The sequence below is a fragment of the Kluyvera sp. 1366 genome (assembly GCF_054823405.1).
The window spans coordinates 571,694-774,386 of record NZ_JBTRDW010000001.1; the positions used below are offsets into that span (position 1 = coordinate 571,694).

Below are 202,693 nucleotides of genomic sequence, written 5' to 3' on the forward strand. Positions count from 1 at the left end.
CATGCTGAAAGCGGCGCACATTCCGGTGGTGAAGATCGATCTGCGCGTGCATCTGCTGAAAAACACCCGCCGCAGCGTGGAGATATTTGGCGAAGTGCTGAATCAGCAGGCGCGGGCAGAAGCGTTTAATCGTTTCTACCAGCAGCATATGCAGGTGATTCATGATCGCTTAGCCAGCTATCAGGGCGCGAAACCGTCGGTGCTGCTGCAACTGCATCTTGGACGCCGTAACGAATGTTGCGTGACAGCGATCAACGGCAGCCTCGGCGAATTACTCAACGCGGCGGGCGGCGACAATATCGCCAACAAAACGCAGCACGGCGTGTTTGGTCGCCTGAGTGAAGAGAGCGTGATTGCCGCTCAGCCGCAGTACTATTTTGCTACCGGCTTTGGCGATAACGCCTCGCAGGGCTTACTGAAATTAGGGCCAGACGTGGCACCCGAAACCGTGCTGACTAGTTTCAAACAGCTCACCGCGCAGCAAAACGGTTTACGCGAATTATCGGCATTGAAAAATGGTCACTCGGCGGTGATCTGGATGAATTTCTACCTCAGTCCGTGGCACATTGCGGCGACAGAATTTATGGCTAAAACACTCTATCCACAGCTGTTTGCGGACCTGGAACCCGAAAAGACCCTGCAGCAGATTTTTCGTGATTTCTTACCCATTCCCTATAGCGGCACTTATTTTATTAACATCCCGCCAGCGAGCAATAAATAATCACTTCCGCTCCGCTTGTGATTAATCCGAACCTCGCTAATCTTAAATTGCAGCACGGGCATGGCGTTGAAGCCCTTATTTCCGCCATGCAACAACAACTCACGAGAGGATGTTTTATGGCTGAGCATAGAGGCGGTTCCGGTAATTTTGCTGACGATAAAAAGAAAGCATCAGAAGCCGGTAAAAAAGGCGGAGAAAAAAGCGGTGGTAGTTTCAAAGATGACCCCGCTAAAGCATCAGAAGCAGGTAAGAAAGGCGGCAAGAAGTAGCCAACCATGTTTTAAATAGCACATAGCACCTTGGAAATCCGCCAGGGCACGGACGCCCTAAGCATTATCCCCTTCTGCAGTCGCACCTCGATAAATATTGTTAATTACCTCACGTTACTGCTGCACTCTTTAACCCCCTTTCGTTTACCGTTTCGTCTTAATAAATCTGATTGTTCACTTTCTAACGTGACAAACATCACATTTATGCCAGGCTTAGTTTATTCACCTCATGCGACAAGGAGATATATATGACATCGCAAACCACAAATAAAACCCTTATTACTGAAACGTATCCGGTTCCGCCATTTAAAAAGCAGACGCAACCGATGCCGGGTTTGGCGAGCAAAATGGATCCCCGTCCCGATCATGGTGAAACCAGCTATCGTGGTACCGGTAAATTGACCGGTCGTAAAGCGCTCATCACCGGTGGTGATTCCGGTATTGGCCGCGCCGTGGCAATTGCTTATGCCCGCGAAGGCGCTGATGTCGCCATCAACTTCCTGCCGGAAGAAGAGGCTGATGCGGCAGAAGTGGTAAAACTGATTGAAGCCGAAGGCCGCAAAGCGGTGGCGATTCCGGGTGATATTCGTTCGGAGGAGTTCTGTCAGAAGCTGGTGGATCAGGCTGCTGAGCAGCTAGGCGGATTGGATATTCTGGTGAATAACGCCGGACGTCAGCAGTTTAATGAATCCATCCTGACACTCTCTACTGAAGACTTTGACGCCACCTTTAAGACCAACGTCTATGCGATGTTCTGGATCACCAAAGCGGCGCTGAAATATCTGCCAGCTGGATCGTCCATCATCAATACCTCGTCGGTGCAGGCGTATCAGCCAAGCGCGATCCTGCTGGATTATGCGCAGACCAAAGCGTCGATTGTCGCGTTTACCAAAGCGCTTGCGAAACAGCTGGGTGAAAAGCAGATTCGCGTCAACGCGGTTGCGCCTGGCCCATACTGGACCGCACTGCAGGTGAGCGGCGGACAACCGCAGGAGAAAGTGGAGAAGTTCGGTGAATCCGCACCGCTGGGTCGTCCAGGACAACCGGCTGAAATCGCCCCGCTGTACGTCACGTTTGCCGATGTGAAAAACAGCTTCACCTCCGGCCAGGTGTGGTGCTCTGATGGCGGCACCGGCACGCTGTAATCATCTTTGGGGTCGCCATTCGTGGCGACCCCGCTCTACCCGTTCAATCGCCCAGGAAATACGTCCCTCAGCCATCCGATAAATACCCGCAATCGCTGCGTAAGATGACGATTCTGCGGATAAACCACATGAAACGGATAATTCCCCGGACGCCACGCCGCCAGAATCTCAACCAATTTCCCTGCCTGTAAATCTGCCGCCGCTGCATAGCGGAAGGTCTGAATAATCCCTAAACCCGCAACCGCTGCCGCCAAATGCGCGTTACTTTCATTGACGCCAATCCGATGCTCACTCTTAATCTCAAGCAGCTCTTCGCCCTGGGTAAAACGAAACGGAAACGCCCTGCCGCTCTGCGGTGACAAATAGCTCACCATGCGATGACCATTTTTCAGCTCCTGCGGATAAGCCGGTACGCCATAGGTTTTCAGATAGCCCGGCGCGGCGCAGGTAATCATCTCCGCATCCCCCAAATGACGCGCCACCAGCGACGAATCGCTAAGCGGACCGCCGCGAATCACGCAATCGACGTTACCGCTGATCAAATCCACCGCGCGATCCGCAACGCCAAGATCGATACGAATGTCCGGATAGCGGGCAATGAAATCGGGCAGCGCCGGAATCAACACATCGCGCGCGGTTGAGCCGCCAATATCAATACGCAGATAGCCGCCAGGTTTGGCGCTTTCCGCATTAAACGAGTGATCGATATCTTCCAAATCGCGCACGATGCGCAGCGCTTTTTCATAGTAATCGCGCCCTTCTGGCGTCACCGTGACGCGCCGCGTGGTGCGTTGCAGCAAGCGAACGTCGAGATGCGCTTCCAGTTCCTGCACCAGTTTGCTCAGCGTGGCATTCGGAATATCAAGAGAATCCGCCGCACGCGTAAAGTTGCCCGCTTCGACGACGCGCGCAAAGGCCTTTATCGCCAATAACTGATCCATGCTGTTTTCCGCCGCCTTTAATTATCCACACACAGAAATAGTTATTTCGATTTTACACCATTTATCAGCAAACGCCGTGAAGATAGATTGCTTCTCATGCACTGCAACGCAGTCATCAAAACCTCATCACCCATTGGAGAAGCAAACATGAACGCACTCAACGGCAAAATCGCATTGGTAACCGGCGGCACAACTGGCATTGGTCTGGCATCCGCGCAGGAGTTGGCGACACAAGGCGCACGCGTGTTTATCACCGGTCGTCGTCAGGCGGAGCTTGATTCGGCAGTCGCCAGCATCGGTGCCAGCGCCAGCGGTATTCGCGCTGATGCTGCGGTGCTAAGCGACCTCGACAACGTTTACGCAGAAATCGCCAAACAAGCGGGCCGCCTCGATATCCTGTTCGCCAACGCCGGTGGCGGCGACATGCTGCCGCTTGGCGCCATCACCGAAGAGCATTTTGACCGTATCTTTGGCACCAACGTGCGCGGCGTGCTGTTTACCGTGCAGAAGGCGTTGCCACTACTGAGTGACAATGCCTCGGTGATCCTCACCTCGTCCACCACATCGGTTCAGGGTACTGCCGGATTCAGCGTATACAGCGCCAGTAAAGCCGCGGTGCGCAACTTTGCCCGCTCATGGGCGCTGGATGTGAAAGATCGCGGTATTCGCGTTAACGTTGTGAGTCCCGGCCCGGTGCGCACGCCAGGTTTGGGTGGTTTGGTGCCGGAAGATCAGCAGCAAGGATTGTTTGATGCGCTGGCGGCGCAGGTGCCGTTAGGTCGTCTTGGCGAACCTGACGAAATTGGCAAAGTGGTGGCGTTTTTAGCGTCCGATGCGTCCAGCTTTATTAACGCCGCTGAGCTGTTCGTCGATGGCGGTATGGCGCAGGTCTGAAAGCTATTGTGTAGGTCGCCATTTATGGCGACCACGCTCTCAAGCCGCACTGGGTTCCGCCTCCACATATAAATAACCAATCCCCAGCACCTGCCGCGCCCGATCCAGCTGACCAAAATGCACATTGGTGCCTTTGCTTTTCAACGCATCACGCGGATCGAACGGATTGAAATCGATTTGCCGCACAATGGTCTGCAACCAACTGTCACCAAAGGTACAGCTGCGACCATATAACCAAATCTGATTAATATTCAGCGTGTTGAGAAAATTATATAAGCTCATACCAATCGCTTCGGCGGCGCGCTGTGCCCACGCTACAATCCAGGGTTCGCCCGCTTGCCACGCTTGCAATAACTGCGTGCTGCTGGGCTGCGGCGCTTCGGGATCGCGCTGATGAGCCGCCTGTTTTAAGGTGCTGAGTGAGGCCACCGTTTCCAGACACCCCTGACGCCCGCAACTGCAGCGCTGACCGTTCGGCTCAATGATGGTGTGGCCGATTTGGCCGCTGCCGTACAAATTGCCGCGAAAAATCTCACCGTTGATCACAAATGATGAGCCGATGCCGTAATCCACATTGATGACGCAGAATTCGCTGAGCGCATTGCGGTTTAACCACTTCTCAGCCAGCGCCAGCATCACGCAGTCGTTATCTACACGCACTTCCACGCCGAGCTTCTCCTCCAGCAGAAATTTCAACTGCAACGGCGTTTTCCACGCGGCCTGCGGCATATGCTGTGACACACCGGTGACCGGATCGACCTGACCATGCACTGCCAGCGCCAGATTAATGCGTCGCTTCGGCCACTGTTTGCAGGTTTTCCGCCACACCGCCTCAATCTCACTGAGCAATGCTTCCGGCGTTTCCGCTTTGATGGCGACTTGCTCAAATTCTCCCTGCGCTACCAGCTGCGCATCGGCCAGTTGCCGTTCAATGCTGCTCGGCTTGACGCATAAACACAGCGTCCAGGCACCGTTGGATGGCAGTGCAAAACTGCCATTGCTGTTACCGCGAGCGCTCATCAGCGCCTCTGAGTGTTGCAGTTTTCCTTCATCCAGCAGTGCCTGCAAAATTTTGCTGGTAGCCGGAATGGTTAAGCCGCTGAGGTGTGCCAATTGAGATTTACTGAGTTGCTTATGCCGCCACATCAGCGACATAAACAGCGCCTTATTATGTTTTCGCACCTGCAAATTGTTCAAACCCACCGGCTTCATTTTGTCTCCATCACACCCCATCCGCCCCGTTTACTAAACAGAGTTTACTGTCTTTTGTGATGGTTTCGCCATCCTCTTTACTACCGTTGCCTTAAAGTTCGTGCTCATCCCAATAACAAAAAAATATCCTCACCTCCCAAGAGACATTGAACATGACAACATCACCTGCAAACCATCCGTGGCTGATCCGCCTCGGCATTCCACCCGCGCTGGCCTGGGGCTACGTCGCTGTATTGCTGTTTATGATTGGCGATGGCGTAGAGTCGAACTATCTCGCGCCTTACCTGCATGAAAATGGTTTCTCACTCAATATCGCGGCGGCAGTGATCGCTTTCTACGGCGTCACCGTTACGCTCGGTTCGTGGCTGGCCGGTTCACTCTCCACACTCATTGGCCCGCGCAAAGTGATGCTGGCAGGCGGTGTGATCTGGATTGTGTTTGAAGTGCTGTTCCTCGCCATCGCCTTGCCTTCCCACAGTGTGGCCTTGCTGGCGTTAACCTACGGTTTGCGCGGCGTTGCCTACCCCATGTTTGCCTATGCCTTTCTGGTGTGGATTCAGGCCGCCGCACCCGCCGATATGCGCGGTTCAGCAACCGGTTGGTTCTGGCTGGCGTTTACCGGCGGCTTGCCCACGCTGGGATCGCTGGTGGCGATCTTCTCAATACAGTTGATTGGTGAATATGCCACGTTCTGGCTTTCGCTTGGGCTGGTTGTGTTGGGGTTGCTGGTCATGGTGATCGCGCTGAAAGAACGCAGCGGCTATCAGTCGTTGCTCGATGAGCAACACCGTCAGCAGAGCGTTGCGCGTACGCTAATGGGCGGCATCGATATTTTGTGGCGTGAACCGCGCATCGCCGCGGCTGCCGTGGTTCGCATCATCAACACCACGCCTTACTTCGGCTTCTTTATTTTCCTGCCAGGCTTTTTCACCGAGCAGATCGGATTTACGCAAACCGAATACCTCAGCCTGATCACCATCATGGGTTTAGTCGGCATGAGTTTTAATCCCATTGTCGGAAAGCTCAGCGATCGCATCGGCTGGCGCAAAGTGCTGACGGTATTTGGTGGACTCGGCTCCGGCATCTCAATGTTGCTGATGTATTTTGTGCCGCAATGGAGCCACGGCAGCTTTGTCCTCAGCGTCATCTGCGCGTGTTTATATGGCATCACCTTGTGCGGCTATGTTCCCGCTGCCGCGCTGTTCTCTTCCCTGTGTCAGCCAAAAGATAAAGGTAACGCGATGGCGATTTACTGCTTTGCTGCCGGGCTTTCCACTTTCTTTGGCCCCGCGCTCTATGGCGCCTTCAACGCACTGTTTGGCACCTCGGGCGTGGTGTGGGGTTACGCCGCGTTGTACTTGATCAGCGCTCTGGTTTCCTGGTGCTTCCTGCTCAGCCCGCTTGATCCCGGCGAGCAGCATAATCCCGAGGCGCAGCGCCTGCGTCGTTTAGATTCTGTCGCTTCAGAGTAAAGAGAGAACCATGAAAGAGTTTGATTACATTGTGGTGGGCGGCGGCAGCGCCGGTTGTATCGTCGCCGCCAGGTTAGTCACGGAAGGCAACGCGCGCGTGCTGCTGCTGGAAGCCGGGCGCGATGAGTATCACCCGGTGCTAAAGATGCCCGCAGGTTACATGAAGTTTCTCGCCAGCGACAAATTCCTCACCATGCACCAGACCGAGCCGCAGCCACAGCTCAACGGACGCGGCGTGATTGTGCCGCAGGCGAAAGTATTAGGCGGCGGTTCGACGGTCAATGCGATGGTGTATATGCGCGGCCATCGCCAGGATTACGCCGACTGGAACAGCGCGCTCGGCAATCAGGGCATCGACTGGTCGTGGGATGCGCTGCTACCGCACTTTACCGCCATCGAGGATAACGATCATCTCGGTGCGCCCCATCACGGCGTCGGCGGGCCAATGAAAGTGTCGCATCTCGGCCACTTCAGCCCTCTGAGCCGCGCTTATGTGAAAACTCTGCAGGGATTGGGCATTCCTTACACGCCGGATTTCAATACAGGCAATCCGTTTGGCGTAGGCTTTATGCAGCACACCATTAACGGTCAGACGCGCCAGCGCTGCAGCGTGGTGGATGCCTTTATTACGCCGCTGCGCCATGACGCGCGCTTGACCATTGTCACCGGCGCGCAGGTAGAGGAGATTCTTTTCGAGGGCGCAAATGCCAGCGGCGTACGCTACACACAGGATGGCCATCCGCAACGTGCCAGCGCGCGTAAAGAGGTGATTCTGGCTGCCGGTGCCTATCAAACGCCGAAGCTGCTGATGCTCTCCGGCATCGGTCCAAAAGCCCAGCTAAAACAGCATGGCATCACGCTGCGTCGACATTTGCCGGGTGTCGGCAAGAATTTGCAGGATCACTATGAAGTGCCAGTGGTGGCCAGCACCAACGGTGCCTTTGGCTATTACGGCCAGGATCGTGGCTGGCCGATGGTCAAAGCCGGCTTGCAATATATGTTGTTCAAAACCGGTCCGGTCACCACCACCGGCGTGGAAACCTGCGCCTTCTTTGATCCGCTCGATTTCAGGGCCACGCCAACGATTCAGATGTTTTGCGTGCCCACGGTGTATCTCGACCGCGACGTGATGGGCGCCGATCCCGGCCATGGCGTTACCGTCAATTCGCTGCTGCTGCGCCCCAAAGCGACCGGCGAGGTCACGCTGCGCGATAGCAGCGCCAGCAGCTTGCCGATTATCGATACGCAAATCTTTGGTCATCCCGACGATTTGGCGCGCACCATCGCCGGTTTCCGTTTTGCGCGTAAGGTCATCACCGCGACGCCCATCGGCGCGATGGTGCAGCAAGAGATCTTCCCCGGTGCAGAGATTACTTCAGATGAAACTATCGTCGAACACTGCAAACGCATGGTGAAAACCGGCTATCACCCGGTCGGCACTTGCCGCATGGGCCACGATAACGATCCGCTGGCGGTGTTACACGACGACCTGCGCGTGCGCGGCGTTAACCGCCTGCGCGTGGTCGATGCCTCAATGATGCCCAACATTATCAGCGGCAACACCAATGCCATTGTGATGGCAGTGGCCCATCGCGCCGCTGAACTGATGTTGCAGAGGCAGCAGAGCGAGAAAAAGGAGCACGCTTATGAGTGAAAAATTATCCCGCCTGCAGCGCGTACTTGCCTCCTGGCAACTCGATGGTGTGCTGCTTACCCGGCGCGATAACATCGCCTGGCTGACCGAAGGTGCCAGTTTTTACGTGGTGGAACGCGCCGAAGTCGGCGTGGCCAGCTTGCTCATCACGCAGGACAAGGTTCTACTGCTCGCCCCTGAAAATGAGATGCCGCGTATCCTCGCCGAAGAATCGCTGCCGTTTGCCTGTGAAACGCTGAGCTATCCGTGGTTTCAATCGTTAAATACCCTGTTGCCTGAGGGCAAATTCGGCAGCGATACGCCGCAAAACGGCATGTCTGATATTCAACAAGCGATGGTCGCACTGCGACAGGGCCTGAACAGCAGCGAACAGCAGCGATTTAGAGCGTTGGGGCGCGAAGCCGCGCAGATTGTTGAAGGTGTGGCGCGCCAGCTACAAGCGGGCGTGACGGAATGGCAAGTGGAGGCCGAGATTGTGGCAGCCTGTCTGGCACGCGGTATTCGTCCGATGTGCACCTTAGTGGCGGCCGATGAGCGTATTAGCGCGTTCAAACATCCGGTGCCCACGCAGAAAAGGCTGCAACAACACATGCTGATCACGCTCGGCGCCGAGCGCCACGGGCTGCACGTGAGCCTGACGCGGTTAGTGCATATCGGCCAACCTGGACCCGCATTACGCCAGCGCCTCAACACGTTGTGCCAGATCCACGCCGATATTCTCTGTGCAACGCAGCCGGGCCAAAGCTGGTCAACGCTATTTCAGGCAATTAAAGATGCCTATCAGCGGCACGGACATGGCGATGCGTGGCGCGATCATCATCAGGGCGGCCCGGCGGGTTATGGTTGCCGCGACGTGATCCTAACGCCAGATACGCGCGGCGATATTCATTCTGATATTGCCGTGGCGTGGAATCCCACGCTCAGCGGCGTAAAAAGCGAAGATACCTTTTTGCTTACCGCTGAGGGCTGCGAAGCCTTAACGCGCAGTGGCGAATGGCCAATGATTACCGTGCAGCGCGGCGAGCGCACGTTGTACTTCCCAGACTGGCTGGCATTACCGGCATCTTCATAAGGAGGCGATTATGTCATCACGATTAGCTAATAAAACCGCGATTATCACCGGTGCTGGCAGCGGCATAGGCAGCGCAACCGCAACACTGTTTGCGCAACAAGGTGCTCGCGTGGTGCTGTTCGATCTTGACTGTGAAACCACCGAAGCGCTGGCGGCAGAGTTGCAGCAGCAAAGTGGCCAACACTGTATTGCCTATAGCGCAGATGTCACGCAACCCGAGGAGGTGCAGCGGGCGGTGAGCGAAGCGCAGCAAGCGCTGGGCCCGATTGATATTCTGATCAACTGCGCGGGCGTGAATGTGTTTCGCGATCCGCTGGCACTGGAAGATGACGACTGGCAGCGCTGTATGGAGGTCAATCTGAAAGGACCCTACAACCTGATCCGCAGCGTGCTGCCCGGCATGCTGGCGCGCCAGTACGGCAATATCGTTAACGTCGCGTCGGTACACGGGCACAAAATCATTCCCGGCGCGTTTCCCTATCCGGTCGCCAAGCACGGTTTGATTGGCCTGACGCGTTCGCTGGGCGTGGAGTACGCCAGCCAGGGCATTCGCATTAACAGCATTTCTCCGGGTTTGATTATGACGCCCGCAGCTGAAGCCTGGCTGGCAAGCTGTCCCGATCCGCAAGCCGAGCGTGAACGGCAGGCCGCTTTGCTACCGTGCAAACGTATTGGTGAACCGCAGGAAGTGGCATATACCGCGCTGTTTCTCGCCTCGGACGAAGCGCGCTTCATCAATGCCACCGATATCCTGGTTGATGGCGGACGCAGCCAGATCTATCACGAGTAATAAATGATATTTTTATCGGGTCGCCATTCATGGCGACCACGCTTAATCTAACTCTCAATCACCGGAATCTCATCCAGTTGGGTAAAGATCGCCATCCCCCGCTCCTTGCCAATCCGCACATCGTTATCAGCCCCCTGCGACGCGCCCGGAATGCGTAAAATAGCATCGCAACAGTAAATCAAACGATGCGCCACCGGATAGAGAAAAGATTCACTGATTTCATCGCCAATTGTCTGCGAACCGGCGGCGCTCGCCAGCGGCAACGCCAGCCACTCACCGATCACCGGCGTATGTCCGCGCTGGTAGACCTGCAGGGCAATCTGGTCTAATTTCTTAATGTTTTCATGAATTAACACTTGATTGCCGTTGGTGCCGCTGCGTACGGGCCCTGCTATAAGAATCAACATTGCGTTTCTCCAAAAATTCGATGGTGTGGGCAAGCGTTTTTTTGCACGATTTGCCCGGCGATAGGTGACAAAATCTACGCTAACATGCATAATCGTGCAGATACAAGCAAAAACATGAATGAGAAAATAATGCTCTCCAGCCAACGTAAACAGCAAATCCTCGCCATTCTGAGCGAAGAGAAACAGGTGATGTCGAGCGAGCTTAGCCAGCGCTTTGCGGTGTCGGAAGACTCAATTCGCCGCGATCTACGTGAGCTAGCCGCCGAAGGATTACTGCAACGTGTACACGGCGGTGCGCTGCCGGTTTCTGCCGCTATCGCACCGTTTGAAACACGCAAAAGCGTGCAGATTAGCTCTAAACGCCTTATCGCGCAGAAAGCGGTCCAGCTAATCCAGCCAGGCCAGGTAGTGATTATCGATGGCGGCACTACCACCGCCGAGATGGTGAAATTGCTGCCGCCGGATCTGGCATTTACCGTGGTGACGCACAGCCCAAGTATCGCCGTGGCGCTGGTGGATTATCCGCAGGTTGACGTGATCATGATTGGCGGCCTGCTCTATCGCCATTCGGTGGTGGCGGTGGGTGCGGCGGTGCTGGAAGGCATTGCGCGGATTAATGCCGATCTGTTCTTCATGGGCGTGACCGGCGTGCACAAAACGGCGGGATTAACCACTGGCAACTACGAAGAGGCCGGGGTGAAACGTGCGCTTTCCGCACGCGCGGCGGAAACGGTGGTAATGGTGTCGAATGAGAAGCTGAATTCCGCTTCGGCGTTTGCCATCGGCGAATTATCACTGGCCAGCACCTTGATCGTTGATGCTCAACCCGATGACGAAATGTGCCAACTGCTGCGGAAAAAGCACATAACTGTGCTGTAAACGACTATTCTTCGCTGCTGAAGAAACGTTCTGCCACTAGATAATCAGGAGCTTAATAAGATGTCTGAGAATCCCACCATCGCCCTTATTGGACCGGGCGCGATTGGCACCACCATCGCAGCGGCGCTGCATGAAGCTGGACGCACGCCCACGATTTGCGGGCGTACCGCACATCCGCAGCTGGAGTTGCGTCACGACAGCGGCAAAATTATTGTTCCCGGCCCGGTGCTCACCAATCCCGCCGAGATCGCGCAGCCGTTCGATCTGGTGTTTGTGGCGGTGAAAACCATCCAGGTTGAGGATACCGCGCCATGGCTGGCGGCGCTGTGCAATGAAAATACCGTGGTGTGCGCGCTGCAGAATGGCGTGGAGCAGAAAAGCCAACTCGCGCCCTATGTCAATGGCGCGACCGTGCTGCCATCGGTGGTGTGGTTCCCGGCCCAGCGCGAACCGGACGCCTCGGTGTGGCTGCGGGAAAAGCCGCGCCTGACACTGCCGGAAACGCCGCACGCTGAGTTGGTGGTTGCGGCACTGCGCGACACGCGCTGCGCGGTCGATCTCTCCGCCGATTTCCTGACCATTGCCTGGCGCAAACTGCTGCAAAACGCGGTTGCCGGTTTGATGGTGCTGTCGAATCGTCGTGCGGGTATGTTCCAGCGCGACGACATCAGCGCGCTGGCGCTGGCCTATTTGCAGGAGTGCCTGACGGTAGCGCGCGCCGAAGGTGCCGCGTTAAAAGATGAGGTGCCGCAGGAGATTGTAGAACGCTTCCACCGCGCACCGGCTGATTTAGGCACCTCGATCCTTGCCGACCGCCAGGCCGACCGTCCGCTGGAGTGGGATATCCGCAACGGCGTCGTGCAGCGTTATGGTCGGGCGCGCGGTATTCCCACACCAATCAGCGATGTGATTGTGCCGCTGCTGGCGGCCGGTAGTGAGGGGCCGGGCTGATCATCTACATTCACGGTCGCCATCCATGGCGACCTCCCTCAAACGTCATAACTACCCGTGTTTTATCCTGCCAACTTGCGGGATGTTAAAATCTTTACTAGGGTTTGCGCTTCTTCTGCCTCTTATAGCTTTCTTTTCCATTTATGAAATTACGGCTGCGAAAGCTATAAGATCGCGCCATTTTCTCAACTGGGGAATTTATGAGCACAGGAACGGATACAACACACTCAGCCACAGCCAGTGGCTTAACCGTTGATGACATCACCGTTATCGACAACAAATTGCTGAAACGCGCGGTCGGTGCCGCCGCATTGGGTAATGCGATGGAGTGGTTTGACTTCGGCGTTTACAGCTATCTCGCCGTGATCATTGGCCAGGTCTTCTTCGCCGATGCCAGCGCTGCCGCGCAGCTGATCGCTTCGTTCGGTACCTTCGCCGCGGCGTTTTTAGTGCGTCCGATTGGCGGCATGGTGTTTGGCCCACTCGGCGACCGCATTGGACGTCAGAAGGTATTGGCGTTAACCATGATCATGATGTCGATCGGTACTTTCTGTATCGGTCTGATTCCGAGCTATGCCAGCATTGGTATCGCTGCGCCGATTCTTCTGCTGCTGGCGCGCTTGCTGCAAGGGTTCTCCACCGGTGGTGAATATGGCGGTGCCGCGACCTTTATCGCGGAATACTCCACCGACAAACGTCGCGGCTTTATGGGTAGCTTCCTTGAGTTCGGTACGCTGGGTGGCTATCTGCTGGGCGCCAGCCTGGTGACAGCAATGATCGCTTTCTTACCGCATCAAACCATGATGGATTGGGGCTGGCGTGTGCCGTTCTTCCTCGCCGCGCCGTTGGGTCTGTTCGGTTTGTATATCCGCTTAAAGCTGGAAGAGACGCCCGCGTTTAAAGATCACATGGATAAGCGCGAAGAGATGGAGCACAACAAGCCGCGCCTGAGCGTGTGGCAGATGCTGCGCGATCAGCGTAAACCGCTGCTGAAATGTATTGGTCTGGTACTGTTGTTCAACGTCTCCAATTATATGCTGACCGCCTATATGCCGAGCTATTTAACCGGCGTGCTGGGAATGAGTGAATTATCCGGCCTGATGTTGGTGATGGTGATTATGTTTATCATGATGCCGCTGACGTTAATGTGGGGATATCTCACCGACCGCATTGGTCGCCGTCCGGTGATTGGTTTAGGCGCGTTGGGCTTAATCGTGCTGGCAATTCCGAGCTACATGTTGATTGGTTCCGGCAATATGCTGCTGGTGTTTGCCGGACTGGCGATTCTGGGCTTATTGCATACTTGTTTCAGCGGCACCATGCCGGCAACGTTACCGGCGCTGTTTGTCACCGATATTCGTTATAGCGCGCTGGCAATTGGTTTTAACTTATCGGTTTCGCTATTTGGTGGCACCACGCCGCTGATTACCGCATGGCTGGTGGATACCACGCACAATAATCTGATGCCGGCGTATTACATGATCGGTGCCGGTATTATTGGTTTACTGACGGTTTTAACCTTGAGTGAAACGGCCCGCAAACCGCTGAAAGGTTCATCGCCTGCGGTGGCAACAGAAGCGGAAGCGCATCGTTTGATCGATAAATTGCGTAAACGTAAGGTTAAGCATAAAACGGCTTAGGTTCGAGTCGGCATTAACAAAGGTCGCAGTCCTGCGGGATTTAAAGCGATTTTGAGTTAAGAATACGCACGACTGCGGCAGCGCGGATGTTGAGGCGACATCCCAATCCGCTGAACGAATGAGGGATTCCAGGGCGAGCCGCAGGGATGCGGCGAGAGGTGGCGCTGAGCAGGAGCGAATCGCCGCCGGTCCGTCAGGAATCGTGAATGAGTGAAGGCACCGCGAAGCGGCGGGTTGGGCTGGCGCAAGGCCCGGGAGTGCAGAGGGCGCGGCCAGGCGTCCTCTGCTCGGTCGCCGCACGAAGACACTGCAACTGCCTCAGCATAGGGCGAACGAAAGTCGCTCGGCGCTTAACTGAGCAGCATTACGCCATTCATGGCGACTTCATCTAACCGAAGCGTAAAAATCCCCCGCTTATTCGATAATTTCTTAAACCCGCCTGAAATCCTCTCGCGCGCGCCAGAAAACGCCAAAATATCGACTATGATTTGTTGTCCGACCTAACTTTCATCCCAAATTATTTATCGTTTTCAGCCAGTAGCGAATCGCTTGATGTCGTCCATTGCCCCTGCGTGGGCTAAACGAGGCAATTGAATGGAATTCAGATCATTTGAAAAATCCTGGGGCGCTGAGATTCTTGCTGATGACAGCGTCCGTTTTCGTGTTTGGGCACCAGGGCAGCAGCACATCACCTTAAGACTTGCCGATAACGACACCGCCATGCTCGACGCAGGCGACGGTTGGTTTGAGCTGCAAGTCAGCGGCGTGGCGCCCGGTGCAGAGTATAACTTTGTGCTGGACGATGGCACGGTGGTGCCGGATCCCGCCGCGCGTGCGCAAAAGGCTGATGTTAACGGCCCTTCACTGGTGGTCGATCCGCAAAGCTATCGCTGGCAGCACACCGAATGGCAAGGTCGTCCGTGGCATGAAACGGTGGTGTATGAAATGCACATCGGTACCTTCACGCCCGAAGGCACTTTCCAGGCGGCGATAGCTAAATTGCCGTGGCTGGCCGAATTAGGCATCACGCAGCTGGAAGTGCTGCCGGTGTCGCAGTTTGGTGGCAATCGCGGTTGGGGCTACGACGGCGTGCTGCTCTACGCTCCGCATGCGGCTTACGGATCGCCAGATGATTTCAAAGCCTTTATCGATGCCGCGCACGCGCACGGTTTGTCGGTAGTGCTGGATATCGTGCTCAACCACTTTGGCCCGGAAGGCAATTACCTGCCGCTGCTGGCGCCGGCGTTTTTCCACCAGGAACGCATGACGCCGTGGGGCGCAGGCATTGCATATGATGTCGATGCTGTGCGGCGCTACATTGTCGAAGCACCGCTCTACTGGCTGCAGGAATTTAATCTTGATGGCCTGCGTTTTGATGCCATTGACCAGATTGAAGACAGCTCCAGTAAGCATGCGCTGATTGAGATTGCCGAACGCATCCGTCAGGAAATTCCCGAGCGCCCTATTCATCTCACCACCGAAGATTGCCGCAACGTTATCTTCCTGCATCCGCGTGACAAACAGGGCAACGCACCGCTGTTTACCGGCGAGTGGAACGATGATTTCCACAACGCGGTGCACGTGTTTGCAACCGGTGAAACTCACGCCTATTACGAAGATTTCGCCGACGTGCCGGAGAAGCTGGTGGCGCGCGTGCTGACTGAAGGCTTTGCTTATCAGGGCGAACTTTCACCGCAGAGTGGGCAGCGGCGCGGCGTGCCGAGCGCCAGCCAGCCGCCGGTGGCGTTTGTTGATTTCATCCAGAACCATGATCAGGTGGGTAACCGCGCGCAGGGCGATCGTTTGATCAGCCTGGCGGGCAGCGATCGCACCAAAGTGTTGCTGGCGACGCTGTTGCTGTCGCCGCATATTCCGCTGCTATTTATGGGCGAAGAGTATGGCGAAACGAATCCCTTTCTGTTCTTCACCGATTTCCACGGCGATCTGGCCAAAGCGGTGCGTGAAGGACGCGCGAAGGAGTTCACCGGGCACGCCGGGCATGACGAAGAGGTGCCGGATCCTAACGCCGAGCAGACCTTTACCCGCTCAAAACTTGACTGGGATAAGTTACAAACGCCTGAAGGCCAGAGCTGGCTGGCGCTCACGCGCGAGCTGCTGGCGCTGCGTCAGCAATATATCGTGCCGCTGCTGGCCGATGCGGGCGGCAACAGCGGCAAAGTGCTCGCCACCGCTGAAGGCTTTGTGGCCGTCAGCTGGCATTTCCCACAGGGCGAACTGTCGCTGGCGCTGAATATCGGCAAGCAGACGCAACCTTTACCCGCCACGCCAGGTCGCACGATTTTCGCCTGGCCGCAAGAAACTGAAGCATTATCACAACACGCCATCGTGGTGCGTTTGGATCAGGGAGCAACAAAATGAGTATTCCAACCGCGACGTATCGCATTCAGTTTCGCAACGGCATGACGTTTGATCGCGCCGCGGCGCTGGTGCCCTATCTGCAACGCCTTGGCATCAGCCATCTTTACGCGTCGCCGATATTTAGCGCCACCGCCGAATCCACCCACGGTTACGACGTCATCGATGCCAATGAGATCGAACCGGCGATTGGCGGCCGCGACGGCTTTAATCGTCTGGTTGAGGCGTTGCAGGACGCGGAGATTGGCTTGATTCTCGACATCGTGCCGAACCATATGGCGGCCTCGCTGGAGAATGCCTGGTGGCGTGATGTGATCGAGTATGGCGAGAGCAGCCGCTATGCCAATCATTTTGATATCGACTGGACGCGCCGCCTGACGCTGCCGTTTCTCGGCGACAGCTTCGAGAACGTGCTGGAAAACGGTGAGCTGAGCATTAAAGCGCATCCGCAAACTGGCCATCCCGCGCTGGCGTACTACGACAGCTTTTACCCGCTGACGCCCGCCAGCTGGCAGGATCGCGCCGATGAGGTGCTGGCGATGACTGAAGCCAAAGCGATTGCTGAACTGCATGAGCAGCAGCCGTGGCGTTTGATGAGCTGGCGCGATGCACGCAGCGAGCTCTCTTATCGACGCTTCTTTGAGATCACCGGTCTGGTCGGCTTGCGCGTTGAAGATGAAGCGGTGTTTGCCGATTCCCACCGGCTGATTCTTGAACTGGTGCGCTCCGGTGCGGTCAGCGGCCTGCGCGTCGATCACGTTGATGGCCTTGCCGATCCACAAGGCTATTTGCACCAGCTGCGCCAGGCCACCGGCCCGGATTGCTATATCACGGTAGAAAAGATCCTCGCCGAAGGGGAAAAGATCCCTGACGATTGGCCGATTTCCGGCACCACCGGCTACGAATTTATTGCCGCGCTGTCGCACGCGCTGGTGGATGATTCGCAGATCGACACGCTGCATCTCGCCTATGAAGCCACCACCGGACAACGCAACGACGTTGAAGGCGGACTGCGCGTGGCGCGTGAATTGATGGTTGACCGCAATTTCGCCGGTGAGTTTGCGCGTCTGCTTAAGCTGGCGACGCAGATTGCCGGTTCCGAACATCGCAACCTTGGCGAAGCGGAACTGCACGTCGCACTGCGCGAAATCCTCATCGCCTTCCCGGTGTATCGCACCTACGGCCAGCAGGACGGCATGCGGCTCGAAGGCGAAGAGCTGCTGCAACAGGTGCTGGAAACGGTGAAAAACAGCGCGTCACCGACGGTGTTGAGTTTGCTGCAGGCGATGCTGCTGGGCGCGGTTTCCGAAGAGAGCGAAAAAGACGCGCACGAATTCCGCATGCGCTTCCAGCAGCTGACCGGACCGCTGATGGCGAAATCGGTGGAAGACACGCTGTTCTTCCGCAATCACGTCGCGTTAGCCATCAATGAAGTGGGAGCAGAACCGCTGCCGCACGCCTTCTCGCTGGCGCATTTCCACAGCGAGATGCAAACGCGGCTGCAACAGCAGCCCGATGGCATCTCTTCCACCTCAACCCACGACACCAAGCGTGGTGAAGATGCGCGTGCGCGGCTGTATACGCTAAGCGAAGCCCCCGCGCTGTGGGCGGAACACGTAGCGCGCTGGCGGCAGATTAATCAGGCGCAGGTGGTGGAACTGGACGATGGCGCCGCGCCGGAACCGGCAGTGGAATGGATGCTGTATCAGGCGTTAGCCGGCGTGTGGCCGACCACCTTGCAGCCGCAGGATGCCAGCCAACTCGAAGAGCGCTTTATTCCTTTTGTCGAAAAAGCGTTACGCGAAGCCAAACTGCGTACCGACTGGGCAGAGAGCAACGAAGCCTACGAAAAAGCGGTGCTGGATTACGCGCGTCATCTGCTTTCACCGGCCAATCAGTTGTTCCTCAGCGATTTCAGCCACGCGTTGCAACCGTTTATTCAGGCCGGATTAATCAACAGCCTGACGCAAACGGTAATTAAACTCACCGCGCCGGGCGTACCGGATATCTATCAGGGTAGCGAAGCGCTGGATTTCAGCCTGGTCGATCCCGACAACCGCCGCACGCCGGACTTCGCGCTGCTGGAGCAGCAACTGGAAGAGTCTTCTTCGCCCGACTTCAACGACGCGCAAAACTGGCTGAGCGGCAAACTGAAACAACAGGTGATTGCACGCCTTCTGCATCTGCGTCGCGATTATCCGCAGCTGTTCCGTGTGGGCGATTATCAGCCGCTGGACGTCAGCGGTGAACATCAGGAGAAAGTCATCGCCTTTGCGCGTCAGGACAGTAACCACGCGCTGCTGGTCATTCTGCCGCGCCTGAGTTTTGACAACGCGCAGTGGACGCAAACCGAAGTGGTACTGCCCGAGTCACTCGCCCATCGTCACTATCGCAACTTATGGAGTGGCGAAACCGTGACGATTGGCGATTACATCGCGCTGGATGAGGCGGCCTCAAGTGCGCCGTTAGTGCTGCTGAGCAGCTGATGCATTACCCGATTAATCTGTGTGGAGAATAATGGATGACAAGTAAGCCTCTAGAAATTACAGCAGGTTCGGGACAAGTGCTTGGCGCTAACTATGATGGCCAGGGCGTGAACTTTGCGCTGTTTTCGGCCTGCGCTGAGCGAGTTGAGCTGTGTTTGTACGATGAGAGCGGCGAAAACGAAATCGCCCGCTTCGATTTACCGGAATACACCCATGAAGTGTGGCACGGCTACATTCCCGGCTTGCAGCCCGGCGCGCTCTATGGCTATCGCGTACACGGCCCGTACGAGCCGGAAAATGGCCATCGCTTTAACCCTAACAAACTGTTGCTCGACCCTTACGCACGCGAACTGGCGGGCGAATTGCAGTGGGACGAGTCGCATTTCGCGTATGATCTGCTGCATGAAGATAAGGATTTGAGTTTCGATACCCGCGACAGCGCACCGTTTACGCCCAAATGTGTGGTCATCGATCCCAATGAATTTGACTGGCAGGATGCTAATCGACCGAATATTCCGTGGTCGAAAACGGTCATTTATGAAGCCCACGTTAAAGGTTTTAGCCAGCTTAATCCGGCGGTGCCCGAAGAGATGCGCGGCACTTACGACGGTCTAAGCAATCAGGCTTCGATCGATTACATCAAAAGCCTGGGCGTAACCACCGTGGAGCTGCTGCCGGTGCACGGTTTCCCGGACGATCAGCATCTGCTGGATCGCGGTCTGAAAAACTTCTGGGGTTACAACACGCTGGCGTTCTTCGCCCCGGCCACGCGCTATTTTGGTCCGCGCGGGATTCAGGGCTTCCGCGATATGGTGCGCGCCTTCCACGATGCTGGCCTCGAAGTGATCCTCGACGTGGTTTACAACCACACCGCCGAAGGCAATGAACTCGGCCCCACGTTGTCGTTTAAAGGCATTGATAACTACTCTTATTACCGCACGCTGCCGGATCAGCATCGCTACTACATCAATGACACCGGCACCGGTAACACCGTGAATACGTCGCATCCGCGCGTGCTGCAGATGATTCTCGATTCGCTGCGTTATTGGGCCGAATCCATGCATGTTGATGGCTTCCGTTTCGATCTCGGCACCGTGCTGGGCCGTGAACCAGAAGGCTTTGACCAGCGTAGTGGCTTCTTCGATGCCATCATGCAGGACCCAGTGTTGTCCAAACTGAAACTGATCGGTGAGCCGTGGGATATCGGGCCGGGCGGTTATCAGGTTGGCGGCTTCCCGCCGGGCTGGGCGGAGTGGAACGATAAGTATCGCGATACGGTGCGTGAGTATTGGAAAGGTGACATGGTCACTAATGACTTCGCCGCGCGCCTGCTCGGTTCTGGCGATCTCTACGATCAGCGCGGTCGCCGTCCCTGGTCCAGCATTAACTTCCTTACCGCGCATGATGGCTTCACGCTCAACGATTTGGTTTCGTACAACGAGAAACACAACGAAGCCAACGGTGAAGATAATAATGACGGCCATAACGAGAACCGTTCGTACAATTACGGTGCGGAAGGCCCGACGGACGATGAAGGCATCAACGCGGTACGTGAGCGGCAGAAACGCAACTTCCTCGCCACGCTGCTGTTCTCGCACGGCACGCCGATGTTGCTGGCGGGTGATGAGTTTGGTCGCAGTCAACTCGGCAACAATAACGGCTACTGCCAGGACAGCGAAATTTCCTGGCTGCATTGGGAAAACCTGCCGCCTTCTGCTGATGCGCTGCGCGACTTTACCCGACATATTCTGGCGTTACGCGCTCAACAACCGCTGCTGCGGCGTGAAAGCTGGCGCGATGGTATGGAAATCAAATGGTTTAACGCCGGTGGCGGCTTCCAGCAGGATGATCAATGGGACGATGGCACCACGCTCGGGGTGTATCTCGGTCGCCCGGATTTAGAGCCGGAGGAAGGCATCTGGCATGACGTGTTGATGCTGTTTAATCCGTATGAAGGCAATGTGCCGTTCAGTATTCCACAGTTTGGTGAAGGCGGCTGGGTGCTGGAGCTTTCGACGTCTGACAGCGTTGAGAAAGGGTTAGTGATTACCAAGGAGAAGGATTTCGAGCTGGAAGGCCGCAGTATGGCGCTGTTCCGCAGGCCGTAATTATATAAATTTGCGCAATAAACTGCGCCGCTACAGAAGCATGCATGCATTCGTAGCGGCGCGATTTGTGTTATCAGAAATTAACTTTCACGCCCACCATCGCGCTGGTATCGCTGTAACCCTTATCCCCCATCTGCTGACCCATATTGCCCCAAAGATTAACGGTTTTATTCAGCTTCGCATCGACACCCACTTTCACTTCACCGAGGTTACGCGCTCCGGCTTGCTGCACGCTGATGCCATTCATGCTGCTGCCAAAGGTTTCGGTGTTGTGCACCCAGTTGGCTTCGATAAACGGCTCGAAGGTGCGGTTTTTACCATCATCAATGGCATTGTGGCCTTTGATGTAAGCGCGAACACCCAGACGCGTTTGCAGGTTGTTGTCGCCTTCACCCACCACGCGCGTGCCGTTTTGCTCTTGATGATCCTTCGCTTTCACGCCCATCCAGGTCGTCTGCGCCTTCGGCTGCAGATAGACGCTGGAACGCTCGCTCATCTCCGCGACTTTGAAGCTGTAACCGGCTTCCACTGACGCGGTGATGCCTCTCGATTTGTAGCTCTCTTCCGCGATGCCATCACCTTTCACGCTGTTATCAAACCAGTTGTAGAGCATCCAGCTGTCTACATAAGCTCCGGTCTTGTCAGCGTTGTCCTGCAACCAGGTCGCGTAAACGCCCGTGCTGTAACCGTGCACCTGACCTTTTGCGGTGTAACCCGTCACGTTGGAGTGTGTGTTACTTTGCGCATTAGCGTAGCCGCCCATGACACCCAGATGGAAGCGGTCCGCACCATTACTGCTCCACTGGGCGATATCGCCGCCTAACTGCATCACATAACGGTTACCGGTGGATTTCAGCTGGCCGGAACTATCGCTGAAGCGCGTGTGTCCACCTGCGTTACGCAACCACAAGCTGGTGGCGTGTTTCTTACCGTCTGCGCCAATGTAGTGGGTCTCACCCAGACGATCATCCAGCGAGGTGGTAAATAAGGTATTCGCCGCAGCAAGGTTAGCCGCATAACTGCCCGCTTCCGGACGCGTAATCGGGAAGCCTTTAACCGGCTTGCCCACATCGCCCGCATTACCTGAGCCACTGCCTGGCGTGCCGGTATCATCGCCTGGCGTGCCGGAGCCGTTGTCAGGATCGCCAGGATTAACCGGATTGCTGCCTGGATTGCCCGGTGCCACGTTGTTGCTGTTGCTCTCCAGTACCCATTTATTGGCATCCTGCACCAGATGATAATCGTAAGCACCGGCCACAATACGGCCCTGCTGGGTGAACGTACCGTTTACGTTGCCATCGACGCGAATCAGCTCGATACCATCGATGGTTTGCGCGCCGGTGCCGCCGGCGTTCTGCACCACCACGTTGCTGTTACCGTTGTAATCACCGGTGATGTGCAGATGATCGGTCTCTGAGTGGTCATCCATCAGATGGGTTTTGAAGTCGATGGTACCGTTGGTGCTGTTCAGGCTGCTCAAGGTCACCTGGCTAAAGCCGGTGCCGGGCGCGGTCATATTCAGCGTGGCGTTATTCAGCGTCAGATTATCCACCGCAGAGCTCGACGTAACATTCCACTGGCTGCCATTCGCCAGGTTCAGATTTTCCAGTGAGCTGGTCGCACCACTCCAGACGGAGTTGTTATCGAGGTTGATGATGTTAGTCGCGGTGTTGGCGCGATCGATGATGACATCACCGTTAAATACTGAGCCGTTATCACCGGTCAATGTCACATTGCTCACCGTGCCGCTATTGCCAATGCCTGCGGATAACAGCGTCGCGCCGGTTAATGCGGTGCCGGAAGTGGTGACTTTGGTATCGGCAGTGCCGGAAACCACCATTGCACTACCTTCACTCGCAGTAACCGCGCTGTTGCTCAGCGACACGGTGTTGTTGCTGACCGCATCAGACTGGAACAGCATACCCGCACTGTTCGCGCCGGTGAGCGTGATCTGTGAATTGGTTAAATCGACGCGGTTGTCACCATCACGCATCCCCATCCAGATACCCGAAGACAAAGCTGCGCCATCCTGACCCGCGATATTCACGCTGACACGGTCGCCCCTCAGCGTTCCACCCTTAAGAACAGCCAACCCATCAGCATTACTAACGTGGTTGAATTCAACATTATCCAATTCAACCAGGGCGCCTTCGCTAACGCGAACGCCGAGTAAATTTCCACGTGTACTGTTGACCTGGACATTCTTCAAGCTGGCTAATCCACCAGTATAACGGGCTGCCACTGCGGCTCCTAAGCTCGTCAAATCGTTGGTCACCATCGTATCAGGCGCCTCAAGGCCATTATTATTAATAACGGTATTAAACGCTGTTACTGTGCCTGATGTTGCTGCAAGACCCAGAGCTGAGGTATTTATCGTCGCGTTACGAATGTTTACTTCACTGCCCGCATTTAGTGCCTGAACGGAAGTGGTGGGTCCGGAGGTAGTAATTGTGCCGTTATCATAATTCACTACCGCTCCGCTGCCGCTAGCACGTAATCCATAAGAGTTAATTCGGTCGGTAAAAATGGTTGTGTTGGTTAAATTGACCGTGCCACCGTTCTGCGCCATTACCGCTTCTGAAGAAGACCCAGTCGTGCTTATTTTGCTGTTAGTAATATCTATTTGACTTCCAGCTCCTGTCGCATAGGCACCTAATGCCAGATGTCCGGAAGTTGCGAGTGTGCTGCCATCGATGGTGATTTTTCCGCCTCTTGATGCGTAGGCAGAATGACCGCGTTCACCTGAAGTGCTGGCAATGGTGTCGCTAAGATTAATATTGCCATTAGAACCTTGCGAAACCAGACCATAGGCCGATGATGTAATTGAACTATTGCTGAGCGTGGCTGAGCCATCAACAACATGTACACCGTAGCTCGATGAGCCGCTGGTGTTGATATGGACGCCATCCGCATTAATGTTGCTGTTGTTTTGCGACATCATGCCCTGCGCAGAGGACCCCGAGGTCTTAATTTCAGTGTTCTTCAGCGTGATGGTTGCGCCCGTATTTGCCATCGCACCCACACCGGCGGTGCCGCTGGTGGTCAGCGAACCGTTGGTAAAGGTGATCGAACCCTTATTCGATGCGCTCAAGCCGCGCCCGCTTTCACTGTTGTTTGCGGTCGAGACGATATCCTGTCCGTCGTAGTTTAAGATTGCACCGTTGGCGATAATCGCCGCGGCGAATACGTTGCTGACAGGTAATGTGACAGCGACAGCCATCGCCAGGCCAGAGAGCACCGCTGTTTTCCGCGCTGCACTGCCCATCGCATTACCCGAAGATTGGGATTTAACTTTGCCTTTGGCCAGCTCAGAGGCCACCACATAACGCTGCGTTGCAGCATGCCAAATCACGCGGAATATTTTATTCATGGGACTTTACTCTCTCTAAGTTCAGAAACTTTCACGATTTCCGAAATGATAGAGAGCGGGTCTGTAAGGCAATATCGGAGGGAGCGCGGAGTTTTGTAGTCCTTTACTTATTCAATGCAATACAGCGCTGGTATCCGGCAAAAATGTTAAAAATTAGCGTGATAACCAGTTGAAGACTTAAACCCTGAATAAAAAAATTAACTAATTTCCTCAATCTGCCGATGGTTATTAATCTGCCCTCTTCCCTACGCGGCTTTTGCCGGGACGCTTTAAGATTAAGGATAATAAAATGAACATCTCTCAACGTCTGTTTGCCACCTTTTCCATACTGTTTGGCGCCATCATCCTGCAAGCGATACTCGCCATTTCCTTACTCTCTGGTTTTCAGGATCGCTTTGAATATGTACAGGCCAATGCGATTCCCTCGATCAAAGATCTGGGGAAACTGATTGATGGCAGTAACCAGTTGGCGTTAACGCTCTACAAACACAAAAGCCAGACCGACGACAGCAAAATGCCGGCTATTGAGGACGAGATCCAGAAACAGCTGGCGGATTTGAAGGCGCAGACCGATTACTACATGGCGCACGATATCTCCAGCGATGAAGATAAGCGCTTAACCGAAGTCGCTTATGCCAATATTCAGCACGTCACCGCCGCACTGGCGCCATTTATCACCGCCTCGCGTGCGCATCAAAATGATATCAGCCTCAATCTGATTGATGGACAAACCGGTATCGGAGCCGCCATTCGCCAGCTGATTAGCGATTATCAAAAACAGCTGCAGCTGAATATCGCCATTGGCGATGAACTGCGCGCCACCAACCGCAGCACGTTCCACTCGGTGTTATGGACGACCATCACCGGCGTTATCGCCACCGTGCTGATTTTTGGCGTGCTGTCGCTGTTCACCGTATTGCGTATCCGTCGCAGCTTGTCTGCTGCGGGCAAAGTGATGATGACTGCCAGCGAAAACCTCGATTTGACGCTGAAAGCAGATGAGAGCCGTCGTGATGAAGTGGGCAACATGGCGCACTCGTTTAACGTCCTGATGGATCGCGTATCAGGCGCGCTCTCCTCGGTGCGTCAGGCGTCACAATCAGTGAGCAGCGCATCGGTACAGATTTCCGCGGGCAATGAAGATCTCTCATCACGCACCGAGCAACAGGCGGCATCGCTGGAGCAAACCGCGGCCAGCATGACCGAGCTGAGTGAAACCGTGCGTCAAACCGCTGATAACACGCGCCAGGCCAGTCAGCTTGCCGCTAACGCCAGCGGATTGTCGGAGAAGAGCAGCACATCACTGACCACCATGCTTTCAACCATGGATAACATTCGTGGTAGCTCGCGCAAAGTTACGGAAATCGTCTCGATCATTGAAGGCATCGCCTTCCAAACCAACATTCTGGCGCTGAACGCCGCCGTTGAAGCCGCACGTGCCGGTGAACACGGCAAAGGCTTCGCCGTAGTCGCCGGTGAAGTGCGCAACTTGTCGCAACGTTCAACCACCGCCGCGCGCGAAATCAAAACGCTGATCGAAGAGTCACATCGTCTGACCGAAGCCGGTGCTGCGCAGGCCAGCGACGTAGGCCGTAATATGAGCGTGATGAACGATGCCATTCATCAGGTAAGCCAACTGGTGGAAGAGATTGCCGCTGCCGCTGTCGAGCAGAGTCAGGGCATCGTGCAGGTGCAGCAAGCGGTGAATCAGATGGACGACGTTACGCAGCAGAACGCCGCGCTGGTGCAAGAAGCCTCTGCCGCTTCGCAATCGCTGCAGGAACAGGCCGGGAATTTGAATCAGCTGGTGGGTAAATTCCATGTCGCGGCGGCTGGCGAAGTTCAGCAAAAGCAGGCTGTGGTGCGTACGGCTTCATTCGTTAAACCCTCGCGCGTTGCGGTGGTGAATGATGCGGATTGGCAGAGTTTTTAAGCTGATTTAGCCGGTGCGCATAAATGTGCACCCTACGAAAACGCTGGGTCGCCAATCATGGCGACCACGCTGCCTTTGCCAGGCAAACGCTGCCATAGTCTCCCTAAACTCTCCAATAGTTAACCCGCTATTAGTGGTTCCACTCCTCTCTTTTGAACAAAAAATAGCGTTCATCATGTTGTAATCTGGCCGCCTGTAATTCAGGGAGGATGATTATGGATACGGTTGAGCAGCTTAATGGGACGTACTTTTACAAAGGAGTCAGCAATGTTTCAGCTGGTGAATTATTTTTTTGGATACTTTTGGACAATATTGATGAGCATGTAGGTGGCATCAATAACATTGTTGCGGTGAGCAGCATCATTCTTGGTCTTCCTGTTCTGGGTACAAGAGGTAAGCCCGGCAATGCTACACCTGGTACTTCGATCGCCTCTAAATATTCGCGTCAAATTCTGAATGTGAAATTGCCCAGACCTTTGCCAACGTTCACTAACACCAGCATTAAGTTACTCAAGCCGATGTGGACAAACAATCTTGGGGCTTTTGTTGGTCGAACTGTGCCGGTTGTAGGATGGGTCTTGCTAGCAAATGATCTTTCTCAAATAGTCTATAAGACTGTTTCAACCTACAACATGATCGTGAGAGAAGAAGATCGAGTATGGTAGACGAACATCAAATATTAGATTTTTTTCGTGGCGAGTTATCTCTCATGACCACATGGAGTTTAAAACCCATTCCAATCGAATTTGATACTCCATTACAAGGCTACGCCGGATGGGATGAGTTGCCCTATGCCATTCAGGATTTTGGTAAAAAATATCATGTCGATACAACAGTTATAAATTTTGATGCTTATTATCCGTGGAAAACAGAAACAGTTTTCCGAAAATACTTTTCTAAGGATCCAATTCAACAAGACGTTAAACCACTAACTGTACGTATGTTTGTGGAGTCGGCTAAAGCTGGACGCTGGTTGTATGACTAACTAAGGAGATTCACATGGCTATACCCGTTCATATGTTTATTAAAGATGATGGCGGCGCAGTAATCAGAGGCGGTTCAGACGTGATGCACCGTGAGGGCAGCATTGAATTACGGGGTGTACAGCATCTTCTCTCTATTCCCACCGACAACAATACCGGCAAGCTAACAGGCACACGGCAACATGCTCCATTTATGTTTGAGAAAGAAATTGATTCTGCGTCACCTTATTTATACAAGGCTGTGGCAACAGGTCAGACGTTAAAAGAAGCTGAAATCAAATGGTACCGCATCAGTGATGCTGGTCAGGAAGAAGAGTACTTCAACATATTAATGGAAGACGTAAAGGTCATCTCGATATCGCCGATCATGCATGACACGCGTAATTGTCCAGGAACCGGACATATGGAAAGCGTTGCGCTGCGTTATGCGAAGATCACGTGGAAATATGTTGATGGAAATATTCAATTCACCGACGCATGGAACGAAAGGCCAACGGCATAATCAATGCGGAAATCCTGCGTGAGGATTTCCGCTGAGAATTAATCACAATATCTTCACACCTTAAGCATTTTCACCGTGGCATCAATATCAATTTCATCCGCCGTGAAAATCAAAGTCGTTCCCTGAAAGGTGGTCACCGCCAGTTTTTTCAGTGAGCGCGTTTCATCCGGCTTAACGTCTGTTTTCGGCTTGATGCTATTCATCAGAATACCTACCGACAGCACGGTATTCTCTTTATCGATGCGCGTTTCAACCGGCACGTCTTCGCTGTAAACCACATAAGATTTGATCGAGGTGAGCTTCAGGCGCTCGCCGGCAATATAGATGTATTTGCTCTCAGGTGAGACCTTCACCGCATACGCGGACAAACCTTTGTTATTGGTGGTGGGTTCAAAGGTCACCGCCGCGTCTTTCTTGATCAGCTCAGGGTTAGCGACCTTAATCACATGGAAATAGCGGTTATCGCCATTTTCATCTTTGATAAATCCAAAACCTTTATCCTGAAACCAGGTTGTGATCGTTCCGTTCATCGCCATTGCCGCCTACCTAATCGTTATCTACTCAGTTTTTTCAGCGCGCAGTGTAAAGCACATTGCCTGCGCAGACCACGTCTTTGCTTTAAGTCTGGACGATAAATTTCGCCTGAGCGAATAGACACATGCCCGGATTCGCCAGTTGCCGCAAAATTCGCTATTATCCGCATCCCTTCGCCAGCCGGGCAGCCTGATGTCTACGATTATCGATACCTTTATTGCCCCGCAATGTCTTGAAGAGATTGAGATTCTCTACCAGGACGATCATCTGCTGCTGATCAATAAACCAGCTGGTCTGCTCAGCCTGTCGGGGAAGAATCCGCGCAATCTCGATTCTGTGCATCATCGGTTAGTGAAGCTTTTCCCCGGCTGCACGCTGGTGCATCGTCTGGATTTCGGCACATCAGGGTTAATGGTGATTGCCCGCAATAAGGCGATCAATGCCGCAATTTGCCAGCAGTTTAGCCAGCGCAGCGTGACCAAGATTTATCGTGCACTGTTGTGCGGGCATCTGCATGACGACGAAGGTGTGATTGACGCGCCGATTGCCAAAGATCCGACGCTATTTCCATTGATGTCAATTTGCCCAATCAATGGTAAGCCAGCTCGCTCACGCTATCAGGTGATTGAGCGCACTCATCACCTATTGGAAGATAAGACGTTCATGCCATTAACGCGGGTGGAACTTACGCCAGAGACTGGACGCACCCATCAGCTGCGTATCCATTGCCAGCTGTTGGGCCATCCGATTTTGGGTTGCGACCTGTATGGCGGTCTTATGCTGGCGGGGACCGAACACGCCCCGCGTCTGATGTTACACGCCAGCGAGTTGAAGTTTGTTCATCCGGTCAGCGGCGAGTGCCTAAACGCCCGGTGTGCCTGCCCGTTCTGACAGCGCAACCGGCATTGTGCTTACCACATTAAATCATCAGGCACTTTGAAATCAGCGTACGGATCGTCTTCATCCTGCGCTTCCTGACTCAATGCACTATTCAACACGATGCTGTTCGCATCACGCTGCGCAATTTTATCGGCGACGCTGGCAGGAATAATCGCGTATTGGCTCTCGCCTTTGCTATCGACGGCCAGGCGCGCAATCGCCAATCGGCCATTAATCAGTTGTGTCTGCGTTTGCTTATCGACGTCGATTTTTTTGATCAAATTATTGTCGGTGAAATTAAAACCAATATTGCCTTTAGAGATATCGATTTTGTTCATTTCGATCAGCTGCTTAACCTGCGCTTTGTACTCTTTCGATAACGCCGCTTGCTTTTGCTGTTCGCTCAACTGCTTATCACGCTCAAGCTGAGCCTTTTTGTTCTCTTCCACCGCTTCTCTGGCCTCACGAGCCTGAACGCGTGATTTCTTAGCGGTTCTCTGGACCTTGTCCATTTTTTTGCTGCTGACTAAGCCTGCTTTCAGCAGCTGCTCTTGTAAGGTGAGTTTTGCCATTGTCGTGTCTTAACCGGTTAAAAATTTGTGGAAGAGTATACCTTTAATTGTAGAGCCTCTGCCAGGTTGAACAGGCTGGCTACAGTGAGCGCCGTTCATCCTCCTCTCCTCATCATGAAATTCCTTCATGTTCGATGAAATTAAATCACTTTTTTTCAACCAGTGACTCAGGCATAAAAGTACCATTGTTAATAACTTAAAATAATATCAAGCCTGCTGAATGAAAGTACCCTGCAAAAGCATTGGGAAATCCTGAAATCCAGCGACAGCAAGGCTTTTTATTGGTAACCGGGATAGCAGACTAAAATGAACAACGCCTTTACTTTTACTGTTAAGAGCCTTCGTTTCGACGAAAATTACAATCCTTCTGGCAATACACGCATCACCACCAATTTTGCCAATTTGGCGCGTGGTGAAAAGCGTCAGGAGAACCTGCGCAACGCCTTAGTGATGATTGATAACCGTTTCAATTCACTGGCGCATTGGGACAACCCTAAAAGCGATCGTTACGCGGTTGAGCTAGAGATTATTTCTGCTGAGCTGAATCTGGGTGCTGAGGGCAACAACAGCACCTTCCCGGTGATCGAAATATTGAAAACCAATATCGTTGATAAAAAAACCAACGAACGCATTGAAGGGATTGTTGGAAATAACTTCTCTTCTTACGTGCGTGATTATGATTTCAGCGTTTTATTGTCTGAGCACAACAAGAACCATACTGAATTCCGCACGCCAGATAATTTTGGCGATCTGCATGGCAACATCTTCAAGCATTTCGTTAACTCAGAAGCTTACAAAGCGAATTTCAATAAAGCGCCGGTTATTTGCCTGAGCGTATCCAGTAAAAATACCTATTACCGCACCGGTAATGAACATCCGGTATTGGGCATTGAATATCAGCAGGATGAACTTTCTCTGACTGACGAATACTTCGGCAAAATGGGCCTGCGGGCACGCTATTTTATGCCGGCAAACAGTGCTGCGCCTCTGGCCTTCTATTTCCATGGCGATTTACTCAGTGATTACACCAATCTTGAGCTGATTAGCACCATCAGCACCATGGAGACGTTCCAGAAGATCTACCGCCCTGAGATTTACAATGCGAATTCTGCAGCTGGTAGACACTATCAGCCAAGCCTGAGCCATCAGGATTATTCTTTAACGCGAATTGTTTATGATCGAGAAGAACGTAGCCATCTGGCTATTGAACAAGGAAAGTTCACGGAAGAGCGCTTCATCAAGCCATATCAAACTCTTCTTGAGCAATGGTTTACTCCCGTTCTTTGATTACCGATAAAAATATAAGGTCACCTGCTATGAAAAAATTATTACCGACTTCCACTGCTGGTAGTTTACCGAAACCATCGTGGCTGGCTCAGCCGGAAACGTTGTGGTCACCGTGGAAATTGCAAGATCAGGAATTAACCGACGGCAAACAAGATGCGCTGCGTTTGTGCCTGGACGATCAACAGCAGGCAGGAATTGATATCGTCAGTGACGGCGAGCAAACCCGCCAGCACTTCGTCACCACCTTTATTGAACATCTCAACGGCGTAGATTTTGAGAAGCGCGAGATCGTTAAAATCCGCGATCGTTATGATGCCAGTGTGCCGACCGTTGTGGGTCCGGTGAGTCGTCAAAAATCAGTATTTGTTGAAGATGCAAAGTTTTTACGTCAGCAAACTGATCGTCCCATTAAATGGGCGCTGCCGGGTCCAATGACCATGATCGACACGCTTTATGACAACCACTATAAAAGCCGCGAAAAACTGGCATGGGAATTCGCTAAAATTCTCAATGAAGAAGCGAAAGAGTTAGAAGCGGTGGGCGTCGATATTATTCAGTTTGATGAGCCGGCATTTAACGTCTTTTTCGACGAAGTGAATGATTGGGGTATCGCAACCTTAGAAAGAGCCATTGAAGGGCTGAAATGCGAAACCGCAGTGCATATTTGCTACGGCTATGGCATCAAAGCGAATACCGACTGGAAAAAGACGCTGGGCACAGAATGGCGTCAATATGAAGAGATATTCCCTAAACTGCAAAAGTCGAATATCGATATCATCTCACTGGAGTGTCAAAACTCGCATGTGCCGATGGAGTTGATGGAACTGATTCGCGGCAAAAAAGTGATGGTTGGTGCCATTGACGTGGCAAGCAATACCATTGAAACGCCAGAAGAAGTTGCAGCAACGCTGCGTAAAGCCCTGCAGTTTGTTGATGCTGATAAACTCTACCCTTGTACCAACTGCGGCATGATTCCTCTGCCACGCGGTGTGGCAAGAGGCAAGCTAGATGCATTGAGTGCAGGTGCAGAAATTGTTCGCAAAGAACTGTTGAATAAATAACACCAGATAAAAGCTCAGTCCGGGATTATTACCCACCCGCAACCGGACTGAGCCGTTGAATTAAAGTTTATTAATCTGCCCACCCGATTTTCTAAAATCAATCACCATCGTTTGCCCATCCTGAAAGGCGTCATAATCGGGTCCCTGCGCCAGAACCTGACGCGGTTTAATTACTCTCATTTCATCCGTTGCTTTCACCGCTTTCAATCTCAAACCTACATGTTTGATCAGCGCCAGCCATATCCACGGTTCAGACTCACCCAACATTTTCATGCGGATATGATCGATGATGGGGAAGTTACGAATATTGGTTTGTACTTCTGGAGCATCATTCAACTGCCCAATAAAGGCGAGTGAATCAATCGATTGGGCAGCGGGAGCAGAGAGCGTGATTTTGATCTGATTCATCACCTCCATTTGATATCGTTGATCGTTAACTACAGTGTTAAAAGTGACCAGCATCACCACCAGATGATAAAACAGCAATATCGCACTCAATCCCGCCAGCCAGCTTCTTATTGCAGGTAATGAATAAACGGCTACATAGAAACAGAACAGGAAAGTAATGCTGGATGCGCCCAGCATACGCGGTGCAAATAACGGCGTGGCTAAGGCCAATGAAAGTCCGGGGATGGCGATGATGACGATCAATCCCGCACTGAACAGCAATAAGACCGCACTTAGCGTCAACTTCTGCTGCTGTTTTAAGTTTCGAACCATCAAAATAAGGCCTGAAAACATTATCAGCATAGGCAGCCCTATAAATACCATCATGCCGCGCGGATAGGCGCTGAGAAAAAGGTCACTGAACGCCTTAATAGTGTTGATAAGTACTTGCAGAGAATCGGAATTCAGTGATAACAGCTTGCTGTGTTTCATGCTGTACCAGTCGATCTTCACTGGCAATAAATAATTCATCGCGAGTTTATAAGCCAGGATGGCAATGCCCAGCGCCACTATTTTCCCGCACAGCCACTTCCAGCTGGATTGATCATTTACCAGTCGAGAGACGACCAGCAAGGCTACGCAGGCAATATAGACATTGAGCCCTGGCTGATAGAGTGTCTGAATCAGCAATAATATCAGCGCCGTGTAAACGCTCTCCTGAAAAGGCTTTGCGCGATTAACCATGCTTGCCAGCATGGCGCCTGCAAATGACAGAAGTATGGTGAGACTGTCATAGGTATAGAGCATTCCCTGCGTCAGAAAGGGATTAAGAATGACAAATAGCGGCGGGAGAAATGACCAGAAACCCGCAAGCGGAATTCTCAATCTTTCCGTGAAAAATACCGCAGCAATACTTAGCGCCAGCAATCCGAGCAGTAAATTAAGCGGAGAAATATCGCTGACCGTATCACCAAAAGAGATCAGGGATTGTAATAACCAGGTGCCCGGCCTCCCGTTACTTAGCCATGTTGATCTATCCCCATCTAATATCCGGTAAAGATCATCCCGATAATAAATTTTGTTGGTCCATAGAGGGATGGTGGCCAGCAATGCCACCATCATCGACAAAGCGATACGCTGCATCCGGCTTACCGACGGAGAATCATTAACGGGCATCATTTTATGAGTGAATTTCCATCGAACGGGGTCGGGCGGCCTTTTATTTCCGCGTAGTTACAAACTAGTGTAGGCGGTTTTTGTATAACGGATGCTCAGGAATGATAAACATCATTGGCAGCTGCGGGATGTGCAGATAACATGTCGCTTTATCTCTTTCAAACAGGCAACGTCGGCAATGGCTCTGATCCCTAAAAATTACTCGCGGCTGGAAAGCGGCTATCGTGAGAAAGCATTGAAAATCTATCCGTGGGTATGCGGCCGCTGCTCGCGTGAATTTGTTTATTCCAACCTGCGCGAATTAACCGTTCACCATATCGATCACGACCATACCAATAACCCAGAAGATGGCAGTAACTGGGAGTTGTTGTGCCTCTATTGTCACGATCACGAGCACTCGAAATACACCGAAGCGGATCAGTACGGCACACGTGTTGTGGCAGGTGAAGATGCGCAGAAGGATGTTGGTGAAGCCACCTATAATCCTTTTGCCGATTTGAAGGCCATGCTGAATAAGAAAAAGTAAGGCTAGTTTCAGAAATAGCGATCGCCATTTATGGCGATCGCGTTACGCTTACTTATTGGTCTTTGTACTATTGCTGAACTGCTCGGTGAGATAGTTGCTGGTGTTATTCAGCACGCTGACCATCTTATCCAGATTGGTGAACTGCTTTTTATACCGCGCAATCGTGTCATCAATACGTTTGCTGGCGGTATTGTACTGATCGGTTAGCGTATTCAGTTTTTTACTGATGGAATCCGTCGCGCCCTGCAACACACCTTTACTGCTAAGAAATGCGGTGAATGTGGTGTTCAGCACCGTCGAAACACCGGTTTTTTTGCCATCACCGACAAACATGTCCCGAATCGCTTCTGGTTTCACTTGCAAGCTGGTGGTCAGTTTGGTGGCATCCAGCTTAAGTTGGCCGTTAGTGGGATCGGTAGTAATGCCCGCCTGAGATAGCGTTTTATAAACACCTGAACCCGAGCTGTTGGCCAGAATACTTTTCAGTTGCACCTGAATATTACGCAGCGTGCCATCACCGAGTAGCGCTCCATTCTTCCCGTCCGGATCTTTACCCGCATCCACTGGCGTGTATTTAGTCAAACTCGCCATCGTATCCTGCAGCGAGTTATAGGCATTCACCCAATCGGTAATGGCGGTTTTCGCCTTGTTGGTATCGCTGCTCACCGTCAGCGTTTGGTTGCCGCTGGTTTCATCGTTAAGCTTCAGCGTGATGCCTTCCACCGCGTCGGTGATAACGTTGCTGCTGCTCTCAATCGCCACATTGTTTACGGTCAGCTTGGCATTCTGCGCCTCGACGCTTTGCGCCATGCCGCTGCTGGCCGCATCTGATGCATCAAAGCCGATAAAATCCTGCAAGGTATCATCGCCGGTCACGCTCAGCGATTTCACCGCATTGGCGGTGCCGGATGCCGATGATGTCAGCGACAAACGGTATTCCGTGGCGGAGACCTTAATCAGGCTTGCAGTAACGCCAACGTCAGATTTGTTGATGGTGTCACGAATCGCCGAAAGCGAAGTCTGATCTTTGGTTAGCGTAATGCTTTTCTCTTTACCTTCCGCGTTAACAAATTTCAGGGTTCTGGACGCGGCATCGCTACCTATCGCCGCTTTGATATCGGTTTTCGTCTCGCTGGTTAGCGTCTGGGATTGCGCCAGCTTCTGCACGCTGATGGTGTATTTTCCCGCCAGCGCATTGCCGTTGGAATCGGCGCTAAACGCACTGGAACTGGATGCTGTGGTCGTCGAAGTATAAAGCGCGGCATCGTTTAATTTATTGTTTGCCGTCTGGAAGGTCTGAATCGCGGTTTTAAGGGTGCCGTAGGCGGACAACTTCGCGGTCGCAGCGGATTGTTGTTTTGAAATCGGTGCCAGCGATTGTTTTTCTGCCGCGGTCAGTTTGTCGAGAATGGTGCTTAAACCCAGTCCTGAACCGACGCCTAATGTTGAAATCCCAGTCATGTACGCAACTCCTGTTAATTTAACGTTACGGTACTATCGGCAGCCTTAACGCAAACTTTATAGAAATCTGATCATTTCCTTACGCTATCCTTACATTCATTAAATTGCGCCATCAACGCATCTGATTCATTGCGCTGGAAATATGATGCGTTTCACATTTAACTGTCGCTCTGCTTGTCGGGAAAGCAGAGCCGATTATGATCTGGCGAGATTGTTACTGCGTTCAGCGCAGGCAAAACCTGACACGCCGTCCTTCCGGTGGGTCAGGTTTTTTATTTTCAGGGCAGATAAAAATGAAAATCGCGAAAATCCTCAACAATAATGTCGCGGTGGTGCTGGGCGACAACGGCAAAGAACAGGTGGTGATGGGACGCGGTTTGGCGTTTCAGAAGCGCGTGGGTGACGAACTGGATGCACAGCAGATCGAAAAAGTGTTTGCGCTACAAAGCGACACCTTAACGGGCCGGCTCAGCGAACTGCTGTCGGATATCCCGCTCGAGGTGATCACCACCAGCGAACTGATTATTGCCAATGCGCGTCAGCAACTGGGCCAGCCGCTGCATGAAAGCCTCTCCATCGCACTGTGCGATCACTGCCATTTTGCAATTGAGCGCCACCAGCAAGGTATCCCGATTCGCAACGTGTTGAAGTGGGAGATTAAAACGCTCTATCCGAAAGAGTTTTCATTGGGTATCGAAGCGTTGGAACTGATTAACCAGCGGCTGGGCGTAGCGTTGCCGGAAGATGAGGCCGGATTTATCGCGCTGCATCTGGTGAATGCGCAGCTTGGTAGTGATTTCGCCGATGTTTCGCACATCACGCAATTTATGCAGGAAATCCTGCATATCGTGAAGTATCGCCTGCAGCTGGATTACCGCACAGAGAGCTTGAGCTACAACCGTTTCGTCAACCATCTGAAGTTCTTTGCACAGCGCATGTTAGGCAAACGCGGCGTGTGGAGCGAGGATGAATCGCTGCATGATGTGGTGCGCGACAAATATCCGCTCGCCTATCAATGTGCAGTGAAGATTGACCAGCATATTCAGCAGAAATACCTGTATCAGCTCTCCAGCGAGGAACGCATGTTCCTCACTATTCATATTGAGCGGGTACGCAAAGAGACGCTGGCGTTGCAGGATGATGCGGACGAGGCGTAAACCAGGTGCGCATGATTGCGCACCCTTCATTCAACTCACTTATTTCAACGCTGCACCATGGCTACGAATCACGTCCTGATACCAGAAGAAGCTCTTCTTACGTGAACGCGCCAGTGTGCCGTTACCCACGTCATCGCGATCAACGTAGATAAAGCCATAACGCTTGGAGAACTCGGCTTTTGACGCGCTGACCAAATCAATCGGTCCCCAGCAGGTATACCCCAACACCTCGACGCCATCTTCAATCGCTTCACGCACCTCCACCAGATGATCGTTGAGATACTGGATACGGTAATCGTCGTTAATTTGCCCGTCCGCTTCCACCACATCTTTGGCACCAAGCCCGTTTTCCACGATGAACAGTGGCTTTTGATAGCGGTCATACAGGATGTTAAGCAGAATGCGCAGCCCTTCAGGATCGATCTGCCAACCCCAATCGGAACTCGGCAGGTGCGGGTTCGGCACCATCGAGAGAATGTTGCCGCGCGCTTTCTGATTCTCCTCTTCGTTAGTGGTAACGCAGCCGGTCATGTAGTAGCTGAAGGAGATGTAATCGACGGTGTTTTGCAGGTCGCGCTTATCGGCATCGGTGATCTCGATGCTGATGTTACGATCGGCGAAGAAGCGCTTCATATAGGCCGGATACGCGCCGCGCACCTGTACATCGCCAAAGAACAGCCATTCGCGGTTCTGTTGCAGAGTCTCCAGCACGTCCGCCGGACGGCAGCTCAGCGGATAGAGCAGCGCGCCCAGCAGCATGTTGCCGATTTTGCCGTCCTTAACGATTTCGTGGCAGGCTTTCACCGCGCGTCCGCTCGCCACCAGCTGATGGTGAATCGCCTGATAGATTGCCTGCTGATCGCTCTCTTCCGCCAGACCAACGCCGGTGAACGGCGCGTGCAGCGACATGTTGATCTCATTAAAGGTCAGCCACAGCTTCACCTTGTGCTGGAAGCGGGTGAACACCGCGCGCGCATAGCGTTCGAAGCAATCAATGGTGATGCGATTGCCCCAGCCGCCGTACTTTTTGATCAAGCCGTACGGCATTTCGTAATGTGACAGCGTCACCAGCGGCGTGATGTTGTATTTCGCCATCTCATCGAACAGGCGATCGTAATAGGCTAATCCCGCTTCATTAGGTTCCACTTCATCGCCCTGCGGGAAGATGCGCGTCCAGGCAATCGAGGTACGCAGTACGGTAAAGCCCATCTCGGCGAACAGTTTGATGTCCTCCGGGAAGCGGTTATAGAAATCGATGGCGGTATCCTTGATGCCAAAATCGTTATCGCTGCGTTCGACGCGTGCACCAAATATGCCCTTGGGTTGCAGGTCGGAGGTCGATAAACCTTTGCCGCCTTCCTGATACGCGCCTTCAACCTGGTTTGCGGCAACGGCGCCGCCCCATAAAAATCCGTCCGGGAAACGTTTAGTCATCTGTTTGCTCCTCTATTATTTCAGCACGGCCAACAACGGAGCGCCTTCGCTCACGGCCGTGCGGCTCAGGGTTAACACATCCACAAAGTCATCGCTATTACTCACCAGCACCGGCGTAGTAAGGTCAAAGCCTGCGGCTTTAATCGCATCGAGATCGAACTCCAGCAGCAAATCACCCACCTTGACCGGCTGATCGTTCGCTACTTTGGGTGAGAAATAGTGTCCATCGAGCTTCACGGTATCGAGGCCAACGTGGATCAACACTTCTGCGCCCTGCGCCGATGTCAGGCCAATCGCATGGCCGGTTCGGAACATTGACGACACCACGCCATCGATCGGCGATACCACGCGGCCCCGCTGCGGGATAATCGCCGCGCCTTTACCGAGCAATCCGCTGGCAAAAGTTTCATCTTTAACCTGATCGAGCGGAATGACATCGCCCGCCATCGGACTGACCACGCTTTCGCGGCGCGTCAGGCTGGTGGGCGGAGCAACCGCTGCCGGCGGCGCAACCGCTTCGGTTGCGAGCTCGGTCAGACCGAACAGATAAGTGCTGACGCAAGCGAAGATCAGCGCCACCGCCGCACCGGCAAATGCCGCCAGCACGCTGGCATCAATGCCGCTGTTTGGCACCACCTGAATAAAGGTGAAGACACTCGGGAAACCAAAGGAGTAAATGGTGGTGTGCCAGAAGCCAAGGATCGCCGCGCCCAAGGCGCCACCGATGCAGCCGAAGATAAACGGACGACGGTGCGGTAGCGTCACGCCATACACCGCCGGCTCGGTGATGCCGAAGATGCTGGCGGTAAAAGCCGACCCCGCCATCGCTTTCAGTTTCGCTTCGCGGGTGCGCAGGAAAATACCAAGCGTGGCGCCCGCCTGGCCCAGCACCGCAGGCATCAGCAAGGGCAGCAGCGTGTCGTGACCAAAGTTGGCGAGGTTGTTCAGCATGATCGGCACTAAGCCCCAGTGCAGACCGAAAATCACGCACACTTGCCAAATCGCGCCCATCACCGCACCCGCGATCATGGGGCTCAGGCTGTAAATCCACAGATAACCTTCGGCCAACATGCGGCTCAGCCAGGTCGCCGCCGGACCAATCGCCAGAAACGTCAGCGGCACGGTGATCAGCAGGCAGCACAACGGCGTAGTGAAGTTACGCACCGCGCTGGGCGAACGCGGATGCACCCAGCGTTCAATCAGGCTGGAAACCCAGGCCGCGAAAATAATCGGAATCACCGACGAGCTGTAGTTCAACACTTTGAGTGGGATACCGATGAAGGTCAGCGCATTGCCCTGCTGCTGCTGTTGCAGCACTTCGAGAATCATTGGATGCACCAGCGCAGCGGCAATCGCCATGCTGACAAACGGATTACCGCCAAATTTTTTACCGGCGCTGTAGCCGAGCAAAATCGGCAGGAAGTAGAACAAACCGTCGCTGGCAACAAACAGCACTTTGTAGCTGCCGCTGTCGGCACCCATCACGCCGAGCACCAACGCCAACGCCAGCAACCCTTTGATGATGCCGGTGGCGATCATCACGCCGATAAAGGGGGTGAAGATGCCGGAAACCAGATCGATAAAGCGTGCAAATAAGCCTTGCGGTGCAGCGTTATCTGCTGCCTCGCTCTGATTATCCAGCCCGTGACGTGACGTGAGTTCGCGATACACTTCCGCCACCTGATTGCCAATCACCACCTGATATTGGCCACCGCTCTCCACCACCATAATCACGCCAGGATTGTCTTTTAACGCCGCAGTTTGCGCTTTTTGACTGTTTTTTAGTTTGAAGCGTAAGCGCGTGGCGCAGTGCATCACGCTGATGATGTTCTCTTTGCCGCCAACACCGGCAAAGATGTCATCCGCCAGTTCCTGATATTGCATCACTCTTTCTCCTGAACAATGCCCTAAACTCATGCCCTGAATTTCGCGCAAAAAAAAACCTGAGACGCGCCCTCTTCAACTGAAAAAGGGCGCGTCTCAGGTTTTGCCTGCCGAACAGTAACAATCCTTAACGGGCGCTATCATGCTAACAGCGCGGAAAAAGTGGCAAGCAGTTTTAGCGAACGATGCGGAAAACTGTGAAGCTGCTCACCGATCAGATCCGTTTCAGTGCCGCTAAAGCCAGCACGCTGAGCAGCGCACCGATCACCATCAGCAGCAGATAACTCATCCACTGCAGCAGCCAAATCCCCAACACACCGCCGCCCAAAAACGCCAGCACGGTGTAAAAATGCAGCTTAAGCCGCTCAATGTAGAGCGGCGCATCTTTGGGGGATTCTTTGCGGCGCAGCACATCAAACAGCATCGCCAGCTCAATGCCGATATCGGTCGCGGTGCCAGAAACGTGCGTGGTGCGCACGCGGGCGTTGGAGATGCGCGTCACAACGGCGTTTTGCAATCCCATCAAAAAACTCAGGCTCAGCACCAGCAACACGCCAGAGCCGCTAAAGCGAAACCAGCTTTCAATCACGCCGAGCAGCAGCAAAGCGATGCCTTCAATCAGGATGTTGATGGCGTAGATGCCGCGAATCTGGCGCCGTCTGCCGGAGTTGATTATCAGCGTTGAGACAGAAGATCCGGCGATAAACAGCAGCACGATGAGAAGAAAAAACAGGCCGACGTGCAGATTAGCTTTGGCCAGATGGTCGGAAAGTGAGGAGACATTGCCGGTCATGTTCGCCGAGAAGAAGCCGACCGTTTCAAACGCTGCGGTGTTAAGTGCGCCCGCAACCGCGGCCAGCGTGCAGGCCAGGCGAATGTCGGTATTGAAGGTGCGCGTGTTCTCGGCGGTGATTAGCATGGGAAATCCTGGCCCGGTGAAAGATGCGTATCTTCCTCCCGTGACCAGGAATTCTCAAGCGCCGCTACGCGGTTTGCTGATCCTGCTCCTGCTCGCTGAACCGCTCGCGCATCTCATTTTCGATCTGCTCGAGCGATTTGCCTTTGGTCTCCGGCAGCATAGTGATTACGAAGATCAGCGAGCCGACGTTGATGGCTGCAAAGATAAAGAACGCGCCATTGCCGGTGGCGGAGAGCAGCGGCGGGAAGGCAAACGCCACCGCCGCGTTACAGATCCACTGGAACGAAACCGCAGCGCCGGTCAGCACGCCGCGCACTTTCATCGGGAACAGCTCCGACATCAGCAGCCAGTAAACCGGCGAAATGCACATCTGCATAAAGAACAGGAACACCAGGATCGCCGCCAGCGCGAAGATGCTTTGCGTCATGTCCTGTGGCATCAACAGCAGCACGCAGCCCAGTACCAGCTGCATGGCGATCACTACCGACAAACCGGTCATCAGCATAGTACGACGTCCAAAACGTCCCACTGCTTTGATGCCCACCATGGTCGCCAGCACCGAAACAATGCCGTTACCGATGGTCGCCGCAATCGAGGCGTTGGTGCCCATACCGGTGGTTTTCAGAATCACGGGCGTGTAGTACATAAAGGCATTCACGCCGGTGAACTGGATAACAATGCCGAGCCCCGCGCCCACCAGTAACAAGCGAAGAATCCATTTCTCTTGCAGCAGTTCACGCGCTGAGGGCCCCTGACGCGCCGCTTTAGCGTGCTGGCGCATCTCCGTCATCTCCTTTTTCACTTCGCGCGGCGTTTCACGCAGTTTGTGCAGGATACGGCTCGCTTCTTTGATGCGCCCTTCTGCCACCATCCAGTGTGGCGACGCTGGCACAAAGAAGGTGCCGATAAACAGCAACGCGCCAGGAATCATCGCCATCGCCAGCATATAACGCCACAGATGCGGATCGTTAAGCGTGAAACTCATCACCGCGCTGACCACATAAGCCAGCAGCTGACCGGAAACAATCATCAGCTCGTTGCGGCTCACCAGCGGCGCACGCCGTTTTGGCCCGGCAATTTCGGCAATAAACACCGGTACGGTTGAGGAACCTCCACCCACCGCAATACCCAGCAGAAAACGCATCGCCACCATTACGTGCAGGTTTGGTGCTAAGGCGGTACCAATCGCGCCCAGCACAAAAATTAGCGCCAGAGAACGCAGCGTAATGCGTCGGCCAAAGCGATCGGAGAAATAACCACTGAGGAAAGCACCCAGCGCGGCACCGAAGATCAGGGATGAAGTGACTAAACCTTCGGTGAACGGTGTGAGGTCAAGACCGCCCTGATTAGGCGGCAAGGTCATAAACGGCAAGGCACCCGAGATAATCCCGGTGTCATAACCAAAAGCCAGAGCACCCATTGTCGCTACGAGTACCACAAAGAAGATGCGCTGTTTAACGGTGAGATTACTTAGCGCTGAATCGTCGTCACTGTTTTGCTGCGATGTGTCCATTCCTGTTCCCTGCATATTGAACGCGCCTTGTAGCGCAAAGGTTGAAACCCAAAAGGCAGAAGTATAGTCAGGAATTGTAAATTGTGACGAAGGTCACTATTAATTCGACAAATTTACTCGCGCTTAATGATCATTTTCAATGATCGGCGTTTACGGCCTGGCTTTAACGCAACGGCGAACTAAAATTGCAGCGTGACTAGCTAGTCCTCAAATCTAACGGAACATTGATAAGAGGTCTTCCTATGAACAAACAGAGCTACAGAGGCGGCGCAGGGAATTTTGCCAACGATCCAGAACGTGCGAAAGAAGCTGGCAGAGCGGGAGGCAAAGCCAGTGGAGGCAACTTCAGAAACGATCCTGAACGCGCCGTTGAAGCGGGAAGGAAAGGAGGCAAAATAAGTCGTCGTCCTCCAACGAAGTCTGAGTAAGGCGCCTTAGGATTTTGTCCGCCATGGATTGGCTTCACCCCCTTTTTGCATATCCCAGCCTAAAACGGTAACCTATATACATATCACATACGATTCATATATAGGTTGCACCATGGGCATCGTAAAAATCTCTGACTTAATGCATGAGAATCTGCGCATCGCCAGCACGGCGATGAGCCGTTCCATCAACGCGCAGGCGGAACACTGGATGAAGATCGGCATGCTGGCCGAAATTTATCCGTCACTCAATCATCAGGAATTGACGCGCTTGCTGATGCGCGTTGAACGCGACAGCGGCGCGGATTTAGCGCAACTGCTCGACCATCCTTTATTCACCTCGCAGGGAATCGCGTAATGAGCATCAAACTGCACACCGCTGAAGAGATCGAACTGGCGCGTGCCGCTGGACACGCCGCCGCTAAAGTGCTGGAGATCATCACTCCGTACGTTAAACCGGGCGTCACCACCGATGAACTGGACGCGATTTGTCATGATTACGTGGTAAACGAGCTAAAAGTGGTGCCAGCAAATATTGGCTATCACGGTTACAGCAAAACGACCTGTACGTCAGTGAATCACGTAGTGTGCCACGGCATTCCGGGCGAGAAAAAGCTCAAGGATGGCGACATCGTCAACATAGACGTCGGCATCATTAAAGATGGCTGGTACGGCGACACCAGCCGCATGTATTACGTTGGCCAGCCGTCGGTGCGCGCCAAACGTTTGGTGGATATCACCTACGAATCGATGGTGGCAGGTATCAAAGTGGTAAAACCGGGCGCGGCCTTAGGCGATATCGGGGCGGCCATTCAGCAGGTAGCGGAAAAAGCCGGTTTCTCGGTGGTGCGCGAATATTGCGGTCACGGCGTTGGCGAGGTGTATCACGGCGATCCGCAGATTCTGCATTACGGCACGCCAGGCACGGGATTGGCGTTACAGGCGGGCATGATTTTCACTATCGAACCGATGATCAACGCGGGTAAAGCCGGCACCAGCGTACTGTCCGATGGCTGGACGGTGGTCACCAAAGACCGCTCGCTGTCAGCGCAGTGGGAACACACCATCGCCGTGACCGAAACCGGCTTTGATTTGTTGACGCCGTGGCCAGAAGGTACCGGCGAATATCCGGCAATTTAAAAAAAGATCCAGAACGCATATGCCGTTCTGGATCACACTCGCATTAAGCGGTTTGACGCAGCGTAAACACGCTCACGCTATTCACCATATTCGCCGCCTGCTCGCTCAGCATCGCCGACGCTGCCAGCGATTGTTCCACCAGCGACGCATTCTGCTGCGTGGTGATATCAATCTGGCTAATCGCGATGTTGATTTGGCTGATGCCGTCGGCCTGCTCGCTGCTGGCCTGATTGATCTGCACCAGCAACTCTTTCATCTCAGCCACGTTCGACATCATGCCGTTCATCAATTTATTGGCATCCGTCACCATATCGCGCCCATCGGCAATACGCGTGGACGACTCCTCAATCAAATTACGGATCTCATGCGATGAGGTGGCGGTTTTCTGCGCCAGCGCGCGGACTTCCTGCGCCACCACGGCAAAACCGCGACCATGTTCACCCGCGCGTGCGGCTTCTACCGCAGCATTGAGCGCCAGAATATTGGTCTGGAAAGCAATGGAATCGATCAGGTTGATGATCTCCGCCATGCGGCTGGCAGAATCATTGATTTCGGCCATTTTGCTGGCGACGTTGTCCATCATGCTGGCATTACGTCCTACCGTGGTTTCCGCCTTAGCGGAGAGATCGGCGGCAACGTGGGTATTATTACGCGTGTTGCTAATGGTGGCACTGAACTCCTCCACCGAGGCCGCCGTTTGCTCTACCGAGCTGGCCTGCTCTTCCGTACGCGCCGCGAGATCGTTGGTGCCCGACATGATTTCGCTGGCGCCGCCGGAAATCTGTTCTGCGCTAATGCGAATATGGCTGACAATATCCGACATCTTTTCCTGCATCTGCTGGATGGCGTTAATTAACTGCCCCATTTCATCCTTTCGCTGTTCATGAAAATCAGAACTGAGATCGCCATCCGCCACTCGACCAAGAAAGGTGATCACTTTTTTCAATGGCACTGTAATCGAGCGAATAATAATCCAGCCAATAAATGCTGAAAGTAAAATAGCCACTACAAAAATAATCAGCATGGAAATTTTAGTTTTGCCGTATGACGCCATAAAATTATTATAGGAGCCATCCATTTGCTGCTCTTGCAGGGTAATGAACCCCTCAACTTCATCGATATAATTTCTTTGCGCTAAGGCAAGCGTAGAAAAATAGAAATTCACTGCTTTTGTCACATCACTATTCACTAAATCGAAGAATACATTTCGCTCTTTAAGGAACTCTGCTCGCCTCACTTCCACGCGCTTGAGAAATGCGATTGATTCATCATCGGTAGCCAGCTTATTTAACTGCTTATAGGTTTCGGTAATTTTCTTTGAGGCATCCTGAAGATTGCTCTGAATCGTTGTCCGGCGTTGCGCATCAATCGGGCTCAGCAGCAGCGCCTGCTGCTGCACCGTTACGTTGATCTCATCAATTAATCGGTTGCCCAATGCAATAGTGGGATAATCGTCTTTCATCATGCCGTTAACGCCGGTTTCAGCTAAGAACAGCGAATTTAATCCGAGTAACGCCACTAAAAGTAGCATCGCGATATTGAGCATAGAGGATATTGTAAGTTTGGTTCGCAACTTTACATTACGTGAAAATCTTTGAACTACGTCCATTTAGAAACCTCAATGATTTTGATTGAAAAGTAGTGAAGACAATAATGTTATTTTAAAAAACAGAAGAGGCTACGGGCGTTAATCGGCAGCATCTCTGCTGTTATCGTCAGCAATTTCATTAACATTAGAGACGATGATTGATAGAGTCACATTTCAAATATCAGACGCGGAGTGTTATTTTGCTGAAATCGATTTCATTGATCAGTTCCATTTACTGATAGGGAATAACATAAAATTCTAAGCCTGGTTTTTTTGCTTAATTTAGAATAAAGGTTCTCGCCAGGCTAACAAATAGCAAAGAATGATCCTGATTTTATTATTTGCAGCAATTTGACTAAGGGAAAACAGTTAGTTTATCTGTAGCGTTTAACCTGCAAGCCAAATTGAGCGGTCAGCAGAGCAAGGCTGCCGACCGCTTATAGTTATCCGTCAGACTGTGGCTACCGCGCTATGCAAAATGGCCTCATTCGCCACGTCCGGCAACTGATGAAGAAGCCAATCTGCCATCTGGATTTCATGTTGCAGGATCAGCTGGAAAGTCTTAATGCCTTTGCTGTCCGCCGCCTGCTGCGCTGCGGCCAGTAATGCGGTGTAGGTTGCCACTTTATAGTTACAGAACACGTAGCTACTCACCGCCATGCGCACGCCCTCTTCATTGCGCAACATATCGCTCGCAGCTTGCCCAACGATCGACAATCGTCCTAACGCGTCTTTCAGCGCTGACCAGTTACTGTCGTAGCGTTTCAAAACGTCTTTCACCCACTGCTGCTGTTCAGCGGTTTGTTGTGCATATTGCTTCATACGTGCCTGCAACAGCGGGAACTCCTCCAGCCGCAGCGTAGCTGCCTGCAGCAAAGGCTCTGCATGTTTTTCCATCGCATGCGCATCGCGCAACCAATCCAGATATACAAATTCCTTGGTCATCAATTTGCTCCGGTAGTGAGAAGAACATCGACAGTTAGCTGCCTGATGGGTATGACATCAGCTCATTTAGGCTAATTGAGCAAAATAAGCGAAGCGTTAATTTAGGCTAAACAAGAAGATTAATTAAACGTAGCAAGCAAGCGTCAAGCTGCAAGTAATGTGCGCAAGAATTGCGATTGAGGTTATAAGTAAATGCGCTTACCGCTTCGCTTATTATCTGGCTAGAGAAGCTTTCTTTTTAATGTTAAAAATCTTAAGCAACTAACTAATGGTAGTTACATTTAGAGAGAAGTGAAAATTTAACTGGAAGTAACATAAGCAAGCCTCTTAGAATTAAGACTTACGAGAAACCCAGGCTTGAAACTGGAAAAAATGGCACTACATTTATTTTGCATCATGTTGGTATTTAAAAAAGAGGAGAACCAATGACGGACGCTAAGAAGCTACCCGATGAGGAAGAAAAAAAGCCGCAACGTCGTGGTGGTGCAGGCAACTTCGCAGAGAACAAGGAACGCGCGGCTGAAGCCGGGCGCAAAGGCGGTCAGGCTAGCAGCGGTAACTTCAAAAACGACCCGGAGCGCGCCATTGAAGCAGGAAGAAAAGGAGGGAAAATCAGCCGACGCAAATAACATTCTTCCCAAAAGAATAAACATCTAACATCGTTTTACTTCTGCACAACACTCTCCTGATACTGTATTTACGCTTCGCTTAAATACAGATTTATCCATGTCAGGAGGGTTATTTCCAGCTAAAAATCCGTATAATCGATTATTTCTTGATCAACTTCAATTTATTTACCGCTTCGCTTATCCAGGCTTTACCCTTCGCTTATTAACCACAAAATTACATTTGCAAGCTAATAATAAATGCCTGACTCAAAATTATATATGTACATGTTACTTAAACTGGTACAACTTTTAGAGAAGAATTCTGACAGATGACTCAGAATAATCGGAGGTGGATTAGCGTAGCTGCCGCTCGCTGGTAATTTAACTAACCGTCATTTGCACTGAGGGAGTGACGACAACAATCACCTGCATTCCGTATGCTCTCCCTTCATGGCAACCAGGTTTGCATCAATGCCCGCTAGCTAAGATGTCAGCACTTGGTCGATTGCTCGTCAGATCTCAGAAATTTCACATTTAGTCTTATCAATTATGATTTTGTTGTCGAAGCATCCAGGATTGCAGCACATTCACCTGCTCAAAAAGGATATTTTAATGAAAACTCTCTTTACCTCAGCCAGCGCCATCCTGATCGCGACCAGCCTGTCAGCGGGAGCAGCACAACCGGCAGCACCAAAAAATCCGCTCAGCGTACATGTTTTGAACCTGCAAACAGGCTCGCCGACAGCGGGTATTGAGGTTGAACTCGATCAGAAACAGAATAATAACTGGGTGAAATTAGCCAGCGGCAAAACCGACAGCAACGGCAGGATTAGCGCGCTATTCCCGGAAGATAAAACCGCCAGCGCAGGCAGCTATCGCGTGGTGTTTAAAACCGGTGACTATTACAAAATGAACAACCAGAAAACCTTCTTCCCGGAAATTCCGGTCGAGTTCAATATGGAAACCACCGGCGAGCACTACCATATTCCGCTGCTGTTGAGCCCGTTTGGTTATTCGACTTATCGCGGGAATTAAATGTAAAACGGTCGCCATTAATGGCGACCCACGGAAACTACTGTGTTATCCCTCTTTCACTAAATGACTTGCGCCAATGAGTCGGCGTAGTGTTGAGCCGCTGTCTGAAGTGATGACGTAAGGTTTCTGGCGATCCAAATCCCGCCTGTTCAGCAACCTGATCAATGCTCAGCTTGCCGCTCTCCAGCAGTGCGCAAGCTTTTTCCAGCCGCACGCTTAACATCCATTCTCCCGGCGTGGTGCCGGTAGCGTCATGGAAACGGCGTAAAAAGGTGCGGCGGCTCATGCCAGCTTGCCTGGCGAGTTGGTCAATCACCAGCGGCGTATTGAGGTGATTACGCAAATCATCAAGTAACGGCGAAAGATTTTTTGCCGCACGCTGCGGCACCGGCTGCTGAACCAACTGCGCCTGATTGCCTTCGCGCAGCGGCGGCGTCACCATGCGGCGCGCGGTGCGGTTTGCCACTTCAATACCATAATCACGGCGGATCAGATGCAGGCACAAATCCACGCCCGCTGCGCCACCCGCTGACGTAATGATGCTGCCCTCATCAACATAAATCATACCGTGCTCAACCTGCACCTGCGGGAAGCGTTGCGCCAGAATCTCGGTGCTGTTCCAGTGTGCGGTCGCGCGCTTACCATTTAGCAATCCGGCAGCGCCCAACACGAAACTGCCTGCACAGATCGAAACAATACGCGTGCCGTTGCGATGGGCTTTTTGTAACGCGGCGATAAGTTGATCCGATGCCGGTTCATGTACGCTGCGCCAGCCGGGAATCACGATAGTGCCCGCCTCTTCCAGCAGCTCAAGTCCGCCGTCGACCACCAGCCGCACGCCACCTTGCGCGCCGAATACGCCCTCTTCCACCGACGCCACGCTCAAATCGTATAAAGGCTGGCCGAACACTTCGTCGGCACGCCCGAAAGCCTCAACGGCGATGCCGAACTCAAAGGTACACAGACATTCATACGCCAGCAAAACCAGTCGGCGGTTGAACGGTGCAGGCGAATGGCCATGAAGCGGAGCAATCATTTGCATTAAAGGTCACCGGAGAAATTGGCACGATCTTGACGATATATGGCATGCAGGCAGATTTCCACTCGCACGCCAATCTTTCATGCTGGCACGCTCTTAACGTATCGCAGGGATTGAGTATGAAGAACATGTTGGCGCTGATGGCGGTTTGTCTGGCCGCATTGATGTCGGGACTGGAGATATCCAGCGTACCGGTGATTTTGCCGGTGCTGGAAAGGGAGATGCACGCCAGCTTCCGCGAATTGCAGTGGATCATGAACGCCTATACGCTGGCCTGCACCGCGGTGTTAATGGCAACCGGCACGCTGGCCGACACTTATGGACGCAAGCGCATCTTCATCATCAGCATTATCGCCTTCGGCGTGACATCGGTGATGTGCGGACTGGCGGGCAATGCGCTGTGGCTGATTGTCGGACGTTTGCTGCAAGGATTAAGCGGTGGCGCGATGTTAACCTGCCTGATTGCTATTCTGTCGTTCCAGTTTCCGCAGGGCAAAGCGCGTAGCCGTGCGTTCGCCGCGTGGGGCATTACCTTTGGCTTTGGGCTGGGATTCGGGCCGATCATCGGCGGCATACTGGTCGCCTGGTTTAGCTGGCAATGGGTGTTTCTGGTACATGGATTTATCGCGTTGCTGACGCTGATCCTCGCGCTGAAAAATGTGGTGGAATCGCGCGATGCTGAAGCCCAAAAGCTCGATCTCAGCGGCCTGATTACCTTATCGCTCAGCGTGGTCGGCGCCACCTATCTCATTACGCAGGGCAGCAGCCTCGGCTGGAACAGCGTCGCGGCACAACTGATTTTGCTGGTTACACTACTGAGCGCGCTGCTGTTTGTATGGATTGAGAAGCGCCATCCACATCCGATGTTTGATTTCTCCGTGTTCCGTATCCGCGCCTTTTCCGGGGCATTGATGGGCTCGATTGGCATGAACTTCAGCTTCTGGCCGCTGATGATTTATTTGCCGGTCTATTATCAAAGCGGCCTTGGCTACAGCAGCATGGCAACCGGTTTGGCGCTGCTGGCTTACACTTTACCAACCTTACTGATGCCGCCGCTGGGCGAGAAACTGGTGGTGCGCTTTGGCGCGCTACGGATGCACCCATTTGCTGCTGACTAGCGCGCCGTCGTCGGTGTAATTCAGCAACGCTCTTTGATTATCTTCCCGCGCCAGCAGGCACCAATCCAGTTGGGTAATTCGGATTAGCAACACGCCAAAATTATCCTCGGCGTTAGCGACATCATTGGATTGGTGGTCAATGTCACTTCCCGGCGCAGCGCCAGCATAGGTTTGCTGCGTACGGCGTGATAATCGTTGCCACGCCGCTTCAGCTACTGAGCTGTGCGCGGCGTGCAGCTCGACCTTTCCCTGCAACCGCAGCTGCGTTTTTGCGCTGTATCCCAGAACCGTAACGTCTGAATTAACCGCCAACGCCTGCCATTTCGGGCTACGCATATCGGTGTGCAACTCCAGCGTGCGTTTGACGCGGTCAACCGCGCGCAGCACCAGCGTCCTTGCCTGCGGCTTGCCCTGTTGATCAACCGACGCGAGCGTTAAGAAGTGAAAACCGGCATCGGGATCGCTTGCGCCGGTTTCCAGTTGTTGCCAGCAATCGCTATCAATCTCGCGTAATGACATCTGTTGTTCCTGTTGGCTGGATAAAAGGTTACTGGTGACGTTCCACCAGCGCCAGAATCAGCGCCTGAAGTTCGGCTAATCCTTGCTGCTGGCTGATGTCACCGCACACCACCGCATGGGAAATCGCATCGGCGGCGCCTAACATTCCCCACATGCTGGCTTGCGGCAACGTTGCCTCCGCAAACCAGCTGCGGAATTTTTCAATGAAATCGAGCTGATATTTACGTTTCACTTCCGCCAGTTCCGGCGTGCTATCGAGCGCCGACAGCACATCGGGAATTTCACGTCCCTGCGTTAACACGCAATCGACGTAACTCGACGCCACCACATTAGCCCGCTCGGCAAGGCTGGCACCGGCAGCATGCATCGCCGCCTCGATAATCGCGTTCTGGCGCAGATCAAAATCTTCATACAGCGCCGCGAGCAGACCGTGGCGCGTACCAAAATGATCGTAGACCACCGGTTTACTGACGCCCGCTTCTTCCCCCACGCGTCCTAACGTCAGCGCATCGCTGCCCTGCTCGCGCACCAGATTCCACGCCACGCCAATTAGTTGCTGACGACGTGCCTGATGTGACATGCGCTGGCGAGTGGGTTGATTCATGCCATTTCCTTCACGTCAAAAAGTCGCTGTCCGAGTTGGTTTGCCAGCGTGTAATGCGCGTGGGGATAATGTTCATCGGTTGGCAGCAGCAATTCGCTGGTCACCACCGGCGCGCCGCAATAGCCAAAAATCCCCTCATCGATCTGCGTGCGCATGCTGCTGAAATAGCCCCGACGCACATAGGTGCGCTGGCTCGCCGCGCCCAGCGCCAGCAAATGCACCTGCAAATGGCCGAGCTTTTTCACCACAGTTTGGCCATCATCATCGTACGCCCAACCTTGGGTGAAAACGCGATCGATCCAGCCTTTCAGCTGCGCCGGAAACGACCACCAATAGATGGGATAAACCAGAATCAATGCATCGGCGCGATCCAGGCGTTGCTGTTCCGCCAACACATCTGTCGGCGATGGCGCACCACTTTTGAACTGATCGAAATCGGCCTGATTGAAGCGCGGATCGAACTGCTCCGCCGCCAGATCGGCAATTTCATAGCTGTGGCCACCAGCAGCAATTCCTTGTGCCACCTGCGAGACGATGTGGTGCGTGTGTGAATGTTGGTCCGGATGAGCAGTAACGATCAGAGCATGCATAGCGACAACCTCCGTTATGAGTAAGCTACTAGTAGTAACTTACCATTGGTAGGTTGTCAATTTTACTGCGTTCGTAACAGGTAAAAAAGCCCGCCGTCAACTAAACCGGCGGGCTTGTGAGGGTAACCGTTTTATCAAAACACCCAGCGTACGCCCGCGTTGTAATTCCAGCCTTGCACGCCGTTGCCGTCGATCTCTTTGCGGTAATTGGCTTCGGCATACAGCGAGACATTGTTGGTGAAAGCCGCATTGCCGCCGATGCCGGCATCCCACATCTGGCCGAACTTGCCGCTGTTGAAGTTATCGCTAACCTCGCTGTTACTGGCACCAACATCCACTTTCGCCGTGCCGCCCCAACCGCGATAGTAGTTAGTGCGCAGATACGGCGTATATTGCCCGCTGCCGCTATCGTTCCAGGTCCGTGCCAGACGTGCGCCGACGCGGCCAATGGTTTGGTCATAATCGTCGTAAGAGACTTGGGTTTGATCGTCGTCGGTGAAGTCATCCAACTTCAAATGCAGATGCAGCAGTTGCGCTTGCGGCTCAAGACGAATGCCGTTCGCCAACTGAAACGGATAACCACTCTCCAGCGATGCGGTCCAGCCTTTGCCTTTCAACTTCGCCACCTCTTTTTGTCGGGCGATATCGGTGTCGCCACGATGCCAATCGAGTGAAAGCGCGCCATCCAGATAGAAGCCACTTGCGCGCTGCCAGGTGCCGTAAATCGCCAGGCTGTCGCTGTCGAAATCGGTTGAGCTGTAACCATCCGCTGCGTTCGGTCGGATGCGCGCATTGCCGCGCGTGTAAGCCAGGCCGCCGCGCAGACTATCTTGTTCGCCGTCCAACCGCAGTAGGTTGCCGCCGAACTGCACCGCGCTGTAATCGAGGTCAAAGTCGTAACCGTAATGCGCCGTATCAAGGTTAGTTTTGTACTTCTGGTTAGAACCGGAATAACGGATGAACATTTCCGCTGATCCGTCTGGATTCTGCCGCAATTCGCCCAGGCGTTGATGTAAATCACCAATGGTTGCCAGGGTGTAATACGCCAATCCGACCGGCGCCGAAATGTAGGAAGGAAGCTGTGGAATTAGCGCCGGGCGCAGCGCGCCGCTGCCTGCTGTCTGCGGCTGGCAAAGGGAACCATCTTTACAAACGTAGTTATTGGCCAGACGATAATCCCAGGTTGTATTGCCATTCTCGGGGGCAAAGCTATAAAGCCCGTATTGCCACGGTCCTGCAGCGACATAACCCCGTTGCAGCGCGAAGCTATTGGCGCTGGCGCTACCAGCAACCTGCACCAGAGAAACGCCTTCATTGGCGGAGATCACGCCATCTCGATTGCTATCCGCCAGCGTGGCAGCACTCAGCGCATTATTGATAAAGGTAGTGCCGGTCACGTTGCCGTTAACGCGTAAAGTGTCGCTTTGCGCGCCCTGCGTCCGCAACGCCAGCTTGCCGCCCGCCGACGCCAAATCACCGTTGATGGTCAACGTGTTGCCCGCCGCGCCGCTGCCGTTGGTGAGATTCAACGTACCGGCGTTATTCACCACCAACGAATCGTCAGTCTCGCCCGACAAAACCGGATTGACCTGATCGCCGACAAACAGCGTTGAGCCGCTATCCACGTTGATGGTGCTGTGCGCCAGCTTGAGATTATCGGTAAGGGTAAATTGCGTGTTGTAGAAGTTGATGGTGCTCCAGCCTGCGCCGAGGTTAACGCCGCGCGCCAGATCATCGTTGCTGAACGAACCCCCGCGCGCGTTAATCTCACTAAAGTTCAGCGTGCTGCCGCTGCCGCCTGCGGTAGTGATGTGACGCGTGTTTGCCAGACTGACGTTGGCGATCGAAGCCACATTGTTAACACCGGTTCCCATCGTCACGCTGCCGTCAATGGTTCCGCCGGTGAGTTCGACCACGTCGGTGCCGTTGCCGGTGTTCACATCGCCCACCACGTTGCCATCGACCAGCGCGATCTGGTCATTGGTGGCGCCACCCGCGACCACTACCGTTTCCGGGTAAGGCGCGGTGACGTTGCCTTCATTGATAAATACGGAGTTGCCGCCACGCAGATCGATAATTGGTGAAACCAGGCTGAGCGAAACGATGGTGCCGCGGTTGATCACCTCGCTGGCGGTGCTGGTGACAATCGCCGAGCCGCCATCGGAACTGTTAACGATGATGTTACCGTTGGCGATCACCCGCCCGGTGGTGTTGGCGCGCACGCCGGTTGCCGGGCCATAGACAAAGAAGCTGTAACCTTGTGGGATGATCAAATCGTTGCTGGTGGTAGAACCATCTTCTTTGCTAAACACAAAACCTGTCGCGCCTGCACCACTCACGGTACCCAGCATATAACCGTTGGGATCGAATGAGGTCGCGGAGCGAATTAACGTGCCGCCATCGGTGTTCATCCCGACATCTTGCAACGAAATATTGCTGGTTTCCGCGCGGTTGTTGAGCACAGTGCCGCCGCCAGAATTGTACAGTCCGATGTTGCTGGCGGTTAACAATGCTGCGCCTTTATCCAGCAAGATGGTGTCTGCGCCCGCATTGGCATTGATGGTGCTGTAGTAAAAATTCGGCCCGGCAGTATCACCATTAATCGTTAGCCCGCCATTATTGCCAACGCGCACCGCAGCAATGCCGCCCGCACTCAATCCGCTGTGATCGGTCCAATAAACGGTATTGCCTTCGGCGGTATCCAGCGCGATACCCAAGGCTATGTTGGTGCTGGATCCATCAAAGATATTTCCGCCGCCGCGAATACGCACACCGATGCTGTTTGGCCCGGTAAGATTGATGGTGCCACGCGGCGTGGACTGATAGATCACACCATCGCTGATATCAAAGGCAGTGGCATTGGTTCCGTTGCCGGTGATCGGCGCCACGTTGGCGAAGAATCCACCTTGCCCGGTGCCCGCAATGGTATTGTTGCCGTTCAGCTCAATCGGGTTGGTGATGGTCACGTCTGCACCCTCCGAGCTCTGAACCGCAATCGCCCCTTCGCCGTTAACGTAATAGCTGTCGGTGCCGTACAAGGTGGTGCCGTAAAGTCGTGAACCGGCACCTGAAGCGACAATGCCGCGTGTGTTGGCACCGCTCAACGTCACGTCGGCAGCCACCACCGGATTAAAGATCACGCCATCACTCAGGCGATACAGCGCCGAACCTGGCGTGGAGACATCATAACTGCCGCCGTTGCTATCGATGTGCGCATAGTTGGTGGCTTGATAACCGGTTTGATTCGGCGCGGAAAATTGCAGTGAACTGGCATCGCTGATGGTTAATCTGGCGTCATCGCGCACATCAACACCAACCGCATTTTCGCCGTACAAATTGATTTTGCCGTTCTGGGCAAAATTGGCCTGGCTGCCCGAAACGGCAACGCCCGTCGCGCCCTTGCCTTTAACATTGATGGTGTCGTTATTCGCACCGCTGGCATCCTCGAGACGGATGCCGGTGCTGTTAATCGCGGTATTGATCACGCCATTATTGGTGAAGCGGCTGCCACCGTTGGCATACACGCCGGTGCCACCCGCACCAACGGTCGAGGCATCGACGCCGTTGCCATCGGCATTATTGAAAAAGCCGCTGTTTATGACGCCGTTGTTAATGCCGGTGCTACCGTTCAACAGTTCCAGTGCGTTGCTGCCAACGCTGGCCAGTTTGCCGTCAATCACCGCCGTCGCGCCGTTGCTGGCGCGCATCGCCGCGCTGCTGGCATTTACCACTTCCAGTATGCCGCTGCTACCAATGGTTGCCCTGGCATTGGGGCCATCAGCGCTTAACACAATGCGTTCGCCAATCGGCTGCGTCACTTCGTCGTAGTATTCATCGGCATCGATCACATAGGCGATGACATCGCTGCGCAAGGAGAGCGCTTTATTAAACTCGCTGCTGTAGCTATCGGCGGCCAGATTGCCGTTTTGCAATTGCTCAATCAGCCAAGTGTTGTAACTCTGCAAGCTGCTGACGTTGGAAACGTTGAATGAAGTGGTGGCATTGTCCAGCGTGGTGACGCTAAACGCGCCGCGCCAGGAGACCACATTGTCGAACCATTGCCCCAGTTGATAGGTATAAGGCGTGTAGGAACCGAAAAATGAGATGCGATTAGCGGAATTCCAGTTCATGGTGCCGCTGCCGCTGGCAGTAAACAATTCGCTCTGTTTCGCCGCCATCGACCAGCCGTTGGTGCTGGCGGTGGTCGCAGCGCCATTCTGCCCGATATCAACATTGATAGTGCCATTGCTGACCTGCGCAACGCGCGCGTTGATATATTGCCCATTATTAACGTTATAAAAATTTGGCAAGGTATTGGTTTCAATGGCGCTAATCGCGGCGGAGTTATATACCTGAACGCTATTACTGCCGCTGCCATTGGCATCTGGCACGTTAATCACATAATTCTGCGCGCCCAGATCGACGCGACCTGAATCTTGCCAGGAATACGAAATAATTCTGCCGCTGCTGAGCAATTCTCCGATGAATATGGTGCCACCGCCGTCCTGACCGGGCGCAAACCGCTGATTGCCACTTAAAGTTTGAGTCGAGCCATTGCAAATACAAAACACGCCGGCGCGGTTGTCATTTAATTCCGGCGTAAAAGGCTGAAGCGTCGCCGCCCAAACTGGCGAGGCTGGATTAAACACACCGTAAGCGGCAATAAGGCTAATAAACAGCGGATGCAATCGAAACATCATCGTTCACTCCAGAGAAGCGTGCAACGCTGCCGCGATGCGTAAAGACATCGCCAGCAATGGGTTTGGCTAATATTAATTTGTGTAATTGAACGTAAAGAAATTCTGCGACGCGGCAATAACATCACTTTACGCGAGACAGTTCCAGCGCGACTTAAGCCAAATAGCGATGATGAGATAACTTTAAGAAAAGGCCGGGGATTGAATGCAATTATTCGTGGAACTGAAATAGCGGAAAGGATGTTGATCGTGTTAACAACAATATAAAAATAAGAAGCCACCATTAAGTGGCTTCTTACGATTTATTAGAATGGTCCCCAGTTGATCGCCACACCAATTAATAAGGTGACAACACAAATGGCAAGCCAAATCGCCACTACCGGCGCAACGAATTTAATCCATTTGCTGAAAGAGATATTGGCGGTGGCCAAGGCTGCCATTAACACGCCAGAAGTTGGGCTGATGGAGTTGACGATACCTTCACCCAGCAACACCGTTTGCACCGTCACCTGACGGGTTAAACCGAGGTTATCGCCGAGCGGCGAGAAGATCGGGATCAGCAAAGCGGATTCACCGGAACCGGATGAAATACCGAAATGCATCAACGCCGCGCTAATGAACATGCCCACCGCCGCAATGGCGGGATGAACCGGTGCCAGTAAATCAGACAGGAAGCCAACAATCGGATCAAGAATATTGCCCTGTTGCAACACCACGGAAATCGCGCCAGCCATACCCACAATGAAGCCGCCTTTTACCAATTGCGAGCAACCCGTAAGGAAGGTGTTGGCAATGGCAGAACCCGACATGCGACCCATCATGCCGACCATAATCGACAGAATAATAAACATCGCCGACATTTCATTGGTGGCCCAATGTAATTGCACCGTGCCAATCATAAATACAATCAGCGTTGCGGCGCAGGTGATCAAAATCAGTTTATGCCGACCAGTAATCGCCAATGATTCGTCATTCTGCGCAGTTTGTTCTATTCGCACTTCACCATTATTTCGCGCGCGTTTCACCGAGATAATCAAATAGGTCATCACCGTTAACACGAACAATAAACAGGTGATGCCGCGCAACAACATGCCGGAAAACAGCGGTAACTGCGCCAGATGTTGGGTTAATCCGGTGGTAGCTGGACCTAATACCGCAACGTTAAAACCCGCCGCACAGGTTAAATACACCAGCGCCATACCAATCATTGGCGATAAACCCAACGATCGCGCCACTAATAAACCAATCGGCACAAACGCCACTACCGAGTTTTGCACCACGCCGGTGGTGCCGAGAATGGCGAATATCACACCAAAAATGATGATAATGCGCGTATCGCTTATTTTGGTACTGCGCGACAGTGAATTAAGCGCCGTGGCAATAGCACCGGTCGATTCGATAACGGCTAATAACCCGCCGGTAAACAGAATCAGGAAAATGATCGGCGCGGCTTTGATCACCCCTTGCACAATCGCCATGAAGATTTCGCCGGGATAAACGCCCGAACGCGCGACTTCATGCAAACTTCCCTTGATGGCAAAAGTGATGCCATTGCGGGTTTCATGGTCAAACTTGCCCGCCGGAATAATCCAGGTTGCCACCGCCGCCAGCACCAAAATAATAAACAGCAGCAGATAAGGACTTTGCTCGGTTTTCGCTGCTGGCGGTTGCCGCAGTGTATTTTTCTCAACATTAACCTGAGACATGCGCATCACCTCCGAGGATCAATCCCGCCACCAACGCCGCGCGCGGAGCAATATCGGCAATAATGATATGTTCATGACGTGCATGAATACCTGCGCCGGTTGCGCCCAAACCATCCAAGGTTGGAATGCCCAACGCAGCAGTGAAATTGCCGTCGCTGCCGCCGCCAACCGCTTTGCCTTCCACCTCGAAACCAAGCTGTAAGGCAACCTGCTGCGCACGTTCCATCAGCAGCAACGATTCCGGTGTTTGACGCATTGGCGGACGTGATTGTGCGCCGCTAATATCCAGCGTGATGCCGGCTAAATGTGGCGTGATCTGGCTGATTTCGGCGTGGATGCGCTCGGCTTCTGCTTCGCTGGTAACGCGCGTATCAATGCCTAACACAGCTTTATCCGCCACCACATTGATGCGGTTGCCGCCACGCGCGATTCCCACATTGACGGTGGTGCCGCGCTCCGGCGCGTTTAAGCTGTGCAAGAACATGATCTGATGCGCCATTTCTTGTACCGCGCTGATGCCCTCTTCGGGATTGTTCCCGGCGTGCGCCGCTAATCCGTTGAGGGTGATTTCATATTGTCCGGTACCTTTGCGCGCTGTTTTCAGTGCGCCCGTTCCCGCCACCGCAGGCTCAACCACCAGCACTTGCACCGATCCCAGGGCGTGCTGCGATAACCAGGCGCTGGAGCTTGGGCTGCCCACTTCTTCATCGCTGCCGCAGAGAAACACGATGCGTTTACCCGCCAGTAAATCGTGTTGTTGCAACGCGCGCACAGCCCAGATGGCTTGCACCAGACCGGCCTTCATATCCAACACGCCAGGTCCGTAAAGCTTGCCGTCTTCTTCACGCATTACCAACTCGCCTTCATCCCAAACGGTATCGAAATGCCCGAGTAACACGGTTTGCTCGTCACCGCTTCCCAGCGTGAATTTCAGGTGATTGCCGTAATGCGGTTGCTCATCAATCTCTGCTACCACGCCCAAACGTTTGGCAAACAGCGCTTGTAAGACTTCGCCACAACGATCCACGGCGGCCTTGTTCATTGATGGAGATTCCGCCGCGACCAATTCCTTGATATCCAGAAGAATTTCATCGGCATGTTGTTGCAGGTAATTTTTTATAGTTTTCATTTGTACTGCCCTCGCATAGTGAATCTTCGAGTATGGAGATAAAAATGCGCTTAAAAAATGGAGATAAAAGGCTATTATTGTTGACCTCAGATCAACGGATAAGAAAAACCTATGGCGATGCTGCTCTATCCAGAAAAATCCATAAGGTATCTGTATGAAGTGGGCAATTACGGCGGTATTCGTCGGGCGGCGGAAGCCCTGGATGTTGATCCCGCCGCCATCAGCCGTCAGTTATCGCAACTGGCGCGGGAGATGCAATTGCCGCTGTTAGAGCGACGTGGCCGTAATGTGGTGCTGACCGAAGCTGGAAAGTTATTAGCTGAAGATTACGCGCACACTCATCAACGGCGCAGCCAGTTGGATCGTCAGTTAAAAGATCTGCGCCATAAGCGCGGCGGCTCAATCAAATTACGCGTCGGGCAGGGCATGGTGGATGAAGTTGTCAGGCATGTGTTACAGCCGTTTTCGCAAACGTATCCCGACGTGTTTATCGATATCCTGTCGGGCGATATGCAAACCACCGTTTCGCTGATTGCCAAAGGCGACGTTGATATGGCGGTGGGTTTTGGCCCGATTGGCCCGCCCGGCCTGAAGTGTTTGAGTTTTCACCGCGGACCAATCTGTGCGGTGGTGCACAGCCAACACCCCATCGCGGATTATTCGCAAATCGAGGTGGCCGAACTGGTCAATTATTCATTAATTGGCATGGACAAAAATTTTGGCATTCAAAGTTATATGAATGCCATGTTCAGTCAGGAAGGATTTATATTCAGCCCGGCTTATAGCTGTAATCTGTTTTCCAGCGCCATCGCCTTAAGCCAGGCCGGCATGGGCATCGCGTTTATGACCGCCAAAGTGGTTAAAGACGACCTCATCGCTAAGAACTTAGTCGCCGTGCCGATTCACCATCGCATCGCCCGTGAAAGCCAATGCCACTTATTACGCAGCGCCGATCACCGCTTCACGCCCGCCGCGCAGCATTTATGGCAAATGCTGGTGACGTTTTTTGAAGGTACGGCGGGAGCGGTTTAATCGCTGCTTATTTGATTACAAATCTAATCAATTTTGAACTCTTAAGGATAACGCTTACCGCTCATAAACACCTCAGAGCCATCTTAAATGACTCTGAGGTGTCTGTTAAACCCGTGGCGATTTACTACTTTATGAAGGTCCTCTTTACCCGAACAGACACGGTGAAGTACGGGATCCATATCAATGCTGATATTAAACTGCGGAAGATAGGAACCAATTCATCATACCCAATTTTGACGCCAGGAATTAGCACATAGAGCGTGTAGGTATTAATCGACAATGTTATAATTATGGCGATCAAAAATGAAATATATAAATTAGGGAGCAACTTCTTTCTTTTTAAGAATTGTGATAGTGTGAACGCCGCAAATAAAAACATCACTACATAAATTGTAAGAGAAGAAATAAAAAACACCTTAGCATTTATATCTATAGATCGATAATTCTCTATAATTGCCTTAAAAGACTCATTTATATTCAACAGGTACGAGATAGCTGAAATTATCAATCCTACAAAAGGTATGTAAAGGAGGCCGCCAATTTTTCTAAATTGTATTTCTTCACATCCTGTGCAAAACTCCCTGTCCTGCGGTATTTCTTCTCCACACTTAATGCAACCCCATTCCATGATTAAACCTTTAAATATTATTAAATGACAGTGAAATTTGATGAATATTTTTAATCGACTTGATCTTTATAGCTAATTCATTAGACTTTGTTGCCACCTTGCATTTTGCAACAAGTATCTTTTTTAGCGTATTTATAAAAACACCAGGCACAATCGGTTGTCATTTTTAAGTTATGACATATACACATAATACCATAATTAATATCAGGATTTTCTTAAAACACTTATAAAATACCATCTTCCTGATTATTTATTTTTAGAAACCAGAAAAAACCTCCCTAACACAAATATCCGGTAATTATAATCGTTGACTCGGCATCAGTTGTTCAAAGGGTCATGGTTGACACGTTTAGTGATTAGAAAAATGGTTATTAAGAATCACGATTTTAGCTGTACTGATTAGCAGCTTTCTGGGAGAGATATGAACACTTCAGCAAGATTGTTACATTATAACATACTTTATGCCCAGCAACGATTGAACTGTTACCCAAATCCACCCTCTCACTAAAGGTTGTCAATTTTCAGGCAAGTGATTGAGTTGTCTATTATAAGAACGGGGAACACATGTTTATAAAGGGTTGGGTTAAACAGTTTTATCTACCGGCGTTTATTTCGCTCTATATTGGCGTACTGCTTAACATTCCGATTTTTATCCGCCGCTATACGCAACTGCAGTTTGATAATACCCTTTCATTAGTGACTGAGGTCATCGCTGCGTTTTGTTTGGTGATGCTGTTAACGTTGTTAACCTCATTAACCGGAAAATATCTGTCGCGTGTATTGATGACCATGCTGGTGATTTTCTCCAGCGCGGCCAGTTATTACATGATTTTCTTTAATATTGATATTGGTTATGGAATCATCGCCGCCGTTTTAGCCACCGATTCACTGGATCTTTCTAAGGAATCGGTGGGTTGGCACTTTGTGCTGTGGATGGTAATTATCAACGTCATTCCACTGTGGCTAATCTGGCGCGGAATGCGCAGTAAACCCGTTTCAAATATCAGCAAAAAGCGTTATTGGTCTTATAAAACTATCGCCATTGTGATTGCCGCATTGGGTTGCTGGTTACCATTGAATTTGATGGGCAAGGTGCAGGATGAACAGGACAAGAAAAATAACCGCATGATGGCCAGCTACGGTGGCATTGTTGCCGGCACTTATTCACCGTCTAACTGGTTATCAGGCGTTGGCTTGCTGGCATACAGTTCATTCAGTCAGGCTGAAGACAACCGTAATCTATACGATCCCGCTGAACACTTTAAATACGTCCCACCGAAAAATGCGGATAACTTGTATATCGTATTTGTGATTGGTGAAAGTGCCCGCCGCGATCATATGGGTTTATACGGTTACGATCGCGACAACACACCTTATCTCGATCACGAAAAAAACCTCGTTCACTTGCAGGGTTATTCCTGTGATACCTCAACCAAGCTCTCGCTGCGCTGTATGTTTGTCAGAGAAGGCGGCGCCTCAGAAGCTCCGCAGCGCACCCTGAAAGAGATGAATGTCTTTACTGTGATGAAGAAGCAAGGTTTCTCGGAAGATCTCTATTCCATGCAGAGCGAAGCCTGGTTCTATAACAAAGTCATGGCCGACAGTTATTCAATGCGCGAATCTATTCAGGCGGAGAAGCGTAATGTCGGTAAGCCGGTGGATGATATGGCGTTAATTAATGAACTGCAGGACTCCATTCAGCGCCATCCGCAGGGTAAACATATTGTAATTCTTCACACCAAAGGTTCACATTATATGTATACCGAACGCTATCCACGGGCATTCGCGCGTTACACACCGGAGTGTCAGGGTATTGATGATGCCTGCAGCACGCAGGAGATGATCAACTCTTACGATAATAGTCTTTTGTATACCGATTATTTTCTTAAGCAGACTTTCGATAGCCTGAAAGATAAAAATGCCATCGTGTTTTATGCCTCCGATCACGGAGAATCGATTTCCGACAATCTGCATTTCCACGGCACGCCACGCGATCATGCGCCGATGGCGCAGCGCACGGTGCCAATTATGGTTTGGGCATCCGATAAATTTTTAAGTGACAGTAATAACAAAGCGTCATTTGCCAAACTGCAGCAATTGCAGAACGACAAAACGCCGGTATTCCATGAGAAGTTATTCGACTCGATATTAGGCTGCGCTGGCTTTACCTCACCGGATGGCGGAATTAATTCAATGCGAAACTGGTGCGATCATTCTACTATTCAGAAGTAATTTGACGTTTCTTAGGGAGGAACTATGACGCCAGAAATCAAAACGCAACGATTAATCCTGAAGCCCCTGGAAAGCGGTGATGGGCAGGCGATGCAAATCGCCTTTCCGCGCTGGGAGACCGTGCGTTATCTCAATGCTGCCGTGCCCTGGCCTTATCCTGAAGGTGCCGCACAGAATTACGTTGATAACGTGGTGTTGCCCGCCGTTAAGGAAGGTCGAGGTTGGTGCTGGAGTATCAGACGTCAGGAGAAGCCTGAGGAATTGATCGGTCTGATCGAACTGCGCGATGCAGAAAATGATAACCGCGGATTTTGGCTGGTACCTGAGTGGCAGCAACGTGGCTATATGAGTGAAGCCTGCAACGCCGTGAATGATTTCTGGTTTAAAACGCTGGGCCGCGACGTATTACGTGTGCCAAAAGCGGCGGTGAATACAGGCTCAGTGAAGATCTCACGTAAATCCGGCATGCGTCTGATAGAAACCGGCAAAAAAGAGTATGTCGCGGGTGTTCTCGATTATGAATTGTGGGAATTGACCCGCGAAGAGTGGCTATCACATTAACATCAAGAGGGAACGTGTTCCCTCAATGCCGTCAGTAAGCGGCTGACCAGCGGTTTGGCCTCATTTCTCCGCCATACCGCATAGAGATTCACATACAGCGCCAGCCAGGGTACTTCAACAACAATGACAGACGACGAAGCAAGCCGCGCAAGACTTCGCTGAATAAAGGTAAATCCCAGCCCTGCTTCAACACAGGAGAGCGCCGCCAGTGGTCCGCTAACCTCAAGCCGAATATCAGGCGTGAACCCACTCCCTTCACACACCTCAAGCAAGCGGTTGGACACTGCCGTATTTAGACTTTGCTTATCGGCGATCCAGCGCATCATGTGTAACTGCTCAGGTTTGGGATCCCTAATTGCCTGTTCTATTGGCATAGCCAGCACCACCGGCTCAACTAACACGCTTTGAAAGGCAAAACCGTCATCCTCTTCCGGCTCGTTATAAACCAGTGCCAGATCCAGCGCATGATTCGCTAGCGCATCGATTTGTGCCTGTGAGCGTAAGGCATGGAGCTGTATATCAACTTTTGACGAGCAATTTAACCGGGCAAGGCTTTCAGGAAGTAGAAGTGAGTGAATGGCCGCTTCGACATAGCCAATATCAAGCCTGCCCGACTGACCATTCTTCAAACTTTTACCCAGTCCATTCAGACGATCATGGTGCAAAAGCAATGCCTTCACTTCTGTCAGGAATTGCTTGCCCTCGGCGCTGAGATAGAGACGTTTCTTTTCCCGATGAAAAAGTGCCACACCTAACTCATCTTCCAGTTGCTGAATCTGGCGGCTCAAAGGGGATGCTGAAATATGCAATTTCTCAGCTGCCTGACCGATGTGCTCGAGTTCGGCGACGAGAGCAAAAGAGCGCAATAACTTAATGTCCATAACTTTTCCGGTCACAACTCAGTCGAGAATGATGATAGCCACACAATAAATATTGCCGCAACATCTTAAGTAATGCGACGTTTAATTAAGCAAACAAAGTCATCTTCTATTTTAATATCTACATTTGACGAGGTAATTTTGACGAACGTATTCAGCACAAGGAATATCGGCAATTATAAGGTCACTGCGCTTAGTGATGGCGTGATGAAAGCCAGCCTGAGTCTGTTATCTGGAATAGAACCTGAAGCAGCGGTAAATATACAGCAACAAGCCGGAATAAAAGCAGCGGATGATATCCAAATTAATAGCTATCTCATCCGTGGAGCGGGACGAATAATATTGATCGATTCGGGTATGGGAAACCTCAATCATATCGGTGGAGAATTAAGACGAAACCTCCTTTTATCCGGCATCATGCCTGACGAGGTTGATACTGTGTTGTTGACCCACGCGCATCCCGATCATATTGGCGGTCTGCTGGGTGAGAATGGGCGACCCGCTTACCGAAATGCAGCACTCTACATTAGCAAAGCAGAAGCAAACTTCTGGCTGGATAATGAAAAATTAACTAGCCTGAGTGAACGCGCACTGATGAATGGTTCGCTGTTTCGTCGCACGTTCGAAGCTTATTCAACTGTTCGATTTACGGAAGAAACAGCGATTGCTGAAGATATCACCGCAGTCAGCCTACCGGGACATACGCCTGGTCACAGCGGCTACCTGATAGATTCCCGCGATGAAAAATTACTGATTTGGGGTGATATTACGCATTATCCGCATATTCAAATTGCCCATCCGCAAGTTTCAATCGCCTTTGATTACGATCCTGACCAGGCAGAGCAAACACGAAGAGCAATTCTTGAGCGCGCTTCACGAGAAAACCTATTGATTGCAGGTATGCACTTGGGCGTGTCTGGGTTTGCCTATATCCGCTCCCCTTCAGAGGGACATTATTTTCTGGAATATGTCTGAACCGCGAGCCGGTGTCCGCCTTAAACATACCCCATCATCCGCAGCATCGACTGCGCCTGATTCATCGCTTCCGCGCGGTGCGTTACGCCCAATTTTTGGTACAGATTGCGGATATGCGTTTTGATGGTAGTAGCAGCGACATCCAGCTCGCCAGCAATTTGGTCGTTGCTGTATCCTGAATAGATCAGCCCCAAAACCTGCCATTCGCGTTGGGTTAGCGGGCTGGTGCGAATCAGTTCCGGCACATCGGGATGATTAATCAGGCGGCTAACAAAGCCCTCGTCAAAATGGGCAAACTTATGGCGATGATATTTATTAATCTCGCTGAGAATGCGTCTGGCGCGATGATTATCGAGTTCATCCAGCGTGTTGAGCTGAATCAGCTGACGCAGCTGCTGCGCCATCGCTTCACCTTCAATCACAAAATGGCTGACGAAACCGGTGCTACGCGCCAGTTTTAATGCTTCGGTCAGCGCCTGCTGCGCTTCCGCTTTGCGCTGGGTTTGCCAGTAAATTTGATTTAACAGCAGCAGATTGCGATTCATATCGCTCATCAGGTTGAGCGCGCGCGCATTGTCATTCAGCTCATCCAGCACCACTTCGGCCTGGCTCATATTTCCCAGCAGAATCTGCGCACGCGCGACATTGCGCCACTGCCCTTGCAGGAAGTGATTGTTGGCAAATTCCGGTTTCACCGTCTGGCGCATCCAGCTACTGGCGCTTTGGCTGTCGCCGGTCATCTGCCAAAAAATCACCCTCACCTTATCGGCATTGGCGATCCAGTCGCTATGCAGCGATCCGTTGTTAAGCAGATTCTCCAGCCGACTCAAGTGACTGCGCGCATTATCGAGATTGCCGCGCGCCAGCGAACACTGCACCAGCAAACCGAGGCACTGAATCTGCTGCTGCGGCTGATAGCCTTTCAGCACTTTTATCCCTTCGCGCGCCGCCTGTTCTGCTTCGTCGAGTCGGCCCCACGCCCACAACAGTTGCGCGCGAATTCGCAGCAGGAATTCATGCATCGGGAACTGCGTCAGATGCTGCTCTTTCACCAGCACAAATGCCCGCTCCTGTATCTCATATGCGGACTGTAAAAACCCCTGCGCAAAGAGAATCTCACTCTGCTGAATCAGGCTCCACAACGCGTAATTCCAAGCTTCCTCGCGGCGCGCCATCTGCTCGGTCTGGCGCATCAGCTTCAGCGAACTGCTCAGCTCGCCTTTGCAGTGCATCACTTCGCCCAATACCGACGTCGCCACGATGCAGCTGTATTGACGGCTTTCCGGCAGCGCATCGAGCGCCAGCAACGCCAGCCGCTCGGCTTCTTCTGCGTTACCGTCATTTATCGAAACCTGCGCCAGCAGCGCGTTGAATTCGCCGCGCAGCACATCATCAATCTGTTCGCTGCAGGAGTGCTCAAAGCGCATCAGCAAACTGCTCACCTCGGAAAACCGGTGCTGGCTTTGCATCAGCCACGCCTGTAACAGCACTAACTTTGGATTTTCCAGCAGAATTTCCCACGGCAGCGCCTTGAGAGAATCTTCCAGTAGCGTGAGTTCGCTCTGATTAAACAGCGTCCAGGCGTATTGCAACAGCACGTCACGCAGCATCAACGCATCACCAGCCGCCAGCGCATGATGGATTGCTTCGCCAGGGAAACCCAGCCGCATCCAGCTTTCAGCCGCCGCGCGATGCAGCGCAGGCAGTTCCGCCGCCAGTTCCCACTGACAGCGCTGACGCAAAAAACTGCCAAACAGCGGATGATAGCTAAACCACTCGCCCGAGTTATCCATGCGCTGCAAAAACAGGCCCTGACGCTCAATCTCTTCCAGCCGCATCTGCCCTTGTTCTTCGCCGGTTACGCAGGCGATCAGCGTATCGTTCATCGATCGCAGCAGCGCGCTTTTCAGTAAGAAATGTCGTGTGGCGCTATCCACGTTATTCAGCACCTCCTCAACCAGATAATCCGCCAGATGGCTGGCGTTAATGCCGGAAAGACGGCGCGCGGAATCCTGAGCGGAGCTCGCGCCCTGACGCGTCGAGAGCGCGATCAGCTGCAGCGCCGTCGCCCAACCCGCCACGTCATCGCACAGACGCCCGCTCTCTTCCGATTCCAGCGGCGTTGTCAGGCGGCAATCAAAAAACTGTTTGGCTTCGTGATGGGTAAACGCCAGCTGCTGGCTGCCTAACTCAATCAGCTGTTCGCGCACGCGCAGGTTGGCAATGCCGAGCTGCGGCAGATTGCGCGACAGCAAAATCAGCGTCACATTTTCCGGCTGGTTACGTAAAAAGAAGCGCATCGCGTCGTGAATCGCGGGATTGGTGATGTGATGGTAATCATCAATGATCAGCCAAATCGGTTGCTGCCACGCCGCCAGCTCACTGAACAGTTGAGCGAACAGCGCATTTAAGTTGATGTACTGCCGTTTCTGCGCCAGCGCTTCGCTGGAGGCGCAGCCGCCCTGCGTTGCCTGCTGCAGAGCCGCGATGAGGTAATCGACGAAGCGTTCTGGCTGATTGTCGCCCTCATCCAGTGAATACCAGCCCAGATTGGCTTTCCCCGCCGCCCATTGTGAGATCAGCGTGGTTTTGCCATATCCCGCCGGACTGGTCACCAACACCAAACGGTAATTGCCCGCCGCGCCGAGTTTTTGCATCAGGCGCTCGCGCGCAACCGTGTTCTCAAGGCGGACCGGTCGGCTAAGTTTGGAGGGTATTAACATCGGTAAACGCTTCTCCCTAAACGTGGCGCATCATTATTTTACGCTTCGTAATTAATAGTCACATACGTTCAGATATTCGTTTACCTAATGCAAGCTAACCCATTAAGCAGTCTTAACAAAAGCGACGGTTATCACATTCCTGTCACACTTTAAGATTTCCCTCAGCCTCTCCTCCCCGCTCATCCTCCCCGCTGAATTTGGTGCAGGAGGAGGAGCGCGTCATGGCTGACGCGCAGAATGAAGCACATTCACCTCCGCCCTGACAGGACTGATTATGAAATTTGATCGCACCCGTTTTAAACACGCGCTAACCCGACAATGGCAACGTTTTGGTCTGCACGATGCGCAAGAGATGACGCCAAACCAATGGTGGCAGGCGCTGAGTGGCGCACTGGCCGACATGCTGGCGGAGATGCCTGCGCCACCAGCGGCCACGTCGCAGCGTCACGTTAACTACATTTCGATGGAGTTTTTGATTGGTCGTCTGACCGGCAACAATCTGCTCAACCTTGGCTGGTATGACGAGGTGAACGAGGCGCTGGCCGAGTGGAATATCACGCTGAGCGACGTGGAAGCGTGTGAGACCGATCCGGCGCTAGGCAACGGCGGCTTGGGTCGGCTCGCCGCCTGTTTTCTCGATTCGATGGCAACCGTGGGACAACCCGCCACCGGCTACGGACTCAGTTATCAGTACGGTCTGTTCCGCCAGCACTTTGTTGATGGCGCGCAGCAGGAGATGCCGGATGACTGGCAGCGCGACAGCTATCCGTGGTTTAACCATAACGCGGCGTTAACTGTGCCGGTGCGTCTCGGCGGCAAAGTCATCACGCACAATGGCGTTGCGCGCTGGGAGCCGGCGGTGCAAATTCTCGGCGAAGCCTGGGATCTGCCGGTGGTCGGTTATCAGAATGGCGTCACTCAGCCGCTGCGCTTGTGGCAGGCGAAACATGCGCAGCCGTTTAATTTGCAGCGCTTCAATAACGGGGATTTTCTGCGCGCCGAGCAGCCGGGCATTGAAGCTGAAAAACTCACTAAAGTACTCTACCCCAACGACAATCACGACAACGGCAAAAAGCTGCGCCTGATGCAGCAGTATTTCCAGTGCGCTTGCTCGCTGGCGGATATTCTGCGCCGTCATCAGCGCGCCGGTCGTAGCATTGCCAGCTTGCCAGATTATGAGGTGATTCAGCTCAACGATACCCATCCAACGCTGGCCATCCCCGAGCTGATGCGCCTGATGCTGGATGAACACGCGCTGAGCTGGGACGAGGCGTGGCACATTACCCAGCGCACCTTTGCCTATACCAATCACACCTTGATGCCTGAGGCGCTGGAGTGCTGGGATGTGCGCATGGTGCGCGCCCTGTTGCCGCGCCATATGCTGATCGTTAACCAACTTAATGCCCAATTGAAAAAGCAGGTTGAAGCGCGCTGGCCGGGCGACGAAGTGACCTGGGCGAAACTGGCGCTGGTACACAATAACCAGCTGCGTATGGCTAATCTCTGCGTCACCAGCGGCTTTGCGGTGAACGGTGTGGCGGCGCTGCACTCGCAGCTGGTGGTGAAAGATCTGTTCCCGGAATATCACGCGCTGTGGCCGGAGAAATTCCATAACGTCACCAACGGCATCACGCCGCGCCGCTGGATCAATCAGTGCAATCCGGCGCTGGCGACGTTGATCAGCCAAACCCTCGATCAGCCGTGGATCACTGATCTCGATCAGCTGAAAGCGTTAGAAACCTACGCCGATCACGCCGCATTCCAGGCGCAGTATCGCGCCATCAAGCAGCAGAACAAGGTTGCGCTGACGCAATGGATCGTAGAACGCACCGGCATCCAGGTGAATCCAGAGGCGATGTTTGATGTACAGATCAAGCGCCTGCACGAGTACAAGCGTCAGCATCTGGCGCTGCTGCACATTATCGCGCTGTGGCAAACGCTGGTGAGCGATCCGCAGGCCAACCTGACGCCGCGCGTGGTGCTGTTTGGTGCCAAGGCCGCGCCGGGTTATGTGCTGGCTAAAAACATCATCTACGCGATTAACAAAGTGGCGGCCACCATCAACAACGATCCGCGCATTGGCGATCGCCTGAAAGTGGTGTTTGTGCCTGATTACAACGTTACGGTTGCCGAGCGGCTGATTCCAGCGGCGGATCTCTCCGAGCAGATTTCTACCGCCGGTAAAGAGGCATCCGGCACCGGCAACATGAAGCTGGCGCTGAACGGCGCCTTAACCATCGGCACGCTGGATGGTGCCAATGTGGAGATCGCCGAGCAGGTTGGGCGCGACAATATCTTTATCTTTGGTCATACCGTTGATCAGGTCAGCGCGTTGCAAGCAGAAGGTTACTCGCCTGACGCGTGGCGCAAAAAAGATGCGCAGCTGGATCGGGTATTGAAAGCGTTAGAAGACGGCACCTTTAGCGACGGCGACGTCACCGCGTTCGAGCCGCTGCTGCACAGCCTGAGCGCCAAAGGCGGCGATCCTTATCTGGTGCTAGCCGATTTTCGTCACTACCTCAACGCGCAGGCGCAAGCAGAAACCTTGTGGGCCGATCAGCATGGTTGGACGCGCGCCGCGATTCTCAACACCGCGCGCTGCGGCATGTTCAGCGCCGATCGCGCCATCCGCGACTATCAGCAACGCATCTGGCAGGCCGCGCGATGAACAGCACCATGACGCCAACCGCCGAAATCGCCAGCGAATACATTGACGCGCACGGCCAGCTGCAATCGGTTTCTGCCGTTACCCGCCAGCGTTTGCTGGCGGCGATGCATCCCGCGCAACCGCACGCTTCGCCGCTGCCGCCGGTACTGATCGTGCAGCAAGAACACGCGGAGATTGTGCTGTCTGCGCCCGGCATGGCAGGCGATTGGCAGCTGATCGCGGAACAGGGCGAACGCTGGCAAGGTCGCGCAATCGCCAACCAGCCGATCGTTTTGCCTGCGCTGCCTTTGGGTTATCACCAGCTCAGCTTTAGCGCCCAACAGCAGGCGTTTCACTGCCGGATTATTGTCGCGCCCGTGCGCTGTTACGAGCCACCGGCCATCCAGCAAGGGCAATCGCTGTGGGGCGCCTGCATTCAGCTGTATACGTTGCGGTCGGCGTCCAACTGGGGAATCGGTGACTTTAGCGACTTAAAGCAGATGCTGGTCGAGGTCGCGCAGCGCGGCGGTGCCTGTATTGGGCTGAACCCGCTGCATGCGCTGTTCCCGGCAACGCCGGAAAGCGCCAGCCCTTACAGCCCTTCGTCGCGGCGCTGGCTCAACATGTTGTATATCGATGTCGCCGCCGTTGAGGATTTTACGCTGAGTGAAGAAGCGCAACGCTGGTGGCAGGCGGACAGCACGCAGCAAGCGCTACGGGCGGCGCGGGACGCTGAATGGGTCGATTATTCAGCGGTCACTGCGCTCAAACTGCAGGCGCTGCGTCTCGCCTGGCAGCAGTTCAGGCAGCGCGGTGCGGATGATGGCCTGGTTGTCGCCTTTGAATGTTTTATGCAGCAAGGCGGTGAAAGTCTGCTGCATCAGGGCGTGTTTGATGCGCTGCACGCCGCGCAGATCGCCGAAGACCCTCAGCGTTACGACTGGACAACCTGGCCTGCGGCGTTGCAGTCGCCCGAGAGCGCAGCGGTGCGGGCATTCCGCATCGAACACACCTATGACGTGCGCTTTTATCTGTGGCTGCAATGGCTGGCCGCGCGCCAGTTTGCTGATTGCTGGGCGGTGTGCCAGCAGCAGGCGATGCCGATTGGCTTATACCGCGATTTGGCCGTGGGCGTGGCGCAGGGCGGCGCGGAAACCTGGAGCGATCGCGAGCTTTACTGCTTGCAGGCCAGCGTCGGCGCGCCGCCGGATATTCTCGGTCCGTTGGGACAGAACTGGGGATTGCCGCCGATGGACCCGCAGATTATGCAGGCGCGCGCCTACCAGCCGTGGATTGATCTGCTGCGCGCCAACATGCACGACTGCGGCGCGCTGCGCATCGATCACGTGATGGCGCTGCTGCGACTGTGGTGGATCCCGCAGGGCGAAAGCGCGGCCGAAGGCGCGTATGTGCATTATCCCATCGACGATCTGCTGGCGATTCTGGCGCTGGAGAGCCAGCGTCATCACTGCATGGTGATTGGTGAGGATTTGGGTACGGTGCCGGAGAAGATCATCGGCAAGCTTTACCAGGCGGGCGTTTACTCCTACAAAGTGCTCTATTTTGAGCAGACGTCCAAAGTGGCCTTTCGCGCCCCCGCCCGCTGGCCACGTCAGGCGATGGCGGTCGCCACCACCCACGATATGCCGCCCCTGCGCGGCTGGTGGCAAAGCGATGATTTACGGCTGGGCAGCGAGTTGGGGCTTTATCCTGATAAGCAAATTCTTGCCGGTCTGAGTAAGTCACGCTTAGCCGCGCGCCGCGCGCTGTTTAAGAGCCTGCAACGCAGCAATTGCTTGCCCGAACAGGCCGAACCGCAGGTGATGGATCGCGCGTTAAGTGCGGCGATGCAGCGTTATCTGGCCGACAGCAATAGCGCGCTGCTGGGCCTGCAACCCGAAGAGTGGCTGGATATGGCTTCCCCAGTGAATATTCCCGGCACCACCCGCCAATATCCCAACTGGCGCCGCAAACTCAGCGCTTCGCTGGAGGCGATGTTTGCTGACCCGCAGATCAATGCGTTGTTGGCGGATATCGATCAACGCCGGCGGAAAGTGAAATAATTCACAGCGGTCGCCATGGAAGGCGATCTTAAAAACGCACACATCCGTAGCGGCGCGATTCATCGCGTTGTTTTGACTTTCGTGCTCCGACACAGCATTGCGCAATAAATTGCGCCGCTACGAACTTTGGCTCCCAATAAAAAAGGTGCGCCGAAGCGCACCAGATGGGACAAATCAGCACTGCCGGGGCGGATTACCCCTTGCCTTTAACACTGCTGATAAACACCTGTCTGGCCGACGTGGAGCCTAAACGCTCGGCCTCGTCCAGCAGCTTCAACGCCTTATCGATATTGCCCTTCTCAACCGCCTCGCGGATGTTCTGATTAAAGTAACCTTCGGTATCCGTCATGATCGGTTTAGGTTTTGCATCCGAAACCGGGGCAGCACGATAAGTCGCCGGCGCAACCGGCTGCGTATTGCCCACCGTTACCGGCGCAGGACTCGATGATCCAAACAGCGGTCCAACCAAAATGGATGAACCTGAGCTAGTTTTCACTTTCAGTTTCAGGGTGCCATCGCGGCTGTGCTGCGCAATCGGATCGGGGATATCCGGCACCGCATTGCCGGTACCGCGGGCGTAGGCTTTCGCCGGATCCAATAACGTGGTGGTTTCGGTCAAATCCTTCTCGGTGGTAAACACCAGCAAGTAGATCTTTTGCTGACCCAGCGCAGGCGTCAGTTTCATCACGCCTTCCAGCCGATCCGCCGCCATCACGCCCGGCTGCTGATAGGTGAAAAAGCGCGCCGGGAACCAGGCCGCCGGACGCATGTTCTCATCCAGCACCAGCACATTCGGTGCGAACACCTGATTTTGTTTCACTTCACTGCTCAGCGTAATGGTGAGTTCACCGATATTGGCTGGCAAGCTGTAGGCCGCCACCGAACCCGTTACGCCCGCTGCATTCAGATTGCTATGGCTCTCACTCAGCGTAGTGACCTGGGTGCGGGAGGTATCGACCGGCAGCCAGCTCAGCGTTTGCAGGCTGGCGGCGGGGAATGTGGGCGCGGCAGAGAGATCCTGTGGCACCAGATTGACATCCGCGAGCGCCGGTAAACTTTGGCCGACCAGCAGCGCGGCGCTCAGGCAGAGCGCAAAAACCGTTTTTTTCATTCTCATTGTATAACCTCAAAAACTGTCAGGCGGCGGCGCGCACCAGGCAATGGCGCGCCGCGCCGAAAAGAGATCGTCTCAGTTAAGCCACATGCGGGAGCATTACCACCAAATCTCCATCTGCGCCCCGAATGTCACCTCATCGTCGTTGCCACGGCTGTTGGTCAGAATGCCGTTGCCGCTGCTGTCGTTAGAAGCAAAGGAGGTCAAATCACCTGAGCTGTCTTTGCTGTAGCCCCATTTCTCATCCCACTTGGCGTAGGTTGCGAACAGACGCAGTGCCGGACGCGACCAGATGCTTTCGCCCGCCTGCCACTGTTGCGCCAGCGTCACTTTGTACTGGCCGTTGCGCTCGTTCACCTGCTGCGACTTCACGTTGTCATAGCCCACTTCAAGCAGCGTGCTCATGATTGGCGTCCATTTGTACATTGGGCGCACGCCCACGGTGTACCACTCGGTGCCACGGTTGTTATCGAGATCGGTGTTCTGGTACATGGCGACGTACATCAGATCCCAGCGATCGGCGAGGCTAATCGCACCGTGATCGAGTACGCGATACATGCTGCCGCTGTTGTTGATGTTGGTGCCCTGCGGCAGCCCTTTGCCCTGCGACGTCAACGCATCGGTGGCGTACTGCAGCACGAATTTGTTGTAACCCTTCAGCATGCTCTGCGTGTGTTCGGCGGTGAACATCCAGCCATCTTTGGAGGCGTTATCTTCGAGGCGATAACCGTCACGCGCGTTGGCGCGGCCATAATCGACGCCCAGTTCCAGCACGCCGTTCGGGTTGGTTTCAAGACCTGCGAGACGCACATCAAACACGTCGTTGGCGGTGCTGGTGGCGTAATCACGGATCTGATCGCTGGAGAAGGTGTAAGAACCGCCCGCTTCGGAGGAGCGCGTGGCGGCAAAAGAGAGTTTGCCGAAGCCGAGATCGACATCTTCCAGACCGGCACCGGGACCGGAAATATCCCAGTAGTAGAAGTCGATCATATGCACGTCATGACGCTGGTAGAAACGCTTACCGGCCCAGATGGTGGAACCCGGCAGCGCGTCGATCAGGTTTTTGCCTTTGACGTTGGCTTCGCGGAACGCGGGCGAGGTCGCTTCCCAGTCATTCTGCTGAGAAACCGAATAGGCGACGTTGGTATCGAAGTAGAAGCTCTTATCGCCCTCTTTCCACACTTCCTGGCCCAGCTTCAGCTCAGCGTAGGTTTCACATTCGTTGCCCAGACGGTATTTACTTTGAGCGCCGGTGGCCTGAAAACATTGCTGTTCCCCGCCGCTGCCGGTCCAGCCGATGCCGGAACGGGCATAGCCGGTAAAATCGACTGCCATCGACGGGGCAGCGAGCGTGCCTGCCGCGATAGCAACCGCGATAGGGAGTTTGCGCAGAGTTAACATTTTCTATCTCCTGAGGTCATTGCTTTTATTGTTTTGCAGGGCTAAACACCGGGTTCCTGATGTAGCCGGCGACAGGCGCTGCCATCTTCACGGAAAAGATGGCAACGCTCTGGCGGCAGGCCGATGCCCATCAGGGCGCCCTCTTCTACCAGCACGACGTCCTCCTGGCGATAAACCAGGCTTTGACGAATGGCGGGAATCTGGATGTGAATTTGCGTTTCGTGTCCCAGCTGCTCCACCACCGTCACCTCGCCTTCGAGGGTGACGTCAGCGATATCGCTGGAGAGCAGATGTTCGGGACGAATGCCTAACGACATGTTGCTGCCCACCTGCACACCGGCGCTGTCGACCGGCAGCCACACCAGCTGGGTATTGGGTAAACGCACCTGAACCTGATCGATGGCGGTAGCGGTGACTTTTACCGGTAAGAAATTCATGCGCGGTGAGCCGATAAAACCGGCAACAAAACGATTGGCGGGATAGTGATAGAGCTCGAGCGGCTTGCCGACCTGGGCAACGTGGCCGCCATCCAGCACCACGATCTTATCGGCCAGCGTCATCGCTTCGGTCTGATCGTGGGTGACGTAAATCATGGTGCGCTTCAAACGCTTATGCAGGCGCGAGATCTCGATGCGCATCTGCACGCGCAACGCGGCATCAAGGTTGGAGAGCGGCTCATCGAGTAAAAACACGCGCGGTTCCGCCACCAGCGTGCGGCCAATCGCCACGCGCTGACGCTGCCCGCCCGACAGCGCTTTCGGACGGCGCTCCAGCAGATGCGCCAGCTGCAGCACTTCCGCCACCTTATTGACCCGCTGCTGGATCTCCGCTTTGCGCGTGCCAGCCAGCTTCAGGCCGAACGACATGTTCTCAGCCACCGAAAGATGGGGATAAAGCGCGTAGGACTGAAACACCATGCCGATGCCGCGCTCGGCGGGCGGCACCTCATTCATGCGTTTGTCGCCAATAAACAGATCGCCGCTGGTGATGGTTTCCAGACCGGCAATCATGCGCAGCAGCGTCGATTTGCCGCAGCCTGAAGGTCCGACAAAAACCACGAACTCGCCTTCAGCGATCTCAAGGCTGATGTTTTTCGACACCTCGGTTTCGCCCCACACCTTGGAGACACTGCGCAACGTAACGCTCGACATGATGCTTTCCTCTCAGCTTGCTATTCCTTGTCCGCAAGTCGGCGGACAGACCCCGGCGACCACTATGGGCAAGGACATCAAGGCCGACATCCTCCACCGCACGGCGTCAGCGTGGGGGAGGAGACGGGAGGAGGAGATTGCGCAGACCCGTCTGATAAAACGCCGCAGGCAACCATTTTTGTGAGCTATGACGCAGAGCAGAGCGACGATTGTGTGCGCCAGCCCGTGATAACCGGGTGGTTTTGCAACGCAGATCACATCAGGTGATAAGCAGGCGTAGAGCCGGGGAGGATGAGAAGCGGCGGCAGATACTCACAATGTGGCAGGTAAAACGATTTCCGTTTCCGCTAACAGGATGGAGTTATGACAATGAAAACCGGTGCACGCATTCTTGCCCTTTCCGCCCTGACGGCCGTGCTGTTTTCAGCCTCTGCCGTTGCAAAGATTGAAGAGGGAAAGCTGGTCATCTGGATCAACGGCGACAAGGGCTACAACGGCCTGGCTGAAGTGGGTAAAAAGTTTGAGCAGGAGACCGGCATCAAAGTGACGGTTGAGCATCCGGACAAAATGGAAGAGAAGTATCCGCAGGTGGCCGCCACCGGCGACGGCCCGGACATCATCTTCTGGGCGCACGATCGCTTTGGCGGCTATGCGCAGTCGGGCTTGTTAGCGGAGATCTCGCCGGATGCGCGCTTCCAGGAGAAAATCTTCCCCTTCACCTGGGACGCGGTGCGCTTCAACGGCAAGCTGATCGGTTATCCGATTTCGGTAGAGTCCTTGTCCCTGATCTACAACAAAGATCTGCTGCCTGAGCCGCCAAAAAGCTGGGAAGAGATCGCCGCCATTGATAAGAAAATGCGCGCGCAGGGCAAGAGCGCCATGATGTTTAACCTGCAGGAGCCTTACTTCACCTGGCCGCTGCTGGCGGCGGGCGGCGCTTATGCCTTTAAGCTCAACGATGGCCGCTACGATGTGAAAGACACCGGCGTGGATAACGCGGGTGCCAAAGCGGGCATGAGCTTCCTTGTCGATCAGGTGAAGGCCAAAACGCTGAATGCCGATACCGATTACTCGATCGCCGAAGCCGCCTTTAACAAGGGGCAAACCGCCATGACCATCAACGGGCCGTGGGCGTGGAGCAACATAGATAAAAGCAAAATCAACTACGGCGTGACGCTGCTGCCAACGCTGAACGGCAAAAACTCTAAAACCTTCGTTGGCGTGCTGAGTGCAGGCATCAATGCCGCCAGCCCTAACAAAGAGCTGGCCAAAGAGTTCCTGGAAAATTACCTGCTGACCGACGCTGGTCTTGATGCGGTCAACAAAGACAAACCGCTCGGCGCGGTGGCGCTGAAATCGTTCCAGCAGACGCTGGAGAAAGATGAGCGCATTGCCGCCACCATGACCAACGCGCGCAACGGCGACATCATGCCGAACATTCCGCAGATGGCCGCCTTCTGGTACGCGATGCGCACCGCCACGCTGAATGCGCTGAGCGGACGTCAAAGCGTTGATGCGGCGCTAAAAGATGCGCAGGCACGACTCAACAAGTAATCCTCTCTACCAGAGCCGGCGCAATCCGGCTCGTTACTGGCTGTTAAGGAAAACCGCATCATGTCAGGAAAACCGAAAACAGCACGGTTCAGCGCCGTGCTGAAGGCTCTTTTTCTCGGTATCTGCTGTCTGCTGGTCGGCTATCTGCTCGTGCTGATGTATGCAAAAGGTGAATATCTGTTTGCGCTGGTGACGCTGATTATCAGCGCCGTCGGCATCTGGATTTATGCCAATCGTCGCGCTTACGCCTGGCGCTATGTCTATCCCGGACTCGCGGGTATGGCGCTATTCGTACTGTTTCCCCTCGCCTGTACCGTGGCGATTGCCTTTACCAACTACAGCAGCACCAACCAGCTGACGCTGGAACGTGCGCAACAGGTGTTGCTGAGCCGTCAGTATCAGGATGGTTCGGCGCTGAACTTCTCGCTGATCCCGGCGGGCGATCGCTGGCAGCTGGTGCTGACCGAAGCCGCCAACGGGCAAACCTTCGTCTCGCCTGCGTTCGCTTTTGGCGGATCGCAAAAGCTGAAACTCATTAGCGCCCCGCCACCGCCGGGCGAACGCGCCACGCTGCGCATCGTCACCACCAATCGCCAGGCGCTGAACCAGATTCAGGCCGAACTGCCGGATGGTCGTATGGTGGTGATGAGCTCACTGCGTCAGTTCTCCGGTACGCGGCCATTGTATGTACTGCAAGCCAACGGCGACCTGAAAAATCAGCAAAGCGGCGCGCTTTATCAGGCCAATCGTGAAAGCGGTTTCTATCAGAATAGCAGCGGCGAGGCGCTGAGTCCGGGCTTTACGGTGAATACCGGCTGGAAGAATTTCATTCGCGTGTTTACCGATGAAGGGATTCAAAAACCGTTTCTGGCGATCTTTGGCTGGACGCTGCTGTTTTCGTTTGTGACGGTAATTCTCACCGTGGCGGTCGGCATGGTGCTGGCTTGCTTAGTGCAGTGGGAAGCGCTGAAAGGCAAAGCGGTGTATCGCGTGATGCTGATTTTACCCTACGCCGTGCCGGCGTTTATCTCGATATTGATCTTCAAAGGCTTATTCAACCAGAGCTTCGGTGAAATCAACGTGATGCTCAAAGCGCTGTTTGGCTTCCAGCCCGCGTGGTTTAGCGATCCGACGCTGGCGCGCACCATGCTGGTGATCGTCAATACCTGGCTGGGTTATCCCTACATGATGATTCTCTGCATGGGGCTGCTGAAAGCGATTCCGGACGATCTTTATGAAGCTTCGGCGATGGACGGCGCCGGGCCGCTGCAGAACTTCTTCCTGATTACCCTGCCGCTGCTGTTGAAGCCGCTGATGCCGCTAATGATCGCCAGCTTCGCCTTTAACTTTAATAACTTTGTGCTGGTGCAGCTGCTAACCAACGGCGGACCGGATCGCATCGGCACTACCACGCCAGCGGGTTACACCGATTTGCTGGTCAATTACACCTGGCGCATTGCGTTTGAAGGTGGCGGCGGACAGGACTTTGGTCTGGCGGCGGCGATCGCCACGCTGATCTTCCTGCTGGTGGGCGCGCTGGCGGTAATCAATCTAAAAGCCGTGCGGATGAAATTCGATTAAGGAGGTGTTATGGCTATGGTGCAACCCAAATCGCAAAAGCTGCGTCTGTTGATGACGCACCTTCTGCTGCTGATGTTTATTGCGGGAATCCTGTTTCCGCTGCTGATGGTGTTCGCCATCTCACTGCGCGCCGGTAACTTCGCCACCGGCTCGCTGATCCCGGAGCAGATTTCCTGGGAACACTGGCAGCTGGCGTTAGGTTTCAGCGTGGAGCACGCCGATGGCCGCGTGACGCCGCCGCCCTTCCCGGTACTGCTGTGGTTGTGGAACTCGGTGAAAATCGCCGCCATCAGCGCGATTGGTATTGTGGCGCTTTCCACCACCTGCGCGTATGCCTTTGCGCGCATGCGTTTTGCCGGGCGCGCCACGCTGCTTAAAGGCATGCTGATTTTCCAGATGTTCCCAGCCGTGCTGTCGCTGGTGGCGCTCTATGCGCTGTTTGATCGCCTGGGACAATATCTGCCATTTATCGGCCTGAATACGCATGGCGGCGTGATCTTTGCCTATCTCGGCGGCATCGCCCTGCACGTCTGGACCATTAAAGGCTATTTCGAAACCATCGATGGATCGCTGGAAGAAGCCGCCGCGCTGGATGGCGCCACGCCGTGGCAGGCGTTCCGGCTGGTGCTGTTGCCGCTCTCGGTGCCGATTCTGGCGGTGGTGTTTATTCTGGCATTTATCGCCGCTGTCACCGAAGTGCCGGTCGCCTCGCTGCTGCTGCGCGATGTGAACAGCTACACGCTGGCGGTCGGCATGCAGCAATATCTCAACCCGCAAAACTATCTGTGGGGCGACTTTGCCGCGGCGGCGGTGCTCTCTGCGATTCCGATTACGCTGGTGTTCCTGCTGGCCCAACGCTGGCTGGTCAGCGGCCTGACGGCTGGTGGCGTGAAAGGCTAACCCGTTTATTATCCTCCTTCCTCAATGTTCACTGCAGTTGAGGTTTTTGGCGGCCTTAGGGCCGCTTTTTTTATGGGGTGTGGGGAGTTATTGGTCGTCGTGCAGGAGTGCTACATAGCTTTCGTAGGAGTGGCTTCGCACCCGCGTTGTTCTCGTGTCGCTGATGTTATTAAAGAGATCTTTAATAAGAAAGACGTGTAGTTAAAGGTTTTTTGATAGTGATGCGATTATTGAAGATGATACTGTTGTCACTTAGTGACGGAAAATGAACTATTCCGAGTATAATAATACTACCTTATAAATCCTGTGTGAGTTCTGCGTCAGCAGTAAAAGCGCAATGTTGAGGCTGGAAAAGCCTCAACGATATAATTTAAATTTGTACGACAGTAAATTCACAATTTACTTATTATGTAAAGTAAAATCTTATAGACAGTCTATACAACCTTTCATTATCACTTTTTTGATTTTTTCAGCTCATCGCAAGGTTAACAAATCACCAATAAGATGATAACTTGAGTGTACTGAGGTATTCTTCACATTATCATTCAAGGGAATGTAATGAATAACAAACATGATTCGAACCAGCAATCGTATCTAGCTGCATTGCAAAAAATGAAAGAGGATGATTTTAGTAGGAATATAATTAAACCCCTATTTGAATCAATGGATTTCTCTCGTGTAGATTTTGTTGGGGGGCCGTTTGAGGAAGGAAAAGACTTGATAGCTGAATATGCAGCTCCGTTGAAAGGAAATCAAGTCTATGTAATACAGACTAAAAAAATAGGCGAATGCGCTAATACTTCCGAAAAGACAATTTTATCGCAACTGATTTTACAGTTGCAGCAGTGTTTCGTTAAAGAAATCAAACTGCACAATGGCGCTTCTGTTTTACCAAGCGCAGTATATTTAGCTACTCCATATAAAGTAGGAAATAGATTACTTAAAGAAATACATGAGTTATTAAATCTAAGTGGTAAGGTGGTCGAAATTCTTGATGGCCCAAAAATACTTCAACTAATATATGAGTACAATCCAAATTTGATTGAAGGTTTTTTATCAGTAAAGGACAAATTATTTATTACTGACGTTAACACTTTAAACAATCTAGAGCTTATTTCGGCGCTTAATCAATCAGTAAGCGTTCATGACATGAACTGCTACAGTGATCTTGCTTTTTTTATGGGTACTATTGATAGCAACATCCTGCTTGATAGTACCATAATGATTAAAGAAGAGAGTTTTTCGTTAGAGAAAGATAAATGGGATTTGTTTAAAAAAGAGGTTTTATTACCATTAGAGACGTTTTTAGGATTTCCTCCTCTAAGAGAGGAAATTAGCTATTATGACGAAAAATATGAAAGAGAATATAAGCTTTTTCAGTCTGAAAAAAACAAGCAGGTTAGAAGTAACATTATACAAGCCCAGCAATTAATTAACGGGAATGAAAATTCCATTAGAGAAGTAGTTGAGCGAGTCAACGCTACCCGTACAGGCTTACGATCATTATCAATTGATGATAATTATGCGAAGCTCATGGATGAATTTTCCGTTATCATTCGAACATTCCTTGATAAAAGAGATCAGTTAGACTCTCATATAGATATCCAAACATTCATTGATGAGAATAAAATTAAAGAATCATCTAATTTGCATCAGAAAAGTGTCTATCCAGACATAATGAACGCATTTAACTGCGCTGTTAAAATCTCTCAACAAAATAGAGAATTAAAAGCATTAAATGAAGAATTTGTAAACATTCCTAGAGTGAATTTTCAATTTAAAACTACGGCCCTGCAAGAATGGATAAACAAAAAGTGCAGATGTTATAAGAGCGAGATTTTTGAAATAAATTCAAACAACGCTAATGTCGATTTAATATTATTCTTATCTGAAACACAAAAGATTTTAAATGTTCTCGAGATTCTTATAAAAAGAATTGAAGATTCAAAAAGGATCATTGATGTTGAAAAAAAGAAGGATTATTTATGTGATGGGTTATCTATCTCACCATTTAAAATATTCGAAACAAAACATGATATAGCCATATATGGAGGGGCTGGAGCAGGTAAAACCACAACACTTCAAATGTATGTGAGAAAAGCCTATGAAGACAAAAAACTATATGGAAAAGTCATTTACATACCATTAAATAGGTTTATCAATAAGTTAAAGATAGCTCTTGATGAACAGATAGTTAATTATAATCTTCTTATTGAGTTGATACTGCTTGCATCAGGCATGAGTGTTTCTAAAGAAAACCAAAAATCTCTTTCAATATATTTTAATGACGCATTGAATTTGAGATTGGTTTTGGATGGTTTAGATGAAGCTTATGTAAAATACCCCGGAATTATCGACGCAATAAACGAATTTAAAATAAAACACCCTAATATTCAGATGCTAATCTCAAGTAGGGATTGTGTTAGTTATTTGTCAAAAATTAATTTCCTTGGTATAACTCTTCTTCCATTCACACAAAAGCAATTACATAAGTTTGTTATTTCATGGTTCGAGAATAAAAATATCTTATTGGGCGAGAGGGTAATAAATAAAATAAATGAAAGCTCCTTGTCTGAAGTTTTCAGAACACCTCTTCTTGCAACCTTATTATGTGATCTTGTTGAGAAGGGAGTAGATATACCTTCGAGTGAAAGTGAAATTTTCTCCAAGAGAATTGAACTTTTTTGTGGTATGTATGATACATACAAAGACATTAAGCGAACAACTTTATCACAGAGCATTCTTTATAAGGCCGCCATTAAAATCGGTTATGCATTTCATAGGAAAAATATACGTTCGTCTTCGAAAAAGGAGATGATCTCAATTTTGAATAATGATCGATCATTTAGTTATGACTCCAATACTTGTGATATAGCTGTTTCTGAACTTATTAATCCATGCAATATAATTATCTACGATGCATTGTCTGAAACGTATTCGTTTGGACATCTCCGCTATCAGAACATCTTGCTTGCCAAGAGTTGTTAACAAATCGTTCAGTAGATATTATTCCATATTTAAAAAGCGACTGGTGGCGCGGAGCTCTCTGTTTGTATGCTCAATCATGCGAGTTCTATGAGATGATTGAGGCGTTCACACTCAAACACCATAATATTGGACCAGCACTTATCACCTTTTATGAGATGATGAAGTACAGACCAGTTAATGAACGTGCCAACATTCAATACCTTTTAGAAAAGTATGAACAATATGACGATAACTATTTCAGTGATGATAACTATACCTCTTCAGATGACTATTACTAACCATGCGATACAATTCTGCTTAAAGATAGATAATATTTTAAATATAACAGTCTAAATTAAGGCCTAATCATAGGCCTTTTAACTCCTTTCATTATAAAAACTAAATTCATTACAGTTACCTTTAATGCTTTGAAGTATCGCCGCTCAATTCTAACCAAAAATCGCCGAATTTGGCGGCCTTTTATCTTAATGAAATTACTCAGAAGCTAATTGGTCAAGAGTTTTGAATACAAAATATAATTTACCTCATCAAAGTAGACCAAATTGACTTGCTCGATATTGGAGTTCTCACGCACACACTGATTAATCACACCTAATGCGATCTCAGCCGCAAACTCTTTAGGAAACCTGTATATGCCAGTGCTGATATTAGGAAACGAAACGGTTTGAACGCCGTATTATTCAACCAGTTTAAAACAGCTCAGGTAGGCATTCTTCAATAGCGTTTCTTCATCATGTTGCCCGTCATGCCAGTGTGGTCCAACGGTGCGAATGACGAATTTTGCTGGGCAAATTACTCGCCGTGGTGATCACTGCATCTCCAACTTTACATCCACCTTGTCGATTCCAGATTTTCTGACACTCAGCCAAATCGCTGGCCCGCCCGCACGATGGATGGCACCATCAACCCCGCCTCCGCCCAGCAACAATGGCATTTGCATGAACTTTGGTTATATCGTCTTTGAGCAATGCTATTTTGTTCGTGTAACTATAAAATTTTCGAAGTAAAAATATTGTAATGCTATTACTTATCATCATCATTGCAAATGCTTTAACTTTCTTCCTTTATTTATCAGTAGATCATATAGAGCTAGCAGTTTCCTATAATTGCTACTTTTTTTATCTTCAAACGCCATTAAATAATCTTTAAGACTTGGGAGCGTTAGGTTCCCATCATACGCATTAAAAAAAACAATGTTATTAATTTTACTTTGGCTACTTCCATATTTCCCATATATCTCTTCTATGGAGTGGGCCTCAATTTTATTATTGGTTGGTAATCTTTTATACGCAGATAGTAAATTTCTTGATTGGTTAAGCTTATGCTTAGCCATACTTATCATTCCGGGACATAACTTATCGAATCCGTAAGCAGGGATGTGCGTTCGTGACGATATAACTTGCTTATCTAATAATTCCACAAGCTCTTTATTACTTGTATCAATGATGTCAAAATAATTCTCCATCATTTCGCTCAATGTTTGGAAATGATACTTGATTACTTTCACAGAACCAACAGCTAAAACCAATTCATCATTTGATAAGGTATCAAGATCTCCCACAAGTTTGACCTTAATATCCCCACCTTCCTTTATCTTTCTAAAAACATCTTCTACTCGTCGAATATCCATAACTGAAACAGGTAGTTTCAACATTGATATTTCATTATATATGGTTGAAAAATTATCAGTAATAACCTTATTAATTTTAATTATACCAATTCCATCTATATCTATATCATGACTAATCACATCAAGTGACATGATGTTTTCGTTTCGTTCTATGAGGAGGAAATTCTTCCTAATATCATCTGCGACGTTTGTATCCTTAGGAATATAGGAAAATATAGTTCTTAACACATTCTTAATATTAATATCACTGATACTATAACCAATAAAAATAATTGGATTATGAATAAACAGAGATAGCAATTGTGCTCTAATCAATTCATGCTTCGTATTAAAGTGCTCATAATCACTTTTAGTTATAATTATGCTTGAAGGTTTTGAAATACATCCATGTATTTTATAAACTGAACCATAAGGATTACTTAGAAGTAGATCATTACCTATAACCGTTCGAAAGCCTAAAGTACCTTCAATAAAGTGGTCATAATTAGTGGTTATGACTGAAGCGATATTCTTACTTGCGTTGCTTAAAAGTTCTATCTCATCATTGACAAAAATTGTATTTGTTATATTTACTAATTTAGAAATATATAATTTGAATCTACTAATGGCAAAGTCAGTTTGAGCAAGTTGAAAATATTCATCATTAAGTTCTTTAAATTTTCCATATCTTTCATTTTTTAGGATTTCTTCGAAAAAAACCTCAAGGTCTTGGGCAACAGCTGAGTAGTCCACACCATAATCGTTATGATTATGTTTTCTTCTAAGGTCTATAAATACTTCATTATTACCAGTTAGCTCGATATTTATTTTCTCCAGTAATGCTGGCCAACTATAGGCGCCTTCAAGATAACGCATGCTAAATCCAGCTCCCACAAAAAGAATAGGATGATTTTTATAATTAGAGAAAAATTGAGAAATATCCATTTAATCACCTTCGGAATTATCTAAGCAGCAATTACAAACCAAGTTCAGAGTTAACAAAAAATCATATTTATCACATCACAATCCATTGAAAAGAACTGATAGCGTGTTAAACCCATAGCTTTATTAAAGTATTCATACTGAGTAGGATCAGTTGACAGCTATAAGTCAATCAATTCAATCCATAATTAGCAAATAAAACCTCCACATAATAGGTATATCTTCCCAAAAAAGTATTTATATAATTGTTTGATTGTAATTATGATTTTTGAAATCGCAACTAATTTTTAATATAGAACATTAGAACACTCAACCTCAATGCTCGCTTCGTTAATTCTGTACATCTTAATGGTCGCTGATTTCAGCGTTCTGGCCTGACATAATGCACGAAACAGCACCGGCGTTGTTCTATCAAACTCCTTTTGAACGGATATTGGTGCATGAATTCTTATGGCCGTAAGCCTTCCCGTGTGCGGATCCACCAGGATGGTAATGTTGTGCATGAGGGAGTTGAGCTCTATCGAACCGAGTCTGGTCGGCATCATGCGCGAACCTACAAAAGGAGAACCGCTTTCATCTTCTAACCAGAGAGGTGCTGGAACAGACATATTAATTCTTTTGAATTTAACGAAATTTATTAACAGAAATTATTAGCGTGAGAAGATATACAAGGCCCACGCTCATCATTCCACTCTCTGGATAAAAATAAACTTTAAGCACACCAAATACGAGAGTACATAAAACCGGAACATAGATGCATAGTAACAATTTTAATTGTTCTACTAACCATCTCTTCAAATACCCCATCCTAGTTCACTCCAACCTACTTGTATGCAAACCTGAAGAGCATTATGTTTCAGCACGCTAAATATGCTCTATTTCACTCTTAAATTTAACGACATTTGTAGATAACAAATGAAAGAGAGCACAGATAAAATATCCCTACACCTAACATACTGCTATCTGGAAAAAAGTAGATTTGTAGCAGCGAAAAAAGTATTGTTGATACTATCGGCACGTAAGTGCAGATCAGAAATTTCGATTCTGATATTAACCATTGTTTTAAAAATTTCCTCATTATTTCCCTACTAACTTCATCAATCCCTCATCGACTTCGTGATCTGAAAGCCATTGGCTTTTAAGCGCATCAGCGCGCATGAATGAAGGTTCGATAAGGAAATACATCATTTAGAGCTAACAAATATATTATGCGTGGTAAAGAGAGCCTGACCGCCTTTTATTGTTCTTACTGGCCTGACCGGAAACTGCATCAATAACGCCAGAAACTGTGTTGTCGAATTTTTCTGCCAGAATCCTTTGCGCCTGAAGCTGTTTTATGACCGCATCACTGTGGTACATATATATCCCTATTTTGATTCCATTAACCTTGCAAACTATAGGACAATGATACTATGACGTGAAGCTAAATCTCAGTCTTCAACGTTTTAGGAAATCTATGTACCCCTGTGCTGATATAGGGAAACAAAACGATTCAGTGTCTTATTCGCCTACCCGTTAAAAACGGCTCAGGAGGTATTTGTCGCGTTAAAAAATACGTCTGCTGGGACTTGGGTTATATCGTCTTTAAGCAATACTATTTTGTTCATGTATTTCTAATCCTCAGCGTCAGCAATCTTAGCCAGAAGCTAAGCAATCATCCTCTCATTCCATCCATCCTTAAACACAATGTTACCGTCCACGTATTTCCATGTGATCGTTTCATATCGTAGCTCAATATTTTCCAGATGCGTGCTGGTCTGGCCGTTTGGCAGCAGAGCCGGTGAAATGCTGGAGATTTTGACGTTATCCAGGCGGATATTAAAATACTCGACCTCAATACCCGCTTCGTTAATTCGGTACATCTTGATGGTCGCTGATTTCAGCGTTCTGGCCTGACACAATGCACGAAACAGCACCGGCGTTGTTCTATCAAACTCCTTTTGAACGGATATTGGTGCATGAATTCTTGTGGCCGTAAGCCTTCCGGTGTGAGGATCCACCGGGATGGTAATGTTGTGCATGACGGAGTTGAGCTCTATCGAACCGAGTCTGGTCGGCATCATGCACGAGCCCACAATCGGCGAACCGCTTTCATCTTCTAACCAGATATGTGCTGGAATTGACATATTTAATCCTTTAAAGTTTTCGACATTGATAAACGACAAAAATATACGCACACAGGTAAACGATCCCCACGCTCAGCATGCCGCTGTCGGGATATAAGTAAAATTTGAACATACCGTACAGCACGGTAATAATAACCGGCACGTAGATACGCAGCAGCATTTTGGATTGGGACCTCAGCCATTGCTTTAGGAAACGTTTCATGCCCTTCCCATTAGTTTCGCGAGCACCTGAGCGAGTTCATATTCGGAAAGCCTTTTATTCGTGAGCGCACCTGCCCGGATAAATTCGTCCTCAATGAGAAAATACATCATTTCAAGCCTGCGTATGTATAGCGCCTGATAATAAGCCTGATGCATGACCTGCAACCTTTTGGCGCTTTCTGCCGCATTCTGGACAATACCGTATATTGTCAGCACCCCCACTGCGTCGCCAAAATAACCACCAATACTTTTGGCAACTGGAAACCTGATATTCATTGCCACAATCACTGCCATTGTCGCCCCGACCGCAAAGGCGTTTGATGTCAGCGTGCTAGCCGCAATGTGAATATTTAACCGCATCAGCTGGCTTTTAATTACCGCAATCTGCCGCATAGAACGGTTCTCAAGCTGATATTCAATGTAGGTTTTTAGAAGTTCGAAAACAATGCGCCGGTCTTTTACTAACTGTACCATTCCCATCATGAAACGCTTATCTTCGATCGCCTGTTTTTTACAAACATCATAATACTCATCAGTAAAGCACGATGCATAAAATGAAAGCCGGGTCGCCCCTTTATTGATCTTACTGACTTGATCGGAAACTGCGTCAATAACGCCGGAAACGGCGTTGTCGAGCTTTTCTGCCAGAATCCTTTGCGCCTGAAGCTGCCGTATGACCGCATCGCTGTGGTACATATATATCCCTATAGTTAATCCCGTTAACCACGCAAACCATAGGGGAATAATAAAATTCAGTGAAGCGAAAACTTAGCCAGTTGTGATCCCTATTCATAAAAAAAACCGCACCTACCAGTACGGTTTACTCGTTTAACTAAAGAATTTTCTGAGAAAGACCCGTAAACGCAATATCCATTATTTATCACGCAACGATCCCATTATTTCCCCATTACGGCGGCGATAACCTCACAATCTAACTCAGCTTCACCAGCCCAATCGTTTTCTCAATCACCATTAAAATCAGCACCGCGAAGATAATAAAGATTACCGAAATCGCATTCACCGTAGGATCGAATGTCTGATCGACGTAATTAAATACCCGAACCGGCACGGTGATGGTGTCTGGCGCGCTGAGAAACAGGCTCACGGAGACTTCACCAAACGAAGTTACCGCCGCAAATACCGCTCCGGCCAGAATGCCGGGCTTAATGAGCGGCAGCGTGACGTGGCGAAACGTATACCAGCGCCCCGCGCCCAAACTCATCGATACCGCTTCGAGCCGCTTATCCATCGCCGCCAGACTCACGCTAACGGTGCGCACCACATACGGCAGCGCCACCACTACATGGCCAATCACCAGCCCGCTGATCATCCCGGCGATGCCCGCCGCCGTCAGCACATAGAGCAACGCAATGCCGAGCACCACTTGCGGAATCATCAGCGGCGACAGAATAAACGCCTGCAACGCCTCGCGATAGCGGAACTCCAGCCGCGCCAGCGACCAGGCGGCAAACGTACCCAGCACCACGGTGATTGGCGTGACGATCACCAGCAGCAAGGCGCTGATCCACAGCGACGCGATCCAGCCGTCATCCTGTAAAAGCGCGCTAAACCAGCGCAGCGAGAACCCCTGCGGCGGAAACTGCGGATACGGTTCCGGGCTAAACGCCGAGAGCACAATCACCAGCACCGGCAGCGCTAAAAAGGCGTAAATCACGATGCCCGCCAGCGTCACGCCGAACTGCGTCAGGCGCTGTGCCAGGCTTTGCGAGTTATCCATGATTATTCTTCTCCCAGCGTTTCAGGAACGCTCCCGCAATCCCGACGACAATCAAGGTCATCACCAGCAACGTCAACGACAGCGCCGCCGCCAGCGGCAGGTTAGCGATCTGCATCGCCTGCTGATAAATGGCAATCGGCAGCAGCGGCTGTAAGCGCCCACCAATCAGCAACGGCGTGATGTAGCTGCCCGCCGCGAGGGAAAAGACGATGATGAAACCGGTCAGCATGCCGGGCAGCGTCAAAGGCAGCACCACGCGGCGGAAGGTCATCGCGGGCGTAGCACCCAGACTCATCGCCGCCAATCGCAGCGAGGGCGCGATTTCATTCAGCGAGGTAATCAGCGGCAGCACGGCAAACGGCAGCATCACCTGCACATAAGCGATGATCACCGCATTCATGTTCCACAACAGGCTGAGCGGCTGCGGAATTAGGCCGGTGAACAGCAGAAATCCGTTGATCAAACCGTTCTGCGCCAGCAGCACAATCCACGCGAAGGTGCGGATCACCACGCTGGTGAGCAGCGGAGAAATCAGGATCACATACAGCAGCGTGCGCCAGCCGCGCCGCTGCGTCGTTACCAGCAGCCACGCCGCTGGCCACGCTAGCAGCACGGTAATCGCGGCGGTAAGCAGCGACACCCACAGCGTGGTCCAGAGCGCGTGCAGATATTGCGGATCGGCAAACACCGTCACATATTGCGCCAAGCTGTAACCGGGCAGCGGATTGAGCAGGCTATCAACGTTGGTCAGGCTTTGGTCGAACAGCAGCAGCAGCGGCACCAGCAAAAACAGCAGCAGAAAAAGTAGCGATGGCGTCAGCAGCAGCCAGGGAAACAGATTACGCGTGGCGATCTTCATCAGGCGCGCTCCTGCGCGGGCAGCACGATGACATCCGCCGCTTGCCAGTGCAGATAGCAGCGATCGCCCGGCGCGGGCAGCTGTGAAAAGTGCGCTTCTGCTGGCTGCACGCGGATCTCGCCGCCGCCCGGCAGCTGGCACACCAGCCGCAAGGTCGCACCGGCAAAACTCACTTCTTTCACGCTGGCGGCGCTGCCGTTGCTGGTAAATTGCTGCGGCTTGCTGGAGAACTGCACGCGCTCAGGGCGCACAATCAGCAACGATGAAGCACTTGCCGGTTGCGCGGCGCTGAGTTGCAGCGCTGATCCGGCGGCGACAAAGTGATCGCGCGCCTGGTAAAGTCCGTTGTGCGCAGAGGCATGGAACAGATTGGCCTGTCCGACAAACTCCGCGACAAAGCGATTTGCCGGTTGGCGATAGAGCGCGGCGGGTGCGCCAATCTGCTGCAGCTCGCCCTGGCCGAGAATGCCAATGCGATCCGACAGCGTCAGCGCCTCTTCCTGATCGTGCGTCACCAGCACCGTGGTGATGCCGACGCGCTGCTGCAACGCGCGCAGTTCGTCCTGCATCTCCTTGCGTAGACGCGCATCAAGGTTCGACAGCGGTTCATCCAGCAGCAGCACCTGCGGTTCAATCGCCAGCGCACGCGCAATCGCTACGCGCTGCTGCTGTCCGCCGGAAAGCTGATGCGGCATGCGCTGCGCCAGCCCTTCCAGTCGCACCTGCTTTAGCGCTTCGGTGACACGACGCTGCTGTTCGCTGCGCGACACTTTACGCACCTTCAGCCCAAACGCGACGTTATCGCCCACGCTCAGATGCGGAAACAGCGCGTAGTTCTGGAACACCATGCCGATGTGGCGCTGATACGGCGGCAGCGCGGTGACATCCTTGCCACCAATCAACACGTGTCCGTTATTCGGCGACAAAAATCCGGCGATGATATTCAGCAGCGTGGTTTTGCCGCAGCCGCTCGGCCCGAGCAGGGAGAAAAACTCACCCTGCTCGATGGTGATGCTGACGTCATTCAGCGCGCGATGGTGATCAAACTGCCGCGCTACGCCGTCAATGACGACTGAACTCATTTGGCACCACCAAGTGCCTGGCTCCAGCGACGCGTCCAGTCCGCCAGCTGCGGCGTGGCGGTGCTGTAATCAATCCAGATCAGTTTGCTGTAGGCTGCTTCGCCCACTTTCACCTGCTTCTTCAGGTTGTCGCTGTACTGCACGTCTTTATTGGTCATGCCATACAGTGATTTATCCGAGAAGGCTTTCTGCACGTCGGGCGCAGACATGGCGTTAATCAGTTTGTAGGCGTTGGCGAGGTTCGGCGCGCCCTTTGGAATCACCCAGTTCGCGGCACCGACAACCGGGCCATCGGACGGATAGACGAAATCGACTTTCATGCCCTGCTGCTTGAGCGCAAACACGCGGCCATCCCAGTACGGCACCACCCACGCATCGCCACGCTCCAGCAGGGTTTGAATCGCGCCCGGACTATCCGGGAACGCCACCGCGTTGCCGCGCAGTTCCGCCAGTTTGGTGAAGGCTTTGTCCACGGCGGCAGGCTGATTAAGTTCGCCGCCCAATGCGTGCACTAAGCCCGCGAAGAACTGCAAACCGGCGGCGTAGGTTGGCGATGAAATCGCTACGTGGCCTTTGTATTCCGGATTCCACAAGTCGAGCCAGCTTTTCGGCGGGGTTTTCACCAGATCGCTGCGATAAGCGAGGCCAAGCTGGCCGAGGCTGAAGGCGGCGGCGTAGGTTTGATTGTCATAAACAAAGCGCGACTGCACGCTCTTATACAGATTATTTAGGTTGGGAATATCTTTGGCATCCAGCGGCTGCAGCAAGCCCGCCGCCTGCGCGCGCTGCACGGTATCGGGCTGGAACACCACCACGTCATACGGCGAACGACGGCCTTTGGCGGCACGCAACTTGGCAAACCATTCGGCATCCGCGCCCGGCACCACGGTCAGCTTCAGGTGATTATCTTTGGCAAACTGCTCCAGACCGGACGCGCGGATATTTTTCTCCCAGTCACCGCCGTAAACGCCAACGATCACCGAGTCTGTGGTTTCAGCCGCGCTCGCCGCACAGCTGATCAACATGCCCACCAGCGCGGTGAGCAGGATTTTTTTGTTATTTAACTGGCGCATGGCCATCTCCTGGTATTGAGGTAATTGACGCTGAAAGTTCACTCTCCAGCGCGCGCAGCGCAGCGACAAACGCCTGGCGCGCCATCGCGATATCTGGAGAAGTTGAACGGGGAAAATCTGCCGGTAACTGCGCTAACGCGGCGGCAAACACCGCAGAGCGATGGCGCTGACGTTCGGCCGGACTGAGTGGATAAAGCAGCTGATTGAGCCGCGTCAGCACATCGCCATCAAATAGCGTTTGCCAGTTCTCGCGCGCCGCGCCGAAGGAAGATGACGCCGCACGCGGTTGGCTGCGCAAGGCGGCGGTGGCCGCGGCATCAATGCCGTTATCGGTAAGCACCACGCCATAGTGCTGCGCGGCATCGGTGTGGCTCAGCAAATGGTTATCGACATCGTTTTGCACCGCCAGCGCATCGCGCTTGAAAGGATCGCCCCAACCGCCGCCGCCGGGCGTTTGCAGCAGCACTTCGTCACCGGCGTTGACGCTCAGCAGATCGATCTTGCCGAGTGGCTGGCCGCCCGCGACATCAGGATTAAGCGTCAGCGTGGTCGATTGCCCCGGCTGACCGCCCTGCACGCCCCACGGCTGGAACAGCATGCGCTCCATGCCACGCGCCAGCAGCGTGCTGTCATTTTGCAGAATGCGCACGCGGATCTGCTGGCCCATGCCGCCACGCCATTGTCCTGCGCCGGCAGAACCGGGGCGCAGCGCGTACTGGCGGATTTCGATATGGGTTTCCGCTTCCACCATCTCCACCGGATTGTTCGCCAGATTCGAGATGCTGTTGTCGCGTCCGTCGATGCCATCGCGCCCCCAGCGCGCCCCGCCGCCACCGACCATCGGTTCGATCACCTGCACATTCTGCTCGCGGCCATTGCGCGCCACTTCGGCGATCACCAGCGGAATGATGGTGCCACCGCTGGCGGCGGGCATTACGTCCGGCAACGGCTGACCCAGCAAACCGTTCAGCAGATCATTCACGCGCACCGCCGCCGCATGGCGTACGCCAACTGCCGCCGGATAGTGCGGATTGACCAGCGATCCGGCGGGCGCAAACAGCGTCACCGGCGCGAGTAATCCGGCATTCAGCGGCACGCCTTTGTCCAGCGTGCACACCAGCGCCAAAATGCGCAGCGTCAGCCACGCATGCGGATCGCCGTGGCTGGGAATGTTGATCGCCGCCGCCACCTGCGCATCGCTGCCGGTGAAATCGAGATGCACCTTGCCATCGTTAAAGGTGGCGGTGATGGCGAGCCGCACCGGCAAGCCGCTGCCTGCGGCGTCATCGAGGTAATCTTCAAACTGATACACGCCGTCGGGAATGCGGCGCAGCACCTGGCGCGCGCGGATCGCCGAATATGCCTGCAAATCCTGCTGCGCCTGCACCACGTTGGTAACGCCATGCTGCGCCACGATGCGATTCAGACGATCGCGACCGGCATTGAGCGCGGCCAGCATCGCCTGAATATCGCCAGCAATCGCATCCGGCGTGCGGCTGTTGGCGGTGAGAATGTTCATCACATCACGATTGAGTTCACCCGCACGCACCAGCTTGACCGGCGGAATTTGCAGCCCTTCCTGATAAATATCGCTGTTGGTCGGCGAGATGCTGCTCGGCACGCGCCCGCCAACGTCGGAGGCGTGTAAAAAAGCCCAGCCCCACGCCACCAGTTCGCCATCGACGAACCACGGCGCCAGCACCTGCAAATCTGGCAGATGCGTCGCCAGCCCGCGCGAGCGCCAGGGATCGTTAGTCAGAATCACATCGCCGGGCGCAACCTCGCCGACCGCCTGAATCGCGGTTAGCGCGTTCAGCCCGACAAAACCGGAAACGCCAATACCTTTCGGATAGGCAAAGAAGCGGCCTTGCAGATCAGCCACCGCGCAGCAAAAATCGGCGGTTTCCTTGACGTACAGCGTGCGTCCGGTGCGCTGCAGGATGTGGCACATCTCTTCGGTGAGCGCGGTGAGTTTTTGGTTGAGGATTTCGAGAGTGATGGCATCCAGTTTCATGCTGCGTCTCCCGTTACACGCGCGATCAGCAGATTGCCGCTGCTATCGGTGCACGCCGACCAGCCAGGCAAGATCAGCGTGGTGGTATCCTCTTGTTCGATCACCGCCGGGCCGTGAATGTGGCTCTGCGTGCCGATGTTCACACGTTGCCAGATGCGCGCATTCACCCAGCCGCCGCGCAGATAAAGTGGGCGCGAAACTGGCTCATCAATCTCATTCTCAGAGTTAAAAGTTTTATCGGTAGGGCGCGGCAGCGCGGCGTTCAGCGACAGGCGCAGCGTGGTGAGTTCAATGGCCGCGTCAGGCGTGTTAAAGCCATAACGCTGCTGATGCAGCTGCTGAAAACGTTCCAGCAGTTGCTGATGCGTGATGCTTGCCGGGCTGCCGAGAGTGACGCTGAGTTCGTAGGCCTGTCCGGCATAGCGCATATCCGCTTCCACCCGATAATGGGCGCGCTCGCTGAGGCGGCTGGCCTGTTCGGCAAACCACTTTTGCGCCAGCTGATGCAGCTCCGCAACGGTGGCGGCGATTTTGCCGTAGCTCTCCGCTGTAACGTTGATGCGCAGGCTGCGCACAAAGTCGCGGCGGATATCAGCGCTGATCGCGCCCTCGGCGCAGAACGTGCCGGGACGCAGCGGCACCAGAATGCGGTTGATGCCCGCCTCTTCGGCAAAGAAGTTGGCGTGGGTCGGGCCCGCACCGCCAAAGGGAATCAGCGTCAAGCCATCGGCGGTCAATCCGCGCTGCGCCAGCGCTTTGTTCAGTTCGGTCGCCATCTGCGCGGTGGCTACTGCGATAGCGCCGCTTGCCACCTGTTCGGCCGCCAAACCTAACGTTTCGCCCAATTCGCTGAGTGCGCGAAGTGCGGCGGCGTGATCCAGCGTGATGGTGCCCGCCAACGCCGCGTCGGCGGATAAGATGCCGCTCACCAGATAGCAATCGGTGAGAGTGGGTTGCGTGCCGCCGCGCTGATAGGCTACCGGGCCCGGATCCGCGCCCGCACTTTCTGGGCCAACCTTGAGAATGCCGAAACCATCGACATGCACGATGGAGCCGCCGCCGGCACCAATCGCCGATACGCCCACCACCGGCAGAATCAGCGGCAGGCCGCCAATCTCGGTGCGGTTAACGCGTTCGATTTCGCCCTGCTGCGACAGCGAGATATCGCTGCTGGTGCCGCCCATATCAAAGGAGACAAAGCCCGTTCCGGACGCCAGATGCGCCGCAGCAATCACGCCGGATGCCGGTCCGGAGAGCAGCGTGTCCACCGGGCGCTGATGCGCGGCGTCCAGCGGCAGCACGCCGCCGTTGGACGCGGTGATCAATAAGGGAACGTCAATCGCCTGCTGCGCCAGTAAATCGCCTAGCCGGTTAAAGTAGCGCTGCATCAGCGGCTGAATATAGGCGTTCAGCCCGGCCACCAGCGTGCGTTCATATTCACGAATCTCCGGCCACAGCTGCGCCGAAGAGAGCACCGGCACAGCGCCTAACTTTGCGGCCAGCGCGCTTGCCAGTTCCGCTTCACGCGTGGGATTGGCATAACCGTTGATGGTCACCAGCGCCACCGCGCTTACCTTGAGTTGCAGAACCTCGGATGCCACCATCGCCAGTTCGGCCTCAGTTGGCCACTGCGTCACTTCACCGGCGGGACTAAACCGCGCCGGGATCTCCAGCACGCGCTGACGCGGTAAAAAAGGCGGCTCGCGGTCGGCATGAAAATCAAAGGAGGACGGCATACGCGCACGCGCGATCTCCAGCACATCGCGGAAACCGGCGCTGATCACCAGCGCGATATCCGCGCCGCGCCGCTGGATAATGGCGTTGAGGCCCAGCGTGGTGCCGTGCAACACCAGCGATAGCGCGCTGGCGGGCAAACCGCTTTTCAGCAGCACGGCGCGCAGCCCGTCACTTACCGCCAGAGCGGGATCGGCGGGCGTGCTGGGCTGTTTATGGAAAAAGCGTTGCTGGCGTTGCGGATCAAATAAAACAAAATCGGTAAAGGTTCCTCCGACATCCACGCCGACTGTCGCTCCGGCTGCGGGGCTGTTATCCACCTTAATTCTCCTGCATTACTGGTGACTTAGCGTCGTAGGGCGTTAATCTCCGTTGCTTTGCCATGCAATACGAGCAACAAAAATAGCTAAGCTTTGCAGGAATGCGCATGAAGTGGCGCTTAGCTGCGTGGTAGCAATGGTTCGCGCAAACGCGTCTAAGCCGACGCGGTGGAATGTTTTATGTTGTGCATAAATTGAAGGAGAAGCCTTATGTCCGCGTCGTTATCACCTCAGGAAAGCGCGCTGTTGCCGCAGATCCAGCAATGGATCGCGGAGCACCGCGCCGCATTAACCAATGATTTGGCCGAATGGATTGCTATTCCCAGCATCAGTCGCGCCGACCGCGCAGCGCCAGGCGCGCCGTTTGGCCCCGAGTGCGCGCAAATCTTGCAGCAGGTGTTAGATCAGGCCGAGCAGGCCGGTTTCAAAACCGAACAGCATCAGGGCTACGCCGGTTCGGTGATTTATGGCGAGCACGCGCGCGACATCGGGCTGATCAACCATCTGGATGTGGTGCCAGCGGGCGACAACTGGACCTTTCCGCCCTTTGCGCTAACGCAGCACGGCGATTTTGTGATTGGTCGCGGCGTGGCGGATAACAAAGGGCCCGGCGTGCTCAATTTCTATCTGTTAAAGCTGATGCGCGATCTGAAAATTCCGCTGCATCACAATCTGCGCATCGTTTATGGCCTGGCGGAAGAGACCAACATGGCCGATATGGCGTGGTTCGCGGAGAACGGTCCGGTGCCCGATTATTCGATTGTCACCGATGGCATGTTCCCGGTGAACAATGCGCAGAAAGGGCAACTCAGTTTTACCCTGAATGTCGCCGAGTCGGGCGTGCTGGCGGATATTGTTGCCGGATCGGCCAGCAATAGCGTGCCGGATTTCGCCAGCGTGCGAATTGCGCAGGCCGATCAGCATGCGGTTAGTGAAAAGCTGGCGCTACTGCAGGGCATTGCCGCGACCTATGTGTCGATCAAGCCGGAAAACGATGGCGCTTTCACCCTGAAAGTGCGCGGCAACGGCGGGCATGCCGCCTTCCCCGACGGCACGCTGAATGCCACGCAGGTGCTGCTCACCGCACTGATTGAGCTGGAGCTATTGGGCGATCACGAACGTCAGCTGGCGGAAACGCTGGTACAGCTGTTTGCGTCGCCGTATGGCGAGAGCGCCGGATTGGGGCTGGAAGATGCGGAGTCCGGCAAACTGACGCTGAACGCGGGCGTGTGGTACAGCCATCGCGCCGACACGCTGAGCATTGACTGCGATATCCGTTATCCGGTTTCGTGGCGCGGCGAGCAGATCGTCGAGATGCTGCAGCAGCAGTTAGCCGCTACTACCATTACGCTCGATCCCGGCTGGCGCGACGTGGCTCCGTTCTTCCTGCCGGCCTCACATCCGGTGATTTCGCTGCTGCAGCAAGTGTGGAATGACACCACCGGCAATGACGATCGCCCTTACGCGATGGGCGGCGTGACCCATTCGAAGAAGCTGCCAAACGCCATCACCTTTGGGCCCGGTTACCGGAAAACCGCAGCAAACACGCCCGATTTTTTACCCGAAGGCCATGGATTGCCGCACGGTGCCGACGAGACAATCCATCTGCCATCGCTGCTGGAGGCGTTGCCGAAATATGTGATCGCGTTGATCAGGTTGGATAGTTATTTGCTTGCCCAGGATTAAACCGATCGCCGCGAATGGCGACCGTAGGGATCAATTCATCACTAATCCGCCATCGACGTACAACGTTTGCCCGGTAACAAATTCGCTCCAGTCGGAGGCGAGAAACAGCACCGGGCCGGTGACATCTTCCGGTTGCGCGATGCGCCGCAGCGGGGTTTGCGCGGTGAGAGAATCGCGCACCGCTTCGCGCGTTGCCTGGCTGGCATCGGTGGGATACACCAGACCGGGCGCCACGCAGTTAACGCGAATTCCCAGCGGGCCCAGCTCCGTCGCCAGCGTGCGGCTAAAGCCGGTTAGCGCCGCTTTGGCGGTGATGTAATCGTGGTAAGGCACTGAAGGACGCGCCACCAGATCGCTGGTGAGATTAACGATACTGCCGCGCACGCGCGTGCGCATTAACGGCAGCGCCGCCTGGCAGACGTTATAGGCGGCTTTTACCGCGCCATCGAACTGCGACTGATAGCCCGACCACGACGTTTCCCAAAAACGTGAACGATTTTCAGTGTCGAAAACGTAGGGTGCGAAAGCGTTGTTGATCACCGCATCGAGGCGGCCGGTGGCGTTGACGATCTGCTCCATCATCGTGTTGACCCGCTGCTCACAGGTGACATCGGCGGCAATCGCCAGCGCGTCGCCGCCCAATGCGCGGCACTCCTCAACCACGCCCGCAGCGGCAGCTTCATTGCGCAGATAGTTCACCACCACAAACGCGCCTTCTGCGGCGAAGGCTTTAGCGATCGCTGCACCAATGCCGCGGCTTGCGCCGGTTACCAGAACTGTTTGATTGAAGAATTTCATTTTGGCTCCAGGTTGATATGGTCACGCAAAATCTGTAGCGACGCGATTTATCGCGCGCAGCGGATTGATGCGTAATAAATTGCACCGCTACGGTATGTGCGATCTGTTACCGCGTCACTCCGCATACGGTGCGTAATGCTCGGCGGTCGCTTCTGCGCCCTGCTCGATCTCCGTGATGGTCACCAGATCCAGCAAACTAAAGCGTCCATCGTGATGCCAGCCCGCTTCCGGCGAGGTCATATTGCCGAACGCCGCGATGCGCGTAACGCCCACTTGCCCGAGCAGAGCCGAAATGCCGAACAACGCCTGCGGCGCGGCCGCCACGCCTGCGGTTTGCAGAAAATGCCGCTGCGGCGCCACCAAATCGACCACTTTTTCCAGCGCATCCACGCACACCACTTTCAACGTACGGCCCAATGCCGCCGGCGATAAAGGCTCCGCATGATCAACGCTCACCACTGCCCAATCGTCTGCCGCCTCGCCGTAAAGCGTACGATCGCCGCCCAGCGCGCGAATCTCCTCGCCATTACGCCACGCGGCAATGCTGTTGATCTCTTCGCTCGCCAGCGGACGGCGCGGATGTTTGTGCGCCAGCGCGGCGAGTTCATGGGCGATGTAGCTGGCGAACTCATCCGGCGACACCTTGCCGCCGCGCTCGACAAACAGCATTTGCGGCGAGTAACAACCGGCCTGGTCGTAACGCATCACGTCATACGCCACGCGGCGCGCCAGCTCCGCGCCTTGCCGTACATTCAGCGCCGAACGCGCCACCATTCCGAAGCTGATTTTATGGCCGTGCGGCAGAAAGCGCGTGGTAACCGGCAAACGCTGTTGGATCGCCGCCAGCGTTGAATTTCCGCCATAAGCCACCAGCGCATCGGGCTGACGCAGCCACGTTAGTTCGGTTTGCGCATCGCCGCCTTTCCACCACACCACCGCGATACATTCGCCCAGGTTAGGATCGATCTCCGCCAGCAACTGCGCGAACCAGCTTGCCATCAGCGGCTCATTGCCCGGCAGTTTACCGATGGTGCCCGCCTTAACCAGCAGACCACAGATCAAACTCCACAGCGGCAAGCCCGGCAGGTTGCCCGCCCAGATATGCATTAACAATTGCGGGCCAAATGCGCGCGCAAAGCCGCCTTTGGGGCGCGGCTGGAAATCGTCGAGCATCTGCGGATCGGCGAAATCCTCCGCCAGAAAGCGCTTTAACTGCGGTTGACGAAAGGTTTTCAGATAGCCGGTAAGGCCAAGCCGCACCATCTCGGCATCGTAACCGGTGACGATGGGCAGCAGCTTTTCGGCCTTGATGCGCAGTGGATGATGACGATCGAGCAGTCGCGCCACCGCTGCATCAATGATGCCCATGATCTGCGCCACGCTCAGCTGCTGGAGATAAGCGCGGGCGTTGGTGCGGATGCGCGCTGCGAGCGCCTTTATCTGCGCGTCATCAAGTTGCGGAACGCAAACCTCGAGGCTTTCGCCACGATGATTGAAACTCAGCGTGTGCCAATGCACTTCGTCAGCGGAGAGGCCCGGCAGATGTCCGGCAATTTCTTTCACGACTGTGCCTGCGTGCTGGCGAGAAACGCTTCCATGGTCAGCGAACAGCCTTTGGCATCAGCGCCGGTCGCGCGTCCCAGCAGATGGAATCCGCCGGGCACCATCACGCCTGCATCTTCCGTTAACAAGGCGGACACCGAGTTGAAATGCGCCAGATCGTGATGCACCAGCACGCCAACTTCGCCGTCCGGCACATCATCACCGGTAAGCGGATTGACCACGCGCGTGCGGATCCAGTGCGGCCCGGATTTCACCGGCGGGCAGCACTCGTTGCCCGCGTCGTAAAACTGCGTGCTGATTTCCGTCATGCCGTACATGTTGATGCAGTGGGAACGCGGAATGCCGAAGGCATGAGAGAGCGAAGCGTAGAATTCTTCCGCGCCCATCTCGCGCGACTGGCCTTTGAAACCGCCGGTATCGAGAATGCGACTGCCTGCCGGCAGCGCGAAGCGGCGTTTTTGGCGCTGCATGTCATCCAGCAGAGGCACAAAGCTGTAACTGGCGCCCAGCAACGCGTAGGGTTCGCCACCTGCTTCGGCCTGTTCCAGCGCACTGAACAGACGACTGGTTTCGAGGCCATGTTCGCCCACCATTACTTCGCTGTCCGGCGTGCCACACTCCTTCATCGCCAAATCAAGATAGGTCGCCAGCGAGGAGTTCGGCATCGCCACGGTATCCGGGAACAAAATGCCCATGCGGATGCGATCGCGGCCCGCCATAAAGCGACGGCGGAAATTGAGCAGCATCGATTTTTTCCATACCTCCAACGTCGAATGGTAACTGCGCCCTTTTACCGTGCCGGTGGTGCCGCTGGTCATAAAGATCTCGGCAATTTGTTCGGTGGGACGGCAGCTGAGCGTCAGATCTTTGAAGGCATTAATCGGGATGGCGGGAATGTTGCGCCAGTTTTTTACCGTCAGCGGCGTGCGTCCGCGCTGAGTGGCGAAGCGGCGATAAGGGGGATTGTGTGCGAACTGATAAGCGAAGATTTCGAGGGCCAGCTGGTTGAAATCGTCGTCTGAGCTATCTTCGCGCTGCAGAAATGTCAGCAGAGCCTGGATGATGTGAGTTTCGTTCATGTGCGTCGCCACCTTTGCGATTGCGCAGAGACTCTCAGGCAACGCCTGAAGAGCGCGAACTGTCCGCTACAAAGCACAAAGAGGGAATCAGGGCGCGATATCGCCCTGCGGTTCCGCATCCCTACGCCGGTATTAGCCGGATCAGGTTCGGAGGGTCACTACGTTGCTCGCGCATACACGCCAGCCGGTAGAATCTCAGCCCCTTAACAGAGCACCCCTTGGAACAAGCCGCAGTCTAGGATGGCGCGCGATGATGTGTCAACCATGTTAAATACGCGTGAAAATTTGAGCTGCCCGGCACAAATCACGTCATGTCTTATACTCAGAGCATGAGTATTTGCGGAGGTGAAGTATGGCTGGCGGTTGGTCAGAAGACGGTGCGGTGCACAAACAAATTGATGCCACGGTAGATGATGCGGTGGCCCGCGCGCGTGAAAATCTCGGGCACGGTGAAAGTGCTGAATTTTGCGACGAGTGCGGCGAACCGATCCCGGAAGCGCGTCGCGCGGCATTGGCTGGCGTGCGTTACTGCGTGAATTGCCAGAGCAAGATCGATAAAAAACAGGCGGCGATCAGCGGTTATAACCGCCGTGGAAGTAAGGATAGTCAGTTGAGATAGTTATTTAAATTAGCAATTCAGGTTAATGGATATTTTAAAATTTCATTTGCACTCGTTACTTTTAATTAGAATTACCATTAATCTGAAGCAAGACCATTCGCATATCTCCTGATTTTTCAAAGTTAAATACTGCAGCACTATTGCTGAAGCCGAAAGAAGAGCCTAATTTTACAAACTTTATGGCTTAGATTTCACCTTGAGCAACTTGAGTTTAGCCAGTAATGCTGATAAGTTAGCCACACAACTCAACCCTGTACGCAGCGATTCAGTTCGCTGGCCGTTAGGGTGAAAAAACCGGCTCAGGCCGGTTTTTTCGTATCTTATGGAAGGATAAGAGTGCGTACTGCAATATTCATTGATGGATACAATGTATTTTATGGACTCCTTGCAGGTACGCCTTATAAATGGCTCAACTTGTCATTGCTGCTGTCACATATATGCCGGGTACAGGATCCGACTGCCATAATTGAAACAATAAATTATTATACCTCCTCGGTTATTCCCCACCTCGCCACACGCGGTATTGCATCCCGACACGCTCAGGATACTTATATTCGCGCGCTGAAAACGACCGGAATAAATATCTTCTCCGGACGTCATCGACTTGAGCACGCTCGGGCTCCGCGTTTCATTAGTAAAAAAGTACCCGCATCACGTCTGGATAAGGTAGATATCTGGGAGCTGGAAGAGAAAGAAACCGACGTGAATATTGCCATCAGCATGTATCGTTTGTTTGCTAAACAGCAGAAGTTGCCAATAGAAGAGAGGATCGCGCAGCTGGTGTTAGTATCGGCTGACACCGACATGACGCCAGCACTTAAGGCGATTCGCGAAGATTTTCCCGACATTCGTATCGGGATCATTTTGCCGCACCGCCAGGGCAACGTACGTGGTGTTCCGGGTTCACTGCAGAATCATAGTCACTGGATACGCAGAACGATCACCAATGAAGAGCTTGATGCATGCCAGTTTCCTGTTCGGGTTGCAACGCATAAAAAACCTGCGGTTAAACCCGAATATTGGTAAGCATCAAAACCACGCCATTTAATGCGCCTCGCGGTAAATGGCATAGCTCACGATGTTCTCCGTAGTGGCCTATTTCATATCGAAACGTAATGCGGGAACGGTTACTGATAAATCATTCAGTTCAACGTCCTGCGTCAGGCTAAATCCTATCAGCTCTCATCAGCGCTTAAACCTGCATTAAGCGGCCTCAACCGGCTGACAAATCTCCAGAATGGCCAGCAGATAGATGCGCACCATATCGAGGAATTCACTGATTTCTACGCGCTCATCCGGCATGGTGTTGTATTTGCCGCCTGGCCCACAGACGATCCCTTCCATGCCCGCATGCTGATAGAGATGTGCCGCATCGGTGCCGAAGAACGCCGGAGGCGTGATCACGCCGGTGGGCTGTTCGGTGCCGCGCACGGTTTTCCAGCCGCGATTCACCGCTTTGACGATGGCGGATTCCGGTGAGACTTCGAACGGTAACATGGTGGGTTTATCACGAATGCCATCATCATAAAGCTCGGCTTTCAGGCCCGGATAGCGTTGGCATAAGGTATTCAGCAGCGCCTGCAGATCGGCGAGCACACCTTCCACCGTTTGTCCTGGCGCGAAACGTGCCGAGCCTTTTAAGCGCACAAAGTCAGCCACCTGCGGCGGTCGCCACTCTTCCAGATCGCGGCCTAACGCGCCATGCACGGTACCAATATGACCACGGTTAATCTTGCGATGCTCAGCGGTTTTCGCGCCGCTAAAGATCATGCCGTTAATCTGCGGAATCAGCTCGACGGCAGCGCTGATCGCATCCACCGCTTCTTCCCGTTTTGACAGATGGCGCGTATCGCCGGTGAGCTCAATAGTAAACATCAGCGAACCGGCGTGCATGGTCAGCGCTTGCAGATCGGTGGGTTCGGCATTGATGAAGTAGTCGGCGCGCACGCCTTGCTCAATCGCCGCCAGCGTACCAATGCCGCCCTGCAACTCACCCACCACATATGTCAAAATCACATCGCCTTTCAGCTTCACACCGGCATCAATCAGCGTTTTCAACGCGCAAAAATAGGCGGCATCACCCGCTTTCATGTTCGAAACGCCGATACCGTAGATAAACTGTTCGTCGATTTTTCCTTCCCAGGGATCGACAGTCCAGCCTTCGGTGACTGGATTGGTATCCAGATGCCCGTTGAACAGCAGGCTATTGCCGCCGCCGCTGCCTGCCAATCGTCCGATGGCATTCAGCCTGTCGCCGGGCACGTTCTGCAGTTCGGTTTCCAGGCCCAGCTGCGCCATCTGCGCGGCCATGTATTTCGCCAATTCACGCTCGCCATCGGTGGCGCTGTAGCTTTTGTGCTGCACCATTTTTGCCAGGAATGAGAGGCAAAAATCGCGATCGATATGATGAATCAACTGTTCAGGCTTCATGTTTCTCTCGTCATGCAACGGACTTGGATAAGTCGGGAATATGCACCGCATCAAGCAGTGCACGGGTATAAGGATGTTGCGCCAGCGCCGTCATGTTGTCGCCGGGCAGCACTTCCACCACGTCACCGCGATACATCACGGCGACACGATGGGCGATTTGGCGAATCAGGTTGAGATCGTGGGTGATAAACAGATACGCGGTGCCGTATCGGCGGCGCAGTTCCAGCAGCAGCTCGATAATGGTGGCCTGCACCGAGACGTCGAGCGCGGCGGTGATCTCGTCACAAATCACCAAATCCGGCGGATTGGCAAAGGCACGGGCGATTGCGACGCGCTGCTTCTGGCCGCCCGACAATGCATGCGGATAACGCTGCGCAAACTCCGCCGGCAAACGCACTTCCTGCAGCAGGCGCGCGACCGCCTGCGCTTCGGTTTCACCTGCGGGTAAACCATACAACCGCAGTGGCCGTGCGATGATTTCGCCAATGGTCATGCGCGGATTCAGCGAGGCATCAGGATGCTGGAAAATCATCTGCACGCGGCGGCGATACTCTTTATCCATTTGCGCCCGGCCATGCAGCGCGTAGCCACAAAAGTCGAGCTCGCCGCTGAACGGCACCAGGCCGGTAATGGCTTTACCGAGCGAGGATTTGCCGGAACCCGATTCACCAACCACGCCGAGAATTTCTCCCTGATGCACGGTGAGCGCAACCGCATTGGCGGCGCGCGTGGTATTGCCTTCACGCTTCAGTAGACGATCAAGAAAACCTTGTTTGCCGTAATCGATGGTCAGCTGCTTCAGGCCGAGTAACGGTTGGTTGCCGGGCGCGTCCTGCACCAGCCGGTGCTGCGGATTGGGTACCGCCTCAATCAGCTTGCGCGTATAGGCGTTTTGCGGCGCGTTAAACAGGCTGCGCGTGTCGGCCTGTTCGACAATGCGTCCCTGTTCCAGCACACAGACGCGATTAGCCACTTTGGCCACCAACGCCAGATCGTGCGAGATGTAGAGCGACGCAACGCCGGTCTCTTCGCGCAAACGCTCGTACAGATCGAGGATTTGCGCCGAGCTGATCACATCCAGCGCGGTGGTTGGCTCATCAAAAATCATGCAGTCCGGCTGGCAGGCAAACGCGGTGGCGATCAGGATGCGCTGCTTCTCGCCACCCGACACCTGATGCGGATAGCGGCGCATCATGCGCGCCGGATTTTTAAGTTCAACGTCGTGCAGCAGCGATTCGCCCATCTCCTGCGCTTCACGCGCCGATAAACCGCGATGGCGGCGTAACACTTCGGTGACCTGCTCACCCAATGTCAGCGTGGGATTGAGCGAGGCGCTGGGATCCTGAAAAATCATGCCGAGTTTGGCACCGCGCAGCGCTGTCAGTTTGGCCGCGGGTAAAGTCAGCAGGCTCTCGCCGTTGAGACGAATATCGCCCTGCAGCTCGCGCGCATTGCCCGCCAGCCAGCGCATGATCGCCCAGCCGAGCGTGGTTTTGCCGGAACCCGATTCGCCCACCAGCCCCAACACTTCGCCGGGCATCACCTGCAGGTTGATGTCACACAGTACCGGTAGCGCATGTCCTTTGGCTAACGCGTAATCGAGACTGTAATTTTCCACCGACAGCACCGGTGTAAGCTTGTCACTCATCAGTGGCTCCTTGGGTTGAGCACATCACGCAGCCCGTCACCCAGTAAATTAAACCCAATGGCGACCAATGCGATGGCGAAGCCCGGAATCATCATCATCCACGGCGCATTAAAGAAGTAAGCGCGCGCTTCAGAGACCATCAATCCCCATTCTGGCTCTGGCGGCTGCGCGCCCAGCCCCAGAAAACTCAGGGTGGCAAACAGCATGATGGCGAAGGCGACGCGAATGGTGGCTTCCACGATGATCGGCGCCAGAATATTCGGCAGCATTTCTCGCAGAATGATGTAGTGCCCGGCTTCGCCGCGCGCGATGGCGGCGTTGATGTAATCCTGCTGGCGGGCGGCCAACGCCACGCTGCGCGAGATGCGCACCATGCCCGGCACAAAGGCGATAGTGATCGCCAGCACCGCGTTCATGCTGCTCTGCCCAAGCGTGCTGACAATCAGCAACGCAAACAGCAGGCTGGGAATCGCCATCACCGCATCCATGGTGCGCATCATGAACTCATCAAATTTGCCGCCCAGATAGGCGCTGGCGGTACCGAGCACCGAACCGATTACCATCGCCAGCGCGGTCGCCAGCAGCGACAGTAGAATGGTTGAGCGTGCGCCCACCATTACGCGGCTGAAGATGTCGCGGCCCATCTGATCGGTACCAAACCAGTGTTCCGCGCTGGGCGGCTTATAGCGCGTCAGGATGGAGATCGATTCGGGGTCAAAAGGCGCGACGTGCGCACCGCCCACCACCATCAGCAGCGCCAGCAAGATAATCAGCACGCCAGCGGCACCCTGCGGTGAACGCAGCAAACGTTTCAACATATCAGGCATAGGAGATCCGCTTATCGAGAGTGACATAGGCCAAATCAGCCAGGAAGTTCACCACTGAATAGGTCGCGGCGAGAATCATCACGCCAGCCTGAATGGTGGGCAGATCGCGCGCCTGCACGGCGACAATCAGTTCGCGGCCAATGCCGGGAATGGCGAAGATCTCCTCCACCACCACAATGCCGCCCAGCAGATAACCAACATCCAGCGCCACAATAGTGATGGTCGGCAACAAGCCGTTACGCAGCGCATGTCGCCAGAGAATGCGGCGACGCGATAAGCCCTTTAGCCACGCGGCGCGGATGTAATCGGTATGCAACACATCGACCATTTCTGAGCGCACCATGCGCGAGACGTGCGCCACCAGAATCAGCGCCACGGTCACCGAAGGTAGAATCAGGTGCTGAATCCCGCTGACGACGTTCTCACTGAGCGGCACATAGCCGGTGGCGGGCAAAATCTGCCAGACATCAGCAAACAGCAGCAGCACCAGCGTGGCGGTGACGAACTCCGGGAAGGAGATGCCGATATAGGAGATGACACTCACCAGCACATCGGCGGTTTTGCCACGGCGCACCGCCGCCCAGATGCCGAGGGGTATGGCGATAATCAGCATCAGAATTAAGGCGCACACCGCCAGCAGCAGCGAGCGTGATAATGCCGTCAGCAGCGTCGGCGCCACTTCAAGACCATTGCGCATCGATACGCCAAAGTTGCCCTGCAGCGCCTGTGTCAGCCAATGCCAATATTGCAGCCACGCTGGGGCATCCAGCCCCAGACGTTCACGCACCGCCGCTAGCGCTTCCGGCGTGGCGTTTTGTCCCAGCAAGGTGACAGCCGCATCGGCCGGTAACAGTTGCGTGATGCCAAAAACCAGCAGCGACACCACTAACAAGGTGTAAACCATCAGCAGAAGGCGTTTGAGCAGATAACTTGCTGTCACGTTCGCTCCTTACGCTGCGCGCTTCGGCGCTTTGTCGGTTAACCAGATATGGTCAAGACGGAATACCGCACCGCGCGGATGCAGATGATATCCGCCGACATAATCGCGGCTGGCGGCGAGCAGATCGAAGAAGGTCGGGATCACCGATGGCACTTCGTCATGCATCAGCTGCTGCGCTTTGCCATACAGCGTGGTGCGCTGTGCTTCATCACGGGTTTCACGCGCCGCACTTACCGCTTTATCAAACTCCGCGTTGTTCCAGCGCGTTTCATTCCACGATGCGGTTGAGGTGTAGAGCAGCGAGAACACCGCGTCTGGCGTCGGCTGCATGTTGTAGAAGCCAACGTAGAAGTTGCCCTTCTTCCACACCTGATCGAGATAGGTGCTGTGCGCCATGGTCTGCACGTTGATGCGGAAACCGCCCTGTTTCGCCATCTCGCGCAGGGCAATGCCCAGCTGCGTGCGGGTGGCCGGTTTGTCGGAGGCGATAAGCGTTAAATCGATACCGTTGGGATAACCGGCCTCCGCCAGCAGCGCTTTGGCTTTGCTGTAATCCACCGCTTTTTTTGCCAGGTTGGCGAAGAACGGATACGCGCCGTTAATCGGCGTGTCGTTGCCCGGTGAACCCAGGCCATCCGCCACGAAATCCACCGACGCCTGACGATCAACGCACATTGCCAGCGCCTGACGTACCCGCACATCGTTAAACGGTTTTTGGTCGCAGCCCATGTTCACATTGAGGAACTGGCCGGAGGCCACGCGCAGCGGCAGCACGCCGGAAGATTTGGACAGGCGCGCGAACTCGCTCGACTGCGCGCTCAGCATCAGATCGGTGTCACCGGAGATCAGCGCGGAACTCTCCGCGATGCCATCGGGATAGACCACCACTTCTACGCCATCCAGATAGGGACGCGCCGGATCGTAGTAATGCGGATTGCGCTTCACCACAATTTTGCGTTCTGGATCGTAGGAGACCAGTTGGAAAGGACCGGCACCGAACGAGGCTTTGCTCAGCTTGTCATACTGGCCTTGCGCGATGCTGGCGGGGATGATTTTCGCATCCGGATAAGCCAGCATCACCGGCAAATCGGCGTAAGGCGCATCGGTTTCAATCAAAACCGTGTTGGTATCTGGCGCGCTGACGGCGTTAATCGGCCCAATGTTATGCAACGCTGGCGAGGCATTTTTCGGATCGAGCAGCGCCTGCAGGCTGGCGACCACATCGGCGGAAGTCAGCGCGGAACCGTCGCTGAACTTCAGGTTCGGGCGCAGGGTAAACGTCCACTGTTTAAGATCGGCGCTGGCCTGCCAGGAATGCGCCAAATCGGCTTCGGCTTTCATCTCCTGCGTCAGACGCGTTAAGCCGCTGTACAGCAGTTCCGCCACCAGATATTCCGGGTTGACGCGCACCTGATGTGGATTTAACACGCCGACGGCTTGATCAACGCTGATGCGCAGCACACCGCCTTTACGCGCCGTGCCGCCCGGCGTGGCGCTCGCCACCTGCGCGGCATGGGCCGAGAACGACCAGGGCAGCATCGCTGCGCCCGTCAGAGCGGTAGAACTGGCGATAAACTGTCTGCGGTTTAACCCTTTCATTGCGCACATCTTCTCTTCCTCGTGATTAGTTAATTACCCTGGGTTGGCTGAAAATCATCGGCGAGATACGCCAGAATGGACTGCGAAAGTGCGATCACATCTGCCAGCGTGGTGTACTCATCGGCGGCATGAATGCGGTTGTCAGGACGGGCGAGGCCGCCGAGTAAAATCTCCTGAATCCCGGCTTGCTGGGCCCAGCCCATATCGGAACTGGTGGACGATCCCCAGGGTTGGAACTCGCTGGGTTGGAAGCCAAAACCCTGACTCAGCGCCGCCTGCCAGCGCGGCCAGTGCGGACCGTCCGGATTAGCGACCGGCGCCAGATGGCCAATCATTTGCAGCGTGACGTCGAGCGCGGGGCTGTCGCGCATCGCACTTTCCACACAGTGCGTCAGCTCCTGCCACACCGTGTCAAAGCGCTCTTCCGGCGCGTAGCGGCGGTTAATCAGCAGCTCAAACCGTTCAGGAATGGTTGATCCTTTGCTGCCGCCCTGCGCAGCGGCCAGCGTTAACAGTGACGTCAACGGTTTGCCGTGATAGTGCGGCGGAGAAGGCATCGCCGAGGTGCGTTGTTCCACCTCGAGCTTCAGCTGATAAAGCGCGTTCATCATTGGCAGCGCCGCTTCAATAGCATTAACGCCGTTAACCGGATCGCCGGAGTGCGCCGAACGTCCGGTGATAATCACTTTGAGATCGATGCTGCCAAAGCAACCGGCCCAGATACGCGGCACCGCGCCGCCGTTGAAACTGAGCAGGTGACCGGAGAAAAGCTGTTGTTCCGCCAGATAACGAATGCCGGGATACAAGCCGCCCTCTTCATCGCTACACAGCAGAAAAACCGGATTAAAACGCAGCGGGATGGCCGCCGCCTGTGCCGCGCGCACTGCCGCCATCGCGGCAACAATGGTGCCTTTCATGTCTGCCGCGCCGCGTCCAAACAGCTTGCCTTCCGCTGCGGTCAGCGTGAGCGCTGGAAAACGCCAGCCATCGCCGGCGGGCACGGTATCGGTGTGGAAATAGAGATTGCAGTTTTCAGCGGCACCGGCATCAAGCGATGCCAGCAAATTGACGCGTTCACCGTACGCGCTGCCGTCCGGTGCCTGCCATAAATGTTCCGGCACGGAGACGCGCGCAAAGTGAAAATCCAGCGGTGCTAACAAGTGCGTCATCAGGTCAGCAAATGCGCCATAACCGTTGCCTGGCGGGAAGCAGGTATCCACCTCCAGCATCTGTTTAAGGTCATCCGTCATTTGCGCGCCGTCATGAGCAATCATCGCTAATGCGTTGTTAAAACGTGGATTTTGCGTCATAGGATTATCATCTGTTGTATTTCTATATAGTTTATAGATAATGCAATTCAACGACTGAGGTCAATCGGTAATCGGAAACATGCAAAAAAACTATGACGCGAACCACGCTCAACCTTTCGCCAGACTCAGCGAAGGTGAAGGTGCGCCGCTGTATGAAGTGGTCAAGCGCCATATCAGCGAATCGATCCTGCAAGGTGAACTGCCCGCGGGCACGATTTTGCCGAGTGAAAATTGCCTGGCGGCGAAGTTTGGTGTATCGGTGGGCACGGTGCGCAAAGCGCTGGCGGCGCTGACCACGGAAGGCATGCTGATGCGTCGTCGCAAAACCGGCACCGTGGTGACCGGCTGGGCGCCGCTGCACAATCTCAGCCACTTTTTCCAGTATTTTCGCCTGCATGATAAAACCGGCGGATTGCTGCAATCCGATACCCGATTACTGGATTATCAACTGAGTCATGCCAGCGCCGAAGAAGCAGAGAAACTGCAAATTGGTCAGGGCGATGAAGTGATCCGGCTGAAGCGTTTGCGTCGCGTGAAGGGCATCGCCGCGATGCATGAAACGCTGGTGCTGCCTTCGGCGCGTTTGGCCGATTTCCCAGCAGCCGATCATTTACCGCCGCTGCTTTATCGCTATTTGTTTGAGCGCTACGACCTGCGCGTCGCCGCCGTGCGTGAACAAATTACCGCTACGCTGGCGAATGAAGAGGATGCGGCGCTGCTGGAGCTGAGCTTGCCGCACGCCGTGATGGTGATTGATGAAGTTTCATTTGATCAAAGTGCCCTGCCGGTAATTTTGGCGCACCACCGTTTTAGTACTGAACACTTTATGTATGTGAATGAGATCCGCTAAGCGCGCGGCATGAACCGCCATCTGAGTCGGGTTAAACAGCGCAGATGCGCCGGGTTTCTGGCTGTTTCGGGAAAATGTTCTAAGCTATTTAGGTAGTTAAAACTTATTCCACTGAAAGGAACTCATCACGATGAAAAAAACAGTACTGGCAACGGCATTTCTTGGCACTTTTATGGCAATGACATTGACCGCTTGCTCTTCAAATCAGGCGATTAAGACCACCGACGGACGCACGATTGTGACGTCTGGTAAGCCGCAAATCGACAGTGACACGGGCCTTGTTTCTTACAAGGATGCGCAAACCGGTAAAACTGAGCAGATCAATCGCGACAAGATTACCAACATGAGCGAACTGGATAATTAATATCCTTTTAACAGCCTGGAGAGACTAATGAAAAAATCAATTTTGCTTTCTATTACTGCGCTTATTGCCCTGTCCGCGTTAACCGGATGTACGCGTACCTCGTACGCTATCCACACCAATGATGGACGCACCATCGTCACCGATGGCAAACCACAGGATGCTGAAACCGGCCTGCTGGGTTACGTCGATGCCAATGGCGTGAAGCAGCAAATCAATAAAAGTGACGTGAAAGAGATCTCTGAAGTTCCGCATTAATAATCTTTCTCACTCAAGCCGCCCGCTGTAGTGGATTTCCTTACAGCGGTGCGGGCTTAAACACCATTCAAATCTTAAAACGTATAGGTCACCGCCGCTGTTGCGGTCAGCTGATTCTGCCTGAACACGATGGGACTGTCCGCCGCGTGATCGTCCAGCCACGTGTAGCCCGCACTTAACGCGCCGCCCCAATGCTGGGTAAACTGATGACTCCATGTCAGGTCGGTTTCCACCCCATAAAATCCCGCTGCCGGTGAGTAAGTCGCATAGCCACTTTTCACGCTTTGACGCGCACTAACGCCGTACCAGGTTTGCATGTAACGCGCATCCCCAAATAGCGCGGACGTCTGCAAGGAAAGGCTATCCTGCTGGCTTTGCAGCGGAATTAATGTTACCGAGGTGCGATAATTCACGCCCTGACTGTCTGTCAGCGGCAGCACGGCTTTCGCTTCGAGGACCAGCCACGGCGAGACCGCCCAACCGGCCGCAATAGCGGTGTTGAGCGTGGCATTTATTGTGCCCATGCCACGCAGCTTGTCAGAACCGTCGCGCCAGTCGGAATCCTTGTCTGCCCTGCCCAGGCCATATCCCAGCGAATGCTCCAGATACAGGCCGCTGTCGCTTTGCAGATCGTAGCCGACCCCCTTTTGCGAATCGACGAAAAAGGCACCTTTTCTGGCCTGCAACATCGGCACCGCTTGCCAGCGTTGCTTATCTGCGCCGCTGTATGTCGGCGTGGTCTGCGCGCCCACGCCAATCATCACGCCATCCTGCGCTGCGCTGTCATCAGCGCGGCTGCTGGTACTGATACTGACCAGTAACAAACAGCCACTGTACAGCGCCTTTTTTCTCGTTATCATCGTGTCACCTCAGTTACCCATCTGTTTTTAGCCCCTTGCCCGGGCGTTGCGTCACGGATTGGAGTATCCCGAAGCATTGTCAATAACGTGCCAGGGATTTATGAAGAAACTGTCAAGGTGAGCCATGAACAACAGACGAGTATTGGTTATTGAGGATGATGCAGACGCGGCAGACGTGCTGGAAGCCTATCTGCTACGTGAAGGATACGCCGTGGAGATTGCTGGCGATGGGCATAGCGGACTTGAGCGCGTTGAGAAGTGGAAACCCGATCTCATTCTGCTCGACATCATGTTGCCCGGCATGAACGGCACCGAGGTGCTGGCTGCCGTGCGACGCCGCGCGGACACGCCGGTGATTATGATTACCGCGATGACCGACACGCCCGACAGAATCGGCGCGCTGCGCTTAGGCGCGGATGACTACGTCGTGAAACCCTATCATCCGGGCGAAGTGGTGGCGCGCGTGCAGGCGGTGCTGCGCCGCAGCCGGGCGGCCGTTGCGGAGGATGAAGTGCTGCGCTGGCAGGCGCTTGAGGTTAATACCGCCGCGATGACTGCAATGGTCGCGCAGCCAGAGCAACAGCCAACACGCGTTGAACTCACGCCAACCGAATTTTCCCTGCTGGTGACCCTGATGCGAGCGCCGGTGCGCGCACTCAGCCGTCACTATCTGATCGAAACCTGTATGCCTGAAAGCGAGGCGCTGGAAAGGGTGATCGACACCCACGTCTACAACCTGCGTAAGAAGCTCGAAAACGCCGGTTTGTCCGAGATATTACTTAACGTGCGCGGCGTGGGTTACAGGTTCAGACAGCCATGAAAAAGTCACCTCCTCAAACGCTGTGGCGCTGGATCTGCGTGCGTATTTTGACGCTGGCCATCGTCACGGTGATTGCCGTCGCCGGCATTATGTTCCTGCGCTTTGCGCTGCAAAACCTGTGGATCATCCACCATATGCCGCCGGCGATGCGCCAGGAATTTCTGACACTGCGTGCGCATCCGCAAACCAATCTGCCACGCTTCCACGAGATCGTTGATGAACGCTGGGGCGTGCGCTACTCCGATCCTTCGGTGGGTGCCGCTGACTGGCTGATGGTGATCATCCTGATTTTCATCATTACGCCGTTTGTTGCCTTCACCGTTCTGCGCAACGCCCGCCCGCTGGCGTTGCAGTTTAGCCACCTGAAAAAAACCGCTGATCGGGTATCCGAAGGGCAGTTTGGTTCCGCCGCCACCATTGTAAAAAGCGCGCCGGCGGAGCTGTTGCACTTCGCACACGACTTTAATCGCATGAGCCAGCAGCTGGCGCTCTACGATCGTGAACTGCGCGCCTCGCACGTGGCGCTGGCACACGAACTCCGTTCGCCGCTGACGGCAGCCATTGGTCGGTTACAAGGTCTGCTGGATGGCGTGTTTCAGCCCGAACCGCAGCAGCTGGAGATGATCATGAAACAGCTGCGCCACATGAGCCGACTGATTGATGAGCTCCACCTGCTGTCGCTGGCCGACGCCGGGCAACTCAAGTTGGATCTGCATGAGATCAACCCCGGAGAACTGGCGCGGGAGCGCGTGGCCTGGGTGCGACCGCAAGCCGAAGCCAGCGGCATGATCATCAGCGTGGCAGCAGACAGCACGCTCACCTGCCGCGCCGATCCCTTCCGCCTGGGTCAGGTGTTTAGCGTGTTGATTGAAAACGCCTTGCGCTATGGCAAACCTGCGGGCCAGTTGCAGATTACTGCCCGCGCGGTGCCGGGAGGCTGCAGCATCGAATTCAGAGATGATGGCCCCGGCGTGGCGCCTGAATTTCTGCCCGAGATGTTTGAACGCTTCACGCGCGGTGAAACCTCGCGCGCGCGCCACTCAGGCGGCAGCGGGCTGGGCTTGTCGATCGCCCGCGCCATCTGCGCGGCGCACGGCGGCAGGATCAGCGCCAAACTGCCCAAAGAGGGCGGCCTCAGCCTGGCGATTTTCCTGCCGGACGTCAGTCCGGCACCGTTTTAAGCGCTCTTGACAGGATCTTGACTCGCCGTACAACGAATCTCGACAGTTAGCCGTTTTAATGGCGCCAAATCCTTGTACGGAGTGGCGCCATGACTGACTCTTTCACCGGCCTGGTCAAACAGGCGGCCGACCATCTTATCGATGCACAACGCCTGATAACGTTGCTGCCATTGTTGCCCTGCATGGTGGTCATCGCCTTGTCGCTGACTGCATGCGGGCCACGCGATCCCTTACCACCCGCGCCTCCCCGACCGGTAAAATTCATCACCGTTAAGCCCGCCCTGCAAGGGCAACAGGTGCAGATGACCGGCGATATTCATGCCCACGACGAAACATCATTGGGTTTCAGGCTGGATGGGCGGATTCTGACACGCCCTGCCGAAGTGGGCGATCGTGTTGACGCCGGTCAGGTGCTGGCAACGTTAGAGAGCAGCACTACCGCCAATGCGTTACGCAGCGCGATGGCGGACACCGACAGCGCGCGGGCAACTGAACGCGTTGCGGCGCTGAATCTACATCGTATGAAACAGTTAATGCCTTCCGGTGCGATTGCACGGGCGCAGCTCGACAGCGCGCAATCCGATTGGCAATCCGCTGCGGCGCACCTGCAAAGCAGCGAAGCCGCACTCAACAGCGCGCAGGAAAATCTACGCTGGACGCAGCTGACGGCTCCTTTCAGCGGCGTGATCACCGCCGTCAGCGCCTCTGCCGGACAGGTCGTAAGCGCCGGTCAAACGGTGATGTCACTGGCAAGCGGTGCGCGGCGGGATGTGGTTCTGGATGTGCCTTTCCCGGCAGCATTTTCCTCACTCTCCAGCGATGCCTTTCGTGTGTCCCTGCTCTCTTCACCGGCGATCGCCGCGCAGGCGCATCTGCGCGATATCAGCCCGCAGGCCGACCCGCAAACGCGGACCTGGCGGGTTCGATTAACGCTAGACGATCCACCGCCAGCGATGCTGTTGGGCGCCAGCGTCAGCGTGGCACTACCGGAGAGCGATCCCCGCACCTTTATCCTTCCTGCATCCGTGCTGACGCGCCTGGCGGACAAACCGGCGGTGTTTGTGCTGGATGCGCAGCGCGGCAAGGTCACACGCCGCACGGTGGTGATTTCCCGCTTCACCGCCAGCGAAGTCTATATCGCCAGTGGTCTCACGGCAGGCGAAAGCGTGGTCACGGCAGGCGTCAGCACACTGCGCGATGGCGAAGCGGTTGCGCGGGGAGATGAGCAGCCATGAGTGAACCTTCCGCTCGCGATAAATTCAACCTTTCCGCCTGGGCGCTGGCTCATCAACAGCTGATGGCTTTTCTGATGCTGATGATCCTTGGCGCTGGCGTGCTCAGCTATCAGGCGCTGCCGCGCAACGAAGATCCCGCCTTTACCATCAAAACCGCCGTGGTCTCCGCGCAGTGGCCCGGTGCCGATCTCGACGATACGGTGCAACTGCTGACTGAACCGCTGGAGAAAAAGCTGCAGGAAGTGCCCTATCTGGATTACGTGCAGAGCGAAACGCATCCCGGTAAAACCGTTATCTTTGTCAATCTGCGCGACAGCACGCCGCCCGGCAAAGTGCAGGACATCTGGTATCAGGTACGCAAGAAAATGCAGGATGTCAGCTCCGCGCTGCCTGCGGGCGTTGCGGCACCGGCGGTCAATGATGATTTTGACGATACCTTTGGCACGATTTACGGTTTTACTGCTGAAGGATTCAGCACACGTGAACTGCGCGATCGCGTTGAGTCGATTCGCGATCGGCTGATGAGCGTACCGGATGTCGGCAAAATTGCGTTGCTCGGCGTGCAGGAGGAGCAGATTGTGGCGAGCTTCTCTCCGCGCACGCTCGCGGGAATGGGCCTGAGCCTGCAACAGGTCACCGATGCCTTGCAGGCGCAGAATGCCTTGTCACCCACAGGCGTCATTCGCACCAACAGCGATAACATCGCGCTGCGCGTCAGCGGTGCCTTCAACTCGGAACAGAGCCTGCGCGCCGTGACGCTGCACATCAACGATCGCTACATTCCCCTGACCGATATCGTCACGCTGACGCGTGTGGCGGCGGAACCACCAACGCCGCTTTATCGCGTCAACGGTAAGCCAGCGATTGGGCTGGCGATCTCCATGGCGCCGACCGGCAATATGCTGGATTTTGGCCACGCGTTAACGGACAAAATGTCGCGGATTGCCAGCCAACTGCCGCACGGAATTGAGGTAACGAAAGTGGCGGATCAGTCGCGGGTGGTCAACGACGCGGTCAGCGGATTTGTGCGGGTGCTCGGTGAAGCCATCTTTATCGTGCTGGCCGTCTCTTTCGTCTCGCTCGGGCTGCGTGCCGGTTTAGTTGTGGCGGCGGCGATTCCTCTGGTGCTGGCGATGACCTTTACCGGCATGATGCTGGCGGGCATTGGGCTGCAACGCATTTCACTTGGCGCGCTGATCATCGCGCTGGGGTTGTTGGTGGATGACGCGATGATCGCGGTGGAGACCATGGTCGCCCGACTCGAAGCCGGTGATTCCCGCTGGCGCGCCGCTACAGTAGCCTTTGAAACCACCGCATTTCCGATGCTCACCGGCACGCTGGTGATGATTGCCGGTTTCATTCCCGTCGGCTTCGCCGCGTCCGGCGCGGGGGAGTATTGCTACTCGCTGTTTGTGGTGGTGCTGATTTCGCTGCTCAGTTCCTGGGTCGTTGCGGTGCTGTTCTCTCCGCTGACCGGCAGCTGGATCCTGTCATCAAGGCCAGGTAAACCGCACGCTGAGCCCGGTTGGTTGCTGCGCCTCTATCGCCGTCTGGTTTCACAGGTGTTACGCCATCGGGGCTTGACGCTCGGCCTGGCGGGCGCATCGCTGCTGCTCGCCATCTGGGGCATGAGCCACCTGCAGGGCGAGTTTTTCCCGGCATCCGATCGCCCAGAGCTGCTGGTCAGCCTCACGCTGCCGGCGAACGCCTCGCAGGCGCGCACCTTAAGCGTGGTAGAACAGCTCGAAGCGAAACTCAGCGGCAACACCAATATCGACCATTTCTCCTCCTATAGCGGCAGCGGCGCCGTGCGTTTTTATCTGCCGATGGACGTGCTGAACGATGATGAAAACATCGCCCAGCTGGTGGTGGTAGCCAAAAATCTGGCGGCGAGGGATCGGTTGAAAGCTGAACTCGATCGCCTGCTGGCACGCGATTTCAGCGATGTGGTGACGCGCGTATCGCCGCTGGAACTGGGTCCGCCGGTTGGCTGGCCGATCCGCTATCGCATCAGCGGGCCGCACTACGAGCGGGTGAAACAGTATGCGGAAAAGCTGGCCAGCATCCTCGGGCAATCCCGCGCGACGCGCAGCGTAAACCTGACAGCGGGCGAGCCGGAACGCGTCATCACCTTTGCGGTGAACCAAACCGCAGCCCGCGCGGCTGGCGTCTCTTCACAGGATATCGCGCAGCTGCTGAACCGCGTGTGGTCCGGTCAAAGCGTGACTACCGTGAGAGATCATAACCGGCTGGTTGATGTGCTGTTGCGCGCCAACGATGCCGATCGGCTGGATTTAACGAGCCTCGCTGCGCTGAAACTGACCACGGCGTCAGGCGCGAAGATTGCCATCGGCCAGGTTGCGACACTGCAGTGGGGATTGCAGGATCCGGTGATGTGGCGTCGCCAGGGTTTTCCCTATTTGGTGGTACAAACTGATGTAGCGGCGGGCATGCAAGCGGAGACCACATCCGCGCAGCTCAGCGCAGATGTCCAGCAGCTGCGTGCCGGATTAGCGCCGGGTTACACCCTTGATGAAGAGGGCACGGTTGCCGAATCGGATAAAGGTAACGGCTCAGTGTTTGCCGTTTTGCCGGTGACGTTGTTTGTCATGCTGATACTGCTGATGGTGCAGCTGCAACGCGTATCGCGCATGTTGCTGGCATTGGCGATGGCGCCTTTTGGACTGCCTGGCATTGTTCTGGCAATGCTGCCCAGCGGCACGCCGATGGGATTTGTCGCCCTGCTCGGTATGATTGCGCTGGCTGGCATGATCATCCGCAACGCGGTGATCCTGATCATGGAAGCCGATAGCGATCTGCGTGCTGGCATGTCGCGCAATGATGCAGTAAGCCAAGCGGCTGAGCATCGTGCCCGCCCGATTCTTCTCACCGCCTGCGCCGCGATTTTAGGCATGATTCCCATCTCGCATCAGGTGTTTTGGGGGCCGATGGCCTACGCCATCATTGGCGGATTGCTGGTGGGAACGCTGATGACGCTGACGGTATTGCCCGCTGCGCTCAGTCTGGTGATGCAGCGTGAATCAGCGTCTTCCGCTGAATGAAAAAGGGTTGGCTGGCGTTGCGCCAGCCAACTTACGTTAACGGGCCAGGCGCCAGCCGCGTGTCAGGCGCTTCTCTATCTCCACCAGCACAAAGATCCCGGCGCTCACCGCCAGCGAAATTAGCCAGTATTTGAACGGCAATGGCGCGGTGCCAAACAGCGTATTCATCAATGGAACATAGATAATCATCGCCTGCAGCGCGATAAGCACCACGGTGACCAGCCAGATGCCACGGTTTTTCAGCAAACCGGCATCCAGCGAGAATCCGTTGCTGTTACGGCAGTTCAGCATGTAAACCCACTGCGCGGTGACCAGCATCTGCAGCAGCACGGTGCGGATGAACTCCGGCGTGTAGCCGCGCGGCTGGAGCCAGGCTTCCAGCACAAAGGCGCTAATCGAAATCAGCAGGCCGACGAAGATGACGCGCCAGATGGCGTAAGCGTCCATCACCGGGCTGCGTGCGTTACGTGGCGGGCGGCGCATGATGTTGCGCTCTGCCGGTTCAAATGCCAGACCAAACGACAGCGTTGCTGAGGTCGCCATGTTCATCCACAGAATCTGCACCGGCGTTAGCGGCAGCAGGTTGCCCATCAGAATCGCAATGATGATCAGCAATCCCTGCGCGAGGTTAGTCGGCATGATAAACAGAATGGTTTTCTTCAGGTTATCGTAGACGCGTCGGCCCTCTTTCACGGCCGCCGCGATGGTGGCGAAGTTGTCGTCGGCGAGGATCATATCCGCCGCCTCTTTGGTCACTTCGGTGCCTTTGATGCCCATCGCGATGCCGACGTTGGCCTGCTTCAGCGCGGGCGCATCATTGACGCCATCACCGGTCATGCCGACGATTTCACCGCTGCTCTCCAGCGCTTTCACCAGACGCAGCTTATGCTCGGGGCTGGTACGGGCAAAGATGTCGTATTCACGCGCCGCCACGCCCAACTCGGCATCATCCATGTGCTCTAGCTGGTAACCGGTGATGGCAGAATCGCTGTTACCAATGCCCAGCATCTGGCCAATCGCCATCGCGGTTTCCGGGTGATCGCCGGTGATCATCTTCACGCGAATCCCTGCCTGCTGGCAGTCGCGAATCGCGGTGATGGCTTCCGGACGCGGCGGATCCATCATGCACGCCAGGCCCAGCATCTTCATGCCGTTGCGTAAATCCTCATGCTCGATGTGGTGCTGCGCTTCCGGCAGCCAACGCCACGCGGCGGCAACCGTGCGCAACCCTTCGCTGGCGTAGGTGGTGATCGCCGCTTCCCAATATTCGCGATCAATCACTTCCGCATCGGTAGCACCCTGCTGCTGCTGACACAGCGACAGCAACACATCGGGCGCGCCGGTCATTAGCAGGCACGGTTTGCCATCAATCAGGCAGCTCACCGCCATGTATTTGTAGGCCGAGTCAAACGGCAGCTTGCTCAGGATCTGCACCTTGTCATTGTGAATGCCCGCCTTGGCGGCCAGCACTTTCAGCGCCCCTTCGGTTGGGCCACCCACAATGCCCCAGTTGCCGTTGGCATCCTGACGCAGCTGGCTTTCGTTACAGATATCCACCACCTGCAGGAAGCCCTGCATCAGCGCATCGCTCTGCTGACCCGCTTCAAGGGTAAATTCACCTTTAGGCTCATAGCTGTTACCGCTGATGCGCCATTGGCTGTTCGCCAGCACCACCGCTTTCACCGTCATCTCGTTCATGGTCAGCGTGCCGGTTTTATCCGAGCAGATCACCGTCATGGCACCGAGCGTTTCGACCGTCGGCAGCTTGCGAATGATGGCGTGATTGCGTGCCATCGACTGCACGCCAAGCGACAGAATGATCGAAATAATCGCCGGTAAACCTTCCGGCACCGCCGCTACCGCGAGGCTGATCACCGACAGCAGCAGCTCCGTCACCGCGATGTCGCGCAGCAGATAACCAAACACAAACAGCGCCGCCATCATCAACATGATGATGCCGAAGATGGCTTTTCCGAGCTTGTCGATCTGCACCAGCAGCGGGGTTTTCGCCTCTTCAATCGAGGAGATCATCGCATTGATGTGGCCCAGCTCGGTGTCGCCGCCGGTGGCGATCACCACGCCCAGCGCGGTACCTGAACTGACGGTGGTGCCGGAATAGGCCAGATTCAGGCGATCGCCGAGCCCTTTTTCACCCTCAAGTGCCACGGTGTTCTTTGATACCACCGTGGATTCGCCGGTCAGAATCGCCTCTTCGACGCGCAGATTGTGCACCTCGAACAGCCGCAAATCCGCCGGGATCTTATCGCCTGGGCGCAGCATTACCACATCGCCGACCACCAGATGCTGCGTAGCGACGGTGATCTGCTGGCCGTCGCGCAGCACCATGGCATCGCTCGACATCATGTTCTGGATGCTTTTCAGCGACTTTTCGGCGTTGCTTTCCTGAATGAAGCCGATCAGGGCGTTGATCACCGCCACGCCGAGAATCACAAAGGTATCCACCCAATGGCCCATCACCGCGGTGATCACCGCCGCAGCCAGCAGGATGTAGATCAGTACATCTTTGAAATGCGCCAGAAAACGCATCAGCAGTGATTTTTCCGCCTTTTGCGGCAGCACGTTCGGCCCGTCGGCGTCCAGTCGTTGCTGTGCGTCGGTGCTGCTCAACCCCGCGGGTGAGCTGTTGATGGCTTTAAATACGGCGGCGTTATCCTGCTGATAATAGGGACGCGCGGATGCTTCCGGACGTTTTGGCTGAATAGGAATAACGGTCATAATTAACCCCGTGACATTGAATTGAAAATAAAAAAGCGTGCGAAAATAAAAACCACATTTTAATTATATTTTCCCGAAGCATACTGACCGTGGTCATGTTTTTACCGATTCAGAAGTGTGATGCTAATAGTGATAGCACTGATTGCGTAATGTTATTATTTAAACGCAAATAGAAAGGCAAATGACGCATATTAATTTTAGTTTCATCGAGAAATATATTAATCATAGGGGGAATTATTATGAATAAATTACACAACCTGACAATACCGATGATAATTTCCTTTATTATCATCGCAGTATCATCAGCTACCGCCATCGGCTTACTCTCTTATCATGTAGTTTCGCGCATGGTGGCATAATTGATTTCGCCAGACATCGCTAAATTAAACCAACCTTAAACGCACATAATTGTTTCCACCTAATGACCCTTACTTTGCGGAGGGTCATTATTCTCTCTTTCAGGAAATGGCATATTCCCGCCCTTTCTTTCTTATTGAGGCAGGGGCATGAATAATTGGCCAGTGCTGGGTGCACTTGTAATTTGTTTGGTTTTGATCGGTTGTGACAATAAAAGCGGTGATGAAATCAGCGCACCGCGCGTAATTAAAGCGCTAACGCTGACGGAAAATACCACAGAGAAAGTCAGGGTATTTCCAGCGCGTATTTCGGCGGGGGATTACACCGAACTAGCCTTTAAGCGTACCGGGCGGCTGGCGCAGTTGCAGGTGCGTGAAGGCAGCCATGTTAAGGCTGGCGAGGTGATTGGCCGACTAATTGATACCGATGCGCAGCTGCGCGTCAACGATCAGCAGAACAGATTCCAGCTGGCGGATCGTCAGTATCAGCGCTTCAGTGCGCTGGCCACGCGCAGTGCGGTTTCGCAGGCAGACATGGATGTGCAAAAGGCGAACCGCGACTCCGCCGCTGTGGCGCTCAACATCGCCAAAGAGGAGCTGGATTATCACACCTTGCGCGCACCGTTTGACGGCATCGTCACCAGCGTGGCCTCACAAAATCATCAGGTGGTTACCGCCGGACAAACGGTGGCGGTGATCAGCCGCAACGATGTACTGGATGTGATTTTCAGCGTGCCGGAAAACCTGTTCACCAGCCTTGACGTGCAAAACGTGAGTTATCAGCCAGAGATCAGTCTGAATGCGCTGCCGGGCCGCACGTTTCGCGCGGCATATAAAGAGCATCGCGCAGAAGCTGATGCTGCCACGCTAACCTGGCAAGTAGTGCTGACGATGCCGCGTCCGACGGATTTACCGCAGGTCAGCGGACTGAGCGGCACGGTGAAAGTGCAGATGCATAACCTGCCCACTTCCGACGGCACGCCGCTACTGCGCGTGCCGGCCAATGCGGTATTTAACCCGGATCACAGCCTGCCGAATCAGCCTTACGTGTGGCTGATCAGCGGTGAAGGTGATGTGCTTAACGTTCAGCAGCAGCCGGTGGTGGTGGGAAAACTCAATGCGCAGGGCATCGAAATTCTCTCCGGCCTGCAAGTGGGCGATCGCATTGTGGTCGCGGGCGTCAGCGATTTGCGTGATGGTCAGGCGGTGCGCCTGTGGACACGCGAGCGAGGTCTGTGATGCGCCTGCTGGAACCGTTTCTCAACTACCCGATTCGCAGTTGGCTGGTGATCCTGCTGCTGGGCGTGGGCGGCATTTTTGCGCTGCTCAACATTGGCCGTCTGGAAGATCCGCTTTTCACCATTAAATCGGCGGTGATTGTGACGCACTATCCCGGCGCGTCGGCCCAGCAGGTGGAAGAGGAAGTCACGCTGCCGCTGGAGAACGCCTTGCAGCGCTTGCCATCGCTCGACAACGTCAGTTCGATCTCCAGCAACGGTTTGTCGCAGATCACCGTTACGATTCATAGCCACTATCGCGCCGACGACTTGCCACAGGTGTGGGATGAATTGCGTCGCCGCGTTGACGATGCCACGCGCCAGTTTCCACCCGGCGTCAGCGCGCCGCTAGTGAATGACGACTTTGGTGATGTCTACGGCTACTTCTTTACCCTTTCCGGCGAGAACTTCACCAACAGCGAGCTGCGCACCTACGCCGATCAATTGCGGCGTGAGCTGAATCTGGTGCCCGGCGTGGCGAAAGTGGCGATTGCCGGTATTGAGCAGGAGCAGGTGAATATCACGCTCTCCAGCCAGAAGATGGCGGTGCTGGGCGTGACGCCACAGCGCGTGGCCGCTTTGCTCAACAGCGTCAATGCCGTCTCCGATGCGGGCCAGATTCGCCTCGGCAATGAAGCGATTCGTTTCCATCCGACCGGCGAGTTTCACTCACTGGATGAGATCGGTGCGCTGCCAATCTCTGCGCCCGGCAGCAGCCAGCAAGTGTTGCTGCGCGATATCGCCACGCTCAGCTATGGCGTTACCGAACGGCCGGGCAATCTCTATCACGCCAACGGCAACGCCGCGCTGGCGATGGGCGTCTCCTTTGCGCCTGGCGTCAACGTGATTGATGTCGGCGATGCGTTAAGCGCCAAAATTCAGCAGCATCAGCAGGCCAAACCGCTCGGCATCGATCTGAACGTGTTTTATAACCAGGCGCAGGAAGTGAAGCAGTCGGTGGATGGTTTCATCAATAACTTTCTGATGGCGCTGGCGATTGTGGTGGGCACGCTGCTGCTGTTTATGGGCGTCCGCAGCGGCATGGTGATCGCCGCCTCGCTGGCGCTCAATGTGCTGGGCACGCTGCTGATCATGTATCTGTTTAAGCTTGAGCTGCAGCGCGTGTCGCTGGGTGCGCTGATTATCTCCCTCAGCATGCTGGTGGATAACGCCATCGTGGTGGTTGAAGGCATCAAGGTCGATCGCCAGCGCGGCAAGCCGTTGCAACAGGCGATGATGCAGATGGTGAAACGCAGCGCGCTGCCGCTGCTCGGCGCCACGGTGATCGCCATCATCGCCTTCGCGCCAATTGGTTTATCGCAGGATTCCACCGGCGAATACTGTAAATCGCTGTTCCAGGTGCTGCTGATTTCTCTGCTGCTCAGCTGGATCACCGCGCTGACGCTGACGCCGGTGTTCGTGCAGTGGATGGATGGTCGCCAGGCAATCAGCAAAGAGCGCGCGCAGCCGTATCAGGGCGTGGTGTTTCGCCTGTATCGCCGCGTGCTCACCATGCTGCTGCGCTTCCGCATCACTACTTTAGTGCTGATGGCCGCGTGCCTGGCCGCCTCGATCTATGGCTTCGGCTACGTGAAGCAGAACTTCTTCCCCGCCTCCAATACGCCGATTTTCTTCACCGATCTGTGGCTGCCGTATGGCACCGACATCCATTACACCGCACAAACCGCGCGCGAGATTGAAGGCTGGATCAACCAGCAGCCGGGCGTCAGCAGTACCGTGACAACCATTGGTCAGGGCGCGATGCGCTTTACGCTGACTTACGATGCAACGCGTCAGTACAGCAATTATGCGCAGATCATGGTGCGCGTGCAGGACGCCAGGCAGCTAGAAATGCTGGCGCAGCACACCGAGCAGCACATCGGCGAGCACTTCCCACAAGTGACAGAGCGCATCAAACGCATCAATTTCGGCAGTGCCAGCGACAGCGCCATTGCGCTGCGGATTACCGGCCCCGATCCCATTACGCTGCGGCAGATTGCCAGCCAGATTGACGACATTTTCCTCGCCGAAGGCAGCGCGTTTCCGCCGCGTCATGACTGGCAGGCGCGCAGTAAAGTGATTCGTCCGCAGTATTCACCGCTGCGCGGTCAGGAGCTGGGCGTGGACAAGCGCGATATCGACCGCGCGCTGCGTATCAACTTCACCGGTGATAGCGTCGGTTTGCTGCGCGAAGGCTCGCGGCTGATGCCGATCATGCTGCAGACTTCCGAGCTGGAGCGGCAGAATATCGACCATCTTGGCAATATTCAGGTGTGGAGTCAGGCGCAGCAGCGTTATGTGCCGCTGGCCAATCTGGTGAGCGATTTCCAGCTGGAATGGGAAGATCCGCTGATAATGCGCCGCGACCGCATGCGCGTCTTGACGGTGCAAACCGATCCCGATCCCGCCAGCGGCCGCACCGCCGCAGAGATTGTGGCGCGCGTGCAGCCGGCCATCGATCAGCTGAAGTTGCCCGCCGGCTATCATCTGGAATGGGGTGGCGAGTTGGAGAGTTCGCGCGATGCCCAAAGCGGCCTGCTTGGCTCGCTGCCGTTAGGTTTCCTCGCGATGTTTGTGATTACCGTGCTGATGTTTAACTCGCTGCGCGATGCGCTGGCGATCTGGATTACCGTGCCGCTGGCGCTGATTGGCGTCACCTGCGGCTTCCTGCTCACCGGCATTCCGTTTGGCTTTATGGCGTTGATTGGTTTGCTGAGTTTGTCAGGCATGTTAATTCGTAACGGTATCGTGCTGGTTGAGGAAACGCACCGGCTGGCGCGGCATCAGCCGTTACAGCAAGCGATTCTCGATGCCGCAACGTCGCGCCTGCGCCCGATTCTGCTCACCGCCTTTACCACCGTGCTCGGCCTGCTACCGCTGCTGCGCGATGTGTTTTTCCAGAGCATGGCGGTGGTGATCATTTTCGGTTTGGGATTCGCCACGGTGCTAACGCTGCTGGTGTTGCCGGTGCTGTATCAAACCTTTTATCGGGGTAGAAAGTCTTGAGCGTGAAATTTTGCCTTGTGTCCGTATTATCCGTGTGGGCTCTGACGCATCTGCTGCGTCACGGGCCGTCCTCGCGCCGCTAGCGCGGTGCCTTCGGCTTCCACGTTGTGCCGACGGACCGTTCGGGGATCGGCCGTCCTGCCCGGCCCCGAACTGCCTCACGCATCCATGCGTGAGGCTCCTGGCCCAACGTAAAAGCCTCAGCGCTGCGGATAGCCCTTTCGCCGCAGCAGACGCGCCAGCGCCTCTCACAATGTAGCCGTTTTCAACCACACGCACTGAAGCCCCGGCCGGCCTGCGCACTCACCATTGAGAAAATAATAAGCGAATCGCCATTTATGGCGACAGGTTTGTTAAATGCTCTCCCTGCTTTTCATTCCCAGCGCTCGCCAGTAATATTTTTTTCAACATAAACGTCAGCGGAATTGCCAGAATCGCACCGATGATGCCCAACAAGGATTGCCAGATAAGAAACGCCAGCAGTTGTGTGGTAAGTGCCATATTCAATCGTTTGCCCAATAACAACGGCTCAATGACTGAACTCAGGATTAAATTTAACGCCACAAAGAACAGCGCGACCACCAATGCGGTTTGGATATCGTACAGCATATAACTTTGCAGCACTGGCGGAATGGCCGCCATAAATGAACCCAGCACCGGAATATAGTTGAAGACAAACATCAACACACCCCAGAAAAAGGCGAACTTCAAGCCAAGAAGATGTGCGCCCGCCCAGACAATAATGCCGCCGACAATACTGGTCAGGGTTTTAACCTGAGCATAAACGATAACGCTTTGCACACCCTCTTCAAGCGCCACGTAATAGCGCTGATATTTCCCTTCGGCCTGTTTACGTAGCAGGATTTTTAAATTTCTCATTTCATACAGCATGAAAAACAGCATCAGAAATACCATCAGCCACCAGGAAAGAATGCTGGGTATTTGCGTGAGAAAACCCGTGACAAAGCGCACCACCGCACCCGCATCAACAAACGCCAGCATGTCGTTAGGCGTTAAAACCAGGCCCAAATGACTAAACGTCTGCGTCACCGGCTCGAAGCGTTCGGCCAGTAACTGCGGTGCCTGACGGCTCAGCTGGATTAAATCGGGGGTTAATACGGTGAGTTTGATGATGGTGAACACAATCACCAATAATAGCAGCACAATCACCAGCAGCGATGACAGCAGACGCGGCACGCGTTTTCTTTCGAGCCGACTGATTAACGGATCGAGCATAATCGCCAGAAACAATGACAGCATCACCTGATTAATTAATGCCGATGCCAGATAGATACCGGTGAGAATTATGGTCAACGTGGCGAGAATTATCAGTACGCGCAAAAGCCTTGACCATAAAGGAAACTCGTTCAGTCCCATTATTAAGATCCTTCATCCTATACAAAATGTATTATAGAGAAAAACCTGTGCGCTGGGCCTTGTTTGAGGTCAAGTGACGAAAAACATTCAGGCCGTAAGAGAAACGGCCTGAATGTCACGCGCTATTAATTGATTCTGAATCTCCGCGTTAATGGCTTTTCGATTTCGACAATTAAAAACATCACGAAGCCAATGATCAAGGTAATAATCCAGTAACGTAACGGTAGCGCGGTGGTACCAAACAGCAGCTGCATAAAGGGCGCGTAGATAATCAGCAATTGCAGAACTAACAGCACGCCGCTGACGATCCAGATGCCTTTATTCATCAGCAAACCTTTGCTCAATGAGAAGCCGTCGGAAACACGACAGTTCAGCATATAAAACCACTGCGCCGTTACCAGCGTTTGTAATAACACGGTACGAATAAATTCCGGTGAATAGCCGCGCGGTTGTAGCCAGGCTTCCAGAACGAAGGCGCTTATGGCGATCATCGAACCGACAAAAATCACGCGCCAGATGGCGAAACCATCCATCACATGCAGCTTGGGATCGCGCGGCGGACGACGCATGATATTTTGCTCACCCGCTTCAAACGCCAGGCCGAAGGAGAGCGTGGCGGAAGTCGCCATGTTCATCCACAGAATCAGCACCGGGGTCAGCGGAATGAGGTTACCGGCCAGCAAGGCAATGATGATCAGCAAGCCCTGCGCCAGGTTGGTCGGCATGATGAACAAAATGGTCTTTTTCAGGTTGTCATAGACACGGCGCCCTTCCCGCACCGCGCTGGCGATGGTGGCGAAGTTATCGTCCGTCAGCACCATATCGGCAGCTTCTTTAGTTACTTCGGTGCCTTTAATCCCCATGGCGATACCGACATCCGCCTGCTTCAGCGCGGGCGCATCGTTAACGCCATCGCCGGTCATCCCGACCACCTCTTTTTTGCTTTGCAGCGCCTGCACCAGACGGAATTTATCTTCCGGGCTGGTACGGGCAAAGATGTCGTACGCCTGCGCCGCCTCACTCAATTGTTGGTCATCCATCACTTCCAGCTCGCGTCCGGTGATGGCGGTGCTGGCGTTACCGATTCCCAGCATCTGCCCAATACTCATCGCAGTTTGCGGATGGTCGCCGGTGATCATTTTGACGCGAATGCCGGCTTGCAGGCAGTCGCCAATCGCGGTTATGGCTTCCGGTCGCGGTGGATCCATCATCCCGGCGATGCCGAGCAAAATCATGCCCTGATGCAAATCCTGATGCGTCAGCTCAGTTTGTCCTGGCGTGGCCGGTTTCCAGGCCGCCGCCACCATGCGTAATCCTTCGCGCGCATACTCCTCAATTTTGGCTTCCCACCACGGCAGATCGATCGGCTGCAATCCGGCCTCTGTTTGCTGCTGCTGACAATGTCTGAACAGCACGTCCGGCGCGCCGGTCAACAGCACGCACTCTTCATCGCCAATCAGATAGTGCGTCGACATATATTTGTATTGCGAATCAAAGGGGATTTTATTGCGCAGTTCGGTGGTGACTGAAGGCAGATGTCCTTTGGCGGCCAGCACTTTAAGCGCGCCTTCCGTCGGGCCGCCGGTGATTTTCCACAGTCCGTTTTCGTCTTTAATCAGCTGGCTGTCGTTACACAGATCGATGGTGCGCAGATAGCGCTCGAGGATCGAGCCTTGCGCCACTTTCACCGGCACAGCGTCATCGGCTTTATGGATGGCGCCCACCGGTTCATAGCTCACGCCATCAACGCGGTAAATCTGATCGGCGGTGATAATCGCTTTCACCGTCATTTCATTCATGGTCAGCGTGCCGGTTTTATCTGAGCAGATCACCGTCATCGCGCCCAGCGTTTCCACGGTAGGCAGCTTGCGGATGATCGCCTGCTGCTTCGCCATGGTTTGCACGCCAAGCGACAGAATGATCGAGATAATCGCCGGTAATCCTTCGGGAACCGATGCCACCGCAAGGCTAATCAGAGACAGCATCAGCTCTGAAACCGGCATATCGCGGAACAGCAAACTAAAGACAAACAGCGCGGCCATCATCGCCAGGATGATCAGGAAAATGGCTTTACCAAGTTTATCCATCTGCACCAGCAGCGGCGTGCGGTGCTTTTCGATATCGGACATCATCTGATTGATGTGCCCAAGTTCCGTGGCGCCACCGGTAGCGACCACCAGCCCTTTGCCGCCGCCCGAACTGACGGTGGTGCCGGAGAACAGCAGATTGGTACGATCGCCCAGCGGCAGCTCGCCGATGAGCGCGTCCGTGCCCTTCTCAACCACTGTGGATTCGCCCGTCAGAATCGCTTCTTCAACGCGCAGGTTATGAGCCTCAATAACGCGCAGATCCGCCGGGATGCGGTCGCCGGCGCGGATCACCACCACATCACCTGGCACCAACGCGGTGGTGGGCAGCGTCTCGTGATTACCCGCACGGATCACCACCGTTTCGCTGGAGAGCATATTGCGGATACTTTGCAGGGATTTTTCCGCGTTGCTCTCCTGAATGTGGCCAATCAGGGCATTCACCACCGCCACGCCGAGAATCACCAGCGTATCAACCCAGTGTCCCATGACGGCAGTCAGCAACGCGGCGGCCAGTAAAACGTAGATCAGCACATCGTTGAAGTGAGCGAGAAATCGCAGCCAAACCGGCTTGCCGGGTTTCTGTGGCAGGGCATTTTCCCCGTACTGTGTTAGGCGCGCCGCCGCTTCAGCACTACTGATTCCCTCGGTGGAACTTTGCGTACTGGCCAGCGTTTCATCGACAGAAAGTTGATAATAGGTACTTTCCGGTTTAGCAGTATTCATCGCTTTCTCCTCAAATCCTGTTTCGGAAATCAAGGCGGTGATATCCCGTATTTAACAAGTCGCCATTGAACGAAAAGATCAGACCTGACTTATCCGGTGGAAGAAGCGGTCCGTTTCAGATTGAAAAATATGTCGTTAATGGCTGCTCAGCGGTAATGGAGCAGCCCTATTTTCTATACGAAATTAAAAGCATTTTGTAAAATGAACGCTATAAACGTAGCACAGGGATATTCAACGCATTCATTTCTTAATAAAAGTCGCGAGGCGGAAACCATTTATCTCATCAGACTTATCCGATCGCGGAAAATAATAAAAATATAGTGTGATAATTCATAAGGCTGGGTAATTTAAAGCCAACATTCAGGTTAGTTTAATCTGATATTTTATATCGCTATTGCGGATTAAATATCCATGAAGATCAGTTTTATTAGATTTAAATCTGGTTAATTTCATCAAGAATATTACAAGCTATCAGGCTTTACTTTTTTTGACATCTGCGTCTATGCTCATCGATAATAAAAACATCCTGTTAATACTTCTCACCTTTCAAGACGATGGCGCAGTTTTTCTGTGGTCATGGTTAATGGAGGCAACGATGTATGGTTATAGCCTGCTCCGTCTGAGTCTTTATGTTGTCATTGCGATCGTTACCTGCTCCGCCGTAGGACTATTCACCTACGCGGTTGTCTCTATGCTTGGTAATTAAATTATCCACTCACATTATTGCCAACAATGGATTCGTTGTTGCTGAGGATAAAACAGTGACTCGTTATATTACGCTGGCTGCCATTGTTATATTTTTAACAACGGGTTGCGATCAAAAAACACAGGAAGTCACGCCACCGCCACGCATGGTGAAAGTCGTTGAAGTTGTGGCATCCGGCGAATCTCAACAACGTATCTTCCCGGCGCGCATTGAATCCGGCGACTCCACCGATTTGTCGTTCAAACGTGCAGGACAGATTGAATCGCTGGATATTCGCCAGGGCAACCGCATCGAGCAGGGCCAGCTCATCGCCAGGCTTACGGCGCGGGAAGCGCAGCAGCGCGTTAATGAGCGCCAGACCGCCGCCACGCTTGCCCAGAGGCAATTTGCCCGCTTCCAGACGCTCTCCGGCCGCCAGGCGATTTCGCAGGCAGACATGGATGTGCAGCGCGCCAACCGCGATGCGGCCAATGCCGCGCTGCAAATTGCCCGTGAAGAGTTGAGCCAGATGACGCTAACCGCGCCGTTCAGCGGCGTGGCCGCCGTGGTTAACGTGCGCAATCATCAGGTGGTCGCCGCCGGACAAACCATCGCTACCTTGACCCGCAACGATCTGCTCGACGTGGTGTTCAGCGTGCCGGAAAACCTGTTTACCGCGCTGGATATACGCAACCTGACCTATCGCCCGGTGGTGCGCATCAACTCATTGCCGGATCGCGAATTCCAGGCCGAGTACAAAGAGCACACCGGCAGCAGTAACAGCAACTCGCTGACGTGGCAGATTATTTTAACTATGCCGCGCCCGGCCGATTTCCCGGCGGTGGGCGGCGTCAGTGGCACGGTGACGATTAACCTCGCCAATCTGCCCGCCAATGTGAATCGCGAATCGTTAGTGGTGCCGGTGGAGGCGGTATTCAATCCCGATAACAGCCAGCGCAACGAGCCGCATGTTTGGGTGGTGCAAGGCAGCGGCGATCAGCTGACGTTAGAAGATCGCAAAGTCAGCGTGGGTGAAGTGACCGATCGCGGCGTGGTGATCACCGCCGGGCTGCACGCCGGTGAACGCGTGGTCGCCGCTGGCGTCAACGAGCTGCATGCTCAGCAACCGGTACGCATCTGGACGCGTGAGCGAGGGCTGTAATGGATACTTCCCGGCAGTTTATCGATAATCCGGTCCGCGTCTGGCTGGCGATTCTGTTACTGGGCGTCGGCGGCATTTTTGCTCTGCTCAATATTGGCCGTCTCGAAGATCCGGCTTTTACCATTAAGACCGCGGTGGTTGTCACCCACTATCCCGGCGCGTCTGCCCAGCAGGTGGAAGAGGAAGTCACCTTGCCACTGGAGAATGCGCTGCAGCAGTTGCCCTATCTGGACAATGTCAGCTCCATCTCTTCCAACGGCCTGTCGCAGATTACCGTCAACATTGACTCGCGTTATCACTCCAACGCGTTGCCGCAAATCTGGGACGAACTGCGGCGCAGAGTCGGCGATGCGGCGCGTTTCTTTCCTCCTGGCGTGGCCGCGCCGTTCGTTAACGATGATTTTGGCGATGTGTTTGGTTTCTTCTTCGCTATTTCTGGCAACAACTTCAGCAACCCGGAGCTGGTGCAGTACGCGGAGCAGCTACGGCGTGAGCTGGTGCTGGTGCCGGGCGTTGGCAAGGTGGCGCTGGGCGGCGTGATCCCACAGCAAATTAATATCGATGTCTCCTTAACGATGATGGCCGCGCGCGGCATTACGCTGCCGCAGCTCGCCAGCGTGCTAAGTCGACTCAACGTGGTCTCCAATGCGGGCGACATCAAAGCCGGCACGGAATCGATCCGTCTGCATCCAACCGGCGAGTTTCAGAACATCGAAGAGTTGGGCGACTTGCTGGTCAGCCCGCCTGGCGATCACGCCACCACCCGATTGCGCGATATCGCCTCGCTGTCGCGCGGGCTGAGTGAATCGCCCTCCAGCATTTACCACGCCAGCGGACGTCCGGCGGTCACCATGGGAATTTCGTTTATTCCCGGTGTGAATGTCATTGATGTCGGGCGCGCGCTGGAGGCCAAACTGCAGCAGATGTCGGCAGAAAAACCGGCGGGCATTCAGATCAACGTGTTTTACGATCAGGCCGCCGAAGTGGCGCACTCGGTGAATGGCTTTATTACCAACTTCCTGATGGCGCTGGCGATTGTCGTCGGCGTGTTGCTGATCTTTATGGGCGTGCGCAGCGGCATTATCATCGCGTTGTCGCTGGCGCTCAATGTGCTGGGCACGCTGCTGATCATGTATCTGTGCGGCATTGAGTTGCAGCGCATTTCGCTGGGCGCACTGATTATCGCGCTGAGCATGCTGGTGGATAATGCGATTGTGATTGTCGAAGGCGTGCTGATCGCGCGTCAGCAAAACTCGCCGCTGATGACCACCATCAACTTTGTGATTCGCCGCACCGCCTTCCCGCTGCTGGGCGCGACGATAATCGCCATTCTGGCGTTTGCGCCGATTGGTCTTTCGCAGGATTCCACCGGCGAGTACTGCAAATCGCTGTTCCAGGTATTGCTGATTTCCCTGCTGCTGAGCTGGTTCTCGGCGCTCACCATCACGCCGGTGCTGATCAAATGGTGGCTGTTTAAAACACAGGAACCTACTAAAGCTGCGGCTGAAGTTTCACCTTATGACGGCGGTTTTTATCGCCTTTATCAGCGCATGTTGCAGGTATTGCTCAGGCAAAAAACCCTCACGCTTTCGCTGATGGCGGTGCTGCTGGCGCTGGCGATTTGGGGCTTTGGATCGGTGCGACAAAACTTCTTCCCTTCAGCCAATACGCCGATCTTCTTCGTCGATCTCTGGCTGCCGTACGGCACCGATATCAACGCCACCGAGCAGATGGCCAGCGACATTGAAAAATCGATTACCGGGCAGCAAGGCGTGGTGTCTACCGTCACCACCATTGGCCAGGGCAGTATGCGCTTTATCCTCACTTACAACGGGCAGCGTCAGTACAGCAACTATGCGCAAATCATGGTGCGCATGGACGATCAGCGTAATATCGGGGCGCTGTCACACCGTATTGATGCCTACATCGTGCGTCAGTATCCGCAGGTCAATGCCAGCACCAAACGGGTGATGTTTGGTCCTTCAGGCGGTAGCGCGATTGAGGTGCGTATCAAAGGTCCCGATCCCGACAGAATGCGCCTGATCGCCAGCCAGGTCGGCGACATCCTGACCGCCGATCCCGCCACCGACAGCGTGCGCAACGATTGGCAAAACCGCAGCAAAGTTATTCGCCCGCAGTTCAATCTGGCGCTGGGCCGCGAGCTAGGCGTCGATAAGCAGGAGGTGGATAACGCGCTGGAGATGAATTTCACCGGCAGCCGCGTTGGGCTGTATCGTGAAGGCGCTGACCTGCTGCCAGTTATCGTGCGGCCACCGGCCAGCGAGCGGCAGGACGCCAATCATCTGAATAACGTGCTGGTGTGGAGCCAGAGCCAGCAGCAGTACATCCCGCTCAGCAACGTGGTGAGCGGTTTTACGTTGCAATGGGAAGATCCGCTAATTCTGCGCCGCGATCGCAGCCGCGTACTCACCGTGCAGACCGACCCGAATCCGCTCAGCAATGATACCTCCGGCGATATTGTGGCGCGCGTGAAGCCGCAGATTGAGCATATCCCGCTACCGCACGGCTACAGCATTGAGTGGGGCGGCGATGCGGAGAGCTCCAGTGAAGCGCAGCAAGGCGTGTTTACCTCGCTGCCGCTGGGTTATCTGGTGATGTTCGTGATCACCGTGCTGATGTTTAGCTCGCTGAAAAACGCCGTCGCCATTTGGCTGACGGTGCCGCTGGCGCTGATTGGCGTGACGCCGGGCTTTTTGATCACCGGGATTCCGTTTGGCTTTATGGCGTTAATCGGCCTGCTGAGTCTGAGCGGTATGTTGATTCGCAATGGCATCGTGCTGGTCGAAGAGATTGAACAGCAGAAGCTAGTAAAGCCGCAGGCTGACGCGATCATCTACGCCGCCACCTCGCGTCTGCGCCCTATTCTGCTGACCGCCTTCACCACCGTGCTCGGGCTGGCGCCGCTATTGCGCGATGTGTTCTTCCAGAGCATGGCGGTGGTGATCATGTTTGGTCTGGGGTTTGCCACGGTGCTGACGCTGCTGGTGCTGCCGGTGATTTACGCCTGCTTCCATCGCCAAACGGTGGCTAGCGCATCATGAATGTGACCGGCCTTAACGTGATTAAAACGCTGGGATGTATGACGGCGGTGACATTTTTCACCGTGTACAACACCTGGGATCGCTACGATTACGATTATCACTGGATTCTGGCGTTTCTGACCTTTATCTCCACTATCGCCACGCCGCTGTTTTTTGTCGTCGCCGGGATTATGGATGCCCGTTCCGAGCAGGATGTTAACTGGCAGATAGGCAAGATTCGCAATCTGGTGATCGTGTTTCTGTTCTGGATGACGGTCTATTACCTGTGGGAACCCTATCAGCGCGGCTACCTGATCCAGCCGTGGTTCATCTTCTCGTTCATTATCATCTACAGCTTTCACCCGCTGATGATCTGGCTTAGCCAGCATCGACGCGCGTTCGTTGCGCTGGTGTTTGCGTTGCTGGCGTTCTCATATGGCTACGATTTGCTGGCGGTGCTGCATCCGGACGACCCGCTGTTCCGGCTTGAACCGCAGTATCGGCTCTGGACCTGGCTGCTGTTTTACTTAACCGGCCAACTGCTGTGCGATCCGCTGATTGCCGACTGGATGGAGCGCAAAAAAGTAGCGCGCGGCGCGGTGATCGCCCTGCCCTTTATCTATCTGTTTACCTGGTTTTATGAGCAGCACTTCTTCTTCGCGCTATTCAAAGCCGATCGCAACGCCTTTATTCTCACCGGCTCGCAGATTTATCTGCTGGTGGTGGTGCTGGTGATTGCCGCCAGTCAGGTGCGCTTTCGCCGCAATGTGGCGGTTAAAGAGACCATTCTGGCGACCATCAGCAAAACCATGACCGGCGTCTATATTCTTCACTACTCGGTTTTCCATCTGCTCACCGCGCTGATTCCCATCACCTCGCTGGCGACTAAGCTGACGCTGATTGCCGTGACCTTTGCCGCTTCGGTGCTGCTCTCCAGAGTGATCCTCGCCAGCGGCTGGCTGAAAAAAGTCATAACCCTTTGATGCAGGCCGGCAGATTGCTCTGACTGCTGCAATCAATGCGCTCCTTGATTTGCAACATCATGTAATCGAAAAACGGATTGGAGGTGTTGCGCATCAGCGTATCCAGCCCAACGATCAGGCTGGCGGTTTCACCGCGCAGCGAGATGGTGCCAAAGCTAATGCCATAACGATTCTTTTCCGTTGGCTCGCGGCCATACAGCGAGTCGCTGAGTGGGAACGGCACGGCAATGTGCGATAACGAATAGGTATCCTGCGGCCACGCTTCATGCATCGAACGCACGATTTCTTGCGTTTGATCCGCCGCTGTAATGCGCGCCATGGTTTGATAGGTGGTCGGTGACGCGTTGGTGATGACCGTTGAGGCATAGCGGCGCGGCGCAGGCGGCAACAAATTATTGACCGCTGAGTAGAGCGCGGGCCTGAACAGCGCGCGCAAGTTCGCCGCTTGGTTGACGTCGAACATCACCAGTTCACTGCCGTTATCCGGCAGATAGCGATAGAACCCATTGACCACCGCGCGGGTGCTGACGGTGGAATCCAGCACTGACTGGAAGGTCAGCACCGGAGGAAACGCCGGCATGCTGCCGCCGCGAATCACATGCAGCAGCTGATCCTGCATCGCCTGCGTCAGCAACCACGATTGCCGCGCCGCGCGCACCGGGAACGAGTTGTACTTGAAAGGATTGTATTCGGGGATGATGCTCAGCCACGCCGCTTTGGCGAAGCCGGGGATGATGGCGGGCCAGCCGGCTAAGCCAGCAAACCGCGCATAGGCGGTGACGCCAATCATCGGCGACAGCAATACCAGCTGTTGCGGCTTGCGCAGCGCGTTATTTTGCAACGTATCGAGGCTGTATTTCACCGCCAGCGCGCCGCCGTTCGAGTATCCAACCAGATGCAAAGGTACGTTGCTACCCGCCAGGCGTGTCGCTTCGCGCACCGCTAAGCGGGTTGCCGCCATCCACATTTGCCAGTCAACTTTGGTGAGTGAACCGGGCGCCGTGCCGTGTCCCGGCAGCCGCGGCACTACCGCCACAAAACCCTTCTGCTGATACGCCTGCGCCAAATAGCGCATGCTGTACGGCGAATCGGTTAATCCATGCAGCAGCACCACCGCACCTTTCGCTTTTCCTTCTGGCTCGAGGATATATGAGCGATTCCAGTCGGTGTCAAATCGCGCCGGATAAACCGGGCTTTGCGCGTTAAAGCGGTTGAGCGCCGTTTTCTCATCGTCATTGAGCTGGTCGGTCACGTTAACTTTCATGTCGTGGAAAATCGCTGCTTCGCGCGTCAGATAATCCGCGAAGCTGGCGCGATCAATCTCATCCACCGACATTTCATCCGCCGACCACGTATGCCAGCGATGCAGCGGCGGTCCCTGTTCGGATTGATAACCACGGATCACCAGGAACATCACCAGCAAAACCAGCAAGCCTAACGCTACGCGCTTGAGCACTTTGCTGATGCGATCTTTATGCAACGCGTCGACGGAATCAGAAGGCATAGCGAACCCAGGCAAACAGCACGTTACCGTTATTGTAAGTGCCGGGAATATAGGTGAACTGCACGTTGAAACGTTTGTAACCGGCGGAGAACAGTGGCAGCACGATAGGCAGCGGCACGTAATTGGCGAAGTCATCGCGCGCGGTAATGCTGGCGGTTAGCCCGAGACCGAGACGAAAATCACGCGATTGATCCAGATACCAGCCTTTCTCCCAGCCATAACCAATGATCGGCTGCCATTCGTTATGGGAATCTTTAAACGCCATCGCATAGAGCGCGCTCCAGTTACCGTCTTCATTGATGCGCGAGACGCCCAACCCGCCCCCCCAAGGCGTTTCATTGTAGTTATCGGTTTTATCTTTATCGTAAGCAAAACGGGCATGCCAGCTGATGAAAGGCAGATAGAGATCGTAATACTGCGGTTCCTGCCAGGTTTGTGAAACGTCCTGCTTGAGCCATTCCCAGCCATCGCTAATCGAGTTGGCCGCCGAGGCGGAACAGACAAACAGGGCCAGAGTAAGCAACCAGGCCGCCTGAAGAGTTCGCATCATGTATGCCTCTAAAATTCACCGCCGCGAAAAGGAGTGGAAAAGCTGACGTGCTCACAAAGCAGATCAAGCCACTTAATCGGTAAGATTATAGTTGCTTGTTATTGCTATAGGAAATGACCTGGATTAGCTGTTATCGCGCTTTCAACCAAAACACGCCAAAGAGATATGTCGATAAAATGCGTTTTTTTAAACATGTCAAAAGAGATCGAGAAGCCCAATGTGGGCTCCTTAGTTTTTTAACAGAACGGTCCCCAGATAATCGCCACGCCAATCAGTAGCATCACAACGCAGACAACAAACCATGCGGCGATGACCGGCGCGGCAAAGCGCAGCCAAAGATGAAGCGTAACCGGCCGTTCAGCCATCCAGCCCTTTAAATGGTTAAAATAAATAAACATATTCGTTGCTAAATTATTAACGCTATGTCTTAATGCGTCATCGGTTTGGAACACAGACCTTATGAAAGCAGTTTTAGTAAAGCAGTCCTCAGTTCAAGTGTTATCCCTAGATATCCTTCTTCGAGAGCCTCCTCCTAAGTGCCCAATAAGTAAATCTTTCACTTCAGGCCAATTTTCGCCGCTACAAGTGGCTCATCAATTAAGGAATTATCTATGTCTAACAAAATGACTGGTTTAGTAAAATGGTTTAACTCTGATAAAGGTTTTGGCTTTATCACTCCTAACGATGGCAGCAAGGATGTTTTCGTCCATTTCTCTGCCATCCAGAGCGACAACTACAAAACTCTTGATGAAGGTCAGCAAGTTTCCTTCACCATTGAAAATGGCGCCAAAGGTCCAGCAGCGGGTAACGTTACTCCGCTGTAAGCCGCGCTCATTATCAGCAGCGCTTACAATAGCGATGAAGACAATAGTCTGAGCAGATAAGCACCGCTGATAATAAAAAAACCCGCCTCGTGCGGGTTTTTTATTGCCTGAAATTTGGTGTGACTAAGGTTTGCGTAGTGAATAAAATGCTCGCCAGCGGAGTTGGTAGCTTCACCGGACGTAGAAAGTGGACACCGGTTAATAAGAAGGAAATAAGATGCTTTTGCCCGATTTGAATTTCACACAAACGCTACATCACCCGTCATTTCGACTATGAGCCGTCCGCTGTTTGTATCTCTGGACGGGCCCAAAGGGGTGGGTAAAACCACGCTGTTGGAAGCCATCACGAAAGAACTCAGGGCTGATAACATCAAGGTAATCCGGCTTTGCGAGAAAAAAAGCGATCCCTTCAGGAGAGAAACAATGGCTAAGGTGAACAGGCTGGCCAGAAATCCCTCCATGGATTTAGAGTGGGAAGTTTGTGCGCGCTTTGCTGATAGCCGTGCATGGATTTCCCAACATGTGCTGACTAAACAGCCACCGGACAGCATCATTTTGATGGATCGCTGGTACCCGTCTGATGCCGCGTTTCGCCGGATGGTTCCATTTGCTGAGATTTTACAGTTAAACATTGATCGAAACGTGCAAGCGCCGGACCTGCATGTCGGGGTTGTTACTGCGCCTGAAATTTCATGGGCAAGGGCCGCGGCCAGAACGCGCGGGTTAAGTAGTACGGTGATGCATAAGCTGGAAGATCATGTCGCTTGTACTCAGTCGTTCGAGCGAGCCGTTGCTAAACACGGCTGGGTTTTATGCCGTAATGAAGGGATGATCGAACACGCAACCCTGCAGGTTGTCAATGAGATCTACAAACTGCTGAATGACCTTTAGGCATCAGTTCTGAGACACTTTTTCTGCCGCATCCCGTTAGACCTAATAGTGGAAACTCATCACTCTGACTGAGCACTGAACACATCCGTCTATGGTTATCAGTTGCTACTCGGGCTAACTGTAGATCGGTGTAATCCCTGAAAGTTCTACAGACGCACGTCTTGTGGGTACGCTATGGCTGGGTGGGGGCTCCAGATATAACAGCGCGGTGCATAATATGCAGCTGGTGTCCGCCAACTTCCGCGTAATAAGCTGGCTATCCGTAAATGTAACGAAACCAATATATTTACCTGCAAAGGGTTTTATTGCATCCTTGCGCTTTCATATTTATACAGCTGTTCACGGATTACTTTATAATTAAATATATCACCCCTTTTTGTAGTGCCTTCCCATTATTTCACCGAGTTAATATCCATCATTGAGAAGCGCTTAACGCCTTAAACATTAAACCTCTTTCATGCAAAATTGCACATAATTTCACCCTGCATTAGCACCTAATAACGGCAGTGAATAGTCACTTAGAAAATATATAAATCTTAGATTTCATGACTTTTAGGAATTAACCTTTAGCTAAATCCGTAACAGCGCCTACAGTTTAAGTCGAGGTTGTCATAAACGTGAAAATGGAGGATGGTTAATGTCTTTTCAACACGACGGGAAAGGCTACGTCATTATTGGCGAAGCGGCACTGAGTATTGCCTTGGGACAGAGAGTTGTCAGCGTACAATCACTGATTGACGAACTGGAACATATGGCAAATGCAGGCGGCAGCAAGGCAAGGTTGTCTGATATTTCTGAAGCCACAAAATGGCTGAAGAGTTTCGAAGAGCCCGATCGCGCTGTCCATAACGTGCCATACCTGCAAACGCTTGCAGGCTTGAACGACGAAACGAACTGACGCCTAAGGACGTAGTCCGGCTCTGGCCGGAAGACGACGACGAAGATGACCTCAACGGTCGCGTTTAACGTGTACCGGCTGGAGAAAATGTCAGGGACGACACTCTACCCTTCCTTAATTAATCCCCACCGGTCATTTGGCAATATTCATTTCCCATTCCCAAATTACGTATCAAAATCTTCGTTAATTGAGGCAAGTTTTGTCTTGAAAACGATTTCATTATTTTCCCTCGAAATTTGAGACTTTTCTTTATCATCAAACAATGCGTTTACATCTGGCATAATTTAAGATAATTATCAGCAAGTTGAGCAGCAACATTAACATGCATAATTTGATAAACCGAAATCTCTAAACAATCTTAAAGACCTTAAGGACGTTTGTTACTACACTATTCTTACGGTAATCGAAAATATTGGAGGAAACGCAGTGTTATTTCATGACGAAGAACAAGGCCATATCATTATTGGCGAGGCAGTGATTAATCTTGCTGTGAATCAGAAGGAAATCAACATTCACTCCCTCATCATTGAGTTGGGCACCATGGCCGAAGGCGATGCCAGCGACAATAGACTTGCTCAGATAGCCGACGCCAGACGCTGGCTAAAAGCCTTTGTCGAAACCTCCCCACGAAACCGCGAAGAGCTACGTTGGCTTTCAGCATCCAGACATTTACGCCCTATCAACAATGATCGTTAATGGGTGACTAACGTTGATTCAGGTTAAGGATGCGCCTCAGGGCGCTCCGCATTATGTCGATAAGTAAGTGAGTTAAACAGACTTCATTCCCTGAACCTTTCATTACCCCCCTCTTCCAGTTAATCGCCTCCTCTCTCTTTGTACAAATTTACCCTTATCTTCAACAACCAGAACTGATAGCTGATCTCACAACCAAACATAACCACCTGAATAAAAAGGATAAGCATCTTTTGCTTAAAAAGAAAATCTGTACAGATAAATTAATCCTGTACAAGTTTTAAAAGATTGTCTAACTTTATGTTCAGACAGAATCGACTATCCCAACTTTTACGAGGTTCGCATGCGTCAGAGTGTTTCTAAATTTCCCGATACAGCCAGCGATATTGCACACTATTTTAGCAAAGCAAGCGCGCCAACTCAGCAAGAAACGCTAGGTCAAATTGTTGTCGAAATCCTTCGGGCAGGCAAGAACCTTAATCGTAAGGCTATCTGCACTAAACTGTTAAGACGTCTTGAAGTCGCTGCCACTCAAGAAGAAGAACGCCACTATCAGACATTGATCGGCATGCTGTTCGATCGCTAACTTTTATCTGTTGGCGAGATACGCCAGTCACGATCCCGTCGAAGGAATTCAGGCTTTGAACCGCTCATTAATGGATTTTTATCCATGAAAGGCGTGCCATAACAGAAATATGCGCTAAATTTAGTTTTGAATGACTTTTAACTGGGTAAATAGCCCAGAAAGCATGGGTTTGTTTAGCCAACACCCAACGCAATAGCGTAAACATCTTTCAAACGTTGCCGCAGAAATATCTGATCACAAGGAGAGAAAATGCAACAAAGCGCACAGCAAACGTCCCGCGAAATAGACATTACTGACTATCTCCAAAACGCAGGTGACAACCTTTCTGCGGAGAAGACACTGATTGACTCCGCCATACAGACGCTAGAGAGTCAGGGTAAGAGTGTCTCCAATAGCGCCATTATTTTGTACTTCATCTCGGAAATTGAAAACACCACTGACCCGCTGCAACTTGACGCGTTACTCAACGCGTTAAAAATGGTGGTGGGCTTTACTCCGGGTGAAGAAGAGCGTTGGGCATTTTTCTACTGGTGAGTAAAGTCTCAGGGAAATGAGGATCAGTGTTTTAATATGGATGTAGCGGTCAGAAAAGCGGGGGAATTAACACAACTCTCCCCGCTGGTAGGCGTATAGAATAGATTGGTTTCTTTAGTCTTCATCATTAGGCGTACGGCCTACAACGATTTCAAGGCAGTTGCGCAGCACATCGAGTTGCTCGATATCTGTCGCACTCTCCAGCTCCGCTATCAGACTCATAATGATGGCCTTGTTCGTCACTCTTCCTCTCTCTGCGATCAATGACTTTACGATGATACCAATGACTTCTTTTTCCTCTGCATATTGGTCACCGGTGCTGTGTAAATAACTCTGCAGGTCTGACTCGATAGTATTCTGCTGCATAAAATATCCTTACTGAGTTGCGCATTTTTGTCTCTCTCCCACGCACTTAAGCCCTTAGCCGGCGTTAATGTCGGGTTGAGTCGTCATTACCGAATTTATCTATATCAAAATTTGCCATGTGCTTCCGGTCTCCAACTTTAAGGGATTCACTCTCGGCGATTTCTTTCTTCACATCCTGCATAGCGAGAAGTATTGCGCGCGCGCGTTCTTCATCCTTTTCGGCTTTCAGCATGCATTCAAGCTTCGAGAGGAGCGCACGTCGCGAGATGCCGGCCTTTTCGCGCAGCAATGCTATTACCGCCTCGCCGATGAGAAGATCACTCAACTTTTGTTCATGGTGATTTTTCATATCACTCTCTGTTCAACATTTAGTGTTGAGAAGAGAGAGAGTTGCGGCTGAAAAACGCTGCAATATCATTTACTGAATGGCATCTACCCGGGTTCTGCTGCAAGGAAACCTCACGTGTTCATATTTTAATCAGATCGTCATGGAGTAAACTTATACAATGATCGCAATGTTGTACAGCTTTATTGGCGTGAATTGATGAATATTTAATATGAGACAGGGCAAGTAAAAAGGAATGGACTTTTATGGCAGGAAAAAAATGACCTCTGAAAGTGGAAATCTCTAACGCTTTCAGAGGCGATGCAAAGCATCATTCGTTACGTGCGGAGAGTACCGCTGGGTCAATTTATAGGAGATTAAAAAAAATGCACGGGTTATATTTTTTTTATTTTAGCTCCTATTACAGTCATTTAAATTGCATCTTTATAAAAATGAAACCGCTTCGGTTATTTATGAACTCAATCATCAAGAATATTGCTAATTTTTATTTGGTCATTCCAAATAAATGCCATTTATTAATCGATTTCTCATTTTTAAAAGACCATGTTGATAAGTAACGCACGGGTTTTACTGACGAGGATAAACGAAGCCAGGCAGGGTTTTCAGGGCTGTTCATCAAACCATTGCGGTGATGATTGAAGTGATAAAGGCCTCGTCCCCGAGCCTTTTCATTTTTATTTGTGGACCTGAGTTGCAGGCGTTAAATACTGCTACTACTCTTTTATCGCTTCATACTTGGTACGAAGGTTACACACAGCACGCACAGCGTGCGAGAGTCTTTGCATATTGTTCATACTTCCTTCCCCGCTCCAGGCGGGGATTTTTTTACATCAATAGCCTACCTGACACGGAACCAGATGGCATACATCGCCGGTAAAAACACCAGCGTCATAATGGTGCCGCCCAGCGTCCCGCCAATTAGCGTGTAAGCCAGCGTGCCCCAGAACACGGAGTGCGTCAGTGGAATGAATGCCAGAATCGCCGCTAGCGCTGTCAGCAGAACCGGCCGGGCGCGCTGCACCGTTGCCTCAACGATAGCCTTGAAAGGATCGTGGCCTTCTCGCTCATTCTGATGAATTTGTCCGATCAGGATCAGCGTATTACGCATCAGAATCCCTGACAGCGCGATCAGCCCAACCAGTGCATTGATGCCAAAGGGCTGCTGGAATAGCAGCAGCATGGGCACAACGCCAACCAGCCCGAGCGGCGCGGTCAGAAAAACCATCACCATCGCTGCCATGGAACGCACCTGCAGGATGATGATCAGCAGCGTCAGGGCAATCATAATTGGGAACAGCGGCAGCATCGCTTTGGTCGCTTTACCCGACTCCTCAATCGAGCCCGCCTGTTCAATACGGTACCCCGGTAGCAGTGACGCGATTAATGGCTGAAGTTCCCGGCTCAACGCACTTGAGACATCCGGTGGCTGCAATCCGTCAGCAATATCGCCGCGCACCGTTATGGTTGGCGTTCTATCGCGGCGACGCAGCAGCGGATCTTCCATGCGGATGTCGATTTCACCGAGTTGCGAGAGTGAAATGCGCTGCCCATCGGCTCCGGCTAGCGTCAGAGCGTCAAGGCGCGCGGGATCGAGGCGCACCTCTCCGGCTGCACGACCAACCACTTCCACAGATCGGATATCTTCACGAATCGCCGTGATAGATGCCCCGCTTAGCAGGAACTGCAGTTGACGAGCCGCTCCGGCAGGCGTTAGCCCCATCGCCTGCAGCCGATCCTGATCCAGCCTGAAATGCATTACCGGTACACGTGAACCCCAGTCGGTGTTGACGGTGCGCATCATCGGGCTGGCCTGCATCAGTACTTTCACTTTCGCGGCCAGCTGGCGCAGTACGTCTGGATCGGGACCCATCACCCGGTAAGCGACCGGATAAGGCGAATAGGGACCGAAAACCAGCTGTGTAACGCGCACCTGCGCTTCAGGCGCGAGCCCATCTGCTGCCGCTTGTCGCAGACGCTGCTTCAGCGCATCGCGATCGTGCTCGCCGTTGGTCAGCACCACGATTTTGGCAAAAGAGGGATCCGGCAATTCCGGGGCCATCGCCAGATAGAAACGCGGCGCACCCTGCCCGATATACGCGGTTAACGTGCGGGTTTCTTTTTGCTTTTTCAGCCAGTGCTCAATTCGCGCCGTGGTCTGGCTGGTCTGCTCTATTGAGGTGCCGTAAGGCATTTGCACTTCAACCAGCACCTCAGGACGATCGGAGGTCGGGAAGAACTGTTTTTTCACCAGCCCCATGCCAATGATCGCCAGCACAAAGCAGCTAATCACCGCGCCTGCCACCCACCACTTATGCGCGATGACTTTGGTTAGCAGTCGTCTAAAGCGATTGTAGTGGCGGGTGTTATAGATTGCCGCGTGGCCACCGACTACCGGCTTGATGTCGGGCAGCATCTTCACGCCCAGATAAGGGGTAAACAATACTGCCACCACCCACGAGGCAATCAGGGCAATCCCCACGATCCAGAACATATTGCTGGTGTATTCACCGGCGGTGGACTGCGCAAAGCCGTTGGGCATGAAGCCGATCGCGGTTACCAGCGTGCCGGCCAGCATCGGCGCGGCTGTATGGCTCCAGGCGTAGGCCGATGCTTTGATGCGGTCATAGCCCTCTTCCATTTTCACCACCATCATTTCTATCGCAATGATGGCGTCATCAACCAGTAAACCCAGTGCGAGGATGAGTGAACCCAGCGTGATGCGGTCAAAGTTTTTTCCCGTGGCGGCCATCACCACAAATACTACGGCAAGCGTCAGCGGAACCGCGGCAGCAACCACGATGCCAACGCGCCAGCCCATGCTGACAAAGCACACCACCATCACCACCAGCAAAGCCACGAAGAACTTCACCATGAACTCATCGACAGCCGAACTGATGTTAACCGCCTGGTCGGAAACGTTGGTGAGCGTCATGCCCAGCGGCATGTCGCTATTTATATTTCGGACCTCTTGTTCCAGCGCCTTACCCAGCTCAAGACCGTTCCAGCCTTCCCTCATCACCACGCTCAACATCAGTGCAGGTTCACCCTCATTACGGATGAGAAAATCGGGCGGATCGACATAGCCACGTTCGACCTTGGCCACGTCGACAAGCCGTAGCGTGTGATTACCGGAGACGACCGGCGTGTTGCGGATTTTTTCGAGCGTATCCAGCGCTCCGTCGAGGCGGATAAACACCTCGGGCCCGCGCGTTTGTATCGAACCGGCGGGTGACAGGGCATTTTGCCCGTTCAGGGCGTTAAATATCTGTTCCGGTGTAATGCCCAGCGTAGCGAGGCGATCGCTGGAAAAGGAGACATAAATACGTTCTGCCTGCTCGCCGGTAATAGTGACTTTTTTTACGCCCGCAACGTGTAGCAGCTGCTGGCGGAGTTTTTCGGCATCACGAGACAGAAATCGCTGCGGTTCTCCCTTTGCTTTCAGTGCATAGAGGGCAAAAACCACATCCGAGAATTCATCGTTAACCATCGGCCCGATCACACCCGCCGGCAGGTTGCGCGCCTCATCGCTGAGCTTTTTGCGTGCCTGGTAAAACTGCTCCTGCACTTCAGAAGGTGGCGTGCTGTCCTGCAGGGAAAGCATGGTGTATGCCATTCCGGGACGAGTATAGGTCTCGGTGCGGTCATACCACTTCAGCTCCTGCAGTCGCTTCTCCAGCGGCTCAGCCACCTGATCCTGCATCTCCTGCGCGGTGGCGCCAGGCCAGGCGGTGATCACCGTCAGCTGCTTGACGGTAAAGGGGGGATCTTCCGCTCTTCCCAGACCCAGAAAAGCCACTACGCCAGCGACCGTAACGAGAATGATCAGGAACAGCGTGACCGATCGTTCACGCACCGCCAGCGCCGACAGATTAAAGCGATTGTGGCTCATGGCGTGGCTCCTTGCGACCCAGGCGTTCCGATGCGGACGGCTTCGCCTTCATGCAGCAGGTGTGCGCCCAGCGCGGCCACCTGTTCCCCGCTTTGAAGCGGACCCGACACGCGCGCACTGTCGTCGCTGATGCCGAGCAGCGTCACGGCCCGCCAGGTGACTTTGGCGGGTTTGCCTTCCACCAGCCAGACGCCAGCACCGCGTCCCGCATCCCAAACCGCACTGAGCGGTACTGACCAGGATTCTGGCGTCGTCGCAGACTCCGGGATACGCAGGGTTACGGTTGAACCCAGTGGAGCACTGGCTGCGGCACCGCTTAGCACATAGCGTGCTTCGTAGGTGCGGGTTGCTGCATCCGCCGAGTCTGACAACTCGCGCAGCCTGGCATCATTCTCGATCCCACTGCCATACAGGATGGCTGTGGCCGGCGATCCCACCTGCGGGCGCAATGTCTCCGGCAGACTGACCATCGCCTCACGCTGACCGGCGCGGGCGAGGCGCACAACCGTTTGACCGGCGCTAACCACCTGACCTGGGTCGGCCAACGTATCCACCACCACGCCATCGGCATCAGCACTCAGTACGGCATATTGCGAGGCGTTGAGCGCCACGCGTGCCTGCGCCTGCGCGGCGCTCAGATCGGCACGCGCGGCATCTGCCGCTGCACGAATTTGACTGTAAGAGGATGCAGAGACCGCGCCAGAACCCACCAATCCACGATAGCGTTTCTCATCATCGCCGGTCTGGCGCGCGCGTGCCTGGGCGGCGTTTACCGCACCCTCTGCAGCGCGGACCTGCAGCGCGAGATCAGCCGGATCGAGCCTCATCAGCAGCTGGCCGCGTTTGACGCTTTGCCCCTTATCAACCAGACGCTCAAGCACCTTGCCCGACACGCGAAAACCCAGGTCGCTCTGAAAACGTGCGGCCACAATGCCGGTAAAAACGCGAGATTGACCCGCCGCAGGCTCGACGGTCGCCGTCCTGATGAGTGGCGGCCGGGAGCGCGGATCGTCAGCGGCTGATAGAGGTTCGCCGCAACCAGTCAGAATGACCGGCAGCAGGCAGATGACGGACAACAAAGGGAGATGCCGGAGCATGGGTTACCTTACTCAAGGGAAGTATGAGGACGCCATTCTCTGACTAGTGACCAATTATGTCAATGGTCACAAATTACGGAGCGAGACTTCTAAGTACTAATGCAGCCAATTGGCTTGCATCTTCTCCGGCCGTATCAAGTGAGGATTGCAATTGAAGTGGATCGGCAAGAGGTCTGACTACCAGATAGACGGCGGCGGCCGTTTCATCCAGCGGCGTTTTACGCTCAAATTCCCCGGCAGTGCGTCCTGCGCGCAGGATGGCGAGCACGATTTCACGCAGGGAATCCTCATATTGCACAGCAGCAGGCCAGTGCTCACGCGAGGAAGCGGCGGCAATGTCATACAGCCGCCGCTCGCGGAAAAACAGCTCGCAGCCTGCCACAGCAAGCGTCTGAAACAGCTGCTTTATTTTTTCCGTGGCGGAAGGTGACTGCTCCAGCGCAGCGTTCAGCCTTTCCGTGATATCCGTAAGGCAATTGGCGCAGATGACTTCACCGATTTCCTGCTTTGAACCGAAAAACTTGTAAATGTAGGCTTTGGAGAAGCCGATTGATCGCGCGAGATCGGATACGGTGGTTTTCTCAAAGCCGTAATGGCTAAAGTACTCCATGGCGGCAGCCACAATCTGATCGCGGATGGTGTGATCGGAAGGCCCACGCGTGGCGGCGGTAGTTTTTTTCTCTGTCATATTTCAACTTTGCTCGGTGAGCTGATGTAAACGATGAGTGACCAGTGGATATTTTGGTCACAATTTCTCATCGCTTCAAGGCCTGATTGCTATCATCACAATCTCAGCGAAATCTCTGGAAAACCGCTTTTGGTCATGTCGTGCGCCCTGCCCGACATAACGCTGGCGTAAACCGACCGGGCTGCGGGAATTATCATCTACGCTTCTTAAGTGAAATTTAACTTTTACCCGGAGAGCGTAGTGCCAACTTTGAATTCCAGTCCTCAATCCGATCTGAAACGTTCATTCATAGCCACCCTTCCACTGGGTATCGGTATGATGGCGGCAATTGATGAAGTGGTATTTCATCAGATTCTGGCCTGGCATCACTTCTTTGACTGGGGCACACCCGCGTTTAGCCTGCTTTCAGATGGATTATTGCACGCAGGCGAGCTGATTCTTTTCGTGCTTGGTTTTTTCATGTTTGCGGACCTGCGAAGCCGTGGAAAACTCAACCGCACGGCAGCATGGGCAGGATTCATTATGGGTTTGGGGGCTTTTCAACTGTTTGATGGGATTGTTGATCACAAGCTGCTCAGGCTGCATCAGATCCGCTATGTTGATAACGTGCTGCTTTATGACCTTATCTGGAATCTGTCTGCTGTGCTGTTATTGGTGGCAGGCTTGCTGATTTATCGTCACGCGCGGTCTGCTCTATCCGCTAAAACGGAAGTTTGATCCGTGGATCCCATGATGCATCCTGCGGCGATGCCTCATTCAGTCGCGCTATTTATTCTTTTGGTCATAGCTCCTGCTGTCATCCTCTTTTTTTATTTGATCGCCGCTGTCCGTTTATGCCGGGTTGCCCACTGGAGCGCCTGGCGCATGGCCAGCTTCACCGCCGGCACCGTCATGATCGTGGCATCCATGCTGCCGCCTTTGGCTAACTGGGCGCATCATGACTTACGCGGTCATATGTTGCAGCATCTGTTACTTGGTATGTTTGGACCTCTCGGATTGGTATTTGGGGCGCCCGGCTCACTGATATTACGCACTCTAACCGCACGGTGGGCGCGCGCTATGATGACTATTCTCCGCACCCGCCCGATACGCTTTTTAATCCATCCATTTACCGCTGCTTCGCTGGATATTGGCGGGATGTATCTTCTTTATCTCACTCCGTTATATGCGTTTAGCATGGCCATTCCTGCCCTGTTTATTTTCCTGCATCTGCATTTTGTCCTCTCCGGCTACCTGTTTACCTGGTCTGTTGCCGGGCCCGATCCCGCGCCTCACCGTCCATCGAGAACTGTGCGTCTGGCGGCAATTTTTTTTGCTACGACCGCTCACGCTATTCTTGCGAAGTTGATGTACGGCTTCGGATACCCACGTGGAACCTTAGCCAGCTCTGAAGAAATTCAGCAGGCTGCGCAGTGGATGTATTACGGCGGAGATATTGCCGAGTTTTGCATTATCTTCGGCTTTTTTGCCGCGTGGTTCCGGCAACGCAGCACGCTGCCAGAAATGCTGGTGGGGAAATAATGACCATTCCATGACAAAATTATTTGCCAATATGAAAAGTAATAACATTTGTAGGTAAGACGTGGTTACCGTAATCAATAATGTGGCTATCATTGCCCCTTTGAACACCCGCTGGCTCCAAAGGACTGTCTGCTGCTATGCCTGTAAACTTTGACCTTAACGATCTTTATGCCTTCCGTGCGCTGGTTGAATACAGTAATTTTCGGCTTGCCGCTGAGTCCATCTGCCTTTCTCAGTCAGCATTGAGTCGTAGGATAGAAAAGCTGGAATCCGCGTTAGGGATCAAGTTGTTCGACAGAACGACCCGGCGTGTCACGTTGACACTATATGGACGGACCTTTGCTGAACGCTCAGATCAGCTGCTGGCGAATGTTGAACTGGTATTAGCGGATATTAATAAGGTGAGTCAGGATCGTGTAGGGCTGGTCACCGTTGCCACTGTGCCCTCGGCAGCCTACTATTTTATGCCCGATGTTATCCGCCGTTTCCAGACACGCTATCCACGGGTGCGTGTGAAAATCATTGATAGTAGCGCTGGAAACGTCATTGAAGCAGTGGCCAATGGTCAGGCAGACTTCGGCATCTGTTTTGCCAGGGATCTGCAAACCACTATCGAATTTATACCCTTGACGAGCGATGTCTACGTGGCGGCCTGCAGGCGGGATCATCCATTAGCCAATAAAAAAAACCTGACCTGGCGAGAGTTTTATCAGCAGGATTACATTGAGCTGGATAAGACCTCCGGTAACCGCCATCTACTTGATAAGATGCTGGATCACATCGTTCCTGAGCGCCCCAGTATCTGCGAAACCCGTCATGTGACCACCATGCTAGGTATGGTTGAAGCGGGTATCGGCATGGCTGCCGTACCCGCTATGTCGATGCCGATGTCAGAGCATTCAGTACTCACACACCTTTCACTCACTGAGCCGGTGGTAAAGCGTACGGTTGGCCTGATCAGGCGCAGTGGCCGTATGCAATCCTACATTGCAGCTGAGTTAGAGAAGCTGATCACTGAACAGTATCGTGTTGTTTAACTGGCAGTTCAGCCGTCACCGATCGCAATCCGGTAGCGCGCACAGTATCTTGCGCCTCAGCCGAAGAGAGGAAGTTGAGTAACGCTTTGCCCTCCTGCCCGTTTGTTGCTTTGGCGGTCACCGCACCGGCAAAACGGGTAACGTATTGCACATCTTCAGGCAGTTCACCCACAAAGGTGACGCCCAGCACAGGTAGCAATTCACTCACTTGCTGGAAACCGACGGCATAATTGCCTTTAGCCACTTCGGATGCCACCGGAATGCGCTCTACCCTATGCGCTTTTGTTTTTACCTGGTCTTCTATTCCCAGTTTTTTAAACAGTTGGCTGCTGACATAGCGGCCGCTGGCACTGTCAGAATAAGCAATAGATTTGGCCTGCAAAAGGGCATTACGCAGATCTGCATCCGTTTTAATATTTAGTTTAGGCTCACCTTCTTTAACGACCATACCAATTGAAGAGTCGGCTAGCTCAACGCGCGAGCCCGGCTGAAGCCAGTTATCCTTCTCCAGGTTTTTTAGCGCATCACCGACCATAATCACCACATCCGCCTTCTCCCCGCGCGCCAGGCGCGCTGGAATCGCCTGAGGCGTTCTCCCCATCGAGGGGCCAGAGATCAAAATGATCTTGTCGCCGCTTTTTGCTTCAAATTGTGGAGCCAGTTTTTCCAGCGCCGCTTTAAATCCGCCCGAAATCATAACGGTGACATCTTTGGCCGCCGCTGAAAAACTAACGGAACTCACTAACAGCGTAATGAGAAGTGAACGATGTATTTTTTGCATGATGTTATTCCTGAACTAACCAGCGGTTTGAAGTGATAACGCGCTGCGACGGTATAAATAGAGGGTGGCCAGTAATGCACAAATCGCAGCAAAGCTCATCCAGTAGCCGGGTGAAGCCTTATCGCCGGTGTACTCAATCAGTGCAGTTGAAATGACTGGCGTAAATCCACCGAAAATAGCCGTAGCCAGGCTGTAGGCCAGAGAGAAGCCAGCAACTCGCACTTCTACCGGCATAATCTCTGTTAATGCCGGGATCATGGCGCCGTTATACAGACCGTAAAGGAAGGAGAGCCACAACAGCACTGTCAGCATCATGGAAAAGCTGGGTGCTTCAGCAAGCAGGTTAAGTGCCGGATAAGCAGTCATCAGCGCCAGCATCGCCATGGTCACCAATACTGGCTTACGGCCATAGCGGTCTGACAGGGCTCCCCCAACCGGTAGCCAGAAGAAGTTTGATACCGCAACCAGCAGAGTCACCAGCAGACTGTCAGAAGCGCTCAGCATCAGCACTTTTTTACCAAAGGTAGGGGCATATACGGTGATCAGATAAAACGCGGTGGTGGTCATGGCGACCATCAACATTCCGGCGATAACCACCTGCCAGTTTGCTAACAGCGTTTTAAACACGTCACGCATCGCCAGGTGGTTGCGGCGAGCAGTGAACGCTTCGGTCTCCTCCAGTTTACGGCGCAGAACAAAAATGAACGGAACAATCAGGCAGCCGAACAGGAAAGGCAAACGCCATCCCCACTCGCGAAGGGTGCTTTCTTCCATGGCCGCATTCAGTGCGAAGCCCATGGCCGCTGCCACCATAATGGCCACTTGCTGGCTGCCAGATTGCCAGCTGGTGTAAAAACCTTTACGGCCGGGCGTGGCAATTTCTGCCAGATAGACGGATACGCCGCCTAACTCTGCGCCCGCTGAGAAGCCTTGCAATAAGCGACCACACAGCACTAAAAAGGGTGCCCAGAGCCCAATCGTTTGATAAGACGGAATGAGAACAATCAGGAAGGTCCCCGCCGCCATGATCGACAAGGTAACAATGAGCCCTTTACGTCTGCCGACTTTATCAATATACGCGCCCAGCACAATCGCGCCGACCGGACGCATTAAAAACCCCGCGCCAAAGACCGCGAAGGTCATCATCAGCGAAGCAAATTCACTGCTGGCCGGAAAGAAAGTATGGGCGATATAAGTGGCATAAAACCCGAAAAGGAAAAAATCGAATTGTTCCAGAAAGTTGCCAGAAGTCACCCGCAGTATCGCACTGCATCGGGTTCGGGCCGTCATGGGTAGGTTAGAGGAATGCATGTTTATCTCCAGTTTGTCATTAGCGCTTTTACAGCGCCTGCTTCTGCAGACTGGATGAGCAAAACAAACTATATAAGCGCAATAAACTCATGAGTTGATGCGTTTACTGCATTAATCTGCGTTAGCAAATTCATTAACAAGCTGCAACGGGCCTTTAACAGCCCCTCACTTCTTAGCGTTACTTTTTGAGGGCTAAAAACGTCATACGTATTTTGTGACAAGGCTCATATCCGGTGAGGATGAAAATGACGGCGGTCGGGAAACGTCGTTTTCGGAATCTTAAAATCGCCAGGAATGCGCTGCTGTTCACATTCCGTGCAAATAAAATTTTTGGCACCGCCTTCTTCGCTGCAAGAAAGATACGACGCGGTCAAATATTTCTCTTTTGTTACTTTATTGGAAATAAATTGTTAATAGAAACACCCCATCACCTCTGAAATTCGGGATGCCGGGAAAGGGAGGAGTGTTTATTTACTTTTTATTAACACAATTAACCTTTAAATTTAACAAAACTGGGCATTGTTCACATTTTGATCACAATCATGCGAAAACCGGTGTCTCCTTCAGTTAATCTCTGAGTGTGAATTGAATACCAACCGTCCGCTCCCTACTGCAAAACATCATAAGAAAGGTATCGCAATGAAATTTAACCTCGCATTAGTCAGTGCATGTGTGGTTTCAGCATGCATGTTATTCACAACACCCTCTTTCGCCGCTAAGCCTTACGATATTGCCGTGGTCGCCAAAGTCACCGGCATCCCATGGTTTACCCGCATGGAAGTCGGCGTGAAAGAGGCCGCGCAAAAACTGGATGTCAACGCTTATCAAGTCGGCGGCTCCACTCCAGACCCGGCCCAGCAAGTCAAAGTGATTGAAGATTTGATTGCTAAAAAAGTCGACGCCATCATCGTGGTGCCAAACGATGCCAAAGTATTGGAGCCGGTATTAAAGAAAGCGCGTGACCAGGGCATCGTGGTATTAACCCATGAATCGCCGGACCAGCAAATTGGTCAATGGGATATCGAAACCATCGACAGCCAGAAATATGCTGAAGCCAATATGGACGAACTGGCAAAAGATATGGGTAGCAAAGGAGGGTACGCCATTTATGTTGGATCCCTGACTGTGCCGCTGCATAACGCGTGGGCGGATGCTGCGATCAAATATCAGAAAGAAAAGTACCCGGATATGCATGAAGTAACGTCTCGCCTGCCGGTGGCGGAAAATATTGATAAGTCATACTCCACCACGTTGGATTTAATGAAGACCTATCCCGACCTGAAAGGGATTATCGGTTTCGGTTCGCTCGGCCCGATTGGTGCGGGTCAGGCGGTTCAACAGAAACGCGCTAAAAATAAAATCGCCGTTGTTGGTATCGCTATGCCCGCTCAAGCTGCTCCGTATTTAATGCGCGGTGATATTAAGAAAGCGCTGCTGTGGGATCCAAAAGATGCCGGCTATGCCTTAGTAACGGTCGCTGATCAGCTATTGCAGGGTAAAGAAGTCACCAAAGATCTGACTATTGAAGGGCTGGGGAAAGCCGACGTAGATATGGATAAAAAAGTCATTCGCTTTAATAAAATTCTGGAAGTGACACCAGAGAATGCGAAATCACTTGGATTCTGATCAGGCTTTTTAATTCAGGTATTTTCCGGAGACAGATTATCTCCAGCGCCACACCAGGCTAAGAGAAATAAATACGGCGTTGTATGTTGTGCCGTATTTAGATCTCGACTCAGACATGAAAATTTATACCCAAAATAATTCCAGCCAAGGCAAAGTTGCCAATGAGAAAATGTAACTCATTGATTCAATTAAAACTGTGCAGCCAACGCCCACTGGAATTACAAAGGATATGCTTAAGGATCGGTGATGAATACGCTTAATACGTCCCCTGCCCCTTATGAGGCCTTTATCAGCCTTGAAAGAATCAGCAAAAAATTTCCCGGCGTACTAGCATTAGACAATGTCAGCCTGACGTTAAATAAAGGCGAAGTGCATTGCCTTGCTGGTCAAAATGGCTGTGGCAAAAGTACCATCATTAAAGTCATTTCTGGTGTTTATCAGCCGGAAAAAGGCGCGGCCATTACGCTGGACGGAAAACTATTTCATACTCTTACGCCCCAGCTCTCTTCGTATTACGGCATTCAGGTTATTTATCAGGATTTGTCTTTATTTCCCAACCTGTCGGTAGCCGAAAACATTGCCATTCACCGTTATTTACCCGGCGGAGATTTTTGGGTACATCGCGAGGCAATGCGCAAAAAAGCGGTGGCAGCGATGCAACGGGTCGGCGTCTCTCTGGATCCGGATCGTAAAGTCGAAAAGCTGTCGATCGCCGATCGCCAATTAGTCGCCATATGCCGCGCTATCGCCGCTGACGCCAGTTTAGTGATTATGGATGAACCGACCGCATCGCTGACTCGTACTGAAGTGAATGGTCTGTTGCGCGTGGTGAATGAGCTCAAAGCCGCCGGTATCTGCGTGGTGTTTGTCAGCCACCGTCTTGATGAGGTGATGGAAGTGGCCGATCGCATCAGCGTGATGCGCGACGGCAAACTGGTTGGCACCTATCCGGCCAGCGAACTCGACAGTAATGAACTGGCGTTCCTGATGACCGGACAACGTTTTACCTACAGTCATCTGCCGCATCGTGCGCCAGCCAACGTAACGCCACTCCTTGAAATCAGCCAACTAAGCCGCAATGGTCAGTATCAGAATATTTCACTGGCGCTGCGCCAGGGTGAAATCACCTCGATTATTGGCCTGCTCGGTTCGGGCCGGACGGAACTCTGTCTGAGCCTGTTCGGCATGAGCCAACCAGATAGCGGAGAAATTCGCGTTAACGGCAATGTGGTGCAATTCCACAGTAACCGCGACGCCATCCGTCACGGCATTGCTTATGTGTCAGAAGACCGTCTGACGCAGGGTCTGATCATGGAACAATCGATTTATGACAACACGCTGGTGTCCATTTTCGACAAGCTGCACACCGGCGCAGGATTAATGGACCATCAGAAAGCCGCAGCGGTGGTGAGGGACCTGATCCGCGATTTGAACATCAAAGTCTCGGATAGCCAGTTACCCGTTAAAACCCTTTCCGGCGGTAACGCGCAGCGGATCGCCATCGCCAAATGGGTAGCAACACAACCCCATATTCTGATCCTCGATTCGCCGACCGTCGGCGTAGATATTGCCAACAAAGAGGGAATTTATCGCATCGCTCGCGATTTGGCGGAATCTGGCATGGCGGTGCTGATGATTTGCGATGAAATTCCGGAAGCGTATTACAACAGTCATCGCGTGCTGGTGATGCGCAAAGGCGAACTGGTAGCGGAATTCGCGCCGCACCAAAGCAGCGAAGCGCAGATTGCGGAGGTGATTAATGGATAATAAATCTCTGTCGAAACTGTTTTCCCAGCACGAATTCTGGCTGGGATTACTGGTTCTGCTGCTGGTGATTGGCTTAAGCGTCGGCACCAGTGAATTTATGACCCTGGGTAACCTGACTGACGTCGCCACCAGTTACGCCATTCTTGCCATTCTGGCCTGTGGTCTGTTTGTGGTGTTAATTGCCGGGGGCATCGACATCTCTTTCCCGGCCATTACCTCAATCGGTCAGTACGTGATGGCCAGTTACATCATCCATCACGGCGGTAGCTTTCCACTGGCATTTGCCCTGTCGATGGGCAGCGGGTTGCTGCTCGGGCTGGTCAACGGTTTTCTGGTGTACTGGCTGCGCGTTCCGGCCATCATTATCACCATTGCCACGTTAAACCTGTTTTACGGTCTGCTGGTGTATGTCACCAATGGCACCTGGTTATACGGGTTTCCCGACTGGTTTATGAACGGTATTAATTGGTTCTCCTTTACCGCCGCCGACGGTTACGACTATGGCCTGACACTGCCGCTGCTTAGCTTGCTGGGCGTGATCATCGCCACCGGCGTGTTGATGAACCGCACACGCGTGGGGCGCCAGATTTATGCTATGGGCAGCAACCGTGACGCTGCGTCGCGTCTCGGCCTGAACATCCTGCGACTGCATTTTTATGTATACGGATTTATGGGATTGCTGGCGGGTATAGCGGCCGTGGTTCAGGCACAAATCACCCAGTCTGTCGCGCCTAATTCCCTGCTGGGTTATGAGCTGACGGTGCTGGCGGCGGTGGTATTAGGCGGCACCAGCATGACCGGCGGCCGTGGTTCGCTGACCGGCACCATTCTGGGGGTAATGCTGCTGGCCTTCCTGCAAAATGGTATGACCTTGCTGAGCATTTCATCTTACTGGCATCAGGTTTTCAGCGGCGTGATCATTTTGGTCAGCATCAGCAGCACCGCATGGAATGAAAAACGCAAACTGGCAAAGGGAATGTGACATGACAACCTTAAACCGCTTCTTTCCTGGCGATCGCATCATCCGCTTGCAGTTACTGATCATCGTCGCCGTTGCCGTGCTGTTCTCGTTCACGCTGGGCGGCAGTTTTTACAGCATCGGCAATTTCCAGTCGATCTCCTCTCAATTACCGATTCTGGGCATGCTGGCGCTGGGTATGGGTATCACCATGCTCACCGGCGGTATCAATCTGTCGGTCATTGCCGGAGCCAATGCCTGTTCGCTGGCGATGGCGGCCATTCTGGTGGCGCACCCGAACCAGCCAGAATATTTCGCGCTGGCGATGCTCGCGGGTCTGGTCATCGCTGTGCTCATTGGCGCGCTCAATGGCGCACTGATCGCCTATATCGGTGTTTCGCCGATTCTGGCGACCCTCGGTACCATGACGCTGATTGGCGGGCTGAATATTCTGCTAACCAATGGTGCTGTGATTTCCGGCTTCCCGGCAGCCATTCAATATCTCAGCAACGGCAGCCTGCTCGGCATTCCGGTTGCGCTGCTGTTATTCCTGCTGGTGGCGCTGCTGTTGTGGGTGTTACTGGAACATACCACGCTGGGACGCAGCCTCTATCTGATGGGTTCCAACGAACAGGCCACGCGGTTCAGTGGTGTCAATACCCACAAAGTTACTCTCGCGGTGTATGTGCTTTCCGCGCTGCTCGGATGGGGCGCGGCACTGCTGATGATGTCCAAATTCAACTCGGCCAAAGCAGGCTATGGCGACTCCTATTTGCTGGTGACCATTCTGGCTTCTGTACTCGGTGGAATTAATCCCGACGGCGGGTTTGGCCGGGTCATCGGACTGGTACTGGCGTTGATCGTCCTGCAAATGCTCGAGAGCGGCCTTAACCTGATGGGCGTTAGCAGTTATCTGACCATGGCGCTGTGGGGTTGCGTTCTGATCCTGTTTATCGCTCTGCAAAACAGAAAATCATAAGCGAAAGATTTTTACGAAGGGAAAAAACATGGCGACATATTTTATTGGAATAGACGTAGGAACCGGCAGCGCCCGCGCAGGCGTCTTCGATATGACCGGCCGCATGGTCGGCCAGGCCAGCCGTGAGATCACGTTGTACCGCCCGAAAGCCGATTTCGTCGAACAGTCTTCCGATGAGATTTGGCAGTCTGTCTGTAACGCCGTAAAAGACGCGGTTAATCAGGCAGATATCAATCCTATTCAGGTGAAAGGCATCGGTTTTGACGCCACTTGTTCGCTGGTGGTGCTGGATAAAGAAGGTAAACCGCTGACCGTCAGCCCGTCCGGGCAAAGCGAGCAGAACATTATTGTATGGATGGATCACCGTGCTATCACGCAGGCAGAACGCATCAATGCCACCGGCCACCGCGTGCTGGAATTTGTCGGCGGAATCATCTCACCAGAAATGCAGACGCCAAAACTGCTGTGGCTGAAGCAACACATGCCGACGACCTGGAGCAACGTCGGGCATCTGTTCGACCTGCCTGATTTTCTTACCTGGCGCGCCACGCAGGACACCACGCGTTCGTTGTGCTCCACCGTCTGCAAATGGACGTATATCGGTCACGAAGACCGCTGGGACTCGAGCTATTTCCGCCAGATCGGTCTGGAAGATTTGCTGGAAAACAACGCGTCAAAAATCGGCAGTGAAGTAAAAACCATGGGTGAGCCGCTGGGGCATGGATTAACTCAGCGCGCCGCTGCAGAAATGGGGTTGATTGCCGGTACGGCGGTCAGCGTCTCCATTATTGATGCCCACGCGGGTAGCCTCGGCATTCTGGGTGCCAGCGGCGTATCCGGCGAATCAGCGGATTTCGATAATCGCATCGCGCTGATTGGCGGGACGTCCACCGCTCATATGGCGATGTCGCGTAGCGCGCGCTATATCGGTGGGATCTGGGGACCATATTATTCGGCGATTCTGCCGGATTACTGGCTGAATGAAGGCGGACAATCGACTACCGGCGCGTTAATTGATCATGTCATTCAGTCCCACCCGTGTTATCAGGATTTGCTCAAACAGGGCAAAGACAGCGGCAAAACGATTTATGAAATTCTGAACGGTATTTTACGCAACATGGCGGGTGAGCCAGAAAATATCGCGTTCCTGACCAAAGACATTCATATGTTGCCCTATTTCCACGGCAACCGCTCACCGCGTGCCAATCCAACACTTACGGGCACGTTGACTGGCCTGAAATTGTCTCGCACGCCGGAAGACATGGCGCTGCATTATCTCGCCACCATTCAGGCGCTGGCGCTCGGCACTCGTCATATTATTGAAACCATGAACCAGAGTGGTTATTGCATTGATACCATGATGGCGAGTGGTGGCGGCACTAAAAACCCGATTTTTGTGCAGGAGCATTCCAACGCGACAGGTTGCGCAATGCTGTTGCCGGAAGAGAGTGAAGCGATGTTGCTCGGCAGCGCCATGATGGGCACCGTTGCAGCGGGTGTCTATGATTCGCTGCCGGAAGCCATGGCTGCTATGAGCCGCATTGGTAAAACCATCACACCTCAGACCAACAAAATTAAAGAGTATTACGATCGTAAATACCGCGTATTCCACGAGATGTATCACGACAGCATGAAATATCGTGACCTGATGCAGGGGAAAACCGAATGAATGCGGAAGAAGAATTTACTCAGGCATGTCAGGCCTGGCAGACCTATAGCGAGGAATTACTGGCGTTACAACGTAATCTTGATGCCGAAACCTGGCATCAGCTCCTGATGCTGGTTACCGGATGCCACGGTAAAATTGTTGTGACCGGTGTTGGCACCTCGGGCATTGCCGCGCGGAAAATCGCCCACATGCTGGCATGCGTCGAGCAACCAGCAGTGTACCTCAACGCTACCGATGCAGCCCACGGTGACCTGGGATTTATGCGCAACAACGACCTGATGATCCTGATTTCACGAGGCGGTAATTCTGAAGAACTAACGCGCCTGCTGCCGACGCTTAAAACCAAAGGCGTTGCTATCATCAGCGTGACGGAAAACCTGGACTCAGCGATTGCCGACGCCGCTACACTGGTGGTGAAAACGCATATCCAGAGGGAGATCGACCCGCTCAATATGCTGGCTACCACTTCTATCATGCTGGTGCTGGCGGTGTTCGATGCGCTGTGCTGTAACATCATGCTGCGTAACGGCTTCGATCAGCAGCGGCTGCTCAACGTCCATCCGGGCGGAAATGTCGGCAAAATACTGCGCGAACAGGATATGTGATCGACACCTTCACCCTGTAATTTCTTCCGCTAATAACATGCCAACACTATTTAATCATTTGGGGAGTGATACCAGATCGACATCACTCCATAAAACCGTTAATGCTGACTTCAGGCAGTGGTATTAATGTTGCGCCCAATTGCAGGGTTTGCAGGCAACTGAGGAATCGAATCCAGAATGCCGCTCGCCATCGATTGCTGATTATCTAACGTCTTCTTCAGTACTAACGTGCTTATTTTATTAGCCAGTTCCATGTTATCAAGGCCGGTAGCCAGTGATGTAATTTGTGATACATCCATCTTGCTCTCCTGATTAATACGAATATTGAGTACAAAAACAGCTTTTAAAAGCCTGAAAGGCTTATCGGCATTTGCACGCATTACTTTAACGTTCACTCGTAAGGCGATTCCGCAGAATCGCCCCTCAAGCCACTCACCGCATTATGAATGTCTGCGAGGCCAGCACCACAACAAAGCACAGCTGTAGGAGTCTGTAAGCCACAGCGGTACTGACGTGGTCAGAAATCAGCCCCATGAAATAGGGCATAATCGCGCAATGAATTGCGCCGCTACACTGTGTGCTCTCGGTAATTAGTCCCGTTAAAGAAAATCATGATCATCATCACAATATATAGAGTCGAACACAATTAAATAATGGACTCAATATTTGAAAACGCACGTCATTAATCTGATTAATAAAAAATCCCTTCACTAATTGGATATCAGCAGCCACACTGTCAACCAATTAATTTAGCCTGCAGGATAAACAGTAATATTGGATGTTTTTTATATGAATATTTCGCAATAAAACACAACATAAATGCATACAGAAGAAAGCTTCAATTTTTGCGGATGGCTTGTAAACAGTCCTTAACGCTATCAACACAGCTATGTAGATGAGAGACATGCAATGTACTCTAACTCAATATGGATCATGTTAGAAAAGTCAGTCAATATCATCGGGCTACTATATATTAATGCGCTGATGGCAAAATACGTTGGCCCTGAAGACTATGGCAAAATAAACATTTCAACTTCTCTGTTTATATTTGTGCAAACGCTATCGTGGTTTGGCGGTCAGAACATCATCTTTAAACGCATGAGTGAAAAGAGTAAGTCTGGAATCGCATTAGCGATACACACACAAAATCAACGGCGATTTTTCTTCCTTCTGTCATCAAGCGCGGTGTTGATCTACCTCTACTTATTCACTGATATCATTGTGTTTCTATTTGGTTTGGCCAACTGTATTGCCACTTACTACATTGTGATGGACTTCTTTTCCATCTACAACAACACGCAATTAAAATCAAAAATAAACACCATCACCAATGTGATCGGCTTATCTGTTGCCTTGTTGATTCGATTCTCAATTTCATACTTCAAAATGCCCGTGTACTACTTCACCATTCCTATTATTATCATCCCGCTCATACCTTATTTCCTGCGTCTTATCTATTTTAACTACACCACAAAAGTAAATGAGAATCGTAAAGGCGCCCGAATGTATAACCGTCATATGTTATTCACCGGCGGTGCACTGATTTTATCGAGTCTATCGGCTGACATCTATACGCAGATATCGAGCATTTTTTTGGCAAAAATCCTTTCTTACTCAAATCTGGGCGTGTATAGCGTCGCGTTAACTCTAGGAGGTGCCTGGTCATTTATTGTGTTGGCATTAATAACAAGCTTCTTCTCAAAGATATACAGTGAAAAAGATCAAATCACCGTTGAAATGCTACTCATTAAAATCAACCGAATTGTCATCTTGTGTTCGCTTATAGCGTTAGCTGGATTCTACTTTTTTGGTGAATACTTCATCCATTTATTGTATGGCGATAAGTATATGGATTCCGTGAGTATCATTCCCATCATTATCATCGGCACTATGTTCTCTGCATTAGGTACAATTTGTTATCGCTATATGATCAAAGAGTCCGGATACAGTTACCTGGCTAAAAAGATGTTTTTATGTTGTGTCTTAACCATACCGCTTTCATGGCTAATGATTAATTCCTTCGGCATTAATGGGGCCGCATACTGTTTTTTGATCGTTGAGATTATGTCTTGCACTTTACTCAATTACTTCTTCAGAAATAAAACAATCATCAAAATGCATCTTAACATTTTCAAACTGAGATAATTTTAATGAAAATGATAAAACACACAGTCAAATCAGCGTTAAAAATCAGCGCATATATGTACCCAGAATTTTGCGCTAAAACACATTACTATATTAAGTTTAAGAAAAGGCTGAACTTAACCAATCCAATCAATTTCAATGAAAAAATTCAGTGGCTCAAATTCAATGAGTTAAATGGCGATATTTATACCTTGTGCGCGGACAAGTATAAGGTTCGGGAGTATGTGATAGCGAAAGGGTGTGGTGAAATCCTGAATGAACTCTACGGCGTGTATGATGACCCAATGGATATTGACTACCGCGCATTACCCAATAAATTCGCACTTAAGTGTAACCATGGCGCAGGTTACAACATAATCTGTGATAGCAAAGCATCGCTGGACATTGAAAAAACCAACAAGCAACTCAGTAAATGGTTGAAGCAGGATTTCTCCTCCCATTTCATTGAGCCGCAGTATAAGAAAATTGACCGCAAAATCTTATGCGAAAAATACATTGAGAATGAACGTGGTGGATTCCCAGAGGATTATAAATTCTACTGTTTCAATGGAAAACCTTATGCGGTAATGGTGTGCATGGAGCGAGAGAAAGGCACACCTAAATTCTATTATTTTGATATGAACTGGCATCCGCTTCCCTTTGAAGATACTGTTGAATTAATCAATACCAACAGCTATCCAAAGGTGCCGGAAGGTTTCACTAACATGAAAGAATATGCGGTTAAACTGGCCGCTGATTTTAAATTTGTTCGTGCTGACTTCTACCTTCTCAACGGTAAGGTTATTTTTGGCGAATTGACATTTACGCCCTCTGCGGGACTCGATGTGACACTGCAGGAAGCCGATGCTATTTTAGGCAGCCAGCTAAAGTTGTAGTTTCAAAGTGATTGATTTACCTCCTTTCGTAACAGGTGCGCATCACTGCGCACCCTACAAAAACTTCGCCAAATTGCCTAAGAGTCGCCATTGGTGGCGACCGATGCATACGCCACCCATCCCCTGCCTGCTACAGCGTCTATACTGATAAGTATGAATAAATAATCTTCAGATAACCGATATCAGAATGGTTACTGAATTTTTTGACTTATCTGACAACCACAGTTGTTGGCTTAATAAAAGGGAAAGTAATGCCATTATTATTTGATGAGTTATCTGGTGCTCCAACATGGGTGCCTGCTGTTTTGCTTGTCACTCTCTCACTCGCAATAGGATTTCTGGCGCGATTTATCCTCCTTAGATTTATTCGCTACTGGCAAAAACGTGATAGAAAACTGTTCAAGTCACTGGAAAAGCATCTGCGCGGATCGCTGTTTCTGTTTATCCCTTTATTGTTAATCAGTGCTGGACTTAGTTATGTTAATATCCAGCCAGGCTCACTGAGCTTTATTACTACCACCGTTAATATATTCATTATCTTATCCTTCTGCTCGGTGCTTATTCGATTGATCAATGTGGCGCAGGATATGCTATTTATTCGCTATGACATCAATCTTTCGAATAACCTTCGTGCGCGAAAAATTCGCACGCAGATAATGTATGTGAAAAAAGTCGCGATTGTCGTACTGGTGACATTGTGTCTTTCGCTAATTTTGCTCAGTTTCCCTGGCGTGCGAAAATTCGGCACGACCATTCTCGCCGGTGCCGGCGTTGCCGGTATAATCATTGGCTTTGCTCTGCAGAAATCGCTGGTTAACCTGTTCGCCGGGATTCAGATCGCCTTTACCCAACCGATAAAAATTGATGATGCTGTGGTGGTGGAAAATGAATGGGGCTGGATTGAAGAGATCAACCTGACTTATGTTGTGGTGCGTATTTGGGATCTGCGTCGTTTAGTTTTGCCCATCACCTACTTTACCGAAAATGCCTTCCAGAACTGGACGCGCAATAACGCCCAAATATTAGGCTCTGTTTTTCTTTACCTCGATTATTCGATGCCATTAGATCCTCTGCGTAAGCATTTTGAAAAAGTTCTCAGTGAAACTAAACTCTGGGATCAACAAACTCAGGTGCTTCAGGTTACGGATACCACTGACAAAACCATGACCATCAGATTATTGATGACGGCGCAGAATTCCCCCACCGCCTTTGATTTACGCTGTTACGTGCGGGAAAAGATGATTGAGTTTATTCAGCAAAATTATCCGCAGAGTCTTCCTCATGTGCGGGCGACATTGACTGATGCCGGGTTTAGAGAGGCGAGTCAATGAAGTTGTTGTGGAAAATCTTATAAAGCACATGCTCAGCTAGCGCGTGATCGACAGGTAACGCGGGATGGAGAAAGATAGTTTGTTTCTGCATCCCCAATCGCTGCATCAGCTTCTCAGATGGCGTGTTATGAGTAGTGGTGAACGAAACGACCTCGGGAAGATGCAAAACATTAAACGCGTAAGCCAACGATGCCTGGGCGGCCTCTTTGGCGATTCCCTGCCCCCAGAACTTTTTATTGATACGCCAGCCAATTTCCGTGCAGGGAGAAAAATCGAAGCGATCTGGCTGCTGTGCAAAACCCACGCTGCCGACAAATTCGCCGGTGGCTTTCATCTCAACGGCCCAAAAACCCCAACCCTGGTTTGCAACAATCATCGCCTTAAATCTTGCAACGACGTTGTCGCTTTCCTGACGACTCAGCGTTTTCGGGAAATACTTCATCACTTCGGGATCGGCATTGAGTTCGGCAAAGGGTTGTAAGTCTGTTTGCTGCCATTGTCGGAGGATCAGGCGGTTTGTCTCTAACATGGTAAATTTTCCCTTAAACGTTATCCGATTCCTTAAGTTTACCTAACAGCTTTCGCTATAAACAAATTACACGGCCCCTTTCCTTTCATGAAAATCGATATCACCGATCGCAGGCGTTGTAGCGGCAATTCCTGATAGTCTGCTGATGTCATGTTCATTTTAAAAGGAGCATCAATAATGGCAGCAAAAGAACACCATTATCAGGTCGCGGTGCGCTGGACCGGCAACCGCGGCAACGGCACCGCATCTTATACCGCTTACGATCGTAACGCGGAGCTGATTGCCGCTGGCAAAGAGACGATAGCGCTGAGCGCCGATCCAGCGTTTCGCGGGGATGCGACGCGCTGGAATCCGGAAGAGTTATTGCTGGCTTCGGCCTCGGCATGCCACAAATTGTGGTATCTGCATTTATGTTCTGACGCCGGAATTGTGGTGGAAGCTTATGAAGATGCAGCGGAAGGGACAATGATTGAGGGCACGCGCGGTCGGTTTACCAACATCACGTTGAAACCGCGCATTGCGCTGCGCGATCCGGCGGATGCGGACCGCGCGCGTGAACTGCATCATCAGGCCCACGAAGCCTGCTTTATTGCTAACTCGCTTAACTTCCCAGTGAACTGCGAACCCGAGTTCGTGTAATTCAGGCCGCGCCGGCCAGCGACGGTTGCCACAAGCGCACGCCGTTGCGTCCGGCACGTTTCACCTCATACAGCGCTTCATCGGCATGCCGCAACCAGTGACGTATGGATTCTGCATGCGCTGCCGATGCAATACCTATACTCACCGAACAACGAAACTCCGCCGATGCCGGTAAACGCACCTGCGCAATCTTCTCCTGCAAACGTTGGGCCAGCGCCACCACCGATTCGTCGCTGGCATGATGCACAATCACGCCTAGCTCATCGCCGCCAAAACGCGCTGGGATATCCTGCAATCCCACATGATTTCGCAGCAGCGATGAAATTTCCGCCAGCAGGAAATCCCCCGCCTCGTGTCCCCAGGTATCGTTTACCGATTTGAAATAATCGAGGTCTATGAGCAGTAAATAGCCAGCGCTGTCGCCACGACGCGTGCTGAGAAATTCGCTCTCCAGCCGACGTTCAAACAAGCGACGATTGGGAATCCCCAGACCGGGATCCATCAGCGCAATGCGCTCCAGCTCGCGGTTACGTTTACGCAGTTGCCAGGTGAGATTGTACGAGGTGACGCTGAGTACCAGCATGTAGCAGGTTGCCAGCGGCAGGCTCAGCCAGACAGTTCGCGTGCTGAACGCCAAATCAACGCCTGCGCCATCTACCAGCCATACCAGCACAAAGGCGCAGAGAAATGCCTGCATCGCTGCAATCAACTGGGCAGCACCGCCCGCTGCATAGCGGTCCGAGGCTAGCACCGCCATGATGACAAAGGAAGGCAGCGGACTCAGCGCCATCAGCGCTACCCAAATGCCACCAAAGGCGGCATCAAGGGTTAAGTTGTGTCGCTCGGTGGCGGTGGAATCTTCGGCCCGCAGCGCGCGCTGATAAGCCAGCCACGGCCAGAGAAACGCATTCACAAATAACAGGGCGCTAAACGCCAGGCCACGATCCCTCTCCATCAGTACCGAGAGAATCGGGAAAAAACATAAAATCGTGCCTAGCTGACGCATGATAAACATGCGGCGGACGAAGCGTTGGGAGCGCCGCTTCAAATGGCTATCGTCAGGTGAGTAGTAGTTCATGCAAGGAAAGTATCAGGACGACAAGAATTGCAGTTTAACGGGAAATATCGGCGGCAGGTCGCTTTATTTTAGGAATATTTACCTTGCAATTCTGCGGCCGTACAAAAGTGTCGCAAGCTGACTAAAAGAAAGACCGTGGAAGTAGATCTGGAGCTACTTCCACGCTGTTTTCTAACGTGCAGCACCTTGCAGGCGGAACTGCGACACCAATCGCTCCAGCATCAGCGCCTGCTCTTCCAGGGAGTTCGCCGAGTGCGAAGAGGCGCTCACCAGCGTGGCGTTCTGCTGCGTGGTGGTATCCAGCTCGCCGACCGCACGGGCAATTTGCTCGATGCCGCGGCTCTGTTCATCCGACGCGGCGGAAATGTCTTCCATGATTTGATTCACGCGCGCAATGCTGCCGAGAATCTGATCCATGGTTTCACCGGCACGCGCGACCTGCTGGTGGCCATTGCTGATGCGTCCGACCGATTCATTGATCAACTGTTCGATGTCTTTCGCCGCACCGGCGCTGCGTTGTGCCAGATTGCGCACTTCACTGGCGACCACGGCAAAACCGCGTCCCTGCTCGCCGGCACGCGCGGCTTCTACCGCCGCGTTCAACGCGAGGATGTTGGTCTGAAACGCGATGCTGTTAATCACGGCGGTGATATCGGCAATCTTCTTCGAGCTGTCAGAGATTTCGCCCATGGTGTTCACCACATCACGCACCGCAATGCCGCCTTTGTTGGCGTTGTACGAAGCTTCCGCCGCAATCTGACTCGCCTGTCGCGCATTGGCGGCGTTGTTTTTCACCGTGGCGGTGAGTTGCTCCATGCTGGCAGCGGTCTCCACCACCGCCGCCGCTTGTTGTTCGGTGCGTGAAGACAAATCGAGGTTGCCTTGATTAATGGCGCTGGCCGCCTGCGATACACTGCTAACGCTGCTCAGCACATCGCCGATCATGCTGCGCAGCCGTTCGTTCATGCGTCCCATCGCCGAAGTCAGCTTGCCGAGTTCATCATGCCGATTGGTGGCAAACTGCGAGCTGAGATCGCCATTGGCAATGCGCTCCGCCAGTTCGAGGTTATGGAATACCGGACGCGTGATCTGACGAATGATGTACCACGCCACCAGCACGCCGAACAAAATCGCCAGACCACCAATCAGCAGCGAAATTGCCGCCGAGCCGTTGGCCAGTTCATCGTTACGCGCTTTGACGATGGTAATGATCTGTTTGATCGCTGCACTGCTCTTGTCGCCCGCCACTTTGACGGTGTCTTCCGCCGCACGCAGCTGGCCATAGGCATCCGCCGCTTGCAGACTCAGGCTTTTGAATTTCTCAGTGTCCTGCCACAGTGCGGTGAATTCGCCCTGCTGTTCCGGCGGCAACTGCGCCAGCAGCGCTTTCATGCCTTGATCCGCCTGCTGGAAATGATCCTCTAGCGTTTTACGCGGCGCATCGCTGACGTTAAAACGCAACGCCCAGGCTTCTTCGCGCACATTGCTGATAGCGAACAGCTGCTGGTAAATTTGATTGGTAAGTTCAGGATTAGTAACCGGTGTGCGAATCAGTTGGGTGTAGCGCGAAGTCATATCTTGCCGGCTTAAAGCGTCAAGTTGCGAGCGCAGGCTATTGAGTTGCTGCGTGGCTTGCGTCATCGCGCCAATGCTGTTCTGGAAACTGGCGAGGTGCGTTCCCAGTTCATCCACCCGCGCTCTGGTACCTTCCGACCATGAAAGTTGCTTGGCATCGCTGGTGAGTTGCTGCGCATGCGTGACGTAATTCGCCATCACCTGGCCGGATTTGTCGTCCCCATAAAGATATTTTAGGCGGTTGATTTTGGCCTGGAACACTTCAATGTTGATGTCATAAATCAGGTTGGTTTTCTGATAGATGTCATGAATGGCGTTAAAACGCTGCACGCTTAATCCGGTTGCCAGCGCCACTAACAACAGCACGATGCCGAATCCTGCCGACAGCTTACGCGTGATGCGCACGTTACGTAATCGGGATACCAGCCCCATCTTCCCTGCTCCTGCGTTAATTATTTTTGTATGGTTTGTAAGGGAGTTATCGGAGCGTTGCGGGAAATGTTTATTCAGGATGGTGCAAAAAGTGATTGCAGGATGTGACGCGCCGCGACGACATGGAACGTAACGATTGCTGTATTAATGTTGGGCATCATCCTTTCCGCAAATGGAAATAACATTTCCGCGCGTTCACTAAATCCCTTTAGAAACCAAGTATTGCGATGCATTAAATGACGGCAAAGCCGATAAGCGTGCAACGCAGGTTATCGTTGATGCGATAAAATAGCCTTGTATGCGGGCTGATGGCATTAGCGCTTCTTTATTATTTCGATTAAAGACGTGGTGGAGATACTAGGCGTGCGCTCAAGATAAATGACTTCAGCCAGTGAAGAAAACTTATCAAACTTCCCTTTCCAGTCATCACCCATTACCAGCGTATTGGCGTTGTATTTTTTTATGTAGTCAGCCTTCAATTCCAGCGATTCTTCAAGAAACACTTCATCGACGTATTTAATACCCGCGATAATCGACATTCTGTCACTTTCATCGTAAACCGGGTTGCGCCCTTTTTTATGGAAGTTTAAGGCGTCCGAAGAGACCCCGACGGCTAACCAGTCACCCAGCGTTTTTGCTCGCTGTAAGATATGTAAGTGCCCAACATGGAACACATCGAAGGTTCCGAAGGTGATGATTTTTTTCATGGGTTTGTTACCGATTAAAAAGTTGGACCCAAACTTAGCAATTTACATGCCACAAAAATAAAGAAACATTTTCAACAAGATAGGTGAAATTCGTTTTTTAGCGGAAGTGACATTTCCATGTACGCGGAAAAGATTGATGCGGTGAGTTGTGAACGGATGGATTGCCCCAGTTGGGCATGTAGAAGCCAGATTTTGCTGTCCGACCGGCAGGCCGCAAAAGAGTTAAACCCGCGAGTTGTTACGCAGTTTTCTAAAAGCATGTTGTAACTATAAGAGCCATTTTTTCTCTGGCGAGCTAACACTGCGAATTAGGGACTTAAAATTAATGATATCAATAGTATGAGTTTGTTTATCCAGGCGATTTCAGCATGAAATCGCCCGCAACAACGTGCGGGCAATAACGCTTTACCAGCGTGTCGCTTGCATATCGATAACGAAACGATACTTAACATCGCCCTTCAACATGCGCGCGAAGGCTGTTTCGATCTCTTGACCGGCAATCACTTCAATATCGGCAGTAATATTATGTTTGCCGCAGAAATCCAGCATCTCCTGAGTTTCCTGAATGCTGCCAATTGATGAGCCGCTAATGCTCAAACGACGATTTACCATCGGCGTCACATTTGGAGACTGGTGCGGTTGCTCCGGGATACCCACCAGCACCAGGCGACCGTTGGTTTTCAGCGTGGCAAGGTAAGGATCGAGATCGTGCGGAGCCGAGACGCAGTCTACGATGAAATCCAGTGAAGTTTGCGCGGCGGCCATCTGCCCGGCGTCACGTGAAACCACCACGCGCGTCGCACCCAAGCGCAGCGCATCTTCACCTTTGCCGGGTGAAGTGGTGAAAAGCGTGACTTCCGCGCCCATTGCGCTTGCCAGCTTAACTGCCATATGCCCTAATCCGCCCAAACCGACTACGCCGACTTTATCGCCGGCTTTTACGTTAAAGTGACGCAGCGGCGACCATACGGTAACGCCTGCACACAGCAGCGGTGCAACGCCAGCCAGTGGCAAGGTTTGCGGTACGGACACCACAAAGTGCTGATCGACCACCACATTCTGCGCATAGCCGCCCCACGTGCTGTCGCCGGTGTATTTGTCGATGCCGTTATAGGTCGCCACAAAGCCGGATTCACAATACTGCTCTTCTTGCTGCTGACAGAAATGGCATTCGCGGCAGGAATCGACCATCACGCCGACGCCAACCACATCGCCGGCTTTGAAATTCGTTACGTCCGCGCCGGTTTCAACAACGCGTCCGACAATTTCATGTCCAGGCACCAGCGGATAGCGGCTGACCGCCCATTCGTTACGGGCCATGTGCAGATCCGAATGGCACACACCGCAATACAGAATTTCAATTTTGACATCCTGCTGTTGCAGCGGTCGCAATGCAATCTGGCCTGAAGAGAGCGGTTGTGCCGCGTCGTGCGCGACTAATGCATTGATTTTCATAGGGCCTCCGAAATGAGTTGGCTTTGGCTAGCTGAAGGCGGCAGACTATAGTGAACATGGTGCAAAATTGATAGTAGTTACCTTTTGGTAACCATTCAGGAGACGAGAACTATGCCCGCGATGGTAGACGGTAAACTGTTTTTTTATGCGGATTCGCCGCCGCGACGGTTAATGGATCTGTTTTCGGTGAAATGGAGCAGCATGGTTCTGCATGCGCTCTATCATTGGCCTAACCATCGCGCGCGCACCGGCGAGCTGCAGCGCAGCCTGCAGGGAATTTCGAAGAAGATGCTGTTTCAGACGTTGAAAGAGCTGGAGCAGCGCGGGCTGATTGCGCGTCACGTTTATGATGTGGTGCCGCCGAAAGTCGATTATCGCCTAACACCGCTCGGCATGACGTTCGCGGCACCGATCGAGCAGATGTATCAATGGGGGCTGGAGAATCAGGCGGCGCTGGATGAGATGGAAGCCCACTTTCGCGCCGCTACGGACGCGCCATCAGCCGCGCCACACATTCCCGATCGTGCTGCTGACGCGGATTAAACACCACCAGGCTCAAACCCGGTTTACCTTCAACCGCAAAGGTGCTGTATTCCAGCTCAAGCACGCCTTCGTCCGGCAGCCACAGCTGTTTAATACCTTCGCCATGCTGACTCACTTCCTGTGATTGCCACAGCTGGCGGAAGGTGTCGCTCATCTCGCACAGCTCCTCCACCAGCGCGCGCACATGCTCGCTGGCGCCGGTGCGCGCCACATCTGCGCGAAAGTTGGCCACCATGCCGCGTGTCACTTTATGCCAGTCCGGCAGACGCTTTTTCATCTCCTCGTTACGAAACATCATCAGCAGGATATTGCGCTGCGCAGGCGGCAGTTCAGCGTAATCGACAAACACTTTGGTTGCCGCACGGTTCCACGCCACCACTTGCCACTCTGCGGTTTTGACCAGCGCTGGCGTGTTCTCCATGCTGTCGAGCACGCGCTGCAGCGATGGCGAAACATCCACGCCCGCCTGCCATGTCACGCCAGGCAGACGATTTTGCGCCAGCAAAAACAGATGATCGCGCTCGGCGGCGCTCAGCTCTAATGCGCGGGCTAAGCGTTCCAATACTTCTTCCGATGGCGCGCCGCCTCTGCCCTGCTCCAGCCACGTATACCAGGTAGTGCTGACACACGCGCGCACCGCCACTTCTTCCCGGCGCAGGCCCGGCGTGCGGCGACGAAGTAAGGTGTAACCAAGTTTCGCCGCATCCAGCCGCTGGCGACGTTCACGCAGATAGTTGCCGAGCTGGTTATCATCTTGGGAAGTCATACCTTTACCCTGTTAGTGCGTATACCTGTATAAGCTCACGACTTTTCGTCGCGTTGCAGACTTTTATGATAGTGCTTCAACTTTGAAAAAGTGGAGCACCAATATGCGAATTTTTGTGACCGGGGCGAGCGGCTTTATCGGTTCCGCCATTGTAAAAAAACTGCAGGCGCGCGGTTATCAGGTGCAAGGTCTGGCGCGCAGCGAAGTTTCCGCAGAAAAACTTCAGCAACAAGGTGTGCAGGTAATTCGCGGCGATCTGCAAGATCTCGACGGCCTGCGTAAGGCGGTCGAACAGAGCGATGGCGTGATCCACGCAGGATATATTCATGATTTCAGCCGCATGGATCATGCCGCCGAGGTCGACCAACGCGCGATTCTGGCGATGGGTGACGTATTGGCAGGTTCAGATCGCCCGCTGATTGTCACCACCGGCACCGCGCTGGTATCGCCGGGACGTCTCGCCACCGAACAGATTCAACCGGCAGCGGGGGCGCATCCACGTTCCAACTCCAACGTCGCCGCGCTGGCGCTGGCCGACAGCGGTGTGCGCGTGGCGCTGGTGCGTTTACCGCCAACCGTACATGGCGCAGGCGATCACGGATTTATTCCGATGATCATCAATATGGCGAAGGAAAAAGGCGCAGCGGTGTATGTCGGCGAGGGTGAGAATCGCTGGCCCGCGGTGCATCGCGATGATGCCGCTGAACTGTTTTGCCTCGCGGCTGAAAAAGCTGAGCCGGGCGCGATTCTGCATGCAGTGCAGGAAGAAGGGGTGCCATTCCGGCAGATTGCCGAAACCATCGGCACCGGATTATCACTGCCGGTGAAAAGCCTGACGCTGGAAGAAGCAAAAGCGTGGTTAGGCTGGATGGCATTTTTCGCGTCTACTGATAATCCGTCATCCAGCGCGTGGACGCGTCAGACGTTTAATTGGCAGCCGAGCGGGCCGGGGTTATTGCAGGATATGCGTGAAGGCGGGTACTTTGCATAAGGTTTAAAAGAATGAGTAGCGCACTTTGATTGGTGCGCTTATGTCTACTTTAATTATCAAAAATTTCAAAAATATAGGGTGGTTAAAAAAAGAGAATTGGTATGTTAACTTTCATATTCATATCATGAATAAGATAATCATCAGGGATAATATATCGATCATTCAGATTACCTGGCTCCAGTTCATTCATTACAAAACTTTCAACTTCTTGCTTGTAAGTTGCATCATCCTCGATCTCTTCAAGCCCTTCTATTTCCTTAACAAGGGCATGCAAGCCAGTCAAACACTTTTCAAAATCCATTATAGCTTTGCCAGAAGAATCGCAAATGCTAATACCGTGCCCTCGGCGTTTAAGCCAGGAGAACAATAAAACCCCAGTTGCCGCATCAAAATTACTCGTCGCATCGTGTTGAGCAGGGTAACGGACCAACCTCTCAAATAAAATAAACTCGGTCACTTCTCGCCACCAAGGATAGTGCTGCTGTTGCACTCTAATAATGGTTTGGCAATCAACTTTTATTTCTTCTAAAACACCTACCCAAAAATTCATTTTAACGTGAATATTTGTATTAAAAGGACGGGGTCCGCAGTGGTGATAATAGTCGTGCAAGTATCCCCATACCGAGCGCGCTGCATAGCAATTCTCTGCGCTTAGTAAATGAGATGATTTCCCTTCAAACTCCAATAATGATTCTACTCTACGCAATGTGTCTTTTTGATAGATAGCATGAAATTTACTAAAAAAGAACATCGCAAAATGTTGTTTAACAACCCTATTTTTTGTTTTAACGTTTTCTGGAAAGAAGACTAAGCAGTGTCCAACACTGAAACCAGAAGACGAAGCAATCAGGTGCATTGTTTGGCTGACATTTTGTGGATGTGGTAAATCAGACATAATTGGCAGCAAGACATCGGGTTGTTTTCGTTGAGCCAAAAAGCACTCCAGCCAATATCCTTTTTCTTTATGACTATTAGGTGTAATGATTGTAGCCAGGTAAAAAGTTTTGCCGCCATCTACAGGTAGTTCATAGCTATCTAATGACCGTTTAAAACATGGTACAGTATTTAATCCAGCTTTTTTCCATTCACGAAGGTCTGTATTCAATTGTAGGGCATAATCGGATTGCTTCAGAGCAGACAATATCTCACCAGCCAAACCTATAATTTCATCCAGCAAATACTCAGCTTTATCTATGTTACATACTACCGCGCCTGTAGCACTTTGCAATTTATTGAACTCATGTATACGAGGACATAATTCAATAATAACCTTATCCTTAACCCATTCCATAAAAATACTCCTTAGCGTTTATGACCATGAAGAGTGAAACACATTGGTACTTCACCAAAGTCTTGAATGACCTTTAAATTATTATCTTGTGCAGCTTTTAATGTTGTTATACACGCGGAAGCCTTTCCACTAACACACTCCAGCGCTGCCTGTACATTACTTGATACAAAACGAACATTCTGGCTGTATGTATAAGCGAGATGGGATGGCGCAGGATGGCAAGCAATTATAATTTTTTCCATATTTGACGAACTACTATGATTTTTTGCTAATACCATGTTCCATGTTGACATTACAAAACTATCCTGAATTTCTAAAAAGTCTAAGTTCTCAAATACAATTTTATGTAAGTCTGGATAGACGGCACATCCTAATAATAGATCATGTGTATTCTTCCTGACTTCAATGAGAGCATCCTCAAGAGTTGAATAAAGCTTAACATCACCATAAAACTTCTTACTTTCCAGCCAAAGATAACCTGCTTTCTCACAATTAGTTCCTTCTGGCCCCAAAGTGTGAATTATTATTTTGCGATCCATATCATTCTCCTTAACTATGGAATCTATAAATATTTTATTTTTAGATTTTTTTGTAAATCGTTATAAAAAGATTCACAAGCTTCATGGGCAGTATGACGTGTTAAAATAAATCCTGGGTAACCTGAAAAATGAGGGTATGGAAGAATTTTATGCCCAGGCTCCATAAATTCAAAAACATATTCCACCTCAGATTTCTCACGGACATTTGCTAATCCATCAATCTCGACAAAGATTCCATCTCCCTGCACAGGAATAATATAATTTCCGGCAGTAGATATCGCCTTTACTAATGCCCCCATTTTTTGGGGAAATTCCATACCCAAAGCGTGGCAAATAACCAACTGCAGGAAGTTTATATCCGTGCTTGCTTTCACAATATAATGTGATATTCCGGATCCACCCACGCGTGGTGCGACTTCTATAACAAAAGGCACTTGCTTTTGGTCAATACGCAGTTCCACATGTGCTGGTCCCTCATTAATTCCTAGCGCCTTAACTGCACGTCTAACTTCATCTACGATTTCATCTCGCAGTTTCTCATCAATATCAGCAGGTGCGATATAAACACCTTCTTCAAAGTATGGACCTTTGCCATTACCTTTATCGCCGATTGAGAGCACTGTCACCTCACCACGATGCGAAAATGTTTCGATTGCGAACTCCGGCCCATCGATAAATGACTCAAGTAAAACACCACCCTTGTCATAGATGAAATCTTTCAATTGCGTGCGGTTAATTTCCCATACTTTATCAATAGCATTTCTCAATTCATCAGGGTTGTTAGCTCGTGTAACACCTTGACTGGAAAATCCATTAGTAGGCTTCACTACAAGCGGAAATTTTATTTGATCAATGTCTGGGTATTCTCCTTCTTTAATCTCAATAAAGGAGGGTGTGTTTAGGCCGTTATCATGCAGAACGCGCCGAGTCATATTTTTGTTTCTACATTGCTCTACTACGAATTCAGGTAAGAAAGGTAATCCCAACCTGTTAGCAATTTTAGCGGCGAAATCTAACGCCGGTTCAAATAGTGTTAAAACACCATCAATTCGGCGCACTTTATTTTCTAACATGACTATATCTAGTGCTTTATCTTCATCTTCAAACAATGGCAAAGCAATGCTTCTCACAACACCGGGAATTTCCGGCGGTGGAGACTCATTATCGTTATAAAAAAATGTAATTTCGACACCCATTGCCTTAGCTTCTTCAAACACAAATGGTAGCTTTCTATTCTGACAGATTATGGCCAGGTTTTTTTGTAGAGTTGACATTAAGAGTTTCCTTTTCGCGTTTTGGCAAAACGATTAACATTACTCCGAGAACAACAACCGCGGTGCCTATAATCACAGTCGTGGTAATATTTTCATCAAGAAGTATGAAGCCCATATACAATGCAATAACTGGGGAGATGAATAAATGAGATGTAGCTTTAGAAATATGCCAATGTTTAAGCAAAGTAATATTAAGCGTAAATCCTAATACTGATCCTATTACTGCTAAATAAAGGAGCGCTCCTAAGCTCTCCCCATAAAAGAAACGGTTACCACTTTCAATTATTAAGCTCGTAATCAAGAGTAAAAAACCACCACTCAGCATGGAAAATGCAACAAAACTAAGAAGTGGAAGAGTTTTAATATGCTTTTGAACTTTGAGCGTTATAGCGGCTGAACTGCCCATGGCTCCTAACACTGCTAACATAGCAATTATACTTTTTTCATTGCCCGGTAAAGATGCTCCTTCACCAAAAACCACACATACACCTATGATGGCAAAGAAAACACCTGATAATTGCCTTCCAGTTGCTGGCTTTCCGCGTAAGAAATGGTTTAGAAGCAGTGCATATACGCTAATTCCAGAAGCTAAAACAGCTACCAATCCACTAGGTATATATGTTGATGCCCAATAAACTGTTCCAAATGGAATCGAAAAATAAAACAGGCCGTTAGCTGCAGCAAGACTGAAAACGGCGTAATTAATATAAATCCTTTTACTTAAAATCAAATAAAAAATAATAATTACACTTGCAATCAAAAACCGCATCCCTGCTGACCACAATGGAAGGCTATTATTTAGCCCAAGCTTTTGCAATGCCCATGTTGTGCCTCCAATAAAGCAAAGAAGGATGAAAAACAAATAAAAACGAATTCTTATTAGAAAGTTAAATGGAGATGACATAACTCGAGCACTCCCTGCGTTGAATATTAATGCATAAGATTGAATAAAGATATCATCTTAAGATTAAAATCAATCCTCTGCGATCTAAAAGTTAATCTCAGCTTATCAAAGCATAATTAAAGCTGTAACCATTATTTAATTAATTTTAAATTAAAAGAAAAAAACACTCAGTTAATCGAGTCAGCATCGAGCATTAAATTGCCTTTCAATTATAATAATTATTTTTTCAACTGGATGAACTTATAAAAACAGAGTAATAAGTTAATTCGAGGGAATTTTCCCACCTAATTATAAGACAAGTGAAGTTATAGCAAGACGTGTTGAGGGTAAAAAAGCCCTCAAACCATTGCATTATAATGCTTTTATTTTATCAGTAAATTTCGGATTCAACTCCAATAACACTTGATTGTCTTATATATAAAGGAAAGATTAGAACGACAACATTGGTCACTTTTGACAAATCAGGCGGGTTTATGCGTTATAACCCTTTCTCAATGAGGTATATGACGGGTACTAGTAAGTGAGATGAATTAACAACAACCATTCTGCTTGAGCGTCATTGCCTGCAATGACGCTCCGCATCAGTAACATCAGCCAAACGGCACTTCGCGCGCCAAAATGCGAGCGATCACGTTAAGCGCGCCTTCGTCATTGTTGCTTTCGGTTCTGTAACGCGACACGGCGCTGACTGGCGCGGCGGCGTTCGCCATTGAGAAGCTGTAGCACGCCTGACGCAGCATTTCGATGTCATTGGCGCTGTCGCCTATTGCCACCACTTCACAATCATCAATGCCCCATTTTTCCTGCAGCAGCGCGATGCCATGCGCTTTGTGGCAGCCGGGAATGATCAAATCCACAAACCCAAAACCACTGGAAACCGGATGCATGATGTTTTCAATCGCGCCCAACTCAGCGTGCAGACGTTCCATCAAGGCATCAACGCCTTCGTGCGCCAGATTCAGCGAGAACTTAAAGATGGTGTCGTCGATATCGTAGAGATTGTCGCGCTTTTCCAGACGATGATAGTGATTCGCCAACATGGCAATCACTTCGTCGGACATTGAGGTGTGCACGTACGCGCCGTTGCGGCCACAGACCACGGTGCTGATGTCCGGCTCTTTGGCGAGGATGTCAAGAATTTGATGCACGCGCTCCTGCGCCAGTTCGCCGCAGAAGATATCTTCATTGCTGTCAGAAACCCAGGCGCCGTTTTCCGCAACAAAAGCGATCTCGTCTTTGATATCAGGAAAGTAGCGCAGCAACTGATAATACTGATTGCCGCTGGCGACCACGAAACGAATGCCCTTCTCTTTCAGCAACGCATACTGACGCGCAAAGCGCTGCGCATTGTATTGTTTGTTGTCATCGAGAAAAGTGCCATCCATATCCACCGCAATCATCTTCACTGCCATTTTGCTCTCCCGTTTGCTCATTCGGCTCTATAAAGGTTTTGTTAAGCTTACTCGCGGTGTGGATTATTGAGAATGTGAATAATGAGTTTGTTAACCGCTTTCAGAGATTTCCAGTCCATCTTTTACTGTAAATCGGCGCCTTTTTCCCTGATCCAGGCACAAAACATCGCCGCCATCTCTTGCGCGTAAGCCTGAATCTCAGCTGGCGTGCGCGGCGATTCGGAAAAATGTTTCCCAACATTGCCCAGCGTACTGTTCAATAAATCTGCGGCGCGCGATCGTTCACTTTCCTCCGAGAGCGGTAATACTTCACGCAGAAAATCGCTGATGACATTTTCACCCGCTGCGCGCGCTTCCTGCACTTCCGGCGCATCACGATACAAAGGTGCGGCGTCATTCAGCGCGGTGCGCATCGCCGCCTCTTCACATTCCGAATGCAAAAACGCCAGTGTGAGATCGTGCAGTCGTTGACGCGGCGTGTTGGCAGTATTGCGCAGAATCACGCCTAGCAAATCGCCGGTGCGTTGCCACTCTTCGCTTTGTAACCGGAAAAGAATAGCCGCCTTATTGGGAAAATATTGATACAGCGATCCAATACTGACGCCCGCGCGTTCCGCCACCCGCGCCGTGGTGAAACGCGCGGCGCCTTCCAGCTCTAAAACCTGAGTAGCCGCCTGCAAAATGGCGGAAACCAGCTCGCTCGAGCGCGCCTGCCTGGGCCTTTTCCTCTGTGAAATCTTAATGTTACGTGGCTCAGTCACTATCATCTCCTGAACACGAATAGTGAAATGCGAATGATTCATCGTATTCTGTTGGCACAGCAAAATCCATTTGTCTGCACGGAGAACAACATGAATACCTTAACCTCTGCGCCACTGGCGCCGCTGCTGAATTACCTGTTTGAACTGGCCGATAATATGGCGCATCCAACCAATAACGCCTTCAGAACCATGACTGACGCCGAACAACATCGCCTGCTACACAGCAAAACCGATTACCTGGAACTTTATGGACATCTAAAAGAGGTGCCGTTAGCGGTATCACGTGAAACCGGCAAGTTGCTGTATATGCTGGCGCGCAGCAGCAATGCCCAAAGCATCGTTGAATTTGGCACCTCATTCGGCATTTCCACGCTGCATCTGGCGGCGGCGCTGCGCGATAACGGCGGCGGTAACATCATCACCTGCGAGTTTGAACCGGGGAAAGTGGCGTTAGCCCGTAACCATTTCGCCGATGCCGGCGTCAGCGATTTGATTGAGGTGCGCGTGGGCGATGCGTTGCAGACATTGAGCCGCGATCTACCGGCCACCATCGATATGCTGGTGCTGGACGGTGCAAAAGCGATTTACCCGGAGATTGTTACGTTGGTGCAGCCGTTTTTGCGTCCCGGCGCGCTGATTGTTGCCGACGATGCCGACTTCAGCCCGGAGTATCTGGAGCTGGTGCACAGTAATCGTGGTTTTATGTCGCTGCCGTTTAACGATGGGGTTGAGGTGTCGATGTGGGTTGGGAATGTGTAATTATGAAGGTCGCCAGGAATGGCGACCTGACTAATCAGTTGAACCATGGCTGGAACGGGTCGGGGAATTCCACCCAGTTATCGGGTCCGAGCGCCATTTCCTGATCGGTTAACAGTGCCTCTTCCAGTTTGCTTCGCAGCGCGTTTTCATCCATTTCTATGCCGATAAACACCAGTTCCTGTCGCGCGTCGCCGCTGCCGTCAACCCAGTTCTCTAAGATGTAGCCAAGGTTATCCGCATCTTCCGGCCAGCGATCTTTTGGCACGCTGGCCCACCACAGGCCGGCTAAACCCTGACGCGATACGCCGCCTGCCTGCGACCATGAACCGGCATGACGCGGACGGCTGGCGAGCCAGAAGTAGCCTTTGGAACGCACCACGCCGTGCATCTCATTTTCAATGAAGTGAGCAAAGCGCATCGGATGGAATGGACGACGCGCGCGGAACACGAAGTTACGAATGCCGTACTCTTCGGTCTCGGGCGTGTGTTCTCCACGCAACTCCTGCAGCCAGCCCGGCGCCTGCGCGGCGGCGTCAAAATCAAACAAACCGGTGTTGAGCACCTGCTCCAATCCCACTTTGCCGAATTCAGAGGTGATAATGTTGGCGCGCGGATTGAGCGACGTCAGGATCGCCATCAGCCGCGCTTTTTCCGTCTCGTTAATCAGGTCGGTTTTGTTAAGAATCAGTACATCACAGAACTCGATTTGATCGACCAGCAAATCCACCACCGTGCGCTCATCCTCAGCACCCAATGATTCTCCGCGCGACTGAATGCTCTCATTCGATTCATAGTCACGCAGGAAGTTAAAGCCATCGACCACCGTCACCATGGTGTCGAGCGAGGCAACTTCAGACAGACTCTGCCCCTCTTCATCGGCGAAGGTGAAGGTCTCCGCCACCGGCAACGGTTCAGAAATGCCGGTCGATTCGATCACCAAATTATCGAAGCGACCATCTTTCGCCAGACGATTGACCTCCAGCAGCAAATCTTCACGCAATGTGCAGCAGATGCAGCCGTTACTCATTTCCACCAGCTTTTCGTCGGTGCGCGACAGCTCTGCCCCGCCCTCGCGCACCAGCGCGGCATCGATATTCACTTCCGACATATCATTGACGATCACCGCCACACGACGGCCTTCGCGGTTATTGAGAATATGATTGAGCAGCGTGGTTTTACCTGCGCCGAGAAAGCCGGAAAGCACGGTGACGGGAAGTTTTTTGAAACCATCCTGATTTTGGGTTAATGCTGACATAGCAACTCCTCTGAATGACAAGGTTCACAAGACGTATAGGCATACGCGCAATGGTGTTTTTAGTTATGTTATAACATAACAATTAACGTTGTCATTGAGGAATGTTGATGGAGCGGATTGGTCGCCATGAATGGCGACCTTACGGCGAACGGGGAAAACCTGCGATTACTGGTTGTCGGGATAACTCAAATCGATGGCGTTATCCGGCAACGTGGTGAAATTTTTAACGATGGTGCGGAAATCCGCGTTCGGTTTGAGATCGGCAAACTGCTGCGGATAGAGATCTTTCGCCAGAATTTCCATGCCGATGATGTTGTACGGATGATTATAGAAGTGGTGGTAAACGCCATACACGCGGCCCTGTTTCACCGGCTCGATCTGCGCCAGGCCGGTGCGCTTCAGCAGCGTCTGGAAGGTGGCTTTCACTTCTTCCGGCTGCACGCCATAACCAAACGGCAACACATTGGCGTTTGGACGTTTCGATCCGGTCATGATGTAGACATCCGGTTTCATGGCGATGATTTTTTCCAGCGCCACAAATCCGGCATTGCCCGGCAGCAGTTCAGAGCCGATATTTTTGCCGCCTACCGCTTCCACCAATCCGCCCCAGCCATTGTGGCTGTGCGTAAAGCAGCAGTTGTCGCTATTCCCGGCTATCGGCTCGATAAACACCGTTGGCTTCTCTTTTACTTGCGCCACGCCTTGGGTGATGCGCGCGAATTTCTGCTGATAGAAATCGGTATAAGCCCTGGCCTGGCTTTCGCGGTTCAGCACTTTACCAAGCAGCGTCACGCTCGGCGCGGTGTTCTGCGCGGGATGCAGTTCATAATCCAGGAACACCACCGGGATATGCAGATTTTGCAAGGTGCTGAGCACGCCCGATTGCTGTAACGCCGGTTTGGCGCGCAGTTGCGCAATCATCAAATCAGGTTTCTGCGCCAGCACGCTTTCGAGATTGACCTGGCCCTGATCGTTAAAACCCATATCGACGATTTTCGTCGCTTCCGGCCAGCGCCCTTTCAGTACATCCCAGGTTTGCGTGTCCTGCTTTTTCGGCAGATTATTCCACGCCACCACGCGCTTAAACGGATCGTCGCGATCCAGCAGCGCCAGCGTAAGAATGTCGCGCCCATCCTGCAATATGATGTGCTGCGGCTCTTTGTTGATGGTTTGCGTGTTGCCGTCCATATCGGTGACGGTCAGCGGATACGTGGAGGCAGCCGCCGCCGTTGAAGCCAGTAATCCCATTGCCAAAAGCAGGCGCGTTTTCATGCCAAAACTCCGTGGTAAAAAGAATAGTTATTATTATCAATTACCTTAACACAACCTTAAGTGGCGAGAATAAACGCCACTTCAATCAGTTGTAACAGAGTTTTATGCGGATGATGTTAGGTGAAATCAGAGAGTTTTTGTCCGGAAGTGATCAGTTCCTGCAGCAGCATCTGGCGACGCTCCTGCGGCGTATCGCGGCTGACCATAAAACAGATTGCCGCCACCGCCTGACCGCTGCGTGAACGGATCGGCGCCGCCATACAGCAGGTGAAGCTTTCAGATAATCCTTCCGTCATGCAGTAACCGAGTTTTCCAGCGTGATGAATTTCATCAAGAAACGCCTGCTTATCGAGGATCTGGCCGCTGGCGAGGCGATAATCCTCTTCCGGGATCAGATCCAGAATCGCGCTGTCCGACCAGTTACTCAGCAGCAAACGCCCGGTCGCGGTCCAGGTAATCGGCACACGCACGCCGATATCCGAAGTGATTTTGAACGGATGCGCATTGCTCTCAGAAAGCACCACGGTGTATTTGTTGCCCTCCAGCATGCAGAGCTGCACGGTTTCACCGTGGCGCGCCACAATCTCCACCATGAGTTGATGCGCCCGACGGATCAGATCGTTATGCGCCATATAATCCGCACCGTAATAGTGCATCTCACGGCCAAAGAACACTGCGCCTTCGGCATCCAGCTCCACCAAACCGGCTTCACTTAGCAGGCTGACTAATTCATAGATGCTGGAACGGGGTGCGCCGGTGGCGTCGATCAACGCGCGCATCGACATCGGCTGACGTGCGCTGTGCAACTGCCGAAAGATTTCAATAACCCGGTCAACTCCGCGCGCCCGCGAGGATTTTTCGTCCGGCATAAACTCACTCCTTGATGGCATGGGTACAACAGCTAAAGGCAATGAAAGAAGGGCATGATACACCGCGCATCGGCTTTTACCCATCCCGGATTAAATAAATATTAATTACCTGCCATTAATTAGCACGATCAATTTTGGTGCCTCATTATGGCGCAATACGCTCACTCAACGTTTATAAAACTACGATAACGATCACACTCCAATATAAACACAGACAAAAGTTAATTTTATTTTGCGATCCCGACGACATCACAAAAAATTAAATCGCTGTGCACATATTGCAAAAGAAAAATTCCTGTGCAAATCTTGCCCTATCCAGTATTGCAGATAGCAGTCTGGTATATCAGACAACACAGTAAGCAGATTTTCGCTGCAACAGGAGCAGAAAGGGATGACGATTAAACGTTATGGCGTAGAAGGCGGAACCGGTACCGGCGGGCAGAAACTGCCGTTTTCCCGCGCGGTGGAAGCCGATGGCTGGCTCTACATCTCCGGCCAAACGCCGATGCGCGACGGTGAAGTGGTGGAAGGTGGCATCATCGAACAGACGCAGCTGGCGTTCGAAAACTGTCTCACCATCATGCGCGAAGCCGGTTATCGCGTCGAGGATGTGGTACATGTCACGGCGGTATTAACTGATGCGCGTTATTTCAGTTCATTTAATAAAGTATTCAGTGAGATATTTAGCGGAAATCCCCCGGCGCGTATTTGTAGCGTGCAGGATTTAGTCGTCGACTGCAAAGTCGAAGTCGATATGAAATGCTTCCGCGCCGATCGTAAATAAATATTACGGTTAAAACAGGCTGGCGAATGTTTACTTTCTCCGCCCACACCAGGACAGCCTGTTATTAATTGATGCCTTTCTATTTTGCTGTGAAATAACGGTATTACACCGTCTCGTCAAAATTTCTAAAGAGAGCATAACAATGAAGACAACATCGCTAAAAGTGAGCCTCCACGCGCTAGCTGGCGCGCTGGTATTACTGACGCTGGCGGGCTGTACGCCAACCGAAGAGAAAAAAGAAGCGGGCGCCGCGCCGCAATCAGCGCTGCAAACCGTGTTGCAACGTGGCGCGCTGCGCGTCGGTGACTGCCTGAGTTTCGCTCCGTTCGGTTTTTACGATAAAGACGGTAACCCGGACGGCTACGATGTTGATCTCGCCAAAGCGCTGGCCAAAGAGATGGGCGTGAAACTGGAAATGGTCAACACCACCAGCGCCAACCGCATTCCTAATCTGCAAACCAATAAAGTGGATGTGGTGTTCTGCAACTTCACCCGCAATCTGGAACGCGCCAAAGAGATCGGCTTCACCAACCCGTATGTGGTGGCGAGTGAAGCGATGCTGGTGCGCAAGAACAGCGGCATCCAGTCCGCACACGATATGGGCGGCAAAACCATCGCCACGGTGAAAGGCTCGACCAACGGTGACGAAGTGCGCAACCTGGGCATTGACGTGAAGATTCAGGAGTACGACTCATCGCAGGCTGCCATCCTCGCGGTGAAACAGGGCCAGGCTGATGCGATGATCGAGGATAACAACTTCCTCGCCTATCAGGCCAAGCTCGACCCAACGTTAACCGTGACCAATGAAGCGCTGGTGCCGCTGGAATACAACGCCTTTGGCGTGAAGCAGGGCGATCAGGTCTGGACCAACTACCTCAACGAATTCCTGTTTGAAATTAACGCCTCCGGTGAAAACGCCCAGCTGTATCAGAAATGGTTCGGCAACAAACCGCGTTACCCGCTGAATCCGCAATATTGATCCCCACGCGGCGCGACAACTGCTGCTGCGCCGCCCGAAGGAGCAGAACCATGAGTTATCAATGGCTAACCCTGTGGCGCTACGCCGACACTTTTCTTGCCGCCGCGTGGCTCACCTTGCAAGTGACATTGCTGGCGTTTGCGCTGGCGGTGGCGCTCGGTTTGCTCTCGGCGCTGGCGAAAGCGTCGCCGCTGGCCCCGCTGCGCTGGATCAGTCACTGCTACGTTGAGTTCATCCGCAACACGCCGGTGCTGCTGCAGATCTTCATCATCTTTTTTGGTCTGCCGTCGCTCGGCATCACCATGAGCGCCTTTACCGCTGGCGTGCTGGCGCTGGGGATTAACGTCGGTGCCTACCTGTCCGAAACCTTCCGCGCAGGCATTCAATCGGTGCCGAAAGGCCAGCTAGAAGCCGCATGGGTGCTGGGCATTCCCCGTCGTCAGGTGTTTCTCACCGTGGTGCTGCCGCAGGCGGCGCGCGCGGTGTGGCCCGCCATTATCAACAACCTGATTCAGCTGCTGCTCGGCACCTCTTTGCTGTCAGCGATTGCGCTGCCTGAACTGACCGGCACCGCCACAGTGATTAATGCGCGCACGCTGCTGTATATCCAGACATTTAGCGTCGTTGCCCTGGTCTATCTGGTGCTGAGCAACCTGCTCTCCTGGCTGGGAACGATGGCAGGACGGCGCATGTTCCACCCGCCGCTGGTGACCCCGGTAAAAAAGTCCGCCTGGTGGTGGGCAAGAAAATGGCTGACTAATCCAGTGAAACGGGAGAACGCGCTATGAACGAGTTAATCATTAGTTCGTTACCGATTCTGCTAAAAGGGCTCGGTATCACGCTGCTGCTGTCGGTGGCCGCGATCATTGGCAGCACGCTGCTGGGCTTGCTGGCGGCGGTGTTGCGCACCAGCCGCTTGCCCGTTCTGAAGCAGATTGCGGTGATCTACACCGAGCTGTTTCGCGGCACGCCGGTGCTGATCACGCTGATGTTCATCTACTTCGGCGTCGCCTATTTCGGCTATGACATCAACCTGTTTGCCGCCGGTATTCTTGGCCTGAGCATCTATCAGGGCGCGTATATCGCGGAAGTGTTCCGCGCCGGCATCGAAGCGGTGCCAAAAGGCCAGTGGGAAGTGTCATGGATTTTGGGCCTGTCGAAGCGTCAGACCTTTATGAGCGTGATCCTGCCGCAAACGCGCGGCATCGTGCTGCCGCCGCTGGCGGGTCAGTATCTTTCCCTGATCAAAGACACCTCGATCGTCAGCATGATCGGCATGTCCGAACTGATGCATCAGGGCCAGGCGATTGTCGATCGCATCGGTCAGCCGGTGGTGGTTTACGGTCTGGTCGCCCTGCTCTACTTCGCCGTCTGCTTCCCGCTTTCCCGTTGGGTTCAACATCATCAAACCAGGAGCCAAATCTCATGAGCAAATCCGCTATTACCTTAAGCCGGATAACCAAATCATTTGGCGCAACCCAGGTGCTGAAAGAGATCAGCCTGGATGTTTCACCGGGCGAAGTGCTGGTGCTGATTGGCGCATCCGGCTCTGGCAAAAGTACCGTGCTGCGCATCATGAGCGGGCTGGAAGTGGCCGACGGCGGTGAAGTGTGGGTCAACGACGTGCCGCTGCACCAACGCAAGCGCGCCAGCGAAATCTGCGGTCACGTTGGCATGGTGTTCCAGCAGTTCAACCTGTTCCCGCACAAAACCGCGCTCGGCAACGTCACGCTGGCGCTAATCAAAGCGCAAAAGCTGTCGGAAGCCGAAGCCAATAAACGCGGCATGGCGGCGCTGACGCGCGTCGGACTGGCCGAGCGCGCGCATCACTATCCGGCGCAGCTTTCCAGTGGTCAGCAGCAGCGCGTGGCGATTGCCCGTGCGCTGGCGGTAGAACCGAAAATTATGTTCTTCGATGAAGCTACCTCGGCGCTGGACCCAGAACTGGTAGGCGAAGTCATGGAAGTAATGCGCAGCCTGGCGCGTGAAGGCATGACGATGGTGGTGGTGACACACGAAATGGGCTTCGCGCGCAAAACCGCTGACCGCGTGGTGTTTATGGATCAGGGCGTGATTGCCGAACAAGGTTCGCCCGAGCAGATTTTCGTCAATCCACAAAACCCGCGCACGCAGCAGTTTTTATCGCGCGTACTTGAGCACTAACAGGAGGATCTATGTCGATTCGCTTTCCGCTGCAGGCGGATGGATTACTGGATGCGCAGCAAACCGCGCCACGTTTTAAATCGGTTGCCGGAGCCGGCGAGTCGCCGCTGGCTCTCGGCACGGCAGTGCTGAGCAGCGATCAGGTGTTTTCGCCGCTGATGATCATGAAACAGTCGGCGCTGGAGAACAATCTGCGCCAGCTGGCAGACTTCTGCCGCGAAAACGGCGTGATGCTGGCCGCGCACGGGAAAACCTCGATGTCGCCTGCCGTTCTGCGCCGCGCGATTAGCGCAGGCGGCGCGTGGGGTTTAGGTGCCGCCACGCCCGCGCAGGTGCGCGCGCTGCGTCAGTTCGGTATCCGCAATGTGTTTCTCGCCAACGAGTTGGTCGATCCGGCGGGTATTCGCTGGATTGCGCAATGGCAGCAGCAGCATCCCGATCATGGCTTCCTGTGCTACGTCGATTCGCTGCAAGGCGTGAAGCTGTTGGCGCAGAACCTCGGCGACAGCCAGATTTCGGTGCTGCTGGAGATGTCTGTCAGCGGCGGCCGCACCGGTTGTCGTTCTCAGCAAGATGCGCTGGCGATTGCCGAAGCGATCGCCGCCTGCCCGGCGCTCAAGCTGGTGGGCGTGGCCGGTTATGAAGGCGCGCTCGGTGCAGGCCGCGATGAAAGCGGCATTCAGCGTGTGAAAGATTACTGCCAGATGATGATCGCTACCGCTGAATTGCTGGCGGAAAAGCAGCTGTTTGCCAGCGACCACATCATCCTCAGCGCCGGTGGCGGCGCCTGGTTTGATGTGGTGACAGCGTGCTTCACCGCGGCGAAACTGCCGCTGCCGATGACGCCGCTGATCCGCTCCGGCGCCTATATGGCGCACGACAGCGGACTCTATGCACGCATCGCACCCTTTGCTCAGCCGGGCGCAACGCATCATTTTGCTGCCGCGCTGGAGATTTGGGGCCGCGTGTTGTCGCGTCCGGAGCCGGGCCTGGCATTCGTCGATTTTGGCCGCCGCGATGTCCCGTTCGATCAGGATCTGCCGAATCCGCTGTGGATCCGCAACGCCGATGGCAGCGCCCCACGTGCGGTGACGCATTTGCGTATCAGTGATGTGAACGATCAGCATGCTTATCTGTTATTGCCGGAGGATGAGCCGCTGCAGGTAGGCGATTGGGTCGGCTGCGGTATTTCGCATCCTTGTACCGCTTTTGATAAATGGCGCTATCTGCCGCTGGTGGATGATGATTATTGCGTCACAGATTCACTGGAAACAGCGTTTTGATGGGTAATTAATCGGTGGTCGTAGCGGCGCAATTTATTGCGCGATAAATCGCGCCGCTACGGAATGGTGCATCTGTTGTAGCGGCGCAATTTATTACATCAACGCCAACCCAACTCCGGTGCAACGTGGGTCAAAATGCTCTCAATGACGTGCGTACAGTAATCCACGCCTAACTGATTCGGGATGGTCAGCAACAGCGTATCCGCTTCGGCAATCCCTTCGTCCTGCGCCAGCTGTTTGATCAACTGATCCGGCTCGGCGGCATAACTGCGACCAAAGATGGCGCGGGTTTTCTCGTCGAGGAAACCCACCGAATCCCGATCCTGTCCACTGCGACCAAAGTACGCGCGGTCGGTGTCATTGGTCAGCGCAAAAATGCTGCGGCTCACCGAAACACGTGGCGTACGCTGATGGCCCGCCGCTTCCCACGCCTGACGATAAGCACGAATCTGCTTCGCCTGCTGCACGTGGAACGGTTCGCCGGTTTCATCATCTTTCAGGGTGGAGCTTTGCAGGTTCATGCCCTGCTGCGCCGCCCAGATAGATGTCGCGTTGGAGCCAGAACCCCACCAGATACGCTCACGCAAACCGGCCGAGAACGGCTCAGGACGCAGCAAGCCCGGTGGATTGGGGAACATCGGCTGCGGATTCGGTTTAGCAAAACCTTCACCGCGCAGCACTTCCAACAGTTCCTCGGTATGGCGACGGCCCATATCGGCATCGCTCTCACCGTTTTGCGGATCAAAGCCAAAGTAGCGATAGCCTTCGATAACCTGCTCCGGCGAGCCACGGCTCAGGCCGAGCTGCAGACGACCGTTAGAAATCAGATCCGCCGCACCGGCATCTTCCGCCATATACAGCGGGTTTTCGTAGCGCATGTCGATCACGCCGGTACCAATTTCAATCTTTTTGGTGCGCGCACCGACCGCCGCCAGCAGCGGGAACGGTGAGCTCAACTGACGCGCAAAGTGGTGCACGCGGAAGTAAGCGCCATCGGCACCCAACTCTTCGGCGGCGACGGCTAAATCAATCGATTGCAGCAGTACGTCCTGCGCCGAACGGGTGGCGGATTGTGATGATGGGGTCCAGTGACCAAAAGATAAGAAGCCAATCTTTTTCATGCTGAAATTCTCCTCGTGAGCCGCGCCGGCTCGAACGTTTTCAATGCAGCAAGGTTACGCCACAGACGAGGTGACTGATAGCCAATAGATTTCGCGCGCTTCATCAACTTTTTTGCATAACTAAGAAAAAGAGATTCTTTGTGTTCATCACGGTGATCAATCATCGTCAAAAGCCTAATCACTGTTTACGGGTTCGGCTTCACCATGAGTAAAGGGACATCCGCCTATCTCAGTGCGCAACAGCGTGACTTAGTGCATCAACTGGCGCGCAGCTGGCTGTGGCGCAGCGAATTGCCAACGTGGCTATTGTTGGTGGCGGTGTACAGCGGTTGGTTCGCCAGCGTTGTCTATTGGCAAACGTTGGGGTTAACGCTGAGCACGCTGCTGCTGATCCTGTTTACCACCTGGTATATGTCGCTGCAGCACGAGTTGATTCACGGCCACCCGACGCGTTTTCCCCGTTTCAACCAGCTGTTCGGCACGCTGCCGCTGGCGGTGTGGTATCCGTATGGCTTATACCGGGACTCGCATCTGGCGCATCACCGCAACCACACGCTGACCGATCCCGATGAAGATCCGGAAACCTACTACCTTTCGCCTGAGCGCTGGGCGCAACTCAAGCCGTGGCAGCAGCAGGTGATTCATCTGCGCAACACCTTTCCCGGACGTTTGCTGATCGGCCCGCTGCTGGATATGGGCGCGACCCTCAAAACCCTGGTGCATGCCTTTATTCAACGCGATAAACCAGCGATGGCGATGTGGATTATTCATCTCACCTTACTGAGCGGGCTGTTTTACTGGATGACGCTGCACGGCTTCTCGCCGCTGTGGTTGGTGCTGACGGTGAGTTATCCTGCGCTGATGCTGACCAAAGTACGATCCTTCTACGAGCATCGTGCCGACGAGGAGCCGCTGGCGCGCTCGGTCAATAACGAAGCCGCGTTGCCGTGGCGTTTGCTGTTCCTCAATCTCAACTATCATTCTGTACATCACGATCTGCCCGGTTTGCCGTGGTACGGATTACGCAAAGTCTATTTGCTGTATCGCGATGGTTATCACCAGCGTAACCACGGTTTTCGCGTCGCCGGTTATGGCGAATGGATAACCCGCTTCTGGCGCAAATCGGTCGAGGTTAATGCCCATCCGGGTACGCAAAAGGATGCACAGGATGCCCACTCTTTCGTTACCGATGTACGACATCAACCATCAGGCGACTCTCGGCCTGACCTCAGCGCTAACGACGCTGTTGCAACAACGCGGCGTGCCAGCTGAAGTGAGCTGGCCGCAGGATTTACTGCCGCACTGGCGCGATGACCGGCTGCTGCTGAGCCAAACCTGTGGTTATCCGTTGGTGGAGCTGCTGCCCGATGTGCAGCTGGTTGGCACCTTCCTCTCCAGCGCCCAGGGCTGCGACGGCCAGCGCTATCGCAGCTGGCTGGTAGTGCGCAGCGCAGATGAGAACCTGACGCTAAGCGACTTTCGCGGACGGCGCGCGGTGTGCAACAGCAACGATTCCCACTCCGGTTTCAACTCGCTGCGCTACGTGATTGCGCCGCTGGCGCAGGACGGGACATTCTTCAGCGCAACCCGCTTCAGCGGCAGCCATCGTCAGTCGCTGGCGGCGTTGCGCGCGGGCGAGGCGGATATCGCGGCGATTGATTGCATCACCTGGGCGCTGCTGCGCCGCAATTTCCCGCAGGAGCTGGCGGGGCTGGAGATCATCGGCGAAACACCGCTGTGCGCCGCGCTGCCGCTGATTACGTCAGCCAAAACCGATGCAGCAACCCTCGAGAAATTGCGCAGTGCGTTGAGCGAACTGACCAGCGATAAGCGTTATCAGGATCTGTTAGCGGAGAGTTTGATTAGTGGATTCAGCGTGAGCGATCGGGCGTTTTATGACGAAGTGCGGGAGTGGAAAGATCGCGCCGCCGCTCTGGGCGTGACGGCGTTGTAATGTTCAACATTGCGCAATAAATTGCGCCGCTACGAACATGTGCATCTGGCCGTAGCGGCGCGATTCATCGCGCTGTTTTAATCTTCATGCCACCTGCTGGCTACTACGCTGCACGGCGAACTGGTTTTCCGGCTCGGGCAAGCCGAGGTTTTCACGCAGCGTCTCGCCTTCATACTCTTTGCGATAAATACCCCGCGCCTGCAACAGCGGAATCACCTGCGCCACAAAATCATCAAACGCCGTTGGCGTACCGCCACGTACGATAAAACCGTCGGTTGCGCCCTGCAGGAACCAGTTTGCCAGCCCTTCGGCAACCTGCTGCGCCGTACCCAGGAAAGTCGGACGCGGCGTCGCTTCTTCCAGTGCCGCCTGGCGCAGCGTTAAGCCACGTTCGCGCGCGTTCTGTTTGATCTTGTCGGTGGTGCTGCGGAAGCTGTTGCTGCCCAGCTCGCCAATGTCCGGGAAAGCTTCATCCAGCGCGTACTGGCTGAAATCGTGATGCTCGAAGTAGCGACCAAGATACTCCAGCGCTTTATCGATGGTCACCAGCTCGGCGGTTTGCTGATAGCGGCGCTCGGCATCCTGTTCCGTTTCGCCAATAATCACGCTGATGCCCTGGAACACACGGATATCATCGGCATCGCGCCCGCGTGCCACCAGCCGGCGGCGCACGTCTTCACGAAATTCGCGCGCCTGCTCCAGCGTTTCCTGGCGCGTATAAATGGCATCGGCGGCTTCGGCGGCAAAGGCTTTGCCCGCTTCCGACGCGCCCGCCTGGAACACAATCGGGCGGCCCTGCGGCGAGCGACCGACGTTGAGCGGTCCCTGCACCGAGAAGTAATGTCCTTTATGATTTAGCGTATGCAGCTTGTCGGCGGCGAAGAATTCTCCGCTCTGTTTGTCGCGCACAAAGGCATCGCCTTCCCACGAATCCCACAGCCCTTTCACCACCTGCAAATATTCGCTGGCAACGCGGTAACGCTCGTCGTGTTCTGGATGGGTGCTGCGCGAGAAGTTTTTCGCCGATCCTTCCAGCGGCGAAGTCACCACGTTCCAGCCGACGCGACCGCCGCTCAGATGATCGAGGCTGGCGAACTGGCGCGCCACGGTAAACGGCTCGCTGTAGGAGGTGGAAAGCGTAGCGACCAGACCGATTTTTTGGGTCACCAGCGACAGCGCCGACAGCAAGGTGATCGGCTCAAAACGGTTGAGGAAGTGCGGGATCGACTGCGGCGTGATGTACAAGCCATCGGCGACAAACAGGAAATCGATCTTCGCCTGCTCAGCTTTACGCGCCAGATCAAGCACGTAATCGATGTTAATGCTGGCATCCGCCACCGCATCGGGATGACGCCATGCCGACATGTTGCCGGATACGCCCTGAATAATCGCGCCCAGCCGCAGCTGGCGTTGTGTCTGACTCATTCTGCTCTCCTTAGTATGCGTTCGCGGGCTGCCAGTCAGGGATGACCGGCAGCGCCTGTAACAGTTTTTGCGTCCACGGATGCTGCGGCGCGGCGAACACTTGCTGCAGCGCCCCGCTCTCCACCACTTGCCCGTTCTGCATCACCAGCACGCGATCCGCCAGATGCTGGATCACGCCGAGATCGTGAGAGATAAACAGCAGTGCGGTGCCGTGTTCGGCCTGCATATCGGCCAGCAGATCCAGCACCTGCGCCTGCACCGATACATCGAGCGCGCTGACCGGTTCATCGGCCACCAGCAGCGCCGGATTCGGTGCAAAGGCGCGCGCAATCGCCACGCGCTGACGCTGGCCGCCGGACAGCTGTTGCGGATAGCGCTGCAGGAAGCGGTCGCCGAGCTGCACTTCATCCAGCAGTTGACGCACGCGCTGACGGCGCGCATCGCCGTAAATTCCGGCGCTGTCGAGGCTTTCGCCGATAATTTTCTCCACCGTGTAGCGCGGATCGAATGAGCTGAACGGGTCCTGCGCGATCAGCTGCAAACGCGCACGCCGGGCGCGGCGCGCTTTCTCCGGCAGACGATCCCAGCGCTCACCTTCCAGCAGCAGCGTGCCGCTGTCCGGTTCGGTTAAGCCCATCACCACTTTCACCAGCGAGGTTTTGCCGGAGCCGGATTCGCCGACCACGCCAAGCGTCTCTCCGGCGTGCAGCGTGAAGTTGATGTCGTTGAGCACCAGGCGATCGCCATAGGCTTTATGCAGGCCGATGCCTTCCAGCAACGGTGCGCTGCTGGGTGTCGGGCGCGGCGGCAGCGGCGTCGGTTCAGCCGCGCTCAGGCGCAGACCGCGCGTGGCGGGCGTTGGCACCGCGCGCAGCAGGCGCTGCGTCCAGGCGTGTTGCGGACGATGGAGCAGCGGGCCGCTGTTGCCCTGCTCCACCACTTCGCCATCGCGCATCACCAGCACGCGATCCGCCAGTTCCGCCACCACCGCCAAATCGTGGCTGATCAGCAGCAGGCCATGGCCGTCGCGGCGGCGCTGCGCCAGCAGTTGCAGAATCTGGCGCTGCACCGTCATATCCAGCGCGGTGGTCGGTTCATCGGCGATCAATAAGGTTGGCGTACCGGCCAGCGCGGTAGCAATTAACGCACGCTGGCGCTGGCCGCCCGAGAGCTGATGCGGATAGCGTTCGAGGCGGCTTTCGGCATCGTGAATGCCCGCCGCCTTCAGCAGTGCGAGGCTTTTGTCCTGCAAATTGTTGCGATGACCGGCGGCGCTAAGGGCATCACTCAGCTGCTGACCAATGCGGCGCAGCGGATCGAGCGACACCAACGCGTCCTGCAACACATAGCCAATGCGGCGACCGCGCAGCGCGCGCCAGTCGCTGCGGCTGGCGTGGCGCATATCGCGCCCGTCGATGGTGAAACGGTCGGCGGTTAATACTGCGCCCTCCGGCAGCAGGCCAAGCAGGCTGCGCGCGGTCAGGGTTTTGCCGGAACCGGATTCCCCGACCAGCGCCACGGATTCGCCCGCCGCGACCTGCAGGTTGAGGTTTTTCACCACCTGCTGCGGCCCGAAACGAATCGAGAGATTCTGGATATCAATAAACGGCTGGCTCATGCGGATCGTCCTTCAAAACGTGCCTGCCAGTAACGACCCAGCGTATTCACCGCAATCACCGTCAGCGTGATAAACACGCCCGGCCACACGGCGATCCACCATGCGTTACGCAGATAATTGCGTCCTTCCGCCAGCATCAGGCCCCATTCGGCGGTCGGTGGCTGCGGCCCCATGCCGAGGAAACTCAGTCCGGCGGTACCGATAATCGCGGTGCCGAGCCCCAGCGTGGCCAGCGCCGGCACCTGCGCAATGGCGTGCGGCAAAATGTGGCGCGTGATCAGCGTGAAGCGTGACAGGCCAAAGGTACGCGCCTGCTCAACGTAGCCGGAGGTCATCACGCTGTAGGTTTGTGCCCGCACCACGCGGGCAAAACGCGGCACCGACGCAACGCCGAGCGCGATAATCAGGTTGTTGGTGCCGGGCCCGGTAAAGGCGATCAGCATCAGCGCTAGCAGCAGATCGGGAAAGGCGGAAATCACATCCACCGCGCGGCTCAACAGCTCATCAACCACGCCACGCGCCAGCGCCGCCACCAATCCCAGCAAAGTGCCAAACACCACCGCCAGCGCCATCGCCGCCACGCTGATCAGTAGCGAATAGCGGCTGCCGTAGATCACGCGCGTCAGCAGATCGCGTCCCAGCTGATCGGTGCCTAACCAATGCTGCGCCGACGGCGGCAGCTGCGCGTTAACCGGATCGGCCAGCAGCGGATCGCTGTGCGCTAGCCACTGCGGCGCGATCACCGCTAGTGCCAATACAATGAGAAACAGAATCGCTGCCCACACCGCGGCGGGCAGCGTAACCGGAAAGCGTTGCAGCACGGCAATCATGATTTGCTCTCCCCGCGCAGACGCGGATCAATCCACAGCGACAGGATGTCAACCAGGGTGCTCATTACCACGTAGATTAGTGCCGAGAGAATCGCTACCGCCAGCACCACCGGCAGATCCTGCGCCAGCACCGCATCGACGGTCAGTTTGCCAAGGCCGGGACGACCAAATACCTGTTCAGTAATCACCGCGCCGCTCAGCAATCCGCCCACCAGCCAGCCGGTTAACGTGACGGCAGGCAGCGCCGCATGACGCAGCGCGTGGCGCAGACGAAGGGTGGTTTCCCCCACGCCCCATGCGCGCAGCGTGAGGGTGAATGGCGCATCCAGCGCGCGCTCCAGCTCGCGGCGCAGCAGTTGAGCGATCACCGCGCCCTGCGCCAGACCGAGCGCCAGCGCCGGTAGCACCAGCGACGATAGCGAGCGATCGCCCGCCACCGGGAACCAGCGCAGCGTAAAGCTGAAAATAAACAGCAGTACAATGCCCATCCAGAAAGAGGGCGTGGAGGCCAGCAGCAGCTCGACACCGTTAGCCACGCGGCGACCAATGCGACGATGCGCGGTGCCGACGGCAATCACCACCGCAAAAATAATGCTGACCAGCAGCGCCGCCAGCGTCAGTTTGATGGTGGGCCACAGCTGCGTGGCCAGCAGATGGCTGACTTCAGTGTTGAGCATGTAAGAACGGCCAAAATCGCCGTGCAGCACGCGCCACATATAGTGCAGATATTGCCACCACAGCGGTTCGTTCAGGCCCCATTCGGCGCGGATCGCCGCCTCAATGGCTGGCGTACGCAACTGCTCACCGATCAGCAGGCTGACGATATCGCCCGGCGCCAGATGCACGCCGAGAAAGGCCAGCGAAACCGCCGCCCACAGCACCAGAACGCCGCCCAGCAGGCGGCTGACGATGCGGCGTGTCAGGTCGCTGCGCCACACCGATGGCCGACGCGCGCGTGGCGTGCGGGTGACAATGCTTTCCAGACTCATCTTCGCCTCCTGTTAGTGGTCGCTGATCCAGATGTCGTACGCGTTCTCCGGCATCTGTTTAAAACTGCGGAAACCGGCACCGTGCACGTAGCTGGCGGTGGCGATCTGGTCTTCTGGTTCATACAGCGGGATCGCCAGCGCCTGCTGTCGCAGCGCGTATTGCTGCAGCTGGCTGTAGAATTTACGGCGCTGATTAATATCCAGCGTCGCTGCCGCCTGATCGAGCCAGCCGTTAATTTGCGGGCTGTTGACGCGGCTGTAGTTAATCGGCCCGCCAGCTTTTACCGGGCGATAGTGGTTTTCGATATCGATGCCGTCGGTTTCGGTATTCGAGTTAGCAATCGAGCCGAAGTGGCCGGTGTTGCGCACCTCGGTGTAGGTGCCAGAATCGACGTAGCGCAGTTTGATCTCCACGCCGAGACGCTGGCGCGCCTGCGCCTGAATCGCCTGCAGCAGCACATCGCGTTGATCGCGCACCGTTGCCTGCGCCTGAATCACTTCAATGCTCAGACGCTGGCCGTCTTTGGTGCGGAAACCGTCGCTGTCGCGCGTTTGCCAGCCCGCTTCATCCAGCAGCTGGTTGGCGGCAGCGGGATTGTTACCATACTGACCTTCGAGATCGTTGTTGTAGAGCGGATCGACCGGCGAAGTAATCCCCCACGCGCGGGTGCGTTCGCCGCGATACACCGACTTCAGCAGCGGATCGATATCCAGCCCTTGTAGTAACGCCTGACGCACGTTCACATCCTGCGTCGGGCCGTATTCCACATTAAGGAACAGTGAATATGGCGTGCCGGTATTCAGCGCGTGCTGATAAGTGAAGTCTGGATTGTCTTTGAATTCACCGGCGTCATTGCCGGAAATCCCTTCAATCGCGTCCAGCTGCCCGGACAGCAGCGCGCCGGTACGCACCGAGGATTCCGGCAGGAAGCGATAGGTCACGCGTTCCAGATAGGCCGGGCCTTGATGCTTAGCGGTGGCGGGCGCCCAGTTGTAGTGCGGGTTGCGTACGAATGTCACCTGCTGGCCTTTTTCGTAGCTCTCGATAATAAACGGCCCGGTGCCCGCAATCTCTTTGCCACCGGCTTTCAGCTGCGGCGAGTTCCAGCTGGCCGGTGCCAGAATCTGCAATTTGGCGGCGAACGACAGGAACGGCGAATAGCCCTGCTTCAGTGTGATGGTGACGGTGTGATCGTCTGGCGTCGCCACGCTGGCAATTCTCGCGCCCAATGCGCAGATGCTGCTGCCGGCGCAATACTTTGCATCCTGCACATGGCGGAAATTCTCGGCCACCGCATTGGCATCCAGCTTCTCGCCGTTGGAAAAGGTGACGTCGCGGCGCAGGCTAAAGCGATACGCTTTGCCGTCCGGACTGACCTCATAACTTTCTGCCAGCCAGGGTACGAAACTGCCGTCGGTTCGACGCGCCAGCAGCGATTCCCACACGTTACGCAGCGTCACTTCCGCTTTGGATTGCCCATTCAGCTGCGGGTTAAACGGCACGGGTTCAGTTTCGACGCCGAGGGTTAAGCTGCCGCCGCTGCGCGGTTGCTCAGCGGCAAAAAGAGATGCGCTTCCCAGCAGGCAGGTCACACCCAGCGCGAGAGTGATTGAATTCGCTTTCATAAGATCCTTGGTGGTTGCAGGTGCTTTTTTAGTTATTCAGGCGATTTTGGCGATGGGTTGATCGGCTGGCGGGTTGAATTCCTTTTTCAGAAACACCAGCGCTTCGCCTAATGGATTGGTGCGGTGATGGAACGGTTGATAACCGCGACGCAGATAGAGCTCGCTCAGCCATGGATGCTTGGTGGCGGTGGCGAGATAGACGCCCGGCGCTTTCAGCGTCTCTTTCAGCAGGGTTTCTTCGGCGTAGGTGATGATGTCGCGGCCGTAGCCCTGCCCTTTGTAATCAGGGTCGACGGCGAACCAGTGGATAAACGGCAGCGACGAAGGCGCATGTTCATCCTGCTGCCACGGAAAACGCACCGTGACGGTCGCCACCGCGCGTTTCCATTTGCGTAGCACCAGCACGGTTTCCTGCTCGATGACGCGGCGCACCTGCTCGACGTTGCCCTGTGAAATGGTGAAATGCACATCCAGCGCCACCAGCGCAGCATAGGCGCGTTGCAACAGCGCAAATATTTCTTCCGCATCGTCGGGCTTGGCAACTTCAATTAGCTGACACATGGTGACCATTTCCTTATTCAATCCTGCCGAAAGTATTAAAATCCGGCGGATTAAAGTAAACCGAGAATAACGGCAATCGATTTGTTGAATATGGGAAATGGTATTTTATTGCGATGCAATAATGCCCACGGAAATAAAACTCTCGTAGGGTCGCCATTAATGGAGTAATGACTGTCAGTTAAGCAAGCATTTTGCTTTGAACAGGTAGCAGGCTCTGACACATCTGCTGCGTCACGGGCCGTCCTCGCGCCGCTTACGCGGTACCTTCGGCTTCAACGTTGTGCCAAACGGACCGTTCGCGGATCGGCCGTCCTGGCCGGCCCCGAACTGCCTCACGCATCCCTGCGTGAGGCTCCTGGCCCAACGTAAAAGCCTCAGCGCTGCGGATAGCCCTTTTGCCGCAGCAGACGCG

The 202,693-nt window shown here is 53.3% G+C and carries 166 protein-coding genes, 3 pseudogenes and 1 riboswitch (1 of these 170 only partly in view); of the genes and pseudogenes, 84 read left to right on the forward strand and 85 right to left on the reverse strand.

Annotated features, from left to right (window positions below; translation table 11 throughout):
* The 3 genes from ACVLVH_RS02685 to ACVLVH_RS02695 all read left to right on the forward strand — a co-directional run.
* On the forward strand, positions 1-721 hold the 3' portion of the coding sequence (locus tag ACVLVH_RS02685) for an ABC transporter substrate-binding protein (protein WP_280173309.1). 389 nt of this gene lie to the left of the window's left edge; 721 of the gene's 1,110 nt are visible here — the last part of the coding sequence; the start codon falls outside the window, past its left edge; its stop codon occupies positions 719-721.
* Between the two features lie 116 nt (positions 722-837).
* Complete coding sequence (locus ACVLVH_RS02690) at positions 838-990, forward strand: con-10 family general stress protein (RefSeq protein WP_101761338.1); 153 nt, start codon at positions 838-840, stop codon at positions 988-990.
* A 248-nt stretch (positions 991-1,238) separates the two neighbouring features.
* Positions 1,239-2,135, forward strand: a complete 897-nt coding sequence (locus tag ACVLVH_RS02695) for an SDR family oxidoreductase (protein WP_101761337.1) — start codon at positions 1,239-1,241, stop codon at positions 2,133-2,135.
* Between the two features lie 35 nt (positions 2,136-2,170).
* Here the strand turns inward: ACVLVH_RS02695 and ACVLVH_RS02700 are convergent, their stop codons facing one another.
* Positions 2,171-3,076, reverse strand: coding sequence for a LysR family transcriptional regulator (locus ACVLVH_RS02700; protein ID WP_498948651.1), 906 nt, complete (start codon positions 3,074-3,076; stop codon positions 2,171-2,173).
* A 147-nt stretch (positions 3,077-3,223) separates the two neighbouring features.
* Between ACVLVH_RS02700 and ACVLVH_RS02705 the strand changes: the two genes are divergently transcribed.
* Complete coding sequence (locus ACVLVH_RS02705; protein WP_498948653.1) at positions 3,224-3,970, forward strand: SDR family NAD(P)-dependent oxidoreductase; 747 nt, start codon at positions 3,224-3,226, stop codon at positions 3,968-3,970.
* A 39-nt stretch (positions 3,971-4,009) separates the two neighbouring features.
* On the opposite strand, the gene ACVLVH_RS02710 is transcribed toward ACVLVH_RS02705, so the two are convergent.
* Entirely contained in the window at positions 4,010-5,182 is a 1,173-nt protein-coding gene (locus ACVLVH_RS02710; protein ID WP_101761334.1) for an ROK family protein, read from the reverse strand.
* A 152-nt stretch (positions 5,183-5,334) separates the two neighbouring features.
* On the opposite strand from ACVLVH_RS02710, the gene ACVLVH_RS02715 reads away from it, so the two are divergent.
* Genes ACVLVH_RS02715 through ACVLVH_RS02730 form a run of 4 tightly spaced genes read left to right on the forward strand, consistent with a single transcriptional unit; the run spans position 5,335 to position 10,170 of the window.
* Positions 5,335-6,654, forward strand: coding sequence for an MFS transporter (locus tag ACVLVH_RS02715; protein ID WP_271460308.1), 1,320 nt, complete (start codon positions 5,335-5,337; stop codon positions 6,652-6,654).
* A gap of 10 nt (positions 6,655-6,664) precedes the next feature.
* A complete protein-coding gene (locus tag ACVLVH_RS02720; RefSeq protein ID WP_498948655.1) occupies positions 6,665-8,308 on the forward strand; it encodes a GMC family oxidoreductase in 1,644 nt (547 codons plus the stop codon).
* Positions 8,301-9,380: a M24 family metallopeptidase gene (locus tag ACVLVH_RS02725; RefSeq protein WP_498948657.1), complete on the forward strand. Its 1,080-nt coding sequence runs from the start codon at positions 8,301-8,303 to the stop codon at positions 9,378-9,380. The genes ACVLVH_RS02720 and ACVLVH_RS02725 overlap by 8 nt, the downstream gene beginning before the upstream one ends.
* A gap of 10 nt (positions 9,381-9,390) precedes the next feature.
* On the forward strand, positions 9,391-10,170 hold the full coding sequence (locus ACVLVH_RS02730; protein ID WP_498948658.1) for an SDR family oxidoreductase: 780 nt from the start codon (positions 9,391-9,393) through the stop codon (positions 10,168-10,170).
* Positions 10,171-10,217: 47 nt separating this feature from the next.
* Here the strand turns inward: ACVLVH_RS02730 and ACVLVH_RS02735 are convergent, their stop codons facing one another.
* Positions 10,218-10,577, reverse strand: coding sequence for an NUDIX hydrolase (locus ACVLVH_RS02735; protein WP_222234061.1), 360 nt, complete (start codon positions 10,575-10,577; stop codon positions 10,218-10,220).
* Positions 10,578-10,706: 129 nt separating this feature from the next.
* On the opposite strand from ACVLVH_RS02735, the gene ACVLVH_RS02740 reads away from it, so the two are divergent.
* From ACVLVH_RS02740 to glgX, 6 genes are all read left to right on the forward strand, one after another.
* Entirely contained in the window at positions 10,707-11,456 is a 750-nt protein-coding gene (locus ACVLVH_RS02740) for a DeoR/GlpR family DNA-binding transcription regulator (RefSeq protein WP_110867175.1), read from the forward strand.
* 60 nt (positions 11,457-11,516) lie between these two features.
* Positions 11,517-12,407: an oxidoreductase gene (locus tag ACVLVH_RS02745; RefSeq protein ID WP_498948660.1), complete on the forward strand. Its 891-nt coding sequence runs from the start codon at positions 11,517-11,519 to the stop codon at positions 12,405-12,407.
* A 200-nt stretch (positions 12,408-12,607) separates the two neighbouring features.
* The gene (proP, locus tag ACVLVH_RS02750) at positions 12,608-14,047 is read left to right on the forward strand and encodes a glycine betaine/L-proline transporter ProP (RefSeq protein WP_350262352.1); all 1,440 of its coding nucleotides are present in this window, start codon (positions 12,608-12,610) and stop codon (positions 14,045-14,047) included.
* A 594-nt stretch (positions 14,048-14,641) separates the two neighbouring features.
* On the forward strand, positions 14,642-16,426 hold the full coding sequence (gene treZ, locus ACVLVH_RS02755) for a malto-oligosyltrehalose trehalohydrolase (protein ID WP_137387021.1): 1,785 nt from the start codon (positions 14,642-14,644) through the stop codon (positions 16,424-16,426).
* Complete coding sequence (treY, locus tag ACVLVH_RS02760; protein WP_498948661.1) at positions 16,423-18,909, forward strand: malto-oligosyltrehalose synthase; 2,487 nt, start codon at positions 16,423-16,425, stop codon at positions 18,907-18,909. Before treZ ends, treY begins: the two co-directional genes overlap by 4 nt.
* A gap of 35 nt (positions 18,910-18,944) precedes the next feature.
* Entirely contained in the window at positions 18,945-21,017 is a 2,073-nt protein-coding gene (gene glgX, locus ACVLVH_RS02765) for a glycogen debranching protein GlgX (protein WP_192412792.1), read from the forward strand.
* 73 nt (positions 21,018-21,090) lie between these two features.
* Here glgX and ACVLVH_RS02770 read toward each other — a convergent pair whose 3' ends face one another.
* On the reverse strand, positions 21,091-24,387 hold the full coding sequence (locus ACVLVH_RS02770) for an autotransporter outer membrane beta-barrel domain-containing protein (RefSeq protein WP_498948663.1): 3,297 nt from the start codon (positions 24,385-24,387) through the stop codon (positions 21,091-21,093).
* Between the two features lie 289 nt (positions 24,388-24,676).
* On the opposite strand from ACVLVH_RS02770, the gene ACVLVH_RS02775 reads away from it, so the two are divergent.
* The 4 genes from ACVLVH_RS02775 to ACVLVH_RS02790 all read left to right on the forward strand — a co-directional run bounded on the left by ACVLVH_RS02775 (position 24,677) and on the right by ACVLVH_RS02790 (position 27,805).
* Complete coding sequence (locus ACVLVH_RS02775; RefSeq protein WP_110867172.1) at positions 24,677-26,320, forward strand: methyl-accepting chemotaxis protein; 1,644 nt, start codon at positions 24,677-24,679, stop codon at positions 26,318-26,320.
* A 215-nt stretch (positions 26,321-26,535) separates the two neighbouring features.
* Positions 26,536-26,985: an STM2901 family protein gene (locus ACVLVH_RS02780; protein ID WP_192412786.1), complete on the forward strand. Its 450-nt coding sequence runs from the start codon at positions 26,536-26,538 to the stop codon at positions 26,983-26,985.
* Positions 26,979-27,305, forward strand: a complete 327-nt coding sequence (locus ACVLVH_RS02785; RefSeq protein ID WP_101761319.1) for a DUF1493 family protein — start codon at positions 26,979-26,981, stop codon at positions 27,303-27,305. Before ACVLVH_RS02780 ends, ACVLVH_RS02785 begins: the two co-directional genes overlap by 7 nt.
* A gap of 14 nt (positions 27,306-27,319) precedes the next feature.
* The gene (locus tag ACVLVH_RS02790; protein ID WP_101761318.1) at positions 27,320-27,805 is read left to right on the forward strand and encodes an Hcp family type VI secretion system effector; all 486 of its coding nucleotides are present in this window, start codon (positions 27,320-27,322) and stop codon (positions 27,803-27,805) included.
* Between the two features lie 53 nt (positions 27,806-27,858).
* Here the strand turns inward: ACVLVH_RS02790 and ACVLVH_RS02795 are convergent, their stop codons facing one another.
* The gene (locus ACVLVH_RS02795) at positions 27,859-28,341 is read right to left on the reverse strand and encodes a cold-shock protein (RefSeq protein WP_101761317.1); all 483 of its coding nucleotides are present in this window, start codon (positions 28,339-28,341) and stop codon (positions 27,859-27,861) included.
* A 190-nt stretch (positions 28,342-28,531) separates the two neighbouring features.
* On the opposite strand from ACVLVH_RS02795, the gene ACVLVH_RS02800 reads away from it, so the two are divergent.
* Positions 28,532-29,230: an RluA family pseudouridine synthase gene (locus ACVLVH_RS02800; protein ID WP_192412782.1), complete on the forward strand. Its 699-nt coding sequence runs from the start codon at positions 28,532-28,534 to the stop codon at positions 29,228-29,230.
* Between the two features lie 20 nt (positions 29,231-29,250).
* Here ACVLVH_RS02800 and ACVLVH_RS02805 read toward each other — a convergent pair whose 3' ends face one another.
* Entirely contained in the window at positions 29,251-29,790 is a 540-nt protein-coding gene (locus ACVLVH_RS02805; RefSeq protein WP_101761315.1) for a DUF2058 domain-containing protein, read from the reverse strand.
* Positions 29,791-30,096: 306 nt separating this feature from the next.
* On the opposite strand from ACVLVH_RS02805, the gene ACVLVH_RS02810 reads away from it, so the two are divergent.
* Both ACVLVH_RS02810 and ACVLVH_RS02815 read left to right on the forward strand, forming a co-directional pair.
* Complete coding sequence (locus ACVLVH_RS02810; RefSeq protein ID WP_110867169.1) at positions 30,097-31,077, forward strand: DUF1852 domain-containing protein; 981 nt, start codon at positions 30,097-30,099, stop codon at positions 31,075-31,077.
* 29 nt (positions 31,078-31,106) lie between these two features.
* Positions 31,107-32,138, forward strand: a complete 1,032-nt coding sequence (locus tag ACVLVH_RS02815; RefSeq protein ID WP_101761313.1) for a methionine synthase — start codon at positions 31,107-31,109, stop codon at positions 32,136-32,138.
* Between the two features lie 60 nt (positions 32,139-32,198).
* On the opposite strand, the gene ACVLVH_RS02820 is transcribed toward ACVLVH_RS02815, so the two are convergent.
* Complete coding sequence (locus ACVLVH_RS02820; protein ID WP_192412780.1) at positions 32,199-33,668, reverse strand: glucosyltransferase domain-containing protein; 1,470 nt, start codon at positions 33,666-33,668, stop codon at positions 32,199-32,201.
* A 211-nt stretch (positions 33,669-33,879) separates the two neighbouring features.
* Here ACVLVH_RS02820 and yajD point away from each other — a divergent pair, with 211 nt between their 5' ends.
* Complete coding sequence (gene yajD, locus ACVLVH_RS02825; protein WP_101761311.1) at positions 33,880-34,227, forward strand: HNH nuclease YajD; 348 nt, start codon at positions 33,880-33,882, stop codon at positions 34,225-34,227.
* Between the two features lie 48 nt (positions 34,228-34,275).
* Here the strand turns inward: yajD and fliD are convergent, their stop codons facing one another.
* The gene (gene fliD / locus ACVLVH_RS02830; RefSeq protein ID WP_110867167.1) at positions 34,276-35,688 is read right to left on the reverse strand and encodes a flagellar filament capping protein FliD; all 1,413 of its coding nucleotides are present in this window, start codon (positions 35,686-35,688) and stop codon (positions 34,276-34,278) included.
* A gap of 293 nt (positions 35,689-35,981) precedes the next feature.
* On the opposite strand from fliD, the gene licT reads away from it, so the two are divergent.
* Complete coding sequence (licT, locus tag ACVLVH_RS02835; RefSeq protein ID WP_137387031.1) at positions 35,982-36,845, forward strand: BglG family transcription antiterminator LicT; 864 nt, start codon at positions 35,982-35,984, stop codon at positions 36,843-36,845.
* Positions 36,846-36,884: 39 nt separating this feature from the next.
* On the opposite strand, the gene ACVLVH_RS02840 is transcribed toward licT, so the two are convergent.
* The 4 genes from ACVLVH_RS02840 to ACVLVH_RS02855 all read right to left on the reverse strand — a co-directional run bounded on the left by ACVLVH_RS02840 (position 36,885) and on the right by ACVLVH_RS02855 (position 42,595).
* Positions 36,885-38,279: a glycoside hydrolase family 1 protein gene (locus ACVLVH_RS02840; RefSeq protein ID WP_498948669.1), complete on the reverse strand. Its 1,395-nt coding sequence runs from the start codon at positions 38,277-38,279 to the stop codon at positions 36,885-36,887.
* A 15-nt stretch (positions 38,280-38,294) separates the two neighbouring features.
* Entirely contained in the window at positions 38,295-40,163 is a 1,869-nt protein-coding gene (gene bglF / locus ACVLVH_RS02845) for a PTS beta-glucoside transporter subunit IIABC (protein ID WP_498948670.1), read from the reverse strand.
* A 214-nt stretch (positions 40,164-40,377) separates the two neighbouring features.
* Positions 40,378-41,082: a YoaK family protein gene (locus tag ACVLVH_RS02850; protein WP_110867163.1), complete on the reverse strand. Its 705-nt coding sequence runs from the start codon at positions 41,080-41,082 to the stop codon at positions 40,378-40,380.
* 64 nt (positions 41,083-41,146) lie between these two features.
* On the reverse strand, positions 41,147-42,595 hold the full coding sequence (locus ACVLVH_RS02855) for a sugar porter family MFS transporter (protein WP_217547960.1): 1,449 nt from the start codon (positions 42,593-42,595) through the stop codon (positions 41,147-41,149).
* 242 nt (positions 42,596-42,837) lie between these two features.
* On the opposite strand from ACVLVH_RS02855, the gene ACVLVH_RS02860 reads away from it, so the two are divergent.
* From ACVLVH_RS02860 to map, 3 genes are all read left to right on the forward strand, one after another.
* Positions 42,838-43,023 (forward strand): con-10 family general stress protein, encoded by a 186-nt coding sequence (locus ACVLVH_RS02860; RefSeq protein ID WP_176972698.1) that lies wholly within the window; start codon positions 42,838-42,840, stop codon positions 43,021-43,023.
* A gap of 112 nt (positions 43,024-43,135) precedes the next feature.
* Positions 43,136-43,378, forward strand: coding sequence for a ParD-like family protein (locus ACVLVH_RS02865; protein WP_008106304.1), 243 nt, complete (start codon positions 43,136-43,138; stop codon positions 43,376-43,378).
* Positions 43,378-44,160, forward strand: coding sequence for a type I methionyl aminopeptidase (gene map, locus ACVLVH_RS02870; RefSeq protein WP_462063152.1), 783 nt, complete (start codon positions 43,378-43,380; stop codon positions 44,158-44,160). The genes ACVLVH_RS02865 and map overlap by 1 nt, the downstream gene beginning before the upstream one ends.
* Before the next feature lie 43 nt (positions 44,161-44,203).
* Here map and ACVLVH_RS02875 read toward each other — a convergent pair whose 3' ends face one another.
* Both ACVLVH_RS02875 and ACVLVH_RS02880 read right to left on the reverse strand, forming a co-directional pair.
* The gene (locus ACVLVH_RS02875) at positions 44,204-45,769 is read right to left on the reverse strand and encodes a methyl-accepting chemotaxis protein (RefSeq protein ID WP_498948671.1); all 1,566 of its coding nucleotides are present in this window, start codon (positions 45,767-45,769) and stop codon (positions 44,204-44,206) included.
* A 429-nt stretch (positions 45,770-46,198) separates the two neighbouring features.
* Positions 46,199-46,693 (reverse strand): DUF892 family protein, encoded by a 495-nt coding sequence (locus tag ACVLVH_RS02880; RefSeq protein WP_498948672.1) that lies wholly within the window; start codon positions 46,691-46,693, stop codon positions 46,199-46,201.
* Between the two features lie 425 nt (positions 46,694-47,118).
* On the opposite strand from ACVLVH_RS02880, the gene ACVLVH_RS02885 reads away from it, so the two are divergent.
* Both ACVLVH_RS02885 and uraH read left to right on the forward strand, forming a co-directional pair.
* Positions 47,119-47,322, forward strand: coding sequence for a con-10 family general stress protein (locus ACVLVH_RS02885; protein WP_064740224.1), 204 nt, complete (start codon positions 47,119-47,121; stop codon positions 47,320-47,322).
* A 591-nt stretch (positions 47,323-47,913) separates the two neighbouring features.
* Entirely contained in the window at positions 47,914-48,336 is a 423-nt protein-coding gene (gene uraH, locus ACVLVH_RS02890; RefSeq protein WP_192412768.1) for a hydroxyisourate hydrolase, read from the forward strand.
* A 37-nt stretch (positions 48,337-48,373) separates the two neighbouring features.
* Here uraH and ftrA read toward each other — a convergent pair whose 3' ends face one another.
* The gene (ftrA, locus tag ACVLVH_RS02895; RefSeq protein ID WP_192414470.1) at positions 48,374-49,378 is read right to left on the reverse strand and encodes a transcriptional regulator FtrA; all 1,005 of its coding nucleotides are present in this window, start codon (positions 49,376-49,378) and stop codon (positions 48,374-48,376) included.
* Between the two features lie 116 nt (positions 49,379-49,494).
* On the opposite strand from ftrA, the pseudogene ACVLVH_RS02900 reads away from it, so the two are divergent.
* Positions 49,495-50,478 (forward strand): annotated as a pseudogene (locus tag ACVLVH_RS02900) (MFS transporter); the annotation flags it as partial.
* Here the strand turns inward: ACVLVH_RS02900 and ACVLVH_RS02905 are convergent.
* The 6 genes from ACVLVH_RS02905 to ACVLVH_RS02930 all read right to left on the reverse strand — a co-directional run bounded on the left by ACVLVH_RS02905 (position 50,464) and on the right by ACVLVH_RS02930 (position 59,738).
* On the reverse strand, positions 50,464-51,012 hold the full coding sequence (locus ACVLVH_RS02905; protein ID WP_192414472.1) for a pyridoxamine 5'-phosphate oxidase family protein: 549 nt from the start codon (positions 51,010-51,012) through the stop codon (positions 50,464-50,466). The pseudogene ACVLVH_RS02900 and the gene ACVLVH_RS02905 sit on opposite strands and share 15 nt — an antisense overlap.
* 28 nt (positions 51,013-51,040) lie before the next feature.
* Positions 51,041-51,616 carry a TetR/AcrR family transcriptional regulator gene (locus ACVLVH_RS02910; protein WP_192414474.1) on the reverse strand — a complete coding sequence of 192 codons (576 nt, stop codon included), beginning with the start codon at positions 51,614-51,616 and terminating at the stop codon, positions 51,041-51,043.
* On the reverse strand, positions 51,613-52,206 hold the full coding sequence (locus tag ACVLVH_RS02915) for an NAD(P)H-dependent oxidoreductase (protein WP_192414477.1): 594 nt from the start codon (positions 52,204-52,206) through the stop codon (positions 51,613-51,615). Before ACVLVH_RS02915 ends, ACVLVH_RS02910 begins: the two co-directional genes overlap by 4 nt.
* 134 nt (positions 52,207-52,340) lie before the next feature.
* A complete protein-coding gene (locus tag ACVLVH_RS02920; RefSeq protein WP_498948673.1) occupies positions 52,341-56,906 on the reverse strand; it encodes an autotransporter outer membrane beta-barrel domain-containing protein in 4,566 nt (1,521 codons plus the stop codon).
* Positions 56,907-57,208: 302 nt separating this feature from the next.
* Positions 57,209-58,609: a YfcC family protein gene (locus tag ACVLVH_RS02925; protein WP_192414478.1), complete on the reverse strand. Its 1,401-nt coding sequence runs from the start codon at positions 58,607-58,609 to the stop codon at positions 57,209-57,211.
* Positions 58,596-59,738 (reverse strand): M20 family metallopeptidase, encoded by a 1,143-nt coding sequence (locus ACVLVH_RS02930; protein WP_462063155.1) that lies wholly within the window; start codon positions 59,736-59,738, stop codon positions 58,596-58,598. The genes ACVLVH_RS02925 and ACVLVH_RS02930 overlap by 14 nt, the downstream gene beginning before the upstream one ends.
* A gap of 111 nt (positions 59,739-59,849) precedes the next feature.
* Here ACVLVH_RS02930 and ACVLVH_RS02935 point away from each other — a divergent pair, with 111 nt between their 5' ends.
* Complete coding sequence (locus tag ACVLVH_RS02935) at positions 59,850-60,770, forward strand: LysR family transcriptional regulator (protein ID WP_498948675.1); 921 nt, start codon at positions 59,850-59,852, stop codon at positions 60,768-60,770.
* A 124-nt stretch (positions 60,771-60,894) separates the two neighbouring features.
* On the opposite strand, the gene ACVLVH_RS02940 is transcribed toward ACVLVH_RS02935, so the two are convergent.
* On the reverse strand, positions 60,895-61,398 hold the full coding sequence (locus ACVLVH_RS02940; RefSeq protein WP_462063157.1) for a DUF2569 family protein: 504 nt from the start codon (positions 61,396-61,398) through the stop codon (positions 60,895-60,897).
* Between the two features lie 564 nt (positions 61,399-61,962).
* Between ACVLVH_RS02940 and eptB the strand changes: the two genes are divergently transcribed.
* Together eptB and ACVLVH_RS02950 are read left to right on the forward strand one after the other, a co-directional pair.
* On the forward strand, positions 61,963-63,630 hold the full coding sequence (gene eptB / locus ACVLVH_RS02945) for a kdo(2)-lipid A phosphoethanolamine 7''-transferase (RefSeq protein WP_192414487.1): 1,668 nt from the start codon (positions 61,963-61,965) through the stop codon (positions 63,628-63,630).
* A gap of 24 nt (positions 63,631-63,654) precedes the next feature.
* Positions 63,655-64,191: a GNAT family N-acetyltransferase gene (locus ACVLVH_RS02950; RefSeq protein WP_192414489.1), complete on the forward strand. Its 537-nt coding sequence runs from the start codon at positions 63,655-63,657 to the stop codon at positions 64,189-64,191.
* A 2-nt stretch (positions 64,192-64,193) separates the two neighbouring features.
* Here ACVLVH_RS02950 and ACVLVH_RS02955 read toward each other — a convergent pair whose 3' ends face one another.
* A complete protein-coding gene (locus ACVLVH_RS02955; protein WP_192414491.1) occupies positions 64,194-65,072 on the reverse strand; it encodes a LysR family transcriptional regulator in 879 nt (292 codons plus the stop codon).
* A gap of 138 nt (positions 65,073-65,210) precedes the next feature.
* Here ACVLVH_RS02955 and ACVLVH_RS02960 point away from each other — a divergent pair, with 138 nt between their 5' ends.
* The gene (locus ACVLVH_RS02960) at positions 65,211-66,044 is read left to right on the forward strand and encodes an MBL fold metallo-hydrolase (protein ID WP_225614569.1); all 834 of its coding nucleotides are present in this window, start codon (positions 65,211-65,213) and stop codon (positions 66,042-66,044) included.
* 20 nt (positions 66,045-66,064) lie between these two features.
* Here the strand turns inward: ACVLVH_RS02960 and malT are convergent, their stop codons facing one another.
* Positions 66,065-68,767, reverse strand: coding sequence for an HTH-type transcriptional regulator MalT (gene malT / locus ACVLVH_RS02965; RefSeq protein WP_192414495.1), 2,703 nt, complete (start codon positions 68,765-68,767; stop codon positions 66,065-66,067).
* Positions 68,768-69,041: 274 nt separating this feature from the next.
* Here malT and malP point away from each other — a divergent pair, with 274 nt between their 5' ends.
* Together malP and malQ are read left to right on the forward strand one after the other, a co-directional pair.
* On the forward strand, positions 69,042-71,435 hold the full coding sequence (malP, locus tag ACVLVH_RS02970) for a maltodextrin phosphorylase (protein WP_192414497.1): 2,394 nt from the start codon (positions 69,042-69,044) through the stop codon (positions 71,433-71,435).
* Positions 71,432-73,477, forward strand: coding sequence for a 4-alpha-glucanotransferase (malQ, locus tag ACVLVH_RS02975; RefSeq protein WP_498948678.1), 2,046 nt, complete (start codon positions 71,432-71,434; stop codon positions 73,475-73,477). Before malP ends, malQ begins: the two co-directional genes overlap by 4 nt.
* 193 nt (positions 73,478-73,670) lie before the next feature.
* Here the strand turns inward: malQ and malM are convergent, their stop codons facing one another.
* The 3 genes from malM to malK all read right to left on the reverse strand — a co-directional run bounded on the left by malM (position 73,671) and on the right by malK (position 77,143).
* Complete coding sequence (malM, locus tag ACVLVH_RS02980; RefSeq protein WP_192414501.1) at positions 73,671-74,594, reverse strand: maltose operon protein MalM; 924 nt, start codon at positions 74,592-74,594, stop codon at positions 73,671-73,673.
* Between the two features lie 96 nt (positions 74,595-74,690).
* Complete coding sequence (locus tag ACVLVH_RS02985; protein ID WP_192414503.1) at positions 74,691-75,992, reverse strand: maltoporin; 1,302 nt, start codon at positions 75,990-75,992, stop codon at positions 74,691-74,693.
* Between the two features lie 41 nt (positions 75,993-76,033).
* A complete protein-coding gene (malK, locus tag ACVLVH_RS02990; RefSeq protein WP_498948680.1) occupies positions 76,034-77,143 on the reverse strand; it encodes a maltose/maltodextrin ABC transporter ATP-binding protein MalK in 1,110 nt (369 codons plus the stop codon).
* 363 nt (positions 77,144-77,506) lie between these two features.
* On the opposite strand from malK, the gene malE reads away from it, so the two are divergent.
* The 4 genes from malE (at position 77,507) to ACVLVH_RS03010 (ending at position 84,166) form a co-directional block, all read left to right on the forward strand.
* Positions 77,507-78,697, forward strand: a complete 1,191-nt coding sequence (malE, locus tag ACVLVH_RS02995; RefSeq protein WP_192414506.1) for a maltose/maltodextrin ABC transporter substrate-binding protein MalE — start codon at positions 77,507-77,509, stop codon at positions 78,695-78,697.
* Positions 78,698-78,757: 60 nt separating this feature from the next.
* Positions 78,758-80,278: a maltose ABC transporter permease MalF gene (gene malF / locus ACVLVH_RS03000; protein WP_309837831.1), complete on the forward strand. Its 1,521-nt coding sequence runs from the start codon at positions 78,758-78,760 to the stop codon at positions 80,276-80,278.
* Between the two features lie 9 nt (positions 80,279-80,287).
* The gene (malG, locus tag ACVLVH_RS03005) at positions 80,288-81,178 is read left to right on the forward strand and encodes a maltose ABC transporter permease MalG (protein WP_008110659.1); all 891 of its coding nucleotides are present in this window, start codon (positions 80,288-80,290) and stop codon (positions 81,176-81,178) included.
* A gap of 558 nt (positions 81,179-81,736) precedes the next feature.
* Positions 81,737-84,166: an NACHT domain-containing protein gene (locus tag ACVLVH_RS03010; RefSeq protein ID WP_498948681.1), complete on the forward strand. Its 2,430-nt coding sequence runs from the start codon at positions 81,737-81,739 to the stop codon at positions 84,164-84,166.
* A gap of 484 nt (positions 84,167-84,650) precedes the next feature.
* Here ACVLVH_RS03010 and ACVLVH_RS03015 read toward each other — a convergent pair.
* The 12 genes and pseudogenes from ACVLVH_RS03015 to ACVLVH_RS03070 form a co-directional block, all read right to left on the reverse strand.
* Positions 84,651-84,884: pseudogene (locus ACVLVH_RS03015) on the reverse strand (macro domain-containing protein).
* Positions 84,885-84,909: 25 nt separating this feature from the next.
* Positions 84,910-85,035, reverse strand: a complete 126-nt coding sequence (locus ACVLVH_RS03020) for a macro domain-containing protein (protein WP_498948682.1) — start codon at positions 85,033-85,035, stop codon at positions 84,910-84,912.
* A gap of 167 nt (positions 85,036-85,202) precedes the next feature.
* Positions 85,203-86,720, reverse strand: a complete 1,518-nt coding sequence (locus ACVLVH_RS03025; protein WP_498948683.1) for an SIR2 family protein — start codon at positions 86,718-86,720, stop codon at positions 85,203-85,205.
* A gap of 290 nt (positions 86,721-87,010) precedes the next feature.
* Positions 87,011-87,325, reverse strand: a pseudogene (tssD, locus tag ACVLVH_RS03030) (type VI secretion system tube protein TssD); the annotation flags it as partial.
* Between the two features lie 1,038 nt (positions 87,326-88,363).
* Entirely contained in the window at positions 88,364-88,843 is a 480-nt protein-coding gene (locus ACVLVH_RS03035) for an Hcp family type VI secretion system effector (RefSeq protein ID WP_137387058.1), read from the reverse strand.
* A gap of 198 nt (positions 88,844-89,041) precedes the next feature.
* The gene (locus ACVLVH_RS03040) at positions 89,042-89,740 is read right to left on the reverse strand and encodes a hypothetical protein (RefSeq protein WP_498948684.1); all 699 of its coding nucleotides are present in this window, start codon (positions 89,738-89,740) and stop codon (positions 89,042-89,044) included.
* Positions 89,741-89,975: 235 nt separating this feature from the next.
* Positions 89,976-90,782 carry an ABC transporter permease gene (locus tag ACVLVH_RS03045; protein WP_498948685.1) on the reverse strand — a complete coding sequence of 269 codons (807 nt, stop codon included), beginning with the start codon at positions 90,780-90,782 and terminating at the stop codon, positions 89,976-89,978.
* The gene (locus ACVLVH_RS03050) at positions 90,775-91,641 is read right to left on the reverse strand and encodes an ABC transporter permease (RefSeq protein ID WP_498948686.1); all 867 of its coding nucleotides are present in this window, start codon (positions 91,639-91,641) and stop codon (positions 90,775-90,777) included. The genes ACVLVH_RS03045 and ACVLVH_RS03050 overlap by 8 nt, the downstream gene beginning before the upstream one ends.
* Complete coding sequence (locus tag ACVLVH_RS03055) at positions 91,641-92,723, reverse strand: ABC transporter ATP-binding protein (protein WP_498948689.1); 1,083 nt, start codon at positions 92,721-92,723, stop codon at positions 91,641-91,643. The genes ACVLVH_RS03050 and ACVLVH_RS03055 overlap by 1 nt, the downstream gene beginning before the upstream one ends.
* Positions 92,720-93,796: an ABC transporter substrate-binding protein gene (locus ACVLVH_RS03060; protein ID WP_498948690.1), complete on the reverse strand. Its 1,077-nt coding sequence runs from the start codon at positions 93,794-93,796 to the stop codon at positions 92,720-92,722. Before ACVLVH_RS03060 ends, ACVLVH_RS03055 begins: the two co-directional genes overlap by 4 nt.
* Positions 93,780-95,810, reverse strand: a complete 2,031-nt coding sequence (locus ACVLVH_RS03065) for a hydantoinase B/oxoprolinase family protein (protein ID WP_498948691.1) — start codon at positions 95,808-95,810, stop codon at positions 93,780-93,782. Before ACVLVH_RS03065 ends, ACVLVH_RS03060 begins: the two co-directional genes overlap by 17 nt.
* A complete protein-coding gene (locus ACVLVH_RS03070) occupies positions 95,807-97,864 on the reverse strand; it encodes a hydantoinase/oxoprolinase family protein (RefSeq protein WP_498948692.1) in 2,058 nt (685 codons plus the stop codon). The genes ACVLVH_RS03065 and ACVLVH_RS03070 overlap by 4 nt, the downstream gene beginning before the upstream one ends.
* 210 nt (positions 97,865-98,074) lie before the next feature.
* Between ACVLVH_RS03070 and ACVLVH_RS03075 the strand changes: the two genes are divergently transcribed.
* Entirely contained in the window at positions 98,075-99,550 is a 1,476-nt protein-coding gene (locus ACVLVH_RS03075; RefSeq protein ID WP_277975224.1) for a Sapep family Mn(2+)-dependent dipeptidase, read from the forward strand.
* Between the two features lie 30 nt (positions 99,551-99,580).
* Here the strand turns inward: ACVLVH_RS03075 and ACVLVH_RS03080 are convergent, their stop codons facing one another.
* The 3 genes from ACVLVH_RS03080 to ACVLVH_RS03090 all read right to left on the reverse strand — a co-directional run bounded on the left by ACVLVH_RS03080 (position 99,581) and on the right by ACVLVH_RS03090 (position 102,990).
* Positions 99,581-100,348 carry an SDR family oxidoreductase gene (locus tag ACVLVH_RS03080; RefSeq protein WP_498948694.1) on the reverse strand — a complete coding sequence of 256 codons (768 nt, stop codon included), beginning with the start codon at positions 100,346-100,348 and terminating at the stop codon, positions 99,581-99,583.
* A gap of 114 nt (positions 100,349-100,462) precedes the next feature.
* Positions 100,463-101,911: an acyl-CoA reductase gene (locus tag ACVLVH_RS03085; RefSeq protein ID WP_498948695.1), complete on the reverse strand. Its 1,449-nt coding sequence runs from the start codon at positions 101,909-101,911 to the stop codon at positions 100,463-100,465.
* The gene (locus ACVLVH_RS03090; protein ID WP_498948697.1) at positions 101,908-102,990 is read right to left on the reverse strand and encodes a LuxE/PaaK family acyltransferase; all 1,083 of its coding nucleotides are present in this window, start codon (positions 102,988-102,990) and stop codon (positions 101,908-101,910) included. The genes ACVLVH_RS03085 and ACVLVH_RS03090 overlap by 4 nt, the downstream gene beginning before the upstream one ends.
* A gap of 101 nt (positions 102,991-103,091) precedes the next feature.
* Positions 103,092-103,219: riboswitch (TPP riboswitch) on the reverse strand.
* Positions 103,220-103,342: 123 nt separating this feature from the next.
* Here ACVLVH_RS03090 and ACVLVH_RS03095 point away from each other — a divergent pair.
* The gene (locus ACVLVH_RS03095; RefSeq protein WP_008110643.1) at positions 103,343-103,609 is read left to right on the forward strand and encodes a DksA/TraR family C4-type zinc finger protein; all 267 of its coding nucleotides are present in this window, start codon (positions 103,343-103,345) and stop codon (positions 103,607-103,609) included.
* 336 nt (positions 103,610-103,945) lie between these two features.
* A complete protein-coding gene (locus ACVLVH_RS03100; protein ID WP_498948698.1) occupies positions 103,946-104,635 on the forward strand; it encodes an NYN domain-containing protein in 690 nt (229 codons plus the stop codon).
* Positions 104,636-104,812: 177 nt separating this feature from the next.
* Here the strand turns inward: ACVLVH_RS03100 and ACVLVH_RS03105 are convergent, their stop codons facing one another.
* Genes ACVLVH_RS03105 through ACVLVH_RS03130 form a run of 6 tightly spaced genes read right to left on the reverse strand, consistent with a single transcriptional unit; the run spans position 104,813 to position 112,363 of the window.
* The gene (locus ACVLVH_RS03105) at positions 104,813-106,039 is read right to left on the reverse strand and encodes a M20 family metallopeptidase (protein WP_192414531.1); all 1,227 of its coding nucleotides are present in this window, start codon (positions 106,037-106,039) and stop codon (positions 104,813-104,815) included.
* 10 nt (positions 106,040-106,049) lie between these two features.
* Positions 106,050-107,687: a dipeptide ABC transporter ATP-binding protein gene (locus ACVLVH_RS03110; protein ID WP_277975219.1), complete on the reverse strand. Its 1,638-nt coding sequence runs from the start codon at positions 107,685-107,687 to the stop codon at positions 106,050-106,052.
* Positions 107,687-108,514 carry an ABC transporter permease gene (locus tag ACVLVH_RS03115; protein WP_277975218.1) on the reverse strand — a complete coding sequence of 276 codons (828 nt, stop codon included), beginning with the start codon at positions 108,512-108,514 and terminating at the stop codon, positions 107,687-107,689. Before ACVLVH_RS03115 ends, ACVLVH_RS03110 begins: the two co-directional genes overlap by 1 nt.
* Complete coding sequence (locus ACVLVH_RS03120; protein ID WP_192235236.1) at positions 108,507-109,454, reverse strand: ABC transporter permease subunit; 948 nt, start codon at positions 109,452-109,454, stop codon at positions 108,507-108,509. Before ACVLVH_RS03120 ends, ACVLVH_RS03115 begins: the two co-directional genes overlap by 8 nt.
* Before the next feature lie 9 nt (positions 109,455-109,463).
* Positions 109,464-111,062, reverse strand: a complete 1,599-nt coding sequence (locus ACVLVH_RS03125) for an ABC transporter substrate-binding protein (RefSeq protein WP_498948701.1) — start codon at positions 111,060-111,062, stop codon at positions 109,464-109,466.
* Positions 111,063-111,082: 20 nt separating this feature from the next.
* Positions 111,083-112,363, reverse strand: a complete 1,281-nt coding sequence (locus ACVLVH_RS03130; protein WP_498948702.1) for a M20 family metallopeptidase — start codon at positions 112,361-112,363, stop codon at positions 111,083-111,085.
* A 79-nt stretch (positions 112,364-112,442) separates the two neighbouring features.
* Between ACVLVH_RS03130 and ACVLVH_RS03135 the strand changes: the two genes are divergently transcribed.
* From ACVLVH_RS03135 to ACVLVH_RS03145, 3 genes are all read left to right on the forward strand, one after another.
* Complete coding sequence (locus tag ACVLVH_RS03135) at positions 112,443-113,213, forward strand: GntR family transcriptional regulator (protein WP_192414541.1); 771 nt, start codon at positions 112,443-112,445, stop codon at positions 113,211-113,213.
* 130 nt (positions 113,214-113,343) lie between these two features.
* The gene (locus tag ACVLVH_RS03140; RefSeq protein ID WP_007885913.1) at positions 113,344-113,577 is read left to right on the forward strand and encodes a YgdI/YgdR family lipoprotein; all 234 of its coding nucleotides are present in this window, start codon (positions 113,344-113,346) and stop codon (positions 113,575-113,577) included.
* Between the two features lie 27 nt (positions 113,578-113,604).
* Entirely contained in the window at positions 113,605-113,832 is a 228-nt protein-coding gene (locus ACVLVH_RS03145) for a YgdI/YgdR family lipoprotein (RefSeq protein ID WP_101761264.1), read from the forward strand.
* A 74-nt stretch (positions 113,833-113,906) separates the two neighbouring features.
* Here the strand turns inward: ACVLVH_RS03145 and ACVLVH_RS03150 are convergent, their stop codons facing one another.
* Positions 113,907-114,692: a MipA/OmpV family protein gene (locus ACVLVH_RS03150; protein ID WP_110867129.1), complete on the reverse strand. Its 786-nt coding sequence runs from the start codon at positions 114,690-114,692 to the stop codon at positions 113,907-113,909.
* 124 nt (positions 114,693-114,816) lie between these two features.
* On the opposite strand from ACVLVH_RS03150, the gene ACVLVH_RS03155 reads away from it, so the two are divergent.
* The 4 genes from ACVLVH_RS03155 to ACVLVH_RS03170 all read left to right on the forward strand — a co-directional run bounded on the left by ACVLVH_RS03155 (position 114,817) and on the right by ACVLVH_RS03170 (position 120,990).
* A complete protein-coding gene (locus ACVLVH_RS03155; RefSeq protein WP_101761262.1) occupies positions 114,817-115,512 on the forward strand; it encodes a response regulator transcription factor in 696 nt (231 codons plus the stop codon).
* Positions 115,509-116,693: a sensor histidine kinase gene (locus ACVLVH_RS03160; protein ID WP_498948705.1), complete on the forward strand. Its 1,185-nt coding sequence runs from the start codon at positions 115,509-115,511 to the stop codon at positions 116,691-116,693. Before ACVLVH_RS03155 ends, ACVLVH_RS03160 begins: the two co-directional genes overlap by 4 nt.
* A gap of 89 nt (positions 116,694-116,782) precedes the next feature.
* Positions 116,783-117,928 (forward strand): efflux RND transporter periplasmic adaptor subunit, encoded by a 1,146-nt coding sequence (locus tag ACVLVH_RS03165; protein WP_498948706.1) that lies wholly within the window; start codon positions 116,783-116,785, stop codon positions 117,926-117,928.
* Positions 117,925-120,990, forward strand: coding sequence for an efflux RND transporter permease subunit (locus ACVLVH_RS03170; RefSeq protein ID WP_498948708.1), 3,066 nt, complete (start codon positions 117,925-117,927; stop codon positions 120,988-120,990). Before ACVLVH_RS03165 ends, ACVLVH_RS03170 begins: the two co-directional genes overlap by 4 nt.
* Positions 120,991-121,026: 36 nt before the next feature.
* On the opposite strand, the gene ACVLVH_RS03175 is transcribed toward ACVLVH_RS03170, so the two are convergent.
* Positions 121,027-123,726 (reverse strand): cation-transporting P-type ATPase, encoded by a 2,700-nt coding sequence (locus ACVLVH_RS03175; protein WP_309837866.1) that lies wholly within the window; start codon positions 123,724-123,726, stop codon positions 121,027-121,029.
* 506 nt (positions 123,727-124,232) lie between these two features.
* Here ACVLVH_RS03175 and ACVLVH_RS03180 point away from each other — a divergent pair.
* Both ACVLVH_RS03180 and ACVLVH_RS03185 read left to right on the forward strand, forming a co-directional pair.
* Positions 124,233-125,321 carry an efflux RND transporter periplasmic adaptor subunit gene (locus ACVLVH_RS03180; protein WP_192414551.1) on the forward strand — a complete coding sequence of 363 codons (1,089 nt, stop codon included), beginning with the start codon at positions 124,233-124,235 and terminating at the stop codon, positions 125,319-125,321.
* Positions 125,321-128,365, forward strand: coding sequence for an efflux RND transporter permease subunit (locus ACVLVH_RS03185; protein ID WP_498948711.1), 3,045 nt, complete (start codon positions 125,321-125,323; stop codon positions 128,363-128,365). The genes ACVLVH_RS03180 and ACVLVH_RS03185 overlap by 1 nt, the downstream gene beginning before the upstream one ends.
* 336 nt (positions 128,366-128,701) lie before the next feature.
* On the opposite strand, the gene ACVLVH_RS03190 is transcribed toward ACVLVH_RS03185, so the two are convergent.
* Positions 128,702-129,742: an AI-2E family transporter gene (locus tag ACVLVH_RS03190; RefSeq protein ID WP_277975206.1), complete on the reverse strand. Its 1,041-nt coding sequence runs from the start codon at positions 129,740-129,742 to the stop codon at positions 128,702-128,704.
* A 125-nt stretch (positions 129,743-129,867) separates the two neighbouring features.
* Positions 129,868-132,555, reverse strand: a complete 2,688-nt coding sequence (locus ACVLVH_RS03195) for a cation-transporting P-type ATPase (protein ID WP_110867122.1) — start codon at positions 132,553-132,555, stop codon at positions 129,868-129,870.
* Positions 132,556-133,406: 851 nt separating this feature from the next.
* On the opposite strand from ACVLVH_RS03195, the gene ACVLVH_RS03200 reads away from it, so the two are divergent.
* The 3 genes from ACVLVH_RS03200 to ACVLVH_RS03210 are packed head-to-tail and all read left to right on the forward strand — an operon-like array spanning position 133,407 to position 138,426.
* On the forward strand, positions 133,407-134,402 hold the full coding sequence (locus tag ACVLVH_RS03200) for an efflux RND transporter periplasmic adaptor subunit (RefSeq protein ID WP_498948761.1): 996 nt from the start codon (positions 133,407-133,409) through the stop codon (positions 134,400-134,402).
* A complete protein-coding gene (locus tag ACVLVH_RS03205) occupies positions 134,402-137,464 on the forward strand; it encodes an efflux RND transporter permease subunit (protein ID WP_498948712.1) in 3,063 nt (1,020 codons plus the stop codon). Before ACVLVH_RS03200 ends, ACVLVH_RS03205 begins: the two co-directional genes overlap by 1 nt.
* Complete coding sequence (locus ACVLVH_RS03210) at positions 137,461-138,426, forward strand: acyltransferase (protein ID WP_192414562.1); 966 nt, start codon at positions 137,461-137,463, stop codon at positions 138,424-138,426. Before ACVLVH_RS03205 ends, ACVLVH_RS03210 begins: the two co-directional genes overlap by 4 nt.
* On the opposite strand, the gene ACVLVH_RS03215 is transcribed toward ACVLVH_RS03210, so the two are convergent.
* The 3 genes from ACVLVH_RS03215 to ACVLVH_RS03225 all read right to left on the reverse strand — a co-directional run bounded on the left by ACVLVH_RS03215 (position 138,413) and on the right by ACVLVH_RS03225 (position 140,845).
* Positions 138,413-139,930 (reverse strand): alpha/beta hydrolase, encoded by a 1,518-nt coding sequence (locus ACVLVH_RS03215; RefSeq protein ID WP_498948714.1) that lies wholly within the window; start codon positions 139,928-139,930, stop codon positions 138,413-138,415. The two genes, ACVLVH_RS03210 and ACVLVH_RS03215, sit on opposite strands and share 14 nt — an antisense overlap.
* Complete coding sequence (gene pagP, locus ACVLVH_RS03220) at positions 139,920-140,477, reverse strand: lipid IV(A) palmitoyltransferase PagP (protein WP_498948762.1); 558 nt, start codon at positions 140,475-140,477, stop codon at positions 139,920-139,922. The genes ACVLVH_RS03215 and pagP overlap by 11 nt, the downstream gene beginning before the upstream one ends.
* Before the next feature lie 239 nt (positions 140,478-140,716).
* Positions 140,717-140,845 carry a hypothetical protein gene (locus ACVLVH_RS03225; RefSeq protein ID WP_256377441.1) on the reverse strand — a complete coding sequence of 43 codons (129 nt, stop codon included), beginning with the start codon at positions 140,843-140,845 and terminating at the stop codon, positions 140,717-140,719.
* 246 nt (positions 140,846-141,091) lie between these two features.
* Here ACVLVH_RS03225 and cspE point away from each other — a divergent pair, with 246 nt between their 5' ends.
* From cspE to ACVLVH_RS03255, 6 genes are all read left to right on the forward strand, one after another.
* Positions 141,092-141,304 (forward strand): transcription antiterminator/RNA stability regulator CspE, encoded by a 213-nt coding sequence (cspE, locus tag ACVLVH_RS03230; RefSeq protein ID WP_007885867.1) that lies wholly within the window; start codon positions 141,092-141,094, stop codon positions 141,302-141,304.
* Positions 141,305-141,577: 273 nt separating this feature from the next.
* Positions 141,578-142,195 (forward strand): dTMP kinase, encoded by a 618-nt coding sequence (locus tag ACVLVH_RS03235; RefSeq protein ID WP_498948716.1) that lies wholly within the window; start codon positions 141,578-141,580, stop codon positions 142,193-142,195.
* A 637-nt stretch (positions 142,196-142,832) separates the two neighbouring features.
* Positions 142,833-143,093: a hypothetical protein gene (locus tag ACVLVH_RS03240; protein WP_192235272.1), complete on the forward strand. Its 261-nt coding sequence runs from the start codon at positions 142,833-142,835 to the stop codon at positions 143,091-143,093.
* Positions 143,094-143,519: 426 nt separating this feature from the next.
* Entirely contained in the window at positions 143,520-143,789 is a 270-nt protein-coding gene (locus tag ACVLVH_RS03245) for a hypothetical protein (RefSeq protein ID WP_309837070.1), read from the forward strand.
* A 340-nt stretch (positions 143,790-144,129) separates the two neighbouring features.
* Positions 144,130-144,372 (forward strand): regulatory protein YcgZ, encoded by a 243-nt coding sequence (ycgZ, locus tag ACVLVH_RS03250; RefSeq protein ID WP_101761241.1) that lies wholly within the window; start codon positions 144,130-144,132, stop codon positions 144,370-144,372.
* A gap of 249 nt (positions 144,373-144,621) precedes the next feature.
* Entirely contained in the window at positions 144,622-144,906 is a 285-nt protein-coding gene (locus tag ACVLVH_RS03255; RefSeq protein WP_101761240.1) for a biofilm development regulator YmgB/AriR family protein, read from the forward strand.
* Between the two features lie 114 nt (positions 144,907-145,020).
* Here ACVLVH_RS03255 and ACVLVH_RS03260 read toward each other — a convergent pair whose 3' ends face one another.
* From ACVLVH_RS03260 to ACVLVH_RS03280, 5 genes are all read right to left on the reverse strand, one after another.
* Positions 145,021-145,272 (reverse strand): biofilm development regulator YmgB/AriR family protein, encoded by a 252-nt coding sequence (locus tag ACVLVH_RS03260; protein ID WP_137387092.1) that lies wholly within the window; start codon positions 145,270-145,272, stop codon positions 145,021-145,023.
* Positions 145,273-145,336: 64 nt separating this feature from the next.
* Entirely contained in the window at positions 145,337-145,621 is a 285-nt protein-coding gene (locus tag ACVLVH_RS03265; RefSeq protein ID WP_309837075.1) for a hypothetical protein, read from the reverse strand.
* Between the two features lie 835 nt (positions 145,622-146,456).
* Entirely contained in the window at positions 146,457-149,507 is a 3,051-nt protein-coding gene (locus tag ACVLVH_RS03270) for an efflux RND transporter permease subunit (RefSeq protein ID WP_498948717.1), read from the reverse strand.
* Positions 149,504-150,604 (reverse strand): efflux RND transporter periplasmic adaptor subunit, encoded by a 1,101-nt coding sequence (locus tag ACVLVH_RS03275; protein WP_309837079.1) that lies wholly within the window; start codon positions 150,602-150,604, stop codon positions 149,504-149,506. The genes ACVLVH_RS03270 and ACVLVH_RS03275 overlap by 4 nt, the downstream gene beginning before the upstream one ends.
* Before the next feature lie 73 nt (positions 150,605-150,677).
* Positions 150,678-151,292: a TetR/AcrR family transcriptional regulator gene (locus ACVLVH_RS03280; RefSeq protein WP_210080153.1), complete on the reverse strand. Its 615-nt coding sequence runs from the start codon at positions 151,290-151,292 to the stop codon at positions 150,678-150,680.
* 240 nt (positions 151,293-151,532) lie between these two features.
* Here ACVLVH_RS03280 and ACVLVH_RS03285 point away from each other — a divergent pair, with 240 nt between their 5' ends.
* The 3 genes from ACVLVH_RS03285 (at position 151,533) to psrA (ending at position 153,850) form a co-directional block, all read left to right on the forward strand.
* Entirely contained in the window at positions 151,533-152,009 is a 477-nt protein-coding gene (locus ACVLVH_RS03285; RefSeq protein ID WP_462063187.1) for a DUF2243 domain-containing protein, read from the forward strand.
* A 12-nt stretch (positions 152,010-152,021) separates the two neighbouring features.
* Positions 152,022-152,813 (forward strand): cytochrome c oxidase assembly protein, encoded by a 792-nt coding sequence (locus ACVLVH_RS03290; RefSeq protein WP_498948718.1) that lies wholly within the window; start codon positions 152,022-152,024, stop codon positions 152,811-152,813.
* A gap of 137 nt (positions 152,814-152,950) precedes the next feature.
* Positions 152,951-153,850: an L-proline-binding transcription factor PsrA gene (psrA, locus tag ACVLVH_RS03295; protein WP_192414583.1), complete on the forward strand. Its 900-nt coding sequence runs from the start codon at positions 152,951-152,953 to the stop codon at positions 153,848-153,850.
* Here psrA and ACVLVH_RS03300 read toward each other — a convergent pair.
* Both ACVLVH_RS03300 and ACVLVH_RS03305 read right to left on the reverse strand, forming a co-directional pair.
* Positions 153,825-154,631 carry a substrate-binding domain-containing protein gene (locus tag ACVLVH_RS03300; RefSeq protein ID WP_192414585.1) on the reverse strand — a complete coding sequence of 269 codons (807 nt, stop codon included), beginning with the start codon at positions 154,629-154,631 and terminating at the stop codon, positions 153,825-153,827. The two genes, psrA and ACVLVH_RS03300, sit on opposite strands and share 26 nt — an antisense overlap.
* Positions 154,632-154,646: 15 nt before the next feature.
* Positions 154,647-155,942, reverse strand: a complete 1,296-nt coding sequence (locus ACVLVH_RS03305) for an MFS transporter (RefSeq protein WP_192235286.1) — start codon at positions 155,940-155,942, stop codon at positions 154,647-154,649.
* A gap of 639 nt (positions 155,943-156,581) precedes the next feature.
* On the opposite strand from ACVLVH_RS03305, the gene ACVLVH_RS03310 reads away from it, so the two are divergent.
* From ACVLVH_RS03310 to ACVLVH_RS03335, 6 genes are all read left to right on the forward strand, one after another.
* Positions 156,582-157,568, forward strand: coding sequence for an autoinducer 2 ABC transporter substrate-binding protein (locus tag ACVLVH_RS03310; protein WP_192235288.1), 987 nt, complete (start codon positions 156,582-156,584; stop codon positions 157,566-157,568).
* Positions 157,569-157,814: 246 nt separating this feature from the next.
* Positions 157,815-159,335 (forward strand): sugar ABC transporter ATP-binding protein, encoded by a 1,521-nt coding sequence (locus tag ACVLVH_RS03315; protein WP_280172974.1) that lies wholly within the window; start codon positions 157,815-157,817, stop codon positions 159,333-159,335.
* The gene (locus ACVLVH_RS03320; protein WP_210080148.1) at positions 159,328-160,317 is read left to right on the forward strand and encodes an ABC transporter permease; all 990 of its coding nucleotides are present in this window, start codon (positions 159,328-159,330) and stop codon (positions 160,315-160,317) included. The genes ACVLVH_RS03315 and ACVLVH_RS03320 overlap by 8 nt, the downstream gene beginning before the upstream one ends.
* A 1-nt stretch (position 160,318) precedes the next feature.
* Positions 160,319-161,272: an ABC transporter permease gene (locus ACVLVH_RS03325; protein ID WP_280172973.1), complete on the forward strand. Its 954-nt coding sequence runs from the start codon at positions 160,319-160,321 to the stop codon at positions 161,270-161,272.
* Positions 161,273-161,300: 28 nt separating this feature from the next.
* Positions 161,301-162,941: an FGGY-family carbohydrate kinase gene (locus ACVLVH_RS03330; RefSeq protein WP_498948720.1), complete on the forward strand. Its 1,641-nt coding sequence runs from the start codon at positions 161,301-161,303 to the stop codon at positions 162,939-162,941.
* Positions 162,938-163,546 (forward strand): SIS domain-containing protein, encoded by a 609-nt coding sequence (locus ACVLVH_RS03335; protein WP_110867098.1) that lies wholly within the window; start codon positions 162,938-162,940, stop codon positions 163,544-163,546. Before ACVLVH_RS03330 ends, ACVLVH_RS03335 begins: the two co-directional genes overlap by 4 nt.
* 110 nt (positions 163,547-163,656) lie before the next feature.
* Here ACVLVH_RS03335 and ACVLVH_RS03340 read toward each other — a convergent pair whose 3' ends face one another.
* Entirely contained in the window at positions 163,657-163,845 is a 189-nt protein-coding gene (locus ACVLVH_RS03340; RefSeq protein WP_110867097.1) for a YjfB family protein, read from the reverse strand.
* Positions 163,846-164,455: 610 nt separating this feature from the next.
* Here ACVLVH_RS03340 and ACVLVH_RS03345 point away from each other — a divergent pair.
* From ACVLVH_RS03345 to ACVLVH_RS03355, 3 genes are all read left to right on the forward strand, one after another.
* Positions 164,456-165,691: an oligosaccharide flippase family protein gene (locus ACVLVH_RS03345; protein WP_498948721.1), complete on the forward strand. Its 1,236-nt coding sequence runs from the start codon at positions 164,456-164,458 to the stop codon at positions 165,689-165,691.
* 5 nt (positions 165,692-165,696) lie between these two features.
* Positions 165,697-166,566, forward strand: a complete 870-nt coding sequence (locus ACVLVH_RS03350; RefSeq protein ID WP_498948722.1) for an ATP-grasp fold amidoligase family protein — start codon at positions 165,697-165,699, stop codon at positions 166,564-166,566.
* A 251-nt stretch (positions 166,567-166,817) separates the two neighbouring features.
* Positions 166,818-167,897: a mechanosensitive ion channel family protein gene (locus tag ACVLVH_RS03355; protein WP_137387105.1), complete on the forward strand. Its 1,080-nt coding sequence runs from the start codon at positions 166,818-166,820 to the stop codon at positions 167,895-167,897.
* Here the strand turns inward: ACVLVH_RS03355 and ACVLVH_RS03360 are convergent.
* The gene (locus ACVLVH_RS03360) at positions 167,878-168,426 is read right to left on the reverse strand and encodes a GNAT family N-acetyltransferase (protein WP_309837095.1); all 549 of its coding nucleotides are present in this window, start codon (positions 168,424-168,426) and stop codon (positions 167,878-167,880) included. The genes ACVLVH_RS03355 and ACVLVH_RS03360 overlap by 20 nt on opposite strands.
* A 177-nt stretch (positions 168,427-168,603) precedes the next feature.
* On the opposite strand from ACVLVH_RS03360, the gene ACVLVH_RS03365 reads away from it, so the two are divergent.
* Positions 168,604-169,065 (forward strand): OsmC family protein, encoded by a 462-nt coding sequence (locus tag ACVLVH_RS03365; protein WP_309837097.1) that lies wholly within the window; start codon positions 168,604-168,606, stop codon positions 169,063-169,065.
* A 1-nt stretch (position 169,066) separates the two neighbouring features.
* On the opposite strand, the gene ACVLVH_RS03370 is transcribed toward ACVLVH_RS03365, so the two are convergent.
* From ACVLVH_RS03370 to ACVLVH_RS03385, 4 genes are all read right to left on the reverse strand, one after another.
* On the reverse strand, positions 169,067-170,143 hold the full coding sequence (locus tag ACVLVH_RS03370; RefSeq protein WP_192414602.1) for a diguanylate cyclase: 1,077 nt from the start codon (positions 170,141-170,143) through the stop codon (positions 169,067-169,069).
* Between the two features lie 171 nt (positions 170,144-170,314).
* The gene (locus ACVLVH_RS03375) at positions 170,315-172,150 is read right to left on the reverse strand and encodes a methyl-accepting chemotaxis protein (RefSeq protein WP_498948723.1); all 1,836 of its coding nucleotides are present in this window, start codon (positions 172,148-172,150) and stop codon (positions 170,315-170,317) included.
* A 314-nt stretch (positions 172,151-172,464) separates the two neighbouring features.
* Positions 172,465-172,857, reverse strand: coding sequence for an FAD synthase family protein (locus ACVLVH_RS03380; protein ID WP_192414606.1), 393 nt, complete (start codon positions 172,855-172,857; stop codon positions 172,465-172,467).
* Between the two features lie 405 nt (positions 172,858-173,262).
* The gene (locus tag ACVLVH_RS03385) at positions 173,263-174,312 is read right to left on the reverse strand and encodes an NAD(P)-dependent alcohol dehydrogenase (RefSeq protein ID WP_192414608.1); all 1,050 of its coding nucleotides are present in this window, start codon (positions 174,310-174,312) and stop codon (positions 173,263-173,265) included.
* A gap of 111 nt (positions 174,313-174,423) precedes the next feature.
* Between ACVLVH_RS03385 and ACVLVH_RS03390 the strand changes: the two genes are divergently transcribed.
* Positions 174,424-174,855, forward strand: a complete 432-nt coding sequence (locus ACVLVH_RS03390) for a winged helix-turn-helix transcriptional regulator (protein ID WP_192414610.1) — start codon at positions 174,424-174,426, stop codon at positions 174,853-174,855.
* Here ACVLVH_RS03390 and ACVLVH_RS03395 read toward each other — a convergent pair.
* Positions 174,797-175,621 (reverse strand): helix-turn-helix transcriptional regulator, encoded by an 825-nt coding sequence (locus tag ACVLVH_RS03395; RefSeq protein ID WP_192414612.1) that lies wholly within the window; start codon positions 175,619-175,621, stop codon positions 174,797-174,799. The two genes, ACVLVH_RS03390 and ACVLVH_RS03395, sit on opposite strands and share 59 nt — an antisense overlap.
* 103 nt (positions 175,622-175,724) lie before the next feature.
* Between ACVLVH_RS03395 and ACVLVH_RS03400 the strand changes: the two genes are divergently transcribed.
* Positions 175,725-176,612, forward strand: coding sequence for an SDR family oxidoreductase (locus tag ACVLVH_RS03400; protein WP_498948724.1), 888 nt, complete (start codon positions 175,725-175,727; stop codon positions 176,610-176,612).
* Positions 176,613-176,694: 82 nt separating this feature from the next.
* Here ACVLVH_RS03400 and ACVLVH_RS03405 read toward each other — a convergent pair whose 3' ends face one another.
* From ACVLVH_RS03405 to ACVLVH_RS03430, 6 genes are all read right to left on the reverse strand, one after another.
* On the reverse strand, positions 176,695-177,903 hold the full coding sequence (locus tag ACVLVH_RS03405; RefSeq protein ID WP_498948726.1) for a DUF6421 family protein: 1,209 nt from the start codon (positions 177,901-177,903) through the stop codon (positions 176,695-176,697).
* An 11-nt stretch (positions 177,904-177,914) separates the two neighbouring features.
* Complete coding sequence (locus ACVLVH_RS03410) at positions 177,915-178,442, reverse strand: type 2 periplasmic-binding domain-containing protein (RefSeq protein ID WP_192414618.1); 528 nt, start codon at positions 178,440-178,442, stop codon at positions 177,915-177,917.
* A 23-nt stretch (positions 178,443-178,465) separates the two neighbouring features.
* On the reverse strand, positions 178,466-179,716 hold the full coding sequence (locus tag ACVLVH_RS03415) for an ATP-grasp domain-containing protein (RefSeq protein ID WP_192414620.1): 1,251 nt from the start codon (positions 179,714-179,716) through the stop codon (positions 178,466-178,468).
* Positions 179,673-180,620 (reverse strand): DMT family transporter, encoded by a 948-nt coding sequence (locus ACVLVH_RS03420; protein WP_192414622.1) that lies wholly within the window; start codon positions 180,618-180,620, stop codon positions 179,673-179,675. The genes ACVLVH_RS03415 and ACVLVH_RS03420 overlap by 44 nt, the downstream gene beginning before the upstream one ends.
* A 590-nt stretch (positions 180,621-181,210) precedes the next feature.
* Positions 181,211-182,032: a Cof-type HAD-IIB family hydrolase gene (locus tag ACVLVH_RS03425; protein WP_498948728.1), complete on the reverse strand. Its 822-nt coding sequence runs from the start codon at positions 182,030-182,032 to the stop codon at positions 181,211-181,213.
* A 122-nt stretch (positions 182,033-182,154) separates the two neighbouring features.
* Complete coding sequence (locus tag ACVLVH_RS03430) at positions 182,155-182,793, reverse strand: TetR/AcrR family transcriptional regulator (protein ID WP_370581464.1); 639 nt, start codon at positions 182,791-182,793, stop codon at positions 182,155-182,157.
* 90 nt (positions 182,794-182,883) lie between these two features.
* Here ACVLVH_RS03430 and ACVLVH_RS03435 point away from each other — a divergent pair, with 90 nt between their 5' ends.
* Positions 182,884-183,552, forward strand: coding sequence for an O-methyltransferase (locus ACVLVH_RS03435; RefSeq protein ID WP_192414624.1), 669 nt, complete (start codon positions 182,884-182,886; stop codon positions 183,550-183,552).
* Between the two features lie 34 nt (positions 183,553-183,586).
* Here ACVLVH_RS03435 and zigA read toward each other — a convergent pair whose 3' ends face one another.
* The 3 genes from zigA to ACVLVH_RS03450 all read right to left on the reverse strand — a co-directional run bounded on the left by zigA (position 183,587) and on the right by ACVLVH_RS03450 (position 186,948).
* Positions 183,587-184,807: a zinc metallochaperone GTPase ZigA gene (gene zigA, locus ACVLVH_RS03440; RefSeq protein ID WP_192414626.1), complete on the reverse strand. Its 1,221-nt coding sequence runs from the start codon at positions 184,805-184,807 to the stop codon at positions 183,587-183,589.
* Positions 184,808-184,972: 165 nt separating this feature from the next.
* Complete coding sequence (locus ACVLVH_RS03445; RefSeq protein WP_192414628.1) at positions 184,973-186,079, reverse strand: ABC transporter substrate-binding protein; 1,107 nt, start codon at positions 186,077-186,079, stop codon at positions 184,973-184,975.
* 116 nt (positions 186,080-186,195) lie between these two features.
* Complete coding sequence (locus ACVLVH_RS03450; protein ID WP_192414630.1) at positions 186,196-186,948, reverse strand: IclR family transcriptional regulator; 753 nt, start codon at positions 186,946-186,948, stop codon at positions 186,196-186,198.
* A 391-nt stretch (positions 186,949-187,339) separates the two neighbouring features.
* Between ACVLVH_RS03450 and ACVLVH_RS03455 the strand changes: the two genes are divergently transcribed.
* From ACVLVH_RS03455 to ACVLVH_RS03480, 6 genes are all read left to right on the forward strand, one after another.
* Positions 187,340-187,732: a RidA family protein gene (locus tag ACVLVH_RS03455; protein ID WP_061718984.1), complete on the forward strand. Its 393-nt coding sequence runs from the start codon at positions 187,340-187,342 to the stop codon at positions 187,730-187,732.
* Between the two features lie 142 nt (positions 187,733-187,874).
* A complete protein-coding gene (locus ACVLVH_RS03460; protein WP_462063199.1) occupies positions 187,875-188,711 on the forward strand; it encodes an ABC transporter substrate-binding protein in 837 nt (278 codons plus the stop codon).
* A gap of 50 nt (positions 188,712-188,761) precedes the next feature.
* A complete protein-coding gene (locus ACVLVH_RS03465; RefSeq protein ID WP_192414632.1) occupies positions 188,762-189,499 on the forward strand; it encodes an amino acid ABC transporter permease in 738 nt (245 codons plus the stop codon).
* Positions 189,496-190,140, forward strand: coding sequence for an amino acid ABC transporter permease (locus tag ACVLVH_RS03470; RefSeq protein WP_154156654.1), 645 nt, complete (start codon positions 189,496-189,498; stop codon positions 190,138-190,140). The genes ACVLVH_RS03465 and ACVLVH_RS03470 overlap by 4 nt, the downstream gene beginning before the upstream one ends.
* On the forward strand, positions 190,137-190,874 hold the full coding sequence (locus ACVLVH_RS03475; protein ID WP_498948732.1) for an amino acid ABC transporter ATP-binding protein: 738 nt from the start codon (positions 190,137-190,139) through the stop codon (positions 190,872-190,874). Before ACVLVH_RS03470 ends, ACVLVH_RS03475 begins: the two co-directional genes overlap by 4 nt.
* Before the next feature lie 11 nt (positions 190,875-190,885).
* Complete coding sequence (locus ACVLVH_RS03480; protein WP_498948734.1) at positions 190,886-192,157, forward strand: alanine racemase; 1,272 nt, start codon at positions 190,886-190,888, stop codon at positions 192,155-192,157.
* Between the two features lie 98 nt (positions 192,158-192,255).
* Here the strand turns inward: ACVLVH_RS03480 and ACVLVH_RS03485 are convergent, their stop codons facing one another.
* Positions 192,256-193,278 (reverse strand): LLM class flavin-dependent oxidoreductase, encoded by a 1,023-nt coding sequence (locus ACVLVH_RS03485; protein ID WP_462063201.1) that lies wholly within the window; start codon positions 193,276-193,278, stop codon positions 192,256-192,258.
* A 204-nt stretch (positions 193,279-193,482) separates the two neighbouring features.
* On the opposite strand from ACVLVH_RS03485, the gene ACVLVH_RS03490 reads away from it, so the two are divergent.
* The gene (locus tag ACVLVH_RS03490) at positions 193,483-194,550 is read left to right on the forward strand and encodes a fatty acid desaturase (RefSeq protein WP_498948735.1); all 1,068 of its coding nucleotides are present in this window, start codon (positions 193,483-193,485) and stop codon (positions 194,548-194,550) included.
* Positions 194,447-195,232, forward strand: coding sequence for a phosphate/phosphite/phosphonate ABC transporter substrate-binding protein (locus ACVLVH_RS03495; RefSeq protein WP_370581465.1), 786 nt, complete (start codon positions 194,447-194,449; stop codon positions 195,230-195,232). Before ACVLVH_RS03490 ends, ACVLVH_RS03495 begins: the two co-directional genes overlap by 104 nt.
* An 84-nt stretch (positions 195,233-195,316) precedes the next feature.
* Here the strand turns inward: ACVLVH_RS03495 and ACVLVH_RS03500 are convergent, their stop codons facing one another.
* The 6 genes from ACVLVH_RS03500 to ACVLVH_RS03525 are packed head-to-tail and all read right to left on the reverse strand — an operon-like array spanning position 195,317 to position 202,281.
* Positions 195,317-196,657 (reverse strand): LLM class flavin-dependent oxidoreductase, encoded by a 1,341-nt coding sequence (locus tag ACVLVH_RS03500; RefSeq protein WP_192414645.1) that lies wholly within the window; start codon positions 196,655-196,657, stop codon positions 195,317-195,319.
* Positions 196,658-196,667: 10 nt separating this feature from the next.
* Complete coding sequence (locus ACVLVH_RS03505; protein ID WP_192414647.1) at positions 196,668-198,275, reverse strand: dipeptide ABC transporter ATP-binding protein; 1,608 nt, start codon at positions 198,273-198,275, stop codon at positions 196,668-196,670.
* The gene (locus ACVLVH_RS03510) at positions 198,272-199,105 is read right to left on the reverse strand and encodes an ABC transporter permease (RefSeq protein WP_192414649.1); all 834 of its coding nucleotides are present in this window, start codon (positions 199,103-199,105) and stop codon (positions 198,272-198,274) included. The genes ACVLVH_RS03505 and ACVLVH_RS03510 overlap by 4 nt, the downstream gene beginning before the upstream one ends.
* On the reverse strand, positions 199,102-200,094 hold the full coding sequence (locus ACVLVH_RS03515; protein ID WP_192235352.1) for an ABC transporter permease: 993 nt from the start codon (positions 200,092-200,094) through the stop codon (positions 199,102-199,104). Before ACVLVH_RS03515 ends, ACVLVH_RS03510 begins: the two co-directional genes overlap by 4 nt.
* A 12-nt stretch (positions 200,095-200,106) precedes the next feature.
* A complete protein-coding gene (locus ACVLVH_RS03520) occupies positions 200,107-201,720 on the reverse strand; it encodes an ABC transporter substrate-binding protein (RefSeq protein WP_498948738.1) in 1,614 nt (537 codons plus the stop codon).
* Between the two features lie 36 nt (positions 201,721-201,756).
* The gene (locus ACVLVH_RS03525) at positions 201,757-202,281 is read right to left on the reverse strand and encodes a GNAT family N-acetyltransferase (protein WP_498948740.1); all 525 of its coding nucleotides are present in this window, start codon (positions 202,279-202,281) and stop codon (positions 201,757-201,759) included.
* Positions 202,282-202,693 lie beyond the last annotated feature (412 nt).

What these genes read in the sequence shown, in the direction of transcription:
- ACVLVH_RS02690 (WP_101761338.1), top strand. Translation starts at nt 838, where the DNA reads ATGGCTGAGCATAGAGGCGGTTCCGGTAATTTTGCTGACGATAAAAAG.
- ACVLVH_RS02695 (WP_101761337.1), top strand. Translation starts at nt 1,239, where the DNA reads ATGACATCGCAAACCACAAATAAAACCCTTATTACTGAAACGTATCCG.
- ACVLVH_RS02700 (WP_498948651.1), bottom strand. Translation starts at nt 3,076, where the DNA reads ATGGATCAGTTATTGGCGATAAAGGCCTTTGCGCGCGTCGTCGAAGCG.
- ACVLVH_RS02705 (WP_498948653.1), top strand. Translation starts at nt 3,224, where the DNA reads ATGAACGCACTCAACGGCAAAATCGCATTGGTAACCGGCGGCACAACT.
- ACVLVH_RS02710 (WP_101761334.1), bottom strand. Translation starts at nt 5,182, where the DNA reads ATGAAGCCGGTGGGTTTGAACAATTTGCAGGTGCGAAAACATAATAAG.
- ACVLVH_RS02715 (WP_271460308.1), top strand. Translation starts at nt 5,335, where the DNA reads ATGACAACATCACCTGCAAACCATCCGTGGCTGATCCGCCTCGGCATT.
- ACVLVH_RS02720 (WP_498948655.1), top strand. Translation starts at nt 6,665, where the DNA reads ATGAAAGAGTTTGATTACATTGTGGTGGGCGGCGGCAGCGCCGGTTGT.
- ACVLVH_RS02725 (WP_498948657.1), top strand. Translation starts at nt 8,301, where the DNA reads ATGAGTGAAAAATTATCCCGCCTGCAGCGCGTACTTGCCTCCTGGCAA.
- ACVLVH_RS02730 (WP_498948658.1), top strand. Translation starts at nt 9,391, where the DNA reads ATGTCATCACGATTAGCTAATAAAACCGCGATTATCACCGGTGCTGGC.
- ACVLVH_RS02735 (WP_222234061.1), bottom strand. Translation starts at nt 10,577, where the DNA reads ATGTTGATTCTTATAGCAGGGCCCGTACGCAGCGGCACCAACGGCAAT.
- ACVLVH_RS02740 (WP_110867175.1), top strand. Translation starts at nt 10,707, where the DNA reads ATGCTCTCCAGCCAACGTAAACAGCAAATCCTCGCCATTCTGAGCGAA.
- ACVLVH_RS02745 (WP_498948660.1), top strand. Translation starts at nt 11,517, where the DNA reads ATGTCTGAGAATCCCACCATCGCCCTTATTGGACCGGGCGCGATTGGC.
- proP (WP_350262352.1), top strand. Translation starts at nt 12,608, where the DNA reads ATGAGCACAGGAACGGATACAACACACTCAGCCACAGCCAGTGGCTTA.
- treZ (WP_137387021.1), top strand. Translation starts at nt 14,642, where the DNA reads ATGGAATTCAGATCATTTGAAAAATCCTGGGGCGCTGAGATTCTTGCT.
- treY (WP_498948661.1), top strand. Translation starts at nt 16,423, where the DNA reads ATGAGTATTCCAACCGCGACGTATCGCATTCAGTTTCGCAACGGCATG.
- glgX (WP_192412792.1), top strand. Translation starts at nt 18,945, where the DNA reads ATGACAAGTAAGCCTCTAGAAATTACAGCAGGTTCGGGACAAGTGCTT.
- ACVLVH_RS02770 (WP_498948663.1), bottom strand. Translation starts at nt 24,387, where the DNA reads ATGAATAAAATATTCCGCGTGATTTGGCATGCTGCAACGCAGCGTTAT.
- ACVLVH_RS02775 (WP_110867172.1), top strand. Translation starts at nt 24,677, where the DNA reads ATGAACATCTCTCAACGTCTGTTTGCCACCTTTTCCATACTGTTTGGC.
- ACVLVH_RS02780 (WP_192412786.1), top strand. Translation starts at nt 26,536, where the DNA reads ATGGATACGGTTGAGCAGCTTAATGGGACGTACTTTTACAAAGGAGTC.
- ACVLVH_RS02785 (WP_101761319.1), top strand. Translation starts at nt 26,979, where the DNA reads ATGGTAGACGAACATCAAATATTAGATTTTTTTCGTGGCGAGTTATCT.
- ACVLVH_RS02790 (WP_101761318.1), top strand. Translation starts at nt 27,320, where the DNA reads ATGGCTATACCCGTTCATATGTTTATTAAAGATGATGGCGGCGCAGTA.
- ACVLVH_RS02795 (WP_101761317.1), bottom strand. Translation starts at nt 28,341, where the DNA reads ATGGCGATGAACGGAACGATCACAACCTGGTTTCAGGATAAAGGTTTT.
- ACVLVH_RS02800 (WP_192412782.1), top strand. Translation starts at nt 28,532, where the DNA reads ATGTCTACGATTATCGATACCTTTATTGCCCCGCAATGTCTTGAAGAG.
- ACVLVH_RS02805 (WP_101761315.1), bottom strand. Translation starts at nt 29,790, where the DNA reads ATGGCAAAACTCACCTTACAAGAGCAGCTGCTGAAAGCAGGCTTAGTC.
- ACVLVH_RS02810 (WP_110867169.1), top strand. Translation starts at nt 30,097, where the DNA reads ATGAACAACGCCTTTACTTTTACTGTTAAGAGCCTTCGTTTCGACGAA.
- ACVLVH_RS02815 (WP_101761313.1), top strand. Translation starts at nt 31,107, where the DNA reads ATGAAAAAATTATTACCGACTTCCACTGCTGGTAGTTTACCGAAACCA.
- ACVLVH_RS02820 (WP_192412780.1), bottom strand. Translation starts at nt 33,668, where the DNA reads ATGCAGCGTATCGCTTTGTCGATGATGGTGGCATTGCTGGCCACCATC.
- yajD (WP_101761311.1), top strand. Translation starts at nt 33,880, where the DNA reads ATGGCTCTGATCCCTAAAAATTACTCGCGGCTGGAAAGCGGCTATCGT.
- fliD (WP_110867167.1), bottom strand. Translation starts at nt 35,688, where the DNA reads ATGACTGGGATTTCAACATTAGGCGTCGGTTCAGGACTGGGTTTAAGC.
- licT (WP_137387031.1), top strand. Translation starts at nt 35,982, where the DNA reads ATGAAAATCGCGAAAATCCTCAACAATAATGTCGCGGTGGTGCTGGGC.
- ACVLVH_RS02840 (WP_498948669.1), bottom strand. Translation starts at nt 38,279, where the DNA reads ATGACTAAACGTTTCCCGGACGGATTTTTATGGGGCGGCGCCGTTGCC.
- bglF (WP_498948670.1), bottom strand. Translation starts at nt 40,163, where the DNA reads ATGCAATATCAGGAACTGGCGGATGACATCTTTGCCGGTGTTGGCGGC.
- ACVLVH_RS02850 (WP_110867163.1), bottom strand. Translation starts at nt 41,082, where the DNA reads ATGCTAATCACCGCCGAGAACACGCGCACCTTCAATACCGACATTCGC.
- ACVLVH_RS02855 (WP_217547960.1), bottom strand. Translation starts at nt 42,595, where the DNA reads ATGGACACATCGCAGCAAAACAGTGACGACGATTCAGCGCTAAGTAAT.
- ACVLVH_RS02860 (WP_176972698.1), top strand. Translation starts at nt 42,838, where the DNA reads ATGAACAAACAGAGCTACAGAGGCGGCGCAGGGAATTTTGCCAACGAT.
- ACVLVH_RS02865 (WP_008106304.1), top strand. Translation starts at nt 43,136, where the DNA reads ATGGGCATCGTAAAAATCTCTGACTTAATGCATGAGAATCTGCGCATC.
- map (WP_462063152.1), top strand. Translation starts at nt 43,378, where the DNA reads ATGAGCATCAAACTGCACACCGCTGAAGAGATCGAACTGGCGCGTGCC.
- ACVLVH_RS02875 (WP_498948671.1), bottom strand. Translation starts at nt 45,769, where the DNA reads ATGGACGTAGTTCAAAGATTTTCACGTAATGTAAAGTTGCGAACCAAA.
- ACVLVH_RS02880 (WP_498948672.1), bottom strand. Translation starts at nt 46,693, where the DNA reads ATGACCAAGGAATTTGTATATCTGGATTGGTTGCGCGATGCGCATGCG.
- ACVLVH_RS02885 (WP_064740224.1), top strand. Translation starts at nt 47,119, where the DNA reads ATGACGGACGCTAAGAAGCTACCCGATGAGGAAGAAAAAAAGCCGCAA.
- uraH (WP_192412768.1), top strand. Translation starts at nt 47,914, where the DNA reads ATGAAAACTCTCTTTACCTCAGCCAGCGCCATCCTGATCGCGACCAGC.
- ftrA (WP_192414470.1), bottom strand. Translation starts at nt 49,378, where the DNA reads ATGCAAATGATTGCTCCGCTTCATGGCCATTCGCCTGCACCGTTCAAC.
- ACVLVH_RS02905 (WP_192414472.1), bottom strand. Translation starts at nt 51,012, where the DNA reads ATGTCATTACGCGAGATTGATAGCGATTGCTGGCAACAACTGGAAACC.
- ACVLVH_RS02910 (WP_192414474.1), bottom strand. Translation starts at nt 51,616, where the DNA reads ATGAATCAACCCACTCGCCAGCGCATGTCACATCAGGCACGTCGTCAG.
- ACVLVH_RS02915 (WP_192414477.1), bottom strand. Translation starts at nt 52,206, where the DNA reads ATGCATGCTCTGATCGTTACTGCTCATCCGGACCAACATTCACACACG.
- ACVLVH_RS02920 (WP_498948673.1), bottom strand. Translation starts at nt 56,906, where the DNA reads ATGATGTTTCGATTGCATCCGCTGTTTATTAGCCTTATTGCCGCTTAC.
- ACVLVH_RS02925 (WP_192414478.1), bottom strand. Translation starts at nt 58,609, where the DNA reads ATGTCTCAGGTTAATGTTGAGAAAAATACACTGCGGCAACCGCCAGCA.
- ACVLVH_RS02930 (WP_462063155.1), bottom strand. Translation starts at nt 59,738, where the DNA reads ATGAAAACTATAAAAAATTACCTGCAACAACATGCCGATGAAATTCTT.
- ACVLVH_RS02935 (WP_498948675.1), top strand. Translation starts at nt 59,850, where the DNA reads ATGGCGATGCTGCTCTATCCAGAAAAATCCATAAGGTATCTGTATGAA.
- ACVLVH_RS02940 (WP_462063157.1), bottom strand. Translation starts at nt 61,398, where the DNA reads ATGGAATGGGGTTGCATTAAGTGTGGAGAAGAAATACCGCAGGACAGG.
- eptB (WP_192414487.1), top strand. Translation starts at nt 61,963, where the DNA reads ATGTTTATAAAGGGTTGGGTTAAACAGTTTTATCTACCGGCGTTTATT.
- ACVLVH_RS02950 (WP_192414489.1), top strand. Translation starts at nt 63,655, where the DNA reads ATGACGCCAGAAATCAAAACGCAACGATTAATCCTGAAGCCCCTGGAA.
- ACVLVH_RS02955 (WP_192414491.1), bottom strand. Translation starts at nt 65,072, where the DNA reads ATGGACATTAAGTTATTGCGCTCTTTTGCTCTCGTCGCCGAACTCGAG.
- malT (WP_192414495.1), bottom strand. Translation starts at nt 68,767, where the DNA reads ATGTTAATACCCTCCAAACTTAGCCGACCGGTCCGCCTTGAGAACACG.
- malP (WP_192414497.1), top strand. Translation starts at nt 69,042, where the DNA reads ATGAAATTTGATCGCACCCGTTTTAAACACGCGCTAACCCGACAATGG.
- malQ (WP_498948678.1), top strand. Translation starts at nt 71,432, where the DNA reads ATGAACAGCACCATGACGCCAACCGCCGAAATCGCCAGCGAATACATT.
- malM (WP_192414501.1), bottom strand. Translation starts at nt 74,594, where the DNA reads ATGAGAATGAAAAAAACGGTTTTTGCGCTCTGCCTGAGCGCCGCGCTG.
- ACVLVH_RS02985 (WP_192414503.1), bottom strand. Translation starts at nt 75,992, where the DNA reads ATGTTAACTCTGCGCAAACTCCCTATCGCGGTTGCTATCGCGGCAGGC.
- malK (WP_498948680.1), bottom strand. Translation starts at nt 77,143, where the DNA reads ATGTCGAGCGTTACGTTGCGCAGTGTCTCCAAGGTGTGGGGCGAAACC.
- malE (WP_192414506.1), top strand. Translation starts at nt 77,507, where the DNA reads ATGACAATGAAAACCGGTGCACGCATTCTTGCCCTTTCCGCCCTGACG.
- malF (WP_309837831.1), top strand. Translation starts at nt 78,758, where the DNA reads ATGTCAGGAAAACCGAAAACAGCACGGTTCAGCGCCGTGCTGAAGGCT.
- malG (WP_008110659.1), top strand. Translation starts at nt 80,288, where the DNA reads ATGGCTATGGTGCAACCCAAATCGCAAAAGCTGCGTCTGTTGATGACG.
- ACVLVH_RS03010 (WP_498948681.1), top strand. Translation starts at nt 81,737, where the DNA reads ATGAATAACAAACATGATTCGAACCAGCAATCGTATCTAGCTGCATTG.
- ACVLVH_RS03025 (WP_498948683.1), bottom strand. Translation starts at nt 86,720, where the DNA reads ATGGATATTTCTCAATTTTTCTCTAATTATAAAAATCATCCTATTCTT.
- ACVLVH_RS03035 (WP_137387058.1), bottom strand. Translation starts at nt 88,843, where the DNA reads ATGTCAATTCCAGCACATATCTGGTTAGAAGATGAAAGCGGTTCGCCG.
- ACVLVH_RS03040 (WP_498948684.1), bottom strand. Translation starts at nt 89,740, where the DNA reads ATGTACCACAGCGATGCGGTCATACGGCAGCTTCAGGCGCAAAGGATT.
- ACVLVH_RS03045 (WP_498948685.1), bottom strand. Translation starts at nt 90,782, where the DNA reads ATGGATAACTCGCAAAGCCTGGCACAGCGCCTGACGCAGTTCGGCGTG.
- ACVLVH_RS03050 (WP_498948686.1), bottom strand. Translation starts at nt 91,641, where the DNA reads ATGAAGATCGCCACGCGTAATCTGTTTCCCTGGCTGCTGCTGACGCCA.
- ACVLVH_RS03055 (WP_498948689.1), bottom strand. Translation starts at nt 92,723, where the DNA reads ATGAGTTCAGTCGTCATTGACGGCGTAGCGCGGCAGTTTGATCACCAT.
- ACVLVH_RS03060 (WP_498948690.1), bottom strand. Translation starts at nt 93,796, where the DNA reads ATGCGCCAGTTAAATAACAAAAAAATCCTGCTCACCGCGCTGGTGGGC.
- ACVLVH_RS03065 (WP_498948691.1), bottom strand. Translation starts at nt 95,810, where the DNA reads ATGAAACTGGATGCCATCACTCTCGAAATCCTCAACCAAAAACTCACC.
- ACVLVH_RS03075 (WP_277975224.1), top strand. Translation starts at nt 98,075, where the DNA reads ATGTCCGCGTCGTTATCACCTCAGGAAAGCGCGCTGTTGCCGCAGATC.
- ACVLVH_RS03080 (WP_498948694.1), bottom strand. Translation starts at nt 100,348, where the DNA reads ATGAAATTCTTCAATCAAACAGTTCTGGTAACCGGCGCAAGCCGCGGC.
- ACVLVH_RS03090 (WP_498948697.1), bottom strand. Translation starts at nt 102,990, where the DNA reads ATGAACGAAACTCACATCATCCAGGCTCTGCTGACATTTCTGCAGCGC.
- ACVLVH_RS03095 (WP_008110643.1), top strand. Translation starts at nt 103,343, where the DNA reads ATGGCTGGCGGTTGGTCAGAAGACGGTGCGGTGCACAAACAAATTGAT.
- ACVLVH_RS03105 (WP_192414531.1), bottom strand. Translation starts at nt 106,039, where the DNA reads ATGAAGCCTGAACAGTTGATTCATCATATCGATCGCGATTTTTGCCTC.
- ACVLVH_RS03110 (WP_277975219.1), bottom strand. Translation starts at nt 107,687, where the DNA reads ATGAGTGACAAGCTTACACCGGTGCTGTCGGTGGAAAATTACAGTCTC.
- ACVLVH_RS03115 (WP_277975218.1), bottom strand. Translation starts at nt 108,514, where the DNA reads ATGCCTGATATGTTGAAACGTTTGCTGCGTTCACCGCAGGGTGCCGCT.
- ACVLVH_RS03125 (WP_498948701.1), bottom strand. Translation starts at nt 111,062, where the DNA reads ATGTGCGCAATGAAAGGGTTAAACCGCAGACAGTTTATCGCCAGTTCT.
- ACVLVH_RS03130 (WP_498948702.1), bottom strand. Translation starts at nt 112,363, where the DNA reads ATGACGCAAAATCCACGTTTTAACAACGCATTAGCGATGATTGCTCAT.
- ACVLVH_RS03135 (WP_192414541.1), top strand. Translation starts at nt 112,443, where the DNA reads ATGCAAAAAAACTATGACGCGAACCACGCTCAACCTTTCGCCAGACTC.
- ACVLVH_RS03140 (WP_007885913.1), top strand. Translation starts at nt 113,344, where the DNA reads ATGAAAAAAACAGTACTGGCAACGGCATTTCTTGGCACTTTTATGGCA.
- ACVLVH_RS03145 (WP_101761264.1), top strand. Translation starts at nt 113,605, where the DNA reads ATGAAAAAATCAATTTTGCTTTCTATTACTGCGCTTATTGCCCTGTCC.
- ACVLVH_RS03150 (WP_110867129.1), bottom strand. Translation starts at nt 114,692, where the DNA reads ATGATAACGAGAAAAAAGGCGCTGTACAGTGGCTGTTTGTTACTGGTC.
- ACVLVH_RS03155 (WP_101761262.1), top strand. Translation starts at nt 114,817, where the DNA reads ATGAACAACAGACGAGTATTGGTTATTGAGGATGATGCAGACGCGGCA.
- ACVLVH_RS03160 (WP_498948705.1), top strand. Translation starts at nt 115,509, where the DNA reads ATGAAAAAGTCACCTCCTCAAACGCTGTGGCGCTGGATCTGCGTGCGT.
- ACVLVH_RS03165 (WP_498948706.1), top strand. Translation starts at nt 116,783, where the DNA reads ATGACTGACTCTTTCACCGGCCTGGTCAAACAGGCGGCCGACCATCTT.
- ACVLVH_RS03170 (WP_498948708.1), top strand. Translation starts at nt 117,925, where the DNA reads ATGAGTGAACCTTCCGCTCGCGATAAATTCAACCTTTCCGCCTGGGCG.
- ACVLVH_RS03175 (WP_309837866.1), bottom strand. Translation starts at nt 123,726, where the DNA reads ATGACCGTTATTCCTATTCAGCCAAAACGTCCGGAAGCATCCGCGCGT.
- ACVLVH_RS03180 (WP_192414551.1), top strand. Translation starts at nt 124,233, where the DNA reads ATGAATAATTGGCCAGTGCTGGGTGCACTTGTAATTTGTTTGGTTTTG.
- ACVLVH_RS03185 (WP_498948711.1), top strand. Translation starts at nt 125,321, where the DNA reads ATGCGCCTGCTGGAACCGTTTCTCAACTACCCGATTCGCAGTTGGCTG.
- ACVLVH_RS03190 (WP_277975206.1), bottom strand. Translation starts at nt 129,742, where the DNA reads ATGGGACTGAACGAGTTTCCTTTATGGTCAAGGCTTTTGCGCGTACTG.
- ACVLVH_RS03195 (WP_110867122.1), bottom strand. Translation starts at nt 132,555, where the DNA reads ATGAATACTGCTAAACCGGAAAGTACCTATTATCAACTTTCTGTCGAT.
- ACVLVH_RS03200 (WP_498948761.1), top strand. Translation starts at nt 133,407, where the DNA reads ATGGTGAAAGTCGTTGAAGTTGTGGCATCCGGCGAATCTCAACAACGT.
- ACVLVH_RS03205 (WP_498948712.1), top strand. Translation starts at nt 134,402, where the DNA reads ATGGATACTTCCCGGCAGTTTATCGATAATCCGGTCCGCGTCTGGCTG.
- ACVLVH_RS03210 (WP_192414562.1), top strand. Translation starts at nt 137,461, where the DNA reads ATGAATGTGACCGGCCTTAACGTGATTAAAACGCTGGGATGTATGACG.
- ACVLVH_RS03215 (WP_498948714.1), bottom strand. Translation starts at nt 139,930, where the DNA reads ATGCCTTCTGATTCCGTCGACGCGTTGCATAAAGATCGCATCAGCAAA.
- pagP (WP_498948762.1), bottom strand. Translation starts at nt 140,477, where the DNA reads ATGCGAACTCTTCAGGCGGCCTGGTTGCTTACTCTGGCCCTGTTTGTC.
- ACVLVH_RS03225 (WP_256377441.1), bottom strand. Translation starts at nt 140,845, where the DNA reads ATGGCTGAACGGCCGGTTACGCTTCATCTTTGGCTGCGCTTTGCCGCG.
- cspE (WP_007885867.1), top strand. Translation starts at nt 141,092, where the DNA reads ATGTCTAACAAAATGACTGGTTTAGTAAAATGGTTTAACTCTGATAAA.
- ACVLVH_RS03235 (WP_498948716.1), top strand. Translation starts at nt 141,578, where the DNA reads ATGAGCCGTCCGCTGTTTGTATCTCTGGACGGGCCCAAAGGGGTGGGT.
- ACVLVH_RS03240 (WP_192235272.1), top strand. Translation starts at nt 142,833, where the DNA reads ATGTCTTTTCAACACGACGGGAAAGGCTACGTCATTATTGGCGAAGCG.
- ycgZ (WP_101761241.1), top strand. Translation starts at nt 144,130, where the DNA reads ATGCGTCAGAGTGTTTCTAAATTTCCCGATACAGCCAGCGATATTGCA.
- ACVLVH_RS03255 (WP_101761240.1), top strand. Translation starts at nt 144,622, where the DNA reads ATGCAACAAAGCGCACAGCAAACGTCCCGCGAAATAGACATTACTGAC.
- ACVLVH_RS03260 (WP_137387092.1), bottom strand. Translation starts at nt 145,272, where the DNA reads ATGCAGCAGAATACTATCGAGTCAGACCTGCAGAGTTATTTACACAGC.
- ACVLVH_RS03265 (WP_309837075.1), bottom strand. Translation starts at nt 145,621, where the DNA reads ATGAAAAATCACCATGAACAAAAGTTGAGTGATCTTCTCATCGGCGAG.
- ACVLVH_RS03270 (WP_498948717.1), bottom strand. Translation starts at nt 149,507, where the DNA reads ATGAGCCACAATCGCTTTAATCTGTCGGCGCTGGCGGTGCGTGAACGA.
- ACVLVH_RS03275 (WP_309837079.1), bottom strand. Translation starts at nt 150,604, where the DNA reads ATGCTCCGGCATCTCCCTTTGTTGTCCGTCATCTGCCTGCTGCCGGTC.
- ACVLVH_RS03280 (WP_210080153.1), bottom strand. Translation starts at nt 151,292, where the DNA reads ATGACAGAGAAAAAAACTACCGCCGCCACGCGTGGGCCTTCCGATCAC.
- ACVLVH_RS03290 (WP_498948718.1), top strand. Translation starts at nt 152,022, where the DNA reads ATGATGCATCCTGCGGCGATGCCTCATTCAGTCGCGCTATTTATTCTT.
- psrA (WP_192414583.1), top strand. Translation starts at nt 152,951, where the DNA reads ATGCCTGTAAACTTTGACCTTAACGATCTTTATGCCTTCCGTGCGCTG.
- ACVLVH_RS03300 (WP_192414585.1), bottom strand. Translation starts at nt 154,631, where the DNA reads ATGCAAAAAATACATCGTTCACTTCTCATTACGCTGTTAGTGAGTTCC.
- ACVLVH_RS03305 (WP_192235286.1), bottom strand. Translation starts at nt 155,942, where the DNA reads ATGCATTCCTCTAACCTACCCATGACGGCCCGAACCCGATGCAGTGCG.
- ACVLVH_RS03310 (WP_192235288.1), top strand. Translation starts at nt 156,582, where the DNA reads ATGAAATTTAACCTCGCATTAGTCAGTGCATGTGTGGTTTCAGCATGC.
- ACVLVH_RS03315 (WP_280172974.1), top strand. Translation starts at nt 157,815, where the DNA reads ATGAATACGCTTAATACGTCCCCTGCCCCTTATGAGGCCTTTATCAGC.
- ACVLVH_RS03320 (WP_210080148.1), top strand. Translation starts at nt 159,328, where the DNA reads ATGGATAATAAATCTCTGTCGAAACTGTTTTCCCAGCACGAATTCTGG.
- ACVLVH_RS03325 (WP_280172973.1), top strand. Translation starts at nt 160,319, where the DNA reads ATGACAACCTTAAACCGCTTCTTTCCTGGCGATCGCATCATCCGCTTG.
- ACVLVH_RS03330 (WP_498948720.1), top strand. Translation starts at nt 161,301, where the DNA reads ATGGCGACATATTTTATTGGAATAGACGTAGGAACCGGCAGCGCCCGC.
- ACVLVH_RS03335 (WP_110867098.1), top strand. Translation starts at nt 162,938, where the DNA reads ATGAATGCGGAAGAAGAATTTACTCAGGCATGTCAGGCCTGGCAGACC.
- ACVLVH_RS03340 (WP_110867097.1), bottom strand. Translation starts at nt 163,845, where the DNA reads ATGGATGTATCACAAATTACATCACTGGCTACCGGCCTTGATAACATG.
- ACVLVH_RS03345 (WP_498948721.1), top strand. Translation starts at nt 164,456, where the DNA reads ATGTACTCTAACTCAATATGGATCATGTTAGAAAAGTCAGTCAATATC.
- ACVLVH_RS03350 (WP_498948722.1), top strand. Translation starts at nt 165,697, where the DNA reads ATGAAAATGATAAAACACACAGTCAAATCAGCGTTAAAAATCAGCGCA.
- ACVLVH_RS03355 (WP_137387105.1), top strand. Translation starts at nt 166,818, where the DNA reads ATGCCATTATTATTTGATGAGTTATCTGGTGCTCCAACATGGGTGCCT.
- ACVLVH_RS03360 (WP_309837095.1), bottom strand. Translation starts at nt 168,426, where the DNA reads ATGTTAGAGACAAACCGCCTGATCCTCCGACAATGGCAGCAAACAGAC.
- ACVLVH_RS03365 (WP_309837097.1), top strand. Translation starts at nt 168,604, where the DNA reads ATGGCAGCAAAAGAACACCATTATCAGGTCGCGGTGCGCTGGACCGGC.
- ACVLVH_RS03370 (WP_192414602.1), bottom strand. Translation starts at nt 170,143, where the DNA reads ATGAACTACTACTCACCTGACGATAGCCATTTGAAGCGGCGCTCCCAA.
- ACVLVH_RS03375 (WP_498948723.1), bottom strand. Translation starts at nt 172,150, where the DNA reads ATGGGGCTGGTATCCCGATTACGTAACGTGCGCATCACGCGTAAGCTG.
- ACVLVH_RS03380 (WP_192414606.1), bottom strand. Translation starts at nt 172,857, where the DNA reads ATGAAAAAAATCATCACCTTCGGAACCTTCGATGTGTTCCATGTTGGG.
- ACVLVH_RS03385 (WP_192414608.1), bottom strand. Translation starts at nt 174,312, where the DNA reads ATGAAAATCAATGCATTAGTCGCGCACGACGCGGCACAACCGCTCTCT.
- ACVLVH_RS03390 (WP_192414610.1), top strand. Translation starts at nt 174,424, where the DNA reads ATGCCCGCGATGGTAGACGGTAAACTGTTTTTTTATGCGGATTCGCCG.
- ACVLVH_RS03395 (WP_192414612.1), bottom strand. Translation starts at nt 175,621, where the DNA reads ATGACTTCCCAAGATGATAACCAGCTCGGCAACTATCTGCGTGAACGT.
- ACVLVH_RS03400 (WP_498948724.1), top strand. Translation starts at nt 175,725, where the DNA reads ATGCGAATTTTTGTGACCGGGGCGAGCGGCTTTATCGGTTCCGCCATT.
- ACVLVH_RS03405 (WP_498948726.1), bottom strand. Translation starts at nt 177,903, where the DNA reads ATGGAATGGGTTAAGGATAAGGTTATTATTGAATTATGTCCTCGTATA.
- ACVLVH_RS03410 (WP_192414618.1), bottom strand. Translation starts at nt 178,442, where the DNA reads ATGGATCGCAAAATAATAATTCACACTTTGGGGCCAGAAGGAACTAAT.
- ACVLVH_RS03415 (WP_192414620.1), bottom strand. Translation starts at nt 179,716, where the DNA reads ATGTCAACTCTACAAAAAAACCTGGCCATAATCTGTCAGAATAGAAAG.
- ACVLVH_RS03420 (WP_192414622.1), bottom strand. Translation starts at nt 180,620, where the DNA reads ATGTCATCTCCATTTAACTTTCTAATAAGAATTCGTTTTTATTTGTTT.
- ACVLVH_RS03425 (WP_498948728.1), bottom strand. Translation starts at nt 182,032, where the DNA reads ATGGCAGTGAAGATGATTGCGGTGGATATGGATGGCACTTTTCTCGAT.
- ACVLVH_RS03435 (WP_192414624.1), top strand. Translation starts at nt 182,884, where the DNA reads ATGAATACCTTAACCTCTGCGCCACTGGCGCCGCTGCTGAATTACCTG.
- zigA (WP_192414626.1), bottom strand. Translation starts at nt 184,807, where the DNA reads ATGTCAGCATTAACCCAAAATCAGGATGGTTTCAAAAAACTTCCCGTC.
- ACVLVH_RS03445 (WP_192414628.1), bottom strand. Translation starts at nt 186,079, where the DNA reads ATGAAAACGCGCCTGCTTTTGGCAATGGGATTACTGGCTTCAACGGCG.
- ACVLVH_RS03450 (WP_192414630.1), bottom strand. Translation starts at nt 186,948, where the DNA reads ATGCCGGACGAAAAATCCTCGCGGGCGCGCGGAGTTGACCGGGTTATT.
- ACVLVH_RS03455 (WP_061718984.1), top strand. Translation starts at nt 187,340, where the DNA reads ATGACGATTAAACGTTATGGCGTAGAAGGCGGAACCGGTACCGGCGGG.
- ACVLVH_RS03460 (WP_462063199.1), top strand. Translation starts at nt 187,875, where the DNA reads ATGAAGACAACATCGCTAAAAGTGAGCCTCCACGCGCTAGCTGGCGCG.
- ACVLVH_RS03465 (WP_192414632.1), top strand. Translation starts at nt 188,762, where the DNA reads ATGAGTTATCAATGGCTAACCCTGTGGCGCTACGCCGACACTTTTCTT.
- ACVLVH_RS03470 (WP_154156654.1), top strand. Translation starts at nt 189,496, where the DNA reads ATGAACGAGTTAATCATTAGTTCGTTACCGATTCTGCTAAAAGGGCTC.
- ACVLVH_RS03475 (WP_498948732.1), top strand. Translation starts at nt 190,137, where the DNA reads ATGAGCAAATCCGCTATTACCTTAAGCCGGATAACCAAATCATTTGGC.
- ACVLVH_RS03480 (WP_498948734.1), top strand. Translation starts at nt 190,886, where the DNA reads ATGTCGATTCGCTTTCCGCTGCAGGCGGATGGATTACTGGATGCGCAG.
- ACVLVH_RS03485 (WP_462063201.1), bottom strand. Translation starts at nt 193,278, where the DNA reads ATGAAAAAGATTGGCTTCTTATCTTTTGGTCACTGGACCCCATCATCA.
- ACVLVH_RS03490 (WP_498948735.1), top strand. Translation starts at nt 193,483, where the DNA reads ATGAGTAAAGGGACATCCGCCTATCTCAGTGCGCAACAGCGTGACTTA.
- ACVLVH_RS03495 (WP_370581465.1), top strand. Translation starts at nt 194,447, where the DNA reads ATGCCCACTCTTTCGTTACCGATGTACGACATCAACCATCAGGCGACT.
- ACVLVH_RS03500 (WP_192414645.1), bottom strand. Translation starts at nt 196,657, where the DNA reads ATGAGTCAGACACAACGCCAGCTGCGGCTGGGCGCGATTATTCAGGGC.
- ACVLVH_RS03505 (WP_192414647.1), bottom strand. Translation starts at nt 198,275, where the DNA reads ATGAGCCAGCCGTTTATTGATATCCAGAATCTCTCGATTCGTTTCGGG.
- ACVLVH_RS03510 (WP_192414649.1), bottom strand. Translation starts at nt 199,105, where the DNA reads ATGATTGCCGTGCTGCAACGCTTTCCGGTTACGCTGCCCGCCGCGGTG.
- ACVLVH_RS03515 (WP_192235352.1), bottom strand. Translation starts at nt 200,094, where the DNA reads ATGAGTCTGGAAAGCATTGTCACCCGCACGCCACGCGCGCGTCGGCCA.
- ACVLVH_RS03520 (WP_498948738.1), bottom strand. Translation starts at nt 201,720, where the DNA reads ATGAAAGCGAATTCAATCACTCTCGCGCTGGGTGTGACCTGCCTGCTG.
- ACVLVH_RS03525 (WP_498948740.1), bottom strand. Translation starts at nt 202,281, where the DNA reads ATGTGTCAGCTAATTGAAGTTGCCAAGCCCGACGATGCGGAAGAAATA.